Here is a 230,686-nt window from a genome sequence, read left to right on the forward strand (position 1 = left end):
ACGGCACCACTCAATTACAAAGGTTTGATGATTTTAACCGAAACAGCGTACTATACAACGGTGTACCTTATGCCATAGGCTTTACCCAGCCGTTGGGCCAGTTTAACGCGCTTAAATGGGATAAAAAGATCCAGCCGTTATTATATAACGAAAGCATCCAGGCGTATGTTGAAGCACAGGAAACTATCTCTATTAAAGTAACGGGCTTCTTTTTCGACCTGCTGTTGGCACAGGTTAATTTAGAAACTGCAACTGCCAGCTTAGTCAACACCCAAAAGATATTGAAGGTAGCCAACCTGAAATTTGAATTAGGTAAAGTATCTAAAAACGAAATATTACAACTACAATTAGAATTGCTTAACGCTAAAAAAGGTGTAGGCACTGCTACGCGGGATGTGGAGATAGCAACACTTAACCTGCGCAGTTATACAGGACAAGAGGGCGATGCTAAAATTGTATTGATGATGCCCGAGTTTATTAGCCAAATGACGGTATCGGCAGATAGAGTATTGACCGAGGCTTTCGCCAACCGGTCAGACGCCATAGCTTTTATCCGTAAAATAGCCGAAGCTAAACGCGATGTCGCATTGGCCCGCGGGCAAACAGGTTTAACCGCGACGTTAATGGCTAATGTGGGTACGTCAAACTCATCGCCGGATGTGCCGGGTATATATCGTTCGCCGCAAAATCAACAATTATTACAGCTGCAATTCTCTATCCCGGTATTGGATTGGGGCCGATCAAAAGCCAAAATAAAAACAGCCGAGGCTAACCAGAAATTCACCGAATACTCGGTAGAACAGGATAAGCAAACCTTTAAGCAGCAAATAGTAACGCAGGTAAGCTTATTTAATGTGATGAAAGAACAGCTGGCCTACACTGCGGAAGCAGACAGCATCGCGTCTGAAAAATATAAAATAGCCCGCGACAGGTATTTATTAGGCGACCTAAGTATTACCGACCTCGGTATCGCATCCCAGGAGAACGACCAGGCAAAGCGCGATTATGTGCAATCGCTGCGCGACTTCTGGAGTGCATACTACCAACTACGATACCTATCGTTATATGACTTTGAACAAAACCAAAAAATCACTTATAAATAATATGATACAATTAAAAAACATAGAAAAAGTTTACCGTACCAGCACGGTTGAAACATTGGCCCTAAACAGCATTAGTTTAGAGGTTGCCAAAGGCGAGTTTCTGTCAATTATGGGGCCATCGGGTTGTGGCAAAAGTACGCTGCTAAATATTATGGGGCTGCTGGATGCCCCTTCAAAAGGAAGCATCACCATAGATAACCAGGGTACCGGAAATATGAAAGATAAGGTACTGGCGGGTTTCCGTAACAAAAAGTTGGGTTTCATTTTTCAGAGCTACCATTTGATCAATGACCTATCGGTTTTAGATAATGTGGAACTGCCATTACTTTATCGCGATAGCACAGCTAAAGAACGCCGCCAGTTAGCTACTGAAGCGCTGGAGAAAGTTGGCCTGGCTAATAGGATGAAACATTTTCCTAACCAATTATCGGGCGGGCAAAAGCAACGTGTGGCTATTGCCCGCGCAATTGTCGGTCGTCCCGAAATTATACTGGCCGATGAGCCTACCGGTAACCTTGACAGCGCTATGGGTAACGAGATCATGGACATTTTAATGCAGCTTAATGAAAAAGACGGTACTACCATAGTAATGGTTACGCACGACGAAAATATGGCGCATAAAACGCACCGTTTGGTTAGGTTATTTGATGGTTCACAAGTTCAATAAAGGATTAGATCATGCTTAAAAACTACTTTAAAATAGCCATAGCGGTACTAAGGCGGAGGAAGTTCTTCACCTTTATCAGCCTCTTCGGCATTAGCTTTACGCTTACCATATTGATGGTGCTTACAGCGTTTATGGATAACATTATAAACCCAACCTACCCGGACATGAAACGCGACCGGTCACTATATATTGGCCGGCTTGAATTACGTAACGCCAAACAAGGCTGGATAAATACATCCTCTTCGTCCTTTTACTTTTTAACGCATTACGCAGGTAGCATGAAAAGGCCGGTTAAAATGGCCATATCATCAGGTTCCAGTTCATCAAACGCGTATGTTAATAATAAGAAGATAGTTGTTGGTATTAAATATACCAACGCTGATTTTTGGGGAGTTGCTGATTTTGATTTCCTGGTGGGTAAGCCTTATACTAAACCTCAGGTTGACCAGGCACAGCGTGTAGCTGTAATAGGCCAAACTACCAAAACCAATTATTTTGGCGACGAACCTAACGTAGTTGGTAAATATATTGAGGTTGATAACATTAAGTACCGGGTTATAGGTGTGGTAAAAGATGCACCGCTTAGCAGTGATGCTTATTATGCTAATATGTATGTGCCCTATACATTGTCAAAAAGTGATTATAAATCTACAGGGCACCAGGGTGAATTTGGGGCAGTTGTATTAGCTGAGTCAACCGATGACGTTGTGAAGATCCAGCAGGACTATGCGCAGATAGTAAAAAGGATACCTACTAACAGTAAAGAAATGGATCAAATATTCAGCAATGCAGATACTCATTTCAGAACTATAGTGCGCAATGTTTTTGGTAATGGCCCCGAGTCGGGCTTTGGCAGGTTCCTGCTTTTTATATCAGGTGCTATCTTCCTGTTTATGTTGTTGCCAACAATTAACCTGGTAAATATCAACATCACCCGTATTATGGAACGCTCGTCAGAGATAGGGGTGCGTAAAGCATTCGGTGCATCATCAAAAACTTTGGTTTACCAGTTTATTATCGAGAATATTATTTTAACGGTTATAGGCGGCATTTTCGGTGTGATATTTTCGGTAATATCCTTGCAACTGATAAATGAGTCGGGCCTTATAGATGGGCTGCATTTAACATTAAATTTCACCATACTGTTTTATGGCTTTTTAACCTGCTTGTTGTTTGGTTTATTATCAGGAGTTTACCCGGCCTGGCGTATGTCAAAACTTAACGTGGTACGGGCCTTAAAGGCGCAATAATTAATAGTTAATCCTTTAATCAAAATATTATGTTCAAGCATTTATTTAAACTGATCTGGAACAAAAAGAAGCAAAATGCTCTGCTGATAACAGAGATGCTGGTATCATTTATGGTAATGTTTGCCGTGTTTTCCATGATCGTGAATTTTTACCAAAATTACCGTACCCCACTGGGTTTTGAGTATAAAAATGTATGGTTAATAAACATCGATAACTCGCCTCATTTTAACAGGGGCGATTCGGCCGCAATGTATTATGAAAATATCCGCAAGGTTTTAACCAATATGCCCGAAGTTAAGGAGGTAAGTTTTGCAAGTGGTAATACGCCCTTTACCAGCAGTATGATGACCACCGGTTACCGGCATAAAGGCAAACTATATTCGCCGATAAATTTCTACCGGACAGAGGACGCTTATGACAATGCTTTCGACCTTCATCTACTGGAAGGCCGTTGGTTTGAAAAACAGGATGATGCGGCAGTAACTACACCTGTTGTTATTAATCAATCATTTAAAGAACAGATGTTTGGTAAAGGCAAGGCAACAGGGCAGTTGATAGGTGGCTATGACGAAAAAGACCCTAAGAAGATGCGGATAATCGGCGTGATTGCCGATATGAAGGATAGGGGCGACTATCGTCCCTCGGGCCAGTCTTTATATACTCGAATTGATACCGGCTTTTTTCACTATGTAAGCCGTATAGTTATTAAGGTTACGCCTGAAGCTGACGCTGCTTTTGAAGGCCGCCTGTATAAAGCAGTAGCAAATATTATGAAGGAATCAACGGTTGGGATAGAGCGTTTTAGCCAAAAGCGGGATAAAATGAATAAAGAAACCCTGATGCCGGTTATTATTCTGCTGATACTGGCTACTTTCCTTATCATCAATGTGGCCCTGGGCTTATTTGGTGTATTATGGTACAACATCAATAAACGACGCGGTGAAATTGGATTGCGCCGGGCCATTGGGGCTACAGGTAATTCGGTGGCAGCACAGATAGTTACCGAGTCTGTGCTTTTGGCTACGCTGTCATTAATTATAGGGTCGTTTTTTGCGGTACAGTTCCCCTTGCTAAACGTATTTGGTTTGCCGGCAGGCGTTTATTTTACAGCAATATTTTTAGCTGCCCTGTTTATTTATTTGCTGGTACTGGTTTGTTCGCTTTACCCGGGCAGGCAGGCTGCAGCAGTATATCCGGCTGTAGCGTTGCATGAGGAGTAACAACCATAGCGATGGGTTTTAAACACATTGCTATAATTAAATTAAATATGAATTTTATCAAACACATTAACAATCAAACCATGAAATTTAAATTTTTAATTGCCCTTTGCTTGCTGGTAAGCACCAGCTTTGCGCAAAAAACTACAAACTCAGTTAAAAGTGATGCAACTTCTGTTTCCCTTACCGAAGATCATAACAGCTATGAGCTTTCGGCAAAGTATAACGAGGAGTTAACCGATAAGGTAAATAAGTGCCTGGACGAAGGATTAGCTAAAGGAACTGATTTCTCATTTAAAAACACCCGATTGGATGCCGTAATGACTTTGGATAACGGTGTCACTTTTTATGCGAAAAATTCGCCCGGAAAACTTATTTTAAAGTTAGATAAACGAAAAAATTCTACTGAACTTTACAACCGTTTCAAAAAAATGTGTGAGGAGGTAAGTGCCATTGTACAAAAGAAATAAATGATACTGGTTATTGACGACGATATAGCTGTAAGAACCTCGCTCATCCTGTTAATGGAGGGCGAGGGTTTTAAGGTTACAGCAACAGCTAACCCAGGCGACGCGTTATCTGTCATTAAAAAGCAATCACCTGACCTTATTGTCCTCGACCTTAACTTCTCGAACGCCACATCTGGTATTGAGGGTATGGAGTTGCTGAGCAAGATCAAAAAAATCAATTCTGCTATACCAATTATTTTAATTACGGGTTGGGCAAGTATTGAATTGGCCGTTCAGGGTATGAAGTTAGGGGCTAATGATTTTATCAATAAGCCATGGAACAATGCGCATTTGCTTCAATCGGTAAAAACACTGCTTGATCTTAATAAGCAGGCTGCCATAAACACTACCCGTAAGCAATTAAATAAAGCTTATAATTTTGATAATATAATAGGCGAGGACCCGCAAATACTAAGCATATTGGAAACGATAGGCCGTGTAGCTGGTACCGATGCATCTATATTAATAATGGGCGAAAGTGGTACAGGTAAGGAACTGATTGCTGAAGCTATTCACCAAAACAGCCAGCGCAAAGCCAGGCCATTTGTTAAAGTTAATTTAGGTGGAATCTCAACATCACTGTTTGAGAGTGAAATGTTTGGCCACGTAAAAGGAGCCTTTACTGATGCGCGCTTTGATCGTGCAGGCCGTTTCGAACTGGCCAATAAAGGAACAATTTTTTTAGATGAGATAGGCGACCTTGACCCAAGCAGCCAGGTAAAACTGCTGCGTGTGTTGCAGGACCGGACCTACGAGGTGTTAGGCAGCAGCCGTACCAAAACGGTTGATGTCCGGGTGGTTTGCGCCACCAATAAAAACCTGGAAGAAATGGTGGGTAGAGCATCATTTCGCGAAGATTTGCTTTACAGGATCAACTTAATTACCATCCATTTGCCTGCATTACGTGACAGACCCAAAGATATCCCGTTACTGGTTAATTTCTTTATTAATAATTTAAAGCAGATCTATAATCGCCCTAAGCTGGCAGTGTCCGCGGCTGCTTTAAAATGGCTGCAGGCTTTACCATTACCCGGAAATATCCGCCAATTAAAAAATTTGGTAGAACGGACAATATTAGTCACCAAAAAAGATGAACTGGAAGTAGCAGACTTTAGTGCACAACTAACCCCAACTAAGAAAGAAAATCAACTATTACCCGGCACGTTGGAAGAAATGGAAGTAGAAATGATAAAACGTGCCTTAGCTTATCATCAAAACAAAGTGGCGCGGGCCGCGGTATCGTTAGGGCTTACGCGCAGCGCACTCTATCGCAGGTTAGATAAATACCAGATCCCATACGATGAAACTGCGGACTAAATATATCCTGTTCGTTACCATTATCCACCTGCTGGCACTGGTTTTAACCTATTATATTTTCAGGGGGGATAAAATTTTCTTTATAGGTGCCGAGGTATTTGTGCTTATTTCGATATTTATCGCTGTTAACCTATACCAGCAATTATTACGCCCGCTAAAAACACTGATGCAAGGTGTCGAAGCCATAAAGGACCGCGATTTTAACGTAAAGTTCCTGTCGACGGGTAAGCATGAAATGGATGAGCTGATAGATGTATATAACCAGATGATGGATGAGCTACGTATGGAACGTACACGCCAGGAACAACAGCATTTCTTTTTAGAAAAGCTGATACAAACTTCGCCAACCGGAATTGTAATTATGGACTTTGATGGCAAGATCCAGCAAATAAACCCCAAAGCGGAAAAAGTTTTGGTGCCTGCGTTACTGGCACACATTAATGGGCTTACACCCGGTGATGCCATAACTGTTAAAGTGGATAGTGCTGCCACTTACCGACTGCAAAAATCACATTTTATCGACCGTGGTTTTGCCCGTCATTTTGTAATGATTGAGGATCTTACAGTTGAAATTGTTGCTGCCGAGAAGAATGTTTATGGCAAAGTGATCCGTATGATGTCGCACGAGGTTAATAATACGGTAGGCCCGGTAAACTCTATCATGGAATCGGCATTAAAAACCAGCAGTGATAATCTTAAAGATGCCTTGCAGGTGGCTATTGATCGGAATCATAACCTTAACCATTTTATGCGCAACTATGCCGACCTGGTAAAGCTGCCTGCACCGCATAAAAAGCTCACTGATATTAATCAACTGGTGCATTCAGTTGGCGCTTTATTGCAAATTAAAGCCGGCGATAGTAATATCAGATTTGAATATGATACTTTACCCTGCACAATAATGGCTGATGAATTGCAAATTGAGCAGGCATTGATTAATATCGTAAAAAACGCGGTAGAAGCTATTGGCAAAGACGGTACCGTAAGCTTTAAAACAAACAAGAACACCCTAATTATTGCTGATGATGGCCCTGGTATCAGCACCGAAGAAGCGGCGCAGCTTTTTTCTCCATTTTTCAGCACTAAAAAAGACGGGCAGGGAATAGGGCTAACGCTGGTGCGCGAGATCCTGATCAATCATAATTTTGATTTTTCCTTAAGAACGATAGCTGAACGGCAAACGGAGTTTACTATCCGTTTTAATTAATTGCTGCAAACAATCAATTTTATTTGCGGGTTACTAATTAAAAAGGAGGAACTATGCCCTGGTATAACGGAGATTACCCGCCATCTTATAAAAATCAACCCAAGAAAATAAGAGATAAAGCGACCGAGATCGCCAATGAAGTGTTAAAAACTACCGGCAATGAAGGCGAAGCTATCGCTACAGGTTTGAAGCATGCACGCATACATTTTGCCAATAAAAAAGCCGCGAAAACAAAGGATTGAGCCATGCCTTCAGCAGTTATTGCCGCTTACGAATATGATGGTGCCAGGGAAACGTTGACAATCCGTTACCATTCGGGCAAGGTATATAATTACTTGCAGGTACCCGAAAAGGTTTTTAAAGAGATGCGCTCCACGATGGTGAAGGGGATATGGTTTAACAGGTATATTAAAGGCAAATACCCGTTTGAAGAAGTCACCCCAGGCTTAAAACAAACTAACCTGTTCAAGCCCGGTACCTTGTAAGCCTTGTTCATAAGCCCGGATCAATTCAATAATATCATTACCAAATTGTGTTGTTTTTTGTGGCCCTACACCTTTAATAGCAGATAACGCTTTAAGCGTAGCTGGTAGTTTCTCGGCAATAGCCGCTGCCGTTTTAGCGGAAAAGACCATGTTCGGCATAACTTTTTCCTTCTCAGCAATAATGTCCCGCCAGGTTAATATTTGCTGATATAATTCCTCGTTAGGTAGCGCGTTTAATACTTTAAGATAAGTACTTGTTATACTTTTTTTATTATGCAATTGCAGGTAAGCGGAGGTTGTAAATTCTGCTTCGGTAAAATGCTCCAGCAGGTTTATCCGGGCCATAAGCCAGTTGATCAGTTCATCCGCTTTAGCAGCCATTTCCTGAGACTGCCCGATGAACGAAGGTAATTGCTTGTGCAGATCTTCTGTAATGGCTGATAACTTATCCTGAAAATAAACGGCAGCTTTTTTAATGCGTTCTGCATCATAATTAGCAAGTTGACCGGCAGAGCGCCGCGCTATATCCATCACCGTAGGTTGCAGGTCGGGTAACAGATACTCGAAATTTTTACTTCGTTTTTCCAGCCCATTAAAATTAAATAGTTCCGTGAGCAGGAACAGCCGGTAAGCTTCCTGGTCGCGTTCTAATTGCTCGCGGTCTGGTTTGAGTAATTTAGCCTGGGTGTTAAAACGGGTGACCGCCGGGTCGCCAATAATATTATGTGCCGCGATAGGATTGCGCAACACCATACCCGACAGACTGCGGCAACGGCTCAACGCTACATATGCTTGCCCATGTGCAAATGCTTCGCTGACATCAATAATTGCTTTATCAAAGCTAAGCCCCTGACTTTTATGAATGGTGATTGACCAGGCCAGCTTAAGTGGGATCTGCGCAAAGCTGCCGGCATTGGTTTCATTGATCTCGTCGCCCGCCAGCTGGTATTTAACATTTGTCCATTCCTGGGCCTGTACCTCAATTTCCTGGCTGTCGCTTTGCACCGTCACCGTATCATTAGTTAACTTTAAGATCGTGCCGATCTTGCCATTATAATACAATTTTGCTGATGAGCTATCATTCTTAACAAACATCACCTGCGCGCCAATCTTTAGCTTTAATTCGGTTTCGGTAGGGTAAGCGTCCTTCGGGAAATCACCCTTAATGGTCGCCTTAAATTCTACCTGCTCACCGGCCAGGGCTTCGATAAATTCGTTGTTAATTTGCTGAGTTATCGCGTTATGCGTAGTTAAGGTGATGTAAGGGTCTTCGGCAGTCGGCTTGAAATCGGGTATATACCTTGCATTCAATAACTCAAGACTTTGATCGCTTATAGTTTGGTTACGTACCTCGTTCAATATATCTACAAAGGCCTGCTCCTTTTGCCTAAACACTTTATCCAGCTCAATCCTTACATACGGCGCTTTTTGCAGTACCAGGCTGCTAAAGAAATAGGGAGTAGTGTAATAACGCCTCAACATAGCCCATTCTTCATCGCGGATTATTGGACTCAATTGGGATAGGTCTCCAATTAACAATAATTGCACGCCGCCAAATGGATGTGAATTATTTTTGATATTCCGTAAGATCAGATCTACCTGGTCAAGTACATCGGGCCGTACCATACTTATCTCGTCAATAATAAGTAGTTCAAGGCTACCCAGCAGCTCTTTTTTCTCTGGGCTATAATGTAATTCAGGTTTGGCATTACCTGCGGGGATTATCGGCCCAAATGGTATCTGGAAAAAAGAATGGATCGTCATTCCACCCGCGTTTATCGCTGCTACGCCCGTTGGTGCTACTACCGCCAGTTTCTTTTTAGATTCTGACCTTACGCGTTGCAAAAAAGTTGTTTTACCCGTACCCGCTTTTCCCGTCAGGAAAACTACGGTATTGGTCGATACCAAATAATCGTAAGCGAGCTCCATCATATTCGATACAATTATACTAATAAATTTAGTAAATATAATAACCCATCATAATTCTGTATTATGCTATCATTATTCTTTCCGTAGTAAATTGTAACTTGCCGTGTCTTATTGCAATTATGGATTTTGTTTCTTTATTTACGGATGATTATTCCGGAGTTAAAAAACGCCGAAATAAGGCATGATCATAAACCAGCAATAATATTTAGATAACCTGTTTTCCAATTACTAAATTATGAACCCTAAAAAACCGGAAACTCAAACCTCGCGAAGAGATTTTGTTAAGAAATCAGCTATCGGGCTGGCCGCATTTACTATTGTACCACGACACGTATTAGGTGGAACAAATTTTCTTGCGCCCAGTGATACGCTTACAAAAGCCGTAGTAGGTGTTGGCGGCATGGGCCGTAACCACTTTGCTTATGAGGGTACAAAGGTTGTTGCTATTTGCGATGTTGATAAGAAACATTTGGAGCAGGCATCAGCTATGCTGGATAAAGGCGTAAAACTATTTAGTGATTATCGCGAACTGATAACGCTGCCCGAGGTAGATATAGTGCACATAGCAACCCCGCCGCACTGGCATGGTATCATAGCTGTTGATGCCGCAAACGCAGGCAAAGATGTATGGTGCGAAAAACCAATGACACATACTATTGGCGAAGGTAAACGTGTTAAAGAGGCTATTCAGGCTAATGGGCGTATGTTCAGGTTAAACACCTGGTTCCGTTTTAAAGATGTTTTTTATGGGATGGGCACCCCGGTTAAGCCAATTAAAAAATTGGTTGAAAGCGGCTTGTTAGGATGGCCTTTAAAAGTTACAGTAGGCAAGTATACCGGGTTCGATTGGAAATTTTATTGGGTAGGTAAAGATGTGCTTGAACCACAGCCCGTGCCGCCAGAGTTAGATTACGAGACCTGGCTTGGCCCGGCACAATATAAACCATATCACCCGCATAGGGTACATCAAACCTTCCGCGGCTACTGGGATTATGATGGCGGTGGACTTAGCGATATGGGGCAGCATTATATAGACCCTGTGCAGTACTTTTTAGGTAAGGATGATACAAACCCTATCTCGGTAGAAGTAGATGCCCCACAACAGCATACAGACGCTGTAGGCACCTGGAGAAGGATAACCTATACCTACGCTGATGGCTGCCAGATAATATTAGATGGTGAAGGCAAGGATACCAACGCAGCCTATATTGAAGGGCCGAAAGGTAAATTATACCAGGGCTTTAAATCTGATATTCCTGATCTGGAACGTAAGTTAGCAGCGTTCCCCGATCCGGCGCCACAGTTTACCACCTTTACCGATTGCGTTAAAACCAGGCAAAAATTTGCGTTAAACGAAGAGAATGCATTACGCTCATGTAATATTGTAAACATGGGGATGATAGCGTTAAAATTAGGCAGGTCGCTTAAATTCGACCCGGTTAAAATGGAGTTTATTGATGATGAAGCTGCAAACAGGTTGATAAACCCGGCCATGCGTGCACCCTATAATATCTAAGCAACAGTTTAAAATGACATTCAGATCAATCACGATGACGAAAAAAATATATTTCCTGTTAGCAATGGCTATGCTGCAAAACGCAGTTAGGGCGCAGGATAACAAAGATAAGGTTGCCGATGTATTAGCGCATATGCCGGCTTATACAGCCGCCGCTTTAAAAAATGATGTTACCAAAATAAACGCTTTAGGCGAAGATGGTATAGCCACACTTATAGGCGGACTAACAGCACCGGGAACAAGCAGTAATGCATCAATAGAATATACCATTGGTGCCTTTACAGCCGCTGCAACCCAAACAGGTAATGAAGCGATGCGTAAAATGGCTGTAAGCGCTTATAGCAAAGGTTTGCAAAAACTTACTGACAGGCAAGCTAAACAATTTATAATTAGCCAGTTTGATTTGGTGGGCAAAGATGATGCAGTGGCCACTTTAAAAAGCTACCTGACAGATAACGATCTTGCGGATGCTGCTTCGCGTGCTTTGGTGAAGATCAATTCACCTGCTTCAAAAGCTGCGCTGTTGGCTTCATTACCGGCTGCAAGTGGTGCTGCAAAACTTTCTGTTATTGAAGCTTTGGGTAATAGCCGGTATAGAAGTGCCGCAAAAGCTATTAATGCTTTAGCTGCCACTAATGATGCAGCGCTTGCCAAAGTATCCTATTATGCATTAGCTTATATAGCCGACCCATCATCCGAAAAAGTACTGGCGGCTGCCGCTGCGAAAAGTGGCTACAAATATGAAAATACCGAGGCCACTAAATACTATGTGATCTATGCCGGGCAGTTAGCTAAAAACGGCAATAAACTATTGGCCCAAAAAATAGCGAACGGCCTTTTACTTAAAGCCAAAGGTGACGACTTGGTGAACATACGCATAAGCGCGCTGAAGGTTTTGGTTAGTTCATCTGCAAATAATCAGCAACTATTATTAACTGCTGCCGGCGATGCAAACGCGCAATATCGTGCTGCGGCATTAAGGTCTGCACTCCCTTATATAACCCCGGTTACAACCAAAGCCTGGATAAATAAATTAAACACGGTTAATGACGATGCCAAAGCCGATATACTGTTTATGTTTGGGCAAACCAATGCTAAAACTGCATTACCTGCCATAATCGCGTTAGCAAAAAGTAAAAATGATAAAGTAAAGCTTGCCGCTATTAATGCTGCGGTTAACATTGGGCAAGAGCAGGTGCTTAGCTCGTTGATAAAATTAATGGATAGCGGCACCTCTGATGATAAAGATATGATCGCTGAAGTTATCGGCCGCATGAAAGGTGCTACTGTAACACAACAACTTGCTGATGCTATACCAACCGTTAAACCGGCAACTCAGGTAACTTTAATTGATATTTTAGATACACGATCAGTGACCGCACAATTCGGCGCTATATATACACAGTTAAAAAGCGCCAACCCGCAAACTAAACACGCTGCTTTTGCGGCTATAAAACATGTTTCGTCTAAGCAAAACGAGGCGCAATTATTTACGTTGCTTAATGAAACAACAGGCTCTGAAGAAGAAGCTACCCAGGACGCGCTCATTACAGTAGTTAGCGGTGCCGATAATAAAGCCGAACAGGTTGACCTGGTTGTAAAGCAAATGGCAGTTGCACCAGCGAATAAGAAACCGCTGTTCTATAAAATGCTGGCAGCTTTAGGCGGGGCGCAGGCATTAAAAATTGTAGCGGATGACTATAATACCGGCAACGCCGAAACTAAAAAAGCTACGCTTGACGCGATGTCGGTGTGGGTAACCGGCGGCGCTACTGCGCAAATGATAAAAATAGCCCGCGAGACTAAAGATGCTGATCTGTTAAATACAGCAATCAATGGCTACTTAGCTTCTGTAAATCAAAATGCCTACACACCCGAAGAAAAATTACTGCTATTTCGCGATGCATTTGCCGTAGCGCAAACTACAGATCAGAAGAAACAGATCCTGGCTAATATTGAGCAAGCCAAATGTATCAACTCAATACTTTTTGTAGGTAAATATTTAGACGATCCGGCTTTACAACAGGTAGCGGCCAGTACCGTTGCTAATATTGCGGTGGCAGGTGTTTATACCGGGGATATTATTAAAGAACTGTTAAATAAAACTGCTGCTTTAGTAACCGGTCGCCAAAAAACTGCTATAACCAGGTATTTGAATACCATGAAACCTGATGCAGGTTTTGTATCGATGTTTAACGGTGTGGACCTTACCGGCTGGAAAGGTTTAGTGGATGACCCGATCAAGCGGTCAAAAATGGATGCCAAAACGCTTGCCGAGAGACAAATAAAAGCGGATGCCCAGGCTAAAGAAGAATGGAGACCGGTAAACGGTGAATTGCATTTTGCAGCTAAAGGTTTCAATAACCTGGCAACGGTTAAACAATATGGTGATTTTGAAATGCTGGTTGACTGGAAGATAATTAATGATGGAAAAGGAGAGGGCGATGCGGGCATTTATTTGCGTGGTTCACCGCAGGTACAGATCTGGGATACTTCCCGTGTAAAAGCAGGTGCCCAGGTAGGTTCTGGCGGGCTATATAATAACCAGGTTAATCAAAGCAAACCACTTAAAGTAGCCGATAATAAACTGGATGAATGGAACACCTTCCGGATTATAATGATAGGTGACCGTGTTACCGTTTATCTTAACGGCGAACTGGTTACAGATAACGTAATATTGGAGAATTATTGGAACAGGAAACTGCCGATATTCCCGATTGAGCAGATAGAGTTGCAGGCCCATGGGTCGCCGGTTGCTTATCGTGACCTGTATATCCGTGAAATACCGCAGGTAAAGCCATTTGAGCTAAGCGACGAAGAGAAAAAGGATGGCTTTAAAGTATTATTTGATGGTACTAATATGTTTAACTGGATAGGCAATACGGTAGATTATACCATGGAGGACGGGACAATAGCTGTACATCCAAAAGGAACCAAAGGCGGATCGGCCCGTGGTAACCTGTATACCAAAGAAGAGTTTAGTGACTTTACTTTCCGTTTTGAGTTTAAACTAACGCCTGGGGCCAATAACGGTTTGGGTATAAGAGCGCCATTAGAAGGCGATGCAGCTTATACCGGCATGGAACTGCAAATATTAGATAACGAGCACCCAATGTATAAAGACCTGCATGTATATCAATATCATGGATCGGTTTACGGCACTATCCCTGCTAAGCGTGGCTTCCTAAAACCCGTTGGCGAATGGAACTATGAAGAAGTAATAGTTAAGGGCCCTAAGATCAAAGTGATCCTGAACGGTACTGTAATAAATGACGCAGATATTACCGAAGCCCGTAAAAATGGCGCTGCCGATGGTAAACCACATCCGGGTTTGCAACGCGAAAGCGGCCACATCGGGTTCCTGGGTCATGGTGATGAATTGTATTTTAGAAATATCAGGGTTAAAGACGATAGTGTAAAGAAATAGGAATAAGAACATATGTCAGTTAAAAATATAAGTGTTTTGGTGGTTGGTTGTGGTAATATGGGCGCTTCGCACGCCACAGCTTACCATAATTTAGATGGGTTTGAGATCTGTGGTTTGGTATCAACAGGTAACAGTAAGGTGGTATTGAATGAGAAGCTTGGCGGTGGCTATGCGCTGTTCAGCGATTATGATGAAGCGTTACAGGTTACCAAACCCGATGCAGTTTGCATTTCAACCTACCCGGATACGCACGAAGATTTTGCAATAAAAGCCTTTAAAAACGGCTGCCATGTGTTTATAGAAAAACCTTTGGCCGATACCGTAGAAGGTGCGGTACGGGTAGCCGACGCGGCAAAAAAAGCCGGTAAGAAACTGGTTGTTGGTTATATTCTGCGTTATCATCCGTCGTGGGAAAAATTTATCGAGGTTGCCCAGCAAATGGGCAAGCCGTTGGTTATGCGGATGAACCTTAATCAGCAAAGCCATGGCCCAAAATGGACGGTACACCGTAACCTGATGAAAAGCCTGAGCCCGATAGTTGATTGCGCTGTGCACTACATCGACGTGATGTGCCAGATGACCAGATCCAAACCAGTACAGGTAAGCGCTATAGGCGCAAGGCTAACAGATGATATACCCGACTGGAACTATAACTACGGGCAATTACAAATCCGTTTTGAAGATGGTTCGATAGGTTGGTATGAAGCAGGCTGGGGGCCGATGGTTAGCGAAACGGCATTTTTTATTAAAGATGTTTTTGGCCCAAAGGGCGCAGTATCCATAGTTGCCAAAGAATCATCAAAAGTTGGGATGTCTGATAATATAGATTCGCATACTAAAACCGAATCGATAAAAATTCATCATGCTGATCTTAATAAAGATGATGAATTTACCAAAACCGATGAGTTTATAGACATGCATGATGAGCCCGATCACCAGGAACTTTGCAACCGCGAACAGCGTTTCTTCCTCAAAGCTATTCATGATGACCTCGACCTCACCCATCCTACAGAAGATGCTATTAACAGCTTACGCATAGCGTTTGCCTGCGATGAGTCTGTAAGAACAGGGCAGGTAGTAGTATTGTAATAAATCATACAAACAACCACTGATAATAGCTATAACCGCTAATGTAATAGCTGAAAACCGCGAAGAATGTTATATAGCGGGATGGCCAATTACATTACTAAGCCAATTAAATTAGATGCGTTTTTAACGATACTAAAAGAGGCTGCAAATAGTTAAACCAATATTACTTTAACGCCCATGGCCTCTAATTTTTCGGCTATATGCTCAGGTAATCCTTTGTCGGTAATTATTTGATCTATTTCATCCAGTCCACAGATCTTACCAAAACCCCGTTTGCCAAATTTGGTTGAGTCGGCTATTACTATAGTTTTTTGCGATACCGCCATCATCTGCCGGTTTAAGTGGGCTTCCATTGCGCTGGTAGTGGTTAGGCCAAACTCCAGATCAATCCCATCTACACCTAAAAAAAACTTACTGCAAAAAAAGTCGGCCAATATACTTTCGGCATAGGGCCCCATAACAGATGATGAGCTTTTTCTGAGGAGGCCGCCCAATTGCAGTACCTCGATATTTTGATGATGGATCAATTCAAGAGCCACATTTAAAGCAGAGGTAATAACTGTTAAATTTCCAACCGGTTGAATGCTTTTGGCGAGGGCCAGCACCGTTGTTCCGGATGCTATCAGGATAGAGTCATCAGGCTGAATAAGGTTTGCAGCAGCGGCGCCTATCTTTATTTTCTCTGCAGATTGTAGCTTCTCTTTCTCGTTTACCGGCCGGTCTGTAGTATAAGGATTGTTTTGCGTAGCCCCGCCATGTGTACGAAACAGGCAGTTTTTATCCTCCAAAAGTTTCAAATCCTTTCGAATGGTTACTGATGATACCTCTAATTCATTACACAGATCAAGCACGCTTACACTTCCCTTTTGCTGAACCTGGTTTAAAATATGTTGGTGCCTTTCGGTTAAACTGCGCATCTAAGTTATTTTACGGTGCAATTTAACAGAAATTTACAATAAAAGAGCAATCGCGAGGCTTTGATTGAAACTGTGGATAACTTGTACCTGGAAAATATTAGAGGTTTCGAAATATTTCATATTATTGTTTAATATTTCGTTTTATATGGAAACGAAATAATTTTAGTGTTAAATGAAATGATAGGAAACAATACAGGTTTTAATAGAGCGGGATTTTTACAGTATTTGGATAAAACCGAATTGTGGGATATTATCATTATCGGTGGTGGTGCTACAGGGTTGGGTACGGCTGTTGACGCGGCATCACGTGGCTATAAAACGTTATTATTAGAGCAGGCTGATTTTGCCAAAGGCACATCAAGCCGCAGTACAAAATTGGTGCATGGCGGGGTGCGTTATTTGGCGCAAGGTAATATAGGTTTGGTTTATGAAGCCTTACACGAGCGCGGCTTGCTGTTGCAAAACGCACCTCACCTGGTAAAAAAACAGTCATTCATAATTCCATGCTATAGTTGGGTTGATAAAATGAAATACTTTATCGGCCTGAAAATGTACGATTGGCTGGCCGGTAAATTTAGTTTCGGCAGATCAAAGTCGCTTTCGCGGGATGAATTAATAGGTATTATCCCCGAGATTAAAGCCGAAGGGTTACAAGGCGGCATAGCATATTGGGACGGCCAGTTTGATGATGCGCGGTTAGCCATAAACCTTGCCCAAACCGCGGCCGAACAAGGCGGTATATTATTAAATTACATGCAGGTAACCGGTTTGCTTAAAGCCAAGGATGGAAAGATTAACGGCGTAACTGCCCTTGATATTGAAAGCGGTAAACATTTTAATCTCCGGTCAAAAGTTGTTATTAACGCCACCGGCGTATTTGTTGACCAGATACTGCAGATGGACAGCGCAGCGCAAAAACCTTTAGTCAGGTCGAGCCAGGGTGTGCACGTGGTATTGGACAGGTCATTCCTGCATGGTGACAGCGCTATAATGATCCCCGCAACTACCGACGGGAGGGTGCTTTTTGCCGTGCCATGGCACAATCATATATTAGTAGGAACAACAGATACCCCTTTAGAAAACCATAGCCTTGAACCTATAGCATTGGACAAGGAGATAGCGTTTATTTTACAAACAGCCGGGCAATACCTCATAAAAGCGCCAACACGCGATGATGTATTGTCCGTATTTGCCGGCTTGCGCCCGTTGGCAGCGCCCGATAAGGATACTAATGCCACCAAGGAAATTTCAAGGAGCCATAAACTGATCGTAAACGCTTCGGGGTTAATTACTATAACCGGGGGCAAATGGACCACCTACCGTAAAATGGCTGAAGATACCGTGGATAAAGCTATACAAGTTGCTGGATTAACCAGTAAACCATGCAATACAATGCAGCTAAAAATTCATGGACACCTTAAAACAATTGGCGATGATCAGCTATCGGTTTATGGCAGTGATGCGGATTTTATACAGGTGCTGATTAAAGCAGAACCTGAGTTAGGCCGGAAGTTAGACGATGAACAACCCTACCTGCGCGCGGAAGTAGTATGGGCCGTACGAAACGAAATGGCCCGCACAGTTGAAGATGTGTTGGCAAGAAGAATGCGGATTTTATTTTTAGATGCAAGGGCAGCCATGAGTTTAGCGCCGGCTGTTGCCAAATTAATAGCTACCGAATTAAATTATAACCTGGCTTGGGAAGAGGCACAGGTGAATAATTTTAACAAATTGGCAAACCAATATCTTACAGCAGAATTTACTGAGAATAAAAAATATATTTGTTAAATAAACCAACCAATACCAAACCTAAAAGTAACTTAATGGAGAAGTACATCTTGTCGTTAGACCAGGGCACCACCAGCTCGCGGGCTATTATTTTCAATAAAGCCGGCAGCATTGTCGCGGTCGCTCAAAAAGAATTTACCCAGATCTATCCGCAACCGGGATGGGTGGAGCATGATGCCCGCGAAATCTGGTCGACCCAGGCATCAGTAGCTGCCGAAGTTGTGATCAAAGCAAACCTTAAATCAACAGATATTGCCGCCATCGGTATAACCAATCAACGCGAAACAACCGTTGTATGGGACAGGGAAACCGGCGAGCCGGTACATAATGCTATAGTTTGGCAAGATCGCCGCACATCGGCTATCTGTGATGGTCTGAGAGCAAAAGGCGCTGATAAGATCATCCAGCAAAAAACAGGATTGGTTTTAGACGCCTACTTTTCGGCAACTAAAGTGCAATGGATCTTAAATAATGTAACAGGTGCCAGGGAAAAGGCTGAAGCCGGGAAACTGGCATTTGGAACTATTGATTCATGGCTGATCTGGAACATGACCTCGGGCAATGTACACGTTACCGATGTCAGCAACGCGTCGCGTACTATGCTTTATAATATTAATACTTTGCAGTGGGATACAGAATTGCTGGATATGTTTACCATCCCGGCAAGTATGCTCCCCCAGGTAAAATCAAGCAGCGAGGTTTATGGCGAAACTGCCGGCAGCGTATTGGCTGCAAAAATACCTATCGCGGGTATAGCAGGCGACCAGCAGGCCGCGCTGTTTGGGCAAATGTGTACTAAAACGGGCATGGTTAAAAATACTTACGGTACAGGCTGTTTTATGCTGATGAACATCGGCGATAAACCCATTATCTCAAAAAACAACCTCATCACTACCATCGCCTGGAAAATAGGCGATAAGGTACAATACGCGCTTGAGGGCAGCATATTTATTGCCGGCGCCGTTGTACAATGGCTGCGCGACGAGCTGAAAATTATAAGCACCTCTGCCGAAGTTGAAACACTTGCAGCTAAAGTGCCTGATAGCGGCGGCGTTTATCTGGTACCTGCCTTTGCAGGTCTTGGTGCACCGCATTGGAACCAATATGCCCGTGGTACCATGTTTGGTATAACCCGGGGAACAAACAACGCGCATATTGCCCGCGCGGCTTTAGAAAGTATTGCTTACCAAACATTAGAAGTTTTAAAAGCGATGGAAGCTGATTCAGGCGCACAGATTGCCCAGCTGCGGGTTGACGGTGGTGCAACTGCCAATAACCTGTTAATGCAATTCCAGGCTGATATTTTAAAAACAACGGTAGTGCGCCCCGAGGTAACCGAGGTAACTGCTATAGGCGCGGCCTATCTTGCAGGCCTGGCTATCGGCTATTGGAGTGATATTGATGAGATCCAAAAGCAATGGCAAATAAACCGCAGTTTTGAACCTGATACATCACTTAACAGTGATGAAATGGTTAAAGGCTGGAACAAAGCGGTAGCCGCTGTTAAAGTATGGACCGAGTTATAAAATAAACCAATAAACTAACCTAAAACAATTAAGAGATGTCAGAATTTACCGCCGAACTTATCGGCACCATGTTCGTTATCCTGTTAGGGAACGGGGTAGTAGCAAATGTAATTTTAACCGGAACAAAGGGCCATAACAGCGGCTGGATAGTAATAACCACGGGATGGGCCCTGGGAGTTTTTGCTGGTGTTGTTATTGCTGGTCCGTACAGCGGGGCGCATTTAAACCCCGCGGTTTCCATCGCGTTAGCAATAACGGGCCAGTTTGCCTGGGCCAAAGTACCTATGTATGTAGCGGCACAATTTGCCGGTGCCATGCTGGGCGCTTTGCTGGTGTTCCTGATGTACCGGGATCATTTTTTTACTACCAAAGATCCGGGCACTAAAGCGGCGGTATTTTGCACGTCACCGGCTATCCGTAACCCATTGTCAAATATCATTAGTGAGGTTATAGGCACTTTTGTACTGTTGTTCGTAATATTCTATTTCACTAAGGGCGAGTTAGGTGCAGACAAAACACCTATCGGCTTAGGCTCATTAGGCGCATTGCCGGTATCATTATTGGTTTGGGCAATCGGCTTGTCATTGGGCGGCACCACCGGGTACGCTATAAATCCCGCCCGCGATTTAGGGCCGCGTATTATGCATGCCATATTGCCTATTCCCGAAAAAGGAAGCAGCGGTTGGGATTATGCCTGGGTGCCGGTTGTAGGGCCAATTATTGGTTCGGCGGTAGCTGCCGGATTATATTTATACTTAAAATAATAAACATCAATGAACAACAAGTTTTATAGCACCTTATTTGGCGGCCTATGTTTAACAGGATTATTAGCGGTTTCATGCAGCTCATTAAAAACAATGCCCGATAAAAAAAGCTATCCTGCGTTTTTTAAAGTGGGCCATCGTGGTACACGGGGATTAATGCCCGAGAATACTATCGAGGCTATGCAAAAAGGAATAGAGGTAGGCGCAAACATGGTTGAAATGGATGTGCATATCACCAAAGACGGCCAGGTGGTTGTATATCATGACGAATCTTTTGATCCGGCTTATACCGTTATGCCCGATGGTAGTAAGATCCCCGTTAAGGAACGGACTAAGTACACGTTTTACCAGATGAATTATGCGGATATAAAGCCTTTCATCATTAGCACCAACCCTGGTTATCCGCAGCAGGAAAACAAGCCAACTTACACCCCTTTGTTAGGCCCACTTATAGATGCTGTTGACGCCTATACAAAAGCCAAAGGCCTGCCGGATGTTTATTATTTGGTAGAGATAAAATCCGCAGAAAAGACGGATGGTTTTGACCAGCCCGCGCCCGTGCCATATATGAAACTGGTAATGGATGTACTACAGCCTAAAAAACTGGGTAAGCGACTTATCGTACAATCATTTGATATGCGCCCTTTACAGGTATTGCATCGTACTAACCCTGAAATAGCACTTGGTTATTTAACCGGTGATAAAACTTTAAGTGTTGCCGGCGATGTAGCTAAGTTGGGTTTCTCACCAATGTTTTACAACCCGGCCGGTAAGTTTGTAACGTCCGATATCGTAAAACAATGCCATGAAAAAGGGATGCTGATTGCCCCATGGACAATAAACACCCTTGCCGAAATGAAGAATTTTAAAAGTATGGGTGTAGATGGGATCATTACCGATTACCCCAATTACTTTAAGGAGTTAAAATAAAAACAACAAAGCCTGGCAGATCAACTACCAGGCTTTGTTTTATGGTATGAGTATTTTAAAACTGCTTTGTTTTAAAAGCCTTGGCTATAGCGGCCTGGGCCAATGGTTCCATTATTTTATAGCCTTCAAGATTGGGGTGTACGCCGTCTTTTGATAGCGTAGCAGGTAACCCGCGGTTTTCATCAACCATTGCTGTAAAATAATCCAGGTAGATAAAGTTGTTTTTGTCGCAATAGGCTTTAATCATCTCATTTAAAGCTTTCACCTTTTCTTTTGGATCGATAGTCGGTCTCCAAGGGAAAGCCGCCGCCGGGGTAACTGACGATAACACCACCTTTATTTTATTTGCCCTTGCCAATTCGGCCATTGACATGATGTTACCCATTACATCGTCCAGTTTAGAAGGGCCGTTATTTTCGGCAATGTCATTAATGCCGGCAAGTATAACTACTACATCGGGTTTTAGGTTGATCACATCTTCGCGAAAGCGCACCAGCATCTGGCCCGTGGTTTGGCCGCTTATGCCACGGTCATAATAATTGTTGCTTTTAAAAAAATCGCCGTCATTGCCTATCCAGAAATCGGTTATCGAGTCGCCCATATATACCACTCGCTTTTCGCCTTTTTGCGGTGCGGGCGCGTCGGTGTTAGCCTGTTCGTATTTATGAATGTTTGGCCAGTCTTTATTTTGGGCGGTTGCCGATGCAGCAACAAATAGCAGCGCAGGTAACAGTAGATTCTTTTTCATGTTGCCAATTTAGAAAATAATTTATCACAAATTCAAAAAGCTATTGTAAAATTAGCCACGTATAGTCTTCGGGCGCTATAGTTACGTTAACTTCAATTTCATAATTACGGTTAAGCACGTATCTTTTGCCCGGTTGGTCTTTTTCCTGAACCATAGCGGTTGTAGTTAGCCCGGTATAATACAACGGAAGCGTTATTTTTCTGGTAATTTTTTCTTTGGTTGGGTTAAACAGCATCACCAACCCTTTATGTTTTAAATAAGGATCTGCATGCATTATGCCGTCCCAATTCCGGCCGTCTGCTCTTCTAAGATGGATAATATCAGCGTTAAGTATATCCCGGTATTGTTTGTACCAGCTTATTGTTTTTATAACTAATTGCTTTGTTTTGTCGGTATCATATAAGCGCGGACCGCGGTAACAGGCCTGCACACCGGCACCATAGTACTGCATCATTAATTGCTCATAATCTTTCAAATGTTTTTCAAGCGGTTCAAGCACAGCTTCTTCGCCGCCGCCCTGGTAGCGGGTTAAAGGCACAAATCCCCATCCCATTGAAGGTGTTTTATCCCATGTTCCATCAAAAATATTTTGACGGTTCAATATCTTCTGTTGCTCACGCGGTAAAGAAAAATTTACTTCGCGATACCCTAATGCAATTTTATTTGATCCGTCCAGGAAATACCAGTCGGGCGCGTTGACATAGATACCCCGTTCATTACACCAGCGGTACAATTCTTTTTGCAATTCAATTTGCCTCCATTGCGAGTCGCCCAAACCCGTATGCCCGGGATGTGAGGTTGACGCGCACAAATCGCCCGGATAGGGGCCATCATTTTCAAAAATATCAAAGCCGGTATTGGCCATAAAATATTTTAGTTTGCTAATGTAGGCTAAACCCCATTTACTGCCCATGCATGGTGCATGGCCAAACAGAGCCGCAACATCCGGCTTGCCACTTACCGGATCGATCACATCATCGTCGTCACTTATTCTACGAGAACTGAACAGCGAATAACTGCCAATTTTTATGCCCTTTTGATGAGCTTCCTGCGCTAAAGCCCTCCATTTCCTGATATTTAGGGCACTTGTATCTTCCATATTGCAATGGCTGCCAAAGCTTAGTATTAGTGCCTCGTAACCGGTTGTGGCGCATTGGTTTATAGCGTCCTTTACCTGGTTGTCGTTCTTGCTCACAAGATGCATAAATATGGGGTTCTCGGCGGTCCATGGGGCTACTGTAGCATACATTTTTCTGATCATCAGCCCTCGTCTTTCCCGGTCATAAGTGTCAATCAATAGCTCATGGGTACGTACTGAGTTAAAGACATTAGTTGGATCAACTTTAACACTTGTAACCTTTTCCGGGTATACCCGCAATAAACAAGGGGTTTGGAAATTGTAGTTTACCTGCGATGTGTAACTTGAATCAACATCCCAGTGCTTTGTTTGGTCGCTAATGTTATAACGCATGGCGTTGTTAAACGCGTAGTTTGTTTCAATGTAAATACCGTGTTGTTTTTGCATTTGGTCAGGCGTGCCAATAACCGCGCTTTCTTCTTCAACCATTGCTAAAATTTCATTTACACACCTGTTTATGGTGACAGCGTGATTGCTGTTGTTATTAACAGATAACGACTTTACAATTAGTGGAATACCATCGTATAATTCGTAATGGATAGCTACGTCAATACCTTTTAATGAGGCTGATTGAAAATTAAGGGTTAGCATTTTCCCAGTAGTACTTTTAATGCCGCCGGCCCATGATGTCTGTTTCCATTTTATATAAGGTTGGATGTTGGAAACGGTGTATGATTTAAATTGGAAATCATTTTCGTTTGCTTTAAAAGCCTCAATCCAAGCGGGTATTAAATAAGCTTGCTCATTTTGACCGTATAAGCCGCCTATGTTGATTTTTTTACCGTCGATTATTAGTTCTGCTTCAGGTTTAACAGCGCGTAATAATTGTTGGTTATTGCTCAAATTTTCATAGCTCACACAAGCAACATTGGGTTGTATTCTAAAAACCCGCTTTAGCAGGCCGTTAGATAAAGTTATTTCTTTTCCGTTTTTAGACGGTGTAATGGCTGCAAGGTATCCCTCGCTGTTAATGAGCCAGTCGGTTGTTTTTTTTATAGATTGACTTTTACCATTTAATGCAATGAATAGTAAAATCAGAAACGCGAGGATCCTCAGGTTATTCATGGTTAATTAAGGTTTAAGGCAAGATAAATAAAATAGGTATATTATTTTACCCCAATATTAATTACAAATAAATGTTTAATTATTTCAATTTCAGCTTCATCATGATATCGGTTTGGATATCATTACCTACTTTAAACTGGTGCTTGTCAAATATCACAAAGCCGTTTTTTTGATAGAAGCTGATTCCCCTTAGGTTTATCTCCCATGCCCCAAGCCATATGTAAGTTTTATTTTGTTGCTTCGCGAGTTTTATGATCTCAGTTATCAGCAACTCCCCGATCTTTTTCCCCTGGTAGCCTTGTAATACATAGATTCGTTCAATTTCCAGCCCCTGTGTTTCTCTCAACTCGGTTTGGGCATTGCCGGTGTTTATTTTAAAGTATGCTATGGGTTGGTCATTTATTTCCGCAAAATAAAATTCAGATCCGGGGTTGCGAATTTCTTCTCCTAACGACTCCTCTGTCAGGTGGTCGCTCAAAAAAATCTCCAGGTCCGCGGGATTGTTTAAGTGCGCAAACGCGTCTACAAAAGTTTTATAGCTGATGTAGTGTAGGGCCTTTAGCCTTTGCGGTGTAATTTTAGTGATGTTGATATTATCCACCGTAAATAATCAGCACTTAACTGTTTTTTTCTTTTTGGTCAAACTTCCCCTTGCCTGTGCTTTTGCAATGTATTCAATAGCGTCCGGCACTTTGCATGATGTCCCGTTTTTATCAACCATAACTACACCGATCTTTTTAGCAGCTTCGTTAGCATAAGCATTTAAAGCGCTTACATAACTACCGGCAGAAATAATAAAAATATTCATGGCTGACCGAACTCTGTCAGGCGAAGAATGAATGGTATTAACTACACGATCTATCAGTATTTTTAAGCTGTCTAAGCGCAGTTCTTCGTCCGGTTTAAGTGCAACCAGGTTTGCCAGCGTGGCCCAGCCGGCAGCGACAATATGTATCTGGTCTGAATTTATCCAGCTTAAAGCCATATCAAAACCATGCTTGCCTTCGGCAGCTACCCAAGGCACGGTGTACTCGCTGATATTATTTGATACGGCCTGTTCCACCCAGGTTTGCAGGTCGGCCGGGGTCATTTGGTTATCGTCGGCTATTAAGCCTGCCAAATACATGGCGTCTGCGTTTTTGGTAGCATACAAGTCCTTTGCCAATTGATAGTCTTTCTTTATCTTTTTCTGTATCGGCTTTAAATACTCAACCTTTACACCAAAAAACGGCTCTTTAACGCCGTGCTTCATCAATATATTTTTGATCTTATCGTCGCCACGGGCTTTAAGCTCGGCCATAATTTCGTCTACCGTCATAACAACACCTTTTAAATTATAGCTAAAGATAAATACTTAGCAGCGTTTTAAAAATTATAACCAACGCCAAGTTTTACTCCTGAATTTATCAATTCATGGTTCGATCCCTGGTGGTTAAATTTAATTAAGCCATGGTATTGGAAATAGGGACTAACAAATATCATAATAGATTTATAGCTGTATTTTGCACCCAGACCACCTTCAAAACCAACACCCGATTGTTTTGGCGCTACAGAAATACCGCTTTTATAATTGGTTTGAAAATCAAGATCAAAACCCAAATCGGCATACAAATATTTAAAAAATGTAAACTTTGCCAATAGCGGTATGGTTACCAAGTTTACCTTATCGTAATACGTATTAACCTTCCCTGATGGAAAAGATGTTTCTTCAATGTCGCTCTGCGAATAGGTTAAGCCGGTTTCAAGAGACAGGGCCTTTTTAATCTGCCGTGTATATATCAATCCAAATGCTTTTGAAGGTTTAGAATGATAACCGAAATCACCTATTGCACCATGTATGTTTACATCGCCCGAGCCCGGCGCGTACATTACCGATAAAGTGTTGCTTGTTTGCGCATAGGCCCGCGTAATAAATAATGCAAGCGCCAAAATGGTAAGTTTAAGTTTCATTAAGTTAAAGTTAGGGTGTTTACAAATGTAAAACGTAAAGCGAACCAGAACGCTACATCAGGCATATAAAAAATATACCAGGATTGCTTTGGGTAATAATACCTAACATACTTAGGCGTGTTTCACTGTAAGTGTTTCACTCCGTAAGATTAAAAACAGCTAAAAAATAATAAGCAACTTACTAACAGCTATTTAGGTGGATTATTTAAACTTTTTGTACTGTTGCAAAGTGTTTCACCTCGCTTTTGTTAACTTGCTTATTTAAAGGCGTTTGCGCTAAAAAAGTGTTTCAACTGTTTCAAGTGTTTCATGTTTTCATGAAACAGACAAACACCCGATTTTACAATTTTACAGCCTCATTTGATATAAATGCTTAGTTTTAAATCCTGATATCAAATGGAACTTAGAACCGTAAATGTTACCCGTTATGTTACTCCCCTGCGCGAAGGCGGATCGTTACCCGCAATTGCCGAGGCCGACGACGAGTTTTTGTATGTGCTTAAGTTTCGCGGAGCAGGGCAGGGTGTAAAGGCCCTTATTGCTGAATTGATAGGCGGCGAGCTGGCCCGTGTATTAGGCCTGAAAGTACCCGAGCTGGTATTTGCCAATTTAGACGAAGCCTTTGGCCGCACCGAACCCGATGAAGAGATTCAGGACCTGTTAAAGGCAAGCGTAGGCTTAAACCTGGCGCTGCATTACCTGTCGGGCGCTATAACGTTTGACCCTGCGGTTACGGTGATAGACGATATGCTGGCTTCGCAAATTGTATGGCTGGACTGCCTGCTTACCAACGTAGACCGTACGCCGCGTAATACCAATATGCTGATATGGCATAAAGAGCTATGGCTGATAGACCATGGCGCCGCGTTGTATTTCCATCATTCATGGGATAACTGGAAGGAGCAGGCCGTACGCCCGTTTGTGCAGGTTAAGGATCATGTGCTGCTAATGGGCGCAACCCAACTGGAAGCGGTTGACACAGGGTTCAAAGCAATCTTAAATGAACAGGTTATACGCGATATCGCGGCTTTGATCCCTGATGAATGGCTAGCCGAAGAGGCTGAAGAAGCAGCCGAACGGAGAGAAGTATACGTACAGTTTTTATTGCTGCGGATAGCGACATCGGATATATTTATAAAAGAAGCAAACCATGCCAGGGAAACACGTTTTTGAGTACGCCGTAATCCGCGTTGTACCAAGGGTAGAGCGTGAAGAGTTTATGAATGTAGGGGTGGTGCTGTACTGTAAAAAGCTAAACTTTCTGCAAGCCATAATCACGGTTAATGAAGCCAAGATCTGCTGCTTTACCAATCCCGATGAAGCCGTGCAGATAAAAGCTAACCTGCACGCATTTGAGCAGATCTGCAAAGGCAGTACCGAAGGCGGCCCTATTGCTCAGCTGGATGAAGCATCGCGTTTTCGCTGGCTTACGGCTACACGCAGTACCGTGGTACAGGCATCTAAAGTACACCCTGGCCTATCAGCCGATCCGCAGCAAACATTAGCAAAGCTGCATGCGCAGTTGGTGTTGTAAGTATTATTCGGCTACCTTAATTTTTACTACCAGCTTCTTAACCGTATCATAGCCATCAACGTGTATGCTTGGGCGGTGCGAATCCAAAGGGAAGAATATCAACATGGTGTTAGGATCTGCAACATAATAGTCGCCTTTGGTAGCTGGGTCGAAATTGCCTACGTCCTTGGTCTCATCATATGGATTAGTAATCCTGGCGTTGGTAGGGTTCATTACACCAATGCGTTCTTTCCCGCGAATCATTAAGTGTACATCAAGATATTTGCGATGTGCCTCCCAACCGGTTTTATCATAGTCCTTTGTCGGGCCTTCGCTTACCGTTACAAACACATTATCGCCATCTATCACATGTTTACCAACTGATAGTGTATCCAGCTGTGTGGTTCTAAGGAAAGCAAATGCTTTATCCCAATAAACTTTATTACGTTGATATTGCTTTGCAAATTCGGCCTTATTAAGGCCGGCGTACATATTTAGCATCAGGCCATTTCGCCATTCGCCATTTTTAACCCAGGCTTTGGCATCGCTCTCACTCATTTGGGCGGATGCAGCCGTACTGATAAAACATATAATAGCCAACAAGGCGATTTTATAAACAGATACTTTCTTCATGATGATAATTATATTGCCCAAAGGATAGGGGTAACCGGTTTAATATTCAATAATACAAGTATTTACTTAATTCTGCATCGATTGCGTAAAAATATAACAGTAATAGCTTTTAATTGACTGATAAATTGTAAAATTGCTATTCGTAACCAAAATCTAAATTGTGTTGAAATCTATCTATAGTGTCCATCCAGAAGACTTTAAATCTTATCAAACCGCGGCTATCCGCGAGCGCTTTTTGCTGGATGGAACAGTAAAGCCTGACGAGGTCAATTGTGTTTATACACACTATGACCGTATGATCGTAGGTGCTGCAAACCCTGTTAACAAACAGCTGGAGCTTGAAAACTATCCAAATCTAAAAGCCGACTACTTTCTGCAACGCCGCGAGATCGGTATCATTAACGTTGCGGGAGATGGTGAAGTTATAGCCGACGGACAATCGTACCCCGTAAATAAACTGGACTGCCTGTATATAGGAAAAGGCATAAAAAGCATAAAGTTTTCAAGTAAGGATAGCACTAAGCCTGCTGTGTTTTACCTGCTGTCATGCCCTGCGCATACCAATTATCCAACTACCTTATTAACTAATAATAAGGCAGTGAAAGTAAATGCAGGCGATGCTTCAACCGCCAATCGCCGTACAATCAATAAATACATTCACGCCGAAGGGATCCAAAGCTGCCAGTTGGTTATGGGCCTAACCATTTTAAGCGATGGCAGTGTGTGGAACACCATGCCTGCACACGTGCACGACAGGCGGATGGAAGCTTATTTTTACTTTGACGTTCCGGAAGGGCAGCGGGTATTTCATTACATGGGCGAGGGACAGGAAACCCGCCATATTATCATGGGTAATTACGAGGCTGTGGTTTCACCGCCATGGAGCATACATTCGGGCAGCGGTACGGCCAGCTATAGTTTTATATGGGGGATGGCAGGCGAAAACCTTGACTATACAGATATGGACGTTTTAAACATCGCAGATATTAAATAAACAACACGCTTCATAAAAGTCCCTCTCCAAAGGAGAGGGATTTAGGGTGAGGCTTAAACAGATATAAAGTGGAAAATAAATTCTCGTTAAAAGGTAAAGTAATTGTAGTTACAGGCGGCACAGGCATATTGGGTAACTCGTTTGTAAATGGTATTGTTGAGGCCGGTGGTACCGTTGGTATCCTGGGCAGGAACCAACAGGTTGCCGAAGAAAGGGCAGCCGCAATTAATGCCAACGGCGGTCAAGCCATAGCGCTTATAGCCGACGCATTAGATGAAGTAGCGTTAATAGCTGCAAAAGATAAAGTTTTAGCCACCTACGGCCGTATAGATGGCCTGGTAAACGCAGCAGGCGGCAATATGCCCGAAGGTGTTTTACTACCAGATCAGGATATATTTAGTATGAACCTGGCAGGTATGAAAAAGGTAACCGAGCTTAACCTTTGGGGCACCATAATACCTACACAAATATTTGGCGAAGCTATTGTTAAAACTGCCGGTAAAGGCAGTATAGTAAATATATCATCCATGAACTCCAAGAGCGCTGTAACGCGTGTATTGGGTTATAATATGGGTAAGGCAGCTGTGGATTGCTATAACCAATGGTTCGCGGTTGAATTAGCCAACCGTTATGGCGACGCTATCCGGATGAATGCATTGGCACCCGGCTTTTTCCTGACAGAACAAAACCGTAACCTGTTAACTAAGCCTGATGGGGGCTATACAGACAGGGGAGAACGCGTTATCCGTAATACACCATTTAAACGTTTTGGTAATCCTGATGAGCTGATTGGCGCATTAGTATGGCTGTTAAGCGATGCATCCGCCTTTGTAACCGGTTCAATGATTTGTGTAGACGGAGGATTTTCTGTTTTTAGTGGTGTTTAAGTACTACTAATTAATTTATATCCTATATTGTACCCGGCTAATCCGGCCTTACAAACCAATTATGAAAGAAACGCCTAAGGGAAACTACCGGTGGGTTATATGCTCGCTGATTTTTTTTGCTACTACTATTAATTACCTGGACAGGGCCGTTATCAGCCTGTTGAAATCAAATCTTTCTACAGAATTTAAATGGACTGACGCCGACTATGCTAATATTGAGATCGCATTTAAAATAGCTTATGCGGTAGGGTTGTTGGGGGCAGGTCGTGTTATTGATAAAGTGGGCACCAAAGTCGGTTATCTTATGGCGACGTTATTATGGAGTTTATCCGCCATTGCTCATGCTTTTGTAACCGGAACATTAGGATTTATAGGTGTGCGTTCGGCATTAGGTTTAAGCGAGGGCGGGAATTTTCCGGCCGCTATTAAAGCTACAGCAGAATGGTTTCCTAAAAAAGAAAGGGCTTTTGCAACGGGTATCTTTAATTCGGGCACTAATATTGGTGCTATTGTAGCACCTTTAACCGTACCATTTATAGCTGCAGCCTGGGGGTGGCAATGGGCCTTTATTATTACGGGTGCTACAGGTTTTATCTGGTTGATATTTTGGTATTTGTTTTATCAAACCCCATCAAAACATAAATATGTAACCAAAGAAGAATTAGATTACATTAATAGCGATGACGAAATAGTTGATGATGTCCCTGTTGTTGAGCAAAAAAGAATAGCATGGGGTAAACTGCTCAAGTATAAACAAACATGGGCATTTGTTATTGGTAAGTTTTTAACCGATCCGATATGGTGGTTCTATTTATTTTGGTTACCCGATTTTTTAGAGCGCCAGTACGGTTTAAAAGGTACCGGTATTGCTTTACCTGTTGCAGCTGTTTACACTATTGCTACGGTTGGTAGTGTTTATGGGGGATGGCTACCTATGAGCCTTATTAAAAAGAATTGGTCGGTTTTTAGGGCCCGTAAAACGTCAATGTTTATATATGCCTTATTTGTTATACCTATAATATTTGTACAGATATTAGGTGGAATAAATATGTGGTTGGCTGTTTTTGTTATAGGTATAGCTGCTTCGGCGCACCAGGCATGGAGTGCTAATATTTTTACCACTGTATCTGATATGTTTCCAAAAAGCTCCATCGGTTCGGTTACCGGTATAGGCGGCATGTTTGGTTCAATAGGCGGGGTATTATTATCCTTTTTAGTACAGAAGAAACTTTTTACTTATTACGGTCCGGTAGAGAACGGGGGGATAGGCAAAATTGAAATTGCCTATTATATCATGTTCTTTGTTTGCGGCAGCGCATACCTTTTGGCCTGGCTTATCATGCATTTCCTTACCAGGAAAATGAAACCTGTTGAGTTGGAATAATACATCCGGAATAATTACCTTTATGGCATAGCGCTTTAACGCTATGCCAATTTATAAGCCAACTTAGTAATAACCTCCAGTTTACTATGAAGAGATTTGTTGCTTGTATATTAATAATGATGTTAAAAATTGCGCCTTACAGTTACGCGCAAACGGTAACCCTTGATACTTATTTTAATCACGAAACACATAAAACAAAAACCGGCACAGAGCGCTTTCATTATTTATGGAACGATGAAAAGGACAGCGGTTTCAGCAAATGGGGCAGTTGGTTTAAATATAGTGGTTTTACTCTTGACACCTTAGGCGAAGCGCCTACTTTAGCCAAACTGCACAAAAGCAGTGTCTATATTATTGTTGATCCTGATACAAAAAAAGAAACTCTAAATCCCAATTACATAAACGAAAACGACGCAATGCAAATTGCGCTTTGGGTAAAAGCAGGCGGGGTATTAGTATTGATGGCTAATGATAGCGCCAATGTCGAGCTGCCGCACTTTAATATACTGGCTGCAAAGTTTGGCCTGCATTTTAATAATGATCTGCCTAACCACGTAATTGATGATAAACATTTTAAAGATGGCGAAGCATCATGGGTTGATGACGCGGTTTTTAAATCAAGCCCCAAAGTGTTTTTAAAGGATGTAAGCAGTATCAGCTTAAGTAGCCCCGATGCTAAAGGCGTAATCAAGTCAGCCGACGGTTCATCAGTAATTGCCGCAATTGCTAAATATGGTAAGGGTATGGTATTTGCCGTTGGCGACCCATGGCTGTATAATGAATATGTAAATGGTAGGCTACCGGCAATTTATCAGAATGATATTGCTGCTAAAGATTTGACCGAATGGTTAAAAAAACAAGTAAAAAGATAAATCAATACTAATAACTTAAATTAAAAACATGAAACTAAAATTTATCATCGGTGTGTTGCCTGCGTTGCTTTTATTGGCAGCTTGTCACTCATCAACAACAACTACCACAACAGATAGTACTAAAACCGATTCTGTTGCCACAGCCGACACAAGCCTTGCAAATGCAAAATTCTATGTATTGAAAAATAAAAATGGCTTAAAGGCTATTTTTACCAATTATGGAGGCCGTTTGGTAAGCTTATTTGTTCCGGGTAAAAAAGATACGTTGACAGATGTTGTAGTTGGATTTAAAACCGCTTCAGAATATAAAAACTCTACCGAGCCCTATTTTGGCGCAACCATCGGCCGTTACGGCAACCGTATTGCTAAAGGAAAATTTGTGTTAGATGGCAAACAGGTTACCCTAACTATTAATAATGGCCCAAACACGCTGCATGGTGGCAAAGCCGGCTTTCAATATGTAATGTTTGATGCAGTGCAAAAAGGGGAAAATGGATTAGAGTTGAGCTACCTATCTAAAGATATGGAAGGTGGTTTCCCGGGGAATGCAAAAGTTAAGGTTACATATACCTTAAATGATGATAATGAGTTGCGGATGGATTACGAAGCCACTACCGATAAAACTACCGTAATGAACCTAACCAACCACGCATTTTTTAATTTAAACGGCGAGGGTAGTGGTACCATACTTAACCATATTGTGCAGATCAATGCCGATAAATATACCCCGGTTGATTCTACTTTGATCCCGACAGGAAAATTAGACCCTGTTGCAGGCACACCATTTGATTTTAATAAGCCAACCACTATTGGTGCACGTATTAATGCTAAAAACGAGCAGCTTAAAAACGGTACAGGTTATGACCATAACTATGTGCTAAAAAGCGCAGGTGCCGGTAAATTTAACCACGCAGCAACTGTTACAGGCGATAAAAGCGGCATCGTAATGGATATATATACCCAGGAGCCCGGCTTGCAATTTTACAGCGGTAACTTTATGCAAAGCAAAAACACTTTTAAAGGTGGTAGCAAAGATGATTTCAGAACAGCCTTTGCTATGGAAACTCAACACTTCCCTGATTCACCAAACCAACCATCATTCCCTACAACAACTTTAAAACCCGGTGAGACCTATAAAACATCCTCATACTACAAGTTCTCTCAAGTTAAATAAAAAGAATTTGCTCAATAAAAAAAGCCGTTCCAACGTATGTCGGGACGGCTTTTTTGTTGTTGATATTTTAGGTGTTAGTTGTAGATAAAGCTACCATCGCCACGGCGCTGCATATTTTTGCCGTTACGTTGTGGCCTGCCACCCCATTTTTGAAGGTTAAGGCGTAAGCCAACCATAAAGTAGCGGCTTAATGAACTTGATATGGTATTAGTTATACCACCATCGCCGGTAGGGTCTTGCCTGATAAAGTTATTTTGGTGAAAGACATCATAAACATCAAACGTTAGCACCAGGTTTCTTTTTTCAAGAAACTCTTTCTGGAAACCGGCATTGACGATAAATGGGTTACTGGCATTAGCTATGCCGCTCACAAAGTTTTTTGAAGCGCTATAATTAACCTGGAAGGTTTTGGCGAAATATACTTTACCATCTACTGCCATACGGGTAGTTTGATACAGGTTAGAACGGCCTTTAGGCAACGTTGTAAACGTTCTGGTTAAATTATAGCCAATGTATGGGTTGATCTCTATGTTGTCGTTAGGATTGATCCTTGGGCCAAAGCGGTCATTAAATGACCAGGTAGTGATATGGTACAACACGTTATTACTCATAGCTGTAGAGTAATCATAATTGACACCTCCGTTTAATGAGATATTATAACGCCTGTCATCCAATTGTTTTGAGATACCGTAACCACCGCCGTATGAATGTGATCCGTCCAGATTTAAAAAGAATGTTTCGCGGATAAGGATACCATTTACCGGTTTAACAACTACGTTAGATGTTATCCTGTCCTGGTAAAAGTTAGCATAACCGCTTAATGATATATTAAACCTTGAATTTGCGATGTAGTTATTATACGACGCATTAATTGAATGGTTAAAAGCCGGATTAAGGTTAGGATTACCATAAACAATATTAAGCGGGTTAGACCTGTCAACAAACGGTTGGATCTGCTGGAATTGAGGTTCGGCGTTGCCACCATTATAGTTTAACTGGAACCTTTGCGTGCGTGACCAGGCATATGAAAAACGGAACGCAGGGACAATTTTAAAGGTAGAGCGGGAAGTCCCGGCATTCTGAAAAGTGTTATTGTCAATCTTGGTACCCGTTAAGTTATAGGTTATCGCTGTGGCGCCTATTGACATATTTATCTTCGTCCCATCGTAGCGGAAACTCGGTGTATACCGTGATTGCGTAGTATGGAAATTATAAATATTACTTAAATCAGGACGTAAAACAAGCCCCAAACCAGCCTTATCCTCGTATTGAAGCGACTGTGCTTCATTATTTGAGCGGCTCAATTCGGCCCTGAACTCTAATAAGGCAAACTTGCCCAAAGGCTCAGTATAGGTAGCTGTACTTGAAAAAGAAGAGTTTTTGTTATTACGCTTAGTCAATACGCTTATTGTTGAATCTTTGCTGATATCAGGCTTAGTAAGCGTACTATCTAAATAATACTTGTAATCTTTATCTGATCCTCCATCAGCCTGCGAATCAGAATGAGAAGCATTAACTGTTATTGATATATTCCTTTTAGGCTTTCTGAAAAGGTGTACAAACAGTGCGTTTATACCATAGTTTTTGTCCTCGCTGCTATTGAAGTTTGTACCGTTACTTAACCTGTGTTGAAATAGGGAATTACCGAGGCTGTCTGTAAAGTCGTCTATCTGGTCTCTGCGATAATTATTAAAGCTTGAAGATACCGAATTGCCGAACGACGGATTAACCTGCAAAAAGTTTAAACTGTCCATCTGTACCTCCACCTGGAAATGGCCAGACTGTCCGTGACCTTTATTATCGTTGGTGCCGTGTTGATTGAAATAACTTGGGCCAAAGCTGGTAATGTTATTACCATACTGGGTATTTTCAGAATTACTATTGTTGTACCAATAAGAGTAACTGGTGTTTATCTGTACTTTTTTACTCAATTGATCGCGGTAGCTAACAGATGGCGATCCGGCCTGGGTTACGCCAGGGTTACCACCACCTATACCCTCTATCGTATTTCGGGCATTGCCAATTACGCTTATAACCTGGTTAGCATTAATACGTTGCACAGATAATTGTGCGTTATACCTGTCGTTATTACCAGCCTGGGTTGTTACGCGGCCTGTTAAACCTACAGACCTATCCGCCTTGGTTGTAATGTTTAATATTTTTTGCGGTAAACCGGTTTTAATACCCGTACGTGCAGCCTGGTCGCCATAGTCGTCAACTATCTGTATTTTTTCAACGATATCAGCAGGTAAATTTTTAAGGGCCTGGGCAACACCGCCGCCGGCAAATTCTTTACCGTTTAATTTGGCCTTAACAACATTTTCGCCCTGGTGAACCAATGAGCCATCGTTACCAACTTCCATGCCCTCCATTTTCTTAATCAACTCGTCAAGCGTGGCATTTGCGCGTACTTTATAGTCGCTGGCGCGATACTCGACCGTATCAGTTTTATAAGTTACGCTCGGTGTACCATTAATAGTAACCTCATTAAGTTGATTGCTTGTTGGTTTTAAGCTAATTGGGTCTAATATTATTTTTTTAGACTGGTCATTATTTAAATACTTTTTTACAAAAGTTTCTGATCCCATCTGCGAGACAGTAACGTTAAACACCGCTTTTTTTACGTTTTTAAAAACAAAGATACCGTCCTCATTAGTAGCCGTTCTTATGGTATCAACAACCGATTTTAAGGTTACTAACGCACCTATAACAGTTTCGCCTTTGTCGTCTTTAACAACACCACTTACCTCACGAATTGGCAATGGCGGTTGTACCAAAGGCACAGGTTTTTGTTGAGCCGAAAGTTTAAGTGTTAGAGATATTAATAATATAGCAGATAAAAGTTTTTTCATATTTAGAATGTAGGTATTTAAGGGTATTAAGGGGTATCTTATTTTTTAGCTAAAGTATATTTAGCCCAAAAATCTGTAGGTGCTATAAGGTCTTGGAAATCAATATTGGTTCCACGGTTTCCACCGCCGCCGCCACGGTTCCCACCACCGCCGCCACGTCCACCACGTCCGCCGCCACCCCCTCCGCCGAATCCACCACCGGCCGGAGCAGGTATACCGCTAAGCATTATCTGGTAAGCAAATTCTTTCGGGTCGGCAGCCGAGAGGCCTAAAGCCTTAAGCGGGATAGCCATTTCGCAAGTCATCATACCCTGCTCATCATAGCCCACAAGGGCCTTAATGCTATACTCGTTATAGATAGATATTAATGTATCAGTGATTTCTTTAAAGCCTAATACCTTAATTTCTTTGGCTGCCGCTATAAATTGTTTGTGCGCCTCTTCGGTCATCGCTTTAATTGCCGAGTCAGATAAGTTAGTGTTGTTTCTGTTACCACCGATGCCACCAAAGCCGCCGCCTCTTCTACCACCGCCGCCACCGCGTCCGCCGCGGTTAACAACAGGGTAAGTTACACTAAATGCATCCTTGTCGCTTTTTTTATCAGCAGTATTTATGTTTAAGGTTATACCGCCTGCAGCAATTTTAGCAGAATTGGTTGCATCTCCTGATTTTGCAATCAGATATAAATATTTTTCATCGTTAGCTAAAGTATAATATAGCTTGACAGCCTTATTATAGGCCTGGAAATTGCCTTGCCACTCACTTAAATTACCGTCAATTTTAACATTAGGCACGGCTGACACGCTATTTGCTTGTACTGTTTTCAATTTATCCTGGGCAAATGTTTGCGAAACGCAAACGCCAAGTAAAAGCGATAATAGAATACTTTTTTTCATCTTCTTTTATATTAAAAATTGATTGACGGTGAAATTACGACGAAGTTTAGTCGTATACCTCAATGTCGCATAATTGTTGCTTAAATGTCATGTAATTGTTGCACAAAATAGGATGAGGAGGGGTATAATACATGATTTGTGAAACAATGATTTTTTTAATCGGCCACTAAATCAGCCTATTAAAAAAATACTAAAAACTCTTTTAAAAAATATTTGCGGCAGCGATTTTTAATCCTACCTTTGCAATCCCAATCGGGATGTAGCGTAGCCCGGTATCGCGCCACATTTGGGATGTGGAGGCCGCAGGTTCGAATCCTGCCATCCCGACTTAAGCGATACCAATCGAAGTCGAAACCCCTTAAATCGTATGATTTAAGGGGTTTTTTATTTTATTCCACCCCAAGTTATTCAAGTAAAACCAAAGAAAATGAGACCTATTCGGTTACCCATTTTAATTTCTTACGTTTGGGTCACCAGATGCATTGTAACTTATTGATAGTCAATTAATTGATTAATTTATTTTGACTGATTTTACTACCTTTTGACGCCTGTTTTTACACAAATCGGTGACCCTTTTTTAAGGAGTGTATCAAAACCATTCAAAACATGCTTTTGTAAAACATTTAATTGAATAGCTATGAGTACTACAAACAACACATTTGGCGTTGCTTTCTATCTTAAAAAGCAAAAGGCCAACCAAGCGGGCAAATCACCGATATATGCCCGTATTACCGTAAACGGCAAGCGTATTGAAATTTCCGTTAAACGTTCCATTGAAGATAATAATTGGAACCCGGTTAAAGGGATGGCAAAGGGAAGCCGGGAAGAAATTACCAAACTGAACAAATACCTTGACCAATTTAAGGCCGGAATTATCGACAATTACCAACAGCTTTTACTGCAAAAGAAATTTATTACCGCAGAACTCCTAAAGGAGAAAGTTACGGGAGCCGATCAAGCCGAGTTCACACTGTGTAAATTGATGGAGTATCATAATACCGAACAGTTACAGGTATTAGAGCCAGGCACCATGAAAAATTACTACACCACCCAAAAGTATATTAAAGAGTTTATCAAAGACCGTTTTAAAACAAGCGATAAATACCTATCAGAGTTAAGCTATAAGTTTATTACCGACTTTGAGTACTATCTACGCAATAGAACGCCGGAGAAAGGCCAAAAGCAATTAAATAACAACGGCCTGATGAAACACATTGAGAGGTTTTGTAAAATGGTCAATCTTGCCGTTAGGCTCGAATGGATAGACCGTAACCCTTTTCACGCCTACCAATTGAAATTTGATAAAGTAGAACGGGAATACCTTACTAAAGACGAATTGGCAAGGATTGAAGCCAAGAAATTCAACATTGTGCGGTTACAGGTTGTGCAAGACCTTTTTGTTTTTAGTTGTTATACAGGGTTAGCCTATATTGATGTATTCAATTTAACCCCTGCCAACCTGATAGAAAAATCCGAAAATAACATTTGGATAGCAACCAACAGGCAAAAGACCAATGAGCCTGTAAGAGTACCACTTCTACCGAAAGCATTAGCCATCATTGAAAAGTATAAAGGCCATCCCCAAGCACTGGCGGAGGGAAAGGTATTGCCAGTATTGAGCAATCAGAAGCTAAACAGCTACCTAAAGGAAATTGCAGACACTTGCGATATAACAAAGCCGCTTACTTTTCATATTGCCCGGCATACATTCGCTACCACGGTAACGTTAACCAATGGCGTACCGATAGAGACAGTAAGTAAGCTGTTAGGACATAGCAAACTAACTACTACGCAAATATATGCTAAGGTGGTAGAGAGTAAATTAAGCGATGATATGGCACAGCTTAGTAAGAGATTGCAAGCATGACACTCAAATAAAGCCCTCACAATGTGGAGGGCTTTATTTACTTATTGTGGTTAATATTCCTTATTTTTGCTATAAGGTTATAATATTATAAAGTCAACGCATGTATTTTAGTAATTATAAAAACTTCCCTAATGCTGTAATCAATCCTTCCCTATTGTGGGAATACAATATTGGTAAGGTAGACTACACCAGTATGCGCAATATTGTTGTTCAGCGAGTAGTTGAAAGGGGCTGGCCGCAGGATTGGTACGCCATGCTTAATTTATATGGCATTGACAGCGTAAAAAAGGCCATCAAAGAATTGCCTTATCTAAATGATAAAGACATGAATTTTGTTAGCCAGGAATTTGATATACCATTAACTGCCTTGAAATGTTATACAAAGAAACAGTCAGTTCAGACACACTGGAACTCCTAACAAAGCTGATGCACGACCCGTTACTAAGTGATTTCTTTTTAGTAGGAGGTACGGCACTTTCATTACAGATAGGCCACCGTCGGAGCATTGACCTTGATCTGTTTACCATAAAGGATTTTGACGAGAATGCCCTGTTAGGCGAAGTTGAGGAAAAATATAACTTTTACACCGACTTTCAATCCAAGAACACATTGAAAGGTCAAATAGATGGTGTTAAGGTAGATTTTATCAGTCATAAATACCCGCTAATTAATCCTTTACTTGTTATAGAAGATGTGCGAATGGCCGGAATACAGGATATTGCAGCCATGAAACTTAACGCTATTGCCGGGAACGGCACACGTTTAAAGGATTTTATTGATATTGCCTACATATCTTCATTTATAACACCTACACAGATCGTAGAAGCCTATCAGGATAAGTATTCAAGCCGTAACCCGGTAATGGCTATTAAATCAATGGTTTATCATAATGATATTGATTTTGACGAGCCTATTGAAATGCTGGACAATAATTTTTCATGGAGCATCATTGATAAACGGTTGCATGATATGCTTGATACCCCCGAACAAGTTTTCGAGCCAATCGATATGAATGTTCAACGCCGCAGACGAGGCAGGTAGTTCCACAAAACAAACCAAAAGGGAATTTCGCCCGTTAAAGCATGGAGACCTAATAACCCATGCCATGCCAAATATGTATTTTAAACCCCGCAATCCGTTCGACCTATCACCTCATAAATATGATCTTGGCATTTTTACAGGGCTGAAAAAAGGTAACGAGGACAACCACTTTTTAGCCAAGCTTTGGAAAATGCCTGAAGATCAATACAGATTGTATTATTTGTACCATTTGGCCTACTTTCTTTCAAAAGAGCCGGAGGGGGAAAAGGAATTTTTTTCTTTTGTTTGGCGTATTGTATTGGCTCGGATAAAATTTTTGGAGGGAACAGACCCTTTTTCCTCCGAACATGCTAAACATGGCGACCGGCTGGAAATACTTTTAAAGTTTCAAAAATTCTTGCGCTCTATTGACCAATGGAATACCGACCAAACCCAGCCGGAGATTATCGCAGGGCAGGCCGAAGAAATTAGGAAACTACAAACAGTTAATGCCGGTTTAAAGGAAGAACTTAAAGCCGCAAGAAAACTTGAAACCGATTATTACCTCAATATTGCTGATGGGAAGCTTCTCACAGTAATCGACCTTTTTAAAAAGATAGAGGCGCTTCAGCCTGATGGCAAGGAACTCGTATTTGCTCAGTTTCAAATCATTTGGGCTAAAATGATTTGCCGATGCTTTCGGCACGGCGGAAAGGAAATTAAATTTGATACCGTGCGCAGATATTTTCCCGGCGACAAGGACGACCCAAGTCTCCGATCTGCACCTGTTGGGTCAAAATATCAGATATATCATATTGTACCTATCAAAAAGTAAAAGCCATTTTCCGGTATTGCCGCCTTTTAACCTCAAACAACTATCCTTTTGAATTTGAGCTAATTAAGTATTCAATATACTTAACTCAAACTATTCCAACTTTACCATAGGTTTTGCTATGGTAACAAAATCTCCGATGCATAGTACACATTTGTCCCAAACAAATGCTATGCAGATAATTAACACGGATGTCCTAAGTCGATGCATCAAGGATGCAGTCAGGGAAGAATTACAGGAACACTTTAAGAAAGGTGACAGCCAGCCGCCGCCGGATGAACGGCTATGGTCCAAACAGGAACTGGCCGCCGAATTAGGCGTGTCATTAGTTACACTCACAGACTGGATGAAAAAGGGCCTGCCCTTTTTACGCCTGCACAAAAGGGTGTATTTCAAAATGAGCGAGGTGCTCAAAATCATGCAACAAAAAACAAATGGTTAACAAGGAGGGAAAGATGAACATCGAATTTATCACTAAGGATGATTTAAAGAAGTTGGAGAATTTACTTTACGAGATCAAGGGGCTTTTAAAGCCCGGTCAGGGTCAAAGTAAACAATGGCTAAAAAGCTACGAGGTAAGAAAGCTATTAAATATTTCGCCTGGCACATTACAGAATTTGCGTGTCAACGGTACGTTGCGGTACACCAAAATTGGGGGCTTACTTTATTACAAGCACGAAGACATTATAAAGCTGTTGGAAGACAACAGCCGGTAGCGGAGCTACCGTTTAGACGGGAATTTTCAGGTAGCAAAATACCGCTTGCGGTATTGTTGTATATCTGGACATAAGGCCAAAGCCCGTGAATCGCCGGAAGGAGCAAGTTTGTGTCTTTGTTGCCACAAAGACCTCCCGGATGCCTTTGGCATCGGGCAAACTTGCCTTTTGCGCCCGATGGTTGCAAAAGGGAAAAATAAGAGAAAGTAAGGAGTTAACAGATGGAAGCGATAGAAAATAACACTAATAACAAACAAACAGCTGAGCCAAAAAATAAAGGCGGTGGGCCGAAGAAAAGGGTCAGACGTGACTTAATCATGCGCATTAGAATGACAGCGACCGAGCGCTTTTATATTGACAGTAAAGCTAAGACTGCTGGAATGCGTTCAAGCAGTTGGATAAGGGCGGCGGCTAAAAGCGCAAAGATAGTTCCGCGATTAACTAATGAAGAGCGGCGCATCCTTTGGATGCTTGCCGAGTTGGCTAACAATCTTAATCAGCTAACTAAGCTTGCGCATCAACTTGGACTACTAACGGTAGCACGGGATTGTAGTAAAATTTTGAACGAGATAGATGTTACTCTAAAACACCTAAATAACCATGATAGGGAAAGTGATAACGGGTAAAAGCTTTGGCGGGTGTATCCGATATGTAGTACAAAAGCATGATGCGGTTATACTGGATGCAGCAGGTGTAAGAATGCAGAAAGTTAATCAAACCATCAACGATTTTAACCTGCAAAGAAAATACAATCCGAATTTAGGAAAGGCCGTTGGGCATATTGCCCTAAACTGGAGCGTAAACGACCTTGACAAACTTAACGATGAAGTAATGGTAAATATGGCGAAAGAATATCTTCAAAGAATGAAGATACAGGACACACAGTATCTAATTGTTAAGCACCGGGATAAAGAACACCCGCATATTCACATCGTTTATAACCGCGTAAACAACAATGGTGAAACCATACCGGATAATTTTCAAAAGAAGAGAAATGTACAGGTAGCAAAAGAATTAACCATAAAGCACGGCTTTTACCTATCGCCGGGTAAAGATGATGTCAACAGGCAGCAGCTAAAAGGCGAGGATAAGATCAAATATGAGTTATACGATGCGATAAAGGCGGCCAGCAAAAAAGTAAAAAATATCAATGAGCTAAAGCAAGTATTGGCTAAACAGGGTATTGTTACCCATTTTAAATACAAAAGCGGCACTACCGAGGTGCAGGGCATCAGTTTCAGCAAGGGCGAGTATAAGTTTAAAGGCTCAGAGATTGACCGGAGTTTAAGTTACGCAAAGCTGAGCCAAGCCATAGAGCAACAGCAGGCTAAACCGGAAAAGAGTTTAGCGGATCAGTTAAGGGAAGTAATAGGAAACCCAAAGCAGGATAGAGAAAGTCAGGACAAGACTGAACAAACCAATTATTTAAAGCCGGAGCCGGAAACCGATTATTTACGGCAATCACTATCAGCGGGAGCAGATTTATTAGGTGGCTTGCTTGGCAATATAGCCGACGATGATGATAGCCCCGAAAGAAGACGGCGGAAGAAAAATGAACAACAACAAAGCAGAGGAATATCAAGATGAAAGAGATAGAAGAACTAAGCCAAAGGATGGATAGCAACGATGAGATTGTGGACAGCCTTGTTAAAAAGAATACAGAGATGGAAAAGCGGGTCGCAAAAATTACCGATAATCCAGCCCCTGACTATTCAGTTGCGATAAATGCTATACTTACCGAAGTAAGGGGAATAAAGCAGAATAACAAAAGCGATGAGGAATTGACCTTACTAAAACAGATCAAAGTTAAAATGGACAAGGTGCCAACATCTGCCACTAAACAATTACGCGTTTTATTATTCCCGGAAACCAATCAGGGCCAATATTATAAAATCGTATTTGGCAGGCTTATTCCCTGGGGGATATGCTTAGTAGTCATAACCTACCTATATTCTTTAGGCGGCAAAGTAATTGATGCTTACGGCCAGCACAAAGAAAATCAACAGTCGGCCCATTATCAACGGGCTTGGGTTTATCTAAAGCAGATTGCAAAAAAGAAGACCTTATCGGCTATGGATACAGCTTATGTTAAAACGACTGATAATTAGTGTTGAATTATTACGAAACTGGATTTAAGGGTTTGTCTTTTTCGACATCGGCTAATAGATGAACTTTAGTCCAGTTTCCGTTCTCGATTAACCAAATTTCACAATGAAGATTTTTTTTTAATATATTAAATATGATTTTTGTGCTTTGATATGATGCAATTTGTACAGCATCAGCTATGGCAATTGTAAACACTGGTTTCCCAGATTCAAAATATCCAGTGTAATGATAAAATTCTTCAGACGATATCTCACGAATTAGCCAATATTGTTCACCAACCATGGGCCTACTTTTAATTTTTAAGAAGGTCGATCTTTTCACGTTCACGTCTCAGCGACATTGACAGGCGGAAATTCGTTCGCCTTTCTATTTGAATACTTTTGACCGTAAAGATGGTACCGCCAAACACCCAAGGTAGCATGTCGGGCGGTTTATTTAAATCGCCCGGCCTTGCTACCGAAAAGCAAAAGACACGCACACTCGTTGGGACAAAGAAGCTACGGCAGGCGGCTTCATTGCACCTCGCGCTATCGCGCCGGGTTTCATTGCGCCGTCAGCCTCGTTGCCTCTTGCAGGAGTGAAATTCGTTCCTCATAACACACCTACCTCCCCTCCCGCAATATCAACATACCACTTTACCGCATCCGGCAAAGTTACAGCACGGCTGATGAAAAGTAAAGGCTACACAAGCGAAGCATTTTATTTTGTTTTTTAACGGTGCTTCGGCCTTGACATTTCACACGCCTTGCAATTTTGGTGCCTAAGCGATGAAAATGGGATATTGTGTTTATATTAAAGTGATCAGATTGCCTTCTTTTTAACTACTTGCCAAGCGATACCGTTCTAAAATCAAATTTTTCTTTACAATTTACAGATTTGATTTAATCCGGAAAAATTAAATGCAATAAATACGCCTTCGTAAATCCTCCTCGGATAATTATATATATAAGTAATTGGCTTGTTATTCCTTTTAGGTGGTTAAGCGGTAAAATCGGCGTTTTTATTAGTAAATACAATATATCGGTAGCTGCTCAGAATGAATTCAGTTTTCAATACTAATTTTACGACTAACCTTTTCAAAATATTATGCATAAAGAACATCATGTTACAGGATCCGAAACTATAAGAGATATAGTTATTGGAATGTCAGATGGTTTAACAGTGCCCTTTGCGCTTGCTGCAGGTTTAAGTGGCGCTATTAGTTCTTCAGGTATAGTTGTTACAGCTGGTATTGCCGAAATCGTAGCAGGCTCCATAGCGATGGGCTTGGGTGGCTTTTTAGCTGGGCGAACGGAAGCTGACCATTATAACTCTGAATTAAAGCGCGAGTACGATGAAGTGGAACGTGTACCAGAACAGGAAAAGGCAGAAGTAAAAGAAGTGTTTGCGGCATTCGGCCTGTCAGAAACTTTGCAACAGCAGGTTGCCGATGAGATGGCAAAGGACAAAGATAAGTGGGTGGATTTTATGATGCGTTACGAATTGGGCCTGGAAAAACCTCAAGCTAACCGGGCCACAAAAAGTGCAATTACTATTGGCTTATCCTACATAGTCGGCGGTATCATTCCGCTTTCTCCTTACATTATAGAAAGTAATTCGCAGACAGCACTGGTGTATTCGTGCATCGTAACCCTGATCAGCCTTTTCATTTTTGGCTACTTTAAAAGTAAACTTACCGGTCAGCCGGCTATAAGTGGTGCATTTAAGGTAGTTGTAATAGGAGCACTGGCAGCTGGTGCTGCCTTTGCTATGGCCAAATTGATTAATGGGAAATGATCCTTTACTTTTGCCCAATTGTTAAAATTTGTTAATTTATTCCTGACACCCTGAAATTCATATTAAATCCAGAATTGGCGTTTAACCTTGTATTATCAAACGCTTGTATTGCGAGAATACAATGATTGAAATTAAGAACTCCTAATTAATTACAAAATGAATTCTAAAAAAACGATGGACAGGAAAGAGTTTTTTTCTGTGATTGGTGTAAGCGCCGCTGCCCTTACTGTGATGAGCTGCTTAGGTTGCAGTAAAAGCTCAAATTCGGCAAATGGTCCCTCTGCATCAGCTCCAACCGGTGTTGATTTCACGCTCGACCTTAATGCTTCAGCAAATGCCGCCCTTGCCACTAATGGCGGTTATTTATTATCACATAATATTTTAGTAGCACGCACAACGGCAGGAGCCTACATCGCCGTTCAAGAATCATGTACACATCAAAGTTACCCATTAGTTTACCAGGCAGGCAGCAGCAGGTTCTATTGCAATAATCACGGAGCAACATTTACCGAAAAAGGCGTGGTTACAGGTGGGCCAACCAATCGTTCTTTAGCGGTCTATAACACAAGCTTGTCAGGCACATCATTACGGATATATTCTTAAAATAAAAATAATGAAACAAATACTTGCCATTATACTATTTGCGTTTGCAACGCCTGTAATCAGTTGGTCTGGCGATTTTAACGAGGCTCAAAAGAAAGCACAGAAAACGCATAAACTGATCGTCATTAATTTTTCGGGCAGCGACTGGTGCGGTCCATGTATTCGTACCCGCAAAGAGATCTTAGAAACTAAAATATTTGAAGATTACGCTTCAGAGCATCTTGTATTGGTTCGTGCAGACTTCCCTCGTCAAAAAAAAAATCAATTAGCAAAAGACCAGGTTAAACGGAACGAAACTTTGGCGGATAAATACAACCAGGACGGAGAATTCCCATTAACCCTTCTGGTTGATGAAAACGGAAAAGTTTTAAAAAAATGGGAAGGTTTCCCCAATGTAACGCCACAGCAGTTTGTAGATCAAATTAATCAAACAGCTAATGCAAGCCGTTGAATCAATGATCAGTGACACCGTTTACAAGCGGGTACTCAAGTTGATGGGTAACAGGTTTGAAATAAGTGTGGTTGCTGATGACAAGGAATGGGCAGAATACAGGATCAATTTGGCTATAGCCGAAATCCAACGTATTGAGAATTTGATCACCACTTTTAGTGACGATAGCCAAACTAACCAAATAAATGCCCATGCTGGCATTGCTCCCGTTAAGGTGAACAGGGAGGTATTCGATCTGATAGCACGGTCGCTCAAGATATCTGAATTAACGCAGGGAGCTTTTGATATTACCTATGGCTCGATTGATAAGAGCCTGTGGAATTTCGACCTGAACATGAAAACTTTGCCCGATGCTGCAACTGCACAAGCCGCTGTTAGGCTGATCAACTATCAAAACGTAATACTGGACAATGAAAACACAACCGTTTTTTTAAAAGAAGCCGGCATGCGTATTGGTTTTGGCGGTATTGGCAAAGGCTATGCAGCCGACAAGGCAAAAGCGGTGTTACAAACGGAGGGTGTAAAAAGCGGTATCGTTAATGCTGCAGGCGATCTGATCACCTGGGGCACACAACCCAACGGAAAACCCTGGACAATAGCCATAGCCGACCCGGATCAGGAAACAACTCCTTTTTCTACACTAAATATCAGTAATATGGCCATTGCCACTTCGGGTAATTACGCCAAATACGTGGTTATTAACGGAAAAAAATATTCGCATACAATCGATCCCAAAACAGGCTTGCCCGTTAGCGGAATTAAAAGCGTAAGCATTATAAGCCCAAGCGCTGAGTTTGCAGATGCAATGGCTACACCTGTTACCGTAATGGGTGCTTATGTAGGGCTGGATCTAATCAACCAGTTACAAAACGTAGCCTGCGTGATCATTACAGATGACAGCAACGTTTATACATCAAAAAATATTAATATTAAATAATCATGATAAAAGCCCCCCTACGAATAGTAACTATCATTTGCGCTTGCGCGGTGTATTGCCTGTCCTCCTGCGTATCTGTGAAACCCTACCAAAAAAACAGGCTCAATGACAGTGAAATGGATCTAACGGCTCGTAAATCGCAAAAATTTGAACAGAGTTTTCAATTGTACCGAGAGGGTGGTTCCGGTGCTAATGGTGGTAAAAGTGGTGGTGGTTGTGGTTGTAATTAATTAGACACTTAAATGAGAAAAATATATTTAGGTGTACTGGCCATGTATATGGGCATATTGGCATCACACGCGCAAACAAAACAACAGCCGGTAAAAGATTCTACCAATTACGAATCAAGAAAGCTAAAAATCGACGAGATCAATTTTGTGTCGGCATACTATCATCAGGATGGTAATAACTCTGCCGTAACAGGTGGTATCGGTACAGAGAAATTGACGGATTTTGCCAACACATTTGATCTTCAAATGTCTAAATATGGCAAGTCAGGCTTAAAGCATACGTTCAATTTTGAATTGGGGGTAGATCATTACACCTCGGCATCTTCAGATAAGATAGATCCAAACAGTGTGTCCTCTGCATCCATGCAGGATACGCGGATCTATCCATCATTAAACTGGACGATATCAAACGATAAAACGGGTAACGCATTTGGTTTATCGGCATCATATTCGCATGAATTCGATTATCAATCGGTCGGGGCAGGCATTAATTTCACAAGGCTATCAAAAAGCAAGAATACACAATTTGATTTTAAGGCCAACGTGTTTTTAGATAAATGGAAGGTAATACTTCCTGTAGAATTGCGCCCGCCAGGGTACGGGTCAGGGTCCGATCGTGAGGATAACCGCCCGGTTGATTCCAGACCGCGAAACTCATTTAGCACGTCGTTCTCCCTTTCGCAGGTGCTTACACAAAGGTTGCAGGTTGCATTGATAGTAGAACCATCTTACCAGCATGGCTTATTGGCGACCAAATATCAGCGCGATTATTTTACCGATGGGTCGGAAAGAGTAGAAAACCTGCCGGACAACCGCTACAAATTGCCGATTGGTGTACGGTTCAATTACTTTTTAGATGATCATTTTATCATCCGCACGTTTTACCGGTACTACATGGATAACTGGGGCATAAGAGCGCACACTGCTGAGATTGAGATCCCGGTAAAATTAACTTCGTTTGTCTCGGTAAGCCCGTTTTATAGATATAACACACAAACCGGCACCAGGTATTTTGCGCCTTATGGCCAGCATGATCCATCGGCACAGTTTTACACCAGTGATTATGACCTATCGAGCCTGCACAGCAATTTCGTAGGAGCCAATATCAGATTGTCGCCGCCTAATGGTGTGTTTGGTAATGCGCATTTTACTTCGCTTGAATTAAGAGCAGGGCACTATATGCGTTCTACAGGATTAAACTCCAATATCGTTACGCTTGCGCTAAAGTTTAAGTAGCAGGCTATAACACTTAATGGTTCAGTTTTTAACTTATAAAAAATATAAGATGAGAAAGTTATGTCTGTTGGTGATCTTGTTCATCATTAAAATAAATGCATTCGGCCAAATAGAAAAGCCGGTAAAATGGAGTTATACTTCAAAAAAAATCAATGCTAAAGAAGCCATTGTTTATTTTAAGGCTACAATAAATAAAGGCTGGCACATCTACTCCTTAAATTTAAAAGACGGCGGTCCGGTAAAAACGAGTTTTACATTTAAACGTCTGCCAACTTATTCGTTATCAGGCAATGTCATGGAGCCCAAACCGATTACTCATTTCGAAAAGTCATTTGGAATGAATGTGAGCTATTTCGAAAACTCGGTTATTTTCCAGCAAATAGTAAAACTTAAAGGTACCGCGGTTACGGTAAAGGGCGCACTGGAATTTATGGTTTGTAACGACCACAAATGCCTGCCGCCAGAGGATATCAACTTCGAAATTCCTGTAAAATAAGGCGATGAAAAAAATCAAATTCATTTTAGTAATGGCAATATTTGTTGCAATTGCCTGGTCGGCAACGCCCTTTCCGGGGTATGCCCAAAAAGAAAACAATGTTGATACTTCCTCAGCAGGACAGTTGCAATTTACGGATATTCCAACGTCTGTGGACAGCCTCGCAGCTGTTAAGAAGAAAGCGACGGTGGCGAAGCCTGCTAAGAATAAAATTGACAGCAAATCAATCACTCATAAAACGCTATGGCAAATTTTTATAGCTGGTTTCCTGGGCGGTTTTGCGGCTTTGCTGATGCCATGTATATTTCCGATGTTACCGTTAACGGTGAGTTTCTTCACCAAAAAAGCTCATAATAAGGCCAAGGCTGCAGGGCAGGCTTCACTTTACGGGCTCTCCATTATCGTTATTTATGTATTGCTGGGTTTGGTGATCACCCTGTTTTTTGGATCAGATGCATTAAATGCACTATCAACTAACGGTGTCTTTAACTTCTTTTTTTTTCTATTGCTTATCGTATTTGGAATTTCATTTTTGGGGGCGTTCGAAATTACGCTTCCTAATTCTTTAGCCAATAAACTGGATGAAAACTCAGATAAAGGCGGGATAACCGGATTGTTTTTTATGGCTGCAACCCTTGTTGTAGTTTCATTTAGTTGTACCGGCCCTATTATAGGAACGTTGCTTGTAGAGGCTGCATCTAAAGGCGAACGCCTGGGCCCCGCCATTGGCATGTTCGGCTTCTCTTTAGCACTTGCCATTCCGTTTACACTCTTCGCATTATTCCCATCGGCATTAAAATCATTGCCAAAATCAGGCGGTTGGTTGAATAGTGTCAAAGTCGTACTTGGATTATTAGAACTGGCCTTTGCACTAAAGTTCCTGTCCAATATTGACCTGGCATACCACTGGAATTGGTTCGACAGGGAAATTTTCCTGGCCCTTTGGATCGTGATATTTGCTGTGATGGGCTTTTACCTGCTTGGTAAAATTAAATTCTCGCATGATAGTGATGTTCCGTATGTTTCTGTACCCCGCGCTTTCCTGGCGATCATCGTATTGTCATTTGTGATTTATATGCTGCCAGGCATGTGGGGAGCGCCGTTAAAGTCCATCAGCGCATTTTTGCCGCCTTCTTCTACACAGGACTTCGACCTCTATATATCCTCACAGTTAAATGCAGCAAATAGCGGTAGTGTTAATACCACCCCAACCTTTACAGGCACAAAAAAACATGAAGAAATTTTTAAGAGAGCGCCAAGCAGTAAATTGGGTTTAGAGGCCTTTTACGATTATGACCAGGCGTTGCAGGTTGCGAAAGCAGAGGGTAAACCAGTGTTGATTGACTTTACTGGTTGGAACTGCGTTAACTGCCGTAAAATGGAAAGCACTGTTTGGACAAATTCCGGAGTTTTAAGCCTTTTACGCTCAAAATTTGTTATGGCAGAATTATATGTTGACGATAAAACGGAGCTCGAAAAAGCGGAGCAGTTTACATCCACTTATAGTGGCAAGCACATAACAACTCTTGGTGGCAAATGGAGCGATTTCCAGGCCTCAAAGTTCGACACCAATTCACAGCCGTTTTATGTAATTGTAAATAGCAACGGGGAAATTTTAGTGCCACCTCAAGGGGCTGACTACGATCCTGCAAGGTATGTTAAGTTTTTGGACAAGGGCTTGGCTACTAAAAAATAAGATTAATATCCCTTTAGCAACAGGACCCGCTGTAATGCCCGGGAATTGGATCAGCGCAGAGAGTACATACGGCAGCTTTTACGCCTCCGGTCAGATTTAAATCCGGTAACTTGTAAAGGAATATGGCTTATGCCGCAGCATAGCATTTGAATAGTTCATAGTCAAAAAAATAGCATTTAAAAGTTCATCATTAACTTTTGATAAACTTTTTAAAGGCTATAATTCGTAAATTATAAAACCATCAGCTGCCTTAGATTTTATTTTAACTTTTCCTCCAATTCTTTTGCCATCATCAAATGATGTTGAAGGACAGGTATGCCTTTAACTGCAAAAGCTTTAATATCGGCATCTTTACCATCATTTGCTTCTTTTTCAAATTCACTGATATCTTCTTTATGATCTCCAACCATAAAGCTGATATAGGCTTTATCAAATTCAACACCCTTTTTACTGGTAATCTCGTTAATGTGCTTCTGAAAATCTTCACCGGTTTGTGCAGGTATCGTGATCTTTTTATCTAAGGCCAGTTTGGTCAATACCTGCTTGTCTTTGCTGTGATCCTTTACCATTGTTTCCCCAAACATTTTTACACCAGGTGTAACCGCGTGTTCCGCAGCATACTGGCCTAATTCGGTTTCCATGGTAACCCCGCTCGTAGCTTTCACCACAAATTTGCTATCATCTTCAATTTTTTTCAGTGTTTTATTACTGTCAGCTTTCTGCTCATTATTCTGCTCAGCAACTTTTTCACTGTCTTTTCCACTGTTACTATGACAGGCACTTATCGATAGCGCAAGGGCTGGGATAAGTATTAAATTTCTTCTGTTCATTATTTTCTGGTTATTTAAAATTAAAGTGTTGTACTATTGGATGAAACAACTTGCCAATTGATGATTTTAAGAGGGCGTGATTAATTTTTGTTTGAAGGTGAATTATATATAAACTTGTTATTAATTGCATGTGTCTTAACAATTAACTCCGCTTCAACCAGTTTCTTCAGCCGGCCATAAAAAGAACTTATACTCATCTTGTGGGCTTTTTTCGTAAACTCCAACCATAAAAATTCTGCATCCTTTGGTTCAGATAACGTCTTAATAACTTCAATAATCAATTCATTGGTCTTATTGTATTCCAACTGTTTTGTAGTTAACCGGGACTTAGACGATCTATATATTTGTAATTGCCTTTCCATGGACTGCTAATTTTGCTCTCGGCCGCCATTGATCATATCAGAAACAATGCCGCTTCCATATTTACGTTCCGCCAACAATACGCCTATAATGTGTACTACAATAAAGGCTAGGATAAGATACATGCAAAAGCCATGAACTTCTTTTACGGAGTGACGAATTGATTTGTAGGCCACCATTGCGTTTTCAAAGGCAAGAAATAAGCCTGTTGAAACCATTACGATAAGCAACAGGTAAAACATTGCATAGATCATTTTTACAGTAAACTCATGCCTGGCTGCCTCTCTTTCTTTCTTGATAGTGTTGAATTGATCATATGCGCTTTTAATTTTACGCAAGAATTTTTGATCTGCCAATTGAAACAGTTCCAGTATAACTCTAAATGCAAGTAAAGCCGCCAACGCATAACCGAAATAAATGTGTACAACCCAAACGCTGTCGCTTAAAGCATGCGCTGCTGACCGTGTTTGTTCGTCATTTACTGCGGCCCCCGACTTTTGCAATTCAGCTTTCAATAATGAAGATGTTGCATTGTCATCTGTAATAGTAGAATTAATCAGCACTGTAATCAATGAACCACTTATAACAATTAAGTTTAACCAGTGCCAAAGCCGTAATGGAGAGGAATATTTTTTGATGTTGGACGGATCCTGAACATCTATGCGGGTAGGTTCTATAATTGCCATGTGATTTATTATTATCCTAAAGTAAAAGGGAAAACTGAAGTAATACTGAATTTAGATTTAAATCATAATTAATGCTATCTAATCAAGGTTTTTACCGACAATACAGATTGTATTCAGATTGTTTCCATAAATCGCACTATAAGCAATTATTATGAAAGAGGCTAATTGGGTTGCGTTATCAGAAGAGTACGTTAAAAACCTGTTTGCCGATCAGTTGCCTGATGACATGTTTTTTCATAATCTGATACATACAGGGTTAGTAGTTAAAGCCGCTTGCGAAATAGGCGCCGTATGCGAATTGGAAAAACAAGAAATGATCATATTGCAAATAGCAGCATGGTTTCATGACACCGGCTATTGTTATATTTATGATGGACATGAGGATAAAAGTATATCCAATGCTGTTACGTTCTTAAAACAGCTAAAGGCTGATGAAAAATTCATAAGCAGTGTAACCGGCTGCATTGATGCTACCCGGATGCCCCAGAAACCGGAAAGCCTGATTCAGCAAATTTTATGTGATGCAGATATGTACCATTTGTCCGTCGATAATTACCTTTCCTATTCTGAAAATTTACGAAAAGAATGGAAGGCGAAAATGGGAAAATCTTACTCAAACATTGAGTGGCGGGAATTAAATGTTACCATGTTAGTTAATCACAAGTATTTTACTGACTACGGACAAAGGGTGTTACAGCAGAATAAACTAAAAAACATTGACCGAATGTTATCCGAATAAGATAGTGTGATTACTACCTTTTATTTGTAAATTAAGAGATTGTGAAGATACTAATTGTTGAAGATGAGCAGGGCCTCCGGGAAAATATGCTTACCTATTTAAGTGAGGATAAAAACGTATGCGAAAGCTGCGCCAACCTTTCTGAGGCGATATCCAAACTTGCCTTGTATAAGTATGATTTTGTGCTTTTAGATATTGGCTTACCTGACGGCGAAGGTTTTGAAGTGCTTCGCTACCTGAAGGATAAAATGCGGGAAGAAGCAGTGATTATCATTTCTGCAAGAAACTCCCTGGATGACCGAATCAAGGGTCTTAATATAGGTGCAGATGACTACCTAACAAAGCCATTTCACTTATCTGAACTAAAGGCAAGGATATTCGCTGTTTTTCGCCGTAAATCAACCAATAGCAGTAACAATCTTATTTTTAACGAGATCGTGATCAATCTGATATCAAGAACTGTGGCTGTAAACGAAACGGAAATTATTTTAACCCGCAAAGAATTTGACATGTTGTTATACTTTGTTGCAAATAAAGGGAAAGTAATATCAAAGACGGCCCTCGCCGAGCATCTATGGGGAGATGAAATGGATATGCATGATAACTTTGACTTTATCTATTCTCACATCAAAAATTTAAGGAAAAAGATCCTTGATGTAACTACGAATGACTATTTGAAGTCTGTATATGGTATAGGGTATAAATTCACCGACAAATGAAATTAGCCTCGCACTATAACAAAGTTACCATCGTTGTAACTTTGTCGGTATTGATAGTTGGTGCAATCATCTATTATTTGGCTATCAATCATATTGCAAAAACTTTGCTGGATGATCATTTATCTGAAGAAGTATCAGAGGTTGTCGGCTATGTAAATCTAAATAAGCAGTTACCCAAGCAAGTAGATTTTGACGAAGACCAAACCAAGTTTTCTAAACTTAACAACAGGCGTGTGCCAACCAGGTTTTATGATACAACCTACAGTAACCCAAAACTTGTGGGGGAGAGGGCTGGTCGCGCGGTAGAAGGCACAATAACGTTTAATGGTGAATTTTATAAATTCAATATCACTATTTCCAAAGAAAGCACACAGTACCTGGTGCAGATAATAGCAACCATCACTCTTTTATTAGTTATAGGTTTATTTATTGTATTGTTTTTAGCGAATCGTTATATATTAGGAGATCTTTGGAAACCGTTTTACAAAATACTCGGCCAGCTGAAAGTGTTTAATATATCGGAGGCTGTTCCCTTTGACCCTATAAAAAGTAAAGTAGATGAGTTTAAAGAATTGAACGAGGCTGTTCACTTGATGGCGAACCGTGTAAAAGGTGACTACCAGAACCTAAAACATTTTACAGAAAACGCTTCGCACGAAATGCTGACGCCGCTATCCGTTATCACGTCTAAATTAGATACATTTATCCAGGATGATACCTTACGCCAGGAGCAGTTCGAACAGATACAGGATATCTACAGTGCCGCAGGCAAATTGTCCCGTTTAAATCAATCATTACTTTTATTAGTTAAAATAGAAAACGATCTCATAACCGATACAGACGAATTACACCTGCAAGAATTGCTGCTTGAGAAACAAAGGCAATTCCAGGAGTTGCTTTCGTCAAGGGAAATAACAGTGAAAACAGTTTTAACCCCGAAAGAGCTAACTGTTAGTAAATATTTAATAGATATTTTATTAAATAACCTTTTTAGCAATGCTATCAGACATAATGGGAATAAGGGTATCATAAACATCGAGTTAACAAACGCCCGGCTTGTTTTTCAAAACTCAGGAAATGGTAATCCGCTTGATCCGCAAACAATTTTCAATCGGTTTCAAAAGGGGAACAATTCTGATGGAGCGGGCCTGGGTTTAACCATTGTAAAAAACATTTGTAGTGTTTACGGATGGACTCTTGAGTACAAATATTCTGATTCCCTACACACGTTTACCATAGTTTTTTAATTCTTTGTTGTCAATTCAGATTGTCTTCAGTATGTTCCCTTAAAATTGCTTTAAGCGAGATTTATTAAAGCAATTACTATGAAAAAGTTTTTTTACATGGCAGCAGTGTTTGCTGCTTTTAACATTTGCCAAGTACCGGCCCACGGTCAAACAGTAAGTAAAAAAAAGATAAGTAACAACTGGAAAAAGAACCGAAAAAGCGATAGCCTGCACAAGGCTTCAAAAGAAACTGCTAATACTAAAAAAAATACGCAGCCGAATTCAAAAAGGACAAAAAAGCCAGTTCAATAAATTAATCGAGTAATAAATTGTTATTTGATTACTTCTATATATGATTGACCGTATCATTGAATTCTCTGTTCGCAATAAGTTGATTATTGGCTTATTTGTATTGGTTCTTATTGCTGCCGGGGTTTATTCGGCTTTAAAGTTACCGGTTGATGCCGTACCGGATATTACTAACAACCAAGTACTGATCATCACGGTTTCTTCATCATTGGCAGCTCCAGAGGTAGAGCGCCTGATCACAGCGCCAACTGAGCGTCTGATGGCCTCTTTGCCGCAGTTAAAAGAGATGCGTTCTATCTCTCGTTTCGGACTATCAAATGTCACCGTAGTTTTTGATGATGGGGTTGATATTTCTAAAGCACGGCAACAGGTAAGTGAGCGGCTAAACCAATTAAAAGGGATGATACCGCCTGGCATTGGCGAGCCGGATATGGGGCCGGTAACCACCGGCTTAGGCGAGGTATATCAATACTATGTAGTGCCTAAGCCCGGCTATGAAAACAGGTATACTTTAACCCAGCTACGTACCTTGCAGGAATGGATAGTGCGGCGCCAGTTACTTGGCGTACCTGGCGTTGCCGATGTGAGCAGTCTTGGCGGTAAGCTAAAACAATATCAGGTAGTTGTTGATCCCGCTAAGATCAAAAGCTTAGGCATTACGCTTGATCAGCTTTTTAACGCCGTACAACAAAATAACGAAAATACCGGCGGGGCATATATTGAGAATGGCCCAAATGCATATTACATCCGTACAGAGGGCATGGCGTCGTCTATAGAAGACTTGCAAAGCATCCCCGTAAAAACATCCCGCGGAATACCTATGCGGCTGGCAGAAGTTGCCGAAGTTAAAGAAGGCAGCGCGATAAGATTTGGCGCCATGTATAATAACAAATATGGTGAGGTAAGCGGCGCGGTGGTATTAATGCTTAAAGGTGCTAACGCGATGGACGTGGTAAAAAACGTGAAAGAAAAGGTTGAGCTCATCAAAAAGCGACTGCCGGAGGGTGTTACCATTTTACCCTATTACGAGCGAAGCAAGATGGTTGGTAATTCCATATCTACCGTAAAGCGAAACCTCATAGAAGGGGCATTAATCGTGATTTTTGTGCTCGTTGTATTTTTGGGGAATTTGCGCTCTGGTTTGGTAGTGGCCTCAGTTATTCCGCTTGCAATGCTGTTCGCGCTTATCATTATGAACATTTGTCACGTGTCGGCCAACTTAATGAGCCTGGGCGCATTGGACTTTGGTTTAATTGTAGATGGCGCGGTAATTATTGTTGAGGGCGTAATGCATCGTTTCAGGGATAAAATTAATCACCATCTAAATGAAAATGAATTTTCGCAGGGCGAGGTTGATGACGAAGTTAAACAATCAGCGTCCCGTTTGATGAGCGCCGCCATTTTCGGGCAGATCATAATCTTAATTGTTTACCTGCCCATTTTAAGTTTAGAGGGCATAGAGGGTAAAATGTTTAGGCCAATGGCAGAGACGGTAGCTTTTGCGTTAGTAGGTGCGTTTATCTTATCGCTCACTTATGTACCCATGATGACGGCGCTAACGATGAGTAAGAAAACCAAAAAGAAAAGTAATTTATCGGATAAAATGATGACCGCAATACAGAGGCGGTACGAACCCTTATTAAAAGCTGCTATTGGGCATACCAAAACGGTAATATTTATTGCCGTTTTACTATTTGGGTTGGCTTACATGGTTTTCAATGGGTTAGGCGGAGAATTTATCCCACAGTTGGAAGAGGGAGACTTTGCCTTGGATGCCCGCTTTTTACCTGGTACATCACTAACGCAAACAATTAAAGGAATGAAGATCGCAAGCGATGAGCTGAAAAAGTTCCCCGAAGTGCAGCAGGTAACCTGTAGGATAGGTTCGGCAGAGATACCTACCGACCCAATGTCGCTTGAACAATGCGACGTTTTTATAACTCTTAATGATAAATCTACCTGGACAACCGCTAAAGACTATGCAGGTTTACAGGAGGCGATGAGTAAAAAACTATCTCAGATACCGGGGCTTAACGTTGGATTTGAGTATCCGGTACAGATGCGGTTCAATGAATTGATATCCGGTGCAAAGCAGGATGTTGTCGTAAAAATATTTGGCGACGACCTTAATCAATTAGCTAAACTGGCGGGTAAACTAAGCGGGTTGTTAACCGGTACAAAAGGTGCAGCCGATGTTTATTCTGAAAAAATTGGTGGCCTTCCGCAAATTGTTGTGCATTACAACCGGGCAGCATTGGCGCAATACAATGTAAGTATCAGCCAGGTTAACCATATTGTAAATGCCACTTTTGCCGGTGAAAAAGCCGGGAACATGTATGAGGGCGAGCGACAATTCGATGTGATGTTGCGTATTGCTGATACAGCACGCTCAAATTTTGATCATATAGGCCAACTGCTCATTAATACGCCAAACGGCAACCAGGTTCCGTTGAGCCAACTGGCTTCAATAGAAATTAAGGACGGCCCTAATCAAGTTCAACGCGAAAATGGTGAGCGGAAGATATCGGTATCTTTTAATGTGCGCGGACGTGATGTAGAGGGTGTTGTAACAGATCTGCAGGCACAAGTACAGCAGAAACTAAAACTCCCGCCTGGTTATCACGTAGAATATGGTGGTCAGTTTGAAAATCTTAATTCTGCTAAAGCGCGGTTGGCTATAGCAGTACCGGCATCTTTATTCTTCATATTTATACTATTGTATTTTGCCTTTAATCAGTTTAGGGAAGCATTAATAGTGTTCTCTGCCATACCGTTAGCAGCAACCGGTGGTGTATTTGCACTCTGGATACGCGGCATGGCTTTCAGTATCTCTGCAGGAGTAGGATTTATTGCGCTTTTTGGCGTAGCCGTATTAAATGGCATTGTGTTGATAAGTGAATTTAACCGCCTTAAAGAAGAAGATAGAGATGATGATGCTGACGAGCGGATAAAGCAGGGTACAGCTAACAGGCTTAGGCCAGTGTTAATGACCGCTACCGTAGCTTCTTTGGGCTTTTTTCCGATGGCCATATCTACCCATGCCGGTGCCGAGGTTCAAAGGCCTTTAGCAACGGTGGTAATTGGTGGGCTTATAACCGCCACTTTATTAACCCTGGTTGTTTTACCCGCTTTGTATAAGCAGTTCGCATCTAAATCAAAAGATAATGGCGGCAGTAAGAGCAAAGCTAAAAAAAGCACTATTATAACCGTGTTGCTTTTATGTTTTATAATGCCGCTTAAAGCACAAATAAGTACAGAAAAACTAATTACAGTAAATGAAGCGATAAGGTTGGCATTAAACAATAATGTAACCTTAAAGGCGTCCCAAAATCAAACACTCGCTGGCAAGGCCAACGTGGGTAGTGCCTATGATATTCCCAAAACGCAGTTGTCTTACGACGCTGGAAATATCAACAGTTCAAACACAGACAACCGCTTCTCGGTAACGCAAAACTTTGCACTGCCGGGTTACTATACCAATCAGCGTAATTATTATAATGCAGAGGCCGGGCTGTCGGCGTTTCAGGAACAAAGTTTACGGAACCAGTTGGCCTACCAAGTCCGGGATGTGTACCTTCAATTAACGACCTCACTTGCTAAAATGCAGTTGTTAAAAGACCAGGATTCGGTTTATACATATGTGATCAAACTGGAACAACTTCGATTTAATATGGGCGAAACATCAAGAATAAATTTAACAAGTGCAGAGGTTAAAGCAGGGATGCTGATGAACCAGCGCCATTTAGTTGAATCGGAAATTGGAGTGCTGCAAAGTAAGCTGATGCTTTTAACGGGTGGGAACATTGCGTATTTGCCAACAGAGCAAGCCCCGCCCGCCTGGCAAAATATCTTTTTGCCCGATACCGCTAAAGCACTACAAAACCCAGAGGTGAAGCAAGCACAACAACAGGTGCTAGTTGCCGATTGGAAGATGAAAGTTAGCAAGGCCAAAGCCTTGCCGGATTTAAACTTAAGTTACAGCAACCAAAGTTTTGCAGGCCCTGATATCCGCAATTCTAATCTGAGACTAAATAAGGGCGATCGGTTCTCCTCTTATATGGTTGGGGTAAATATCCCTATCTTTTTTAGCCAATATAGGGCTGCGATAAAATCGGCTGGCTACCAAAAAATTGCTTCAGAATATATATACACAGCAAAGCAGCTGGAGTGGAGGGGGCAGTGGCTGCAAACTTATAACCGATACAGCCAACAAATTAAGGCGCTTAAATATTATGAGTCTGCGGCGCTCAAACAAGCCGCCGAACTGGTGCGCACCGCCACATTATCATTCAACAGCGGTGGTATTAGTTACCTGGAGTGGGCTAATTATTACAATCAATCCATCCAACTACGAACTGATACGCTTGATGCACTGCTGCAGTTGGACAAAACCATAAACCAACTCTGGTATTACCAGGGCGAAACGGAGAAACCATGAAACGATTATATATATTGTTTGCCGCGGCCTTGCTTACAGGATGCGGCGGAAAAAAAGATACAAAAGACGCTGGTAGTGATACTTCACAACAAAATAAGGCAAAAGGGAATACCATTAGCTTTACGCCCCAGCAAAATAAAAATGGAGGGATCGACACCGGTAAGTTACCTATGCATTTACTTAATGCCGCGATTAATGTCAACGGACAGGTAGATGTACCGCCAGAGAACTTAATAGCGGTTAACGTTCCCATGGGCGGTTTTTTAAAACGAACAACGATGTTGCCCGGTGAACATGTTGTTAAAGGGCAAATAATAGCGCAGATAGAAAATCAGGAGTACATTACTATCCAGCAGGATTATTTAACATCTGTAAGCAAGATAACTTTTTTGAAGCAAGAAATGGAGCGGCAGAAAGTGTTAAGCCAGCAACAGGCAAGCCCGTTAAAACTTTACCAGCAATCACAATCCGAATACAGCAGCGAGTTGGCTCAAGTTGCAGGGTTAGCGCAAAAGCTTCGTATGATAGGCATTGATGCGAAAAAGCTAACACCAGCAACAATTCGATCTGTCATTAATATTCCGTCGCCTATTACCGGCTATGTGTCTCAGGTGAACGTTAGCATAGGCAAATTTATCAACCCTACAGATATTTTAATGGAGTTGGTGAATACAGATGACATACACGCTGCCCTAACCGTATTTGAGCAGGACATATCAAAAATCGCTATAGATAATAGCGTAGACATTAAATTACCAAGTGTGCCCGGCAAAACTTATCCCGGAAAAGTGATTTTAATCGGTCGGGTATTAGACTCTACACGCAGCGTAATGGTACATTGCCACTTTTTAAAAACAGATAAAAATTTGTTACCCAATATGTTTATCCAAGCTATTATAAAAACCAAACCACAGAACACTTTAGCCGTTCCTGATGCCGCGTTGGTGAACTTTAGCGGACAAAAAGGTATTTTTATAGCTACTAAAAAAGGCAATAATACTTTATATAGCCTGATGCCTGTAAAGATAGGTGTAACACAAGATGGCTGGAACCAAATATCATTGAACAAACCCGATTTAAATGACCGTACGTTTGTTTTAAAAGGTGCATATTCTATTTTATCAGCAATTAAAAATACCGGAGATGACAGTGAGTAAACGGACAATCCTGCATAATAGAGAGTTAAGTTAGGCACTTTCAAAGTTTCTTTAACATCAATTAAGTCCGTAAATAATAAACTATCGGGGATCGTACCTTTTAACAATTGCGATCAAACCCTAGTCACCATGGGCGTTAATTAAATGTAATCAAAATGATATTTGAATGGTCAAACATGTTGTCAAAACCGCTTTTTAAGTGCCCTATTATTAACTAATTGTTATGGTTTTATTAACGTCTTTTAAGTGGCTTAAAATTCAGTTTTAAAACAGATTTGCGGGGTTTTATTTGTAGAAAAATTAACCCCGACATGAAATACTTTTACTTGTACAACAAGTTTTTACTATTACTTTCCATTGGCCTTTTTTTCTCGATAACCGCATTTGCTCAATCAATACGAGGTAAGGTTACCGACGCAACATCAAAAGAAACACTCGTAGGTGCCAGTGTAACACTAAAAGAAACCGGCAGGAGCCAAGCTGTGCAGCTCGACGGTTACTTTACCTTTAAAAATTTGAATCCAGGCGTTTATACACTACAATTAAGATTTATATCCTATAAAACAAAGGAGCTTAAGGCTACTGTTGAGGACGGCAGACAAAGCACGATAAATATTGCAATGGACGCGGATACCCGCCAGATGCTCGACGTTAACATTACTGCGAACAGCGAATCTACCGACAAGCGCGCACGTACTTTGGAGCGAAATGCAAACCAGGTAGTAAATGTTGTTTCTGCCCGCAACATTGAGATCTCACCAGATATCACAGTAGCAAATGTCATACAAAGGGTTTCGGGCGTAACTATTGAAAGAAGCAGCTCAGGCGAAGGGCGTTATCCAATAATTCGTGGTATGGAAAAACGTTACATTAATACTTTGGTAAATGGCATCAAGATACCAAGCCCGGATAATAAAAACAGATTTATTCCATTGGATCTTTTCCCGGCAGAATTGTTAGAACGATTGGAAGTAAGCAAAACCCTTACACCATCTATGGAAGGCGATGCTATTGGTGGCACCCTCAACCTCGTAATGAAGGATGCACCCGCCCGTAGATTGTTCCAGGCCAATTTCGCAGCCGGGTATAATACGGTTTTCAACGGAGGCCGCGATTTTCAACAATTCGACAGATCATATATTAACAAACGTTCGCCTGCAGAGATCAATGGCAATAGCTACGCCGCCACACCGGCGGATTTTCCGGCTAAGAATTTAAATTTCACTCAAAAAAGCGCGCCGGTTAATACTAATTTCGGTATAACATTTGGCGACCGTTTCGGTAAGGATGGTAAGTTGGGCTTTTTAGTTTCGGGTAGTTTCCAAAACAATTATACTGGTAATAATTCTACATTTTTTTTGCCAAATGCACAGCCTGGATTAAATAATATCCCACAATTTATTGAGCTACAATCACGCAGCTATTCTCAGCAGAGCAGGCGAATTGGTATTAACAACAAATTTGATTATAAGTTCAATAACAAGAATAAGATCTCCCTGGTGAACATTTTTGTTAGACTTGACGATTACCAAAGCCGTTTGATCAGCGATACCATAGCCCTAAACTCGCTGGTTGATGCACAAGCGCGAACCAGGTGGCAATATCAGTCGATTTATAATTCCACATTGCAAGGCGTTCACCAGCTGAATGATGCTTTAAAGTTTGATTGGTCTTTGGCGTACTCTACTGCTAATAATCATATCCCGGATCAGGCCGATTTTACTCACGAGTATCCGGTGACTAAAACATCTACCAGTACCGATATTCTGCAGGGAATGAACCGCATCTGGACCCGCAACAGTGATAAGGATTACGCGGCTTATTTAAACCTAACTGATAATTTCAATCTGTTCGGCAAAAAGTTCGAATTGAAATTTGGCGGCGTTGAAAGAAATAAAACCAGAGATGCCTACTACAACTCATATAGCCTTACACCACTTTTGGGTAGCAACACATCACAGGCTTACACTGATATAAACAGTGCGCAATATGTATTTAAGAGTACAGGTTCATCACTTTACGTGCCGGATGGCAATACCTATACATTTAAAGAAAATGTAGTGGCCGGTTATATTCAAGGCAAATTACAGCTAACCGACAGATTAGAAGCATTAGGCGGATTACGGATAGAACATACACAGCAGAATTATGACACAGAGTTGCCTGACGCTGTTGCTTACAAATCTGGTAAGATACGCTACACAGATTTTTTGCCAAGCGGTACTTTAAAATACAAATTAAAAGAAAATCAAAACTTAAGGCTATCTTATTACAGGGCCTTAGCAAGACCGGGCTTTGCTGAACTGATTCCAGATGGGCAACAAGGAGAAGTTTTTAAAGAATCGGGCAACCCGGCAGGCCTGAATCATACTACTGCTGATAATATTGATTTCAGGTACGAGTTATTTCCGCACGATGCTGATGAGGTTTTATTAGGCGCATTTTATAAAAAGATCCAGGACCCAATAGAGTTCTCCGCTGTGAAAACAGGCGTTACATCTCAAACACTTATTCCACAGAACTTTGGCGATGCCCGTAACTACGGCTTCGAGGCGGTAGCAACAAAATATTTTGGCCCATTTGGGTTTGTGGGTAACTACACTTATACCAAATCTAAGATCACTTCTGATAAACTTTTCTCCTATCGTACCGATGCAGGGCAGGTAACTTCCCGTATACAGGCAGAAACCAGGCCGTTGCAAGGACAGAGCACCCACATTGGCAATATTGCCCTGATTTATAAAAACCCTAAAATTGGCCTGGATTTGCAAACTGCATTTGTATATACCGGTGCACGTATAGCACTGGTAAGCCCATATTATGGGCTGGATTACTGGCAAGCACCAACTAAGCAGTTGGATGTATCCGTTGAGAAGCGTTTTGCTAAAAAATTCTCCTTTTATGGTAAAGTAAATAATCTTACTAATACCCCATACATATTGGAGTTACATCAATCCTATTCCAATTATTTATCAGCACCCGGGGCGAGGCTACTATCATTACAAACGGATGCAAACAACAAGATTATCGTGCAGAAAGACTTGTTTAAAACCAATTTCTTATTCGGCATACGCTATAAATTATAATCATTATGAAAAGTAAATTATATTTTCTCCTCAGTTTCGTCACAGTAGTAACATTGTTAAGCGCTTGTAAGAAAACAGCAGATTATAAAGACCTCTCTAAAGCCGTTGTGCTGGTAGCTGCACCAATTAGCGATGCAGGTTGTTTAATACCCACAGGCACGGCTACATCGCTGGCTGTAAAAGGCACCATGCTTGCGGGCAAAACATATAACGTATGCGGTAATCTGATCGTGAATGAAGGCGATACATTGACAGTGCAGGAAGGCGTTACCGTTAATTTCAAGGGTAATTATGGTATTGGTGTAAAAGGGAGTATGGTGGTATTGGGAACACAAGCTAAGCCTGTTTACTTTACCTCGCCAGATGTGGTAAAAACAGACCAAATAGGTGCCAATCCTGCTTCAGATCCAGCTTTTGTTGGTAAATGGACCGGCATTATCGGTGGCCCTAACTGCAAAATGCTAATCATTAAATGGGCGCATATTGAATTTGGTGGGGGAACACCCAGCGGCGATATTGCAGTTCTATCAAAAAGCCCCTATCCTATTTATTTCCAGAATCCGTTCGGCATGTTCATCCTTGAAGATTCATGGCTATATGGTAGCGTAGATGATCCTATTCGAACAATTGGCGGAAAAATTGCCATCATGCGAAACACTTTTGAGAAATGCGGTTACACCGGCGGCGAAGCATTAAACGCTAAAGCCGGAACCGTTGGTGATTTTGCGTATAACGTTTGTATAGGTATTGCTACTAACGGCCCTAAGTTATCTAATTCGGGTGCATTAACTGGGGTCCCGGGGTCAAACCTCCGTATGTACAACAATACTATCGTAAATTGCGGTTTCAGGCGGGCTGCTGCCGGCCGTGGCGGGTCTATCAACTTTGAGCAGGATGCTGCCGGTATGGCTTATAATAACTTAATGGTGAATTGCAAGTTTGGCTTGCGTGTGGTGCAAAACCCGATTGCCGACACAGCAAATTTAAGGTACGGTTACAATTTCACCTATGCCGATTCAATATCTGTTGCCAACCAGATCTATCCTTCACTTTCAGTCAGTACGGCTATATCAAAGGCACCTAACACGGATTTTCCTTTGCCATCTACTTTTTTGCCGTCAGGCTGGAAACCAGGCGACGTTTACAATGCTAACCCTGCCGTACTGAAAACAAATGATCCACAATTTATTAATGGCCCGATACCGTTGCCTGCCGGGGCACGGTTACGAGACATTGCTACAGTCGGGACGTATAATTTTGCCTTAAAATTAACCTCGCCATGTATCGGTAAAGGATATACCGGCTTCACAGCAAAGGGGGATGTACCTGTTGACCCTAAATTTGGGGCAACAGAGTTGACTCCTCCTGGTAGAGATATAGGTGCTTACCAGGTAAACGGCACCGGCAACCATCATTAATATATAGGAATTTAAAGAGTTTGACGGGCACGGTCAACCTCTTTAAATTATCAACTTACATTTACTAATTAAAATGAGATCGGCAAAATTGTTGAGTGTTTTATTACTGCTATTGGTAGTTCAAATTGTCTATGCGCAAAAAAAGCAAGCACCGGTAGTTGTAAATATATTGTTTACTTCTGATGCACATTATGGGTTAAAAAGGGCTGCATTCAGAGGTGACACATCTGTAACAGGCCATAAAGTAAATGCCGCAATGATCGAAGCTATGAATACCGTTCCTGAACTAACTTTACCTGCTGATACAGGTGTAAACGCAAATGGTAAAGTAGGTCATGTAGACTATGTCATACAAACAGGAGATATTACTAACCGCATGGAGTTACCCATCCAAAGTGCGGCTGCTTCATGGGCGGAGTTTAAGAATGATTACCTTAACTGTTTAAAATTAAAAAACAGCAAGGGCGTTGCTGCGACATTATTGTTGGCACCAGGAAACCATGATATATCGAATGCAATAGGATATTATAAACCAATGAACCCGCATACTGATGCAACTTCGATGGTGAATATCTATAATTTGATGTTGCACCCAAGAAAACTGCTTACTGTCCAATCCTTTAATTATACGAAAGACAAAGTTAACTACTCTCGGGATATCCAGGGCGTGCATTGCCTGTTTATCACCCTATGGCCCGATTCAGCAGAACGCATTTGGATGGAAAAGAACCTTAGCACTGTACCATCAACCACTCCGGTGTTAGTTTTCAGCCATGATCAGCCAACCTGTGAAGCTGTTCACTTCACTAACCCAACCCCACCCTACAAAATTATATCTGGAAACAAGTTCGAGAATTTGGTAGCTGAACACTATAAAGAAAGTAATTCGGTGATGGAGAAAGGTACCGGAACAGATGTAGAACAACGCGGATGGGTAAAATTCTTAGAGGCACATCCAAACATAAAGGCATACTTCCACGGTAATAGTAACTGGAACGAATTTTACGTATATCAGGGCCCGGATAAAGATGTTAACCTCAATGTATTTCGGGTCGACTCGCCAATGAAGGGTAAATACTCTGGGATAGATGAAAGCAAATTATCTTTCCAACTTATCTCGCTTGATGCATCCACGAAAACACTAACCGTTAGAGAATGTCTGTGGAATACAGACATTAAAGAAAGTAGACCGAGGGTGATTTTCGGGAAATCCAAAACGATTAGCTTGAAATAATAAAATATAGAACAAAGTCAAAAAATGAACTGTTATGAGTTCGGTTCGCAAGGCAAATTACTTACTTCAAAATATTTTGTTATACAAAAAGCCGCTTCAGCATTGGAATAATTTAAAGGATTTCGTATGTTTATAAAGTAAGATTTGTAATTAATCTGCATCAATAAATGGTTAGCAATTCGGTGCGTAGTACATCGAAAACCATATAAAGTATTGTAAGTCAATAGGGCTTTAGTAATGTTCGATTCCCATACGAAATATTTTTTAAGTCAAAAACATTCATTATATTTGTTTAACGAGTTCATTGACTATTTGTTACAACTGGTTTAGGGATATAAATGCAATCAAATGTTGCTTAATAAAATGAGACCTATTAGGTTACCATTTCCCAGGTAAAGCTTAATAACTTTAACATAATCAACCATTTAAGGAGTAGGATAATCATCCTGCCATCCCGACACCAGCGATACCAATAAGTATAAAAACCCTGTATATAACAATATACAGGGTTTTTATTTACTCAAATCCTTTTCATTACATTATCTCTTACCGAAAAATAGTACCATAAAATAAAGTAATAGTAGTAGCAATACTTTATTAGAAGGATTAAGTTTGATATGATAAGGTCGTCATCAATATCAACCGCTATGAAAAGTAAAGCAAATATCAAGGCAGAGTTTCAAGAAAACGGATATGTTTTTATTCCTGGGTTTTTAACAAAGGAAGAAGTTGCTAATATCAATAAAAACTTTAGCCGGGTTATTAAAGAAGTGATACCCGGTATGGCAGAAAACAAGGTGTTTTATGAAGATAAAACCGATACTGCAACATTAAAGCAGGTAATGGATATACATACGCATGACGTGTTTTTTAATGATGTACTGTCAAACGGTAAGTTTAAAGACCTTGCAGAATTTTTACTGGACGATAAAGTTATCGGCAAAAACCTTGAGTATTTTAACAAGCCACCGCTAATTGGTAAGCTTACACCACCGCATCAGGATGGTTATTACTTTATGTTAGATCCATCGGTTGCGGTAACCATGTGGATGGCGCTTGAACCGGCCGATGAGGAAAATGGCTGTGTAAAATATGTAAAAGGCTCGCATCTTAAAGGTATGAGACTACACGGCCGGACAAAGACCTTAGGCTTCTCGCAGGGAATAATTGATTTTGGTACAGATGATGACTTGCAAAACGAGATCGCTTTTCCGGCCCAACCGGGCGATCTGCTGGTGCACCATTCTTTAACTATACATCGCGCCGGCGGCAATACTACGGCAAACAGAGACCGAAAGGCCTTGGGATTGATCTACTTTGGCGAATCCGCCAGGGAAGATGTTGAAGCAAAGAAAGCTTACCAGGAAAAGCTGCAAAAAGAAAGAGTTTGAGGGTACTGATCAGGAAGTGTCTGAACAATACTCTGCTATACCCGCAATGCCCTTTCATTCAAATCTATAAGTCAGAGATGATCGTTTCAAGGCCTATATATAAGTGAGTTAGAGCTTAGAATTTTTTTCGAATCGTGCTTATTTGTAAAAAATAAATATCGTTTAAAGACCAACACCTAAATAATATAATACTTTTTTACTCCGTGCGAAAGATAGTATCATAAATCCAATTAATAGTAGTAGAAAGCCTTTTTCATTAATATTAAATTTGGTAAAACATAATGTTAATATATGTATAGTTCTGTCAAAAGCAGTCTTATTATAATATTATAATGAAGTGTAATCAGGTAATCCAAGTATGTTGATCAACATAGGCGGAGTTAATATTTGGCACCAAAAACAATGATAATGAACCAATCTTTTTCACGAATAAACAAAGGATCATATGCTCAAATTTTACAGCAATAAGAAAGGACTGCTATCGCTGACATTTTTATTTTTTTCGTTAACCGTTTTTTCGCAAACCTTTATAAAGGGAGTTGTTAAGGATGTTCAGGGCAATACTATACCCGGGGTTAGTATAAAAGTAAAAGAAGATACGCAGGCAGGTACCATTACAGATAATAATGGTGCTTTCTCCATCCGGTCAGCCCCGGGCTATAAAACATTAATTGCAAGTTTTATAGGATTTGGCACTCAGGAAGTACTTATAAACAACCGCGATATTATCCCCATTACGCTTGAGGAAAGCCAAACAGGGTTAAATGAAGTAGTTGTTACCGGTTATACCAGTACAGTACGTAAGGATTTAACAGGTTCCATAAGTACGGTAAATATGGCCGACCTGCAAAAAGCTCCTGTTCAGTCGTTTGCCGAAACGTTGGCCGGCAGGGTGCCGGGTATCCAGGTGGTATCTCCAGATGGTAAGCCAGGTTCACAACCTACTATTTTGATACGTGGTTTAGGATCGCTTACCCAGGATAGCTCGCCGTTGTATGTTATTGACGGTGTGCCTATTGAAAGCCCCGATAATAACATGATAGACCCGGCCAATATCGAAAGTATATCAGTACTTAAAGATGCTTCGGCAACAGCCATATATGGTTCCAGAGGTGGTAATGGTGTAATTGTTATTACAACTAAAAGAGGGAAAAAAGGTCCGTCAAAAGTTGACTATAGCGGATATTATGGTATAAATCAACCCTACAAGTTTTATAAGCTATTAAGCCCTTATGAGTTTGTGCGGTTGGCGCAGGATCAGTTCCCTACCAATAACCCATACTTAACAAATGGTAAGACCCTGGAAGATTACCGTGACGTAAAAGGCAGCGACTGGCAAGATCAGCTGATCAGGACCGGTGTATCTAATAATCATTCATTAATGGTTTCGGGCGGAAACGAAAATACCAATTATGCCATATCGGGTAACTATGTTAATCAAACAGGTATCATTATAGCATCAGATTATACCAGATATCAAGGTAAAATATCGCTTGATCAAAAAGTAGGATCAAAAGCAAAGGTGGGCGGTACTTTAACATACACCCGTAATATGACAACCGGAGGTGACCCTTCGCCGGGATCAACCTCATCGTTGTTTTTTAGTGCCTATACTTACCGCCCGATTGCAGGCCCGTCGTTCGGCGACTTCCCTCTGGAAGATCTGTTGTATGATCCGGATAACAGTTACCCAACCGATGCACGCTTAAATCCTATTATATCATACCAAAACGAGTTAAGGAACAAGATCAATAAAAACGTGATTGGCAATGTGTATATTGACTATAGCATCCTTAAAAACCTGAAATTTACTATCAGGGGGTCAATTAACTCGACCGACCAGCGTACCGAAGCATTCAACAATACCAAAACCCGGAGCGGTGGGAAATATGGAACAATTGGGGTGAATGGCTCGGTTTTAAATGGGATAATTGATGTATATACTAATACTAACCTGCTACAATACGATAACGTCTTTGGAGACAAGCATCACTTGACTGTACTACTAGGTACAGATTTACAACGCACCAACTATAAATCGTTTGGGTTGAGTTCAAACTTTATACCTGATGAAAGATTGGGCTTGAGCGGCATTGACGTTGGTATAGTACAACAAAACGGCGCGGTTGCCCGGATATCCTATAACACACTTGAATCCGGCTTTGGTAGCGTAGGCTATAACTATGCTGGTAAATATTATATAAGCGGTACTTTCCGGGCTGATGGTAGTTCGAAATTTTCGGATAATCGTTGGGGGTACTTCCCATCTGCCGCCGTTAAGTGGAAGCTGAGCGAGGAGGCGTTTATGAAAAAGCAAACTATTATTTCGGACGCTAATATCAGGGCAAGCTATGGTACTGCCGGTAACAACCGTGTAGGTGATTTTGACTATGTAGCCAACTTAAACTTTACCAGCCAATTGTATTTAAATGGTGGCCTTGTTGGGTTTAATGCCGTTACCAGCACACTGCCTAATCCAACATTGAAATGGGAAACCGATACCAAACAGAATATAGCAGTTGATCTGGGATTTTTAAATGACCGCATTAACTTAACTGTAGAATATTATCATAATAAAGTTACGGATTTGCTGTACCGTACCCCGCTGCCTGGCAACGTTGGTTACACATCTGCCATTCGTAATATTGCCAGTTTAAGCAACCGTGGTGTTGAGATCACTTTAGGTGCAGATATAATCAAAAGCAAAAATTTTGATTATTCTACCAATTTCAATATATCGTTCAATAAAAACCGGTTAGATGCTTTATCCGATCCAAGTGAAGAAGGCCTTACTACCAATGTAAACTGGGATCCAAACTTTACCAGCATACCAGCCTTTATATCAAAAGTTGGCGGGCCGCTGGGCCAGATCTATGGATACATATCTGATGGTTTATATCAGTTAGAGGATTTTGATAAACAACCAAATGGGACTTACCTTTTAAAAGCAAATTTGCCCTTAAACGGGCCGACACAAAGCCGTGCTTCTATGGTACCCGGTATGGAAAAATATCGTGATATTAATAATGATGGTACTATAAACGATAACGATAAAACTGTTATAGGCAATGGCTACCCGATACATGTAGGTGGCTGGAGCAATAATTTCCGCTACAAAAACTTCGACCTTAACATGTTTTTCCAATGGTCGTATGGTAACGATATCATCAATGCTAACCGAATTTGGTTCACTGGTGGTTCTGTGACCTTCCGTAGTAATTTGGGCCCTCAAAATGCCTTTGCCGATTATGCCAACCGCTGGACAATTAATAATACTAATACTGACATAGCCAAAATAGGGCAAAACAGTGCTGTATATTCTACCCGTTATGTTGAGGATGGATCATATCTCAGGTTAAAAGCGTTTAATGTGGGCTACAATTTCCCTCAAAAATGGTTAACCCGATATAAAATAAACAGGTTAAGGGTGTTTGTTTCTGCAGCTAACCTGTTTACTATAACAGGCTACAAAGGTTATGATCCTGAGGTATCTACTTACTCAACAGCGTTAAGCCCTGCTTTAGATTATTCAAGCTATCCGCGTCCCATCACCATAACCGGTGGCATTAACTTATCGTTATAATTTAAACTAAAATATATGAAAAAGATATTTACAACAAGTTTAATAGCTTTAACGCTGCTTTGCGGCAGTTGTAAAAAAATTCTTGATACCAAGCCTCAGGATTTTTTATCACCCGATCAATATTTTGCCAAGCCTGAAGATGCTACTGCAGCTTTAGGAGCAGCCTGGCAAATGCTTACTAAAAGAGAAGTGCTTGGCGGTTATTACCAGTTCCGTTACCAAACATCCGACGATTGCTATACTAATTTATCTGCGGCTTTCCCGGCAAACCTTGGTTTAACAGCGTCTGATCCGCAATGGGCCACAAGGTGGAACTACATGTATCAGACAATACAATATGTTAATATTTTATTGGCTAATCTGCCACGCGTACCTATGGACGAAACCCAGCGGGGCATAATTAAAGGCGAAGGTTTATTCCTGCGTGGCTTTATTTATTACGAATTGGTTAAAGAGTGGGGCCCCATACCGGTTAGATTGACACCGTCAACCGATCCAACCGATGTAAACTTACCTGCTACACCAATAAAAGATGTGTATGCGCTGATTTTAAAAGATCTTAAAGACGCTGAAGCTTTAGTGCCTGCCGCGACAGTGGCTAACTACGGAGGTGCCGGCTATGCTTCTAAATCAACAGTGCAGGCTATACTGGCCCGTGTTTGTTTAACTATGGCAGGATTTCCGCTTAACGATGTTTCTAAATACCAGGACGCCAAAGATTGGGCGCAAAAAGTGGTGGACTCAAAACTCCATTCGCTAAATACTGATTTTACCCAGGTTTTTAAAAACTATGCAAATGGCACAATTGATAAAAAAGAATCTATCTGGGAAATCGATTTTAACTACGTATCAGGCAACTCTAATCCATCAGGCAGTATTGGATACCTAGATGGTATTAGGAATACCAACGTCGCCTTTGGTGCCTCTGTTGGACAATACAACGTAACCAGGAAGCTGATCCTTTCTTACGGATCTTTTACGGCTACAAAAGATCTTCGTCGCGACTGGACTTGCACTCCGTTTAAATGGCATGTGGTTAATGGCACTGAGCAATCTGATGCGGATATTGACGCTAACAAGGTATTCTTTACATCGGCCCAGCTTTATGAGCGGTATTTTGCCAAATTCAGGCAATATTTTGGCCCGCTTCCTGCCCAGGTATCCAGTCAGTCGCCGGTTAACTGGCCGGTTGTGCGTTACTCGGATGTGCTGTTGATGTTAGCCGAAGCCGAAAATTATTTAAATGGACCTACGGCGCTGGCGTACTCGTGCATTAACCAGGTAAGAGAGAGAGGCTGGGGCAAAATGCAGCCTGGCGCCACAAATATTACCGAAGCTGACGAGCCGGCCGGATTAAGTAAAGCTGCTTTCCAGGCTGAGCTACAAAACGAGCGTTTCAGAGAATTGGCCGGCGAGGCGTTACGGAAAAATGATTTAATACGCTGGGGCATATTTGTACCTACTATAAAAGCGCTATTGTCAGATATAACCGATACTGCTGCACCTGCCGAAACCAATAGGGGTACCGCGAGCGGAAGCGCCTATTTCGCTGTATTGAATTTGAATAAAATTACTGGCCGCGACCTGTTATGGCCTTACCCAACTTCAGAGTTGCAATATAATAAGGCCCTTAAACAAAATGAGGGCTGGTAACATCAATCCATTAAGAAATATATAGAAAAATGAGAACAAATCTAAAATACTTATATAAATGCTTTGGTGTAGGCCTTGTAGGATTGCTAATACTACCGGGTTGCAAAAAGCAATCGATTGAAACGCCCAATTTTGATGTAAGCGTTGAAAAAACAGACTACGCAATAAACGAACCTGTGGTATTTACATTTTCAGGAACTGCTGATGTAGTGACTTTTTACTCAGGTGTAAAAAGCCCGGTTAACGCTGAATACAAGAATAAAGACCGGGTATCCGTTGTTGGCAAACCGCAGTTACAGTTTACATCGCTACGTACCGGAGCCGGCACGCAGGCCAATACGCTTAGTGTACTAATGTCAAGGGACTTCGCGAACGCGTTCAACGCGGATGACATCCAAAAAGCCACGTGGGTTGATTTAACCTCAAAGGCAACATTATCAACCGGTACAGATACGCAATCAGGAGTTATTGATTTATCCGACCAATACACCCCCGGTACATCGGTCTTCCTGGCCTTTAAATACACAGCCAAAAAAGATGCCGTCGCTGCACAACCCACATGGGCAATAAAAAGTCTTGCCCTTGATAACGTAGCGGCTGACGGCACGGTTACCTCAGTTGCCACGACAGCGTCAACCTGGGGAACGTACAGTATATTAAACTCGGCAAACAACTGGTCGTTTAACGCTACTGCGTTAACCTTTACCGGCGGCGCTATTAATGCTGATGATAACGAAGATTGGATCATCAGCCAACCCATCCAGCTTAATCGCGCTCAACGTGCTTTTGGTGTGAGTGTTAAAATTAGTGCTACAACAAAATTAACCACTTACAAATTTGCCGGCTATCCGGCAGCAGGCACCTATACAGTATCCTTTGAGGCTATTAACGCCAACAAATGGGATAACAAGCAAACAGTTAAAGAACTTACGATAAACGTTAAATAGCTTTTAATCTAAAGATCAATGAAAAAGATCACTACAAAAATATCCATAGCAATTGTACTGCTCTGCCTTATTGGCCTGGCTGGTTGCAAAAAATTAGCATCATATGATTATCCGCCGGATAGCGCTACGCCATATGTATTAATTACTAATGATAATAATTTCTCCATATTTAAAATAGCCGTTGACAGGGCCGGTCTTGCCGGATTGCTAAGTAGCAACGATGCTTATACTGTATTTGCGCCTAATAACACCGCCTTTACCAATGCGGGATATCCGCAAACACTTATACAAACGCTGCCTTTGGCAGAGGTGATTACCCTGGTAAAGAATCATATAATTGCAGGTAAGCTTGATGCAACTACAATCACTGCTCCTAAAGCTACACTTAGTGGAAGGCAAATTAGCGTGCAGAAAATAGGGACAACATACTATGTTGAAGGGGGAGATATCCTCAACAAAAATCTAAAAACTACCGGCGGTTATTTAAATACCATAAACAGGTTAATTTATAGCAGGCCAACAATTTTAGATGTAATTACTGCTTATACCGCCAACTTTACTGTGGCTGCACAACAATATACTTACTTGCAGGCTGCTATTACAAGAGCAAGCACAGGCAGCACTAATTTTACAGCCTTATTTACCGGTACCGAACCATATACCTTATTTGCACCCAATAATGATGCTTTTATTACTGCCGGTTATGCAACTGTAGCAGCGGTAACGGCAGCAGCTCCCGATGTTTTAGGCAACCTGCTTAAATATCAAATGATGCAGGGTACAAAACTTACCTCGGCTTTTGATAGTGTGGCGGTAAAAGCATACAACGGTACCAACATTTATTTCGATATCGCCAAAAACAGCGCAAATATAACCTCGTGGTATGCTAATGGCGTACTTTTTGGTAACGCGGGTGGAAACCTCACTGCAAATAACGGGGTGGTACACGCTGTAGGGAGGTTTTTTCCAACGCCAATTACTACAACTACCCTTGATCGTATTAACGCAGATGCTACGCTAACCATGTTCGCGGCGCTTATACAACGCGCCAGCACTGCCGACCCGAAATATAATTTCACAAGCTTTTTATCAAGTACGTCATCATTCACTGTATATGCCGTAAACAATACCGGCTTAATAGCTGCCGGGTATGCCAATGTAGCTGCGATTAATGCCGAGAGTCCAGAAAAACTGGCCGCGATACTAAAATTACATATCGTACCTAAAAGAATAAATAATATCAGCGTTGCCGAGGGTGGTACCGTTACTTCTTTATCAGGCACAACTCTTACTATTAATACCACCAGCGGATATAAAGTAAAAGGCCCGTCAAACCCGGCTGCTATTGCGGTGGCTACAGGGAACGTAGTAACAACAAATGGGATACTAAATATTATTGGCACATTGCTGACGCCGTAATAGTTATGAAGAAGGTATTGTACGTTTTTGTGCTGTTGGTTGGAGCCGGCACGGCAGTGTTTGCGCAAAGCAAACAACAGGTAGAAGGATTTGATACCGTAGTTTTCCACTACAATGCAAATAGAAGCAGGCCCGCGATGGATTTCAGAGGCATGACCAAAGGCTATATGACAGCTGGATGGTGGGCACCCGGACAAATGCAAAAAAATAGGCTGTCGTGGAAAACAGCAGCGGTAACCAATAAGGCACCTACCACTTTCTCGTTCATAGCTGCAACCAGCGTTCTGCCCCCTGAAATTACTGTAGGGCCGCAAGTGAGGTTAACAGTTAACGGCCATTATGCGCTCACATTTACGCTGGGCCGCATGAAGGACTATACCTGGCATGAGGGGGAGTACGAACTGAAATACATCTCTAAAAGAGTAGAATTTCCGTACACCAGCGCCCATCGCGAATTTGGCCTGAATGGCAACAGCGGTATCTACCAGTTGAGTGTGCCGACATCGGCTGTAGAAGCCGGCAAGGCAGCCTTAATTGAAATAGAGGTACTTCCGTTTGAAAGATGGCATAACGGCTGGTTTATGATAAAAAGCTACCACGATGTATTGCAGGCAAGCACTATAGCTTCACTCCAGGCCCAAATTAACACTTTACGGGCAGATGCTAACCTTTTTAACGAGCAAACGCACATTCTGGCTACACAGCTATACAGCAAAATGCTGGGTACCGATAAGTATCAGCACAGCGTGATCTACACCAACGGTTATCGCCATATTCATCCTGCGGATATTATAAAATTACAAAACGGAGAAATGTTATTGATGGCCCGTGAGGCTACCGAACATTATGCCAACGATGGCGATGTAATTATGCTGCGCAGTAAGGATGGCGGCAAAACATGGGGCGAAAAACAGGTAATTGGGGGTGTTAAAGATTTGGATGAACGCGAAGGCTGCGGTATTCAATTAAAGGATGGTACCATCATCGTCAGCATGTTTTATAATAACAATTATACCGTTGATGGTACCTATAACTGGGAGGGCAAAGGCAAACTGCCGCCAACAGATAAGCCCCGCCTGGGTTCCAACCTTATCCGGTCTACAGATAATGGACATACCTGGTCGACCATGAATAATATTGATCTTACCGGCATGCCATTTAAAGGTATTGAAGGACCGACTGATGCGCCGATTGAGATGCCGGACGGTTCGGTATTGATGGGTGTAATTGGCTATGGCATTGATGGTGATAGCAAGAATGTTGGTTCTGTGATGATCAAATCAACCGACAAAGGCAAAAGCTGGAAATATCTTTCAACTATAGTGGGCGATCCGGGAGGTAAATACGAAGGCTTTAGCGAACCCGGTATAGTACGCACTAAATCGGGCCGCATTGTAGCCGCCATGCGTAATAAACAGGATGAAAATAATATCTACACAACCTACTCTGATGATGACGGCAAAACCTGGGTGCCTATAATTAAAACAGATATGATAGGCCACCCGGCAGATTTAATTCAACTGCAAGATGGCAGAGTGATGGCTACCTACGGCATTAGGGAAGGTCCGGGCCGCCATTCTGAGCCCGGGGGTATAAGAGCTTGCTTTAGTAACGATAACGGTAAAACCTGGGACATTAAAACAGAAGTGCAATTGCGCAACGATTTTATTAATTGGGATGTCGGGTATCCCGAATCTATCCAATTTGATGATGGCAGCGTGATGACTGTTTATTACTTTAACCTGTTTGGTAAATATTTCCTGGGATCAACATTCTGGAAACCTTAACAATACGGCCATAGCCAACTTTTTTAAACCCGCTGAATCGAAAGTTAGCGGGTTTTTTCTTTAGGATGATTTTCTTATCCGCAATTAAATCATAAAATGATTTTGTAGTTTTTTATCATTTGTTAGCTTTACAGCTCATTCAGATTTACCACTATAAACTATTGTTCATGAAACACACATTCAGGAAGCTAAATCTCCTTGTCCTAAGTTTGATAACGGCTTGTGCCGGCATAGTAAAGGCGCAGGATAAATTACCGGCTTATCCGTTAATTACGCACAATGCTTATTTCAGCATCTGGTCTACCACCGATAAATTGAACGAGTCTGTTACCAAACATTGGACAGGAAAAGACCAATCAATTTTGGGCGTGATTAAAGTTGACGATAAATTTTATCGCTTTATGGGCCAGCCGTCACTACAATATAAAATTGTATTGGCTGCAACTGATGAACAGGCGTACACTGTAGCCTATACTAATGATGCGCCTGGCGATGGCTGGGAAAAGCCTGACTTTGCCGACGGTAGCTGGAAAACAGGTGCAGCCCCATTTGGCGATGAACGTGCCAAACAGGGCACCAACTGGCGCAGGGGCGACCTTTGGGCACGACGTAAGTTTACCCTGAACGAAGTGCCAACAGGAAAGCTGTTCCTGAAAATATTTTATGATGATAACATTGAAGTATTTATAAACGGCAAACAAGTATTCCGCAAAAGAGGGTGGAATGATGGATTAGATACGTTCCCATTAGCCGATGCATCAGCTTTAAAAACCGGCGAGAACGTAATGGCTATCCATATCAAAAATACCGCAGGCGGCAGCTATTTGGATGCAGGTTTGGTAGAAGGTGTTGAAGATAAAAGCGTAGATGCTGTAGTACCGGCTGAACAAACAAATGTACAAGTAACAGCAACCCAAACCTTTTATACCTTTAAATGCGGCCCTGCAAGTCTGAAAGTTACGTTCACTTCGCCGTTAATAATGAGCGATCTCAATCTATTTTCATCCCCGGTATCCTACATCACTTACCAGGCCAGATCAACCGATGGGAAAAAGCATAACATTAGCGTTTACCAGGGCGTAAGCAGTAATGTAGCGGTAAACACGCCATCGCAAGCCGTACAGGCATCTGCTTACAGTAAAAATGGATTAAGAATATTAAAAACAGGTACTGTAGATCAACCGGTATTACAAAAGAAAGGTGATAACCTGCGTATCGACTGGGGATATGCTTACGTAGCAGCTCCGGCTGTTTTGGGTGCTAAACAATATATAACCGGGGATAAAGACGCTATTGGCTCGTTTGCTAAAAACAAATATACATCAACTACCGGCAGCGGCAAGCAGTTAATGTTAAACGTAGTTTTGCCTTTAGGCCTTGTTGGTACAAGCGCGGTAAGCAAATATACCATGATAGGTTATGACGATCTGTACTCAGTACAATACTTTGGTACTAAACTTCGCCCATGGTGGCGCAATGCCCCGGGCGCTACAATGGATGGTGCTTTAACCAAAGCAAGCAAAAACTACGCTGCGGTTATAGCTAAATGTAACGCTACCGATAAATTAATTTATGCTGATGCCTTTAAAGCAGGCGGCGAGCAGTATGCAAAATTATGCGACATGGCTTATCGTCAAAGTATAGCTGCGCATATTTTGGTTAAAAGCCCGCAGGGCGATATTCTATGGTTATCAAAAGAAAACTTTAGCAATGGCTCTATCAATACGGTTGACGTAACTTATCCATCTGCACCGTTATACCTGTTATATAATCCAAACTTAATGGCTGGTATGCTTAACGGTATTTTTTATTACAGTGAAAGCGGTAAATGGAAAAAGCCTTTCGCAGCGCACGATCTTGGTACTTATCCGTTAGCCAATGGCCAAACTTATGGCGAGGATATGCCAGTTGAAGAGTGCGGAAACATGATAATTTTAGCTGCTGCTATTGTTAAGGCACAGCACAATCCGGGCTATGCTAAAAAACATTGGCAAACCTTAACCATCTGGACTAACTATTTAGCTGAAGCAGGTTTTGACCCGGGTAACCAATTATGTACTGATGACTTTGCGGGCCATTTAGCGCACAACGCTAATTTGTCTGTAAAAGCAATTGTAGCTATTGGCGCATATGCCCAAATGGCCAAGCTATTAGGCGATAATGCAACCGCACAAAAATACAGTGCAATGGCGGCAGATTACGCCCAGAAATGGATAGCTAAAGATGATGCAGGCGACCACTATGGTTTGGTTTTCGATAGCAAAAATACCTGGAGCCAAAAATATAATATGGTATGGGATAAGGTTTTGAACTTAAATCTGTTCCCGCAAAAAGTATATGATACCGAGATGGCTTTTTACTTAAATCATCAAAACGAATTTGGTTTGCCGTTGGATAGCCGCAAGACCTACACAAAATCCGACTGGATAATGTGGACAGCTGCTATGGCAGACAAAAAATCGGACTTTGACGCTTTACTAAAACCGGTATTTAAATTCGCGACAGAAACCCAATCGCGCGTACCACTAAGCGACTGGCACGAAACCACTACCGGAAAAATGGTAGGCTTCCAGGCACGTAGCGTAATTGGCGGTTACTGGATGAAAGTTTTAAGGGATAAACCGATCTTGAAATAAGCTGGATCAATTAAATAACGTTAAAAAGCCTTAGGTGAAAACCTAAGGCTTTTTGTTTAGTTATCCTGCGGATGAAACAACTGCTGGCTCCAAACCTCGAAAAATGAATGCTCCTTGCCGTTACCTGCCGATGCATAATCGCACAGCGTAATACTTACAGCTGCGGGCCCCTTTTCGGTATTAGCTTCGGGTAAAAAGTTTGCTTTATAAAGCACCAGGATCTCATCGCCGGTGTTATTTGGTACTTCGGTAAGATTGATATAACCGTTTTTATCAGAAAAAGGTTTCATATATGCGCCAATACCTGTTCCTTCAAATCGGGTATCCCTGGCTAATACAATAGGGCCTCTAACTATGGCCATGCTTTGCAAAGTTGTGCCGGTTTGTATAACACGGCCGCGCATATCTAATTGTAAGGATATCTTATCGCCGGTTTTCCAGGTGCGTTTAATTTTAGCGTAGCTGCCCGGTTGTATATCATTGATAGCCTCACCGTTTACAATTAGTTTGTTGACTTTACTCCAGGAAGGTATGCGGATCCTGATTTCCAATTCTTCGGATTTTGATAGCTCAACATCCATATCGATCGAACCCGATCTTGGATAGGTTGTATGTTGATTTAAACTAATGGCTTGACCTTTAGGGCTTTTTAATTTATAGGTTCCATCAGCAAAATAGTTAACCTGTAAACCTGTTTGTGTTTCCATGAGCATGTGCATAGGCAGAAGAAATAAACCCCGCGGCCCGCTTGCCTCGCAGCAATTTAACCCCATGCCGCATTGTTCGCTGCCTAATAACCGCTGACCGTTTAATGGTGTATACTTTGCCCAGCTGGCACCCTTATTACTTAGCGAACCAAGCAAAGCATTATAGTAGGTCTTTTCAACCTCGTCAGCATATTTAGCATCGCCTGTAAGGCGTAATAATTGCTCGGTAAGCTTCAGCCACGTCACAGTAACGCAAGTCTCCTGGAAGTGATTTATGGGCGTATTCTCAACCGCCTTGCCGCCAAACCACATCTCGGTTGATGCGCCTGAGCCAACAATATCTATCTCTGTCTTTTTAATATTTGCCCACGTATCCTCAACTGCTTTTTTATAAGTTTCGTTGCCGGTTATGCGGTAAAGCTCCAATAAACCTTCGTAGCACGACATCATTTCATAAGCCTTTTGTCCCTGCTCATAACTATACCATTTTTTTGGTTTCGGGAAACGGTCGGCCACATTGGTATGGGCTTTACTTATCAGGTGAGGGCCCTGCGGTGTTTCCCATTGGCGAACGATTTCCTGTGCAAAGTCCAGGTACTTTTTATTACCGGTGCGATTATAAAGCAGGCAAATAGGTTCTAATACTGATGATGCCGCCATACCGCGGTAATTCCCTTTAGTTACTATAACCTCATCCTTTTTATTCAGCTCATCAATCAGGTTATCTGCAACGCGAATTGCGCCCTGTAAGCTCTTTTTATCTTTGGTTATATCATAATAAGCCATCAGCCCTAACATGCAGTATTTTCGGCCCCAAATGTCCCATTCTTCCAAACGGTGGGCTTCGGCATAATTACCTATGTAGCCGTCAGCCGTTTGGTTAGCTAATAAGCCGGTAACTGCATGGTCAAGCACGGCTTTTAATTTAGCATCAGGTTGATATTTATATGCCAATGCAGCAGATGTGAACCATTTGCCCCAGAACTCGCTTTGCCATAAATGCGCTTCGGTTCTGTTTTCGGGTTTAAAGGCGTTAACTAAGCGGTCAACGTCTTGAGCCAGGATGCGGTTGTTCAAATCGTCTGATAATCGCGTAGCGAGGTAGCCATTTAAGTGCACTTCGGTACCAGGGGATAACGCGTCTTTTACAGCCGGTTTAACATTTTGAGCATAGCTGGCACTTAAACAAAACGGTATTGCCAGTAAGGCGAATAACTTTTTTAATTTATTCATGGATATTAAAGCGTTAATAAAAACTGTGGTCTATAATTAGGTAATGTAAATATTACAGCTAAATTTATCTATAATTATCAGCAATACTATAATTTAACCAATATTTGTATAGACAACTTCGTCGACCAATTATATTATTACGCTTATGAAGACTTTTAAATACCTGTTAACCATAGGTCTTTTTTTGCTGGCAGCTATTGCCAACGCGCAATTGGTGACGGCAGACGTTAAGCTTCCGACCCACCCAAGGATACTATTATTGGCAGGGCAGGAAAAAGAGTTGTTGGCTAATATAAATGCGGATGCTAACCTGCTTAAAGTTCACCAGGCGATAATAAAAAACTGTGATGCCATGATCAACATCCAGCCGGTTCATTATCAAAAAATTGGTAAGCGGTTATTGGGGGTTTCAAGAGAGACCCTTCACCGGATATTTTATTTATCCTATGGTTACCGGATGACCCATAATGACCTTTACTTAAAACAGGCAGAGAAAGAGCTGATAGCAGTATCATCATTTGCAGACTGGAACCCGACACATTATCTGGACGTTGGCGAAATGACCATGGCGGTAGCAATAGGCTATGATTGGCTATACAATGATCTGTCTGAAAGTACAAAGGTATTGGTTAGGGATGCTATCGTAAATAAAGGCATCAATACATCATTAGATAAAGCTTATAATAGCTGGCTAAGGGTAATCAACAACTGGAACCAGGTTTGTAACGCCGGGATCACTTACGGGGCTTTGGCGACTTACGAAGATCATCCTGATCTGTCGGTGCAAATGATAAACCGTGCAATTAATTCTGTCGACCTGCCTATGGAAGCTTACGCACCGGATGGTGCTTATCCCGAAGGGTATGGCTATTGGGAGTACGGCACATCATTTAATGTTATGCTGATAAATGTTTTAGAAACTGCGTTCGGTAAAGACTTTGGTTTGTCGGGAAAGCCGGGTTTTTTGAAAACGGCGGGCTACCTGGAAAGTATGACAGGTGCTAAAGGTGTGCCTTTTAACTATTCCGATTCGGGCGCGGGGCAGGATTTTAATCCGGCCATGTTTTGGTTTGCAAATAAACTAAATGATCCATCGCTTTTATGGACACAAAAGGAGGAGTTGGCAACACGCGCTGTATCGAAAAACCGATTGCTGCCTGCTACCTTAATTTGGAGCAAAGGGATCCCATCAGCTAAGATCACCCCACCTAAAGCTACCATGTGGGTAGGTGGCGGGTTAAACCCCGTAGCCATGATGCGTACAGCCTGGGGCGGTCCTAATGCTATTTTTGTCGGGGTAAAAGCCGGTTCGCCATCAGTAAACCACGCACATATGGATGCGGGTTCGTTTGTAATGGAAGCTGATGGCGTGCGGTGGGGGATTGATCTTGGAATGCAGGATTATGAGTCGCTGGAATCAAAAAAAGTGGACCTGTGGAACAACAAACAAAACTCGCAACGCTGGCAAATACTAAGATACAATAACTATAACCATAGCACACTAACAATAGATAACGCTTTACAATTAGTAAAAGGCTCAGCAACTATTGTTAGTTCATCTGCAAATCCTGCATTTCAAAATGCTATTGTTGATCTGAGCTCTATTTATGCTGATAAGGTTGCCAAAGCAACACGCGGGGTAGCCATAGTGGATAAGAAATATGTGATAGTAAGGGATGAATTAGAATCGTCGGATAGTATAACAGTAAGATGGTCGATGGTTACAAGCGCCACAGTCACCCTTGATAAAAATAGCGCCACTTTAACTAAGGATGGTAAAACCTTGTTATTACAGGCATCGGGCAAGTTTCCTGTCGAAATGAAAACGTGGTCGACGGCCCCGAAGATGGATTATGATGCTCCAAACCCCGGCACATGTGTGGTTGGTTTAGAAATGAAGATTCCGGCGCATACCAAAGGATTTATTAATGTCGCACTTATCCCGCAGGGAACTAAACCAGTTAACCCACAAACCAAAACCCTGGCCCAGTGGCCAAAAAACTGATGATATGAAAAGTAAGCTAATAATAGCCGTGCTGCTTGCCTGCGCCCTTAAAACAATGGCGCAGCAACCTGCTGCAAATGCTCGTAATCGTGGCCGTTTCCAGGTGGGCGATGTTACAACCGATCCGGGTGTACGCGACCCCTGCATGGCTAAAGAAGGCGATACCTACTATGTTTATTTTACCGGCGGCGGGATCCAGGTATGGGCGTCAAAAGATATGAAGAGCTGGACTAAGCAGCCGTCAGTTTTCTCGGTAGCCCCTGAATGGGTTGCACAAAGGTTGCCCAGTTTTAAAGGCCTTGGCTTTTGGGCGCCCGATCTGAGTTTTCATAACGGCTTATGGTATTTGTATTATGCTACGTCTATTTTTGGGAAGAATACATCAGTTGTAGGTGTAGCCACCAATAAAACGCTGGATCCCAACTCGAAAGATTACAAATGGGTTGATGGGGGTATGGTTGTACAATCTGTAACCGGGCGTGACGATTGGAATGCTATTGACCCTAACCTGGCAGTTGATGAGAACGGTAACGGCTGGCTAAGCTTTGGCTCGCATTGGAACGGATTAAAATTAGTTAAGCTGAACCCCGATTTTAAAACCATCGCTGAGCCGCAGGAATGGTACACCATAGCCAGCCGCCCGCGCGATTATAAATATACCGATCCTGAACCAGGTAACGGCCAGATCGAGGCGCCATTCATCTTTAAAAAGGATAAATATTATTACCTCTTCGTGTCATGGGATAGCTGTTGCTCGGGCGTGAATAGTACCTATAATGTAAGAGTTGGCCGATCTGAAAAGATAACCGGGCCTTATATGGATAAAGAAGGTGTTAATATGGCAAAGGGCGGTGGTACTTTAGTACGCGGCGGTGATACAGGCGATAATAAAGTTTTCTATGCGCGAGGGCATAATTCTGTCGAGACCTTTGATGGGGTTGACTACATAGCTTATCATGCTTATACAACTACTTATGAGCGTTTAGGTATAGAAAAGCTAGCCTGGGAGAATGAGTGGCCGGTAGTAATTGTTAAGAAATAATAGTTTAAAAAAGAAAGCCTCCCTAACGCTGGGAGGCTTTCTTAATTTGTTATTTCTGCTGATCGAAATTTATCCAGCTTAGGTTTACCCAGCCTCTTCTGTTAGCAGGTGTTTTTGTGAAAACAAAATAAAGGTCGTGTTTTCCCTGCGGATCAGTTATGGCAGCGGCTTCCTGGATGGTGTTATCATTACCGTTGCCTTTAATGTTAAAAGTGCTGATAACGGCTCCGGTAGGTGAATCTGTATGCACCTCTATTTTAGCCGCGTTTCTTGAGGAATAACTGTAAGTAAGTTGGCTGATGTTTTTAAGATCGATATCCTTAAATAAAAGATAGGCCTGATCTTGCTCCAGGGTTGCCACCGTATTTATTTTAGGCACTTTTTCATACTTATCGGCACTATTGGCATACACCTTTGCCGGGCGTAATACTAACGACTCGGTAGTAGTAAGCGGGGTTATAGCGCCGCCTTTGTCGGTGTACGACGCTGTTAGAATATACCTGCCTGCATCGGCTGATGTAAGGTGATCTTTAAGCGTTACGTTTCCTTCGCGCGGTAAAGCAACCGCTACCTTTTTATCGTTGAGCGTTAAAATGTATTTTACAATTTCTGATGCATCATCTTTACTTAACTGCGGGTGCGCGCTCATTGCATGTTCGCCCCAATTGCCGTTACCGCCTTTGATGATTTTTGTGGCTAACATATCCACAGCATCTTTATTGGTTGCGTAACGCTTGGCAACTTCTACGAATGCAGGCCCTAATACCTTTGTGTAGGTTTGATGACAGGCTTTGCAATCGCTCTTAGCCATTAATGCCTTGCCATAGTTGTAAGTAGGGGCGATAGCCTGGTGCCCCATTAAGGTTTGGCTATTCTCAACCCGTGCTATGTAATTGATGTTTATCTTGGTTCTTTTAGGATCAATTACTTTGTCTTCGCGATCTTTTATTGCCACTTTGTAATTAAATACCTGTTCGCCAGGGAAGAAGAAGGTGCTGTTTGCTTCTGTGCTTATAGCTACTTGTGGCAGCGTGTTGCCAACTTTAATTAGTTTGGTATCTGTTGATGTTTTACCACCGGCATCGGTAACTTTTAAAGTTATTTTATAGATGCCATTTTTACGGAAAGTGTAAACCGGTGTCTCGGCAGTTGATATTACCGTTTGGCTGTTTAGTAACCATTTGTAGGTTAGCTTATCATCAGCATCATTATCAAAACTTTTTTGGTTGAGGGTTACTTTATAAGGCATCAGGCCGATGGTATCCTGGGTGGTAATTTTTGCTATAGGCGCACGGTTGCCGCCATTGTAATCCACCCGTACCAGCCGCGCATCGGGGTTATCCAGCCCGTATGCCGAACCATATTCCAGAACATAGAAAGAACCATCAGTGCCAAATTTCATGTCGATAGGACGTCTGAAATCACCGTTGCTTTCCATTAACTGCTCTAAACTTGAATAATCATTATTGGCATCCATGCGGACACCAAAGATCCAGCTGCGCATATAGTCGCCCACAAATAAAACTTTGTCGTAATACTCAGGGAACTTGGTTTTAGATTTAAGCGCGGCATTATAATGATATACCGGCCCGCCAATAATACACCTGCCGCCTTTGCCTAATATCGGGAACTCCGGTGAAGTATCATACGGGAACCAAACCATTGCCTTTTGCGCTGGTGGTAAAATCCTCAACCCGGTGTTATTAGGCGACGCATTTTCCGGCGCGTTAACATCAAACAGCTCGCCGATGGCTTTAGTCGTAAAATCGTATTTGTTATAGGCTTTGTTATCGCCGACAAAAAATGGCCAGCCAAAGTTTCCGGCCTTTTTCGCTTGGTTTATCTCGTCATAACCGCGTGGACCTTGCTTGCCATTGGTTCCGGCATCAGGTCCGACTTCGCCCCAATATAAAATTGAGGTTTCAGGATCAACAGAGATGCGGTAAGGATTACGACAACCCATCACATAGATCTCTGGCCGGGTATTGGCCTGGCCCTTTTTAAATAAGTTAGCTTCAGGTATAGTATAAGTACCATTAGCTTCCGGATGAATACGCAACACTTTACCGCGCAGATCATTAGTATTACCTGCCGAGCGTTCTGCATCAAATGTTTGGCGGCCTGCACGCATATCAATAGGAGCGTAGCCTTCCGATTCGAACGGCACAGTATTATCGCCGGTTGATAAATAAAGGTTCTTGTTTTTATCCCAGGCTATTCCTCCGCCTGAGTGTGCGCTAACTTCTGCCTCTAACGGAACTTCGATGATAGACTTCTCTGAACTCAGATCAAGCTGGTTAGTTTTACTGATCCTGTATCGGGCAAGGCGGTTTACCAACCCCCCGTTGCCATCGGCAGAGTAGTAGAAATAGATATAGTTGTTCACCGCGAAATCAGGATCAATGGTCATGCCTAACATTCCTTGTAATATCTTCTCCACAGCCTTCACCGGGAATTTGCGCACTAATGTAGTTTGTTTGTTGACGGGGTTATAAGCATAAAAGTTGCCTGAGCGCTCTATGAAAAACACCCTTCCATCGGGTGCTACCGCAAGTTCCATGGGTTCATTTAAATCGTTATATAAAACGGTTTTGGTGAAGCGGTTGTCTTCGGGTTTTTTTAGTGCGGGAGCGGTGGTGCTGTGCAGCCTGGCATTATTGGTTGGCGTAGATTTTGGTTTACCGCCATCGGCAGTATTAAACGCAAACAACATTACCGAAACACCAAGCGCAGCACATCCGGCTATTAAAGGCTTAAAGTAATTTACTTTATTCATGAAAGAAGATTTTAGTTAGGTTTCCTTTTACAAGTCTACTATTTTACAACTTAACATTTAATTAATTTGCTGTAAGATTTTCAACATCAGTATTATTTGGACTTGTATACGCTTAATTTATACTGATAGTTAATGAGGAAATAGCGTTTTAATATCTGCTGTTCGGTGGTGCTAACAGAGTTGTTTCCGGCATAGCGCGTTACCGCTATATTTTGATCCAATAAGTCATATACCGAGATCTTTAATTGCCCGCGATCTTTCTTTAACATTAGTAAGGTAATAGCCAGGTTTACAATGTTAGATGATTTTGGAAAACCAGCAGCCACCTGCGGGTTAAAGCTATATCCATAGCGGGCGTCGAAAATTATTCGCGCAGGCCAGCGCAAACTAACATCAGTACCTACGGTATGTTTAAGTGTGGTTACCGCTGCGTAAGCAACCCCGCTATAATTTGTAAAGGCTGAATTTAAAGCGTAATTAGTGTTAAAACTTAGTGTTGAATTATAATTAAAGTTAATGTTTTGGATAACGTTAACGCTGTAGTTTGATTGCGTGCCCTGGTCGGCATTCAGGAAAAAGGCGCGGTGATTATAGTTGCCGTTAAAATTGGTACTTATACCAATTTGCCATTTTTTAGTTTTTTTGAATTGTTTACCCAGGTTACCGCCAAAATAAGCGTTGGTGCCGCTTCCCTGGTTTACATAGCTTTGTGTTTGCGCGCCGGTTGTACCGTCCTTTGTGGTTTTTTGTACAACGTTATTCTCTGTAAAGTTAAAGCCCGAATAAAAACTCATGTTTAACTGATGGTTATAATCATACTTGGAAAAGTTGACCGACAGGGCACGCACCTTGCTTGGTATTAAACCGGGATTACCTATCGTTCTGTAAAAATCACTGTATTTACGCTCGATAGGCACCATTTGATCTATTTGCGGTTGTTGCAGGCGCTCACTGTAATCAATAGAGAAATTCCGGGCATTTAACCTGAATATGGGGAAGAATGAATAATAACGTTTAGCAATATCCAACGATTTATCATCACTGAATTTATTTATCACGTATTGCAATTCGCCGTCCAGGCCAATTCTTATTGTTAACTTATCTGTGAACGCGTAACTGAATAAAGGGCGAAGGTTCTGTATAAAAGTATTGCGGTCAAGGTTTTTACTCAGGTTAAGCGATAACAGATCATATAATCCCGATGGTGATCTGTCATATACAAACCCCTGATCTGATGCGGTCATGTACCGGGTGTTCACTAAAAACTCCCCATTTAATTTTTTTGTGAATTGACGGTTGTAAGTTTCAGAGATCCCGCCCGAGTTATTGGCACGGTCATTATCGCCATTCCTGTCCTGGACATACGAAGCGATAGATGCTACATACGATGTTACATTGCTATAATTAAAATCGTCCGATCCGTTTTTACTCAGCGATAAGCTATGGTTAAGGGTGAATGAATCGCCGGGTCGTTTCAGCCGCGTGTAATAAGAGAAATTATGCGAGAACGTAGTATTGAATACCTTACTTGAAGTATTGCCGAATGACTTGGCCAGCTTACCTTGTGTATTGGCCGAATTGCCGGTAGTTGCTGTAGTATTTAATTGAGGTACAAAGTCCATATGCGGATCATAGCGTACCCGTACAACCGTATCCGGCACCCATTCAATCAGCCCGTTTATGCCATGTTTATTCTCATCGCGCCTTGAGATATTGGTCGATTCTGTATTAATAATGGTTTTGGTTAAGGTTTGCATCCCAACCGTTTTGGTACTATTATCCCTGATGGTATTGGTATAAAAATAGGACAAGTTCATTTTAAGCTTTTCGCCATAGTTATTATTGATGTTTAAACCTGCCGATGCCACGCTTTCAATCCCGCCACCGTATGAGCTTCCAAAAGTGCCATCCCAGGCTTGGCTGCCGCCCGACCGGTCAAAGCCGCCCATGGTATATAATTCGTTTGATGAAAAGCCGGTTTTATTAAGGTTGTTGGCGAGCCCTATTAAACTTACCTGTAAGGTATCCCTGAAATTGCTTAATATGCCACCCATCTCGTGCCTGCCGCGCGAGCCCATACCGGCGTAAACTTTACCCATGGTGCTCTTTTTGATCTTACTTTTCATTTTAAGGTTGATGATCTTACCCACCTCCATGTCGCTTAATTTATGGTCGGGGTCCTCTTCGCGGTCATCATAAACCTGGATCTTGTCAAGCATATCGGCATCCAAATTACGGGTGGCAACTTTTGGGTCGGTTCCAAAAAAACGTTTGCCATCAATTAAAAGCTTACTTACCTCTTTCCCGTTTATAAATATGGTACCGTCGTAGTTAACTTGTACGCCGGGTAGCAATCGTAGCAAGTCTTCAACTACTGCATTGGGCCGGGTTTTAAAAGTTTCCGTATTAAATTCTATCGTATCCTTTTTCATGATGATAGGCGTCCGTTCGGCTCTTACCACCACTTCGTTCAGATTTTTAGCGTCAAGTGCCAGCTTTCCCAGGTTTTTCGATTCGCCGGGTTTAAGGCTAAGCGTTTGGCGCAGCGTATTATAGGCCATCATAGATATAATGAGTTTAGTGCCTATATTGGTTGGAAGCCCCGAAAGCAGGAACGAACCATTTTTTTGAGTGATAGTATACGAGATCAGGGAAGTGTCTTTCGCGTTCACTATAGCAACGGTGGCATGTTCCATAGGTTCGCCCGAGAGCGAATCGATAACAATCCCTTTTATGGAAGCTTTTTGCGCAAACGACACCGATGCGATTAACATCAGCATAAAGAAAATAATAATCTTGTTCATAAAAGGTATCGGCCCTACCTCTTATAACAAGTTAGGGGAGTGGTTATAATTTTCTAAAAATATTTATTTATAACCACTCCCTGAATTTTTGGAAGTAACAATACAGATGCAATACTCCAGTTAAACTTATTTATGCGAGTTTATTTTATAAGAATAAGTCAATAACAAATAACGTTTCAATATCTGCTGCTCGCCGGTGATAATAGAGTTGGTTAAGGCGTAGCGGTAGGTATTGGTGTTCTGATCAAAAATATCATACACCGATAATTTGACCTGCCCCCTGTTTTGCTTAAACATATTCCTGGTTAAAGCAAGGTTAAGCACATTTGATGATCTTGGAAAACCAGGGGCTATCTGCGGATTGTAATTATATTGATATTGAGCGTCAAAGATAAAATTCTTAGGCCAGTTAACCGTGGCGATAGCTCTTGCCCTATGCATTAAAGTATGTACTGATGGATAGTTAACGCCCCTGTACTCGGTAATGGATTGCGTAGGAGCATAAACGATGCTGAGGTTAACTATAGATTGATAATTGATGACCACATTTTGAACTATAGTTAGGTAATAGCCGTATTGTGTGCCGGCATCGCCATTCAGAAAGAACGAACCCTGGTTAAAGTTGGCATACAGACCGGTATTCAAACCTACCTGCCAGGTTTTTGATTTTTTAAATTGTTTCCCCCTGTTTAAACCAAAATAGGCATTCCAGCCGCCATCTTTGTTTGCATAGGTTGAGGTTACAAAGCCATTGGCATCTTTGGTAGATACCTGGACAATATTATTGGTTTTTACTGTAGCCCCTGCGTTTAAACCGGTATAAGTTTGTTTATCAGAGTTATAGTTGTAATAATTGAATGAAAGATTGCGCTGTAAACCCGGTACTAAATTAGGATTACCTGTCAAAGTTTCAAGCTGGCTTATCTGCCTGGTTATAGGTTGCATTTGTGATATATTGGGCGGATTAGCCGTCTCGCTATAATTCAGGAAAAATTTATTAGCGTTTAACCTTAGCGACGGGAACAAATAAGTATAACTGTTGATAGTGCTTGGAATGACGCTGTTAAAGTTATTCGTAAACTGCTGTATCTCCAGGTCAAGTCCGAATTTAAGGGTCAGGCCGGGTTTGATATTATAGTTTACGGTGTTTTTAATGTTTTGTATATAGTGCGGCCGCTGCAGGTCGCTGCTTTGGTTATCCAGGAATACATCATAGTTACCGGCTGGGTCCCTGTTATAAGTAGCCAGCTTGTTTTCGGTAGCGTAAAACCGCGAGTTTAAAAACAAGTCATTAGTTATTTTTTTGTTGAAGGGTGTAGTATAGGTCAATTCGACACCCCCTACATAATACCTATATTTACTATTGTTGTATCTATCTAATACCGAAGAACCAATCGCGCCGGTGTACGACGTTAGGTTATTCAGGTCATAAGCATCGGTGTTACTACGATTGATATATAAGTTCTGCCGGAATGTTAATGAAGAACCCGTTCTGCGGAGTTTACGATAGTACATAAAGTTATCACTAAACTCGTTTGCAAGGCTATTACTTGATTGAACGGTTAACAGATCGCTTAGTTTGGGCGTTTGGCTATTGAAGGTGTTGGTTGTGCCGTTGGCATTAAATCCGGTAGGGGATATATCAATCTTGGCATCAAACCGGTATTTCTGCACGGTATCGGGTGCCCATTCTATAAAAGTGCTTACTTCGTGTCTTTGCTGCCTTAACTGCGATACATTTTTATTAAACGAAGTTAACAGGGTTTGATCAAGATTTTGCTCAGTGAGGAGTTTTTTATCATAATCTTTTACATAATTATAGTAAAAATACATCAGGTTAATTTTGAGTTTTTTACCATAATTATTATTGACGTTGAAGCCTCCCGACCACATCTTTTCTATACCTCCATCGCCATTACCGCCAAAGGTGCCATCATTAACTACACCACCGCCAGACCGGTTAAAGCCTCCCAATGAATTAAGGTCACTGGTTGAAAAGCCGGTGTGGGTCAGGTTATTAGTTGTGCCCAAAACGCTAACCTGCAGTGTATCCCTAAAGGTGCTGAGAATACCGCCGCCTTCATACCTGCCCCGCGTACCGCCACCGGCATATACCCGACCTATGGTACTCTTCTTGATCTTGTTTTTCATCTTAAGGTTGATAATCTTGCCCACCTCCATTTCTGTTAGTTTATGATCGGGGTCATCTTCGCGGTCGTCATACACCTGCACTGCGGATACCATATCGGCATCAAGGTTTTTGGTGGCGACAGTAATGTTGTTTCCGAAGAAACGCTTACCATCTATAAGCACCTTATTGGCTGCCTTACCATTAATTAGTATAGAGCCGTCAACATTTACCTGCACACCGGGCAGTAGTTTTAAGAGGTCCTCTACAACAGCGTTAGGGCGGGTTTTAAAGGCTTCAGTGTTAAATTCTAAGGTGTCCTTTTTTTGGACGACTGGTGTTCGTTCTCCTTTAACTACAACTTCATTCAAGAATTTATTGGTCAGGTATACCGCGCCCAGGTCTTTACTCTCATTTGGTTTAAAAACAAGCAGTTTTCTGAAAGTGCCGTACCCCATTGATGAAACGATCAGTTTGGTCTCCTTATTTGCCGGAAGGCCGGTAAGGCTGAATACACCATTTTTGTTGGTGATGGTATACGATATCAGCGAGGTGTCTTTAGCGTTAACAATTGCAACGGTCACAAATTCGACCGGCGATTTGGAAACAGAGTCTAATACTGTGCCTTTTAATGTTGATTTGCTTTGAGCAAAAAGCATAACTGAAAACAGCATCATGATGATGGTTAGGTAGGTAGATCTTGTCATAAAGGTAGGTGTGCCGAAGCATTGTTAGGTTTAGATGTTACATTGTTGCGTTTTGGTAAAAGTATTTAATTTTATTTAATTGTCAATAGCCCCAAATGTTAAATTGTACGTAACAATTTTAACATAATAAAATATGGGGCAGGGCTTATTATATATATTTGACTTACCAATTACTGTTAAACAATGAGAACTTCAATTCAAAGCATTTTAAATGTTGCTGCTATAGTTTTGCTTGCATCAACTGCGGGTAAAAGCCAAACCATAGCTGATAATACTAAATATGTAAATACGTTTGTTGGCACTGAAGCAGTGACCGACCCTAAGCTTTTAGGTTATGTGGCCCCCAATAACTGGCGTCCGTGGTCTGGACTGACCTTTCCGGGAAGTTCGTTGCCAAATGCGATGGTGCAGGTAAGCCCAATGACTAAATATCAGCCTGCCGGTGCAGGTTATGAGTATGAAGACTCAACCATAGTATCGTTTAGCCATACCAACAAAGGCCACTGGAACTTTGGTAACGTGCCGGTGCTGCCTATGTCAAACCCCGGCACAACTATCGGTTCAAAGTTCTCGCATAAAAATGAAAGCTCATCGCCTGGCTATTATCGGGTTTACCTGGATGATTATAAAGTTAACGTCCAGCTGACATCAACTTTAAGATGCGCTTATTATAAGTTTGAATATAAAGACGGTAACGACCGCCAGGTTTTGTTTGATCTGTCTAAAGCTTTAAGTGGTGTGTCAAGCTGGGAAATAAATCAGGACGGCGATTACGCGGTTAAAGGTTTTCAAGGTGGCGAGAATATATACTTTTATGCCGTGTTCAGCTCAAAAGTTGGCAACCTGGCAAACAACCATTCTACTACTACCCGGACAGTTAGGGGCAGGGAAGTGACCGCCCCGGGCGGCAATGCAATTATTCACCTCGCCAATGATGGTAAAGAGCCGGTTTACCTGAAGATAGGCTTCTCGTTTGTTAGCACCGATAACGCTAAAATGAATTTGCAGAAAGAGGTTGGCGATAAAACGTTTGACGCCATCCGCAAAGCGGCTCATGATATCTGGCAAAATAAACTATCAACTATTCAGGTTAAAGGCGGTACCGGGAAGCAGAAAACCATGCTTTACTCTTGCTTCTACCGCTCATTACTATGGCCGGTTTTACGCAGTGACGTTAACGGTGATTTTACCGACATCAACAGGAAGGTTGTTAATACCGGTATCGATTATTATACCGAGCCATCACTTTGGGATACCTACCGCAACAAGGATGTATTGTTGGAGTTGGTGTCGCCTAATGTTACTTTAAATATGATCAAGTCGTTAAAGGATAAGGGAGATAAGACGGGCTACATCCCTACCTTCTTCCATGGCGACCATGGCGCATCTTCTATCGCAGGCGCTTATCTGAGAGGTATTACCGACTTTGACATCAAAGGCACCTACCAGATCCTGTTACACAATGCCAACGTTCCTAATCCAAACGGGCGTGGTGGCGGCAGGCAGTACCTTGAGCCATACCTGGCGAAAGGCTATATACCTGACCCCGACTTAGCAAATCCTACAACAACTGCTAAAGGCACAGCGGGTGTATCCAAAACATTAGAGTACGCTTATGATGATTATTCGGTAGCGCAAATAGCTAAGAAGCTTGGCGATACGGCCAATTATCGTATCCTGATGGCGCGCTCTAAGAATTACAAAAACGTATTCAACAAGACTAACAACTTCATGCAGGGCAGGTTAGAGGATGGTAGCTGGGTAAAGAACTTCAACCCTCAATACCCATACTACGAGTACATGTATCGCGAGGCTAACGCCTGGCAGGTATCGTTCTTTGCGCCGCATGATATGCCGGGACTGATAGAATTATACGGCGGGCCAAAACCTTTCGAGGCTAAGCTTGATTCATTATTCAGCATACCATGGAACCCTAAATACATCGCCCGTAATATTGAAACCTTTATAGGCCAGTACTGCCAGGGTAACCAGCCTGATCATGAGGCGCCTTTTGCTTATACTTTTATAGGCAAACCCGAGAAAACCCAAAAGGTATTGGATAACATTATGAATAACCTATACGGTATGGGGCCGAGAAACATTGAGCTTGCCGGTATGGACGATGCTGGTGAAATGTCGGCATGGTACGTGTTTAGCTCGTTAGGCTTGTACCCGGTATCGCCAACTGATCCAACATACATTGTTACCGCACCGTTGTTTGATGAAGTTAAATGGCGTACCAGTACCGGTAAATACATCACCATAACCAAACCTGGAAAGGGCAGGGGTATTACCTCAATTAAGGTTAATGGTAAAGCAAATAAAGGCTATTTTGTATCGCACGACTTGTTTTTAAAAGGTGGTACCTTAGCTATCGCCACTAAGTAAATTAACTATGATATTCCAAAAGGCCGTTATTAATAGCGGCTTTTTTGTTGTTTAGCAGGCACGTTTGTTTCACGCGGGTGTGAAACAAATGAAACAGGTGAAACAAGATTTCGACTTAACGTATTGAAAATAAAATAATTACAAAAATGGAGTGAAACAAAATGAAACAAGATTTTGAGTTAATCTATTGACTATGAATCAATTGAAAAACCGGGTGAAATAAGAAGAAACAAACTCTTTTTACACTTTATAATTTACTCATGGCTGGTTTTACCCCGGAAACTGTAGAATAAGTATCCTAAAGCCGGCAGAATAAATAAACTGCCTATCAATAAAGCGATACCCAGGTCGTCGATAGTTTTTGTGGTAGCATGATCTGTTAAAAGCGACAGGTTTTTATTATTCTTACCCATGATAAAGTTAGGGTAGTGGGTGTAACCAACAGACAGCAAGATCATACTAACCTGGAATGCGGCAAATATCCGTGGGATCTGTTTGCGGCCTTTGGCGATAGTTATCCAAAGTAAAACTAACGATATAGATGCCGCAATTACCGCTGTTAAGCTAACGCGATTGCCAAAGATCCAATGCGCCATGTGGATGTTTAGGGTTTCAGCAGCAAGGAAAACCAAGCCGCCACAAAAAAAGGCGATGGCGTTAAGCACCTTTGCTTTTTTAATGAAGCGTTTAACATCAAAATCATCCGTGGCCTCCCCAATCAGGTATATAGCTGCTAAGAATCCGCATAGCGCAACTGTAAATAACCCCACAGCTATGCTGAACCAATTAAACCAGCTATAAATATAGGCCGTCATAAAATCGGTCGCACCAAAATCAATCTGCCTTGATATGGCGCTGCCTGCTATTATCCCCAAAAAAAGTGGGGTTAAAAAGCTGGAGTAAACAAATATGTTGTTATACACCCGTTGGGTGCGCTCACCTTTTATCGCGTCGTAATTACGGAATGCGAAGGCAGTACCACGCGCAATAATCCCCAACAACATGGCCAGCAGCGGGATATGCAGATAGGTGCACATCTTGCTATAAATATCAGGGAAACCAACAAACATAATTACCACCGCGATGATCAGCCACATATGGTTGGCTTCCCATATCGGGCCTATGGCCTGGTACATGGTGCTGCGGGTACGTTGCTTGTTGGTGTCGGATGTAAAAAGCTCAATTATCCCCGCGCCAAAATCGGCACCACCCAACAGGAAGTACAGCAGTATAGCGAAGAACAGGAAGATAATTACGACTGTTAACATTTGTTTTTGGTTGATTGGGTTGATTAAGTGAGTGGTTGATGAATAAGTGCTAACCACTCACTCAATCAACCACTCTCCAATTCACTTCACATCATATAATTCCGGTACCATCTTAATCTGTCTTTGCAGTAAAAATATTACGGCCAGGCTCAGGGTAAAATATATAAAGCTAAATATGTAAAACGAATATTGTATCCCCGGCATAGGGGTAACTGCGTCGGCGGTGCGCATTACGTCCTGTATTATCCAGGGTTGGCGGCCAACCTCGGTAACGGTCCAGCCTGCTTCTAAAGCAATAAAGCCTAAGGGTGTTGCCCATATAAATAATTTCAGGAACCATGCTTTGTCAAGCCACCGGCGTACTTTTAATGTGGCTGTTAAGTATAATATCCCCAGAGCCATCATAATCATCCCCAATCCCACCATTATCTGGAACGCGTAATGTGTTACCGCCACATTGGGCTGGTCTTTAACCGGGATCTTATCCAGCCCATTAACCTGCGTCTTAAAATTATCATGAACCAGGAAACTCAACAAGCCGGGGATTTCAATACCGTAATTAACCTTCTTAGCGGCGGTATCAGGTATGCCACCTATAACCAATGGCGCATATTCCTGTGTATGAAAGTAAGCCTCCATGGCAGCCAGCTTAGCCGGCTGGCGTTTAGCTGCGTGTTTGGCTGATATATCGCCGCTTAAAGGCTGTAATATAGCGGCTATCGAAGCAAATATAATAGCGATCTTAAATGCTTTAGTGTGAAATATAACATTTTGCTTGCGGTAGATCATCAATGCATGGATGCCCGCAACCGCAAATCCCGTTGCCGAAAAGGCGGCTATCGTCATATGTAGCGACTCGGAAAACCAGGCGCCGTTAAACATGGCCTTCATGGGGTCTATATTTAAGTATTGACCATTTACATAATCAAATCCCGACGGGCTGTTCATCCAGGCATTGGCAGATACCACCAATATGCCCGATAAGATCCCGCTGATACCAACCATCACTCCGGTAAACCAGTGGAACCATTTGTTAAACCTGTTCCACCCGTAAAGGAAAAAACCTAAGGCAATCGCCTCAATAAAAAACGCCACACCTTCTAACGAGAACGGCATCCCGAAAATTGGCCCGGCATGCTCCATAAACCTGGGCCATAACAAACCCAATTCGAATGATAACATAGTGCCCGATACCGCGCCCGTAGCAAAAAATATAGCCACACCCTTGCTCCAGGCCTGGGTAATGTTTTTATAAACAGGGTTTTGTGTTTTAATGTATTTGTAATGCGATATCGCCATAAAAACAGGCATCACCATACCAATACACGAGTAGATGATGTGAAAGCCCAGCGATAGGGCCATTTGCGATCTGGCGGCTAAAAAATCGTTCATGTTTCTGTGATAAACAGGATGTTCAAAGATAAACGTTGATAGCCAAAGGAAGGTAACGAGTTAAAAATTAAACTAATACATAATGATTTTAAATTGATATTATTTTAGTGAGGGCGGTGGGTGTGGGGTAACTTTGCTGATTTTTATATTTGAGTAGTTGTTTAGGCGTTGCCTGCGGCCCAGGCTTTCCGCTCATACTGCGCAAGGCATTAGCCACAGGCCGGTCCAAAGGACTCCTTCGGAGTATCCGCTGCTTAACGCGCAGGGCGTATACCTGTCCGCGTCGACTCACCCCGACTACGCTTCGCTGGTCGACCCTCTCTTCGCCTTCGGCGGAAAGAGGGTTGTTGCGGTTGTTTATTTATTATTAAGGTGATTTTTTATTGTATTTAAAATATTTTTTGTGTCGTTTATGATTTGGTCGTTTTCAAATCTTAGGATGGTCAAGTTGAGCGCTACCAACACCTCATCTCGGTTTTTATCATATTCTTGTTTTATCAAATGAATTGGGCCGTCAGCCTCTATTACTAATTTTGCTTTATGGCAATAAAAATCTGGTATAAAATACTTGTTGTATCCATAAGCTGTAACGCAGACGGGATATTGACGCAAAAACTTGTACCCGGCCAATTTTCGGTTTCTAAGATGTTCCCATAAAATTTTCTCCGCCGGTGTTTCACGTTGCCGTAATTCGCGACAAAATTCTACTACAGTTTGCATAAACCAAAATAAGGAAAATTTCTAAAAAAAATCCCTAACCCTCTTTCCGCCGAAGGCGAAGAGAGGGTGGCCCAGCGAAGCGTAGGCCGGGTGAGTCGCCGCGGATAGGTAAACGACCTTATGCACCGCCCTGCGCGTTTGGGTCCCGATAGCTATCGGGAGTAGTGAAAAGCCCGCAGCAGCAGGGCCCTGTGCTGTGGGGGCGAGGACTTGTAACGTAAAGCCCAGGCCGAAGACAACGCCCAACTTCCTCACCTCAACACCCGCTGTTACCTTTTTTATTACCCCACATCTACAATTTTGATTATTTATTCTGATAACATATCTTTATCATCATCATTACACTGATCTATTAACATGAAAGTAAACAAGATTATTTTTGCGCTGTCATTAATAACAAGCGCCCTGGCTGTAAAAGCACAAACTACCGAAACTGCTCCGCCTAAATACGATCAGCATAAGGTATTTAATCCGTTGTTTTACCAGCAAAACAGTACGCAAACCCGTACAGCGGGAGGCGCTCCAAGCGCAAAATACTGGCAAAACCGTGCAGACTATAAACTAAACGTAACGTTAGATACCACCAAGCACCGCGTAACCGGCAGCGCTGTTATAACCTATACCAATAACAGCCCCGATGGCTTACCGTTTTTATGGTTGCAGGTAGATCAGAATATTTACCGCGAAGATTCGCGTGCGCAGGCTACCAGCCCGGTAACCGGCGGCCGCTTTACCAATAAAACTTATACCAATGGCAGCGAGATAAAAGGCGTTTACATTATCACTAATGGCAAAGCCGAAAAAGCAAACTACCTGATCACGGATACCCGTATGCAGATTAAGCTGAAAGATTCGCTAAAAGCCGGTGGCAAAAAAATTGATATTAAAGTTGATTACGCGTTTGATGTTCCCGAGTATGGTACCGATCGTATGGGACGCTTGAAAACCAAAGCTGGCTGGGTGTATGAAATTGCACAATGGTTCCCGCGTATGGAAGTTTATGACGACATAAGCGGCTGGAACACTATCCCATACATGGGCGCATCTGAGTTTTACCTGGAATATGGCAATATTGATTATACCATAACCGCGCCTGCGGGACTGATTGTTACCGGATCGGGCGAGTTATTGAACCCGACCGAAGTATTGTCGCCAACTGCTTTAAGCCGTTTGGCTGCTGCCAAAAACAGCGAAAAAACTGTTAGCATAAGGGATGAGGCAGATATTGCCAATCCAAAATCATATCCTCAAAAACCAACACTTACCTGGCATTTTTACTGTAAACAAACCCGTGATGTAGCCTGGGCGGCATCAAAAGCGTTTGTTTGGGACGCGGCACGCATTAACCTGCCAAGTGGTAAAAAAGCGCTGGCACAATCTGTTTACCCGGCCGAAGTTAAAGGCGATAAAGCCTGGGGCCGATCTACAGAATATGTAAAAGCTTGTATCGAGCTTTACTCGCAACAATGGTTTGAGTATACTTACCCGGTTGCAACTAACGTTGCAGGTATAGTAGGCGGCATGGAATATCCGGGTATTGTTTTCTGCGGATGGACATCAAAAACTGGTGGCCTGTGGGGTGTAACCAACCACGAGTTTGGCCACAACTGGTTCCCGATGATCGTAGGATCAAACGAACGTAAATTTGCCTGGATGGATGAAGGTTTTAACACTTTCATTAACTCGGTTGATACCAAAGTGTTTAACAAAGGCGAGTATGATGAGAAAGATGATGTACAGGCCGGAGCCAAAAGTATGTTTAGCCCGGATGCAGACCCGATAATGACCACGCCGGATGTTATCCAGCCCGATTATTTAGGTTACGCGGCTTATAATAAACCTGCCCTTGGGTTGACTATACTGCGCGAACAGATATTAGGTGAGGAACGTTTTGACTATGCCTTCAGAACCTATATTAAACGCTGGGCCTTTAAACACCCAACGCCATGGGACTTTTTCCACACCATGGATAACGCCGCAGGCGAGGACCTGAGCTGGTTTTGGAACGAATGGTTCATGAGTACCATGAGCTTGGATCAATCGGTAAAGGCTATAGATTATAACGAGGGCGACCCATCAAAGGGTTCATTAATAACTATTGAGAATTTAGGCGAAATGGCGCTGCCGGTAACCGCTGTTATAAAAGAAGAAAATGGCAAAACCGGAACCGTGAAACTACCTGCCGAAATTTGGCAGCGCGGTGGCGAATGGACCTTCCCGTATAAATCAACTTCAAAAGTAACCCTGGTAACGCTTGATCCTGAACATAAATTACCGGATGTTAACCCTGATAATAATGCTTTAAGCGGCGTTAAAATACCAACCGGGGTTACCGCTGCAACTGTTATTACTAATTACCTTAATGCTATTGGCGGTGCCGATAAAGTTAAAGCTATAAAAGATTTGACTATTAACGCGGCAGGCACACTGCAAGGTGTAAGTGTAGAATTAGTTAACCGTTATGAATCGCCTGATAAGTTTGAGTATAATGCTATAGCGCCATCATATAATAACTATGTGGTATTACACTTGAAAGCCAATGGCGATAGTGTAAGCTCGGTAGCACAAAACCAGGTGGTAAAAAACAACCCGAAGCAATCTCAAAAGAACACTATTTATCGTTTTGGATTTTTCCCTGAGTTGGATTATAATAAGGAAGGTTATACGTTGACTTTAGATAACTCGCTGCGCGTTGTTGGTGACGTGCCTGCCTACCTGGTAGTGGTAACACACCCGGATGGTGTAAAGGTAAAAGCTTACTTCGACCCGGTAACCGGCTATAAATTAAAGCAGGTTACTGATGTACCAAACGGCTCGCCAACAGAGTTTGGCGATTATCGCGAAGTAAGCGGGATCAAGATCCCTTATAATGTTAAAACCATACTGTTAGGCGTTCCTGTTGAATTAAAGGTTAGCAACGCAACCGCTAATACAGGTTTAACTAACGAACAGTTTAAATAACAACTACTGTTATCTATAAAATTGAAAAGGCTCCGGGTGATCGGGGCCTTTTTTGTAAATACCAAACAGAGGCGTAGCCTCGCTTCATATTGTAGCACCGGGTTTCAACCCGGTGAACGGTAAAAGATATAAATATGAGTGCTGTAGGCACGACACATATTATATGGGCCGAGCCTACGGCTCTTTACTTATTTTGTTTCGATATACAACGGGTTGAAACCCGTTGCTACAAAATGTGCCGAGCCGATGGCTCTTGAAAGAACGGAACTCTATTATCATTCAGGATAATATATTATTTATTGAAGTTGATAAGAAAAAGATTTTATAACTTGTAATCAAAAAGATTGTTGTTTTTATAAACCGCATTAATTATGAACTCACGTCGCGATTTTTTACAGAAGTTAGGAGTATCAACTATAGCCTTGCAGCTTGCATCGGTTAATGTATGGGCTAATGATAAAAATACAAAGCAAGAACCTTATGCTGGCCCGGTGTTACGGGTAGCCATAATGGGGCTTGGCAGTTATGGTACCCGGGTTGCCGGCGCTATGCAATCGTGTACTAAAGCTAAATTGGTTGGCGCCATAAGCGGCACGCCTAAAAAACTAACCGACTGGCAGGATAGCTTTGGCGTCCCGGCTAAGAATTGCTACAACTACCAAACTTATCATCAAATTAAAAACAACCCGGATATAGACGCGGTATATATAACCACGCCCAATGGCTTGCACCATGACATGGCTTTGGCTGTTGCCAAAGCAGGTAAGCACGTAATATGCGAAAAACCTATGGCGCTAAATGCCAAACAGGGGCAGGAGATGGTTGATGCCTGTAAAGCGGCAGGCGTAAAGCTATTGGTGGGCTACCGCATGCACTTTGAGCCACATACGCTCGAAGTTATCCGCATGCGTAAGGCAGGCGAACTGGGCAAGATCTTATTCTTCCAGGGTCTTTGCGGCTTTAAAATTGGCGACCCTAAGCAATGGCGGTTAAATAAAGAACTGGCCGGTGGCGGTTCTTTAATGGATATTGGTATTTACGCCATTAACGGCGCACGCTATATGACCGGTGAAGAACCCATCTGGGTAACCGCACAGGAAACAAAAACCGACCCGGTGAAATTTAAAGAAGGGGTTGACGAAACCATCCAGTTTCAGTTTGGCTTTCCAAGCGGGGCTACAGCATCCTGCTTATCAACCTACAATCAAAATAACCTTGATAAATTTTATCTGAATGGCGAAAAAGGCTGGGCCGAAATGCAGCCATCCACAGGCTATGGGCCTATAAAAGGCCGCACAAACAAAGGAGAGTTGAATCAGCCGGTTACCATCCACCAAACCGTACAGATGGATGAGTTTTCAGATATTTTATTTAACGGTAAGCAACCACCCGTGCCTGTTGATGGGAACGAAGCTGTAAAGGACCTGAAAATCATTGACGCGATATATCTGGCGGTGAAGACGGGGAAAAAGGTGGAGTTGAGTTTGTAAAATAAGTATAAATTAATTGTCCCCTCAGGGTCTCTTGAAAAGGACCCTGAGGATTTAGCGCAACTCACGGTCGGCTACGAGAGGCCCAGAGGGACGGGGAAGAAGGTGGAGCTGACTTTGTAAGTCCAAATAACTATTTTTACAACATTTTATAGTACGGTGCGTTTAAAGAGGAAGCCATATTGTTCCAATGATACTATTTGCATACGCAGGCAACATGAACCTGGAGAAATTCGCGAAGACCGTACCGTCTGCTAAAAAGATAGGTGTGGCCAAGCTGCCCGGTTATACATTTGCTTTTAACAGCACCGGCGAGGATGAATCGGCTAAAGCCAATGTAATGAAATCGTATGAGCCCGACGCTATAGTCTGGGGTACGCTCATTGAATTGGACGATGAAGAACGTGGTAACTTTCACGATCCGTTATGGAACACTACCCTGAAGCTTGAAACTGCAATGTGTTTTGACCTGAATGATAATATATACCATGCCGAGATCTTTGTAACACAACCTCATGCCATCAGTTCGCACCTTTTACCTTACGACTGGTATCATGCTAAAATATTAAAACTGGCTAAGGATGCAGGCTTGCCTGCTCAATATATCAGCCAGATAGCTATAATGCCCTATAAGATAGACCCGGACGAGGTGCGCCGGCAACGAAGATTGAAGAACTTATAAACATAAACAACAAAGCCGCCCTGATATTGAGGCGGCTTTGTTATTTAGCCTTTTTTTGGCTGCGTGCCCGTGGTTTGATCGCCACCACGCTTTTTCATTTTAGCTTTACGGGTTTCCTTCAATTGTACGTATGTTTTTTGCTGATCGGCGGTAAGTACCGCGTTCACCTGGTCTTCTGATGTTTGCATCAGCGCTTTAATGGCTTGCCTGTTAGCTTTTTTATCATCAGTAGTATTCGCTTTTAGGCTGTCAACCTTTGTAGCTCTTGCCAATAATATAGTATTGATCTTTTCGGCTTGTGTAGCATCCAGGTTTAAGTTCTTTTGTAAAGCCTTCATCTGGTGTGTCACCCGTTTATCCGGTGACTTGGTTAAGAGCTGTGCATTTGCAAACATTACCGACCCTGCCAGTAAACCTGCTATTAAAAGTAATTTCTTCATGTTTCTTATTTTTTTGTGCATTACTTTGATAGCCGGATAGTTAAAAGGTTTAACATCAAATAAAAAAAGCCCCTACGATGGTAGGGGCCTTGCTGTATAGTATAATAGTATTATAACAAGTTACTGTCAGTAAGCACCTGGTTCATGGCACGTACCGCATCAGCACTTTTGTTAAATGATGCTTGCTCATCGGCAGTTAATTTAAAATCAACCACTTTCTCCCAGCCGCCTTTACCTAATATAACCGGCACCACTAATGAGATGTCTTTCTGACCGTATTCGCCATCTAAAGCAACACCGCAAGAGATCAGTTTCTTCTGGTCGCGTACAATAGCCTCAACCATAAATGCGGTACCTGCACCCGGGGCGTACCAGGCAGATGTACCGATCAATCCGGTTAAAGTAGCGCCACCAACCATAGTAGATTTAACTATTTTGTCTTGCTGCTCCTGGGTTAAGAATTGAGTAACAGGAATACTGTTCCATGTAGCGTGGTTAATCAACGGGATCATGGTGGTATCACCGTGGCCGCCAATAACTACCGCGTTCAGGTCAGCAGGCGAGCAGCCTAATTCCTGGCTCAGGTAATATTTAAACCTTGCCGAATCTAATGCGCCACCCATACCTATAATACGGTTTTTAGGCAAGCCAGACGTTTTAAGGGTTAAGTAGTTCATGGTATCCATTGGGTTTGAAACCACAATGATGATGGTGTTAGGCGAATGCTTTAAGATGTTTTCGGTAACGCTTTTTACAATACCTGCGTTTACACCTATCAGTTCCTCGCGGGTCATGCCCGGTTTACGCGGCAGGCCAGAGGTTATAATAACAACTTCCGAATCGGCAGTAGCTGCATAATCGTTGGTTACGCCTTTTATTTTAGTATCAAACTCCAGCAGGGCAGAGGTTTGCATCATGTCGATAGCCTTGCCTTCGGCAAACCCCTCACGGATGTCTAATAAAATAAGTTCTTCTGCTAATTCTTTTCTGGCGATGTTATCCGCACATGTAGCGCCAACAGCACCGGCACCAACAACTGTTATTTTCATAGTATAATTTGTTTGTTTAATTGTTATGAAGCTATCATGGGTGGTTATTTTATTTAATGGAAACCCATGATTGTTTCATATGTTTATTTGTTTTATAAAGAAGGAATTAAATTGCGTGCAATTTTAATAAAAAATTATAAAATACTGTCGCTGCATTGTTAAAATAGCATTATTAGTATATAAACACAGCGTTTTATTCTTTTTAATTTATAATGGTTAGTTGGTTGTATTACTGTATAATGCTATTGTTTGATAGTTAAAAGTTTATAGAAATTTGTAAAAACAGTCGATTTGTATTTTTTAAGGCTTTATTTTATTGTTTTTGTCGTCATTAAATAGTTTTATTGTAACAATTTATATTTTTTTTAACTTTTTTTGATAAATTTTGTAAAAAATAGAAATATTAATATAAATTTGCTACCATATACTTAAGCGATACGCTTGAAAATATAATCTGAATCAAACTTTACAAAAAATAATTTAAAAACATGGCAACAAAACTCGAGTACATTTGGCTTGATGGATACAAACCAACCCAAAGCCTGCGTAGCAAAACAAAAATCGTAAAATCTTTTAGCGGTAAGGTTGAAGACCTTGAAAACTGGAGCTTCGACGGTTCATCAACAGAACAGGCACCGGGTGGTTCGTCAGATTGTATCTTGAAACCTGTTTTTACTTGCCCTGATCCGCAAAGAAAAGACGCGCATTTAGTAATGTGCGAAGTATTGGATTCAAAAGGTCAGCCACATGAGTCAAACGGCCGTGCGCTTATCCAGGATGATGATAATGATTTTTGGTTTGGTTTTGAGCAAGAGTATTTCTTATGGGATCCAAAAACCGACAAACCTTTGGGTTTCCCGGCAGGTGGTTACCCGGCACCGCAAGGTCCTTACTACTGCTCTGTAGGTGCTAACAATGCATATGGCCGCGAAATTGTTGAAGAACACTTAGACGTATGTTTAGAGGCTGGCTTAAACGTTGAAGGTATCAACGCCGAAGTTGCTGCCGGGCAATGGGAATTCCAGATCTTCGCTAAGGGCGCTAAAGAAGCTGGTGACCAAATTTGGGTTGCACGTTACTTATTAGAAAGAATAGGCGAAAGCTATGGCGTTGCTATTAACTGGCATTGCAAACCATTAGGTACTTTAGATTGGAACGGTTCGGGTATGCACGCTAACTTCTCAAATACATTATTACGTACTGCTAACAGCGAAGCTAAATTTAAAGCTGTTTGCGAGGCATTCCGCCCTGCAGTTGCTGAGTGTGTTGCTGTTTACGGTGCACACAATGAATTACGTTTAACCGGAAAACACGAAACAGCATCTATCAATGATTTTAGCTATGGTGTATCAGATCGTGGTGCTTCTATCCGTATCCCACTTTACGTTGTAGATCATCAGTGGAGTGGTTACTTGGAAGATCGTCGCCCTAACTCGGCTGCCGATCCATACAAAGTAGCTGCGGTTATCATTAAAACTGTAAAAACCGCTAAAGTTTAATACTTAGCTAACTAAATATGCAAATAGCGATGGGTTTTAAACCCATCGCTATTTTTGTTTCAGGTAATTTATATACTCCCCTGAACTAATTTCTAATAACCCATCAACCGACAGATTGTACAAATACACATAGCAGTCTAATGAACCATTCTCAGTTTCGACAGGTAATAAATCTCGAATAAATAAATTGGGTTGATCTTGCTCCTGGCCAAAGCCTTCATAATCATCAAGTATCACCAACGCTTCAGCGGAAGTCAATCTGAAAATGCTTCCAGTTATGTAGTAATCATCAGAAGTGCCGGTTATTGTCCCAGGGTATTCCCCAATATCAAACAATCTGCCTTTAAACCTACCTGTACTATAAAATGTAGCGTTGTTTTTCAAGTAATTGGCAAATTCATTATCGGCGTTTAGTAACGAACCATACACAAACAACAAATCATTTATCATTTTAAAATATAAATTTTAGGTTAGGATAGCTATCTTGCTTAATATTGAATGATTTTTTATCCGAGCCATGAACGAGCATCAAATTACAGCATATATACAAGAAAATAACATACAAAAAATAAAATTTGCCTTTGCCGATATTGACGGGGTACTACGCGGAAAAGTAATCCACACCAAAAAATTCCTTGATGGTTTGCAAAGCGGTTATGGCTTTTGCGATGTGGTTTTTGGGTGGGATAGCAGCGATGTATGTTATGATAATGTAGAACTTACCGGCTGGCATACTGGCTACCCTGATAAGCCGTGCCATATTGATCTCTCAACCTTTCGGCAGGTGCCGTGGCAGGATAATATCCCTTTCTTTATTGGTGATTTTAGCGATGCAGATGGTAAAGGCTTAGCAGCCTGCCCACGCAGTTTGTTAAAACGCATTACCAAAGAGTGCGAGGCTTTAGGCTTTCACCCCGAATTTGCGCAAGAGTTTGAATGGTTCAACTTTAGAGAGACGCCGCAAAGTTTACAGGATAAAAGCTTTACCAACCTCGAGCCATTAACGCCGGGAATGTTTGGATATTCCATATTAAGAACGTCAGAGAACAGCGAATTTTGTGAGGACCTGGTCGATCTGCTTGCTAAATTTAATATCCCTTTGGAAGGATTTCATACAGAAACCGGCCCGGGGGTTTATGAAGCGGCGATATTGCACACGCACATAATGGAAGCTGCAGATAGGGCAGCGCTGTTAAAAACAGCTGTTAAAGAGATAGCATACAAGCACGGCATCGTAGCCACGTTTATGGCTAAGTGGAATGAGAATCTGCCGGGATGCGGCGGTCATATCCATCAAAGCTTGTGGAATAAACATCAAACCAAAAATTTGTTTTATGATGGCAAGGACGCCAATAAAATGAGCGAGCTGCATAAACAATACTTAGCGGGCCAGTTATATTGTCTGCCGCATATCTTACCCATGTATGCACCAACTATAAACAGCTATAAGCGCCTGATTGAAGGTGCCTGGGCACCAACTACTATAACCTGGGCTGTTGAGAACAGGACTACCGCATTTAGAGTGCTAAACTCGACAGAAGGGTATACCCGTTTAGAAACAAGGATTCCCGGGGCCGACACTAATCCATATTTAGCCATGTCTGCCGCGCTGGCGTCGGGCTTGTATGGCATTAAAAATAAGCTGAGTTTGGATGTGCCGCAAACGGTTGGTAATGGTTACCAAAATGCAGCCAATGGTAAAATACAACCTAATTTGTATGAAGCAACTGTCGATATGAAAAACTCAGACATTGCTAAAGAGCTATTGGGAGCTGATTTTGTTGAGCACTTTACGCAAACCCGTTTATGGGAGTGCAGGCAATTTGCCAAAAGTGTTACCGATTGGGAGCTGAAAAGATATTTTGAAATAATATAATCGATTATAACCTGTATTAAATGCGTTTTATCCAAAAGGCTATAGCCTGTTTGTGGGCTTTTGCTGGGTTTTTTAATGTACATCCATGCAATGCGCAAATTACCGTTAATACCGGTTGGGAAGTTTATGGAGGGTCAAAAAAGTCTATCAGGTACTCATCACTTAAACAGGTTAACACCACCAACGTTAAACAACTACAGGTTGCCTGGACCTATCATACCAATGACGCCGATGTAAAAGCATCACAAATGCAATGTAATCCTATAATTGTAAACGGTATTTTATATGGTAGTACGCCTCATTTAAGCTTAATTGCATTAGATGCGGCCACCGGCGAACAAAAATGGATATTTAAACCAGAGACTTATTTAGGTGGTAAAGTAAACCTTAGCCTTCAAAATAACCGGGGCGTTACATACTGGGCCAACGGAAATGATAAAAGGATATTGTTTGGTGCCGGATCGAACGTATACGAACTCAATGCCGAAACAGGTGAATTAATAAAGAGCTTCGGCAATAACGGTGCTATAGACCTGCATGATAACCTGGAACTGGTAAATAAAAACACCTATATCTCGGCCACATCGCCCGGCATCATTTACAAAGATTTATATATTGTAGGCGGTAGGGTAAATGAGAGCGCCAACGCCGCGCCAGGCAGTATCCGCGCGTTTGATGTGCGTACAGGAAAGCTGCGCTGGATCTTCCACACCATACCACACCCAGGCGAGTTTGGTTATAATACCTGGGAAGATAAGGAAGCCTGGAAACATATAGGCGGGGCCAACTGCTGGTCGGGTTTTAGTATGGACGAAAAACGGGGCATATTATATGCGCCTACAGGCTCAGCATCTTTCGATTTTTATGGCGGCAAAAGGTTAGGGTCGGGGTTGTTTGCCAATAGTTTGCTGGCGCTTGATGCCGCTACAGGAAAATTAAAATGGCATTACCAGGTTATCCACCACGATATGTGGGATAAGGACCTGCCAACTGCGCCCGCGTTAGTCACCATTAAAAGAAAAGGTAAATTGATTGACGCCGTGGCACAGCCTACCAAGCATGGGTTTGTATTTGTATTGGACAGGGTTACCGGCAAACCATTATATCCCATCATTGAAAAACCTGTTTCAACTATAAGTGAACTGGATGGCGAAAAACCCTGGCCAACGCAGCCCATACCAGCCCTGCCTAAACCATTTGTAAGGCAAACATTTACTGAGAATGATATTAATCCCTATATATCTGCAGAATCAAAAGCTGAGGTATTGAGCCGACTGAAAGGTTATCGTTACGGCGATATGTTTTTGCCGCCGGGTAAACAGTCATCTGTTATATTCCCCGGGTTTGACGGAGGGGCAGAGTGGGGCGGGCCAGCTTATGATCCACGGAGTGGGTTGTTATATATCAATGCCAATGAAATGCCGTGGATCCTGACCATGATCGATGCGAAAAAGCGTCCCGACAAAGTTGAAACCTATGCCGCAGCAGGCGAACGTTTGTTTGCCAAAAACTGTATGAGCTGTCACGGCCAAAACAGGGAAGGAGCAGGCAACGCGCCAACGCTTATCGGTATTGAAAAGAAATATACCCGCAACCAAATTGATACACTATTACAAACAGGCCGTAGGATGATGCCTGCTTTTAAAGATATTGCTAAACAAGAACGGGAAGCTATTTTAGCTTTTATAACTAATAACGAAACTGAGGGTAAACGTAAGTTAACCAGCCCTGCACCGATAGATCCATATTTTGATCTGCCTTACGAGATGACAGGTTATAATAAATTCTTAACCGCTGAAGGCTTACCGGCTACATCGCCGCCGTGGGGGACTTTAAATGCCATCAACTTAAATACAGGTAAAATAGCCTGGAAGATCCCGTTAGGCGAAGATGATAATTTGACCAAGCAAGGCTTCCCGATAACCGGAACCGAAAATTACGGTGGGCCTGTAGTAACAGCCGGTGGGTTGGTGTTTATTGCAGCCACAAAAGATAAAAAGATGCGCGCTTTTGATAAGCGAAATGGAAAGTTACTTTGGGAAGCAACGCTGCCGTCTGCAGGTTTTGCTACGCCAAGCGTTTACCTGTTAAATGGTAAGCAATACCTGGTTATTGCTTGTGGCGGGGGTAAGTTAGGTGCGCCGTCCGGCGATGCTTACGTGGCTTTCGCGTTGCCCGGTAAATAGGATAAATTAAAAAATGATCCATTGTAAATCATTTCTATTATATCTTTGCGGTCCTTTGAATTTATAAACCGAATGGACTATTCTATAATTATTAAAAAAGCGTGGGAAGGCTACGATGCTTCAAAAACCATTAAAGGTATTGAAGATATCAGCGCGATGGTATCAACAAACAGGGTGTTTAAGGTAACGTTTGATGATGACGATATTGTTATTGCCAAGCTATCGCACTTTGGTAAATACGAGCATTTTAAGGAAGACCATCGCATTATACATAGCTTATCAAACAACCTGCTTTACCCGTTCGAGAATTTCCTGTCAAAATCCTTATTAAAAAATAACAGGGTATATATCTATCATTATAAGTTCAGGCAAGCCGATGCCTGGGTGGTTTTTTATAATCCTACCCGCATATTTGACCGGATGCCAAGGCGTCTGGAAGAAACCCATATCCGCAAATTGGGCCAGCAGGTAGGTAAGTTTCATAAAGCCTGTGCGCGGGCTAAAAGCGTGTTGCCCAAATCATCAAAAACATTACGCACCGATATCTACTCGCTATTGCACCAGTTAGAAGTAAAAGAAAAACAATTTGGCAGCGCCATGCAGGTTGATTTTTTGAAATATCATTGCGAAACTTTCTTGCGTAACCGCTCTAAATACAACATGAGCTCATTCGAGATCATACCTGTTTTTATAGATTGGAACATCGGTAATTTTTCGGTCGATCAAAACTTAAACCTATACTCGCGTTGGGATTATGATTGGTTCAGGATGAGTTACCGGGTGCTGGACTTTTATTTTTTGAGCCGGGTGGTATCTGACGTGGGTGACCGTACCGTATTTAGTTATGGCATTAAAACATTAATGGAGGACAGGTTCATCATATTCCTTAAAGAATATCACCAGATAAACCCTTTAACCGCAAACGAGATCAGGTTTTTGAAAGAGGCGTATCGTTTTTTTATTTTAAACTACGTAATCAAAGATGGTAAGTACTTTTTTAGCGAACAATATGCAAAGAAATTGCAGGCCGAGGCATTTGAATTGTACCTGCCATCAGTAGATCGTGATTTTGATGCCGAAAAAATTATAAAAGCGCTTAATTTGCAGTAGTGAGTTATGAGTGGTGAGTTTTGAGTCGTATTTTAGTTAAATGAATAAAATTATAAGAGCGCATTAATAAATTATATAGAGAAACTCATAACCCAATACTCATCACTCAAAACTACCATGATTCAAATAGATAACTTTAAAACTATAATTGATAAGTATAACGTTATCTTTTTCGACGCGTTTGGTGTGATAAAAAACTACCAGGGTTTGGTGCCGGGTATTGAAAAAACGTTCGAGTATCTAAAGGAACAAAACAAAGAATATTATATAGTTACCAATGATGCGTCGCGCAGCCCGGTGCAGTTGGCATCATCCTACCATAAAATGGGCCTGCATGCCATTACTCCCGATAGGATCATATCATCTGGCATGTTAACCAAAGAGTACCTTTATCTTAAAGTACCCGAGGGTGTAGTTGCCTATTTAGGTACCGAAGATTCGGCGCATTATATTGAAAGCCTGGGCCTGCACCCAATGCCTATAAGCGATGTTAACGAAAGTAATATGGATCAGATAAAAGCCTTGCTGTTTTTGGATGACGAGGGCTTCGACTGGCAAACGGGTGTTAATATAGCCGTTAATTTATTGCGCAAGCGTACTATCCCGGCAATTGTTGCCAATACAGATCATGCTTATCCGGTTACTATTCATGATCTGTCTGTAGCCATTGGTGGCCTGGCCATGATGGTAGAAACCATAGTAGGTAAAAAGTTTATCAGGTTTGGCAAGCCGGATTCACAGATGTTTATGTTTGCTTATGATCTTATCCGCGAATACAGGCCCATCAGCAAAAAAGAAATAGTAATGGTAGGGGATACCTTACATACAGACATTTTAGGTGGCAATAAATTTGGCCTTGATACCGTTTTGGTGCTGTCCGGAAATACTTTACCACAGGATGTGGATACCCGGATAACATCAACAGGCATAGTGCCGACATATATCTGCGAAACCGCAGTTGTAGAAAAAGATATGTTTTAATTTAACCATGGTTTATAATCCAGCAGCAATAACAATACCCCAGGCATCAGCATTTAACCGGAAAATTGCCGGCAAGCAGATCGAGCTATACCACCTTAAAAATAAAGCAGGTATGCAGGTTGTTATAACCAACTTTGGGGGATACCTGGTAGGTGCCTGGGTGCCCGATAAAAAGGGCAGGTTAACCAGCGTGACGGTTGGGTTTGATACTATAGAAGGTTTGGCCAAACAAACCAGTTATTATGGCGCTATAGTAGGGCGGTATGCCAATCGTATTGCCAAAGGCAAGTTTACTTTGGATGGGCAAAAATATAACCTGCCTATAAATAACGGGCCCAACAGTTTGCATGGCGGAAAAGCCAACTTTAGCTATAAAGTTTGGGATGCTAAGCAACTTGACGATCAAACGGTTGTTTTAGAAACCCTTTCTGAACATACAGAAGAAGGTTACCCCGGTAATTTAAAAGTTAAGGTAACGTATACCCTTACCGATAACAACGAGATCACCATAGCTTATGAAGCGACTACCGATAGAACTACAGTAGTTAATTTAACCAACCATGCCTATTTTAATTTAAATGGCGAGGGCAACGGTGATATATTATACCATGTTGTACAAATAAATGCCAGCCATTATACGCCGATAGACAGTACGTTGATACCAACCGGCGAAATAGCTCCGGTAAAAGACACACCGTTTGATTTTGTTAACCCCGAAAGGATAGGAAAGAGAATTAACAGTGATCACGCCCAGTTAAAATTTGGTAATGGCTATGATCATAACTTTGTTTTAAACAGGCATGGCGCACATGTGCCGGTTGCAACGGTTACCGGTGATGTAACAGGTATTAAGCTTGAAGTTTTTACAGATCAGCCCGGATTGCAATTTTATACCGGCAATTTTACACCGGGAACAAATTTAACAAGGGGTAATGTTAAAGATACCATGCGTACAGCATTTGCTATGGAAACGCAGCATTTTCCTGATTCGCCAAACAAACCAAATTTCCCATCGACGGTGCTTAAGCCGGGCGAGGTTTATAACACCCAAACCACTTATAAATTTTCTGTATAAGTATCAGCTTATTAATATTGATGTGTTAACTTTATATCGTTTAAAAAGGGGATATAATTGCTGGTAGATAATCACGGTAGAACAATAAATTACATGCGCCTGGCCGTTACCGACAGGTGTAACCTGCGTTGCTTTTATTGCATGCCTGAGGATGGCCTTAACTGGCTGTCGCGCACCGAATTAATGAGCTACGAGGAGATGCTTCGCGCCAGTACCATATTGGTGAAAATGGGGATCGAAAAGATCCGTATTACCGGTGGCGAACCGTTTGTGCGTAAGGATATCATGAAATTGCTGACCAGCCTTTCGCAATTAAACGGATTAAAAGAGTTAAGCATTACCACAAATGGGGTATTAACTGCGCCATATGTTGCCGAAATGAAGGCTTTGGGTATCAGATCCGTTAACCTTAGTTTAGATACTTTAGATGCTAATCGGTTTTTTGCTATTACCCGCCGGGATGAATTTGCCGATGTGATGAACACTTTAAATGAATTGCTAAAGCATGATTTTGAAGTAAAGATAAACGCGGTAGTTATGGATGGCAAAAATACCCAGGACATAGTCCCGATGGTAGAATTAACTAAAGACTTGCCAATCAGCGTCCGCTTTATTGAAGAAATGCCTTTTAACGGTGATAATGATTCATACCAGGGCGTTGTTTGGGATCATGTACGGATATTGGATGAAATAACCAGCCACTACCCCCAAATACAAAAACTGGTCGATCCGCCTCATTCTACTGCTTATAACTACCAAATTCCGGGGCACAAGGGTAGTGTTGGTATTATTGCCGCTTACTCGCGTACATTTTGTGGCACCTGTAACCGTATCCGCATTACACCGCAGGGCACTTTGAAAAATTGCCTGTATGATGATGGCGTGTTGAATATTAAAGATTTGATGCGATCTGGTGTAAGCGATAGGGAAATAGAAAAATACTTACTAAATGCCTTTAACCACAGACCGGTTGATGGCCGGGAGGCAGAACGATTGCGAGTTGAGAAAACCGGCGTACATGAATCTATGGCTACTATTGGGGGATAATAACTATGATCACGGTCCAACAAGCCGAACAACTGATACTTGACAACGCGCGCGATTACGGCGCCGAAATAGTTTTGTTTGACGAAGCTTTGGGCCGCGTATTAGTCGAAAATATAAAAGCCGATCGGGATCTGCCCGCCTTTAACAGGGTTACGATGGACGGAATAGCCATTAATTATCAATCCCTTGAAAAAGGAATAACAATTTTTAATATAAAAGCTACCCAGGCAGCCGGAGATCAACCAATTGATATTAATAATGCTGATGAATGCATAGAAATAATGACCGGCGCGGCATTGCCAGAGTCTGTCGATACGGTTATCCGTTATGAAGATATTGAAATAAAAGACGGTACAGCGACGATCTTAATTGACAAGATAAAACAGGGACAGAACCTTCATTTAAAGGGCGCGGATAAAAAACAGGGAGATTTGCTGCTTACCCCGGGCCAATTGATAACGCCTGCTATCATCAGCCTGGTTGCATCGGTTGGCGAAACAGAATTGCGGGTTAAGCGCTTGCCGCGTGTGGTAGTTATATCATCAGGCGATGAATTGGTAGACGTTCAGACTACGCCATCACCTTACCAGATCAGGAAGTCTAACAGCTATATGTTGCAGGCCCTGATGATACAGCAAGGCTTAAAGGCAGATATAAGGCATATTCCTGATGATCCCGAAATAATTAAGCAGCAATTACAAATCTGCATTCAAAATTACGATGTGCTGTTACTAACCGGCGGAATATCAATGGGTAAGTTCGATTACATCCCGCAGGCATTAAAAGATTTAAAGGTAAATCAGGTATTTCATAAAGTCCAGCAGCGCCCCGGCAAGCCGTTTTGGTTTGGCAAGCACGATAATGGGGCAGTGGTATTCGCCTTCCCGGGTAACCCCATAGCTACCTTTATGTGTACGCAAAGGTATTTTATTCCCTGGTTAAACACTTCGTTAGGGTTAGCGCCTAAACAACCTGTTTACGCAATTTTGGCTACTGATTTTTCATTTCAACCTCAGTTAACCTATTATTTACAGGTTAAACTTACTTTTAATGAACGGGGGCAATTATCAGCTACGCCGGTTGAGGGAAATGGTTCGGGTGATTTTGCTAACTTAGCAGATACAGACGCGTTTATGGAACTGCCTTTAGAAAAGAACGAGTTTAAAAAGGGTGAGGTGTATAAAGTCTGGATATTTAATCAAATATAATGAGCGAATTCTCTCATCTTGACAAAGCCGGCAAAGCCACTATGGTTGATGTATCTGCAAAAACGATAACACATCGCACCGCTACTGCGCGCAGTATTGTTTACCTGCCGGATGAGGTATTAACGCAATTGGTTGGCGGTGATCTGCAAACCAAAAAAGGCGCTGTTTTTCAAACCGCAATAATTGCCGGTATTATGGCCGCCAAAAAAACCGGCGACCTGATACCGCTTTGCCACCCATTAGGATTGGATAATTGCCGTATCGATATACGGCTAAATGAGCAACAGGAGGTCGTGATAGATTGTACTGCTACCATTACGGCTAAAACCGGCATCGAAATGGAGGCTTTGGTAGGAGCGAGCATTGCGGCATTGACTATTTATGATATGTGTAAGGCATTAAGCCATGATATTGTTATAAAAGAAACCAAACTGATAGCAAAAACAGGAGGTAAACGTGATTTCAAACGAGCATAACCAGCCTGAAGGCAAGCACAAAAAACACGCTTCGCTGGCCCGGCCAATAACCGGTAATTTTGGTCGAAACGAGTGGGCGATACTTGGCGCGCCATGTATCAACATTAAATTATTAGCTGCTGATGTTATAGCTGCATTATCACCCCAATATAAGTGCGCTTATGCAGATACTTCGCACAATGATGAAGTAATATCGCTGCCCGGCCGTTTGGCAAGCGGCGCGGTTTTAGAATATACAGATCAGTTGAATAACCATCAGTTTAATTACAGTACCGATTTAAAACCGGTAAACTTTAAACAACAATTTGCCGGTACCGACCTGGTATTGGTTAACGGTAACCATCAGCCGGCTAAAGCACAGGTGGTTATCATCTACAATAACAAAATGGCATCGCTGCAAAAAAGAGTTGAGCAGCTAACCAATGTCGAGCTGATATTATTGGCTGATGTTGCCGATATTTTTGATTTCATAAAAGAAGCAATCCCCAACTGGCAGCAATTACCAATTTATCGCCTGGATGAAACGGAAAAAATCATTGATTTCTTTAAGGCTAAAATGCTACAGTCCAAACCTAAATTAAATGGTTTAGTGTTAACCGGCGGGCAAAGCCTTAGGATGGGGCATGATAAAAGCACTATAAACTGGTTTGGCAAAGAGCAGCGCTATTACATGGCTGATCTGTTGAAGGAATATTGTGACGAGGTATACCTATCATGCCGGGCAGAGCAACAACAGGATGTAGCTGCCGGCTACCAAACCTTACCCGATACTTTTACCGGCTTAGGTCCTTTTGGTGCGATATTATCCGCATTTCGTGAAAAACCTGACAGCGCCTGGTTAGTGGTTGCCTGTGATATGCCATTGTTAGGCACAGAAACATTTGATCATTTAATAAATAACCGTAACCCGTCATCAATAGCCACGGCTTATGAGAGCGCTTTTGATGGTTTTCCTGAGCCTTTAATTACGATTTGGGAACCTAAGAGTTACCCGGTATCGCTGGCATTTTTAGCACAGGGCTATTCATGCCCGCGCAAGGTTTTAATAAATAACGATACCACCTTACTAAAACCTTTGAATGCTGAGGAACTGACGAACGTGAACACCCCCGAGGATTTTGAAAAGATAAAGCGCCAGATCCACCAAAAAATTGCCTCAACCTAATTATGGAACCCGATTTTTCAAGATATAGCTGCCAGATAGCCTTGCCGGGTTTTAGTGAAACGGCGCAACTGCTTTTGCAACAGGCTAAGGTTTTAATAGTGGGCGCCGGAGGCTTGGGCTGCCCGGCCGCGCAATATTTAACAGCTGCCGGTGTAGGTACGCTTGGGATAGCTGATTTTGATACGGTTTCTACAAGTAACCTGCACCGGCAGATACTTTATACGCCGGCAGATGTAGGTCAGAAGAAAACGGTTATAGCTTGCCAAAAACTGCAACAACAAAACCCGGGTATCAGGTTAGTGCCGCATGATGTGAAGATCACCTCTGATAATGTAACGGACATTATAGGCCAATATGATATCGTAATTGATGGTACTGATAATTTTGAAACCAGATACCTGCTTAATGATGCGGGTGTAATAGCTGATAGGCCTGTTGTTTACGGCGCTATATATCAGTTTGAGGGGCAGGCTGCGGTTTGGAATGTAAATAATGCTAATGGTACCAGGTCACCTAATTACCGCGACTTGTTTCCTGAAGTGGATGCTACCCAGATACCAAATTGTGCTGATGGCGGCGTTATTCCAACACTGGCGGGTATTATCGGCTGTATACAGGCAAACGAGGTGATCAAATACATTACCCAAACCGGCGAATTGCTGGCAGGCAAAGTAATGGTATTTGACGCGCTTACCCTGCAAAGCCGCATCATCAAAATAGGAAAGACAACTAAAACTAATATTACTGCATTGGCGACGACCATTGAGGTATTAACCATGACTGTTAGCGATGTTAAAAAAGGATTAGCTGATAATACTTTAGAGCTTGTCGATATCCGCACCGACCAGGAGCGGGATGAAATAGATATTGGCGGCGTCCATTTTGAAGCGGATGAGATCGATGAGAACATGGCTTACCTAACTAATCCAACAGTTAAAGTACTCTACTGTTCGACAGGTAAAAGGAGCGGACAAGCTGTTAAGCAAATCAAACAAAAAGCACCAAACGCAAAGATCTATTCTTTAGAAGGGGGATTGCAAGAGTGGTTCTCCTCCCAACAATAACAGCCTTGCAACATTCACTCAATCAATAATTCAATAACTCACTCATTAAGGGTGTGCCGCTACCCAAACCTCGCCATCTTCAAAAATCTCTTTTTTCCAGATAGGTACGGATTGTTTTAGTGTATCTATAATATAACGACAGGCATCAAAAGCTGCATCCCGGTGGGCCGCAGCTACGGCAATAATTACCGGTATTTCGCCAATTTGTAATACCCCGGTACGATGATGGATCAATATTTTTTGAACAGTCCATTTATCAAAAGCCTGTTGGGCTATTTTTTGCATTTCGCTCACGGCCATCTTTTCGTAAGCTTCAAACTCTAATCTAACTACAGCTTTACCTTTGGTAGCGTTACGCACGGTGCCAATAAACACATCTATCCCCCCGCACTCGGGCGACATCACCCAGTCGATGCAGTACTGCATGTCAAGGGTAGATACGGATAGTTTTACTTCTGTGTTCATGTTGGATAGGAAAGGCAGGGCTGTTTATCCTCCGCTAACAGGCGGAATTATTGCGATCTCGTCACGTTCATGTACCGTATCTCCGTCAAGCGCATATTCGTTATTTATGGCGATCATGTAGGTAGCCAGTTTTTTTAACTTCGGATATTTTCCTTCTAACAGGTATTTTAAGTTAGATACCGTAGCATCATTAACCAGTTCAACATCAACGGCCGAACTGCCAAAAATGTCTTTTGCAATTCCAAAAGCTAATATATTGATCCTCATGTTAATAACTATTTATAAATTTCCTTCAAAGATTAATGTAAATTTAATAATTGGCTTGTATTTTGCAGATCAAAAGTAGTTAAATTTAAAAACATACCCATGTCAACATATATACCCAAAATAGTAATAGCACATTATTCAAATATTAACAAAGTTAGATTTGAAAACGCCAACGGCGAAATACAAATGCTGATAGAAAAAGATTTTACAGGGTTGGATAATGCAAGCGAAGATCAAAGCGATAATTTCTTTACAAACAATATCCCCACTGCAGGGAACGTAGTTAGATAATTCGCCGGAAACAGTTTGGTATCGAGGTTCAATGCATCAAATGTTTGCTTGTATTCCTTCATGTTTCTAAAATCTGCTATTATGGCCGTTCCGCCGGGCTTTAATACCCGTTTAATTTCGGCGCAGGCAGTTTTTCGTCCTTGCTTATCGTAAATATTATGCAGGCACATGTTGCTGAGGATCACATCGAAGTGATCGTTACCAAAGCTCATGTTCATGGCATTTTCATTTAATACCTCTACTTTATCAGCCACGCCTTCGGCAGCAGCGTTTTTTAAAGCAGCTTCTACATTATTGCCGGTTAAGTCGGCTGCGTTCCATATATCAATACCCGTTGATTTTCCGGTGGTTAATTTTTTGGCGGCACCTATCATTAGTAACCCTTTACCGGTACCAATGTCAAGCACTTGTTCATTGCCGTTCCAGTCTATAAGGTTTAACATCCTGTCGCGGTGCTTGTATTTGCCGGAAAGTGAATAGACCAGCATTAACAATCCTCCCAAAGCCATCCCGCCTGCCGACCATAAAAAACCGGATGTTTCAATAATTACACTCCCTATTTTAATAACCGGGAAGAAGAGAGCCACCACGATAACAGCCAATGCCGCTATAAATAAATTGCGGATAACACCAGGCGCGTCAACACCATAATTAATTTTTGAACTTTTTTGCGTTGAGTCTTGTCCCATTTTTTCTTACTGATTAACAGTTAAATATATAAAAATAATAAAATTATTAATAATTCTATAAAGTATATAGATTTAGTAGTATATTTGAATTGTAATTGAAACATCCCATGAAACGCAGTAGAGTACAAGGTAATATAAAGATTCTTTCGGGCAGACAGGCCAAGGGTTTCCGAATGTGTTGTTGTTGCTAACCAACCCTGCAATCTATCTGTTAATACTATTATCAACTTCAATTTACTTTAGCATGTTAACTACAATAAGCAAATATCCATTTTTCGATCTGTCAGAAATTATTCCTGAACCTGACTTTAGTCATAAACCTTATAAAAAACTACAACCGGTTAAAACCGGGAATTTAATACCTGATATTAACCTGGTAACTGATTTTAAGAGATGGAAAAACTTTTACAACGGTGCGCCAACTCATGGGTCTATATCTTTAAAACACTTATATGGTAAGCCATTGGCTATAGCTTTTTACTCGAAACACTGGCAGGATAGGGGCATTGAGCAATTAAAACAATTAAACGCCATACAAACCGAAATTAAAGCTAACGGTGGTAACCTGTTAATTTTAACAGATGAGACAGGTGACGAGCAGTTGTCTAAAATTACCTGGGAAAATAATTTATCCTTAAATTTTTATCACGATATCAATAACGAAATAGCAACGCAGTTCAGAGTTTACTCAGAGGATGATCCAACCTGGAACCGGTTCTCGGGGATTAATGTTAATATCCCTTTGCTGGCAATTTATGTAATAGATACCGAACGACATATCATTTACGATCATATTGATCGCGACCTCTCGGCTACATTCGTAGCAGATGATCTAATTGCTTCAATTTACGGGGCATCGTTAACGAACACCCGCAGAAAATCGGCATAAAAATATTATTTGGTTTGGTTTACAGTTGAAAAGAAAAGCCGCTCTATCTATAATATGAGCGGCTCTTTTCATTTTAATATGTGCGGTAATATCTTTTGCCGTGGCGGTAGTAGTAATGTCTTCTAACCGTAACACTCCCCCTTGACCTGCTGCTGCTAACCACAACGCGGCCGCCTGGTCTTGGTGGCGGAGGTGGAGTTCTTAGGTGGATTCGTGGTAAAGGTGGACGTCCACCAGGGTGTGGCGGCGGCGGCGGTAAATGTATCTGCGCTTCTGCAACAGTAAATGTGCATGCGGTAATAGCTGCGATAAATAATGTCTTAATAATTTTCATGATGTTAAAATATCCAATAAGTTAAGTCTGAAATGATTGATTAAAGGTACAACCTCAAATACCCCAAACAGTTTTAAAAACCGTATTAATAAAATAAACGTTTTTAACAGTAATTGGTTATTAGTCCTGACGTTAAACAACTATATGCGATATTTTTTTTTAATGATGCTATTTTTTAGCTTTTTACAGGGCTATGCCCAACCAACCACGCTGTTAATAAAAGGCGAGTTGGTGATAGACGGTAACAAGCGCTCATTCTCGACTTATATACCACCTCAAAGCAAAGCCGGTAAAATGCCATTGGTTATTTCGCTGCATGGCGGCTTTGCAAGCCCTAAAGGGATGTTTCATTTGGCCGATTTCAGGCCGGTGGCTGATCGCGAAAAGTTTATTGTAGTTTGCCCGGCATCAAAACACATCTGGCACGATGGGGCCAACGTGCATGGGATTGATGATGTAAAGTTCATAGATGAGCTTATCAGCTACATCATTAAAACCTATAATGCAGATCCGGAAAGGGTGTATGTTACCGGCATCTCCAACGGTGGATTTATGACAGCCAGGCTTGCTTGCCAGCTAAACAACCGAATAGCTGCTGTGGCGATAGTTGCGGCGACATTGGATATAGGAGAGGGGTACGATTTAGAAAGGCCAATGCCGGCCCTGTATATGCACGGTACAAGCGACCCGATAGTAGGTTATAACGGCGGAAAATTATTTGGGCGGAGCGTTTATTCGCAGGACGCTGTTATCGATAAATGGGTAGCTTTAAATAACTGCGATAAGATACCGCTGGTCACTACTATACCCGATACAGCAAATGATGGCACCAGTATTTTAAAAGAGGAATACCTGAACCCTGAAAACGGGTTAAAGGTTGTTGGTTATACCATCGTCAACGGCGGGCACACCTGGCCGGGCGGATGGCAATACCTGCCAAAATTTATTATTGGCAAGACCACCCAAAATTTAAATGCCTGCGAGGAGATCTGGAGTTTTTTTAAAGGGTATAAGTTGACTGTTAAAAGTTAAACCATGTTTTATATCCTGATGACAACGGACGAAAATTTAATTTAAGGTGATCCACTTTACATGATCCACGGTGAAGTATTAAAAAATAAGGAATCATGATAAGTGGTTTACTTACAATATATTACATCAGCCAGTTAAAGCTTTACAGGTGATCCAAAGTGATCCACTCAATTTGTTAAGTTATTTACTTACAAACAATTAAACAAAAAAGGTGATCCAGATGATCCGTATTTTTAAGTGGATCACCTCATCGTATAAAAACAGATAGAAGATAGTTAGTTGCCTAAAATAACCTGCATATTTTGTTTCTTTGTTACATGAGTATAACTACCGCGCCGGATAAAGTGAAATTGATGCAGGAACAAAAGCTTCAGGAGTTATTGCAACATATTAGTAAAAACTCGCCATTTTACAAAGAGCTGTTTGCTCAGCATGGTATTGATATCAATGCAATCAAGACGATTGAGGACCTTGCCCTGATCCCAACAACGGGTAAAGAAGACCTGCAAAAGCGCAACAACGACTTTTTATGCGTGCCAAAGGATCAGGTGATCGAATATGCCTCAACATCAGGCACGTTAGGAAGTCCGGTTACCATCGCTCTTACTGAGAATGATCTTAATCGCCTGACATTAAACGAATATAACTCCTTTGTCTGTGCTGATGGTCAGCCTAATGATATCTACCAGCTGATGTTAACGCTCGACAGGCAGTTTATGGCGGGTATAGCTTACTACTCGGGTTTGCGCAAGTTAGGGGCAGGAATCATCCGTTTAGGGCCTGGTGTGCCTTCTTTACAGCTGGAAACTATCCAGCGGTTAAACCCGACTGCCATTGTAGCGGTGCCATCGTTTATCCTGAAGCTGATCCAGGCCGCCAAAGATCATAACATCGATCTTAACCAAACATCAGTTAAGAAAGCCATCTGTATAGGCGAGAATATCCGCAACACCGATTTCTCATTAAACATCCTTGGTAAAAAGATCACCGAAGCCTGGGATATCAAGTTATATTCAACCTACGCCTCAACCGAAATGCAAACCGCATTTACCGAATGCAGCCACGGCCGCGGCGGTCACCTGCAGCCCGAGCTGGTAATTGCCGAGCTATTGGATGAGGATAATAACCTGGTGCCTGCCAATACACCCGGCGAGCTAACCATCACAACCCTTGGGGTTGAAGGTATGCCGTTACTGCGCTATAAAACAGGTGATATCTGCATGTACTTTAATGAACCCTGCGCCTGTGGCCGTACCAGTTTACGCTTGTCGCCCATTATTGGCCGTAAAAAGCAGATGATCAAGTTTAAAGGTACCACGCTATATCCGCCGGCTATGTTTGATCTGTTGAATGAGATGGAAGAGGTGCTGGATTATGTGATAGAAGTATATTCGAACGATATAGGGATGGATGAAGTATTGCTGCACCTGCTACCGTTAGATGACAGTAAAGCCTGCGATAACCGCATCAGAGCCTATTTACAGGCAAGGTTAAGGGTAAGCCCGCATGTTAGCTATATCACAGCCGAACAGATCCAGAAAATGCAGTTTCCGGAAGCAGTACGTAAAGCTGTTAAGTTTATAGATAAACGGGTTAACCAATCAGAAGGTAACTAATCACCAATCTCTAATCACTATTTTATATATTTGTCATCCACCACGGCAAACTATTAAGCTTTGTTTGGGTTTAAAAGATTGATTACTAATATTTGCCTATGATAACTGTTGGACAGAGCGTCCTTTCTTTAGCTGACTTTAACGAAATTGTGTTTAACCAGAAGTCGGTTGTCCTATCCCCCTCAGCTTTAACAAAAATTGAGACTAACTTTAAGTTCCTCCAAAAATTTTCGTCAAATAAACTAATTTATGGCATAAATACCGGTTTTGGCCCTATGGCCCAATACAAGGTAAGCGAGGAGAATTTGCTGGCATTACAGTATAACCTTATCCGCAGCCATAGCTCTGGTAATGGTGCACTGCTTACACCAACTTTGGCAAAAGCTTTAATGGTGGCCCGGTTAAACAGTTTGATCCAGGGTTTCTCGGGCGTTCATACTGATATAGTTGAACTGCTTAGAGAGTTAATAAACAAAAACGTAACCCCATGTATCTATGAGCATGGCGGGGTAGGTGCCAGTGGCGATTTGGTACAATTAGCTCACCTTGGTTTAGTATTAATTGGCGAGGGTGAAGTTATTTATGAAGATAAGATCCAGCCCACTGCCGAGATCTTTAAACAATTAAATATTAAACCGCTAAGCATCCATGTGCGCGAGGGATTGGCTACCATCAACGGAACCTCGGCCATGACAGGTATAGGTATGGTTAATGTAATACAGGCACAAAAGCTATTAGGCTGGGCGGCCATGTTCTCGGCTATGACCAATGAAGTAGTTGAAGCGTATGATGATCATTACTCGCACGAGTTGAATATCGTCAAACATCATAAAGGCCAAAACAAGATAGCCGGCATGCTACGCGATATCTTAAAAGATAGCAAGATGATCCGTAGCCGTACAGATCATTTATATCAGCCTGATAACATTGCTCACGACGTTTTTGAAGATAAGGTGCAGGAATACTATTCGTTACGTTGTGTAACTCAAGTACTGGGGCCGATATTGGATACCATAACAAATGCCGAAGAAGTATTAGTTAATGAGCTAAACTCGGTTAACGATAACCCGGTGATTGACCATGTTAACGAAAATGTGTTCCACGGCGGTAACTTCCACGGTGATTATGTTTCGTTAGAGATGGACAAGCTGAAGATAGCTATTACTAAGCTGTCCATGTTATCAGAGCGCCAGTTAAATTACTTATTGAATGATAAGCTGAACCTAAAATTCCCGCCGTTTTTAAACCTGGGTGTTTTAGGGCTAAACTTCGGGATGCAGGGCGTGCAGTTTACGGCGACATCAACAGTAGCCGAGAACCAGACTTTATCCTTCCCGATGTATGTACATAGCATCCCTAACAACAATGATAACCAGGATATTGTGAGCATGGGCTGTAACGCTGCTTTAATGACGGGCAGGGTAATTGATAACACTTTCGCGGTATTGTCTATCCAGTTAATGACCATACTACAGGCTATTGATTATTTAGATTGCCAGGAAAAACTTGCTCCTAAAACTTTGGCTTTGTATAATGAGGTAAGGGCTATATTCCCTAAATTTATAGAGGACACACCAAAATACAAGGATATAGAGCGGATCAAAGACTTTTTGGCTGGTGCAAACCAGTCCATCTAAATCCTACCCGTTAGGGAGGAATTAAAATAGTAAAGTGTTGAGAATTTAAAATATATAAATCAAAAGTCTCCCCTTCCGGGGGAGATTTAGAGGGGGCTATATGAAATGTGCTTTAGTTACAGGCGGATCAAGAGGAATAGGCAGGGCCATCTGTGTTAAAATGGCCGCTATGGGCTATTATGTACTTATCAACTTTAAAAGCAATACCACAGAAGCCGAAAATACCCTTGAACTGGTTAAACAAGCCGGCAGCAACGGCGAACTGTTACAATTTGACGTTGCCGACAAAGAACAAATTAAAGAAGTTTTAGAAACCTGGATAAACAATAACGAAGGCCGTGATATTGAGGTACTGGTAAACAACGCCGGTGTCCGTGATGACAGCCTGATGGTTTGGTTAAAGGATGAGCAGTGGGACAGTGTAATAAATACCAGCTTAAACAGTTTCTTTTATGTTACTCGTTTAGTTTTGGATGGTATGATGCTTAACAGGTTCGGGCGTATAATCAACGTTGTATCGTTATCCGGATTAAAGGGGGTAGCAGGTCAAACCAATTACTCTGCAGCTAAGGCGGGCGTAATAGGTGCTACAAAGGCATTGGCGCAGGAGGTTGGCCGCAGCGGGATTACCGTAAACGCGGTGGCGCCGGGTTTTATAAAAACAGATATGACTGAAGGATTAGACGAGAAGGAATTAAAAAGAAGTATCCCGGTAAACCGTTTTGGTTTGCCTGAGGAAGTAGCACATGCTGTTGGATTCCTTGCATCTAAAGAAGCATCATACATCACTGCAGAAGTACTATCAATAAACGGCGGCTTATATTCATGATAGCAGGCGGAAGCATATTATCCCTTATACCCCAAAAGCCGCCATTTGTGATGGTGGACGAATTGTTATTCGCCGACGATAACATCACCAAAACGAAATTTACCATAACTGCCGACAACGTATTTGTTATTAATGGCGAGTTTAGCGAAGCCGGCCTGATGGAAAACATGGCGCAAACCGCCGCTGCCGGCTCGGGCAATATGGCACGGATAGAACAAAGGCCTGTTGCCAATGGTTATATAGGCCAGGTAAAAAACTTCGAGGTCTACAGTTTACCCAAAGTAGGGGATGTGCTGCTAACCGAGGTAAAGATGGAGGTACAGGTGTTTGATGCGGGCATCGTATCGGGCAGGATCTGGTGTAATGATGTGGAGGTGGCGCAATGCGAAATGAAAATATTTATCAATCAATAATGCCCGCGGTTTATATAGTTGCCGATAACATTTACTCGCCGGTAGGCACTACTACCGACGAAAACTTTGAGCGGGTTAAACAAGGATTTTCAGGGATTAAAAAACACAGCAATCCTACTTTAGCAGATGAAGATATCCATGTTTCGCTGTTTAACTTAAACGAAAGTAAAAAACATAACAATTTAAAATACAGCTATTTTGAAGGTTTACTTATATCATCAGTTGAAGATGTTTTAGCAAACTGTGATATAAAAGCTGATGATGAAAAAACGATCCTTATTGTATCAACAACCAAAGGAAATATCAGCTTATTGGAGACTGATGCCGATAACCCTGGCCTGAAAAACCGGATAGCATTACACACCTCGGCCAAACTGGTTGCAGACCATTTTGGATTTGTCAATCAACCATTGGTGGTGTCTAATGCCTGCATATCCGGTATTATGGCGATACTAACCGGCATGCGTTTGATCCAATCCGGGAAATATGAAAACGCGGTTGTAGTAGGTGCCGATGTGATTAGTAAATTTGTTTTATCAGGATTTCAATCATTCCAGGCTATAAGCGCTGAACCCTGCAAACCTTTTGATGAAAACAGGACCGGCATTACATTAGGCGAAGGCGCTGCTACCATGATCCTATCATCAAACCCTAAATACTCCGACAGGATCAAGGTTTTAGGCGGAGCGGTATCCAACGACGCAAATCATATTTCGGCGCCCTCAAGGACAGGAGAGGAGCTTTCTGGGGCAATTGAGCGCGCGTTAACCATGGCTGGTTTGGTTGCCGGGGATATAGACCTGGTATCGGCCCACGGCACGGCTACCAGTTATAACGATGAAATGGAAGCCAAGGCTATAGTTTTAGCGGGACTGGAAACTGTGCCGGCTAATAGCTTGAAAGGTTATTATGGCCATACCTTAGGCGCTGCGGGATTGATAGAATCCATTATTTCCATCAAGTCATTAAAGGAAAACCTGATATTACCAACTTTGGGATTTGATAAAATGGGGGTGAGTACCCCTATTAATGTTTGCACTAAACTCACACCGATGCGATTAAAAACATGTTTAAAAACAGCATCGGGTTTTGGTGGTTGTAATGCAGCAGTAGTGTTTAGTAAATAATAGATCATGGTCAAAAAGCGTACTGACAGACTGACATTTGCAATTTTATAAATATTTAATAATCAAAATGTTAAATAGTTGAATATAAATCATTACATAACATCATACTGTACTATAAGTCAGGAAGTGGTTTACAAGAACGAAGTCCCGGTTTTTGAAAATCGCGGTGCTGACCTGCCTGCTTTTTTACTATCCGCATACCAGCACTTTGAGCTGAATTATCCTAAGTTTTATAAGATGGATAACCTGAGCAAACTGGGCTGGCTGGCTACCGAGGTATTGTTGAAAGGAAGTACGATAAAGCAATACCAACCAGAAACTGTAGGGCTGGTGTTAACAAACGCCAATGCAAGTTTGGACAGTGATAAAAAATATATGAAAAGCGTAGCCGACATCCCGAGCCCTGCATTGTTCGTATATACCTTGCCCAATATTATGACCGGAGAGATTTGTATTCGTAATAATTTTAAAGGCGAGGACGCATTTTTTATATTTGAAAAGTTTGATGCTGCGTTTATAGAATTGTACGTTAATAACCTTTTAAGTAACAATATTTTAAACGCGTGTATCTGCGGTTGGGTTGATGTGTTGGGCGATGATTATAAAGCAGTTTTGTTTTTGGTGGAGAAGGTAGTTAGCGACAAACCAATACTATTTACACGGGACAACCTGGCTAACATATTTGATAATTTAGTAATTGATAAGCTATAATGAGTGCACCGGTTTATATTGCGGGAGTTGGAGTTATTACGGCGATAGGCAATAACGTAGCCGAGAACCTTGCCGCGTTCGAGCGCGAAGAAGCCGGTATGGGCGATATAACGTTGGTGAATACCATTCATCGCGGCGTATTACCTGTTGCCGAAGTTAAGCTGGATAATGAAGCTTTAGGTAACCTGGCCGGAATTTCAACCAAGCTTAGCCGTACCAAAATGCTGAGTTTGATTGCCGCCCGCGAAGCGATGAATGACGCGGCCATACCAAACTTTAAAGACTTACGTACCGGGTTTATATCAGCTAATACCGTTGGGGGTATGGATAAGAGCGAGGATTTCTTTATTGAGTTTTTGGCCGATAACGAAAAAGGCAAACTACGAAATGTATACGACCACGAATGTGGCAGCATGACCGAAGTTGTAGCTGATGCATTGGGTATAACTGATTATATGACCACCATCAGCACTGCCTGCTCATCATCGGCAAATGCAATATTTTATGGCGCGCGATTGATCAGGAATGATATTTTGGATGTGGTTATAGCCGGTGGTGCGGATGCCTTAGCCAAATTCACACTCAACGGTTTTAATACCCTGATGATACTGGACAAGGAATACTGCAAGCCATTTGATGATGACCGCGAGGGCCTGAATTTAGGCGAAGGCGCGGGTTACGTGGTATTGGTATCAGATAAAGTAGCTGAGACGTTAAATAAGCCCCTGTACTGCACTTTAAGCGGCTATAACAATAGTAACGACGCCTACCATCAAACGGCGTCCTCACCGGACGGTACAGGCTCGTACCTGGCTATGCAGGGTGCCTTGAATAAGGCCGGTTTACAAACATCAGATATCGACTATATCAATTTACACGGAACAGGAACACCAAACAATGACAGTGCGGAAGGCACAGCCATTAAACGCTTGTTTGGCCCGGACTATCCAAAAATGAGCTCTACCAAATCATTCACCGGGCACACTTTGGGTGCAAGCGGCGGGGTGGAGGCTGTATTTTCGGTACTGGCGGTTAAACATGGGTTGATCTATCCAAACCTGCGGTTTAAAACACCTATGCAGGAGCTGCCGTTTACGCCCGAGGTTCATTATCTCAAAGATCAGCCGGTAAAAAATGTGTTATCAAACTCGTTTGGATTTGGTGGCAATTGTACATCTTTAATATTTTCGGCTGTTTAATATGAAGATCTATATCCGTTCGGCTGCAGCAATATCCGCCCAAAATACTTTTGGTGACGTTCCGTTTTTAACTGAACCCTTAGCAGTTACGGGCATTTGCTTAAGCGCGATAGAACCTGATTATAAAGCATACGTCGACCCCAAACTGGCCCGCCGCATGAGCCGGATTATAAAAATGGGCGTCGCAGCAGCGATGCAATGTTTACGTGATGCGGAAATAACTATGCCCGGCGCAATTATTACCGGCACAGCTTTGGGCTGCCAGGAAGACACCATCACTTTTTTAACGCGTATTATTGAAATGGAAGAGGAAATGCTGCCGCCGACAGCATTTATACAATCAACCCATAATACCGTGGCTGCACAAATAGCATTGATGCTGAAGTGCCATAACTACAATAACACTTTTGTACATAAAGGTATTTCGTTTGAGAGCGCGCTGCTTGATGCAATTATGCTTTTAAGAGAGGGAGACGCTGATAATATCCTGGTAGGTGGTACAGAGGAGATGACGGATATCGCCTTTAAAATACTAACCCGCCTTGGGCTGTATAAACGCTGGCCGTTGTCAAATCTGGATCTGATTAAAACACAGTCAAACGGAACAATTGGCGGCGAAGGCGCGGCTTTCTTTTTGTTGACGGATAAAAGCAGGAATGATAACCTGGCCGAGTTGGTGGCTATAAAAACATTCTACAAGCCCAAAAATAAAGAAGATATTGAATTGAATATCAATTCGTTTCTGCAGCATAACTTAATTAAAATTGAAGATATCGACCTGGTTATAACCGGCAAAAACGGCGACTGGAAAAATGATGCGGTTTATGATGAGCTGCGCAAAACCATATTTGCAAACAGCGATCTTGCCTACTACAAACATTTATGCGGCGACTACCCGGTATCCATATCATTTGCTTTATGGCTCGCATCGAATATCATCATGAGGGGCCGGGTTCCTGAAACGGTGATTGACGGGGAGCTTAAAAACAGATCGCCTAAAAAAATATTGATCTATAACCATTATCAAAATAGCTATCATTCGTTAATGCTATTATCTTCGTGCTGATAAATATGCTTAAAGATCCCCTGTTCAAGATAGTTTCACTTAACGCCGACGATAGTACCGTGGTGGCCCTTATAGAAATTGACACCGACAATGAAATACTGAAGGGTCACTTTCCCGATCAGCCGGTAGTGCCCGGTGCCAGCATGTTGCAACTGGTAAAAGAGGTGCTGGCCACAGCTATTAAGAAACCGGTACGCCTGGTGAAAGCCGACAATATCAAATTCCTGTCGCTTATAGAACCATCGGTAGCTGCACTTCAGTTAAGCATAGCTTATCAATTGACTGATAATTATTTAAACATAAAATCAACGCTGTCATTCGGCGATATAACCTGTATGAAAGTACAAGCCACCTTCGTTGCCTTATAGATTGACCCATCATGAAAAAACAGTTTTTACTGCTGCTTTCCGCCCTTACTTTCGCGCTAAATGTAGCTGCTCAAGATGATTCATTAACGTTTGTTAAGGCGCAATGGGAAACCAAAAAAATTGCACCGGGCGTAAAATGGAAACATTACTGGTTTAAAAATAACCTTTTCCATTCAAACCAAAACATTAATATCCTGGAGATAAACCCGCGCCGTAAAGCAAAGCTGGTTTTAGGATATGAAGTTAAGCGGTTAAAACCTGTTGCCGATTTCGCTGCAGAATCAAATGCCATAGCAGCAATTAATGGCGGGTTCTTTGACGTTAAAAATGGCGGTTCGGTCGACCTGATAAAAGTTGATGGTATAGGCATGGAGCCAAATCACCTTACCAAAAATGGTGGCAGGGTAGATCATCAAAAAGGCGCTTTGCTTTTTAACAACAATATACTCAGCATAGCTAAATGGGATGGAACAGCTAATTGGGAAACTAAATTGAACGGCGACATTATGGTTGCCGGACCAATGCTGATGTATAATAATGCGATGGAACATCTGGACACCGCATCCGCTTTTATAAAAACTCGAAACCCGCGTACGGGTGTCGCTGTTAACAAAAACCGGGTTTTATTGATAACAATTGACGGGCGTAATGAAAATGCAGCCGGAGTAACCATAGTTGAAATGGCCAAAATAGTAAAATGGCTCAACGCGCAGGATGGAATTAACCTGGACGGCGGCGGATCAACCACAATGTGGGTAAAGGGTGGTACGCCAAATAACGTAGTTAACTATCCTACAGATAATAAGAAATGGGATCATGAAGGGGTAAGAAAGGTAGCAAACGCGGTAATAGTAAAAAGGTAGAGACGCATTGCTTTGCGTCTCCGGACTCCTGACGCATTGCGTCTTTACAATTCCAAGAACCTTTTCTAACATGTTGTGTTAAACTTAAATAACAATAAAGTCATGGATAATCAAAAACAAACCCCAATTACCGTAGGCGCCGATGAAGGACAAGGATTGTCTGTAATGGGTGGTACCTATCGTATTTTGGCAAGCGGTAAAGATACCGGCGGAAACTTCGCGACAATAGATATGCTGATACCGCCCGGTGGTGGCCCCGGCCCGCATTCGCATGCTGATTTCCATGAAACGTTTTATGTTGTTGACGGGGAGGTAGAGGTTAAGTCAGAAGCCTCGACATTTATTGCCCGGGCAGGAGCTTATGTTGTTATCCCGAAAGGCGGTATTGTGCATGGGTTTAAAAACCGATCGGCTAAAACAGCCCACTTGCTTTGCACGGTAGTGCCAGCCGGCCTTGAGGAAATGTTTTTAGAAATGGGTAAACCTGTAGCTTTAGGCGAATTTCTGCCGCCGCCAACAATGGATGCAGACACCCAGGCAAAAATGAAAGCTCTTGCCGAAAAATACGGGCAGAAACTTTATCCGCCCGATTTCCTGGGGTAACTATTTACTCCTGTGTTCGGCTATATAATCGGCCATCGTATTAATATCAACCAACGCTTTGCGGCCCTCTTTAGGGTCGCGGATATCAATTCCGTATTCTTTCTTCAATAACACAATAAGCTCCAGTGAATCTATAGAGTCCAACCCTAAGCCGTCGCCAAATAACGGTTCTTCGTCTTTTATGTCGGCAGGGGTTAGGTCGGTTAAGTTTAAAAATTGTATGATCTGTACTTTTAGCTGTTCTTTAAGCGCTTCTTTTTCCATGGGGTAAAATTATATCAAATTTTTTCTTTTCAATCCTAAATAAGTTATGAATTGAATGACAAGGGTAATAATAAATAAAGACCCTATATTGTTTAGTACATCTTTTAATTTGCCGCCTTCTAAAAACAAACTGTAGTAGGCTTGTAAGCACCAATGCATTGGCGAGAAGCCGGCCATTGTTTTAGCAAACCCCTGCATGGCAAAGCTGGGCACCATTAAACCGCCAATACAGGCCAGTATAACGATAGATACCGCGCCGAAACCGTTCGCCTGTTCCTGCGTTTCGGCAAATACCCCCACGCAGATAGCATAACTTACGGCACACCAGCCGCATACCAGGGTAATTAAAAATAAGGCAAACAGGTCTGACGGTAAGTTTAAAGGGGGTAAGCCAAGGTAAGGAAACAGCCAGATCCCCATCGAAAAAATTACGACGGCCTGCAGTAAGGTTACACCTAAATAAGTTACCTGTTTGGATAATAAGCCAACCAGGTAATTGGTGGGCAACGTTTTAAGGCGGATAAAACTACCGCTTACTTTTTCGCGGACTACGCTGCCACCTAACGACATGATCACGAAGAACATGGCGAAGATGGTCCATGCCGGTACGTTATGTTGCGATGCATTGGGTGTGTTACGCGTCCCGTCTTTACTAACCGGCAGCATGTTTATGGTAGTATTGCTGTTCAGCATTTCGTTTTCAAGGCTCTTAGGCAGCTCTTTCTCGTTTGATGCAAAGTACAGCGTGCGCAAGGTTTCACGGGTTTGTACCAGTTGTAAGGCGCTCCTGATGGCTCCCTGGATGGAGAATCTTAGCGATTCCTGTAAAACCGGGTTGTAGTACAGTGTAAGCGGATCGATTTGCCCAACTGGTTTTACAACGGTTTTTATCGTATCAGCCTCCCCGCTAAACGCCGCCATTGCCTTGTCCGAAGCGGTTTTGGCTTTAGCATTTACTTCGGCTGAGAAGTTTGGCGGTATCACGATACCCAGCATCGCATCTTTACCCTGCATTTCGTCCGAAATTGCTTTTGCTGTAGCTTTTTCTTTGCCGATCTCTGTTACAGTAAACATCCCGATCTTGCCTACTGATTCGATAAACTGCTTACTGGCTTTGCCGGTGTCCGTATTAGAAATAACTATAGGTAATTTATTTTTGTTGACGAGCTGAAAGGTGCTGTTCTGAATGCTGGTAACCACCACCACCAAAATTATCGGCATAACAAACATCAGCGAGATACCCACCTTGTCGCGTAACAGGATACGAGTGTCTTTCTTTATGGAGATCCAGAGCTTAAACATTAGTTTCGGTACGCCTTTCCTGTTAAGTTAATGAACAGATCTTCTAAACTATGGTGATTGTGTTCCTTCAATACCTCGCCGATGGGGCCGTGGGTGATAATCCTGCCCTCATCTATCATAGCTATGTAATCGCAAAGGTCCTCGGCTTCGTTTAACTGGTGCGATGTATAGATGAGTGTTGTGCCGCCTTGATTTAGTTTATGTAAGTAAGAGATAATTGCCTGCCGGGTTTGCACATCAACCCCAACAGTGGGTTCATCTAAAAACAAAACCGGCGGATTATGAATAACACCAATGGCTAAATTAACCCTGCGTTTCATCCCGCCCGAAAATTTTTGTACCGGCTTATTGCGTACATCTGCTAATCCTAAAATATTAAGCAACTCGTCGGTACGGCTGTTTATCTCTTCTTTATTTAACCCGGCCCAGGCGCCAAAAAACTCCAGGTTTTCGGCAGGGGATAACTCATGGTAAAAAGAAAAATCCTGCGGAACGAAACCGAATAGTTTATTCACGTCTTTATTTTGGCCGCCGGCTTCATGGCCCAATAATTTGATGCTGCCTTCATTGGCAGTAAGCACGCCCGTCATTAAATTCATTAACGTAGTTTTGCCTGCCCCGTTTGGCCCGAATAATCCAAAACGCGTTCCTTTGGCAACCTGCAAATTCAGGTCGGCAAAAGACACATTGGTATTATCAGGATAACCAAACCCCATGTGCTCAATATTTATCGCAAAAGGTTGGTCTGCTACCATTTTATATTCTTTAATGATGTAAAAGCTTTTTTCTCAATTTCGGCAATTTCTAATAAATAATCGCCCATCACATTAAAATCTTCCTGGCTGCCTAATCTGCCCTTATAAATACCGGCCGCCTGTACTGCCGCTGTGCGCCAAAGGTCGCCCGAGGCCGTAAATTGGTTGGAGATCTCCAATAATGCGTCATTGGGTATATAAGCGTGCGCTTCCTGTAAGAAAGCCCCATAAATATACCTGAAACCACCGCCACCTGTACCAATTTCTTCCTGCATGCGTACCAGTTGCGCTAAGTATAAACCGGCATCTTTCAAGCCTAATTTATCGCGCCAGCCTTTAATTTTTTTCCCCGTGTATCTTATTCCGTTTACCCCTGCAATAGGCCCGGTAAACGGCGATATCATATTAAATGTGTTTTTTTTAATGCCGCCTTTAATCGCCTTTCGGATCTGCTCGTCGGTAACAGCTGTAACTTCCTTCGGATAATACAATTGCCCGTTGGGTGCCAACACGCCTTTTGCAAAACGTACCCGTTCCAACTCATATGCTGTCATTACGTTTGTACCTTCCATTACGGGGTCGCTCACCATATAGTTGCCATCTTCGGTGCCATAAACAATTAAGTTATGGGCATTAAAATGGAAACGGTATTCTTTAGGGAAATAAGGCAGGTAATATACACCAACCTGGCAACCCACCGGGTGGCCCGCCGCCAAACATTCGTTTAAAAAAGCTTCGGCCGCTTCTTTCGAGCGGAATTTTTTTCGAACAACCGGAATGCCCAAAGCCTTACAGGTACGCTTAAATATCAGTCCCGGCAAAGTGCGGAACGCGATTACCGGCCCATTATTAATTTTTAGTAGGGGGATATACACATAAAACAAGCCTGCGCCAATCCCAAAAACCAGGGGCTCGGTTATCTGTTTAACGCCTGCATTTCTTAACAGGCTCATGGTTACACCGTTTTCGCAGTGCGCTGCCTGTATGTGGTTAAAATCAAGCTTCATTAACAGTCATTGTTTTTGTTTGCAATGGAACAAACATAATTGAAATTCTTTTACCCTCTTTCCGCGCAACGAAGAGAGGGTGGTCGAGCGAAGCAAAGACCGGGTGAGTTATCGCCGACCGGTAATAAATGCGCGCCGTCGACTCACCCCGCGACACTTCGTGCGCGACCCTCTCTTCGCCTTTGGCGTAAAGAGGGTTTGTATGTACTATATCAAGCTTCATTAACAGTCATTGTTTTTAAATCGGCAATGCTTACGTTAAAAACGCCGGCATACTTTTGTAGCTTACTTTCAGCCAGGCTGTTAAACACATCGGCCTTTAAATGCCTTTTTACCTGCCATTGCCAAAAACCGGTGTAGCCGGCTAATATTTCTATATCCATCAAAGCTTTCTCCATAAAGAACAGGATAGGGCTTGCCTCATTGTTCAGTACCTTTTGTTTTGCTATCGCGATGCGTTCCTCAACCTGTTGCCAGGCGGTGTCCAATGCTGTTGCTTTAACGTCCCAGCCGTCGCTAAGCTGCGTGGTATATTTACCAGACGCGTCCGTAGCATAGCAAACCTCTTTGGTTATTTTACCCAAAGCGCCTAAATCCTGCGGAACGTCTTCTTTTTTCATCTTATTATATAATACCTAAGCATCTTAGGCGTGTTTCACTCCGGGTGTTTCACTCCATTTTTCAAAAAGCAATGAAAAATGTATAAGTTGCTTATTATTAATTGTTTAAATTGTTTAACCTATAGTATTTGTACTGTTGCAAAGTGTTTCACTCAAAAATACAGCGAGCTTATTATCAAATAGTTGCAAAAAATAGTGTTTCAAAGTGTTTCATTTTGTTAGTGAAACACTACAAGGTGTTTTTGCTGATTTAACAAACGGTAAGCATCGCGTACATGTAAGAGAATCGTGAGCTTTCAGGCACCAATAATAAGATCTTTTCGCCTTTTTTTAACCGGCCGCTGTGGAACAACTCGTCTATCATTAAATAAACCGAAGCAGCGCCAACGTTGCCCACAGTATAAAGGTTGATGAACCATTTCTCGTAAGGGATGCCACCACCATAGATCTCAACCAGGTCATAGATCTTGCTACGGAAGAAGTTACTGGAGATATGCGGCAGGAAATGGTCGATATCATTTGTAGATAAGCCTTTTTTATCAAAGATCTCTTTTATCTTTTTACCACCAAGCGGTACAATGTTATCGCTCAATAAGTTGATATCCTGTTTTACACTGAAGATGGATTTGGTCATTATCTCCTCGGGCGTGTAATCCATGAAACCTTTCAAGGTTCCATCAGCTTGTTTATCAGCGCCCATATACATACAGGTTTCCATCTCATTAGCGTAGGATACACCTTCTATCCAGTCTAAACTCAAGCTTATACCTTCTTTATTAGGTGTATCGCTTAATTGAAACGCCGATGCGCCGTCTGACAGCATCCACCTTAAAAAGTCCTTTTGGAAAGCGATGAAAGGGTTATCGGTAAGTTCTTTTAATTTCTGAGCTTCTTCTTCAAACACATCTGATACCAGTAATCCAGAGAACCGTTCAGACCCCGTTGCTACTGCCGATTTGATCTCGCCCGCCTTGATAGCCAGGTAAGCAAACTTAAGCGAGTGCATACCCGCGCAGCATACGCCCGATGGTGATACCACTTCAACAGGCCCCATCTCGGGCAGCCAGCCATGTGTCATCACACCATGCGACGGCATCATCTGGTCGGGCGATGAGGTGCCGCATGATAGCAGCTCTATATCTTTTATTTTCTCAGGATCATCTTTAAACAACGCCTTAACAGCAAGGGCCGTCATTTCGGCGTTGGTATGGGTGGGCTTGCCACCTTTCTCTAAAGCATAATAACGGGTTTTAATACCGTTGTTGCGCAATACTATACTTTTGGATTTCGACGGTTTATCATTGATATAACCCAGGTAAAGCTCCATATCGTCGTTTGGAATGGGTTCATTAGGTAAAAAGGTAGATGTATTAGTAATATAAACGGGCATACCGGTTAATTAAAATTTAAATAATATTGTTTCTTCGCCTTAATACGTTTTGGCGATGTAAACCTGAATAAAATCCCATCCAATGTTATTAAAATGGGGGCTCCAACAAAAAAAGCAACTAACAGGTAATATTTATAGGCCCTTATCCAGGGCAGTTTGTTTTTACGTTTCGAGATAAAATTAGCCCACACTTTAAAGATCTTGCTGGCGGTGCTTTCAATAACCATCAGGTTATAATTGAGCACTACTGCGTTGTCGCAATCCAATTCATCCTGCAAGCCATCCCAATCATTGCGCTCTAAATGCTGTATAACGCTTTCGCCAAATACCCGGGTATGTCTGATATCCGCATCTGAAACACCCGGAGGGGGGAAAATGTTTAGATAACTGTCTTTTTTTCCATGCAGCATCCAATGAAAGATGGTAACGAAGCTAACCGGGTTAGCGTGTGTGTCAACTAAAGCGATGTTACCCACCATCTTAGCACCCGTAGCGTGGATCAGTTTCTTAACCCTTACAAAAGCGCTTAACCACATATTGCGGGCGCCGGTCGCGGTAATTACAGGTGTGTCCTTTAAAACAGCCTGTAGCTCCGGGTTCTGCATTAATGAATTAAAGGGTATGCTGGGCGACAAAAACCAGGCCTGGTAACCTAATACCACCAAATCATATTTCTTCTCTTTTAGCTCGAAGGGTTGCAGCTCGGCGGGTACGTCCAATTGGCAATCGGGCATTACGCTAAAAAAGGTATCTGCTGTCCAGGGGAAGTTGGGCTCGTTAACTAATCGTACCCTGATCTTTTCAACTGAATGGCCGGCATCTATCAACGGCTGCGTAAAATTATCAATGATCTCGCCTAACTGGCCCGACTGCGAATAATAAATGGCTAATACGTTTTTGCTCATGCGGTGTGGTTAGTTAAGATCGCGTGCGTGCAGTACTTTAGAGTTTTTAGTGTAATCCAGTATAGCCTGTTGTACCGTAGCCGATAGGTTTTTATAAGATGCAATGATTAGTTTCTTATCAGCCTCTATATCTTTATTATACTTAACTATTTTAGGCGCATGCTCCTGTATGGCAAAACGCAGGAAACGATATTCAACATTGTCTTTATCGGTAGAGATCGCCGTATCAAATTTTATTCGGCCGGCTTTAAAGAATTTTAGTTTTTGTGCAGGTGGTTTTACCAACCCGGCTTTGCGCATAAGCAACGCGCCTGTAAACCCATCTTTTTCAGGCGATGAGGAAGCTGCCACAACATCTAACTCATTATTAACCTCTTCTAAATTACCACGATCCATTACAGCGTAAAAAGCCGCTTTATCCAGCCTCTGCTGTAGGTTATTGCCCAGAACAAGCACGCCCGGCAGTAATAAAAGCAGGGCAAATATTATTCTTGTTTTCATATCGGGTTTTTAGATGTCAGTTGTCACAAATATAGCTAATAATACTGTTTTCCCTAATTAAGTGGACTATACAAGCCGTAAAATTCCAAGATTTGCGTTACTTTTAGACTTTAATATTTACAAAAGTTAAGTGCAAAATAATAACAAGCAATTTTCTGGTAACTGGGCCATTGTTTTAGGCGGTTCAAGCGGATTTGGATTAGCAGCGGTTGAAAAGCTGGCCCGCCACGGAATGAACATAGCCGTACTGTATCGGGAGACCGCAGCCGCAGAACGCGCTTTAAAAGAAAACCTATCGCAACTGTCGGATGTCAATGAAACAGTCATCCAACCATATAATATAAACGCACTTGATAATGCGGCTCGGGCTAAATTTATAGAAGATTTTGGTGCCAATAAAAAGAATACAGTTAAACTGTTATTACACTCGATAGCCCGTGGCAATTTAAAGCCTTTAGTTAAAGAGGGAGATAAAGAACCACTTACACAAGAAGATATCCAGCTTACCACGTATGCAATGGCAACCAGTTTGTTGGATTGGACTAAAGACATACTTGCAGCGGATCTGTTCCATGCCGATGGCCGCATTATTGGCTTGACAAGCGAAGGTTCTGATAAATATTGGGAAGGTTATGCGGCTGTTTCGATAGCTAAAGCATCGTTAGAAAGTTTGACAACTTATATGGCTGTTGAGCTTAGTAAATACGGTTTAAAAACCAATTTGATACAGGCAGGCATAACGGCTACACCATCTTTAAAAAGAATTCCTGACAGCGAACGACTCATCCAACATGCCATGGCCCGTAACCCATCCGGAAGAATTACAAAACCAGAAGACGTTGCAAACGTTATATACCTGCTTTGTACCTATGAGGCAGCCTGGATAAATGGTACAGTTATACATGTAGATGGTGGCGAGCATTGCAGGTAGTGATTACTAATTAAATGAACGATATATTAAACTATTTACCTTACAAATCGTCTTTCCTGTTTGTTGACAACATTACATCGTTAGATGAAAACGGTGTAAGCGGCGATTATACGTTAAGGAGAGGTGCATTTTTCTATGAAGATCATTTCCCCGGTAATCCGGTTACGCCCGGCGTAATTATTACCGAAATAATGGCGCAGATTGGGCTGGTGGTATTGGGTATACATTTAATGGTTAGCAGCAAGCAGGAAGGTGTGGTAATGGATGAAGGTTCTTTCCCGCTATTAACCTCGACCAATGTGGAGTTTTTTAAGATGGTGCTGCCTGAGGAAAAGGTTATCGTTACTTCTAAAAAGCAATATTTTAGGTTCGGTAAGTTAAAGTGTGTGGTTGAGATGCATAACGCTGGTGGCGATATAGTTGCAAAAGGAATGTTTTCGGGTATTATAAAAAATGCAGTTAAATAATAAAGTATAAATGGGTAACCGTGTTGTAATTACTGGCCTGGGTGTTGTCGCGCCAAACGGGCTAAATATTCCCGATTTTTTGCATGCTATACAAAATGGTGTGTCGGGCATCCGTTTTGTGCCTGAGTATGCCGACCTGAAATTTAATTGCCAGGTAAGCGGTACGCCAGAGTTTGAATGGGAGCAGCTACGTAATTATATTACCGAAACAAGCTTATATGGACTTAAAGGAAAAGGCATTGCCTATGGTATTAAGGCTGCTTTAGATGCGTGGACGGATGCTGGTAATGAAATTGTAGCAGAGGATACCCTTTGGGAAACAGGCTGCGTATTTGGCAGCAGTGTTGCTGATACCGATGTAATTAAAACTGCCATTACCCGTGTTGATGCTCACGAATCAAAGAAATTAGGATCGCGCGTGGTAGAGCAGATCATGAACAGCGGTGTTACTGCCTATATATCGGGCAGGTTAGGTTTAGGTAACAAGATCATTAATAACTCGGCAGCGTGTGCTACCGGTACGCAATCCATTTTAATGGGTTATGAATATATTAAGTTTGGCATGGCCAAGCGCATGGTGGTAGGCAGTTGCGAATTTGTTGACCGCTATGTATTTGGCGGTTTTGATTCTATGCGGGTGCTATCACGTAAGTTTAATGATGAACCTGAACGTGCGTCTAGGCCAATGAGTATGTCGGCAGGCGGTTTTGTGCCTGGTTCAGGGGCGGGGGCATTAATATTAGAAGACCTTGATTTTGCATTAGCACGCGGCGCTAAAATTTATGGCGAATTAATGGGTGGGTCAACCAACTCGGGCGGGCAGCGTAACGGTGGCAGCATGACAGCGCCGGGCGCCGAAGGTGTGGTTAAATGTATCAGGGAAGCTATTGCCAACTCAAACATACATGCAAACGATATTGACCTGGTGAGCGGCCATTTAACCGCGACGATTGCTGATAAGCTGGAAATTAAGAACTGGGTAAATGCATTAGGGCGCAGCGGGGAAGATTTTCCGAAGATTAATTCATTGAAATCAATGGTGGGCCATTCGCTCAGCGCGGCAGGCTCTATAGAGACGGTTGCAGCTGTTTTGCAGCTAAAACACAACTTTGTACATGCAAATTTAAATTTGGAAGACCCAATTCCAGAAATTTTAGATATAATTGGGGAAAACAATTTACCTGTTATTAAGGTAGACAAGGAGATTAACACTGTAGCGAAGGCAAATTTTGGGTTTGGCGATGTTAACAGCTGTTTAATTATCTCGAAATATAAAAGCAACTGATGGATAGAAAAGAAATTTTAAGTGAATTAAAAAAAGTACTGGCCCCTTATACCGAAAGCAAAGAGATGTTGGATGGGATTAATGAAGATACAGACCTTATAAAGGATTTAAAGATCAACTCGGCCAACCTGGTTGATATTATTATAGATGCCGAGGCACAATACAATATTGAAATTGATTTTGACGCTGCCGAAAAAATGTACAACGTGGGAAATTGCATCGACGTAATTTCTGATAAAGTAAATAAGACTGCGTGATAAGCGCCGGCAATGATATTGTCGCGCTTAATCTGGTAGATAAACAACGTACCCTTCTGCCCGCATTTTATTTGAAATTTATTACCCCCGCCGAACTTTCACTTCACAAGGAATCAGCTATCTCTTTTGAGAATTTTATATGGCTGCTATGGTCAGTAAAAGAATCAGCCTATAAATATCTTAAGAGGAGTGATGAAAGCTTGGTGTTTTCGCCTTCTAAATTGATCGTTCAGAACTTATCTATTCCTGCAGAAAGTGATCGTGTTTATTTAGATACCGACCAAATAGTGGATACCTTTTATGATGGCATAGTATCGACAGGATCGTCCACAATTAAGTTCAGGTCAGCTATAAATAACCAATTTATTGCTACTGTAATTAATGAAGGCGATGTTTATTGGGGAGTACAAGCTATAGCTGACAGTGATTATCATACCCAATCTAACGCTGTACGGTTACTCGCGTTAGCAAAACTAAACGACATAATTCTTGCTGATGATCTATGGATAGATAAACATTCGTCAGGTTACCCGTTTATAGTTAATGGCACACATCCGCTTAGAAGTTCGATTTCATTTGCGCATCACGGTTGTTATGTTTCTTATGCATTTCAACTTCCCAAATAAAAATTAAATCTGCATTTTTACGACATGTCATCTGCCATTATTCGTCAATACACTATACTGTTATTTATTACGCTTGCCTTTGTATCTTGTAAATTCGAAGACCCTATAAAAAATAAGAGTTCTTTTAGTGATGTAAAGCGAATCAGGTACACAGAAGTGCGCCGTAGTTTTGATAGCGGTTTGATATTTAACAAAGACGGCTACCAGCTTGCTCCGATATGGAAACTGATGTTTTTTTCGGACAAATGGGTAAGCGTTTACAGCCCCGATAAAGATAAGTTTCTGAACTTTGCAGTTACGCTGGATCACGATTCTATTTTTAATATATCAGGGACATGGCTAAAGGCTAACAAGATTAGCAAGGACAGTTTAAGGTTCCAGGTATTAAAAGTTGAAGGTAAGACGGTTTATTACGTAAAATCAAACGTGTACATGACCTTGTATGCCAACAACTATATTAAAAACGTTCTGCATAAAACAGCCGGGGAAGTAAAGAGACCATTAAGAAGGGACAGCCAGTATATTTATAAACGTGTTGCCGAAGTAAATGCCAAACCTGATAGTTTTTTTGCGGCACGCAAGCCTGTTCAATTTATAAGTAAAAGCCCATTAGCGACGGTTGAAAAGAAAGGAGTGGAGGCCGATATTATGAATAAGTGGGATAACTCTGATGAATATATGTTCCCGGAATATAATATCACTATTAAAAAAGCTTACGAAGACTTCTCCTATTCGTTTTGGGCAACGGTTGATGCACAGGGAGGGATCCATTACCAAAAGTCGATGACCTATGTGTTCCCTGAATTTGTAAAATCAACCGACCATACCATTAGGGCACTTATAGATGGTTACTTAAAAGCTTACTTCCAGGTTATCCCGGGCACTACCTTAGGTATCCCGCACAATAGTGCTATCGTTATTAATATAAGAGGTAAAAAGAAATGATGCAGAGACGTCCGATATCACGGAACGTCTCTCTAAAAATCATTTATTTCTTACCAGCAGGTTTTGCAACCGGTGCTTTAGCAATAGGAGCGGCCTTGGCCGGAGCAGCTTTAATAGGTGCAGTTTCAACTGCTACCGCAGGAGTTTTTGCTACGCTTGCCGGAGCAGGTTTTTTAGCAACAAAAGGCTTAACCTGTTTGTCGTTAGTTAGCTTGGTTAATTTCTTTGCTAAGTTTTTAGCTGCTTTCTCTATTGATTTTTCTGCCTTTTTTAAACCCGGGCCAATTTCGCCAACCAGGGCTTTTATTTGAGTGGCAATTTTATCACTTAATTCTTGCTTTAAAGCTTTCTTAGCTTTTTTTGCAATTGCGTTATTTTTAGTTTTTTTCATAGTTGTGTATATCGAATCAAATAAGGTTGTGAGTTTTAACTTTTGCAAAGATAAGTTAATGTAATGTGTATTTAATATTATGTTTATGTTAACACTATTGATTAATGTTAACTGTTTTTGTAATTATCTGGCTGACATTCAATGCATTGAAAAGCTTAAAAGTTTACAATCATTCCAACCTTCTGCCCATCAAAAGTTATTGGATTCTTCGTAAGAAACCGGCTCAATTTATTGCCCGCTTTTCGCTCGGATGCATACATGGTAGCATCAAACAATAATAAAAAAGCCCCTTGTAAAATTATGGCCGAACCATAACCCCGGTTCTGATCAGAATTATTAATATCTCCCCTGTGTTTTAGATATAACCCGGTACCAATATAAACAAAATCAAGGGCACCATTTACCAGGAACAGCTTTTCTAATTTACGCTGTTCTTCTAAACATTCTTGCGGTGTGTATACGTGATTTTTGTCTGTAATTGTTGCGGTATATCCCAGTAAGGCAACGCCCAGGTTAGCTACATTCCAAATAGCATTCATTTGGTGAAAGTATTTGGTGACGCCCCTGGCGCTTGCCCAACCAATGCCGCCGGTAACTATATTAGCTGCTGCCCAACCGCCCAATACTTGCATACCGGTGTTTTTAATATGATTACGATTAAAGTTTAAGGTTTGTAAACTATCCTGTGCCCGGCAGTTAATGCTGATCAACACAAGAAGTAAAAGGAGGTTTTTTTTCATGTAATATTATATAGTAAACCTTTACTGATAGCCTTTGTTTTTTCATAACAAGTTAAACAAATTAATTCAACCAAATAAAATTTGGTTACAAAATCTTCAATGGTCAATTAATTGATTATTTTTGAAGCCTGAAATTAACTGTCTCAGCATCACAATCGCTAAACTAATACTGATCCTGCAAGACGATTGCTGTTGGCTATTTATTTATCTCATATAGTAATATTACAAAAATGACAATTGGCGTTCCAAAGGAAATTAAAAACAACGAAAACAGGGTAGCCCTTACTCCCGCAGGTGCAGAAGCATTAATACATGCAGGCCACCCGGTATTTGTACAAAAAACTGCCGGCGAGGGTTCTGGCTTTACTGATGCAAGCTATATAAAAGCAGGTGCAACATTGGTGGATACTGCTGCCGAGGCATGGAGTTTTGAAATGGTAATGAAAGTTAAAGAACCTATCGAAAGCGAATTTCAATATTTCCGTAGCGATCTGATTTTGTTTACTTACCTGCACCTGGCCGCCGAAGCAAAACTAACAGCTGCATTGATCGAGAAAAAAGTTACTGCCATAGCCTACGAAACTATACAATTACCAAACGGCGCATTACCGTTGCTTACCCCAATGAGCGAGGTTGCCGGCCGCATGTCTGTACAGGTGGGTGCAAGCTTCTTAGAGAAGCCTAACGGTGGTAAAGGTGTGTTGTTAAGTGGTGTACCGGGAACGCGTCGTGGCAGGGTTACAATCATTGGTGGTGGTGTTGCAGGTACAAATGCTGCAAAAATTGCCATTGGTTTAGGTGCCGACGTTACTATTATTGATAATAATTTAGACAGGTTACGCCAGTTAGACGATATTTTTGGTTACCAGATCTCAACGCTGGCATCAAACCCAAGCAATATTGCCAAGTGTGTTAAAAATTCTGATCTGGTTATTGGCGCGGTATTAATTCCGGGTGCTAAATCTCCTAAACTGGTTACCGAAGCTATGATAGCTACCATGGAACCGGGATCCGTAATTGTTGATATTGCAATTGATCAGGGCGGTATGTTTGAAACCGCTGACCATGCTACAACGCATGACAACCCTGTTTATATAAAACATAACGTATTGCACTACTCGGTAGGTAATATGCCGGGTGCTGTGCCAAATACATCAACCATAGCATTAACAAATGCAACATTAGGTTATGCTTTACAAATAGCTAACAAAGGCTATAACAAAGCGTTTGCTACTAATCCGGCCTTATTAAAAGGGTTAAATACCTATAACGGTACCGTAACTTATAAAGCCGTTGCCGACGTTCATAATTATCCTTTTGTAGAGGCTAATTTTAATTAAGAGTTGTAAACGTCATAAATATTAAGCCGGCCGTTAAAAGCCGGCTTTTTTATGCACAAAAATGAACAGGCTTCATAAGTATAAAATTTGCTATAAATTTTATTTTTTACTTATTTTTACCTCATGAGCCTAAACAATTTGCCTGATAATCTTTCTATGCCGGCCTGTACAATGATACCGGTTTTAGAGTACGAAGATGTCGCTGCTGCTATAACCTGGTTAACCGATAAATTAGGATTTGCCGAACGCTGGCGTGCAGGTACACATCGTGCCCAACTATCATTTGGCGATAGTGCCATAGCCATCATAGAAGCAAACCCCGTCAAGCCTATTCCCAAAATCAATATCATGATCCGTGTGAAAAGTGTAGTTCCTCATTATGACAGGGCTCAACAACAGGGTGTAGAAATATTAAGACCGCCATCTGATTTCCCGTATGGCGAGCGCCAATATTCTGTCAGCGATATAGGTGGCCATGTATGGACGTTCTCTCAAACTATAGCCAATGTCGTTCCGGAGGATTGGGGTGGGGTATCCGCTAATCTATAACTAATTTAATAGGATTATAAATTTGTAGAATTTATGTACTATTATCAGGTCTTTTAAGGTAATTGAAGTAAATTTATCAGAGCAAAAATTTTCGGCATTCTTTTTGGTCGATATAATCATATGTTAAAATGAAAATGATATGTTACTCGTTATATTACAGGTAGTAGTATTAATAACAGCCATATTGATGCCGCTAAGCACCAGAAAAGATAATAGCCGAAATATTAAATATAAAATTGACACGGATACCAGCAATTCGCTGTATGCTGTAAATGCATTTGGAACGTTAGAGAAGATAAACCGGCTAAACACTACCGGCCATAAGCCCGAGGTTGAAAATTAATACGGTAAGTTAATTACTCTATCTTTTTATTTGCCGGTACCAGTTTTACATCGTTAATAACAAATTGCGAATCATCCTGCTTTGTCAAATTATAATAGGGCGAATACATTTTAGCCGAAATTGTGCCCTTAGCCGGATCGATCTGTAACAGCCTGATATACGCACCGCTAAAATCCTTCCCCTGGTAATCCTGAAGTATCTGGTAAATATTATTACCCGCAGGTCCTTTATCTACTTTTAGTGCCGAATAATCAACGTGCCCACTTAAAATCATACATAAATTAGGGAACTTCTTTAACCTGTCGAAAATTTGCTGCGCGCTCATATCTCCATAACCGGCATTAGTCTGGCTTATTTTGCCGTCGCCATTTAAATGATAATGGGTAACAATTATCACATTATGATTAGGGAACTGTGGAATTAACGCTGCCGCCCAATTTACCGGTCCAGAGCGTGCACAAAACTCCAAAGTAATAACCAGCCAGTTATAACCACCTGCCTGGAAAGTATAATAGGCATTATCACTTTTACCTTCTTCCCATCTGCCGCGCTGGTTTTTATATCTCGATGTAGGAAAGTAGGCATTAAACTTATCCGTGATCCGCACATTAGCGTTTACATTACCCGGTGCGGCGCTGCCGCTCCATAAACCAACCGCACGGGTATCATGGTTACCAGGCGCAATAGCGTAGGGGATACCCGCTTTATCAAAAACTTCGTAGCCTGCGCTTGCTGTCTCCCAATTGGCATTGTTGTCGTAATTAACAACATCGCCAACGCTTAAAACCATGGGGATATTTAATGAGTCTCTCTTTGCAGCAAGCCATTTAACCTGGCTAAAAAACATTTCGGGTTTGCAGCAGGTCTCTTCCTGCGTATCAGGCAACACCGGTAATGTAAAAACCTGTGCTTTAGATTGTAAACCGATTGCTGAAAGGCCTAAGCAAACGCTTAGCGCCGTTATTGCAAATTGTGATCTCATAAAACTTTATAAGTTTAGTTGGTAAGTAAATGTAGGCAGATTTATGTTAACACTTTATTAAGTGACAGTAATTTGTTTATAACAATTATTTTACGGTACTTCGGTAGTATCAATTATAACTCTAAAAATACTGTACTGCATGAACCATTTGTCCACCGGCGATATTATCGTTTTCTTTATCTATTTCATCCTGATAGCTGGTTACGGTTATTGGGTCTATCGCCGAAAAAAATCTGATCATACTGATACAAAAGGTTTCTTTTTAGCCGAAGGTTCGTTAACCTGGTGGGCCATCGGGGCATCTATCATAGCATCCAACATCTCGTCTGAACATTTTATTGCCATGTCAGGTTCTGGCTTTAAAATGGGGCTGGCAATTGCCAGCTACGAGTGGATAGCTGCTGCTACCTTAATCATCGTCGCGGTCTTCTTTTTGCCGGTATACGTCAAGAATAAGATCTACACCATGCCGCAGTTCCTGTCGCAACGGTATAATAATACCGTTAGTGGGGTTATGGCGGTGATATGGTTACTAACTTATGTGCTGGTTAATTTGACCTCTATCTACTTTTTAGGGGCTATCGCAATCGAAACCATATCGGGCATTAATTTTACATATTGTATTATAGGTCTGGGTATATTCTCAGTAATTATTACCCTTGGCGGGATGAAGGTAATTGGTTATACCGATGTAATACAGGTGCTTGTTTTAATATTGGGTGGCTTGGCTACCTGTTATTTTGCGATGACCGAGGTGTCAAATAAGTTAAACGGACATGGGGTGCTGCAAGCCTTTTCTATCCTGAAATCAGAGGCCGGCGATCACTTCCACATGTATTTTAGAAAGGATAGTCCGTTTTACCAGGAATTGCCGGGCATCTCCTTATTGGCTGGTGGTATGTGGATCAACAACCTAAACTATTGGGGCTGTAACCAGTACATTGTACAACGCGCCTTAGGTGCCGATATCAAAACGGGCCGTAATGGTTTGATCTTTGCTGCTTTCCTGAAACTGCTGATCCCACTGATTGTGGTTATACCAGGCATCGCGGCTTTCACGCTTTATCAGCATGGATTTTTCCATACTGAAATGGCCGACGCGAACGGCGTATTAAAACCAGACCATGCTTATCCGGTATTAATGAACCTGCTTCCGTCGGGGTTGAAAGGTGTGGCTTTTGCCGCCCTAACAGCGGCTATTGTGGCGTCGCTGGCGGGTAAGGCCAATAGTATTTCCACCATTTTCACTTTGGATATTTATAAAAAGCATTTGAATACCGGTGCATCCGAGCGACAAATGCTGGTTACCGGCCGTTGGGCAGTAATTATTTCGTCCATTGTGGCTATTTGCATTGCACCACAACTGCGCACATTTGATCAGGTTTACCAGTTTATCCAGGAATACGTGGGCTTTATTTCGTCGGGCGTGTTCGCTATTTTCCTGTTAGGATTATTTTGGAAACGTACCACATCTGCAGCGGCGGTTACCTCGGCAGTGTTGACCATCCCATTGTCGGTGTTTTTTAAATTCCTGCCCGAAATGACCGGCATTGAACCTATACCTTTCCTTAACAGGATGATGTGGGTATTTTTGATCTGTATGGCCCTAATGATTGCTGTGAGTTTAATTTGGCCTAAAGGCGAGAATAAAACTATTGAGGCCAACCGTGCAATGTATAAGGTAAGTACATCGTTTATTATATGTTCTGTGATTATTTTAGGGATCTTATCCGCATTATATATTGTGTTTTGGTAGTTTGTTAAATCATTAAAAATTTATAAAATGGAAAATCTAAGTGAAAAAGAACTGACACCTCTGTCAAGTTTAGACGTTTGGGAAGATGACGTTTTACAGAGATACCCGGAAACCGGTCCGGCAAAAAAGAAAGACGAATTTAGAAACTACGATGCGCCCGAAATTGATGGCGTACGCGAGTTTTACCGCCTCAATCATAAATACCAGACCTACGATAATGTGCTGGCCAAAAAAGCCAACTTTTTAAAATTCGATAAAATGGAAATGCCATGGTGGAAAGCTATGGAATACCTGAATACCCTGGTGGATGACTCCGATCCTGATATCTCATTGGATCAGCTACAGCACTTATTACAAACTGCCGAAGCTATCCGTGCAGACGGTTATCCGGATTGGTTTGTGCTGACAGGTTTTATACATGACCTTGGTAAAGTGCTTTGCCTGTTTGGTGAGCCACAATGGAACGTGGTAGGCGATACCTTCCCGGTAGGTTGCGCGTTCTCGGATAAAATAGTTTACCCTGAGTTCTTTGCTGCAAACCCTGACATCCATGACGAGCGTTTTAATACCAAATACGGCGTTTACTCGCATGAGTGCGGGTTGGATAACGTACATATGTCGTGGGGCCACGATGAGTATTTGTATCATATAACAAAGGACTATTTACCTGAGCCGGCATTATATATGATCCGTTACCACTCATTCTATTCGCAGCACCGTGAGAACGCTTACAAGCACTTACTAAGCCCGCACGATAAGGATATGTTTAAATGGGTGGATAAGTTTAACCCTTACGATCTGTATTCGAAAAGCCCGAAAGTACCGGTTGTATCAGAATTAAAACCTTATTACGAGGATCTGATAGCTAAATATCTACCTGAGACGGTTAAGTTATAGAAATTAAAGCCTTTCGGAAACGAGAGGCTTTTTTAATACTTTAAATTATAACTTGTATATACAAGGCTAATATTTTATGTTTGGGTAATTATAAACCAAAGCTACTGTTTAACGCATCCCTTGTTAAGCAAAGCATATCTGATTTAGTATGATTTTAAAAAAGGCATCACTTTTCGCTTTATTTATTTTAGTCTGCACGCAACTATCGGCACAGGTTAAAAAATCAAATGTTGACTATGTAGACCCAACCATAGGCGGCGTAGGCCTAATATTAGAACCAGCCCGTCCAACAGTGCAGCTGCCTAACAGCATGCTTAGGGTATATCCGATGAAAAAAGATCAGCTGGACGACCAGATACGGACGTTCCCGCTTAATGTGGCGTCGCATCGTATCGCATGGACGTTCTCGTTCCTGCCGGTTAGTGGCAGCAATACCCAGCAGCTTTGGGATAAACGGTTTACGGTACTCAACGAGAAATTAACGCCTTATAATTATTTTGCTACCAACGAGGATGATGGTACCACCGTTGAGGTTTCACCGACACAAAGATGCGGTTACTTCCAGGTGGTGTTTAAAGATAACCAAAAACATTACTTGCGTTTGGGTTTATACGGCAATGATGGCGAAGTTATCATCAACGATAAGAGATCATTCAGCGGCACAGAGTCGTTCCAGGGCATGAAAGCTTATTTTTATGGCGAAACAGATGCTGACCTTTCGTCAACCTATCGCAATCCGGCGCAGCGCAAACAGGTATTGGGCGAGTTAAATAGCAAAACCAAAACCATCGGGTTTAAATATGGCATTTCGTTCGTTAGTATCGAGCAGGCAAAAGAAAACTTATATAAAGAGATCCCGGCGTGGGGCTTTACGAAAGTTAAAGCTAATGCCTATGCTGTATGGGACAAGAAGCTAAGCCAGATACAGGTTGAAGGGGGTACCCAGGCACAAAAACGGGTGTTTTATACTTCATTCTACCGTAGTCTTGAACGGATGGTTGATATTAACGAATACGGCAAATATTACAGCAGTTTCGATCATCAGGTACATCAATCAACAGAACCATTTTTTGTAGATAACTGGATGTGGGATCAATATATAGCTTTAGAACCATTGCACATGATCCTGAACCCGGCAATGGAAACGCAAAAATTACGGTCGTACGTTGAAATGTATAAACAGGGTGGTAACATGCCATCCTTTGCGGTAATATTTGGCGACTGGCCGGCCATGACCGGCAATTTTACCGCAGCCTGGATGAACGATGCCTGGCATAAGGGCATCCGTGGGTTCGATTTAAAAACAGCCTATCAGGGCTTGAAGAAAAACTCGTTAGACGCTACTTTGCTGCCATGGAGGAACGGCCCGCCTACTAAACTGGATACCTTTTATAACAAGAACGGATACTTTCCATCCATACCACTTACCGAGAAAGAAACCGAGAAACAAGTGGACGTAGTGTGGGAGCGGAGGCAAGCTGTATCGGTAACGCTGGCAACCAGCTTTAGCGATTGGAGCATCGCGCAGTTGGCCGAAGCAAGCGGTAATCCGCAGGACCGTACCTTATTTATGAAACGTGCGGGTAACTACAAAAATGTATTCAGGCAGGATAAGGGCATCCTCTGGCCCAAAAATGATAAAGGCGAATGGATAGAACCTTATAATCCCAAATTATCAGGGCGCGAATACTTTACTGAAAACAATGCTTATACCTACAGCTGGGATGTAAAACATGACCTTACGGGCTTATTTAACCTGATGGGCGGCACTAAAAAAGCCGAGGCAAAACTGGATCAACTATTTAGAGAAGATTTGGGTGCCGCTAAGCACCAATTCTGGTATACTCAGCCGGATGCGTCCGGTAATGTCGGGCAATTTGTGATGGGTAATGAGCCCTCATTCCATATCCCATACCTGTACAACTACATGGGCGCGCCATGGAAAACACAAAAACGCATCCGTATGCTGCTAAGCACCTGGTATACCGATAACCTTTTCGGATTACCAGGTGATGAAGACGGCGGCGGTATGACAGCATTTGTTGTTTTCTCTATGATGGGATTTTTTCCGGTAACGCCAGGTGTCCCGGTCTATAATATTGGCAGCCCGGTGTTTACGCATATCACTATCGCTTTGCCTAATGGTAAGCTGTTTACTATCAATGCTAAAAATAGTTCGGCAGAGAATAAGTATATCCAGAGCGCTACATTAAATGGCAAGCCTTTAAATAAGCCATGGTTTAACCATACTGACATGGTTAACGGCGCAACGCTAACAGTTGTAATGGGTAGTACGCCTAACAAAGCGTGGGGGGCTACACCGCAAGATGCCCCACCATCGGCAATGGATTACAGAAATGATAATTAGCAGCTTATAAATGAAGAAGATATGCTACCTGCAATTATTGCTGTTGATATTGGCAATAGGGGTTAATGCACAAAGCACTTACCGGGATTTATATTCGGATACTTGGGTTGGCACCAACGCGCTTGGCAGAAGCATGCCAACCATAGATTTAGCCGGGCCGGTTAAAACAGGCCATAAAAGGGTAGTGGGGATCTTTTACATTACCTGGCATAGCGATAATTTAGCCGGTATGAAAAAGCCATATTCGGCTGATGTAAGCAAGGTTTTAGCTGCCGATTCGAACGCGCGACTGGATGCCAAAAATCCCGAATGGAAAGAGGGCTCATACCATTGGGGCGAACCTGAAATGGGTTACTTTTTAAGCCGGGACGAATATGTTATCCGCAAAGATATGTCGATGTTAACGGATGCCGGTGTTGATGTATTGATAATGGATGTTACCAATGCTGTTAGATACTGGGCAGAATGGGAAACCATTTTCACTGTTATGGAAAAGATGAAAGCCGAAGGGAATAAAGTTCCGCAATTTTGTTTCTGGGCATTTAATGGCCCCGTGATAACTGTTGTGCAGGACCTTTACGATAAGATCTATAAACCCGAAAGATACAAGGACCTTTGGTTTTATTGGGATAACAAACCCTTACTGCTATATAACGCTACACCCCAAACCAAAGATGCAACGGGCAATGTGCAGCAAAATCCAAATCCACATTATGATGCTGATGCGGTAACGAACACAAATAATCCTCACTATGGGAATAAAGATTATACCCAAAAACTATACACCGATTATACGCAGGAAGTAAAAAACACTTTCTCGACCCGCGGAATGTGGTGGGGCTATTATAAATGGAATGGACAGCGTTATGTGGGTACCGAAGATAACTGGAGCTTTGGGTACGACCTGGGCAATAAAAACGTGTTGAACATGCCTCCTGAAAAATTAGCATCAACTCACAATGGCCAGCCCGAAGAAATGGCAGTTACACCAGCTCAGCACCCATCAAGCTTGGTAGGTAAATCATGGACGCGCGCTAATGGCGAACCGCAGCTTAACGGGCAGGATATGCCTGTTGAAACCTATGTACCGTGGTTAAAGAAGAAAGTAGCACATCCCGAAGGTTATGGCATCTATTTCCAGGAGCGTTGGGACGAGGCGTTAAAAGCCGATCCTTCATTTTTATACTTAAATGATTGGAACGAATGGACCGCCGGGAAATATCAACCGGATGCCGGTAAGACATTTGATTTTATGCGCCGCAAAAACTCGTACTTTTTTGTCGACCAATATAACGCTGAGTTTAACCGGGCTATACAACCCATGAAAGGCGGTTATACCGACAACTACTACACGCAAATGGCCGAAAATATCAGGAAGTATAAAGGGGTGCGGGCAATACCCGAATTAAAAGGAATTAATCACATTAAAATCGACGGAGACTTTGCCGACTGGATTATGATAAAAACCGAATACCGCGATACCAAAGGCGATGTGGCCCATCGTGATAACGCCGGTTATGGCGGTTTGCATTATACAGATATATCCGGGCGTAATGATATCATCACCTGTAAGGTTGGGGTAGATAATAACAACGTTAATTTTTATGCGGAGACAGATCAGCCATTAACACCATCCACTGACAAAAACTGGATGATGTTATTTATTGACGCTGATAAAAATTCAAGCACGGGTTGGTTTGGGTATGATTTTATGGTAAACAAAAAAGTTATCGACAGCAAGACAACAACGTTATGCCGCTATAACGGTAAGCAGTGGATTGAAGTTACCCGGGTTAACTATCATTACAAAGGCAACAAGTTAGAAGTAGCTATTCCGCGCTCTTTACTAAAACTAAAAGGCAGTGCGGTAACTTTTGATTATCACTGGAATGACAATGCCGGAACTTTAACAGACCCCATATCATTAAGTACCAGCGGCGATAGCGCACCTAACAGGCGGTTTAATTACCGGGTTATCTGGAAGAAATAGCATAGCTTAAATACTCGTTGTCGGTGTTGTTGGGTTAACGTCAATAGTTATGGTTTTGCTCCCTAATACTTCGTGCGTGGCCTGTAAAGTTATTCGTCCTGATGTTTTGGGTTGAGCTTTTATCCAGATGGCTGCCGCACCGCCGCTCTCCTTTAAATTAAAAGGATTATCGCCCACAATTATACCGGGTCCGGTTACAACAAAATCAACCTTACCGTCGGTGAACGGTCTTGGCGCCCCAAACTTATCAGTTATCCTGAATACAACGCGGGTGGCATCACTGCCATCGCCCAATATTTCTTTATCATCAACTACTAATGAAAATTGATTTTGTTTATGATCGGGCGAAAATGAGCGTGAGCAAACTTTTAAACCACCAATATAACCATCTATTTTAAGTTCGCCGGGTTTCTGGTCTGTAAATTCAAGATCAACAAAAAATGGTGCGTGTTTTAGATGTGCGTAGTTTTTAGTATCTGGTTTTACAGTGGTATATTCTTTACCGTCAATAGTCAATTTTAACTCATCGCAATTAGAGAAGATAGCAGCACCTTTGCCCGGCCCGGTTGGCGAACGTTGGCTAAAATCCCAATAGAAATTAGGGTGAATTACAGCGCCTTTTTTTGAATCGCCCTGCGACATATAAAACGAAGCGCCCAGCTTAGGAATTCTGAAAACATCAGCTACGCCGGGATATTTAACTGCGCGGTATTGGTTTAGTAAACTCGAATACTCAAAGGCGCACCAGGCTGTAACGCCGCCATTCCTTGGGTCGGCTGCCGATTTATTGTGAGCCTGGGCATGGGCAATAGCCTGATTCTGTTGGATCTTAGCTTCTCCCGAGCGGCGGTAGTAGCTGTTAAAACCTTTCCCTGTCGGGTAGTTGTATTGGCCAACCGCCTCTGCCAGAAAGTATGGATAACCCTCAATCGCCGGCAGTATGCCTACTCCGCCGCCGCCATCCGGTTCGGCATGATAATCGTCATACGCAAACACGTCTTCGTGCCAATTTTGCTGCCAGTCTTTTCTTGTGTCAGGCGTCAGCGAACCTGATGTAGGCCGCGAGCCATCCAGTAACTTTGCTATCGCTCTTGTTTTGCTGTAAAGCTCTTCAACACTCGCCGACTCATTCACCCGCGTTCCCCATATGATGATCGATGGTCGGTTACGGTCACGTATTACCATATCCCGTGTGTTTTGCAATAAGATCTCCTTCCATGCGTCATCACCAATATATTGCCAGCCCGGCACTTCTTCCCATACCATCAAACCCAACTCGTCGCAGGCGTCTAAAAAAGCATCGTTTTGGGGATAATGCGAACAGCGCACTACGTTACAATTAAAATCATACTTTAATATTTCTGCATCTTTGCGCATAACCCGCTCAGGCATAGCAAAACCTACATAAGGGTAAACCTCGTGGCGGTTCAAACCAAAAAGCTGCAGTCGTTTACCATTCAAATAAAATCCATCCAACTTAAAACTGGCGTCGCGTACGCCTATGCGGGTTTTGTGGTTATGAAGCGGTTGTCCTTCTACCAACATAGTGGTTATAATATCGTATAGCTTAGGATTATCTATATCCCAAAGGGTAATGTTTTGCAAGCCGGATAAAGACAATGATAGCTCTGTTTGTCCGGTCTTTGCTATATATAACTCTCGCTCTGCTTGAGATATCACATTATTACCATCTCTCATTTCAACCCGCAACTTAACAGACTTGCCTGGTAGTATAGCTGTATCAACAGTGCAATTAACAACAATACGGCGGTTTGCAGTTAGTACATCTGCCGGCTTGGCAAATACATCGCTCACATACAGCTTCGGTACGGCATACAAACTAACTGAACGGTGCATACCGCCAACTTCCATATAATCAACTACTGCTCGTTTACCATTTTTTGAACCTTCGGGCGGTACACTGCTCCAGCGCGCGTCAACTTTTACAGCTAACACATTCTCGCCTTGCTTAATATGATCTGTTATGTCGTAGTGAAAAGGCAGGTAACCACCCAAATGCACAGGTAGTGCATACCCGTTAATACTTGGCGACGCGGTAACCATTACACCATCAAACTTGATAAAGATGCGCATACCCTGCAGGTTTTCGGGGACGGTAAAGTGCCGGCGATAGATCCAGACGTCCTGCCATTTCTTTTCGTCCCAATCCTGCCATGATAAGTCGGATACCACGTGCGGAAGCGTGACCTGTTTAAATGCCGAATCATTGAAGCCGGGCGAAAACGCTGCGTCCGTAAATTTGCCGCCAAACAACCAATTTTGGTCTAAAGAAAAAGTTAAGCTTGCTGCACCGCGCTGCCCGGTTGCTTTATGCTTAGCTAAACAACCCAGCAATGAGCCTGAGCTAAGGGCAACTACACCAATAGTACAATTTTGTATAAATCTTCTTCGTGAAGAGCCGGTAGTGTAAACGTCACTTTTTATTGTCATTTCTTAAGTATATAAAGGTTAAATTGGGGTAAAGGCAAGGACTGCCAATTACTGATTGAAAAGTAAAGATTTAAAACTATAATTGCAGTCGGATAACATTGTTTTTACAAAGGCGGGCAACGTTCTGCTAAAAATACCAGTATATAAAAACATTGAAACTTAGTTTACAGTTTAAATAAAAACCAAACACAACAAAACCATGAAATTCAAATTCATCCTCACATTAATTGCATCACTTGGCATACTGTCTGCCAACGCGCAACGCCCTGTAGCCGATCACGAAAAAGTTAAAGGCGGCGAACTAACCATCCAACCCATAACCCACGCTACGCTGGTATTAAGCTACCAGGGCAAAAATATTTATGTGGATCCAACCGGAGGTGCCGACGCATTTAAAGGCCTTGCAGCGCCTGATATGATCCTTATAACCGATATTCATGGCGACCACCTTGATCCAAAAACAATTGATGCTGTAAATACAAACCATGCTATATTAGTTGTACCACAGGCTGTAGCCGACAAGCTACCGGCGACAACTGATAAATCTAAACTGGTAATATTAAATAACGGACAAACAAGTACGCAATTAGGTGTTGAAATAACTGCTATACCGATGTATAATTTGCCCGAATCGCCAACTGCCATGCACACAAAAGGCAGGGGTAATGGCTATGTTTTAACTATAGGCGGCAAAACTGTTTATATATCAGGCGATACAGCTGATATCCCCGAAATGCGCTCGTTAAAAGGGATTGATATCGCCTTTGTTTGTATGAACCTGCCGTACACTATGGATGTTAAAACTGCTGCAAGTGGTGTACTGGCATTTAAACCGAAAGTGGTTTATCCGTATCATTACCGCGGGCAAAATGTAACAGAGTTTAAAAGCCTGGTTAATGCCGGCGATAAAAATATTGAGGTGAGGTTGAGAGAATGGTATCCGGCTGCTAAATAAAAGCCCGACCCCATTAAACAAGAAAGCCTCTCACAGTTAACGTCGAGAGGCTTTTGTATTGATTGGATGATTTTTTATTTAAACCAAAATATCAACGGAAATATAAAGGTTACGATGATAGTCCATATAAAGTAAATTGGCAGGTAAAAAGCAATTACGTTTCCAACAGCAGTTATTTCTGCTTTTTTAGAAACCACCCTGAAAATTCGCATGGTTACTAAAACCAGGTTTATTAAAATTAAGACATTGCTGCCCAAAATTGCGGTGCGGTTTGGGGTAAATCCCCATTCAGAAATCCGGAACAAAATAGCAGACAACGCTATACCATTAACTACTATAGTTACCACCGACAGCAGGAAAAGTATCCATAGCTGTATGTTACTTTTAGCGGCCCTGGCTGTTTCGGCAACAGAAAAGAAGATAATAGCCATAACGCCGATTAACAACGCATTAAAGATCATTAAGAACTCGCGGTCGTTATAAGGGTTTTTGGCAGAATAAGCCATCGCGATAAGATAAATCACTAACATTACCAATACCAGCGGGCTGAACAGTTTAGCAATTACCGGCGAAACTTTGCCCACTAACTGGGGATTGGTTTGCGTAAGGTAAGTGCCTACAACAGGAGCGGCGGCAAGCCCAAAAATGGCTACATTTTTGAAATAAAACTGTTCGATATGAAAACCTATGAGCGAAAAAAGCCCGACGGTTATAGCACTCATTATTGCGCCGGCTATCAGGATAAGGGCGGTCATTACCACCAGGTCGCCGTTATACTTTAAAAAACCAAGCCGCTTTGGCTCGTTATTTTCAGGCCCGCCCACAAAAGCAAATCCTAATACCGACCATAATAGCAAGACCAAATGAATACATGATAAAACCAATGTATCGCTGTGCTTAACGTCAGGTAAAGAATTGATGAAGATTAATCCCGCAAGGGATATGCCTGCAATAAAAACTATTTTGCCGATAGATAACTTATTCTTCCAGGCGAAGTAAACCGACAAAATAGGGAAGATTACAAAGCCGATATTCCGTGGATAGAAAAAGTCCTCGCTTATTGTAAATATGTGCGGTAGCTTGGCAATAACACCTGCCAGGAGCGAAGCAATTATCAGCAGCACTAATTCTTTACTTGTACCCCAGTTGATCTCATCTGCTTCGTAATTCAGCCTTTCATTCCAAAAATCTGCAAGCGTGTTGCCCCTAAGCCCGGGATAGGCCGAACTGAACTCTCGCTTAAATTGAACTTTGTTGGTTCGGTATAGTTTTTCGAGCGCTTTGGGGTCGTTTAGATGGTTAATTATTTCTTCTTTCATGAGTTTGAACTTTAAATTGAATGATCTTAGTAGAGATTAAAGTATGGGTATAAGTATTTCTGTATAAAGATATATAAAAGTACTTTGTATTTCAAAGTAATTAATAAAAAATAGTTTTTACGTAACAGAAATGTGTTTTATCATATATCAGTGATTTGTTTTTTTAATCCTGGTTAACCAAAGTCGTTTATTTCAAAATAAGGAAGATAGGCCGATCAGCCAAACTACATTAGCCGACAATATATCACCAAATAAAGTCCCGCCCTATAATGGGAAATTTTTTCGCATTGTGCGTAAAAGTCGCCCCAAACTTCTGCCTGTTTTAGCCCTGCTTACCAAGTATTTGGTTGGATTGCTTTTTGTTAAATGGTATGCGGTGTTGTGTATTACATGACGCCAGAACCCAACCATGAAGGCGATATATATAATTTTAGTATCCTTGTTATTAACCGGCTGTTTAAAGGCTAACATAGCGCCCACATCTTCAAAAAGCAATACAGGCACCACTAAAGTTGATTCATTAAACAAAAATATCGCTACTTCTCAAGTTGCTCCTGTAAATAATTACGACTGGTACAACGGAACAAAAGGCACTGCAGTAATTAAAGTTACGTGTATCGATTGCAATGCAATAGCCACCATAGGCGATGTAACTATACCATTTTTGTTTAATGAGCAGGGGGTAGGGCAGCTTAAATATACCCCGGCCCCTGGTTTAGCAATTAGGATAGCTGTTTGCCCTGATGGCGTTAAAGCTATGAAAGCTGAAATTTTTGATGCTACAAACACCGCATTATATACATACAGCGGTATTAGCGGTAATTGGAGCAGCACTTACACTATAAATAAATAGGCGTATAGCTTTTAATTTCTTCCTGGAAATTTTGCAGCAACTTTTATAAAATACTTTTTTGCTGCTTATTAGGCTCTATTTGTATGCCCTCGGGTAATTTACGCATGGTGGGCGTGAACTTATAATTATCCACTTCCTCATCTGTAAACCTGTAAATTTCCTCTCTTTCCATAACTAACTTAAGAAGAGGCTTGCATTCTCCCACCATAATTATCATTTCTACATTTATACCAGGATATTTTTTAGGCTCAGATATAGGTTCCAGCCCAAGAAACCGCCGGTATAATGGCACATGTTTAGGACGACCTGCTGTTATAATATTATCGCTACTGAATTTTAATATATTAAGCATAATAAACCTGAACGGAATCTTAAACAAATGTTTTGAGTCAACTTTTGCAGGATCTATAACAAAACGGTTTGCTTCGATAATCACCTTATCCAACCCGATCTCTTTTTCAATCTCCTCCTTATAAACTTCAAAAGCGGGTATATGCATAAAATTATGCTCCTTACTGTAAACACATGCTCTTATTGATGCAACAGCAGCACCTTGTTCATATATCAGGCAGGTTTTTGAGTTATTTAGCAGATCATACTTGTCTTTGAATGTTTTCTCTTCATTTACATCGATGGCATCTACATTCCTATAGGCGATGTATCTTAATTTAATGGCATCTGATATTTCTTTTTCTGTTTCGCAAGGATTTAATACGTAATTATTATTCATTTAACGGCTTTATATTATGTAAGTAATGGGGGCTGGCATAATATTGTAAAGTAACATCTTTGTGGGAATAATCCTTCATGTTAGAAGTAACTCGTTCAATATCAGCGCTAAAATATAAATATAAGTAAGTCGTTACAATGAACGCCGTGTAACAATTAAGTTATACTTAAGTTAATTTTAAGTTATAATTAAGTTGAACTAAATTATATTAATCTATATTTTATTTATGAGATATTTTGATGAATGATGCAAGAATCATTGTGTTTAATCCTAAAAAAATAAAGAAAAATTTGGTGATTCAAAGAATGTTTTATACTATTGTACTATATGTATAGTACAATAGTATATCGGCATGATCAACTTTAAATTAGATCCTAAAACAGGAACTCCATTTTACCGGCAGATAATTGATCAGATCACCTTCGGGATAGCTGCCGGAAATCTTAAAACGGGCGAACAATTACCCACTGTGCGTTCGCTGGCTGTGGATTTGAAAGTAAATCTGAACACAGTAGCCAAAGCATATAAAGAGCTGGAAATTCAACGGGTGTTAGAAACACAGCAGGGGACAGGCACATTTATAAGTGAAATAAAAATTCAGATCTCTGACCGGGAGAGGGGTGCCAAATTAAAAGACATCTGTAACGAGTTTTCGGCAATTGCATTTAGTTACGGTTTTTCAACAGACGACATTATAAATCAACTTAAAAAACAATGATATGATAATTACAAAAAAAAATACCAAGCTGGGGGTTAATCCAATTGCAGGGGTAATTGCTCTTGTATTAATAGGGGCATCCGTTGCTGCTTACTGTGCCGCATATATAAATGGGGTTGTTATAGTTTTACTAATAGTGGTTTCCTTATTTATTGCCGGTTCGGTACATATAGCCGATCAGTGGGAAAAAGCTATTGTTTTGCGCATGGGTAAATACACTGGTCTGCGCGGGCCCGGTATATTTTTTACAATCCCTATTATTGATAAAGTAGATAATTACATCGATCAGCGGGTTAGGGTTACAGAGTTTAAAGCTGAGCAAACGCTCACAAAAGATACGGTGCCGGTAAATGTTGATGCCGTTGTTTACTGGACGGTATGGGATGTTGAAAAAGCAGCTTTAGAAGTTCAGGATTATGAAATGGCCATTGCCTATATCGCACAAACAGGATTAAGGGATGTAATAGGGAAACATGAACTGGCAGAGCTGCTACAGGAACGGGATAAGGTGACGGACCTACTGCAAAGGATATTAGACGAGCATACCAACCCCTGGGGGATAACCTGCCAGAACGTAGGTATTAAAGATATAGTTATTCCGCAATTATTAGCCGACGCAATGAGCAAGGAGGCCCAGGCTGAAAGAGAACGCAGGGCAAGGGTGATACTTGGAACTGCAGAAACAGAAATTGCTGAAAAGTTTGCGGAGGCAAGCCTGCAATATGTGAATAACCCGGTAGCCTTGCACCTAAGAGGAATGAATATGCTGTTTGAAGGTCTAAAAGAAAAAGGATCTATGGTTATTGTGCCAAGTTCGGCGTTAGATTCAATGAACCTGGGAGCGATGGGAGGGTTGATCTCATTAGCAAAATCAAATGAGCCACAACAGACGCATCAACCTGAACGGGTTATTGAACCTGAAAAGAAACCTAAGCCAGGCAAGAAAGTATAATGATTAAATTATCAGTTTGTGCAGACGCGTCGAACGTAATTTTATCTATAGTAACGGTTCCGCCAGCTTGTGGCTGTATATAATATTCGCCGTTTTGATGCCTATGTTCTTGACAGGCAGCAAATTTAAAATTATTCGAAAACAAAAGAGCCTGATATTTTCATACCAGGCTCTTTTTGTTCGATTCTTTTAGATGTACTCAGAGCGGGAATCGAACCCGCACTCCTTTAACGGGAACAGGATTTTAAGTCCTGCGTGTCTACCAGTTCCACCATCTGAGCAGGTGTATAAACCTTTTAACAATAAATCCCTTCTTGTGAAAGGGATTTGAGCGAAAGACGAGATTCGAACTCGCGACCCCGACCTTGGCAAGGTCGTGCTCTACCAACTGAGCTACTTTCGCGTTGGTTATTTTTCCGCTTGGAGTTAGCCGTGTGCCTATCTCGTTTGCGGGAGTGCAAATATAGACAGAATTGAATGTTCTGCAAGGAAAATTTTCATTTTTTTTAATGCGTTTTATAAGTCGCTGTTTTTCAAAACATCTAAGATCAAATCAGGCTCAAATCCGCGGCTCATTGCGTATTGTTGCAGCTTATAGCGGCGCTTAAAATCATTTTTTTCTTTTACCAGGGCCGCTTTTTTAGTCAAAATATGGGTTAACGAATTGATGTAAGCATCGCTATCAATCAATAATAACGCTTTTTTTATCAATACATCCGGTACTTTTTTAAGCTTAAGGCCCTGTTTTATTTTGATCTTGCCCCAGGCTTTTTGCCTGAACTTGCCCTGGGCATAAGCTTTTGCAAACCGTTCCTCGTTTACAAAGCCGGCGGTTACTAATTCAGAAATGATATTTTCCACCGCTTCTGGCCATAACCCCATTTCATACAACTTATCCCTAACTTCTTGCTGCGATCGCTCCTGGTAGGCGCAATAATGCTCTGCCTTCGCAAGTGCAACTTTAGGGTCGGTTATTTTAGTTTTGGTATTGTCCATATCAATCACTCAAACTTATGGCATAAGTATTAGATAGGCAATGATTACTTGATTATTTATAGCTGGTACTCTCAAGTATCTTGAAATCTCCGCTTTTAGTTAGTATTGCTTTTGTAGATGTTTTCATATCGCTTATCATATCACTTTCCCAATCACCCAAATAAAGTAAATAGTAGTCTTGGCGCTCTTGATATGAACCCGATTTCATTGAATTATTATGTATGGTATAATGCTGGTCTCGTACCGCAAGCCGTACTTCATCAAGATTATCTATTTTACCTAAAAAGGTTTTAAATTTTTGTGAGTTATTTACTTGTAAAATTGTTTTATCAGGCCTAATGGCAATAATGTAATATGAGCAAAAACCCGGTGGACAGCTTACCATAAAGCCATTGCCACTTTTAGATTTCTTTATAAGCTTTGTATACTTTGGATCTCCCTTTTCAAAAACTATTTGTTCTTTTGCTTGATGGAAATAAGGACCTGGGTTATAAACGCATTGCCAATATAAATAAGTAGAATCAGGAATAATATTGGCAAAATATTCTACATCTTCTTTATAATGAGGAAACAGCGTAAAAGTTCCCTTATTGAAGTCTTCCGCAGTCTGACATAAAGCTAATTTACAGCCAGCGATGAACACGAAGGTTAATAATGATTTTAACATATTAGAGATAAGGCTTAATAAATGTAAGGATAATTAGGATAAAATATCAGTTCAAAATCAAATTCCCGATTTATATGTTATTCGACTAAATTATTAGCAAATTAGTGCCATAATGCTCAGTAATCAATATTCAATAGCCGAAGTCAGGGAGATCATCGGCGCCGAAGGCGAGATCGTAAAAGAAGATATTATAAGCATACTGCTTACGGATAGCCGGCGCATAAATAACGCGGCAGAGGGCTTGTTTTTTGCCTTAAGCGGCAGGCGCAACGGCCATGAGTTCATAGCCGAAGCCTATTCGGCAGGGGTGCGCAATTTTGTTGTTAAAGAAGGCCCCGAAATTAAGCTCCCTGACGCTAATTTTTTAATTGTGATTGATGTATTGGCCGCCTTGCAAACGTTGGCCATACATCACCGTAGCCGCTTTAATCTGGATGTGATAGGTATTACAGGCAGTAACGGTAAAACCATCGTTAAAGAATGGCTGTACCAACTCATGTCTGCCGATAAAATAATAGTGCGTAACCCTAAAAGCTATAACTCGCAAATTGGGGTGCCGTTATCGGTATGGCAAATTACTGACAGGGCCAATTTAGGGATCTTTGAAGCAGGAATCTCATTACCGGGCGAAATGGATACGCTTGAAGCCATCATCAAACCCAATGTAGGCGTGCTTACCCATTTAGGCAGCGCCCATGCCGAAGGTTTTGAAAATGACCGCGAAAAGGTATTAGAGAAACTGAAACTGTTTAAACACTGTACGCTGCTTATCCATAACTACGACCAGCTGGTTGCTTATAAAGCCGATATACCTGCCACAACCACATTTACCTGGAGCCGCAATTTTAACCAGGCGGACCTGTATGTTTTTAGCGAGACCATCATCAAAAAAAATTATTACCTGCGTGCAAGATACAAGGGTGATGAAATAGAATGCCTGATCCCGTTCCTTGACCAGGCATCCGTAGAAAACGCTATCGTATGCTGGGCCACATTATTAGCCATTGGCTATTCGGCCGGCGAAGCTGATGACCGTTTGGAGCACCTTAACCCGGTAAGTATGCGGCTGGAGCTTAAAACAGGGATCAATGATTGCTCGGTAATTGATGATAGCTATAATTCTGATCTGCAATCGCTGGAGATAGCGCTTAATTTTTTGAATCAGCAAAATCAGCATAGTAAAAAAACACTGGTATTGTCGGATATTTTCCAGTCGGGTTTACCTGACGATGTTTTATATAAACAGGTGGCAGAGCTGATCAAATCAAAAAAAGTAGACAAGTTTATTGGTGTAGGCGAGGCCTTGCTGGCACGTGCAGCTTATTTCGACCTGCCCGAGACCTATTTTTATACGGATACCACCGAACTGTTAAACAACCTGCTAACATTAGGCTTTAAAAGCGAGACGATCCTGATCAAAGGTTCGCGCAGTTTTGAGTTTGAGCGGGTAAGCCGGGCACTGGTGCAAAAAACGCATGAAACGGTGATGGAGATCAACCTAAACGCCATGTTGAATAATTTAAACTATTACAAAGCTAAGCTAAAGCCCGGCGTAAAATTAATGGCTATGGTGAAGGCTTTTAGCTATGGTAGCGGCACTTTCGAGCTGGCTAATATGCTGCAATATAACAAGGTTGATTATTTGGCGGTGGCTTATACTGATGAGGGGATATCCCTGCGCCAGGCGGGTATAAACATGCCCATTATGGTTTTAAATGCCGAGCAATCTGCCTTTGATAAGTTAATAGAGTTTAAGCTTGAGCCGGTATTGTACAGCTTTGGTTTGTTTGATGATTTTATAAAATACGTACAGCAACACGGTGTTTTAAACTACCCGGCACATCTTAAGATAGATACCGGTATGCATCGGTTAGGTTTTGTGCCTTTTGATATTGACCTATTACGCGAACTGCTGGAAGAGAATAAATACCTGCGCATCGTATCCATCTTTTCGCACTTAGCGGCCAGCGAAGCGGCCGCGCATGACGATTTTACTAAAGAACAGCTCAGCCGGTTTGAAAAAGCCACGCAAGAGTTAGAAGAATGCCTGGGTTATAAAGTTATTAAACATTTGTTAAACACATCGGGCATAACCCGCTGGCCAAACGCGCAGTTTGATATGGTGCGGTTGGGCATAGGCTTATATGGCATTGATGCCGCTGTCGACCCAATTGATACCAGTTTGCAGCCAATAACAAGTTTAAAAACCAGCATATCGCAGGTAAAAAAAATAGCCGCCGGCGAAACAGTGGGCTACGGACGCAAAGGTGTGATGCTTAAAGACGGGGCAATTGCAACAGTACGCATTGGTTATGCCGATGGCTATCTGCGTGCCTTTGGTAACGGCGTTGGTAATATGCTGATAAAAGGCGTTTTAGTGCCCACCATAGGCAATGTATCTATGGATATGTGTATGATTGATGTAAGCGGGGTGGATGCCAAAGAAGGGGACGAGGTAATTGTATTTAATGAACAGCACAGGATAGAAGAATTGGCAACCCAAATAGGAACGATTCCGTATGAAATTTTAACTAATATCTCTCAACGCGTAAAAAGGGTGTACTTTTACGAGTAGAAATTGCAGATCAGATGAGTAAGATAGCCAGGGCATTATTAAATTACTTTTTTAAAGGGCTTATTGTAGTTGTACCCATAGGTGCGGCCGCTTTTTTAATGTTTTGGGCAGTTTCAACAGCCGATGCCGCATTAAATTTAAGTGACTTTTTATGGCGGGATAACCGGGGCAGGCCAATGCACATCCCCGGCCTGGGGATTGTAAACGTAGTGGTGATAATTATGATTGCCGGTATATTGGTAACCAACGTAATAACCGACCCCATAAAACGTTGGTTTAAACGCTGGATTAACCGGTTGCCTTTTTTTAACTTTCTGTACTCATCAATAAAAGATCTTACCGAAGCCTTTGTAGGCGACGAAAAGAAATTTAACGAAGCAGTTATTGTTGAGGTGAATGAATTTGGCTTGAAAAAAATTGGTTTCCTGGTGCAAAAGGACCTGGCTAAGCTGGGCCTGCCGGGCGAAGTGGCCGTTTACTTCCCATACTCTTATTCGTTTGCAGGGCAGGTGGTTATCATCCCTGCAGATAAAGTAAAACCTATTGACCGTAACGCTGCCGATATGATGAAGTTTGTAATATCAGGCGGTGTGAGCGGGCTTGACTGACCTATCTTTCTTAACAGGGTTCCTGAAACTTCTGATAGCCAAAAACGTGCTTATGATCATCAATATAGCCGCCAGTAAAAACGGCGAGCCCGGAAAATAGATCCCCGAATGTTTATCCGTATAATGAGAAAACAGGAACGAGAATATAGCCGGGCCTATAATTACACTTATGCTGTTAATTATGGTGATAGCGCCCTGTAGTTCGCCCTGCTCGTTTTTAGCTACCTTGTTTGTAGCAAAGCCCTGCAGTGCCGGGCCGGAGATGCCCCCAAGGCAATAAGGCACCATAAATAAATATACCATCCATCCCTGGCTGACAAAAGCTATCAGTGTTAACCCTACGGCGTAAAATATAATGCCCGCAATGATGTTTTTTTGCTGGCCAAATTTGGGGATCGTATACCGTATTAAACCGGCCTGTATGGTAAATAATAATCCACCGATAAAAAGCGCTAGTAAGCTTACACTGTGCATAGACCAGTTGAATTTTTCATACAAAAAGAACGACAGCATATACTCAACAGCTTTTTGAGCTGTGTAAACCAATAATATAGCGCCTATCAACCCCGCTAACCCAGAGTGCTTGGTGAATACTCTGATTAAAGAGCCCAGCGGATTAGCGCGTTTCCAGTCAAATTTACGGCGATGTTCCGGCTTTAATGATTCGGGCAACACAAATAAACCATAAAATCCATTTAAAGCAGCAAAGCCCGCCGCGGCCATAAATGGAAATTTTATATCCAGCTCGCCCAACCATCCGCCTAAGCCAACCCCCAAAATTAACCCTATACCTGATGCCGCGCCAACTAAACCAAAATTAGCATCGCGTTTATGGCCGGTGCTTATGTCGGCTATATAAGCCGTAGCAGTAGCTGTACTGGCGCCGGTTATACCGGCTATAAACCGCCCGACAAATAACCAGGCTATTGACGGCGCGAAGGCCATAAATACATAATCAATACTAAAGCCAAATAAGGATATTAATAATACCGGCCTGCGGCCGTACCTGTCACTCAAGCTACCCATTATAGAGGCGAACACCAACTGCATGGTGGCATAGATAAGCGTAAGCCAGCCATTGTATTTTGATGCGGTACTGATATCAAAATGCCCGAGCGTTTGCAAAAGCTTAGGCATAACCGGTAAAATTATACCCAGGCCCAGTACATCAATAAAAATAGTGATAAATATAAAACCTAATGCCGCCGACCGTTTGGGGTGGGTTGCCTTCTTGGTGATCTTTTTTATAGGAGGAAGCTCTTCGGCCATATATAGTTAAATGTGAACTTAGCAGTCAGTATAACCACAAAACTTAATTTGTGTTTCTTTTAAAACTTCTTACTGCTAATAAAGCGCTCAGTAACATCAATATCGAACCTAAAATAAAAGGAGCGCCGGGTAAAATAACAGGTGCGCCGGGCCTGGTGAAGGTGTAAAAAAGATAAGTCATTATCCATGGCCCGAATATAGAGCTCAGGCTGGCCAGGCTGGTAAGCGCGCCTTGTAATTCGCCCTGCTCATTAGCCGGTACCTGTTCGGTTATGGTGCCTTGTAGTGCAGGGCCGGCAATACCGCCTAAGGCATAAGGTATCATAAAAGCAAACATCATCCAGCCTTTGGTAGCAAATGCAAACAAAATTAAACCGGCTGCATAAAATAACAGGCCAACCCAGATACTGCGATGGTTACCCAATTTAGGTATCGCAATGCGAATCAATCCGCCCTGCACCAACGCCACTGTTAATCCTACAAATCCTAACGAATAGCCCACCCAAGCCTCGTTCCAGTGGAATTTGGACATGGTATAGAACGTCCATACGCTTTGGACAGACTGCGCGGCAAAGTAGATCAAAAACAATGATGCTGCTAAACCTAAAACAGCCGGGTATTTATTTAATTGTAATAATGAACCCAGGGGGTTGGCGCGTTTAAGATCAAAAGGCCGGCGGTGTGCTTTATCTAACGACTCGGGCAATACAAAATAACCGTAAAGTGCATTTAACAAAGCCAACCCGGCAGCCGCTAAAAAGGGAAGGTGGGTGTTGTATTTTCCTAATATGCCGCCAATAACAGGCCCCACTATAAAGCCGATGCCAAATGCTACGCCTATCATACCAAAGTTTTGCGCGCGCTTTTCGGGCGTGCTCACATCTGCAATGTAGGCTGATGCCGTAGTAAAACTGGCTCCGGTAACACCGGCTATTGCGCGGCCTAAAAATAACCAGCCGATAGAAGGGGCGAAAGCCATAAATATATAATCGATACCAAATCCTAACAATGACCCTAATAATACAGGCCTTCGGCCGTACTTATCGCTTAAATTGCCCAATACCGGTGCAAATAAAAACTGCATAACGGCATAGGCTAATGTCAGTAATCCCGCGTAGCGCGATGCCTGGCTCAGATCGCCATGAATTAACGTTTCAATCAACTTGGGTAAAACCGGGATGATGATACCTAATCCGGTTACGTCAATTAAAAGAGTAATAAATATAAAACCTAAAGCGGCTTGTTTTTTTGATTTGCTGGGTTGGTTCATTGCCGCAAAATAAATAAAAGTATATGGTAAATATCAATTTATTAATAATTAACTGTTGGGGGAGATGACTTGTCCTAAAATAGGTTTACACTATTTAAAGTGTAAATGATGAACAAGAGTAAAGAAGAAAAAATCATTCATGATCATTTAACGTTGGGGCTAACTTTTCGTAGCTTAGCGTTGAAGTACGGGTTATCATACGGCCGTACGTATCGTATAGTGAAAAGCCATAAATCAACCTACAAAGAACAACCGGTTCAGGAAGATCTTCCTGACGATGTAGCGATGCTCAAGGCGCTGTTGCGTAAAGAGCGTTTAAAGAACGAGCTGCTGAATAACATTATAGATATAGCAGATAAGGAGCTGGGTGCCAACATCAGAAAAAAGTCTGGCACCAGGCGGTCGGAATAAGCATGCAAGAACGCTCGCATGGATTACGCGAGCTATGCGGACTGCTTGGTTATAGCTCACAGGCTTATTATCAATATAATCGTTCTACAGAAAAGCGGACCTTCCGGCAAGAACAGCTTATCCAGCAAGTATTGGAGCACCGCAGATTGCAGCCCCGCCTGGGCACAAGGAAGCTGTTGGGGTTGATGCAGCCGGCTATGGGCCGTGATGCTTTCTTTGAATTGCTCAGGGAGAACGGGTTGCTGGTACGCAGAAAACGGTATCGCGCGCGCACCACTTTTTCCTGTCACCGGTTCAGAAAGTACCCGGATCTGGTAAAGGAGCTGGTAGTAACACGTGCGGGTCAGCTTTGGGTAAGCGACATTACGTATATCCGCGTTAACCAGGACTTTGCTTATTTGAGCCTGATAACGGATGCTTATAGCCGAAAGATCATTGGCTTTTGTTTGAGCCACGATCTTTCTACGGACAGCTGCCTGAAAGCGTTGAGGATGGCTTTAGCTACCCGGCTGAGCGATCAGCCATTAATCCATCATTCAGACCGGGGTACACAGTACTGCAGTAAGGCTTATACACAGTTATTAAAGAGAAAAGGTATTGCTATCAGTATGACTCAGAGCGGGAACCCGCGTGACAATGCCATAGCTGAAAGAGTGAACGGGATACTTAAAATGGAACTGCTAAAGGAAACCTATGACAGTATTAGCCTGGCTTATCAGAGTGTAAAACAAGCCATAATCATATATAATAGCTTAAGGCCACATAGCAGTTTGGATATGATTACACCCGATGCAGCACACCAAATGACAGGCCCGATCCGTCGCAGATGGCGTAATTATTACCCTGCAAAAGAAATGGAGGTAGCAATGGACAACTAAAGCTGTAAACTTATTTCAGTACCAAATTAAAAGTGTAAATTCAACGTAGTATTAATAATCAATAGTGTAAACTTTTTTTAAGACGGGTCAAGATCATTCATTATGATAAGAAAAGGGTCTGAGTGATCCAAAATGATCCGCTCTAAAACTTAAAATATTTAATTTCAGTAAGTTACCCAAAAAGTGCGATCCACATGATCCACTTTTTAAAGTGGATCACCCCAAGCCAAATCTAATGGCAATATACTGACTAATGGCTATTGTCAGGCATCGCTTTTAATGCTATTTTTGTGCTTCATTTTTAAATAGATGTCTGAAAATATTGAACATGTAAAATGCCTGATCATTGGGTCGGGTCCGGCAGGATATACTGCTGCTATATACGCTTCGCGCGCTGATCTGAAACCTGTAATGTATACCGGTATGTTAGCCGGCGGCCAGCTTACCCAAACTACGGATGTAGAGAACTTCCCCGGCTATCCGCAGGGGATTATGGGTCCTGAAATGATGGAAGATTTCCGCCAGCAGGCCGAGCGTTTAGGCACCGATATCCGTTTTGGCTATGTAAGTTCGGTTGATTTTTCAAGCCTGCCGCATAAAGTGACGGTAGACGAAAACAAAACCATACTGGCTGATACGGTTATCATATCAACCGGCGCTTCGGCAAAATGGTTAGGGCTGGAGTCTGAGCAAAAATACAGCGGCTTTGGTGTATCTGCCTGCGCGGTTTGTGATGGATTCTTCTTTAAAGGACAGGATGTTGCCATAGTAGGTGCCGGTGATACCGCTGCCGAAGAAGCGACTTATCTTGCCAAGCTAACTAATAAGGTTTACATGATCGTACGCCGCGAAGAGTTTCGCGCATCAAAAGCGATGATGCACCGTGTGCTGAACACCCCTAATATCGAAATATTATATAATACCGAAACCAAAGAGATATTAGGCGACGGCCAAAGCGTTAACGCCGTACAGGTAATCAACAATAAAACTAACGAATTGCGTACTTTAGACGTTACCGGCTTCTTTGTGGCTATCGGTCACTCGCCAAATACCGAAATATTTAAAGGCTGGATAGATATGGATGAAACAGGTTACATTAAAACCAAACCCGGCTCAACCCAAACCAATATCGAAGGTGTGTTTTGCTGCGGCGATGCGCAGGATCATATTTACCGCCAGGCTGTTACAGCTGCAGGAACAGGCTGTATGGCCGCCATTGATGCCGAGCGTTACCTTGCCGCTAAAGAGCACGTAGTAACCGCTTAATTAAGCTTTAATGCAAAATATAAAGGTTGTCTATACAGGCAGCCTTTTTTTGTGGCATCTTTTTTACATGCCAGGTTACTTTATATTTTTAAAATCTTTTAACTTCACCACCTTAAATTATTGATTGATCTGTTACTATGTATAAAAAAATCATTCTGCTGCTGGTTACTTCTATTGGTTTATCTATAATTGCCCAAGCGCAGGATACTGATCCAAACCTGGGTATTATCCCTGCCCCGGTATCGGTTAAAAAAGCCGACGGTACATTCGTGCTAAGTCAGGAAACCATGTTGCTCGCCGACACGATCACCAACAAAGCAGTTGTTTTTTTAGCAGATTACGTAAGAAACAGCGCTATGCTGCACGTAACGTTAAGGCAAAACAGCGGTACAAGCGTAAACAATAGTATAGTGCTTACCAGCGCAGGTACAGAAGGCCTGCCTGCCGAAGGTTACCGCCTAACCATTACGCCAACAAATATCACCATTGCCGGTAAAGGCGCCGGGTTGTTTTATGGCATCCAAACGCTGATACAGTTGATACCGGCTGATAAGGGCGCTGTGGCAAAACTGCCGTGTGTGCAGATTGAAGATTACCCGCGTTTTGGTTACCGTGGTTTAATGTTGGATGTTTGCCGTCATTTCTTCTCGGTGCAGTTCGTTAAAAAATATATCGACCTGATAGCTGCCTACAAACTAAATACCTTCCACTGGCATTTAACTGATGACCAGGGCTGGCGCATAGAAATAAAGAAGTATCCTAAACTAACAGAAATTGGCAGCCGCCGTGCCGAAACCGTAATAGGTAACTACCACGACCGCACGCCGCAGCAATATGACAATACCCCGTATGGTGGTTACTATACACAGGATGAGATCCGCGAGGTAGTTAAATATGCAGCTGACAGGTATATTACCGTAGTACCCGAAATTGAAATGCCAGGCCATGCTATGGCTGCCTTAGCTTCGTACCCGGAGTTAGGTTGCGAACCTGCTTTAGGCTACCAGGTGCAGGGTACCTGGGGAGTATTCCGGAACGTTTATTGCCCGTCCGAAACTACATTTAATTTTTTGGAGGATGTATTGACCGAGGTAATGGGGCTTTTCCCAAGCAAATACATCCACATTGGTGGTGATGAAGCACCTAAGGATGTTTGGAAGGAATCGAAATTTTGTCAACAACTAATAAAGAAACTAAAGCTTAAAGATGAGCATGGCCTTCAAAGCTATTTTATCCAAAGGATAGAGAAGTTTGTAAACTCGAAAGGCAGAAGCATCATAGGTTGGGACGAGATATTAGAAGGTGGCCTTGCACCCAACGCTACAGTAATGAGCTGGAGAGGGGAACAAGGTGGTATTGCTGCAGCTCAACAAAACCATGATGTTATTATGACCCCCGGCAGCGGCGGTTTGTATATTGACCATGGACAAGGCAATTTAAGCACCGAGCCATTAAGTATTGGTGGTAACGAGCCCCTTTCAAAAATATACCGTTACGATCCAACGCCTGAAGTGTTAAATGATGATCAGAAAAAGCATATCCTTGGTGTGCAGGCTAACATGTGGACGGAATATATCGCTACTGAGAAAAAAGTGGAATATATGTTGTTGCCGCGTTTAATGGCCTTGTCTGAAGTTGCATGGACACCTTTAGCCAATAAAAATTTTAAAGATTTTGCAGATACACGCTTACCATCGCGCCTCGCCTGGTTAGATAAAAATGGCTTTCTTTACCGTGTACCAACCGCTATTGGCGCTAAGGATACCGTTTATTTCGGCACATCATTAAAGGTTGATTTAAAACCATCAGTAAAAGGGGCTAAGGTTTATTATACTATAGATGGTTATACGCCCCGCGAAACGGATAACGAGTTTACTATTCCTATAACCTATAATGTGCCGATAGACAATTATCGCGAACTGCAAACCATCGTGATAACACCAACGGGCAAACGCAGCGTAGTTACTAAAACAGTAGTGTTTAATAAAGCACCATTGGCACCTGTCGACTATAAAGGCACCAACTCAGGGTTACGTTATCAACTATTCCCCGGCGAATATAACAGCACCAATGATTTTAAACTGAGTGCTGATGGAGCCGATTCATTAATAGCTAAAAGCTTTAACATTAACCCGTTTAGAAAAACAAATGGGTTTGCTATAATATACACCGGTTATATTCGTATTGATAATGATGGGGTTTATGGTTTTGGGACCGTGTCTGATGATGGCTCGACGATATTAGTTGACGATCAGCTGGTAGTTGATAACGATGGCAAGCATCCTATCGGTGCTAAAAATGGTGCCATTGCTTTGCAAAAAGGTTATCATAAATTTACGCTGAAATACTTCAATATCGGTACAACCGGAAGCCTGCGGGTTTACATCACTATACCAGGCAAACCAACGGGCGAGCTGGGATCAGATTTACTGTTTAACTAACTATTATATGAGCGTAAGGTCTTGGTTTTTTATACTGATTGGATGTGCAACTATAGTAGGTTGTACGCAGGAACAAAAGAAGGTTGTAGCGTCTGTAGCACCCAAACCGCCAACGTTGATCGAACCATTTAAATTCCATAAAATGATCGAAGTTGCTCCGGGGCAATACTACGATATTTTAAGCTGGGGCAGGGGCGCTGTTGATACCGGTTCGCTGCTAATATTACACTCAGATTCATCAGGAAGAAAGTTCACAACCACTACCGGCGATGTAAAGGGTACAATTGTCGATGTTTACAATTCGGATATGGATATAGACGGCCACCCCGAAATATTGCTGCAAGCCAAACGCAAAGACACCATAAATTATAACACTATTTATGCTTTTGAGTTTTATGAAACCAAAGTACAAAAACTTGATTTCCCTAAGCTAACCAGTTCGCAAAGAAAGGGTTATCGCGGTAACGATAACTTCTATATCTCAGAGGGTAAGTTTATAAGGGAGTTCCCAATTTATGAAGGGAGTGGGTCATCAGCCAAACCAACAGGGGCAAAGCGCAAGCTGGAGTATAGTTTATATAATAACAGCTTTAACGTAAAACAGTTGAGTAAAGACTCTACTTCGGTTAAGGATAAGTCTGTAGTTTCAGCGCCTGTTAAAAAGCCGGTTGAAGAAAAGCATACTACGGTTAAAAAGTCAGAGAAGAAGAAACACAAAGCTGAGGTTCATAAAAAGAAAAAGAAACGTCATCGCAACTAAAATGATGGTCTGATTGAAGGGATAGGTTAAGACATCAAATTCATTAAACTTTTTATACATTTGAGTATCGTCCTATAGCCAACAAAAAATGCACTTTTTATATCCTGCCTTTTTATTTGCATTACTATCCCTGGCCATCCCCATATTGGTTCACCTGTTCAATTTCAGGCGTTATCAGAAAGTCTATTTCAGTAATGTCCAGTTCCTTAAAGAGATCCAGGAACAGCAATCATCCCGAAGGAATTTAAAAGAACGCTTAATACTGTTAGCACGTTTACTGGCCCTATTCTTCCTGGTGTTGGCATTTGCCAGGCCATATCTATCCAATCATAATAATACCAGTGCCGGAGCTCAGCGTATTATCAGTATTTTTTTGGATAACTCGTACTCCATGCAAACCCTAAACAGGGAAGGTTCATTGTTAGATGAAGCTAAGCGACGCGCTAAAGAAATTGTATCTGCCTACTCCATGAATGACAGGTTCCAGCTGCTTACGCAGGATTTTGAAGGTAAGCACCAACGCCTGTTGAGCCGCGAAGAGTTTAACGACGCGGTGGATGCAGTAAAGATCAGTCCCCGCAGCCGTAGCTTACAGCAAATAATAGACAGGCAACAAAACCTGTTGACCATGCAGCCGGGCGCCAGCCGGTCGATAGATATTATATCCGATTTTCAAAAAAATATAACCAACGGGCAGCCTTTAAAGGTTGATACAGGTTTGCATGTTACGTTAGTACAGCTAGCCGCCAATACACCGGCAAACGTAGCGGTTGATTCGGTATGGTTATTAAGCGCCATCCATCGGCCCGGCGAGACCGAAAAGCTGGTAGTTAAACTGCACAACTATGCCGGAGAAGACGCTGTCAAAATACCTTTAAAGCTATCTATCAACGGCGAACAAAAAGCTTTGGGTGGTTTTACGTTAAAGGCGCGTTCTGTTCAAAATGACACACTTACCTTCTCGGGTTTAAAACCGGGCTGGCAACGCGGCGAGATCACCTTACAGGATAACCCGGTTACGTTTGATAACCAGTTTTATTTCAGCTTTAATGTTAAACAGCAGATGCAGGTATTGCTGATAGATGGCGGTAGCTTTAACCCATACTTGAAAGCGGTATTCGGTACCGACCAATTTTTTAATTCCCGGCGTGTGCCCGATGGTAATGTGGATTATGCAGGGTTAAGCACGTATCCGTTAATTGTTATCAGTGATGTTAAAGCCGTATCGGCCGGTTTATCGCAACAGCTAAAAACTTATGTGAGCAAGGGCGGTACACTGGCCGTATTCCCGGCTATTGATGCTGACCTGGCAAGCTATAAATCATTCCTGCAGCAAATGGGGGTGGCTTATCCCGAAAAACTGGCCGCCGAAAACATTAAAGTACAATCATTAAACTTACAAAATCCGGTATTTAAAAACATATTCGAAGATTTTCCATCAAATCCTGACCTGCCGGTGATCAAAAAATATTTTCAGCTAAGTACATCGTCAGGTAGTAACGAGAACCTGATGCAATTACAGGGCGGACAAGCCTTCTGGGCAGGTTATAACAGCGGAAAAGGTAAAGTATATGTTGCCGCAGTGCCGTTAAATGAAGATTTTAGTAACCTGCCGCGCCACGCACTTTTTGTGCCTATAATGTTCAGGATAGCGCTGTTAAGCGGTCATGATCAGCCTTTGTTTTATTCGTTAGGGCATGACGAGACGGTTGAAACCACGCCCGTGCAGTCATCAGAAAAGCAATTATTGAAATTAGTTAAAGGTAAACAAAGCATTATTCCAGACGTTAAACAGCAGGAGGGGAGTACACTGTTATATGTCTCTGATCAATTACAGGAAACCGGCCTTTATGAACTTAAAAAACAGGATAGTATAGTCTCTGTAATGACTTTTAATGATAACCGGAGCGAGTCTGATCTGAGTTATTATTCGGCTGCCGAGTTGAACAAAATTATCCCTGATAAGGGCAATGTTATAACCGCAACCAAAGGCTCGGTAAAAGATATTGTGAGCCAGGCAGATTTTGGTGTGCAATTATGGAAACTTTGTATAATTTTGGCATTGATATTTTTGGCTGCCGAAATAGTGCTTACCAGGTACTATAATCCCGTGACGCGGGTACTTTCACAACCGGAAACATCAACCTCAATCCACACATAAAGCAGCGCTAATGAATTTGCTTATCAAGTCCGCTACAATTGTTGATCCCAACTCATCCTTTAATCAACAAGTTGCTGATATTTTAATAAAAAACGGAACCATTACAGAAATTGCCAAAAACATTAAAGCCGATGTTACCGTCTTTGATGCGACAGGTAAATATTTGTCGCCGGGCTTCTTCGATCTTAATTGTAACATAGGCGAGCTGGGCCTTGAAAGTAAAGAAAACTTAAAGACAGGAACCGCCGCTGCTGCCGCGGGAGGTTTTACCGGGATAGCTTTAATGCCGAACACACAACCGCCGGTACACTCGAAAGCTGAAGTTGAATACCTGCTAAACCGCGCAAAAGGTAACCTGGTAGATGTATATCCGTTAGGAACGTTGTCGCATAAACGCGAAGGAAAGGACCTGGCCGAAATGTATGATATGTACCTGAGCGGCGCAAAGGCTTTTACAGACGGCGACCGCCCGGTGCAGGATGCAGGTTTAATGGAACGCGCCCTGCTTTACACCAAAGGCTTTGAAGCAACCGTTTTTTCATACCCTGAAGATACCGCTATCGCCGGTAAAGCAAAAGTAAACGAAGGCGAAATGAGTACCTTATTGGGCATGAAAGGCATACCATCGCTGGCAGAAGAGTTAATGATAGCGCGCGATCTTTACCTGGCCGAATACACCAATTCTAAAATCCACTTCAGTACTATATCTACCGCCCGTTCTGTCGAATTGATAAAAGAGGCAAAGAAGAAAGGGTTGAACGTAACCTGCGATGTGGCTGCTCATCATTTGGTACTAACTGACGATGCATTAGCGGGCTTTGACAGCCTTTATAAAGTAAAGCCACCCTTGCGCACACGTAAAGATGTAAAAGCGCTTATAGCGGGCTTAAAGGACGGAACAATAGATGCTATCGTATCACAACACACCCCGCACGAGATAGAATTTAAAGATGTAGAGTTTGAGGTCGCAGAATTTGGCATCATAGGCTTTCAAACCGCGTTTGCGCTGGCTTTAAAAGCGGGGTTAAGTGTCGACCTGATCGTAAAAAAATTAGCTATTAACCCACGTGCTATATTGGATCTGGAACAAGTAACTATAGCGGCAGATCAAAAAGCCAACCTGGTTGTTTTTGACACAACAGCAGAGTGGGAGTATACTAAAGAAAACAATAAATCCAAATCATATAACTCGCCTTATATAGGGGAGACAATAAAAGGACAAGTGCTTTTAAGCTGTAACAATAATCACTTATTTAAATCGAATTTATCATGATAGATCCTAAAATAGAAATTGCACTTGGCGCCGCATTGCAAGCTTTTTCAAAATACAGCGGAATAGATGTTTCCAAAATACATGGCGAGTTCCATTCAGTTTTTGAATTGGAAGATGATTTTTTAGCCAAGGTTGATGCGCTGGATGCGGTTTTTAATAATCACCCGCAATTAGAGGCCCTGCGCGAGGTATTTTTTGATATGCTGATGATCAACTTTTTTAGCGCTGATGTTAAAAAGCTGGAAGAGGATTATTTGGATACACCTGAATGGGAAAGCATTGAAGAGCAAACTTTGGACAGGGGCACAGAGCTGTTAAACCTGCTGCTGTATTTAAATGAGTGCGAAGACGAAGATATTGAACCGGAACTGGAAGACTATCTGAAAGAGTTTTTATTGGTTGATGAGGATGAGTTCCAGGACGAATACCGTATTTATGAGCCTGTAATAGCTAACCAGATATTAATGGAAAGCCCTGTGGATGAAATAGCTAAAGTGGCGGCTAAGCTGCCTGAAGATTCGGAGTTGAAAGAGCTTTTTTACCCAATGATGTGCTTTTTCCAAAACACAAACCCAACTACGGACGATAAAACTGCTATTGCTGCAAAAGCAGTGAACAAAGAGTTTGATATGCCCGTATTAAGTATATTGGAATCATTTAATTAAACCTTAAACTAAAAAACAAATGGAAGATCAAACACAAAAAGCAACTATAGGGAAACTTGCTATGCGCTATGGATTGTTAATTGCCGGCATTTCTATTGTTCTATCAATTGTATTCAGGATAGTTAATCCGCTTATGCAATTTACAAACATCTGGGTGCAGCTGTTTAGTGCAGCGGTGGGTATTGCCCTGCTTGTAATTTTTGGTATGGAGATAAGGAAAAATATTGGCGGTTACTGGAGTTTCGGTACCGCATTTAAAGCCCTCATGACGATGTCTGTTTTTATAATATTGATTACTATATTGTACAGCTTTATCCTTTTTAAATTTGTTGATCCGGATATGCCAACCAAGATCAATGATGCATCTGAGGCAGTAATGACCGAGCGCTTAGCTAAAATGGGCATGGATCAGGATAAAATTGATGAGATTGCAAAAACGTTCCACAATGGAGAGTTTAAGGCAAAATTAGAACCAACGCTTAAAAATGAAGCTGTCGCCGTTTGCTTTAGCTTGCTTTTTTATGTAGTTATTAACCTGATTGTGGCAGCTTGTATTAAAAAGAACAGGCCTATTAGCATTGATGATGCTATCGACCCTTCAGTTTAAACTAAAATATCACTAAAACAAAAGCGGCCGTTTCTATTAGGAAACGGCCGCTTTTGTTTATAACGTTTGCTACAAAATCGTTATGGTTTGCTTTTCATAACCTGTTTAACAATATCATTACCAAATACAAATACCATTAATGATATTAATAATACAAATCCAACTATCTGAGCGCGCTCCAGGAACTTATCGCTAAGCGGCTTACCCTTTATCATTTCAATAATTAAAAACACTGCGTGGCCTCCGTCAAGGGCAGGGATAGGCAACAGGTTGGTAAAGGCAAGAACCATTGATAAAAAACCAACCAGGGTCCAGAAATGCACCCAATCTACCTCTTTACCAAACATGGTAGCAATAGCCACCGGGCCTCCAATTACCTTGTTAAATTTGGCTTCGCCTTTAAATACTTTGCCAATGGCTTTTGCATTGTTTGAGAAAGTACCCCATGCCTTATTTGCGCCTACAGGTAATGAACCAAAGAAGCCGTATTTAATGGTTTTTTCCTCAGGGAATATAAATTTTGGTACAATGCCACCACCGTCTTTTCCACCTAATTTGCCCTCTTTATTTACGGCGGTTGGAAGTTGCTTAACCTCGTTGTTGCGTTTAACATCAAGCATAACGGTTTTATTCGCATACTTTTTTAACTCGCTTTGCAGCTGGTCATAAAATACAACTTGCGTGCCGTTTACAGCAATAACACTGTCGCCTTTAGTCAGGCCGGCTATTTGAGCGCTACTGCCCGGTACTACAGAATCTATAGCAAACTTTAAGCGTGGTAGCGGGCTTATAAACTGCTCTATACCGTAATCCGACAGATCGTTAATAATGTTTGCAGGTACGGTAAGATCCATAGTTTTATCGCCGCGTTGCAGAGTTAAAACAGTATGATCCAATAATACCTTCGAGCTCATCAGGTCTTCAAACCTATTAACCGGCTTCCCGTTTACAGCTATTATTTTATCACCGGCTTCCAGCCCCATTTTTTTACCAATGGTACCCGGTACTATGCCATATTTAATACTTGAGTTTGCTATATAGCTTTCGCCCAAACGCGCGGTAAGCATCCAGAATATAAATATACCTAATACCACGTTTACAAAAACACCGGCAAGCATAACAATTAAACGCTGCCAGGCCGGTTTAGAGCGAAACTCCCATGGTTGCGCGGGGCCCGCCATCTGCTCGGTATCCATCGACTCATCTATCATACCGGCAATTTTAACATAGCCGCCTAATGGCAGCCAGCCAATTCCGTATTCAACATCTTTATAAGTAAACTTAAACAGGCTAAATCCCCAGGCATCAAAAAACAGGTAAAATTTATCTACTTTAATACCAAACGCCCGTGCGGCTAAAAAGTGGCCCAGCTCATGCAATATCACTAAAATCGAAAGTCCCAGTATTAACTGGCCAACCATAATTACTATACTCATTCTTCTCTATATCAAATTATAAGCCTTCGCGGGCATTTGTTTTATTAAATTTTGCGCAAATATGCGTGTTTCTTTGTCAGTATTCAAATAATCATCAAGGGTAGGTTGGCTTTGATAGCTGATGTTTTGCATACAGCTTTCAATAAGAGTGCTCATAGCCAAAAATGTTACACTATTGCTTAAAAACGCGGCTACGGCTATCTCATTGGCGGCGTTAATAATGCAAGGCATGTTACCGCCCTTGTTCAATGCATCAAAAGCCAGGCCTAAATTTCTAAAGGTCATTATGTCAGGCTTTTCAAAAGTAAGTTGCGGATAATCTGTAAAATTAAAACGCGTAAAATTGTTTTTTAACCTGTTAGGCGATGCCAGCGCGTATTGGATAGGCAGCTTCATGTCCGGCAATCCCATTTGTGCTTTTATTGATCCATCTTCAAACTGAACCAATGAATGTACAATGGATTGCGGATGTACGATAACATCTATCTGATCAGCCCTCAAATCAAATAACCATTTAGCCTCAATTACTTCCAGGCCCTTATTCATCAGTGTAGCCGAATCAATAGTGATCTTGGCGCCCATTACCCAGTTTGGATGTTTAAGCGCGTGCTCGCGGGTTACATTAGCCAGGTCTGCCGCGGTTTTACCCCTGAAAGGCCCGCCGGATGCGGTTAATATGATCTTTTCGATCTTGTTATTTTCCTCGCCAACCAGGCATTGGTAAATAGCCGAATGCTCAGAATCAACCGGCAATATCGTAACGCCGTGCTGTTTTGCAAGTTCAGTTATCAATTCGCCGGCTACAACCAGGGTTTCTTTATTTGCTAACGCGATGGTTTTACCAGCCTTGATAGCAGCAATTGTAGGCTCTAACCCAGCAAAACCAACCATGGCAGTTAATACGATGTCGATCTTAGCATCTGTTACAACATCGCTTATGGCATTTATACCTGCCAAAACCTCGGTGTCCGTTTTTGCTAATGCCTGTTTTACCTCTGCATATTTGCTTTCGTCGCAAATAACAGCGTAAGCAGGTTTAAATTGTAAGGCTTGTTGAATAAGCAGATGGGCATTATTATTTGCAGTTATAAGATACGCTTTAAATAATGATGGGTTTTCGCCTATCACTTCTAACGCTTGCGTACCTATGCTGCCTGTTGAGCCAAGTATGGCTATATTTTTAATCTGGTTACTCAATTTAAAGAATGTATTCTTTTAATCCGTCTGCTATCTTTCTGTCGTTGGCCAGGCGGGGTACTTTGTTTTGCCCGCCAAGTTTGCCTTGCGAACGCATATAACTAATAAACGCGTCTTTTTTCAAACTCCGAATGATCAAAGGTTGCAAAATGTTACCGTCAATAAGGTCAAAATAGTAAATATTTTTTGCTTGCAGCGCTTTATCAACTTTAGCAGCAAAAGCTGTTAGATCTTTTGGTTCAGTTCCAAACTCTATAAACCATTCATGGTAAGGTGGTTCGCCTTGCGGCGGATTTACCTGCGGGGCAACTGTAAACTCAATAATATCAATCCCTTCATCGTTAGCTACACCCATCAAAGCCTGTTCAACCTCTTCGCCAATAACATGTTCTCCAAACGCAGAAATGTAGTGTTTAATACGCCCGGTCACAATTATTTTATACGGGTTCTTTGAGACAAACTTTACAGTATCACCAATGCTGTATCCCCATAAACCCGCGTTGGTGTTTAATATTAAGGCGTAGTTTTTATCCAGCTCTACATCCTTTAAGCTAATGCGGGTTGGATTTTCATTAAAGTATTCATCAGTTGGAATAAACTCGTAAAAGATGCCCGAATCAACCAATAACAGTAAGCCTTTTTCTTTTTGTGAATCCTGGAAGGCAATAAACCCCTCGGATGCAGGGTAGGTTTCAATTGTATCAATATTAAAGCCTATACTATCCATCATCCGGTTGCGGTAAGGCTCGAAATTTACGCCGCCATATACAAACAGCTTAAAGTTTGGAAAAACATCTTTGATCTTTTTACCGCCGGATATAGCCGAAAGCCTGTCGAAATACATCTGGCACCAGGGTGGAATACCTGATATCAGGCGCATATCCTGGCTTATCGTTTCCTGTACAATAGCGTCTACCTTTTCTTCCCAATCTTCAATACAATTGATCTCATAACTTGGCAGACGGTTTTTTTGGAGATAGCCTGGAACATGATGCGCTACAATGCCTGATAGCCTGCCGGTTGGTATGCCTGCTTTTTCGGCCAATACCGGGCTGCCTTGCAGGAATATCATTTTGCCATCTAAAAAATCGGCTTTACCTGTTTCGTAAATATAGCTTAGTAAAGCGTTACGCGCGGCTTTAATATGCTCTGGCATGCTTTCTTTGCTGATAGGTATATATTTTACCCCCGATGTTGTGCCTGATGTTTTGGTAAGATAGGTTGGTTTGCCCGGCCAAAGCACATTTACCTCGCCATCCACTACACGTTTTATGTAGGGGCTAAGCTCTTCGTAATCGCGCACTGGCACAAGGCGTTTAAAATCTTCGTAAGTTTTTATATCGCCGAAATAATGGTCGCGCCCAAAGGCGGTAGTATTGGCCCGCTCAATTAATTGTTCAAAAACTTTCTGCTGAATAGAGGGCGCATTTTTTCGGATCCGTTTAAGGTCGGTATTAACCCATGCCGCAAATACCTTGCTCAAAATGGCTTTTAAACCCATAACTTAATTGGTTTCGGCAATATCATCCTCCACATCCTGGTGGCTGTATACCAGTTTGCGGTAGGTTACTGCTAACAGTATATTAACGAAAGGGTAGGTAAATATTATGGCAATCCATAAAAAACCAAGCCCGGGATATTGTGACAAAAATGCCGGCAGTGCTATGAATAACAAAATAATTAAAAGCATAATAAGTACTTTGAAAAAATACCCTTTAGTTAAAGTAAAACTTTGCTTTAAAGATTCAAATCCACCTGATTGATCGTCAACAATGTATGTGACAAAAAACATAATTCGCAGACCGAGATATAAAGATATCAAAACAGCAATTTGTTGAATTAGGCCTTGTAAATTAGGATAGTCGTCCAATTTTACCATTAGCTTGGAAAAACCAAAAAGTATAAGTACTATAAACGAAAAAATACCTAAATAACTGAGGATGTTTTTAAAAGCTGGTAACACTTGCCTGAATTCAAATTCATAATATTCACTATCTATTAAAGTAAATATTAACTTATATAACCCTAAAGTTGTATAAGCTTGAGCAAATACTAAAACAAAGGATGTAATCATTTCCCAAGTAAAACTTATGGGCGATAGAAAGTCAGCCAAGAATTTTAACAATGAAAGTAAAGCGACAGATATAACTGAATAAACAATTATGGTCACAAAGTTTTTCTTGAAAATTGTCCAGGCAGTTTTTGTTGTTTCTGCTATCGAAAACGGGTGATACATACTTAATTTACCAACTTTTTAATATTATGCGCTTCCAAAAATCCTGCATAAAACCAAGGCCGTAAGCTGTTAGCTGGATGAAGGAAGCCACTACGCTCAAAAATGCAATTTTTACTGACTTGTTTTTACTTAATGAATGAAAAAATATTAACAAAATAATAAGTACTGCAATTATATTACATAAGGTGGCTATTTGCCAGTTAAATATATTAGAAATCGCTGTAAATAAGACACATAGCGTAAATATTGCCGGGAAAAAATGTACGGCTTTAAGCTCTTTAGGGAAGAACTTATAAACATTAATACGTGCCCTGCCAAAAAAATGGAGCTGTTTGTAAAATTGCAGGAAATTTGTCCGGCGTTTATGGTAAACTTTTGCCCGCGGAATTAAGCCAATTTTAAAACCCATAGCATGTATACGGATGCTATATTCGATATCCTCGCCAGAGCGGGTGATGATAAAGCCGCCTGCTTTTTCCCATACCTGCCTGGAGATACCCATATTAAAACTGCGCGGATGAAATTGGCCAATACCATTTTTATTGCCCCTTATACCACCAGTTGTAAATGGCGACGTCATGGCGTAGCTGATAGCTTTTTGAGTAGGGGTGAATGATGAGTGTGCAGCATCCGGGCCGCCATAGGCATCCAGCCAGTTTTGGGTAAGAGAGGTGTTTACTATTTCCAGGTAATCCTCAGGTATAAGGCAATCCGAATCGAATATGATAAAGTAATCGCCAGTGGCGCGCTCAAAAGCATAGTTACGCGCAAAACCCTGGCCTGCGTTTTCTTTTACAAAGTATTTCAGATCAAGCTGATCTGCGAAACTCTTAACTACCTCTTCAGCATCATCCTTCGACCCATCCTCAATAACCAGTACCTCGAAGTTTTTATAGGTCTGCAGGGTAAGGGTTTCCAACAGTTCTTTTATTTCTTGCGGGCGATTGTATAAGGGTATGATGATGGAAAAAAACATTCTTAAATTTGATGATTTGAAAATTAATTGATTTGAGGATTAACTAACTGTGCCGTATTTCAAGGTGACACCTTCAAATTCTCAAATACTATCTTCTATCTGGTATTTATTCCGCTCGGGGGCGCTGCGGGCTACCAGTTCTGCAACGAAGCCTGTTAAAAACAATTGTGATCCTATTATAATTGCTACCAGTGCAATGTAAAATAGGGGCTGTGCCGTTACTTCGCGCGAATATTTAATGTGATTGGCGATATCATATAATTTATCGCCGATTATCCATAAAGCGCATACTGTACCTGCAAAGAAACTTAAACTACCCATAGCACCAAAAAAGTGCATAGGGCGCTTGCCAAATTTGCCAACAAAAAATATCGATAACAGGTCTAAAAAGCCATTTATAAAACGGCTCATTCCAAATTTGGTGGTGCCATATTTTCGTGCCCGGTGCTCAACTACTTGCTCGCCTATTTTAGTGAAGCCTGCCCATTTGGCTATAACCGGTATGTAGCGGTGCATTTCGCCGTAAACCTCTATGTTTTTAACAACGGCTTTACGGTAAGCTTTTAATCCGCAGTTAAAATCATGCAGGTTATCGATGCCCGACATTTTGCGCGTTGCGTAATTAAACAGCTTGGTGGGGACGGTTTTAGTGATCGGGTCGTACCGTTTGGCTTTCCAGCCGGATACGAGGTCGTATTTTTCTTCTGTTATTCTGCGATATAGCTCCGGGATCTCATCAGGGCTGTCCTGCAGGTCGGCATCCATGGTGATAACTACATTGCCTTCGGCCGCATCAAAACCCACATTTAAACCGGCAGACTTGCCGTAATTGCGCCTGAATTTAATGCCTTTTATAAAAGGATTATTTAAACGCAACTTTTGTATCATCTCCCATGAGCCGTCTGTACTGCCGTCATCCACTAATATGATCTCGTACATGAAGCCATTTTCGTCCATCACTTTGCTTATCCACGAGGTAAGCTCGGGTAATGATTCAACTTCGTTATATAAAGGTATTACAACTGATATATCCATTTATTGGTAGTAGGGCAAGAGCTAATGCTGTTTTTCAAGCCTATGCAAAAATATAAAAAATGAGGAATGATTGTACAGCCATCGCAATCAATTCTCCAATAAGGCATGTCCGCGTTCCGATTCATGCTTCAGGTCATCAAAATTAAAGCCTGCAACCCAGCAATTTTCTTTAAAGCTATAGTTTATTACCGCTATAACGGCCAGGTTATCCACTTTCTTATCGTTATAGTCATGATCCCATAAAATTGCCTGCATGCCATCGTACAGTTTTATTTTCTTTTTGCCTTTCCGGAAGATGTTATCCTCTCCGGTAATAAGTTTTACCCCGGTGGCGCACCGGTTATTAAAGTCGACTTGCAATACTACCCTGTTATTAATCATCAATGGGACATCCTTACTTACCAGATAAACCATTACGCTTCCTATTGACGTCGTTACCATACTTGCCAGCCATAACCAATAGCCTGGCTGATATCCGGTAATGTACGAGGTTACGTTGGCTTGCATATCTGATATAGTTGCAGCCAATAAAAACGATGCAGAAAGTAAAGTAGCTAACAAGCTGAAAATAACAGCCTGTTTAGGCTTTTTATTGATAAGCGACCACGCTGCCCATATAAAAGGATTGGCATACCAGGTTAATCCGGCAGTACTCATAATGCCGCCAATTGCGCCAAGCGCTAATAATGATATACCCGACCAATGATTACCACAAGCGCCTGAAATGCAATAACATTGCTGCGTAAGTGAAATAGCATATAAGCCCATGCTGCTAACCAAAGTTATTTTGACTGCAATACTGTGTGATTTGGTTTTCATTACTAACTTTAATGGCTACACAAAATAAACAACAATTATTACTTTATACCATGCAACTTAAATCAACCAAAAAATATTTATTTATCGGTTTAGTTTTGAGCAGTTTAATAATTTGTGCCGGATATAAATATCAAACCAATAAAGTAATCCAGGTAGATATCAGCTACTTGTTAAATATCCGCCCGGTAACCACTTTAACCAATGGCAAGCTACTACCCTGGACAAAAGGGGTGGACCGCGAGAATGGTTACTTAACCACCGCAGCAGCTTTAGCTAACGGCGAAACCAATCCAAAAGCCATAGCAGATGATCCGTTGATTCCGGCAAACGCATACCACCCGGCTATATTGCTGCACTATAATAATAACGAAGGCAGTAAAAATCAGGCCATGCTGCTGGCTGATACCAATACATTTACCATTAAAGTACCTAAGAATAAGTATGCCGGTTTTTATATCTGCTTAACAAGTGCCTACGGTAAATCTAACCTGCAATATGAATTGATCTATGATGATGGATCAGAAACAAAAACCATTATAGTACCCGACTGGGCAAATGATGTGCCGGATAACGACCCCTACTTTAGCTATGTGGTGCATGATCTTGCCAAATGGACAAATAGAAACTTCAGGACAGAAGCCGATCATCATAACATCCACGCGCTAAATGTGCACCCGGACACAAAACGTGCGCTTACTGCTTTAAGAATAAAGAACCTGTCTAAAACGTACGTGCTGTTTTGGGCCGCTACCGGGGTGAAGATTTAACATAAATTAACTTGTTTGTTAACGTTTGTTAAAGTTTTATAAATCAGTAAGATATATTTTATTTTCGGGTGTGTTAAACTAAACCCACTCACTGTATGCGGCTTGCCGGTATATTAATAATTCTATTTTTTGCCGGCAAGCTTAGCGCACAACAAAGTGTAATTACAGTTTTTGATGATGATACCAGGTTGCCTGTTGCCGGTGCAACAGTTCGATCTAAATTAGCGCTGACACTTACCAATGCCGCCGGCAGTTTTATTTTAAATAATACATTTATAGGCGATACAATTAAGATCACCTATATTGGTTACAAGCCCTACCAATTTGTAATGGGACAAGGGGCAACTCCTGTAAATACTTACTTAAAGCCTGATAGTTTGGTATTAAGCAAGGTTTTTATAAAAGGCCGTCGCGATAAAAAGCAAGATTCATTAAATATGAGGAAGGAGTTTGCCAAAACATTTAACTATAAAGGCCCGGGTATAGGTGATGTTTTTATTGAACGATCGCCATATGTGAAAAGTGACAGGCCAAATAACACCAGCGAGTTAGTGACAATAAACCTATTACAGGTATTTAGTTTATTGGGTAAACATAAATCCAATACGTCAAAACTACAGAAAACTTTATTGAAAGATGAGGAGGAAAGTTATATATCGCGGATGTTTTCGAAGGAGAAAATAAAGGGGATAACTAATTTAAGCGATGACTCACTTAGGGTATTTATGATAAAATACCGGCCTGATAGACAGAAAGCAAGTAAAATGAATGACTACGATATGCTGCAGTATATCCGTAAAAGTTATGCTGTTTTTAAAAACCCTAATTAAACTGATCTTGTAAACGTATTAGTCTATCAATCATTAGGTTAAGTTTATCCTGCTCGTTTTTAACAAAGCGGCCCTTCAGGGAAAAGGTACAGAACAATAACCAGGCAGCCGTTATACCGTAAGCTACTATTTTAAACGCAGCCGATGCGCTTTGTAGCACTTCATAGAAATATAACAACAAGCCGCTGCTTATAAGTATTACATATACATAATAAACCCATCCATAAACTATAGCCCGGTTTCTTTGGTATTCTTTAAGGCTTTGTAAATACTCGGTAGGGTTTATCGTGATATCCTGTTTGTTAATAATACGGTAATCTCTTACCATCATCATTACATATAATACCATGGTTATCATAATAATGGCTATGCCGGCATAAGTTACCCATGAGGTAAATACAAAAAACATCATCACTATAAAAACGCCCACAAATGATGCGCCCATGCTTATAATGCCAAATAGCAATTTCCTGCTTAGGCTGCTCATTCCCTTCTTCACCTGCTTCAGCACATCATCTACTGAAAGCTGATCCTTCTTTGGCTGTTCCTGCCAAACCGACATTAAATGATCAAAGTCTTTCATACTGATTATATAATTCTGTCAATTTTTGTTTAATACGGAAAATTTTAACCCTTAAGTTGCCTTCAGATATACCCGAGATATCTGCAATTTCAGGATAAGGTAATTCATCAAGCACCATTGTTATTATAATTCTTTCCGACTCTTCAAGCTTTGATATACATTTATACAACAACGCTACCTGTTCGTTCTTATCAGAAACTTCCTCCATCTTACTCTCCGCTATCAGGGGGGTAAGCTCATCTTTCGCCTGGCGCTTCTCTGATCTTAAATAGGTTAAGCACGTGTTAACCGCTATCCGGTATATCCAGGTAGAGATCATTGCCTGGTTACGGAATTTATCCAGGTTTTGCCAAACTTTTAAAAATGTTTCTTGTAAAAGGTCGTTCGCAGCATCATCATCCCCGGTATAACCATAGCATAAATGGAATATCTTTTTTGAATTAGCTTCAAATATTTGCTTAAAGACAATTTCCTTTTCGGCCACAGTTATAGGTAAGTTTGTTATTAGATGCAAAGATAAGAGTAATGTTACAACATATAATTGCTCTTGCTAAACCAGCTTAGCTTTTTTTCGGCATCATCCAGCACCAGGTTGTAATCGTTAACAAAATCGTACTGCATATCCTCATGTAGTTTGCCAATTGCGGTACGTGCTTTTTCCAGCTGCCTTGTCAATATTAAACGCAATGGTTTGTAGGATGTGCTCCTGTCGGCATATTGTATATAGTTGGTGCAGAAGTTCAATAACAGTTCTATTTCGCCTTCTTTTGATGCCATAAACTTGGTGTATTTACCAATAAGCCTTAAAATTTTGCGCAGGTATTTTGCGGCTTCATAACTGCGAACGGGTAACTGGCTAAACATAAATCCTGCTTCGGCCTTTACTTTTTCAATAAAGGCGGTATCATTATCAGCCTCAAACAATAAGTATGCTAATAGCTCTTTATTCTCCTTTTTATGCCGGGCAAGGCGCAGGCATAGTTCGGCAATTTGCAGTCCCGATAAGTGTTGCAGCTCTTTCTTTATATCCTGTAAGCCATATACGGCAGTGCTCATGTTTTAAAAATTAATATTTTTAGCAAAATAGTAAATAGTTGTAGCTTCGCATCGCTATATTTAGAAATGAAGAAAAACAAACTCACCCTTTATATTTTCATCGCCCTTATTTTGGGCGTTGTTGTTGGTTACATTTATAACGTTGCTGTACTTAAAGATTACAACAACAAAATTAGTGCCGCCGAAACTACCATCAAAGTTATTGATAATAAGCTGGTATTATTAAAAGATACTAACGCGGTAGTATATAAAGATCTTAAAAAAGAGAAATCGGCCCAGGCCAAAATACGTAAGGAGAACGATACGATACGCGAAAGTAAAGTGCAGTATTTCACGTTGTTAAGCGATATTTTTCTGCGATTAATAAAGATGATAGTGGCGCCATTGGTGTTCACTACATTAGTGGTAGGCGTAGCTAAAGTGGGCGATATAAAAGCGGTGGGCCGGATAGGCGGGAAAACCTTGCTGTGGTTTTTAAGCGCTACGCTGGTATCTTTATTATTAGGGATGGTATTGGTAAACCTGTTCCAACCCGGCCACGAAATGCACCTTATGCTGCCTGATAGCCACTTGGGTACCGATATTCAAAAATCGGCGCTTTCGCTTAAAGATTTCATCAGCCATGTGTTCCCCAAGAGCTTTTTCGAGTCGATGTCTAATAACGAGATCTTGCAGATCGTCGTATTCGCCTTGTTTTTTGGCGTTGCAACAGCCTCAATTGGCCCCATGGGCGAGATCGTTGTAAAAGCTTTTGACGCTATAGCGCATGTGATATTAAAGATAACCGGTTATGTAATGAAGCTGGCTCCGTTAGCGGTATTTGGCGCTATTACAGCTATTGTTGCCAAACAGGGCTTAAGTATCCTATCAACCTATGCCATATTTATAGGCGAGTTTTATTTCTCGCTGATCATTTTATGGTGTGTTATTATATTAGCGGGCTTCTTCGTTTTAAGGGCTCGTGCATTTAAGCTGGTAAGCAGTATTAAGGATGCGATGCTTGTCGCCTTTGGTACCTCAACCAGCGAGGCGGCCTATCCGCGCGTACTGATAGAGATGGAGCGCTTTGGTTGCAGTAATAAAATTGTAAGCTTTGTGCTGCCGCTGGGCTATTCGTTTAACCTGGATGGCTCTATGATGTATATGACGTTTGCATCGTTGTTCCTGGCGCAATCATACGGGATCCATTTATCCTTCGCGCAACAGCTTACTATGCTATTAACGCTCATGTTAACCAGTAAAGGTATTGCAGGAGTTCCCCGGGCATCTTTAGTGGTTATAGCCGGCACCATAGCGATGTTTGGTATCCCGGAGGCTGGTTTGGCGCTATTAATAGGTATTGATCCGTTATTAGATATGGGCCGCTCTGCCACCAATGTATTAGGTAATGCTATGGCAACTGCAGTAGTAAGTAAGTGGGAAGGGGAGTTAACTAACGGTAATCCCATTCCCGTAGAAGATCTTTAGTCAATTATTGAATTAATGAATTATTGATTTATTGAATTTTTTATGGCGGATATAGAAAAGATTGAGTTTGGTGAGATGTTTAAAAACAGAACAAAAAAGTTCGTAGTTGATAACATCAAATTTTATAGAACCCTGCCAAAAACAGAGGAAGCAAAAATAATTGGAAGACAATTATTAAGATCTTCATCTTCAGTTGGTGCTAATTATAGAGCAGCTTGCAGAGCGAGATCAAAAGCCGAATTTCATTCAAAACTTTCTACTGTAGTTGAAGAAGCAGATGAATCGGCTTTTTGGATGGAGGTACTGGTAGATGCCGAAGTAGTTCCAAAATCAGAATTGACTTACCTACTTGATGAAGCAAATCAAATCCTAAAAATCACCTCAGCATCCAGAAAAACTGTTTCCGGTAAATAAATCATTAATTAAAAAACTCAATAATTAATCTCTCATGTTATCCCGATCTAAAAAAATATTCCTTGCGGCCAGCATTATTCTGCCATTTTTATTTTACTGTCTGTACTACTACAATCACATGTTAAAAAACGCGCCGTATAAGTTTAGCGAGTTTGAATCGATGAGTATCCAGTATGGTAATTGTGATAGTTTGGTGAATAAGTATGATTCAAAAACCGGCGACTATCAATATTTAAACCGTGCCGACTCCCTGGTTAAAATGAAACTGCATTTAAGCAAAGATGATCTTTTGTACCTGCACCGTAAGGCGGCGGATCTTGGTTTCTGGGATTTCCCGGTGGATGAAACCGGCGACAGCGTAAAAGCGGGAGCAAAGCAGCCGGTGCGATATATTATAGAGTTTAAATACCAGCGTAAAAGTAAGAAGGTAGTGTTTGATACTAACTTTGATGGAGACATCCGCCTTATTGATGCCAACCTGGGAGTAATCAAAGAAATTAACCAGGTATTGAACAAGGTTGAGGGCGATCAAAAAAAATAGCCGTTTAGATGAAGAGCCTGTTTTTGTTTTTTATTTCCCTCATATCGCTTGCTTCGTTTGCGCAGCAGGCTAATTATGCGCAATGGAAAGAAGAGGCGAAAAGTGAAATTAACCTGGTTCCTGAGTATGGAAACGCCACAAAAACAAAAGAACAGATAGCTTTGGATGACGACTTTATTAAAGTTTGCCTAAAAGAAGATGGAACATATCAGAAGGCGTCAGAACATATGGTAAAGTTGGGGTTTAAATATCTGTACCAGGGCGATATTAAAACAGCAATGCGCCGCTTTAACCAGGCATGGTTACTTGATCATAAAAATGAGAACGCCTATTGGGGATTTGGTGCTGTCTATTTTACTTTTAGTGATTATCCGGAAGCCCTTAAACAATTAGATATCGGCCTCGTAATTAATCCCAACAGCTCAAACATCCTTACTGATAAGGCAACTATTTACAACGGATACTTTATAAGCAAGCACGATATCAGCGATTTAAACAAAGCCATTGCCTTATTCAATCAGTCTTATAAGATAGATTCCGGGAATCAAAACACCTTGTTTAAAATGTCGGTAGCTTATTTTTATAAGCAGGATTGCGCCAATGCTATGAGGTATTATGATGAATGTATGAAACTTGGCGGGCACCCCATTCCCCAGGGTTATGCAGATGCCTTAAAAAAACAATGCGGAAAGTAATTAGTACCGTTGTTTTTTAAAAATATAAATTCTATATTTGCACCTCGAATTTTAAAACATTAATTAACAAACCATGTACGCAATAGTAAGTATAGCAGGACAGCAATTTAAAGTTGCTAAAGACCAGCAGATCTTTGTACACAGATTACAAGGTGACGAGGGCGCTAGTATTGAATTTGACAATGTGTTGTTAGGAGAAAACGAAGGTAAATTCAAATTAGGAACTGATTTGAAAAGCGCTAAGGTATCTGCTACGATCCTGTCTCATTTAAAAGGTGATAAAGTAATTATCTTCAAAAAGAAAAGAAGAAAAGGTTACAAAAAGAAAAACGGTCACCGTCAGCAATTTACCAAGATCCAAATCACCGGTATCACTTTATAATCAGATTTTTAAAACGATCAGCCGAAAAGCCGGTCATAAAAATATAAGAAAATGGCACACAAAAAAGGGGCCGGTAGTTCAAGAAACGGCCGCGAGTCACATAGCAAACGTTTAGGTATCAAGATATTTGGTGGTCAGCCGGCAATAGCAGGTAACATCATCGTACGTCAGCGTGGTACAAAACACAATCCGGGCCTTAATGTAGGTATCGGCAGAGATCATACTTTATTTGCTTTAGCAGCAGGCGAAGTAGTTTTCAAAAAGAAAGCAGATAACCGTTCATACGTATCAGTTATTCCTTTTGCAGTTGCACTGGTAGCAGAAGATCTTGCACCAGCACCTAAAGCAAAAGCAGCAGCTAAACCAAAACCAGCACCAGTTGCTGAGGTTGCTCCGGAAGTTGTAGCAGAAACTGCTGCACCGGCTGAAGAAGCTGCTCCAAAAGCAAAAAAAGCACCAGCTAAAAAGAAAGCTGCTGACGCTGAAGAAGCACCGGCTGCTGAGTAATAGTACTGTAGAGACGCAATACTTTGCGTCTGATAGAAATAGAAAAGCCCTTATCAATTTGATAAGGGCTTTTTTGTGCCTGGAATAATGCCGTTGTCTGTGTCCCCACAGACGACTATCAGAGCTGTCTGTGAGGACACAGACAGCCGTGTGGTGCGCCTATACCTAAGATTCTTAGGCGTGATCCACTTAGGTGATCCATCCCTTAAAAAACTGTAAGAAAATAGATGTTTTGCAATTAACTGATTATTAATAAAATAAGTGATATTTATACGTAAAGGTACTGACGAATAAGAGATGATCCAGGTGATCCACATTTTAAAGTGGATCACTTATCGCTTAAATAATGATTAGTCGCGCATGTTAATATATTGCAGCGGCTGATCGAAATCCTCTTTACGGCAAAGCGCTATAACGGCTTGCAGGTCGTCTATCTTCTTGGCCTGTACCCGCACCTGGTCGTCCATAATGCTGGCTTGTACCTTTAGGCCGCTATCTTTAATTTTCTTTACGATCTTTTTAGCAGCATCCTGGTCAAGCCCTTGTTTTATCTTGATCTCCTTGCGGATCATGTTGCCAGATGCGGCAATCTCCTTACCAAAGTCCATTGCTTTAGGGTCAAGTCCCTGCTTAACCATGCGGCTGATAATAGCGTCTTGTATGGCTTTAACGCGCATATCGTTCTCGGTAACTATAGTTACCACGTTGGTTTTCTTTTCAAGCTCTATGGTGCTTTTCGAGTCGTTAAAGTCATAACGGTTCAAAATTTCTTTTTTAGCGATGTTGATAACGTTGTCCAGTGTCTGGCCGTCAATCTTGCTTACTATATCAAAAGTTGGCATAGGTAAAGTGTTTATAATGAAATGCAAAATTAGTATTTATACAATCATAAAATCAAATAGTTAATTTTAATGTTAAAACAGTCAGATTAGTAATCTCTTAATATTAACTTAACAAATAAATAAGCAGATTTGCATACAGGGCTGAAAAGCGCTAAATACTATATGGATATTAAACGAATACCTTTAATTAACAGGGAGATAAGCTGGCTGTATTTTAATGAGCGGGTTTTGCAGGAAGCTGCAGATGCTACAGTACCCTTAATTGAGCGGATAAGGTTTCTGGCCATATTTTCATCAAACCTTGATGAGTTTTACAGGGTAAGGGTAGCAACCCTAAGCCGCCTTACCGGCCTTAATGAAAAAGCAAAGGAGATATTAGGCTACAACCCCAAAAAGGTATTGAACCAGATAAAGAACCTTGTTGTTAAGCAGGAGCGCAAGTTTAACGACCTGTATGAGAATATTATTGTTAAACAGCTGGCCGAAGAGAAGATATTCCTGTTAAACGACAAGCAGTTGAACGTTGCCCGCGGTACCTTTGTTAAAACCTATTTTCGCGAAAAGCTGTTGGCTACACTGGTACCCATAATGCTGGATAACACCACGGTACTGCCCGAATTACGCGACCGATCGATCTACTTTTTTGTAAAGCTTACCAAAGAGAAAAAGAAAACCTACGCGCTGATCGAGATCCCGGATAACCTTTCAAGATTTATTGTACTGCCCGAGACCAATAACCTGAAGTTTATTATCCTGCTGGATGATATCATCAGGTATAGTTTAGAGGATATCTTTTTTATATTCGATCATGACAATATCGAGGCTTACTCCATCCAGCTTACCCGCGATGCCGAACTTGACCTCGATAAAGAAGTAAGCGGGAAGTTTATAGACGCGTTATCAAAAAGCCTGCAAAAGCGCAAAAAGGGCAAACCTATGCGCTTGCTTTACGATTCGGAAATGCCGCATGATATGCTGAAGTACCTGGTAGCCAAAATGAACCTGCATGGCGAAAACCTTATCCCCGGAAACCGTTACCATAACTTTAAAAACTTTATATCGTTCCCCAATGTGGGCACCGCCGAACTTGAGTATCCAAGATATCCTGCATTGCCGGTTGATGGCCTGACGTTTGACAAAAGCTTGATGGCCATGATAGCCAAACAGGATTACATGATCAGCACGCCGTATCAAACCTATGACTATGTTATCCACTTTTTAAGAGAGGCGGCTATTGATCCGAAGGTAAAAGAGATCAGTATAGCGGTTTACCGTTTGGCAGAGAACTCGCGTATTATGCACGCGTTGATAAACGCTGCTAAAAACGGCAAAAAGATAAATTGCCTGGTTGAGTTGCGTGCACGTTTTGATGAGCAAAACAACATAACCTGGAGCACCCGTTTAGAAGAAGAAGGCGTAAACGTAATATATGGTATTGATGGTTATAAGGTACATTCAAAAATATGCCTGGTTAGGCGTATCGAGAAGGAGAAAGATGCTTATTATGCCTGCTTATCTACCGGTAACTATAACGAGAAAACCGCCAGGATGTATGCCGACCATACCTTGCTTACCGCTAACAAAAAAATAACGCTCGACCTGCTTGAGGTTTTTAAAGCCATTAATAAGGGGGTTTTGCCTAAAGGGTTAAGACATTTAATTGTATCGCCGATTGATTCGCGGCCGTCAATTACCAAACTGATAGACAACGAAATAAAGAATGCCAAAGCCAAAAATCCGGCTTACATGATCCTGAAAATGAATAGCCTGGCCGATGAGCAATTGATCACCAAACTATACCAGGCAAGCAACGCGGGTGTTAAAATACAATTGATTATTAGGGGCATGTGCTGCCTGGTGCCTGGTATGAAAGACTTTAGCGAAAATATTGAAGTGATAAGTATTGTCGACAAATACCTGGAACACGCCCGTGTACATATTTATTGCAACGGGGGCGATGAGTTGTTGTATTTAACGTCAGCAGATTTTATGACCCGTAATATTGATACCAGGGTTGAGGTTGGTTTCCCGATATATGATAAGAAGATAAAAAAAGAGATTCGCAATATAATTGATATCCAGCTGAATGACAATACCAAATCGCGCGAGATAAACATTCAGAACAACAATAAATACCATAAAACAAAGTCGGCCCTGCCGGTAAGGGCACAGATAGATATTTACAATTACCTAAAGAATAAAACAAATTGAGATACGGGGCAATAGACATAGGGTCGAACGCGATAAGATTGCTAATCGCAGATATTAAAGAAAACGACGGAACGGTATCATTTAAAAAGAACACACTTATCCGCGTTCCCGTTAGGTTGGGTGACGACGCATTTTTAAATCATCATATATCTGATAAAAAATCGGGCGACCTGGTAAAAACCATGCAAGCTTTCCGTAACCTGATGGACGTTTATAAAGTTGGCGAATATATGGCTTGTGCCACATCGGCCATGCGCGAAGCAAGAAACGGCAGCGACGTGGTTAAACAAATTAAAGAACAAGCTGGTATCGATATAGAAATTGTACACGGCCAGGTTGAAGCTAAAATTATCTACGCCAGCCATGCCGAACAGAATATAGATAAAAACAAAAATTACTTATATATTGATGTAGGTGGGGGCAGTACCGAACTTTCCTTGTTCTCGGCAGGCGAGTTGGTAGCTTCCAAATCATTTAATATCGGTACTATCCGCATACTGGACAACCAGGATACCGAAGAATCATGGAATAATATGCGCGACTTTATCCGCGAGCATACCCGACATTTTAAGGGGATATTTGGTATTGGTACCGGTGGAAACATCAATAAGCTATATAAGTTATCCGAAGAGAAAAACAATTCGCCAATGACTTTTGGCAAGCTTAAATCGCTTTATGATTACCTGGATTCGTTTTCGTTAAAGGACAGAATTAACGTGTTAGGATTAAACCAGGATAGGGCAGATGTTATCATCCCGGCTTGCGAAATTTACCTGTCTGTAATGAAATGGGCGGGCATAAAAAACATCTATGTACCCACAGTTGGTATGGTCGACGGCATTATTCAAACCCTGATAGATGAAAATTATGTGAAAACCACGTTAAAATAATTTTAATAAATTGTTTTTTTATTAAAAAAGTGTTATTACATTTGTTGTGCCCTCTCAAAGGGCATGTTTTTCATAGGTAGATGTAGGGTCGGGTACTTGTATTCGACCCTTTTTTGTGCCCGTAACTTTCCTACCTTTGATTTGTTAACTATAATCATGAAGAAAAAAATTGTAATTGCTATTACCGGTGCCAGCGGCGCTATATACGCCAGGTTATTGTTGGACAAGCTGCATCACTTGAATAGTCAAGTTGGAGAAGTTGCTGTGGTGATGTCTGACAATGCAAAACAGGTATGGCAATTTGAGCTGGATAACGAAGACTATAATAAACTACCGTTTAAGTTTTATGCTAAAAATGATTTTATGGCGCCGTTTGCATCAGGGTCTGCAAAGTTTGATACAATGGTTATTGTGCCTTGCTCCATGGGTACCCTGGGCCGTATAGCCGGCGGGATCTCTGACGACCTGATAACCCGTGCCGCCGATGTGGTATTAAAAGAGCGACGTAAACTAATTTTGGTAGCCCGCGATACGCCTTTAAATTTGATCCATATTCGCAACATGGCAACCGTTACCGAAGCAGGTGGTATCATCTGCCCGGCTGTTCCATCATTTTATAATAAGCCACAAACAGTTGAGGAAGTTGCTTTAACCGTTGTTAACCGGGTGATTGATTTGATAGGATTGGATAATAATAGCTACCGTTGGGGAGAAGTTAGTGATTAGTTAATCGGAATAGTAACCGCTGTTTCTGTCATCTTAATCAACTAATCTCTAATCTCCAATTAACTAATCTCTCAATTTATTATCTTTGCGGCTTGATAATGAATAAGAAAGTAGCTTTTTATACACTGGGTTGTAAACTCAACTACTCGGAAACCTCAACATTGGGCCGGCTGTTTAGTAACGCGGGTTTTGATACTGTTGACTTTACAGATACCCCCGATGTATATGTTATAAATACCTGTTCGGTAACCGATAATGCTGATAAGAAATGCAAAAAGGTTGTAAAAGAAGCTTTAAAAGTATCGCCTAACGCTTACGTAACCATTGTTGGTTGCTATGCCCAATTAAAGCCAAAAGAGATAGCCGAAATCCCGGGTGTCGACATGGTTTTAGGCGCTGCCGAAAAATTTCAGATCATTGATCATATTACCGATCTCACTAAAAATCCAAAAGCATTAGTATACAATCAGCCGGTATCCCATGCAAACCAGTTTGTACCCGCGTTTTCATTTGGCGATCGTACCCGTACTTTCCTTAAAGTGCAGGATGGCTGTGATTACTCATGCTCGTTTTGTACCATACCATTAGCGCGTGGCGCCAGCAGGAGCGATACCATTGATAGTGTAATTGAACAGGCTAAGCAAATTGCAGCCTCGGGCGTAAAAGAAATTGTATTGACAGGTGTTAACCTTGGCGATTTTGGAATTATTAACGGCAAACGCGAAACCAAATTCTTTAACCTGGTACAGGCTTTAGATGAGGTAGAAGGGATTGACCGCATCCGCATATCATCAATCGAACCAAACCTGCTTACCGATGAGATCATTGAGTTTGTTGCTGCTTCAAAACGTTTTGTGCCGCATTTTCATATCCCGCTGCAATCCGGCTCCAATAAAATATTGAGTGGTATGCGCCGCCGTTATAAACGCGAGCTATATGCTGATAGAGTTGCTAAAATAAAACAGCTAATGCCGGATTGCTGTATAGGCGTGGACGTTATAGTTGGTTTCCCTACCGAAACCCGCGAAGATTTTGTAGATACCTACAACTTTTTGAACGACCTGGATATTTCTTACCTGCACGTATTTACTTACTCTGAAAGAGAGCATACTTTAGCTGCCGAAATGAGCGGGGTAGTGCCCGGCTCAACCCGTGCAGATAGAAGTAAGATGCTGCATATACTATCCGATAAAAAACGCCGTGCTTTTTACGAAACCCAATTGGGCCGCACCGACGAGGTTTTATTTGAAGGTGATATTAAAGATGGCTACATGCATGGTTTTACCCGAAACTACGTTAAAGTAAGAACCAAATTCGACCCTGTTTTAGTTAACGAATTAAAAACCGTAGGCCTTGCCAATATTTCGCCCGATGGCGACGTTGATATAACCGAAAGCCAGGAAATACTGGTACATTAGCCTTATATTCGCAGCAAATAATTTTCTATGTTTCCAAGTGTCAGTTCCCTTTTACAATATCTTTTCGGATGGGATATTCCGTTGCCTATACAAACCTTTGGTTTTTTTGTAGCGCTTGCTTTTATGGCTGCCTATTGGGCATTTGTGCAGGAGTTTAAGCGTAAAGAAAAGCTGGGCTATATCCACACTTTTGATAAAGAAGTAACTGTTGGCTCGCCAATTACCACTACCGAACTGGTTGGTAACTGTGTATTTGGCTTTTTATTAGGCTATAAATTGTTAGACATGGTATTTAACTACCATGCGATGATAGATGATCCGCAAACTTTCCTGCTATCAACCCATGGTAATTTTATCGGCGGTATTGTTTTAGGTGCTTTGTTTGGCTATTGGGCCTACGCCGAAAATAAGAAACAACTTTTACCAAAACCAGTAACCAAAACAGTTAAAGTTCACCCTTACGAGTTAATGGGGAATATGCTTTTATGGGCAGCCATTTGTGGTTTTGCCGGGGCTAAACTTTTTAACGCATTAGAGAATTGGGATGAGTTTATGCGCGATCCTGTAGGGATGCTGATTGGTTTTAGCGGGCTTACTTTTTATGGCGGATTAATATGCGGTGGTGCTGTGGTACTTTATATAGCTAAAAAACACGGTATTACCTGGCGCACTATGTTAGATATTGGCGGGCCGGGTATGATGCTGGCATACGGCGTGGGCCGCATAGGCTGCCAGATGGCCGGTGATGGCGATTGGGGCATACCTAATACAGCACCAAAACCGGGCTGGTTAAGCTGGGCGCCAGATTGGATGTGGTCATTCAAATACCCACATAATGTAAGCATGGAAGACCAGGGCAATAAAATTGCCGATTGTGTTGGTAAATATTGTAACGAATTAAAATTGCCAGTATATCCAACTCCATTTTACGAATCAGTAGTTTGTCTATTACTGTTCTTCTTTTTATGGAGCATCCGCGATCGTATAAAAACACCGGGTGTCATGTTTGGTATTTATATGATATTAGCTGGAGTTGAGCGCTTTTTAGTTGAGCTTATCCGCGTAAATACAAAATATCATGTAGCAGGCATACCATTCACCCAGGCCGAAATGATATCTTTATTTTTAGTAGCCGGAGGGTTAGCCTTAATTTTTACAGGAGTGAACAACGCGAAAAAAAAACCTGTTAAGCATGGCTAACGTATCCATAAAGCAAAGTATCGTTAATAACCAGGTGGCCCGGTTTATATTTTCAGCAGGCATTGGTTTTTTGGTTGATATTATTGCTTTTTACCTGTTAGATCATAATTTACTGGAGCGGCCAACCTATAATGTGTTCGGGTTTACGTTTGACAATTATACCTTATCGCTGGCAATCTCTTTCTTTATGGGGGTAGTGGTTAATTTCTTAATCACCAAGTATATTGTATTTAATGAATCTGTATCATCGCCGGCCAGGCAGTTTTTCCGTTTTGTAGCGGTAGCAATCATAGGTTTTTTTGCTAACCTTACTTTATTGAATATTTTCATCAGGTACTTAGGCATGTATCCGCCTGTGGCGCGTGTATGTGCTGCGCTAAGCTTGTTCTTCGCCAGCTTTTTTGTGCATAAATTTTTCTCATTCAGCCTATCATTAAGACACCATCATGCAACTGGAGTTAATAGCAAAGCAGGTAATTGAAATTGCTAAACAAGCCGGCGATTTCATCCGCCAGGAAAGAAAAACTTTTAATAGTGACAAAATAGAATACAAAGGCCTAAACGACCTGGTATCCTACGTAGATAAAACTGCCGAAGGTATTATCGTAGCCGGGCTGGAAAAGGTATTGCCTGATGCCGGTTTTATAACCGAAGAGCAAACCAAAACTCATATTGCCGACCAATATAATTGGATCATTGATCCGCTGGACGGCACTACTAATTTTATTCATGGCGTACCTTCATATTCTGTAAGCATTGCACTAAAACAATACAATGAGTTAGTTTTAGGAGTGGTGTATGAAATAAATCTCGACGAATGTTTTTACGCCTGGAAAGGATCACCCGCTTACTTAAACGGTACGGAAATTCATGTAAGCAAAGCACCAAAGGTTGCTGATAGTTTAATTGCTACCGGTTTCCCTTATTATGATTTTGGCAAGCAGCAACAGTATATCAACCTGTTTACTTACCTGATGAAGAACTGCCACGGCCTGCGCCGTTTAGGTTCGGCAGCGGTTGACCTGGTTTACACAGCGTGCGGACGTTTCGATGCGTTTTATGAGTATAACCTAAACGCCTGGGATGTAGCTGCCGGTATTGTAATAGTGCGACAGGCCGGAGGGCAGGTAGTAAACTTTAGTGGTGGTGATGAGGTATTAGATACCCGCGAGCTGATTGCCACCAACGGCAGGATCACTGATGAGTTAGTGAAGGTTGTGCAGCAGCAATTTAAGTAAGATTTCACCAATTTTTATTTATTTAACCGCAAACAAAAAAGGATCACACAAATCTGTGTAATCCTTTTAAAAAATCTGTGAAATCAAAATTATAACGCTTCCGACACTACTTCCTGAACTTCAGGAACCATGCGCTTAAGCAAATTCTCAATACCTGCTTTTAAAGTAATGGTTGATGACGGGCAGCCGCTGCATGAACCGCGAAGCTCGACAGTTACCACACCTTCTTCAAATGAGCGGTAAGCGATAGCACCGCCATCCTGCTCAACAGCCGGGCGCACATAGTCATTTAAAATTTGCTGGATCTTTATTTCGATGTCTGTACCCTCGAATGAAACATCGTCAGCTTGCTCTTCGATCTGTACTTTCAATTCAGATTCAACCGCGCCTTTAACAAACTCTTTTAGTATTGCTTCTATATCGTTCCAGTCGGTACCTTCGGTTTTTGTAACCGTAACAAAGTTACTGGCGAAGAATACGCCGTTTACGAACGAGAATTTATATAGCTCTTTAGCGAACGGTGATTTTTCTGCACTTTCTTTAGTCGCAAAATCGGCGCTGCCATTAATAAGCAACTTGTTCACAATGAATTTCATTGTGGCCGGGTTTGGCGTTGATTCGGTATATACGTTGATATTCATCTTTGATGTCTTCTTTTATATTACTTAACAAAGTTAAATAGGTTTTTCATTAAAATACTATACTAAAATAGTTATGACCTATTGGTGACCTTTAAGCTAAAAGCCTAAATCCCCGTGTAATTACTCGGCGTTATCTTCTTTATCTCCTCCTTAACGCTATCCACAACATTCAAAGTATCTACAAACTCAGCTATGGTTTGAGCGTTAACCTGTGTATTGGTGCGTGTAAGCTCTTTTAAAGCTTCGTACGGGTTTGGATAGCCTTCACGCCTTAAAATGGTTTGTATAGCTTCTGCTACTACCGCCCAGTTAGCTTCAAGGTGCGCGTTTAAAGCATTTTCATTCAACAATAATTTACCCAAACCCTTTACGGTTGATTTGATAGCGATGAGCGTATGCGCAACCGGTACACCAATATTACGTAACACGGTCGAGTCGGTTAGGTCGCGCTGCAATCTTGAGATTGGTAACTTGGCGGCTAAATGTTCAAATATCGCGTTAGCAATACCTAAGTTACCTTCAGAGTTTTCAAAATCTATCGGGTTAACCTTATGCGGCATGGCTGATGATCCTACTTCGCCGGCTTTAATTTGCTGCTTGAAGTAGTTCATGGAGATATAGGTCCACATATCGCGGTCAAGATCTATCAGGATATTATTGATGCGTTTTAAAGCATCGCATTGCGCGGCAAAATTATCGTAATGCTCTATCTGCGTGGTGTATTGCGAGCGGCTCAACCCCAAAATATTATTCACGAAGTTATTACCGAAATCTTTCCAGTTAATACCCGCATAAGCCACGTTATGCGCATTAAAGTTACCCGTAGCACCCCCAAATTTGGCTGATGCAGGAACTTGCTTTAATAGGTATAATTGATTTTCTAAACGCTCAACAAAAACCCGGATCTCTTTACCTAAACGGGTAGGTGATGCCGCTTGTCCGTGAGTATGGGCAAGCATCGGGATGTGATCCCACTCGGCCGCGTATTTTTTTAGCAGGTCGACTACTTCATTTATGGCCGGATAGTACACCTCGTCAAGCGCTAACTTAAAGGTGTAGGGGATGGCTGTATTATTAATATCCTGCGATGTTAAGCCAAAATGGATAAACTCTTTATAATCTTGCAGACTAAGCGCGTCAAACTTTTGTTTGATGAAGTACTCGACAGCCTTAACGTCATGGTTGGTTATTTTCTCGATATCCTTAATGCTTTGTGCATCGGCTTCGGTAAAATTTTTGTAAATATCGCGTAACTTTTCTTCCAAAGTTTTATCAAAACCCTGTAGTTGCGGCAAAGGGTGTTGATATAGCGCTATAAAGTATTCTATCTCAACAAACACCCGGTATTTTATCAGTGCATATTCCGAAAAGTAAGCGCCAAGCGCGTCGGTAGTTTTTCGGTAGCGGCCGTCAATGGGTGATATTGCAGAAAGAGGTGTAAGTGTCATGGTTGGTAATTTTGTGCAAAGGTAACAATTTGGCTTATTAAGTGGCACTGGCAGTTGTAGTAGCGGGCAGAAATATTTATAAGCAATTGTCCAATAATGCCAAACTCGATAGTCATTACTAAGTAATGTTGAAAAGTTTTGTCCTGCGGAAACTTTAAAATCTAAAAATGTTTCCATAGTTTTGACCAATTAATAAAATGAGTCAAACAGATAGGATAATAGAAGGCGGAGAGGAGCTGTTTTTAACGGCCGGGATAAAAAGTGTAACGATGGATGATATAGCTAAACACTTAGGCATGTCAAAAAAAACCATCTACCAGTTCTTTAAAGATAAAAACGAGTTGGTGATTGCTTTAGTTAAAAAGAAGCTTCAGCAGGACGAGGATCAGATGTGCGCGATGATGCTTAAGTCGGATAATGTTATTGAAGAGATGATCAACATGATGAAAGTTTCGCAAGAGATCTTTTCACGCATTAACCCGATTGTTATACATGACCTGCAGAAATATCACCCTGACGCCTGGAAACATTTTCAAACTTTTAAAGCAAATGTAATAGTACACACACTTGAAGAATTATTAATCAAGGGAATTAAGCAAGGCCATATCCGCCCTGACATTGATGTTAAAATTATAGCACGTATGCGAGTTAACCAGGTTGAAATGGGTTTTAACCCCAATATTTTCCCGATAGCGGAATTTAGCACCTGGAAAGTGCAATACCAGCTTTTGGAGCATTTTAACTTTGGCATTTGTACCCTTAAGGGATATAAATTATTAAATGAATATAAAAATATAAGCGACGAATAATTTCCTGTTGACATAGGGCTGTCATCCGCAGGATGTTATTTTGAAAAGACAATTAATTAAATAGTCAACTAAACACCATATTACACAATGAAATATATTTTAATTACAGCGACCCTGATCTGCACCATAGCTTTAAACAGCTATGCTCAACAGGCACCGCCGCCAAATACACCGGTAAGCTTTAGCCTGGCCGATTGTATAAAATATGCCTATGAGCACCAGGACTCAGTTAAAAACGCCAGCCTTGATGTGCAAAGCGCCGAGTATAAGGTTAAGGAAACTATAGGTAGCGGCTTACCACAGGTAAACGGTGCCATTTCTTTCCAGGATTATATTAAAGTGCCTACACAGGTTGGTCCTAATTTCCTGGGTGGTGGTCCAATTGACCCTAAAGCACCGTTAATTGCATTTCCATTTGGCCCGGTTAAATACAGTAACAATTACTCATTACAAGTAAGCCAACTGCTTTACAGCGGGACTTTCCTGGTTGGCTTGCAAGCGGTAAAAACGTTTAAAGAATTATCGCAACGCAGCCTTGTGCGATCAAAAATTGAAACTAATATAAATGTAACTAAAGCCTACTACCAGGCGCTTGTTAGCAATGAGCAGGTTAAATTGCTTGATGCCAATATTGCGCAGCTAAAACAAACACTCGATCAAACTACCCAGCAAAACAAACAAGGTTTTGTCGAGAAAATAGATGTTGATCGTTTATCAGTCCAATACAATAACCTGGTTACTACCCGTGATAATGTACAACGGTCTTTAATATTAGGTTACCAGATGTTAAAGTTCCAGATGGGTATGCCTGTTGAACAGGATTTAACTTTAACGGATAAATTGGCTGATGTAGATATAGAAGGTCAAACCGCGCAAAATACAGTCGACACCGCTTTTTATCATAACCGCATTGAATATAAGTTGTTAGAAACTAATGTCACACTTAACCAACTGGATGTAAAAAGCAAGAAAGCTAATTTTCAACCCTCTGTCGCTTTCGTTGCAGGGCTTGCTAATTCATTCCAGGAAAATCAGTTTAAATATTTATATTCTCATAATTACTACAACAGTTTTATTGGTTTAAATATAAATATACCGATTTATACAGGCGGACAACATTTAAACCAGTTAAAACAATCACAGATAAATGTGTACAAAGCCCAAAATGATCTGCACAATGCAACCAATGGGTTTAAACTGCAAGCCAGCGCTGCTAATATTACTTTCGTTAACAGCTTGCAATCACTTAACAACCAAAAACGTAGCCGCGAGTTGGCACAGGATGTGTTAAGGGTATCAAAAATTAAATACGCACAAGGGGTAGGCTCAAGCATTGAGGTTACACAAGCACAAACTGAACTTGAAAACGCAGATAATCAATACATACAAGCGTTATACAATGCTTTAATAAGCAAAGTAGATCTTGACAAAGCATACGCACGCATTAACTAAACTAAAATCACCATAAAATGAAAAAAATAATATACATACCAGCCTTATTGTTATTAGCGGCATGCTCTAACAAGCCAAAGGATAAAGCAGCCGAGTTAGCCGATCTTAAAAAGCAACAGGCCGACATAAATGCAAAAATTGCTACCCTGCAATCACAGGTAACTACAACAGAATCAGCTAAAACTACTGATGTTGGTGTAGTAACTGTAAAAGCAGGAACATTTACTAACTACGTTGATATTCAAGGTAAAATTGATGCCGAAGAAAACGTAACTGCTTATCCGCAGGCGCAGGGTATTATTACCGCGTTAAATGTAAACGTTGGCCAGCATGTTAGTAAAGGCCAAACATTGGCGCAGTTGGATAATAGTGTTTTAAAACAAAGTATATTACAGGTAGAGACACAGGTTAACCTGGCCCGCACATTATTTCAACGTCAAAAAAACCTTTGGGATCAAAAAATTGGTACCGAGGTGCAGTATCTGCAAGCACAAGCTAATTTACAATCAGCCGAAAAGCAATTGGAAGGTATCCGTCAACAAGCAGATATGTACCGCATAAAATCACCAATAAACGGTACGGTTGACCAAATGGATCTTAAATTGGGCCAGGCTGCTATGCCGGGTACCACAGGTATCCGTATTGTTAATGCCGACTTGTTAAAGATCAAAGCTGATGTGCCTGAATCATACGCAGGCAAAGTGGCAACAGGTAATACAGTCAGAGTTTTAATTCCTGATGCTAATGATTCATTGGTTACTAAGATCACTTTCGCCGCTAAGGTTATTGATCCGGTATCTCGTAGCTTCCCCATCGAAGTAAAGTTGCCGTCTCGTAAATCATTGCGTCCTAACATGACTGCAGTGTTGAAAATAGCTGATTACTCTAATAATAGTGTTATCACAGTTCCAATTAAAGCTATCCAAACTTCAGAAGCCGGTACGTATGTATTTGTTAATGAAAACGGTACTGCAAAACGTAAAGCTGTTAAGCAAGGCGCAACTTCATTAGGGCAGTCTGAAATATTATCAGGCTTAACAAGTGGCGACCAGGTAGTAGTAGAAGGCGCAAGCGATATTGAGGATGGTGATAAATTGAGAGTTGTACAATCAGGTAATTAACCTTATAAAACATTCGATCTAATGAAAGATCTTGGAAAACAATTTGGACCCAGTAGTTGGGCCATAGAAAATAAAACGGCCGTGTACGTAATGGTATTTTTAATTACCGTACTGGGGCTGATCAGCTATAATAACTTACCGAAGGAGAATTTCCCGGATATAGCACAGGATAAAGTGTTTGTTACCACGCAGTATTTGGGCCAGTCGCCGCAAAATATTGAGATATTGGTCACAAGGCAGATAGAAAAAAAGTTAAAATCGTTAAAAGGACTTAAAAAAGTTACCTCAAACTCGTATCAAAATATATCGATCATTACCTGCGAGTTTAACGGTAACATATTAATTAAGGATGCTAAGACAGACGTAAAAGAAGCTGTTGACAAAGCAACTCCGGATTTACCTCAGAATGATAATAACTTAAAGGAGTCTACCATATCTGATATAAACGTAGCCGATTTGCCTATTCTTTACATTAACATATCAGGCAATTATGGACTGAAAAAGTTAAAAGAATATGCTGATAACTTAAAAGACGATATTGAAAGCTACAAAGAGATCTCGAAGGTTGATGAGATAGGTGCTTTAAAACCGGAGATACAGATTAATGTAGACATGAACAAGATGTCGGCGGCACAGGTAAGCTATGATGATATTACCAGGGCGATAGGTGCCGAAAATATAATCAGCTCAGCCGGTTCAGTAAAAATTGATGGCGTAAGCAGAAGCATAGACATTAAACAGGATTTTAAAAATTCGGACGAAGTTAAAGCAATGGTTATCCGTAACCCTAAGGGCCAGGCCATTTATTTACGTGATATTGCCGAGGTTAAGGATAGTTTCCATGAGCAGGAGAGCTACGCCCGTTTAAAAAACACTAACGATAACACCTTTAAAGATGTTATTACTTTAGCTGTTAGTAAACGTGCAGGCGAGAACCTGATACAGGCGTCTGATAAAATAAACCAGTTAATAGTAACCAAGCAAAAAACAGTGTTTCCTAAAGGATTAAACATTGTTGTAACCGGCGATCAGTCTGATAAAACCCGTACTACTATTAATGATTTGGTTAACACAATCATCATTGGTTTTATATTGGTAACAATTATTTTGATGTTTTTTATGGGTAGTACAAACGCCATATTTGTGGCGCTATCAGTACCGTTATCATGTTTCATCGCCTTCCTGGTGATGCCGGTAATAGGCTTTACCTTAAACATGATTGTTCTGTTCTCCTTCCTGCTCGCACTCGGTATTGTGGTGGATGATGCCATCGTGGTAATTGAAAATACGCACAGGATCTTCGGTAATGGTAAAGTACCAATTAAAGAAGCAGCGAAAGCAGCAGCAGGTGAGGTGTTCCTGCCGGTATTCTCTGGTACCATGACTACTTTGGCTCCGTTTATCCCATTAGCATTTTGGAACAGCTTAATTGGTAAGTTTATGTTTTTTTTACCTATAACACTGATCATTACTTTATTAGCGTCGTTATTGGTGGCTTATATTATTAACCCGGTTTTCGCGGTTGATTTTATGAAACCTCACCATGACGGTGAGCACGATAACCCTAAGTTTGATAAAAAAGTACGCCGTGCTTTAATATTCTTAGGCATAGCTGCGGTAGTAGGATATCTTATAAATTTTGGTATAGGTAACTTTGTGGTATTGGCCGCAGCTTTATACCTGTTAAATCACTTTGTTTTACTACAGGTTATAGACAAGTTCCAGAAAAACGGATGGCCGCGTTTCCAGGCATGGTATGCCCGTTGGATAGAACGTGCGGTACAACGCCCTTGGTGGGTACTATTTGGTACAATATGTTTGTTCATCTTCAGCATATTCTTTATGGTTGCCCGCGCACCTAAGGTTGAGTTTTTCCCGCAGGCGGATCCGAACTTTGTGTTTGTATATATAACCTTGCCTACGGGTACGCACCAGGATTATACCAATGAGGTTACTAAGAAATTAGAACAAAAGGTAGCCGAGGTTGTCGAGCCTGATAAGGATATTGTTTCATCTGTTATATCTAACGTAACTGTGGCCGTAACAGATCCGCAATCAGAAGATCAGGGTAACTATGCCAATAAGGGAAAGATCAGCGTTGCTTTTGTTGACTTTGGTAAACGTAACGGCAAAAGTACACGTGATGTATTAAACCGCATCCGTAAAGCTATTACAGGTTCTGTGCCGGGCGCTAAATTGTCTATAGACCAAGAAAATGGCGGCCCGCCAACTCAAAAAGATATCAGTATCGAGTTAATTGGCGACGATCTGGATTCGTTAGTTAAAACATCTGATAGGTTGAAGAAATACCTGGCTAAACAAAATATAGCCGGTATTGAAGAACTGATACCTGATGTTGAGAGCGATAAACCTGAAATTGTATTTGATATTGACAGAGAACGCGCTAACCGTGAAGGTATAAACAGCCAGCAAATAAGCATGGCATTGTTTACCAGCATCTACGGTATGAAAGCTGCTGACTTTAGAAACACTAAAGAAGATAACTACGAGATCAATATAAGGGCGCAGGAAGACCAGCGTAATAACATCGATGCTATCCGTAACCTTAAGATCACTTACCGTGATATGGCAACGGGTGGTGCAGTGCGTCAGGTACCTATATCGGCCTTTACCAACATCAGGTATACCAATACTTATAGCAATATTAAACACAAGCAGCAAAGGCGGGTATTGACCTTAGGATCAAATGTTATAAAGCCGTTTAATGCGAACGAGGTTAACGCCAACATACAGCGTGCGATAAACGACTTTAAAAAGCCCGATAGCATCCTGATTAAAATGGGTGGCGGCCAGGAAGATCAGCAGGAAGCAATGATGTTCTTGTTATCAGCATTAGGTGCATCATTTGGTTTGATATTGATCATCCTGATGATTCAGTTTAACTCGATAGGTAAAACGTTTATCATTATAAGCGAGATCCTGTTCAGTATCATCGGGGTATTCCTGGGTGTGAGTATATTCGGTATGACCATTACCATAGTAATGACCGGTGTAGGTATTATAGCACTGGCGGGGGTAGTGGTACGTAACGGTATCTTATTGGTTGAGTTTACCGACCTGCTGATGGAGCAAGGCCAAAACCTGCACGATGCCGTAGTTGAGGCGGGCCGTACCCGTATGACACCGGTTGTATTAACAGCTACCGCGGCCATATTAGGTTTAATACCATTGGCGGTAGGCTTTAATATTGACTTTGTGGGGCTGTTTACCCAGTTTAAACCACATATACACTTTGGTGGTGATAACGTTGCGTTCTGGGGCCCGTTGTCATGGACAATGATATTTGGTTTAGGGTTTGCAACCATAGTAACCTTAATATTGGTACCATGTTTATACATCATCCACTTTAACCTTAAACAACGGCTTAAAGGCGAAAAGGTAACACATAAAACAAAAGTAGTAGCAGCTGAATAATAGTTAGCAACTCCAAAAAAAGCCGTCCCGATTTATTGGGGCGGCTTTTTTTTTCACACATATTTGGTTATAGTTTTTTAATCGCAATGTAAATTATCTGTTAATGTTGCGCGTTTAAACACTTAAAAGCCATTCTTCGGGTTATTAATATAGAATTTTTGATAATTTTGTTAAAATAGTCAGTTTTTGAATAATTAGTAGTCTACAAATGAGCTCAGGAAGCGATCAGCAGGATATAAAGAGAGAGAAGATTTTAGATGCCGCTTACCAAAGGTTTTTACATTATGGTTATTCAAAAACCACGATGAATGAAATAGCAGGTGACCTGTCATTCTCAAAAGCCTTGTTGTATTATTATTTCCCGGATAAGAGCCAGGTGTACACAGAAGTAATGCGTAAACTGGCCGGCCAGTACATTAACGACCTGCAAACGAAGCTTAACGAGTTTAGTGATCTTAAACAAGCCTTTGCTGCACAAATAGATATTAAACACAATTTCATTGTTAAGAACTATAATTTCTTTGATTTTTTTAGGGTTAATGAGCAAAACCTGCCGGACACTATCTGGGAAATTATAACCGAGATACACCAGGCCGAGCTGGTTTTATTAAGCGCAGCTATTAAGGCTGAAGCAGATAAAGGTGCTATCAAACCTGTTGATAATCCCGAAGAAATTGTTGACTTATTATTAGATGCTTTGCATGGGGTAAGAGTGAGCGCGGTATCTTTTAAAAAGGCAATGTTCCCGCAAAAAGAACATCTGGATGAGATCCATGCCAAGCGTTTATTATTGCTTGATATTTTTATAAAAGGCCTAACCTATTAACAGTTAAGGCACTGTCACCTTGCAGTAAAAAATATTAGTTATAAGTTTAAACAGCTAACTTATTGATACCTTTGACTAAAATATTTAACCAGGTAATAATTAAGTTAATTATATAAAGATACTTCTAAAGTTAAGAGGTGATTGTTTTAGAGTGATTAAGCAGGCCGGGAGTAAAATCTCAGTCTGCTTTTTTTGTGCATTAGTGTGTGGTCAAATCTATTAACGACCAGTTCTTTTGCCTATCAACTTGACCGCCGTTATACTTTAAAATTATCTTGAATTCGGTATTAATCTTTTCGCCGCTGCTGTTGCTTGTTTCAACAGATGACTGGATCACATAAACCGAATCGGACTTTTTACCAAACTGGTATTTGCTGTCAGAAAAATTAGCGCTTGATGCTGCTAAGGTAGGGCGGATAAACTCTTTGGCAATGGTATAAGCATCGTCGCTACCGGGCAATCCTTTAAAAAAATTGGGCTTTAGCGAACCGCTAAATGTAATTTTTACTATAACAGTAATTACTATTAAACAAAAAACAAGTAAGATAGCTAACACTTTATTGCCACTTTTTCTCTTCGCTGCTTTTGCCTTGAAAAACTGGTCTGTCTTGTCTTTTGGTGAATTATTGGTCATATAATAAAGGTGTAATTTTATGCTTTAAAGTTAAAAATAAACCAACAAGTATATATTGCAAACTGCAATTTATACTTGTTGTAAATACAACCCGAAGAGTTAACCAAAAAACAGGTAAGAGATTAATATCGCCGTTACTATCCCAAAAAGGTCGGCTATAAGCATAGCGGGTATAGCATAGCGGGTCTTCTTAATACCAACCGACCCAAAATACAGCGCGGCAATATAAAATGTAGTATCGGCGGTGCCGTATAGTACGCTTGACAGGTGTCCAGTAAAGCTATCAACGCCAAATGTTTTTAAATTATCCAGCATCATAGCCCGTGCGCCCGATCCGCTTAATGGGCGTATAACAGCTATAGGTATAACATCGGTAAAACGGGTATCCATATTAGGGAAATGGGAAAATACCCATTTAAAGCCATCACCAATATAAGTTAAGGCGCCACATGTCCTGAAAAGGCTTACAGCTACCAGCAAGCCAACCAGGTAGGGTATGATTTTAACAGATACTTCAAATCCTTCTTTTGCACCGTCTATAAAAGCCTCAAACACATTTATTTTTTTGCGGAGCCCGCCCAGTATAAATAATACGGGGATAGTTAAATAAACAACGTTGCTGAATACCTTAGAAAACTCGCCAATTTGCTGCTTGTTTAAAAATGCTACGAAATACCATATCATTAACCCAATGGCTAACGTTATACCACCTAACCAGGCGATAACCACCTTATCGAATAGGTTTATTTTTTGCTTGATACTTACAATTATCAATCCGGCTAATGTGGCTACATAAGTTGCTATAATACAGGGGATGAATACGTCAGTCGGGTCGGCCGAATGGTAGATGGCGCGCTGTGCAATTATGGCAATTGGCAAAATAGTTAACCCCGAAGCATGCAGTGTTAAAAACATGATCTGCGCGTTTGATGCGGTATCGCTGTCCTTATTCAGTGTTTGTAAACCATTCATGGCTTTTAGTCCAAATGGAGTAGCGGCATTGTCAAGGCCCAATAAATTGGCCGAAAAGTTCATCATCATCTGCCCAACCGACGGGTGATCCTTAGGTACTTCAGGAAAAAGCCGGTTAAAGAATGGCCCAACTATGCGGGATAAGAAATTAATAGCCCCGGCCCGTTCGCCAATTTTCATAATACCCAACCATAACGACATAATGCCAACAAGCGGCAAGGCAATATCCATAACAGCCGCTTTTGAGGTGTCAAAAGTACCCTCGGCCATCATCTTAAATATTTCGGTATCGCCAAAAAATATCAGCTTGATAAGGCCAATAACAAAAGCGATTAAGAAGAAAAATATCCAAATGTAATTTAAAGCCATGCCTTGTTATGTATTTATATAGGGTTGTGAAAATAAATAAAATGATTTTGATTGTTGCATATTTTGTTGGTCCATTTTTAATTATCTTCAATTAAATATATACTGATAGTGAAAGATACGATCCGGCAATTAGCCACAGCAATAAACGATTTACTGACTTATGATCTGCAATCTATTGATTGGGATACCAGGCCGGCTCCCGGTAAATGGTCGCGTAAAGAAATTATTGGGCACCTTATTGATAGCGCGCAAATAAAATTGCAGCGTTTTGTGCGCTGTACCTACGAAGAAATTTTTAAGCTGACTTACGAACAGGTGGAGTGGGTGCAGGATAACGACTGATTAGAACTGACCATACTTTCATGGCTGTATTTTACAATTGGATGTTTTTTAAATTACAGAAATATTGATTTGCCGCAAAGTTTACTCCCCCAAAAGTTATAACTTAGCACACTATTTACATAGATTATGCCTACTATAAAATTAGACCGCGTGCACGGCGATTTTGGCTTTGCCGCAAGCGATGAAAACGGACACACCGTTAATATGGACAGCAGCCCCGAAAGTGGCGGCCAAAACTTTGGCGTGCGCCCAATGCAAATGCTGTTAATGGGCCTGGCCGGTTGCTCTGCCATCGATGTTATCATGATCCTTAAAAAGCAAAAGCAAAATGTAGAGGATTATAAAATGGTGGTAAATGGTGATCGTGAAGCCGGTAAAGAACCATCTTTATGGAAAAATGTTACTGTAGAGTTTCATTTATATGGCGATATCGATCAGGACAAGGCTAACCGCGCGGTTGACCTTTCAATTAATAAATATTGTTCGGTTGCGGCAACTTTAGCGTTAGCCGGTGCCGAAATTAAAACGCAGGTTTTTGTACATCCTGTAGTTAAATCATAATACCTTAATACAATGTCATCTAAATTACACCCTATAACCCAGGCTGTTCGTATTCAAACAGAACGGACACAACAGCAGGAACACTCAACACCTTTATATTTAACAAGCAGTTTTATATTTGACGAAGCCGAAGCAATGCGTGCCGCGTTTGCTGACGAGACGGACGATAATATCTACAGCCGTTTTACCAATCCTAACGTTGATGAGTTTATAGCCAAGATGTGCGCGTTAGAAGGTGCAGAGGATGGTTTTGCTACTGCCACCGGTATGGCTGCTATATTTGGGTCCTTCTTTGCCTTATTACAGCAAGGCGATCATATTATAAGCTGCAGCTCTGTTTTTGGTAGTACGTTTACGCTGGTTACCAAATACCTGCCGCGTTATGGCATTACCTGTACATTAGTTCCGGCTGGTGATGAAGCCGCGTGGGAAGCCGCGGTGCAGCCCAATACCAAAATGATCTACCTGGAAACGCCAACCAATCCTCAGTTAGAGATATTGGATCTGGAATGGGCCGGTAAGTTCTCAAAAAAGCATAATCTTATTTTAAATGTAGATAATTGTTTTGCTACACCATTATTACAAAAACCTATCGAATATGGTGCCGACCTGGTTGTACATTCGGCCACCAAATGGATAGACGGGCAGGGCAGGGTGTTGGGAGGTATTGTTGTTGGCCGTGCCGATTTGATAAAAGAGATCTACCTGTTTTGCCGCAATACCGGGCCTACCTTGTCGCCATTTAACGCATGGGTGTTAAGCAAGAGTTTAGAAACACTTGATGTACGGATGCAGCGTCATTGCGAAAACGCGTTAAAAGTGGCTGAAGCTTTGCAAGGTAATCCTCATGTTGCATCTGTAAAATATCCTTTTCTGCCCAGCCATCCGCAGTATGAAATTGCCAAAAAACAAATGACAGCAGGTGGCGGTGTTTTCTGTATGGAAATAAAAGGCGGTGTAGAAGCTGGCCGTAAATTTCTTGATGCGCTTCAGTTACTTTCTGTTACCGCTAATTTAGGAGATAGCCGTAGTATTGCTTCGCACCCTGCCAGTACAACACATTCACGCCTAACCAGCGAGCAGCAGTTAAGCGTTGGTATTACGCCCGGGTTGATCCGGATTTCTACTGGCTTGGAAAAAGTAGACGATATAATAGCTGATATTACTCAGGCGCTGGAAAAAAGCGCAGTTTAATACTGCTCTATTTTCTATTTCATATCATACAATTGTATAGTATTAAGTCCAATTATTGTAACAGCAATAATTGGACTTTGTTGTTATATAGCAAGTTGTAGCAGTTTTAGTTTGTGGCACCGCAATTGTCTATACAGGGTAACTTACCCTTATTAGGCAAGATCAACTAAAACAACAATTATGAAAACAAATTTTAAAAAAGCCGCTCTTATGATGACAGGTGTTCTGTTAGGCGGTAGTGTATTAGCCCAAACTTCTGACACAGGGAGCAGTGAATATGTTAAGCCCTTCTCGGGTGTTGCTGCTTATAACACATGGTCTATCGGTGTTAATGCCGGTTTACCATCATTAATATTAGCAACCGGTGGACATAATGGTTTTGACCATTGGGAGCCAACCTTAGGTTATGGTCTTTCAATCAGAAAACAATTAGTTCATTCTTTGGGTTTGCAACTTGATTACAACGGCGGTACGGTAAAAGGAGGTGTTTCTTCTAATGTACCTTTTATTACTAATATAAACGGCAATCGTTATAAAGCGTTCAGCACCAAATTTAACCAGGTGGCATTAAGCGGCGTGTTTAACTTTGCTACAGTTGATTATTTACGTCGTAAAAACGCCGTGCAATTTTTCTTAAATGCAGGTTTGGGCGTAGTATATTACGAGCCTACCGTTACTGGTTACACCGATAGCAATTTCCCTACAGCATCAACTTCTTCGTTCAAATCATCTGCTTTGGTTATGCCATTAGGTGCAGGTGTGAAATTCAGAGTTAGCGATGGGGTTGCTATTAACTTAGGTTATAATGAAAACTTTATTGACGCAAGCAGCTTTAACGGCGCTAATCAATATCCTAAAACCAGCCATTACTCATATGGTTATGGTGGCATCGAGTTTTCTTTGGGAGGCAAATCAAAACCACACTTACAGTGGGCTAACCCAATCGCTTCTATCCAAAACGAATATTTAACTGAAGAAGCAAGGTTGCAACGTCAGATCGACGCTCAAAAAGCAGCAAATGATCAGCTTAGAGCGGATATGGCTACAGCTGCCGCCAATATGGCCAAATACACTACTGATAGTGATGGTGATGGTGTATCTGACTTTTTTGATAAATGCCCTGGTACGCCGTCTGGTGTAAAAGTTGATGGCGCAGGATGTCCGCTTCCGGTAGCTGCAACACCACCGACACCTATTACTAAAGTTTTTATAACCGAAGAAGATAGGAAAATAGTTAGAGAAGCTATCCGCAACCTTGAATTTGACTTTGGTAAAGCTACTATCCGTGCACATTCATTCCCAAGCTTAAACAGGGTTTCTCAATTATTAATTGATAAAAACTTCAGCTTAAAATTAGCCGGTCACACAGATAACGTTGGATCAAACGACGCTAACATGAAATTATCTAAAGAACGTGCCGAATCAGTTAAAAACTACCTTATAGATAAAGGTGCTAATGCATCACGAATTGAAGCTACAGGTTATGGCGAAACTCAACCAATTGCAACCAATAAAACTGCAAAAGGTCGTCAACAAAACCGTCGTGTAGAGTTTACATTGTTTTAAACTCAACTAATAACTTTTAAAACAGAAAACCCGGCTATATGCCGGGTTTTCTGTTTTATGATAAATTAATCTCTAATTACCAATCACTAATCCCCTAATTATAAACAAATTCGCCAAATTCAGAGCGTACAGTAACCTGTTTCTGCTGGGCAGCTTCAACGTGACCAATAATTTGCGCTTCTACGCCGAAACTTTGTGATATTTTTATCAGGTCAGCGGCAATTTCCTCTGGTACATACAGCTCCATACGGTGGCCCATATTAAACACTTTATACATTTCCTGCCAGCTGGTTTTTGATTCTTCCTGTATCAGCTTAAATAACGGAGGGATAGGGAAGAGGTTATCTTTAATGATATGTAAGCCATCAACAAAATGCAATACCTTGGTTTGTGCCCCGCCGCTGCAATGCACCATCCCGTTTATTTGGCTCCGGTACTGATCTAATATTTGTTTGATAATAGGTGCGTAAGTACGGGTTGCTGATAATACCAGTTTGCCTGCATTAACAGACCGCCCATTACCTATATCAATAGCGTCAGTAAGTAATTTTGTACCTGAGAATATCAATTCGTAAGGAATAGCGGCGTCATAAGCTTCCGGATATTTATCGGCTATGGTTTTATTGAAAACATCATGGCGGGCAGATGTCAACCCGTTCGATCCCATGCCGCCATTATACTCGCTTTCATAATTTGCCTGCCCGTATGATGCCAACCCTACAATAACATCGCCGGGTTTGATCCTGTCATTTGATATCACCTCGCTGCGCTTCATCCGGCAGGTAACTGTCGAATCAACAATGATAGTGCGCACCAGGTCGCCCACATCAGCAGTTTCACCACCGGTTGAATAGATGCCTATTCCGGCAGCTCTCAATTCGGCTAATATTTCTTCGGTACCATTAATAATGGCAGCAATTACTTCGCCCGGTATCAGGTTTTTATTTCTGCCGATGGTAGAAGATAACAGGATATTATCTATAGCGCCCACACAAAGCAGGTCATCAAGGTTCATAATGATAGCATCCTGCGCTATGCCGCGCCATACAGATATATCGCCGGTCTCTTTCCAGTAAGTGTATGCTAATGATGATTTTGTACCCGCGCCGTCGGCATGCATAATGTTGCAACACTCTGGGTCGTTGGTTAAAATATCAGGTACTATTTTGCAGAATGCTTTAGGGAAAATGCCCTTGTCAATATTCTTTATAGCGTTGTGTACATCGTCTTTTGAGGCCGACACGCCCCGTTGATCATATCTTTGCGAAGAAACCATGCGGCAAATATAGGTTTTATAATAAAAAAAGCCTTCCGGATTTCTCAGGAAGGCTTGATTGCTATTTAATAAATAGTAATTCTCTGAATTTTGGCAGCGGCCACAACGAGTCGTCAACCAATTGCTCCAACTTGTCTACATGGTAACGTATTGGCTGAAAGTATGATTTTACCTTTTCATCATAAGTAATAGCTTTTTCGCGCAGATCCTCAATATCGTTTGCCTTTTTACGCTCGGCTACCATTTTGTCGCAATTCTCTTTGATGAAGTTAATGTGCTCGGCAATCTTGTTAATAATATCCAATTGTACCTGGTACGATGATTTGTCTAAACCAAGGTCTTTCAAGCCTTTGGCGTTTTCAATAAGCTTGCTCTGGTAATCAATTGCCGATGGGATAATTACGTTCATCACCAATTCGCCAATAACCCGCGCCTCTATTTGTAATTTTTTATAAAAGGCTTCTAATAGTATTTCATGGCGGGCATGTGCTTCGCGTTTGGTGAAGACAGCATTTTCAGCATATAATATTTCAGATTTCTCTGATATAAATGCGTCAAGGGCCTTTGGTGTGGTTTTAAAGTTTGATAAACCACGCGCTGCAGCTTCTTTTTCCCATTCTTCGCTATAACCATTTCCTTCAAAACGGATGCTTTTTGATTCTTTGATGTATTTTTTGATGATCATTAATAAAGCGACATCTTTCTTTTCACCTTTCTTTAATAATTTATCTACATCATACTTGAACTTTTTAAGCTGATCGGCAACTATCAGGTTAAGGATAGTCATCGGACTGGCCGAATTAGCCGACGAACCAACCGCGCGCAACTCAAATTTATTACCCGTAAATGCAAATGGCGATGTACGGTTACGGTCGGTATTGTCTTTTAATATTTGGGGGATCTTAGGGATGCCCTGCCATAATAAAGCTTCGTCCTTAATTTTTTTGCTGATGCGGGAAGTTTCTATCTCATCCAAGAGCTCACTTAGCTGGGTACCCAGGAATATAGATATAATTGCAGGCGGGGCCTCGTTGGCGCCCAAACGGTGATCGTTGTTTACTGATGCGATAGACGCTCTTAACAGATCGGCATGCTCATATACAGCTTTAATAGTATTTACAAAAAACGTAAGGAACATTAAGTTGTTCTTAGGCGTTTTGCCCGGCGATAATAAGTTTTTACCGGTGTTGGTGATCATTGACCAGTTATTGTGCTTGCCAGAGCCGTTAATACCGGCATAAGGTTTCTCGTGCAGTAACACCTTAAAGTTATGGCGCTTGGCTACACGGTCCATCAGGTCCATTAATAATTGATTGTGGTCGATAGCCAGGTTAATTTCCTCATAAATAGGGGCACACTCAAATTGTGATGGTGCAACCTCGTTATGGCGTGTCTTTAATGGGATCCCTAATAATAAGGCCTCGGTTTCCATATCCTGCATAAACGCGTATACGCGCTCAGGTATTGAGCCAAAGTAATGGTCTTCTAACTGCTGATTTTTGGCAGACATGTGGCCAAATAAGGTGCGGCCAGTCAAGTGCAAGTCAGGGCGTGCATTAAATAAGGCGATATCAACCAAAAAATATTCCTGCTCAATACCTAATGAAGCATTTACTTTTTCAATGCCTTTATCAAAATAATGGCAAACATCTACAGCCGCTTTATCTAAAGCGCTAACCGCTTTTAGCAAGGGTACCTTATAGTCAAGCGCTTCGCCGGTGTATGATACAAATACTGTTGGGATACATAAAGTGCGTGCCATCAAAAACGCAGGCGAAGAAGGATCCCATGCAGTATAACCCCGTGCTTCAAAAGTATTACGTATACCGCCACTTGGGAAACTTGAAGCATCAGGCTCCTGTTGTGCCAGCGCATCTCCAGAGAATACCTCTATCGCGCCACCATCGGCAGTAGGCTCAAAAAAGGAGTCGTGCTTTTCGGCAGTAGTGCCGGTAAGTGGCTGGAACCAGTGCGTATAATGGGTAGCGCCTTTACTTAAGGCCCATGATTTCATGGCTGTAGCAACCTGCTCTGCCATATCCCGGGGTATGGGTTCGCCTTTTTCTATAGAGTTAACTATGCTATTATAAGCCTCTTTTGAAAGAAGCTCCTTCATTTTCTTGATATCGAACACATTTGCTCCATAAAAGTCAGAAATTTTTGAAGACGGGAACTTTACTTCAGGAATTGTACGGGTTAATACCGCCTGTAGGGCTTGAAAACGAATATTAGGCATGATTTGCGTTTTATTTTGATGGTTTACATCAAAAATAGAATTATACTTTAAAATAAAGGGTAATTATTAAAGGAATTATAAAAGATTAATGTTTTTTAAAGATTTTTTTATTTGAAGGTTGTTTTTTAATAATTATCACCGGCTATTTGCGCTTTTTGTAATTTTTTATGATGAAAAAGTGAGTTTGCTTAATAATTATCATTTATTTATTGATAAAAGTGATACTAAATCATGAAAATAATGATAAAATCAAATAAATTAATGTTAAATAATTGTGTAAATTATATTACTTATAGTTTTTCAATTAAAAATTATTTAAAAAACGCATAAAATAGACTACTAAATTTATATATTTTGTAATAATTGCAGTTTTAATGCAATTATTTTAATCAAACTATTGTTTTTAATAAAATTCGTACATATTTTTATGAAAATATTAACAAACTGATATTTCAACAACGAGAATGTTAATATTTAACCCAAAAACTTGCAACAACGCTTACTATAATATATTAAAAACAAAATCACATTTAACTAATTCGCAAAAATCAACAACCAAAATGAAAGTAAAACAACCAAAATTCACCCTGCTCACTGCATTCCGCGGACTGACAAGGGAGAAATGGGCGCTGGGGGCGACCATATTAACTGGAAAAATGATTGGCTTAGGCTTAGTAATAGCAGCAATGTTTACTATCCCCGGATTATTACCTACAGCAGCCCACGCCGCTGACGCCGCAAAACCAACTGATATTGAAACTTCAATTATGAATTCAATAAATACAGTTTGGACATTGGTTGCCGCATTTTTGGTTTTTGGTATGCAAGCCGGATTTGTAATGCTTGAAGCCGGTTTCGCGCGTAAAAGAGAAACAGTTAACGTTTTAATGGAATGTATATATGATACCTGCCTTTGCGGTATCTTATTCTACGCAGTTGGTTACGCATTTATGTTTGGCCATGGTAACGGATTTATAGGATGGGGTGGAGCAGATGGTAAAAACTGGTTCTTCTTACAGAATACGCCTGCTACTTACGAAGCCTACGGAGTTCCGATCCTGGCACACTGGATCTTCCAATATGCTTTTGCTGATACCTGCTCAACTATTGTATCTGGTGCAATGATCGGTCGTACAAGCTTCCGTGGCGATATCCTTTACAGTATAGGTATTACCGGATTCATCTATCCAATAATAGGCCACTGGGCCTGGGGACCTGATGGTTTCTTAGTAACAATGGGTACACCAACCGGTTTCTTACCAGGATTAGGCCAGGGCTTCCGCGATTTTGCAGGCTCAACAGTAGTGCACACTATTGGTGGTGTAGCTTCATTGGCCGGTGCAATTGTATTAGGCCCGCGTTTAGGCAGAATATTTGCCCGCGACGATAAAGAAAAAGGAGGAATGCCACCGGGACACAATATGGCATTAGCTGCTATTGGTACTTTTATTCTTTGGTTTGGCTGGTACGGTTTTAACCCTGGTAGTACATTATCAGGTATGGATGTACAAGGTATAGGCCGCGTTGCTGCCAATACAACTCTTGCAGCCTGCGCCGGCGGTATGATGGCTATGTTAGCCGGATTATGGTGGGGCCCTACAAAAGGCAAATTTGATTTAGGTTATACCTTAAATGGTTTATTAGGTGGTTTGGTTGCTATTACCTGCCCTTGCTACTGGGTTAGCCCGCTCGGCGCGCTTGCATTGGGTGCTATTGCCGGTTTCTTAGTATATGCAGCAATGAACTTTATCGAGTGGTTACGTATTGACGATCCGGTTGGTGCAGTATCTGTACATGGTTTTTGCGGTATCTGGGGTACCTTATCATTAGGTTTATTCGCTTCGGGCCAATATGGTGTAACCGGTGTTGCCGGTCCGGATAACAGCGCACCTGTAACAGGTTTATTTTATGGTGGCGGTGCAAGTGTATTAGAAGCACAGGCTATAGGAACTTTTACTATCGCTATCGCAACGTTTGTGGTTGCAATTACCATGATGTATATCATTAACAAATTGCCTAACCCATGGAGATTACGTGTTGAAGAACATGGCGAGCTTGGTGTAGGTGGTATAGATATGTTTGATCACGGTATTGATGTTTACCCGGTAACAGAAGATGATATCAGCTTAAGCGGCCTTTTTGATAAAGGAACTAAAGTAACTGCTTAAGACTTATAAAATAGATGATCCCTGTACGGCTGATGATGCCAGTATGTACCGGCCGTACAGGGATTATTATGCTAATGAAGAATAAGATGTTAGTGCATTAAAGCGAAGAAAATATATAAAGTAAACACAATAATAATTAACTATTAAACACGCAACAATTTATCAATTAAACACTTATCAAATTAAATCATGAAAAAATTATTACTTTTATTACTTAGTGTATCTGCATTTAGCCTGGCATCAAAAGCGCAGGATACGGTTAAAACTACAGGTGATGCTCCCCTTGTAATCTGGGGTTCGGTAGATGCTTATTACAAGTATGACTTTTCAAAACATGCAAATATCCAAACATCTTTTGCATCCGATCAAAATTCAATGTCAATTGGTATGTTGGATCTGGGCGTTAAGAAAAAAGTTGGAAAAGCTTCATTTGTAGGCGAGCTGTCTTTCGGTCCGAGAGGTCAATACCAGTCAATACCTAATGGCGATGGTACTGCGGCAAATGCTGGCAATACATTTAATATCCAAAACTTATATGTATCATATGATGTAACTGATAAGTTTAGCTTAACTGCAGGGTATATGGCAACGTTTGTTGGTTATGAAGTAATTAGCCCGGTAGGTAACTTTAACTACTCAACCTCCTATTTATTTAGTGCAGGTCCGTTCCAAAATGCAGGCTTTAAGGCAACTTATGTGTTTTCTGACAAAGTAAGTTTAATGGCCGGAGTTTTTAACGATAACTGGAATACTTATACTGCTAACTCTGCTACGCCGGAAGTATCTACTTTTGGTGCGCAATTAATGGTTGCCCCGGTTAAAGGCTGGACAGCATATATCAACTTTGCTTCTGGAAAATACTCAGGAACTATCATTGATTTAACAACTGCTTATCAAATCACTGATGCGTTTAAATTAGGCTTAAACGCAGCCAGCAAATCTGGTATGGGCGCAGTTAATTATGAAGGTGTTGCTTTATATCCACAATTGGCTGTATCTAAATCAGTTACATTTGGCATAAGAGAAGAGTACTTTAAAGTTAAGGCCGGCCAAGGAAGTGGAACCCCATTTGTACCACTTGTTGACATTGGTGTAACTTCAGGTAACTCTGTAATGGCTACTACTATCACTGCAAGCATTAAATCAGGGCCGCTAACCTTTATTCCAGAGGTTAGATTTGATAACACTAAAAACATAGATTTATTTACTGATAGCAAAGGTGCCGGAACTAAATCAGCTTCTCAATTTTTGTTAGCTGCTGTTTATGCATTCTAATTAATAAGTTCATAGAATTGTTTAAAAAAGGAGCTGTCCCGACAAAATCGGGGCAGTTTTTTTTGTTTAAGGGATTTCCCGGTAAAATACAATTGAAATATTGTTGCATTAATTATAAAAAATTTAAAGATAAACTGGTGTGATATTGCTTTAATAAAAATAATAATACAATACCGTTGCAATAATTATAAAAAGCAACTTTGTTGCAACAATTAATATTTGGTAAGCGTTAATATAGCATAACTTAAATTTTAACCATTATGCTTATCTCAAACTTTAATTTGTGCAAGTCCGAGTGGCTCGAACTTGTATTTGAAAAACGTAACAAAGAATATGGCGCTTATTACATCAGGCAGCACTATGCCGATACCTTAGTTAAAGCCATGCTAATTGCTTTTGCTACCATGATAACCGCGATTGCTGTAACCGGTGTTTTGATCAGGGTGAAACCAATAACCGAAAGATATATTCCGGTTGATCTTGAAAAGGTCTTCCAACTGCCACCACCGGCGAAGGTAGAACCACCCAAACCAAAAATTGAACAACCAAAGGCTGAAGCTCCTAAACCATCGGCACCAATTAAAATGGTGCAATCTTTTCCGCCTGTTGTTACCGAAAATGCACCTGATATTGATTTGCCTAAAATTGATGATCACGCTGCCGTTGGCCCGGTTACTGTAAAAAACGGAGCTGATGGACAAAATGCAGATCAGGGGACTGCTGATAAAGGTGGAACCGGGTTGGGTGTTGGTACAGCAGAATCGCCCGATAAAGAAGTCTTAATAGCCGAAATTATGCCACAGCCTGTTGGCGGGACAAGTACCTGGACAAAGTTTTTACAAAGTACCATGCGCTATCCGCGCGTGGCATTAGAAAACGAAGTGAGCGGAAGAGTGATGGTAGGTTTTATAGTGGAAAAGGATGGACACTTATCAAACATTCATGTTGAGCGCGGGCCGGGTTATGGTATGGACGAGGAAGCGGCACGTGTGTTAAAATTAGCTAAACCCTGGACACCGGGCATGCAAAACGGCAGACCTGTGCGTGTAAAACTAACGTTGCCGGTTAATTTTACTTTCAGCGAATAGCTTTTTAAGCTAAAGGCAGAAAGACTAAGGCTAAAAGCAAGGTAAATATATTGGTTTCAATAATATGCTTAGCATTCTGCTTTAGTCTTTCAGCTTTTAGCTTTTTTACCTACTTTTGGGCATCCTTTCAAAAAAACATACAACATTGGAGACCCAAGAACT

205 protein-coding genes and 3 tRNA genes (2 of these 208 cut by a window edge) are annotated in these 230,686 nt (G+C 41.5%); 144 read left to right on the forward strand and 64 right to left on the reverse strand.

Annotated elements, in window-relative coordinates; translation table 11 throughout:
* The 9 genes from ABIB50_RS01930 to ABIB50_RS01970 all read left to right on the forward strand — a co-directional run.
* A protein-coding gene (locus ABIB50_RS01930) for a TolC family protein (RefSeq protein WP_429376785.1) crosses the window boundary here: on the forward strand, window positions 1–1,103 show its 3' portion. The gene continues 346 nt to the left of window position 1, outside the view; only the last 1,103 of its 1,449 coding nucleotides appear in the window; its start codon lies beyond the left edge, outside the window; the stop codon is at window positions 1,101–1,103.
* 1 nt (window position 1,104) lies between these two features.
* Window positions 1,105–1,770: an ABC transporter ATP-binding protein gene (locus tag ABIB50_RS01935; RefSeq protein WP_429376787.1), complete on the forward strand. Its 666-nt coding sequence runs from the start codon at window positions 1,105–1,107 to the stop codon at window positions 1,768–1,770.
* Between the two features lie 11 nt (window positions 1,771–1,781).
* Complete coding sequence (locus ABIB50_RS01940; protein ID WP_429376789.1) at window positions 1,782–3,020, forward strand: ABC transporter permease; 1,239 nt, start codon at window positions 1,782–1,784, stop codon at window positions 3,018–3,020.
* 29 nt (window positions 3,021–3,049) lie between these two features.
* Window positions 3,050–4,240 (forward strand): ABC transporter permease, encoded by a 1,191-nt coding sequence (locus ABIB50_RS01945; protein WP_429376791.1) that lies wholly within the window; start codon window positions 3,050–3,052, stop codon window positions 4,238–4,240.
* Between the two features lie 80 nt (window positions 4,241–4,320).
* On the forward strand, window positions 4,321–4,707 hold the full coding sequence (locus ABIB50_RS01950; protein WP_429376792.1) for a hypothetical protein: 387 nt from the start codon (window positions 4,321–4,323) through the stop codon (window positions 4,705–4,707).
* A complete protein-coding gene (locus tag ABIB50_RS01955; protein ID WP_429376794.1) occupies window positions 4,708–6,063 on the forward strand; it encodes a sigma-54-dependent transcriptional regulator in 1,356 nt (451 codons plus the stop codon).
* Window positions 6,047–7,270 carry a sensor histidine kinase gene (locus tag ABIB50_RS01960; protein ID WP_429376795.1) on the forward strand — a complete coding sequence of 408 codons (1,224 nt, stop codon included), beginning with the start codon at window positions 6,047–6,049 and terminating at the stop codon, window positions 7,268–7,270. Before ABIB50_RS01955 ends, ABIB50_RS01960 begins: the two co-directional genes overlap by 17 nt.
* A gap of 53 nt (window positions 7,271–7,323) precedes the next feature.
* Entirely contained in the window at window positions 7,324–7,512 is a 189-nt protein-coding gene (locus ABIB50_RS01965) for a hypothetical protein (protein ID WP_429376797.1), read from the forward strand.
* A 3-nt stretch (window positions 7,513–7,515) separates the two neighbouring features.
* Window positions 7,516–7,755, forward strand: a complete 240-nt coding sequence (locus ABIB50_RS01970; RefSeq protein ID WP_429376799.1) for a KTSC domain-containing protein — start codon at window positions 7,516–7,518, stop codon at window positions 7,753–7,755.
* On the opposite strand, the gene ABIB50_RS01975 is transcribed toward ABIB50_RS01970, so the two are convergent.
* Entirely contained in the window at window positions 7,717–9,687 is a 1,971-nt protein-coding gene (locus ABIB50_RS01975; protein WP_429376801.1) for an HRDC domain-containing protein, read from the reverse strand. The two genes, ABIB50_RS01970 and ABIB50_RS01975, sit on opposite strands and share 39 nt — an antisense overlap.
* Window positions 9,688–9,919: 232 nt before the next feature.
* On the opposite strand from ABIB50_RS01975, the gene ABIB50_RS01980 reads away from it, so the two are divergent.
* The 3 genes from ABIB50_RS01980 to ABIB50_RS01990 are packed head-to-tail and all read left to right on the forward strand — an operon-like array spanning window position 9,920 to window position 15,716.
* On the forward strand, window positions 9,920–11,200 hold the full coding sequence (locus ABIB50_RS01980) for a Gfo/Idh/MocA family oxidoreductase (protein ID WP_429376803.1): 1,281 nt from the start codon (window positions 9,920–9,922) through the stop codon (window positions 11,198–11,200).
* Between the two features lie 13 nt (window positions 11,201–11,213).
* Window positions 11,214–14,627 carry a DUF1080 domain-containing protein gene (locus tag ABIB50_RS01985; RefSeq protein WP_429376805.1) on the forward strand — a complete coding sequence of 1,138 codons (3,414 nt, stop codon included), beginning with the start codon at window positions 11,214–11,216 and terminating at the stop codon, window positions 14,625–14,627.
* Between the two features lie 12 nt (window positions 14,628–14,639).
* On the forward strand, window positions 14,640–15,716 hold the full coding sequence (locus tag ABIB50_RS01990; RefSeq protein WP_429376807.1) for a Gfo/Idh/MocA family protein: 1,077 nt from the start codon (window positions 14,640–14,642) through the stop codon (window positions 15,714–15,716).
* 152 nt (window positions 15,717–15,868) lie between these two features.
* Here the strand turns inward: ABIB50_RS01990 and agaR are convergent, their stop codons facing one another.
* Complete coding sequence (gene agaR / locus ABIB50_RS01995; protein ID WP_429376809.1) at window positions 15,869–16,633, reverse strand: transcriptional repressor AgaR; 765 nt, start codon at window positions 16,631–16,633, stop codon at window positions 15,869–15,871.
* A 177-nt stretch (window positions 16,634–16,810) separates the two neighbouring features.
* Here agaR and ABIB50_RS02000 point away from each other — a divergent pair, with 177 nt between their 5' ends.
* Genes ABIB50_RS02000 through ABIB50_RS02015 form a run of 4 tightly spaced genes read left to right on the forward strand, consistent with a single transcriptional unit; the run spans window position 16,811 to window position 21,641 of the window.
* The gene (locus ABIB50_RS02000; RefSeq protein WP_429376810.1) at window positions 16,811–18,421 is read left to right on the forward strand and encodes a glycerol-3-phosphate dehydrogenase/oxidase; all 1,611 of its coding nucleotides are present in this window, start codon (window positions 16,811–16,813) and stop codon (window positions 18,419–18,421) included.
* A gap of 35 nt (window positions 18,422–18,456) precedes the next feature.
* Window positions 18,457–19,947 (forward strand): glycerol kinase GlpK, encoded by a 1,491-nt coding sequence (gene glpK / locus ABIB50_RS02005; RefSeq protein WP_429376811.1) that lies wholly within the window; start codon window positions 18,457–18,459, stop codon window positions 19,945–19,947.
* A 35-nt stretch (window positions 19,948–19,982) separates the two neighbouring features.
* A complete protein-coding gene (locus ABIB50_RS02010) occupies window positions 19,983–20,711 on the forward strand; it encodes an MIP/aquaporin family protein (protein WP_429376813.1) in 729 nt (242 codons plus the stop codon).
* A gap of 9 nt (window positions 20,712–20,720) precedes the next feature.
* Window positions 20,721–21,641, forward strand: coding sequence for a glycerophosphodiester phosphodiesterase family protein (locus ABIB50_RS02015; RefSeq protein ID WP_429376815.1), 921 nt, complete (start codon window positions 20,721–20,723; stop codon window positions 21,639–21,641).
* Window positions 21,642–21,696: 55 nt separating this feature from the next.
* Here ABIB50_RS02015 and ABIB50_RS02020 read toward each other — a convergent pair whose 3' ends face one another.
* The 5 genes from ABIB50_RS02020 to ABIB50_RS02040 form a co-directional block, all read right to left on the reverse strand.
* Window positions 21,697–22,389: an SGNH/GDSL hydrolase family protein gene (locus ABIB50_RS02020; RefSeq protein WP_429376816.1), complete on the reverse strand. Its 693-nt coding sequence runs from the start codon at window positions 22,387–22,389 to the stop codon at window positions 21,697–21,699.
* Window positions 22,390–22,429: 40 nt separating this feature from the next.
* The gene (locus ABIB50_RS02025) at window positions 22,430–24,592 is read right to left on the reverse strand and encodes an alpha-galactosidase (protein ID WP_429376818.1); all 2,163 of its coding nucleotides are present in this window, start codon (window positions 24,590–24,592) and stop codon (window positions 22,430–22,432) included.
* Between the two features lie 79 nt (window positions 24,593–24,671).
* Window positions 24,672–25,193 (reverse strand): GNAT family N-acetyltransferase, encoded by a 522-nt coding sequence (locus tag ABIB50_RS02030; protein ID WP_429376820.1) that lies wholly within the window; start codon window positions 25,191–25,193, stop codon window positions 24,672–24,674.
* 9 nt (window positions 25,194–25,202) lie between these two features.
* Window positions 25,203–25,910, reverse strand: coding sequence for a DNA alkylation repair protein (locus ABIB50_RS02035; protein WP_429376822.1), 708 nt, complete (start codon window positions 25,908–25,910; stop codon window positions 25,203–25,205).
* 47 nt (window positions 25,911–25,957) lie between these two features.
* Window positions 25,958–26,542, reverse strand: coding sequence for an outer membrane beta-barrel protein (locus ABIB50_RS02040; RefSeq protein ID WP_429376824.1), 585 nt, complete (start codon window positions 26,540–26,542; stop codon window positions 25,958–25,960).
* Between the two features lie 396 nt (window positions 26,543–26,938).
* Here ABIB50_RS02040 and ABIB50_RS02045 point away from each other — a divergent pair, with 396 nt between their 5' ends.
* Entirely contained in the window at window positions 26,939–27,715 is a 777-nt protein-coding gene (locus tag ABIB50_RS02045; protein WP_429376826.1) for a HipA family kinase, read from the forward strand.
* Entirely contained in the window at window positions 27,693–28,076 is a 384-nt protein-coding gene (locus ABIB50_RS02050; protein ID WP_429376828.1) for a DUF3037 domain-containing protein, read from the forward strand. The genes ABIB50_RS02045 and ABIB50_RS02050 overlap by 23 nt, the downstream gene beginning before the upstream one ends.
* 3 nt (window positions 28,077–28,079) lie before the next feature.
* Here the strand turns inward: ABIB50_RS02050 and ABIB50_RS02055 are convergent, their stop codons facing one another.
* A complete protein-coding gene (locus tag ABIB50_RS02055) occupies window positions 28,080–28,688 on the reverse strand; it encodes a YhcH/YjgK/YiaL family protein (protein ID WP_429376830.1) in 609 nt (202 codons plus the stop codon).
* A gap of 160 nt (window positions 28,689–28,848) precedes the next feature.
* Here ABIB50_RS02055 and kduI point away from each other — a divergent pair, with 160 nt between their 5' ends.
* The 5 genes from kduI (at window position 28,849) to ABIB50_RS02080 (ending at window position 33,999) form a co-directional block, all read left to right on the forward strand.
* Window positions 28,849–29,682 (forward strand): 5-dehydro-4-deoxy-D-glucuronate isomerase, encoded by an 834-nt coding sequence (kduI, locus tag ABIB50_RS02060; RefSeq protein ID WP_429376836.1) that lies wholly within the window; start codon window positions 28,849–28,851, stop codon window positions 29,680–29,682.
* Window positions 29,683–29,750: 68 nt separating this feature from the next.
* Window positions 29,751–30,569, forward strand: coding sequence for an SDR family oxidoreductase (locus tag ABIB50_RS02065; RefSeq protein ID WP_429376837.1), 819 nt, complete (start codon window positions 29,751–29,753; stop codon window positions 30,567–30,569).
* 61 nt (window positions 30,570–30,630) lie between these two features.
* The gene (locus ABIB50_RS02070; protein WP_429376838.1) at window positions 30,631–31,953 is read left to right on the forward strand and encodes an MFS transporter; all 1,323 of its coding nucleotides are present in this window, start codon (window positions 30,631–30,633) and stop codon (window positions 31,951–31,953) included.
* An 86-nt stretch (window positions 31,954–32,039) separates the two neighbouring features.
* The gene (locus ABIB50_RS02075; RefSeq protein WP_429376840.1) at window positions 32,040–32,825 is read left to right on the forward strand and encodes a DUF4350 domain-containing protein; all 786 of its coding nucleotides are present in this window, start codon (window positions 32,040–32,042) and stop codon (window positions 32,823–32,825) included.
* 28 nt (window positions 32,826–32,853) lie between these two features.
* A complete protein-coding gene (locus ABIB50_RS02080; RefSeq protein WP_429376842.1) occupies window positions 32,854–33,999 on the forward strand; it encodes an aldose epimerase family protein in 1,146 nt (381 codons plus the stop codon).
* 74 nt (window positions 34,000–34,073) lie between these two features.
* Here the strand turns inward: ABIB50_RS02080 and ABIB50_RS02085 are convergent, their stop codons facing one another.
* Window positions 34,074–36,851, reverse strand: coding sequence for an outer membrane beta-barrel protein (locus tag ABIB50_RS02085; protein WP_429376843.1), 2,778 nt, complete (start codon window positions 36,849–36,851; stop codon window positions 34,074–34,076).
* Between the two features lie 38 nt (window positions 36,852–36,889).
* Complete coding sequence (locus tag ABIB50_RS02090; RefSeq protein WP_429376845.1) at window positions 36,890–37,747, reverse strand: hypothetical protein; 858 nt, start codon at window positions 37,745–37,747, stop codon at window positions 36,890–36,892.
* Window positions 37,748–38,000: 253 nt separating this feature from the next.
* Here ABIB50_RS02090 and ABIB50_RS02095 point away from each other — a divergent pair.
* From ABIB50_RS02095 to ABIB50_RS02140, 10 genes are all read left to right on the forward strand, one after another.
* Window positions 38,001–38,074 (forward strand) — tRNA-Pro (locus tag ABIB50_RS02095).
* A 310-nt stretch (window positions 38,075–38,384) separates the two neighbouring features.
* Window positions 38,385–39,614 (forward strand): site-specific integrase, encoded by a 1,230-nt coding sequence (locus ABIB50_RS02100; RefSeq protein WP_429376847.1) that lies wholly within the window; start codon window positions 38,385–38,387, stop codon window positions 39,612–39,614.
* A 100-nt stretch (window positions 39,615–39,714) separates the two neighbouring features.
* Complete coding sequence (locus ABIB50_RS02105) at window positions 39,715–40,032, forward strand: DUF6922 domain-containing protein (protein ID WP_429376849.1); 318 nt, start codon at window positions 39,715–39,717, stop codon at window positions 40,030–40,032.
* Entirely contained in the window at window positions 39,987–40,655 is a 669-nt protein-coding gene (locus ABIB50_RS02110) for a nucleotidyl transferase AbiEii/AbiGii toxin family protein (RefSeq protein ID WP_429376851.1), read from the forward strand. The genes ABIB50_RS02105 and ABIB50_RS02110 overlap by 46 nt, the downstream gene beginning before the upstream one ends.
* Complete coding sequence (locus ABIB50_RS02115; RefSeq protein ID WP_429376852.1) at window positions 40,627–41,469, forward strand: hypothetical protein; 843 nt, start codon at window positions 40,627–40,629, stop codon at window positions 41,467–41,469. The genes ABIB50_RS02110 and ABIB50_RS02115 overlap by 29 nt, the downstream gene beginning before the upstream one ends.
* Before the next feature lie 169 nt (window positions 41,470–41,638).
* Window positions 41,639–41,908: a helix-turn-helix transcriptional regulator gene (locus ABIB50_RS02120; protein WP_429376854.1), complete on the forward strand. Its 270-nt coding sequence runs from the start codon at window positions 41,639–41,641 to the stop codon at window positions 41,906–41,908.
* A 13-nt stretch (window positions 41,909–41,921) separates the two neighbouring features.
* Window positions 41,922–42,182: a helix-turn-helix domain-containing protein gene (locus ABIB50_RS02125; RefSeq protein ID WP_429376856.1), complete on the forward strand. Its 261-nt coding sequence runs from the start codon at window positions 41,922–41,924 to the stop codon at window positions 42,180–42,182.
* 221 nt (window positions 42,183–42,403) lie between these two features.
* Window positions 42,404–42,808: a plasmid mobilization protein gene (locus ABIB50_RS02130; protein ID WP_429376857.1), complete on the forward strand. Its 405-nt coding sequence runs from the start codon at window positions 42,404–42,406 to the stop codon at window positions 42,806–42,808.
* Complete coding sequence (locus ABIB50_RS02135) at window positions 42,783–43,769, forward strand: relaxase/mobilization nuclease domain-containing protein (RefSeq protein WP_429376858.1); 987 nt, start codon at window positions 42,783–42,785, stop codon at window positions 43,767–43,769. Before ABIB50_RS02130 ends, ABIB50_RS02135 begins: the two co-directional genes overlap by 26 nt.
* Window positions 43,766–44,290 carry a hypothetical protein gene (locus ABIB50_RS02140; protein WP_429376859.1) on the forward strand — a complete coding sequence of 175 codons (525 nt, stop codon included), beginning with the start codon at window positions 43,766–43,768 and terminating at the stop codon, window positions 44,288–44,290. Before ABIB50_RS02135 ends, ABIB50_RS02140 begins: the two co-directional genes overlap by 4 nt.
* 10 nt (window positions 44,291–44,300) lie before the next feature.
* Here the strand turns inward: ABIB50_RS02140 and ABIB50_RS02145 are convergent, their stop codons facing one another.
* Window positions 44,301–44,570, reverse strand: coding sequence for a hypothetical protein (locus tag ABIB50_RS02145; RefSeq protein WP_429376860.1), 270 nt, complete (start codon window positions 44,568–44,570; stop codon window positions 44,301–44,303).
* A gap of 804 nt (window positions 44,571–45,374) precedes the next feature.
* On the opposite strand from ABIB50_RS02145, the gene ABIB50_RS02150 reads away from it, so the two are divergent.
* The 8 genes from ABIB50_RS02150 (at window position 45,375) to ABIB50_RS02185 (ending at window position 51,713) form a co-directional block, all read left to right on the forward strand.
* A complete protein-coding gene (locus ABIB50_RS02150; RefSeq protein WP_429376862.1) occupies window positions 45,375–46,064 on the forward strand; it encodes a VIT1/CCC1 transporter family protein in 690 nt (229 codons plus the stop codon).
* Between the two features lie 156 nt (window positions 46,065–46,220).
* Entirely contained in the window at window positions 46,221–46,667 is a 447-nt protein-coding gene (locus tag ABIB50_RS02155) for a ubiquinol-cytochrome c reductase iron-sulfur subunit (protein WP_429376864.1), read from the forward strand.
* A 10-nt stretch (window positions 46,668–46,677) separates the two neighbouring features.
* Window positions 46,678–47,118, forward strand: coding sequence for a thioredoxin family protein (locus ABIB50_RS02160; RefSeq protein ID WP_429376866.1), 441 nt, complete (start codon window positions 46,678–46,680; stop codon window positions 47,116–47,118).
* A complete protein-coding gene (locus ABIB50_RS02165) occupies window positions 47,105–48,055 on the forward strand; it encodes an FAD:protein FMN transferase (protein WP_429376868.1) in 951 nt (316 codons plus the stop codon). The genes ABIB50_RS02160 and ABIB50_RS02165 overlap by 14 nt, the downstream gene beginning before the upstream one ends.
* A gap of 2 nt (window positions 48,056–48,057) precedes the next feature.
* Window positions 48,058–48,285 carry a DUF4266 domain-containing protein gene (locus ABIB50_RS02170; protein ID WP_429376870.1) on the forward strand — a complete coding sequence of 76 codons (228 nt, stop codon included), beginning with the start codon at window positions 48,058–48,060 and terminating at the stop codon, window positions 48,283–48,285.
* A gap of 12 nt (window positions 48,286–48,297) precedes the next feature.
* Complete coding sequence (locus ABIB50_RS02175; RefSeq protein WP_429376871.1) at window positions 48,298–49,521, forward strand: DUF3570 domain-containing protein; 1,224 nt, start codon at window positions 48,298–48,300, stop codon at window positions 49,519–49,521.
* A gap of 49 nt (window positions 49,522–49,570) precedes the next feature.
* Complete coding sequence (locus ABIB50_RS02180; RefSeq protein ID WP_429376873.1) at window positions 49,571–50,017, forward strand: protein-disulfide reductase DsbD domain-containing protein; 447 nt, start codon at window positions 49,571–49,573, stop codon at window positions 50,015–50,017.
* A 4-nt stretch (window positions 50,018–50,021) separates the two neighbouring features.
* Window positions 50,022–51,713, forward strand: coding sequence for a protein-disulfide reductase DsbD family protein (locus ABIB50_RS02185; protein ID WP_429376875.1), 1,692 nt, complete (start codon window positions 50,022–50,024; stop codon window positions 51,711–51,713).
* Between the two features lie 257 nt (window positions 51,714–51,970).
* On the opposite strand, the gene ABIB50_RS02190 is transcribed toward ABIB50_RS02185, so the two are convergent.
* Together ABIB50_RS02190 and ABIB50_RS02195 are read right to left on the reverse strand one after the other, a co-directional pair.
* Window positions 51,971–52,543, reverse strand: a complete 573-nt coding sequence (locus ABIB50_RS02190; protein ID WP_429376877.1) for a DUF4142 domain-containing protein — start codon at window positions 52,541–52,543, stop codon at window positions 51,971–51,973.
* Window positions 52,544–52,911: 368 nt separating this feature from the next.
* Window positions 52,912–53,589, reverse strand: a complete 678-nt coding sequence (locus ABIB50_RS02195) for a cytochrome b/b6 domain-containing protein (protein WP_429376878.1) — start codon at window positions 53,587–53,589, stop codon at window positions 52,912–52,914.
* A gap of 151 nt (window positions 53,590–53,740) precedes the next feature.
* Here ABIB50_RS02195 and ABIB50_RS02200 point away from each other — a divergent pair, with 151 nt between their 5' ends.
* The 16 genes from ABIB50_RS02200 (at window position 53,741) to ABIB50_RS02275 (ending at window position 81,331) form a co-directional block, all read left to right on the forward strand.
* Window positions 53,741–54,328 carry an HD domain-containing protein gene (locus ABIB50_RS02200; RefSeq protein ID WP_429376880.1) on the forward strand — a complete coding sequence of 196 codons (588 nt, stop codon included), beginning with the start codon at window positions 53,741–53,743 and terminating at the stop codon, window positions 54,326–54,328.
* Between the two features lie 41 nt (window positions 54,329–54,369).
* On the forward strand, window positions 54,370–55,047 hold the full coding sequence (locus ABIB50_RS02205) for a response regulator transcription factor (RefSeq protein ID WP_429376882.1): 678 nt from the start codon (window positions 54,370–54,372) through the stop codon (window positions 55,045–55,047).
* Window positions 55,044–56,294 carry a sensor histidine kinase gene (locus ABIB50_RS02210; protein ID WP_429376884.1) on the forward strand — a complete coding sequence of 417 codons (1,251 nt, stop codon included), beginning with the start codon at window positions 55,044–55,046 and terminating at the stop codon, window positions 56,292–56,294. Before ABIB50_RS02205 ends, ABIB50_RS02210 begins: the two co-directional genes overlap by 4 nt.
* Window positions 56,295–56,372: 78 nt before the next feature.
* A complete protein-coding gene (locus tag ABIB50_RS02215; protein ID WP_429376885.1) occupies window positions 56,373–56,585 on the forward strand; it encodes a hypothetical protein in 213 nt (70 codons plus the stop codon).
* Window positions 56,586–56,625: 40 nt separating this feature from the next.
* Window positions 56,626–61,020 carry a CusA/CzcA family heavy metal efflux RND transporter gene (locus tag ABIB50_RS02220; protein ID WP_429376887.1) on the forward strand — a complete coding sequence of 1,465 codons (4,395 nt, stop codon included), beginning with the start codon at window positions 56,626–56,628 and terminating at the stop codon, window positions 61,018–61,020.
* A complete protein-coding gene (locus ABIB50_RS02225; RefSeq protein ID WP_429376888.1) occupies window positions 61,017–62,177 on the forward strand; it encodes an efflux RND transporter periplasmic adaptor subunit in 1,161 nt (386 codons plus the stop codon). The genes ABIB50_RS02220 and ABIB50_RS02225 overlap by 4 nt, the downstream gene beginning before the upstream one ends.
* 311 nt (window positions 62,178–62,488) lie before the next feature.
* A complete protein-coding gene (locus ABIB50_RS02230) occupies window positions 62,489–65,263 on the forward strand; it encodes a TonB-dependent receptor domain-containing protein (RefSeq protein ID WP_429376889.1) in 2,775 nt (924 codons plus the stop codon).
* 5 nt (window positions 65,264–65,268) lie between these two features.
* Window positions 65,269–66,681 carry a hypothetical protein gene (locus ABIB50_RS02235; protein WP_429376891.1) on the forward strand — a complete coding sequence of 471 codons (1,413 nt, stop codon included), beginning with the start codon at window positions 65,269–65,271 and terminating at the stop codon, window positions 66,679–66,681.
* Between the two features lie 73 nt (window positions 66,682–66,754).
* Window positions 66,755–67,915, forward strand: coding sequence for a metallophosphoesterase family protein (locus ABIB50_RS02240; RefSeq protein ID WP_429376893.1), 1,161 nt, complete (start codon window positions 66,755–66,757; stop codon window positions 67,913–67,915).
* A 647-nt stretch (window positions 67,916–68,562) separates the two neighbouring features.
* Window positions 68,563–69,306, forward strand: a complete 744-nt coding sequence (locus tag ABIB50_RS02245; protein ID WP_429376895.1) for a phytanoyl-CoA dioxygenase family protein — start codon at window positions 68,563–68,565, stop codon at window positions 69,304–69,306.
* A 445-nt stretch (window positions 69,307–69,751) separates the two neighbouring features.
* Window positions 69,752–72,889, forward strand: coding sequence for a SusC/RagA family TonB-linked outer membrane protein (locus ABIB50_RS02250; RefSeq protein WP_429376897.1), 3,138 nt, complete (start codon window positions 69,752–69,754; stop codon window positions 72,887–72,889).
* Window positions 72,890–72,904: 15 nt separating this feature from the next.
* On the forward strand, window positions 72,905–74,542 hold the full coding sequence (locus ABIB50_RS02255) for a RagB/SusD family nutrient uptake outer membrane protein (protein ID WP_429376899.1): 1,638 nt from the start codon (window positions 72,905–72,907) through the stop codon (window positions 74,540–74,542).
* A gap of 29 nt (window positions 74,543–74,571) precedes the next feature.
* Entirely contained in the window at window positions 74,572–75,489 is a 918-nt protein-coding gene (locus tag ABIB50_RS02260) for a DUF5017 domain-containing protein (RefSeq protein WP_429376901.1), read from the forward strand.
* Between the two features lie 18 nt (window positions 75,490–75,507).
* A complete protein-coding gene (locus ABIB50_RS02265) occupies window positions 75,508–76,908 on the forward strand; it encodes a fasciclin domain-containing protein (RefSeq protein ID WP_429376903.1) in 1,401 nt (466 codons plus the stop codon).
* A 5-nt stretch (window positions 76,909–76,913) separates the two neighbouring features.
* Entirely contained in the window at window positions 76,914–78,695 is a 1,782-nt protein-coding gene (locus tag ABIB50_RS02270; protein WP_429376905.1) for a sialidase family protein, read from the forward strand.
* Window positions 78,696–78,862: 167 nt separating this feature from the next.
* The gene (locus ABIB50_RS02275) at window positions 78,863–81,331 is read left to right on the forward strand and encodes a glutaminase domain-containing protein (protein WP_429376907.1); all 2,469 of its coding nucleotides are present in this window, start codon (window positions 78,863–78,865) and stop codon (window positions 81,329–81,331) included.
* Window positions 81,332–81,387: 56 nt separating this feature from the next.
* On the opposite strand, the gene ABIB50_RS02280 is transcribed toward ABIB50_RS02275, so the two are convergent.
* On the reverse strand, window positions 81,388–83,271 hold the full coding sequence (locus tag ABIB50_RS02280; protein ID WP_429376909.1) for a glycoside hydrolase family 127 protein: 1,884 nt from the start codon (window positions 83,269–83,271) through the stop codon (window positions 81,388–81,390).
* A gap of 145 nt (window positions 83,272–83,416) precedes the next feature.
* Here ABIB50_RS02280 and ABIB50_RS02285 point away from each other — a divergent pair, with 145 nt between their 5' ends.
* Together ABIB50_RS02285 and ABIB50_RS02290 are read left to right on the forward strand one after the other, a co-directional pair.
* Window positions 83,417–85,276 (forward strand): heparinase II/III domain-containing protein, encoded by a 1,860-nt coding sequence (locus tag ABIB50_RS02285; RefSeq protein ID WP_429376910.1) that lies wholly within the window; start codon window positions 83,417–83,419, stop codon window positions 85,274–85,276.
* A 4-nt stretch (window positions 85,277–85,280) separates the two neighbouring features.
* Window positions 85,281–86,318: a family 43 glycosylhydrolase gene (locus ABIB50_RS02290; protein WP_429376912.1), complete on the forward strand. Its 1,038-nt coding sequence runs from the start codon at window positions 85,281–85,283 to the stop codon at window positions 86,316–86,318.
* A 49-nt stretch (window positions 86,319–86,367) separates the two neighbouring features.
* On the opposite strand, the gene ABIB50_RS02295 is transcribed toward ABIB50_RS02290, so the two are convergent.
* The 3 genes from ABIB50_RS02295 to ABIB50_RS02305 all read right to left on the reverse strand — a co-directional run bounded on the left by ABIB50_RS02295 (window position 86,368) and on the right by ABIB50_RS02305 (window position 94,733).
* Window positions 86,368–89,094: a PQQ-dependent sugar dehydrogenase gene (locus ABIB50_RS02295; RefSeq protein WP_429376914.1), complete on the reverse strand. Its 2,727-nt coding sequence runs from the start codon at window positions 89,092–89,094 to the stop codon at window positions 86,368–86,370.
* Window positions 89,095–89,186: 92 nt separating this feature from the next.
* A complete protein-coding gene (locus ABIB50_RS02300; RefSeq protein ID WP_429376916.1) occupies window positions 89,187–91,898 on the reverse strand; it encodes an outer membrane beta-barrel protein in 2,712 nt (903 codons plus the stop codon).
* Window positions 91,899–92,024: 126 nt separating this feature from the next.
* The gene (locus ABIB50_RS02305) at window positions 92,025–94,733 is read right to left on the reverse strand and encodes an outer membrane beta-barrel protein (protein ID WP_429376918.1); all 2,709 of its coding nucleotides are present in this window, start codon (window positions 94,731–94,733) and stop codon (window positions 92,025–92,027) included.
* 183 nt (window positions 94,734–94,916) lie between these two features.
* Between ABIB50_RS02305 and ABIB50_RS02310 the strand changes: the two genes are divergently transcribed.
* Entirely contained in the window at window positions 94,917–97,121 is a 2,205-nt protein-coding gene (locus ABIB50_RS02310; protein ID WP_429376919.1) for a GH92 family glycosyl hydrolase, read from the forward strand.
* A 254-nt stretch (window positions 97,122–97,375) separates the two neighbouring features.
* Here ABIB50_RS02310 and ABIB50_RS02315 read toward each other — a convergent pair whose 3' ends face one another.
* The 3 genes from ABIB50_RS02315 to ABIB50_RS02325 form a co-directional block, all read right to left on the reverse strand.
* Complete coding sequence (locus ABIB50_RS02315; protein ID WP_429376921.1) at window positions 97,376–98,389, reverse strand: cytochrome d ubiquinol oxidase subunit II; 1,014 nt, start codon at window positions 98,387–98,389, stop codon at window positions 97,376–97,378.
* An 81-nt stretch (window positions 98,390–98,470) separates the two neighbouring features.
* Window positions 98,471–99,781, reverse strand: coding sequence for a cytochrome ubiquinol oxidase subunit I (locus ABIB50_RS02320; protein WP_429376923.1), 1,311 nt, complete (start codon window positions 99,779–99,781; stop codon window positions 98,471–98,473).
* Window positions 99,782–100,138: 357 nt separating this feature from the next.
* Window positions 100,139–100,501, reverse strand: coding sequence for an endonuclease domain-containing protein (locus ABIB50_RS02325; RefSeq protein WP_429376925.1), 363 nt, complete (start codon window positions 100,499–100,501; stop codon window positions 100,139–100,141).
* A 357-nt stretch (window positions 100,502–100,858) separates the two neighbouring features.
* On the opposite strand from ABIB50_RS02325, the gene ABIB50_RS02330 reads away from it, so the two are divergent.
* The 3 genes from ABIB50_RS02330 to ABIB50_RS02340 all read left to right on the forward strand — a co-directional run bounded on the left by ABIB50_RS02330 (window position 100,859) and on the right by ABIB50_RS02340 (window position 105,634).
* Window positions 100,859–103,462: a M1 family metallopeptidase gene (locus ABIB50_RS02330; protein ID WP_429376927.1), complete on the forward strand. Its 2,604-nt coding sequence runs from the start codon at window positions 100,859–100,861 to the stop codon at window positions 103,460–103,462.
* Between the two features lie 371 nt (window positions 103,463–103,833).
* The gene (locus ABIB50_RS02335; protein ID WP_429376929.1) at window positions 103,834–104,952 is read left to right on the forward strand and encodes a Gfo/Idh/MocA family protein; all 1,119 of its coding nucleotides are present in this window, start codon (window positions 103,834–103,836) and stop codon (window positions 104,950–104,952) included.
* A gap of 190 nt (window positions 104,953–105,142) precedes the next feature.
* Window positions 105,143–105,634, forward strand: coding sequence for a gamma-glutamylcyclotransferase family protein (locus ABIB50_RS02340; RefSeq protein ID WP_429376931.1), 492 nt, complete (start codon window positions 105,143–105,145; stop codon window positions 105,632–105,634).
* Between the two features lie 44 nt (window positions 105,635–105,678).
* On the opposite strand, the gene ABIB50_RS02345 is transcribed toward ABIB50_RS02340, so the two are convergent.
* Entirely contained in the window at window positions 105,679–106,074 is a 396-nt protein-coding gene (locus ABIB50_RS02345) for a hypothetical protein (protein ID WP_429376933.1), read from the reverse strand.
* A 110-nt stretch (window positions 106,075–106,184) separates the two neighbouring features.
* The gene (gene mdh / locus ABIB50_RS02350; protein WP_429376935.1) at window positions 106,185–107,123 is read right to left on the reverse strand and encodes a malate dehydrogenase; all 939 of its coding nucleotides are present in this window, start codon (window positions 107,121–107,123) and stop codon (window positions 106,185–106,187) included.
* 488 nt (window positions 107,124–107,611) lie between these two features.
* Here mdh and ABIB50_RS02355 point away from each other — a divergent pair, with 488 nt between their 5' ends.
* On the forward strand, window positions 107,612–108,622 hold the full coding sequence (locus ABIB50_RS02355; RefSeq protein ID WP_429376937.1) for a glutamine synthetase beta-grasp domain-containing protein: 1,011 nt from the start codon (window positions 107,612–107,614) through the stop codon (window positions 108,620–108,622).
* A 48-nt stretch (window positions 108,623–108,670) separates the two neighbouring features.
* Here ABIB50_RS02355 and ABIB50_RS02360 read toward each other — a convergent pair whose 3' ends face one another.
* A complete protein-coding gene (locus ABIB50_RS02360; RefSeq protein WP_429376939.1) occupies window positions 108,671–109,072 on the reverse strand; it encodes a gamma-glutamylcyclotransferase family protein in 402 nt (133 codons plus the stop codon).
* Between the two features lie 67 nt (window positions 109,073–109,139).
* On the opposite strand from ABIB50_RS02360, the gene ABIB50_RS02365 reads away from it, so the two are divergent.
* The 10 genes from ABIB50_RS02365 (at window position 109,140) to ABIB50_RS02410 (ending at window position 120,810) form a co-directional block, all read left to right on the forward strand.
* Window positions 109,140–110,498 (forward strand): glutamine synthetase family protein, encoded by a 1,359-nt coding sequence (locus ABIB50_RS02365; RefSeq protein ID WP_429376941.1) that lies wholly within the window; start codon window positions 109,140–109,142, stop codon window positions 110,496–110,498.
* A 20-nt stretch (window positions 110,499–110,518) separates the two neighbouring features.
* Entirely contained in the window at window positions 110,519–112,684 is a 2,166-nt protein-coding gene (locus tag ABIB50_RS02370) for a PQQ-binding-like beta-propeller repeat protein (protein WP_429376943.1), read from the forward strand.
* 72 nt (window positions 112,685–112,756) lie between these two features.
* A complete protein-coding gene (locus ABIB50_RS02375; RefSeq protein ID WP_429376946.1) occupies window positions 112,757–113,794 on the forward strand; it encodes a hypothetical protein in 1,038 nt (345 codons plus the stop codon).
* A gap of 117 nt (window positions 113,795–113,911) precedes the next feature.
* Entirely contained in the window at window positions 113,912–114,775 is an 864-nt protein-coding gene (locus ABIB50_RS02380; RefSeq protein ID WP_429376947.1) for an HAD-IIA family hydrolase, read from the forward strand.
* Between the two features lie 7 nt (window positions 114,776–114,782).
* Window positions 114,783–115,850, forward strand: a complete 1,068-nt coding sequence (locus tag ABIB50_RS02385) for an aldose epimerase family protein (RefSeq protein ID WP_429376949.1) — start codon at window positions 114,783–114,785, stop codon at window positions 115,848–115,850.
* Between the two features lie 57 nt (window positions 115,851–115,907).
* Window positions 115,908–116,897: a GTP 3',8-cyclase MoaA gene (gene moaA, locus ABIB50_RS02390; protein WP_429376951.1), complete on the forward strand. Its 990-nt coding sequence runs from the start codon at window positions 115,908–115,910 to the stop codon at window positions 116,895–116,897.
* A 5-nt stretch (window positions 116,898–116,902) separates the two neighbouring features.
* The gene (locus ABIB50_RS02395; protein ID WP_429376953.1) at window positions 116,903–118,105 is read left to right on the forward strand and encodes a molybdopterin molybdotransferase MoeA; all 1,203 of its coding nucleotides are present in this window, start codon (window positions 116,903–116,905) and stop codon (window positions 118,103–118,105) included.
* Window positions 118,105–118,581, forward strand: a complete 477-nt coding sequence (gene moaC / locus ABIB50_RS02400) for a cyclic pyranopterin monophosphate synthase MoaC (RefSeq protein ID WP_429376955.1) — start codon at window positions 118,105–118,107, stop codon at window positions 118,579–118,581. The genes ABIB50_RS02395 and moaC overlap by 1 nt, the downstream gene beginning before the upstream one ends.
* Entirely contained in the window at window positions 118,562–119,746 is a 1,185-nt protein-coding gene (locus tag ABIB50_RS02405; RefSeq protein ID WP_429376957.1) for an NTP transferase domain-containing protein, read from the forward strand. Before moaC ends, ABIB50_RS02405 begins: the two co-directional genes overlap by 20 nt.
* Before the next feature lie 2 nt (window positions 119,747–119,748).
* Window positions 119,749–120,810 (forward strand): ThiF family adenylyltransferase, encoded by a 1,062-nt coding sequence (locus ABIB50_RS02410; RefSeq protein ID WP_429376959.1) that lies wholly within the window; start codon window positions 119,749–119,751, stop codon window positions 120,808–120,810.
* Between the two features lie 45 nt (window positions 120,811–120,855).
* Here ABIB50_RS02410 and ABIB50_RS02415 read toward each other — a convergent pair whose 3' ends face one another.
* Both ABIB50_RS02415 and ABIB50_RS02420 read right to left on the reverse strand, forming a co-directional pair.
* Window positions 120,856–121,275, reverse strand: a complete 420-nt coding sequence (locus ABIB50_RS02415) for a molybdenum cofactor biosynthesis protein MoaE (RefSeq protein ID WP_429376961.1) — start codon at window positions 121,273–121,275, stop codon at window positions 120,856–120,858.
* A gap of 24 nt (window positions 121,276–121,299) precedes the next feature.
* Window positions 121,300–121,542, reverse strand: a complete 243-nt coding sequence (locus ABIB50_RS02420; protein WP_429376963.1) for a MoaD/ThiS family protein — start codon at window positions 121,540–121,542, stop codon at window positions 121,300–121,302.
* 99 nt (window positions 121,543–121,641) lie between these two features.
* Between ABIB50_RS02420 and ABIB50_RS02425 the strand changes: the two genes are divergently transcribed.
* Window positions 121,642–121,833 carry a DUF7009 family protein gene (locus tag ABIB50_RS02425; protein WP_429376965.1) on the forward strand — a complete coding sequence of 64 codons (192 nt, stop codon included), beginning with the start codon at window positions 121,642–121,644 and terminating at the stop codon, window positions 121,831–121,833.
* Here the strand turns inward: ABIB50_RS02425 and ABIB50_RS02430 are convergent.
* Window positions 121,776–122,522 (reverse strand): class I SAM-dependent methyltransferase, encoded by a 747-nt coding sequence (locus ABIB50_RS02430; RefSeq protein WP_429376966.1) that lies wholly within the window; start codon window positions 122,520–122,522, stop codon window positions 121,776–121,778. The two genes, ABIB50_RS02425 and ABIB50_RS02430, sit on opposite strands and share 58 nt — an antisense overlap.
* A 244-nt stretch (window positions 122,523–122,766) precedes the next feature.
* Here ABIB50_RS02430 and ABIB50_RS02435 point away from each other — a divergent pair, with 244 nt between their 5' ends.
* Window positions 122,767–123,411, forward strand: coding sequence for a redoxin domain-containing protein (locus ABIB50_RS02435; protein ID WP_429376968.1), 645 nt, complete (start codon window positions 122,767–122,769; stop codon window positions 123,409–123,411).
* Between the two features lie 73 nt (window positions 123,412–123,484).
* Here ABIB50_RS02435 and ABIB50_RS02440 read toward each other — a convergent pair whose 3' ends face one another.
* Window positions 123,485–123,745 (reverse strand): hypothetical protein, encoded by a 261-nt coding sequence (locus ABIB50_RS02440; protein WP_429376969.1) that lies wholly within the window; start codon window positions 123,743–123,745, stop codon window positions 123,485–123,487.
* A gap of 144 nt (window positions 123,746–123,889) precedes the next feature.
* Here ABIB50_RS02440 and ABIB50_RS02445 point away from each other — a divergent pair, with 144 nt between their 5' ends.
* From ABIB50_RS02445 to ABIB50_RS02500, 12 genes are all read left to right on the forward strand, one after another.
* Window positions 123,890–124,777 carry an alpha/beta hydrolase family esterase gene (locus ABIB50_RS02445; RefSeq protein WP_429376971.1) on the forward strand — a complete coding sequence of 296 codons (888 nt, stop codon included), beginning with the start codon at window positions 123,890–123,892 and terminating at the stop codon, window positions 124,775–124,777.
* A 317-nt stretch (window positions 124,778–125,094) separates the two neighbouring features.
* Window positions 125,095–126,393, forward strand: coding sequence for a phenylacetate--CoA ligase family protein (locus ABIB50_RS02450; RefSeq protein ID WP_429376973.1), 1,299 nt, complete (start codon window positions 125,095–125,097; stop codon window positions 126,391–126,393).
* Window positions 126,394–126,491: 98 nt separating this feature from the next.
* Window positions 126,492–128,030, forward strand: coding sequence for an HAL/PAL/TAL family ammonia-lyase (locus ABIB50_RS02455; protein ID WP_429376975.1), 1,539 nt, complete (start codon window positions 126,492–126,494; stop codon window positions 128,028–128,030).
* Window positions 128,031–128,130: 100 nt separating this feature from the next.
* Entirely contained in the window at window positions 128,131–128,859 is a 729-nt protein-coding gene (gene fabG / locus ABIB50_RS02460; protein ID WP_429376977.1) for a 3-oxoacyl-ACP reductase FabG, read from the forward strand.
* Window positions 128,856–129,272, forward strand: coding sequence for a 3-hydroxyacyl-ACP dehydratase (locus tag ABIB50_RS02465; protein WP_429376979.1), 417 nt, complete (start codon window positions 128,856–128,858; stop codon window positions 129,270–129,272). Before fabG ends, ABIB50_RS02465 begins: the two co-directional genes overlap by 4 nt.
* Window positions 129,272–130,399, forward strand: coding sequence for a beta-ketoacyl-[acyl-carrier-protein] synthase family protein (locus ABIB50_RS02470; RefSeq protein ID WP_429376981.1), 1,128 nt, complete (start codon window positions 129,272–129,274; stop codon window positions 130,397–130,399). The genes ABIB50_RS02465 and ABIB50_RS02470 overlap by 1 nt, the downstream gene beginning before the upstream one ends.
* Window positions 130,400–130,477: 78 nt before the next feature.
* The gene (locus ABIB50_RS02475; protein WP_429376982.1) at window positions 130,478–131,110 is read left to right on the forward strand and encodes a hypothetical protein; all 633 of its coding nucleotides are present in this window, start codon (window positions 130,478–130,480) and stop codon (window positions 131,108–131,110) included.
* A complete protein-coding gene (locus ABIB50_RS02480) occupies window positions 131,110–132,309 on the forward strand; it encodes a beta-ketoacyl-[acyl-carrier-protein] synthase family protein (RefSeq protein WP_429376983.1) in 1,200 nt (399 codons plus the stop codon). The genes ABIB50_RS02475 and ABIB50_RS02480 overlap by 1 nt, the downstream gene beginning before the upstream one ends.
* A 1-nt stretch (window position 132,310) precedes the next feature.
* Window positions 132,311–133,375 carry a beta-ketoacyl synthase chain length factor gene (locus ABIB50_RS02485; RefSeq protein WP_429376985.1) on the forward strand — a complete coding sequence of 355 codons (1,065 nt, stop codon included), beginning with the start codon at window positions 132,311–132,313 and terminating at the stop codon, window positions 133,373–133,375.
* A 5-nt stretch (window positions 133,376–133,380) separates the two neighbouring features.
* Entirely contained in the window at window positions 133,381–133,743 is a 363-nt protein-coding gene (locus ABIB50_RS02490) for a hypothetical protein (protein ID WP_429376987.1), read from the forward strand.
* An 11-nt stretch (window positions 133,744–133,754) separates the two neighbouring features.
* Entirely contained in the window at window positions 133,755–134,606 is an 852-nt protein-coding gene (locus tag ABIB50_RS02495; RefSeq protein WP_429376989.1) for a phosphodiester glycosidase family protein, read from the forward strand.
* A 102-nt stretch (window positions 134,607–134,708) separates the two neighbouring features.
* Window positions 134,709–135,209 carry a cupin domain-containing protein gene (locus ABIB50_RS02500; protein WP_429376991.1) on the forward strand — a complete coding sequence of 167 codons (501 nt, stop codon included), beginning with the start codon at window positions 134,709–134,711 and terminating at the stop codon, window positions 135,207–135,209.
* On the opposite strand, the gene ABIB50_RS02505 is transcribed toward ABIB50_RS02500, so the two are convergent.
* From ABIB50_RS02505 to ABIB50_RS02540, 8 genes are all read right to left on the reverse strand, one after another.
* Window positions 135,210–135,473: a phosphopantetheine-binding protein gene (locus tag ABIB50_RS02505; RefSeq protein ID WP_429376992.1), complete on the reverse strand. Its 264-nt coding sequence runs from the start codon at window positions 135,471–135,473 to the stop codon at window positions 135,210–135,212.
* 9 nt (window positions 135,474–135,482) lie between these two features.
* Window positions 135,483–136,775, reverse strand: a complete 1,293-nt coding sequence (locus ABIB50_RS02510) for an ABC transporter permease (protein ID WP_429376993.1) — start codon at window positions 136,773–136,775, stop codon at window positions 135,483–135,485.
* Window positions 136,775–137,530, reverse strand: a complete 756-nt coding sequence (locus ABIB50_RS02515) for an ABC transporter ATP-binding protein (RefSeq protein ID WP_429376995.1) — start codon at window positions 137,528–137,530, stop codon at window positions 136,775–136,777. The genes ABIB50_RS02510 and ABIB50_RS02515 overlap by 1 nt, the downstream gene beginning before the upstream one ends.
* Window positions 137,524–138,537: a BtrH N-terminal domain-containing protein gene (locus tag ABIB50_RS02520; RefSeq protein WP_429376997.1), complete on the reverse strand. Its 1,014-nt coding sequence runs from the start codon at window positions 138,535–138,537 to the stop codon at window positions 137,524–137,526. Before ABIB50_RS02520 ends, ABIB50_RS02515 begins: the two co-directional genes overlap by 7 nt.
* 212 nt (window positions 138,538–138,749) lie before the next feature.
* A complete protein-coding gene (locus tag ABIB50_RS02525) occupies window positions 138,750–139,157 on the reverse strand; it encodes a hypothetical protein (protein WP_429376999.1) in 408 nt (135 codons plus the stop codon).
* A gap of 250 nt (window positions 139,158–139,407) precedes the next feature.
* On the reverse strand, window positions 139,408–140,547 hold the full coding sequence (locus tag ABIB50_RS02530; protein WP_429377001.1) for a beta-ketoacyl-ACP synthase III: 1,140 nt from the start codon (window positions 140,545–140,547) through the stop codon (window positions 139,408–139,410).
* A 5-nt stretch (window positions 140,548–140,552) separates the two neighbouring features.
* Window positions 140,553–141,452, reverse strand: coding sequence for a hypothetical protein (locus ABIB50_RS02535; RefSeq protein ID WP_429377003.1), 900 nt, complete (start codon window positions 141,450–141,452; stop codon window positions 140,553–140,555).
* A 9-nt stretch (window positions 141,453–141,461) separates the two neighbouring features.
* On the reverse strand, window positions 141,462–141,953 hold the full coding sequence (locus tag ABIB50_RS02540; RefSeq protein ID WP_429377004.1) for a hypothetical protein: 492 nt from the start codon (window positions 141,951–141,953) through the stop codon (window positions 141,462–141,464).
* 130 nt (window positions 141,954–142,083) lie between these two features.
* Here ABIB50_RS02540 and ABIB50_RS02545 point away from each other — a divergent pair, with 130 nt between their 5' ends.
* Genes ABIB50_RS02545 through ABIB50_RS02570 form a run of 6 tightly spaced genes read left to right on the forward strand, consistent with a single transcriptional unit; the run spans window position 142,084 to window position 146,464 of the window.
* Complete coding sequence (locus ABIB50_RS02545) at window positions 142,084–142,884, forward strand: SDR family oxidoreductase (RefSeq protein WP_429377006.1); 801 nt, start codon at window positions 142,084–142,086, stop codon at window positions 142,882–142,884.
* A gap of 14 nt (window positions 142,885–142,898) precedes the next feature.
* Window positions 142,899–143,351 carry a 3-hydroxyacyl-ACP dehydratase FabZ family protein gene (locus ABIB50_RS02550; protein WP_429377008.1) on the forward strand — a complete coding sequence of 151 codons (453 nt, stop codon included), beginning with the start codon at window positions 142,899–142,901 and terminating at the stop codon, window positions 143,349–143,351.
* A gap of 10 nt (window positions 143,352–143,361) precedes the next feature.
* Entirely contained in the window at window positions 143,362–144,636 is a 1,275-nt protein-coding gene (locus ABIB50_RS02555) for a beta-ketoacyl-[acyl-carrier-protein] synthase family protein (protein ID WP_429377010.1), read from the forward strand.
* The gene (locus ABIB50_RS02560) at window positions 144,636–144,893 is read left to right on the forward strand and encodes an acyl carrier protein (RefSeq protein ID WP_429377011.1); all 258 of its coding nucleotides are present in this window, start codon (window positions 144,636–144,638) and stop codon (window positions 144,891–144,893) included. The genes ABIB50_RS02555 and ABIB50_RS02560 overlap by 1 nt, the downstream gene beginning before the upstream one ends.
* Window positions 144,890–145,519 carry a 4'-phosphopantetheinyl transferase family protein gene (locus tag ABIB50_RS02565; RefSeq protein ID WP_429377013.1) on the forward strand — a complete coding sequence of 210 codons (630 nt, stop codon included), beginning with the start codon at window positions 144,890–144,892 and terminating at the stop codon, window positions 145,517–145,519. Before ABIB50_RS02560 ends, ABIB50_RS02565 begins: the two co-directional genes overlap by 4 nt.
* A 24-nt stretch (window positions 145,520–145,543) precedes the next feature.
* On the forward strand, window positions 145,544–146,464 hold the full coding sequence (locus ABIB50_RS02570) for a hypothetical protein (RefSeq protein WP_429377014.1): 921 nt from the start codon (window positions 145,544–145,546) through the stop codon (window positions 146,462–146,464).
* A 43-nt stretch (window positions 146,465–146,507) separates the two neighbouring features.
* On the opposite strand, the gene ABIB50_RS02575 is transcribed toward ABIB50_RS02570, so the two are convergent.
* The gene (locus ABIB50_RS02575; protein ID WP_429377015.1) at window positions 146,508–146,855 is read right to left on the reverse strand and encodes a hypothetical protein; all 348 of its coding nucleotides are present in this window, start codon (window positions 146,853–146,855) and stop codon (window positions 146,508–146,510) included.
* A gap of 155 nt (window positions 146,856–147,010) precedes the next feature.
* Window positions 147,011–147,595, reverse strand: coding sequence for a DUF6992 family protein (locus tag ABIB50_RS02580; RefSeq protein WP_429377017.1), 585 nt, complete (start codon window positions 147,593–147,595; stop codon window positions 147,011–147,013).
* A 230-nt stretch (window positions 147,596–147,825) separates the two neighbouring features.
* On the opposite strand from ABIB50_RS02580, the gene ald reads away from it, so the two are divergent.
* From ald to ABIB50_RS02595, 3 genes are all read left to right on the forward strand, one after another.
* Window positions 147,826–148,935: an alanine dehydrogenase gene (gene ald / locus ABIB50_RS02585; RefSeq protein WP_429377019.1), complete on the forward strand. Its 1,110-nt coding sequence runs from the start codon at window positions 147,826–147,828 to the stop codon at window positions 148,933–148,935.
* A gap of 123 nt (window positions 148,936–149,058) precedes the next feature.
* The gene (locus ABIB50_RS02590; protein WP_429377021.1) at window positions 149,059–149,484 is read left to right on the forward strand and encodes a VOC family protein; all 426 of its coding nucleotides are present in this window, start codon (window positions 149,059–149,061) and stop codon (window positions 149,482–149,484) included.
* 139 nt (window positions 149,485–149,623) lie between these two features.
* Entirely contained in the window at window positions 149,624–149,827 is a 204-nt protein-coding gene (locus ABIB50_RS02595) for a hypothetical protein (protein ID WP_429377023.1), read from the forward strand.
* A 13-nt stretch (window positions 149,828–149,840) separates the two neighbouring features.
* Here ABIB50_RS02595 and ABIB50_RS02600 read toward each other — a convergent pair whose 3' ends face one another.
* Window positions 149,841–150,809, reverse strand: a complete 969-nt coding sequence (locus tag ABIB50_RS02600) for a metallophosphoesterase (protein ID WP_429377024.1) — start codon at window positions 150,807–150,809, stop codon at window positions 149,841–149,843.
* 139 nt (window positions 150,810–150,948) lie between these two features.
* Here ABIB50_RS02600 and ABIB50_RS02605 point away from each other — a divergent pair, with 139 nt between their 5' ends.
* The 4 genes from ABIB50_RS02605 (at window position 150,949) to ABIB50_RS02620 (ending at window position 157,820) form a co-directional block, all read left to right on the forward strand.
* Window positions 150,949–152,565, forward strand: a complete 1,617-nt coding sequence (locus ABIB50_RS02605) for a sodium/sugar symporter (protein ID WP_429377026.1) — start codon at window positions 150,949–150,951, stop codon at window positions 152,563–152,565.
* Window positions 152,566–152,592: 27 nt separating this feature from the next.
* Window positions 152,593–153,462, forward strand: coding sequence for an inositol oxygenase family protein (locus tag ABIB50_RS02610; protein WP_429377028.1), 870 nt, complete (start codon window positions 152,593–152,595; stop codon window positions 153,460–153,462).
* Between the two features lie 148 nt (window positions 153,463–153,610).
* Entirely contained in the window at window positions 153,611–155,830 is a 2,220-nt protein-coding gene (locus tag ABIB50_RS02615; RefSeq protein WP_429377030.1) for a GH92 family glycosyl hydrolase, read from the forward strand.
* A gap of 10 nt (window positions 155,831–155,840) precedes the next feature.
* Window positions 155,841–157,820, forward strand: a complete 1,980-nt coding sequence (locus tag ABIB50_RS02620; protein WP_429377031.1) for a hypothetical protein — start codon at window positions 155,841–155,843, stop codon at window positions 157,818–157,820.
* Between the two features lie 6 nt (window positions 157,821–157,826).
* Here the strand turns inward: ABIB50_RS02620 and ABIB50_RS02625 are convergent, their stop codons facing one another.
* Window positions 157,827–160,271 (reverse strand): glycoside hydrolase family 2 TIM barrel-domain containing protein, encoded by a 2,445-nt coding sequence (locus ABIB50_RS02625; RefSeq protein ID WP_429377033.1) that lies wholly within the window; start codon window positions 160,269–160,271, stop codon window positions 157,827–157,829.
* 199 nt (window positions 160,272–160,470) lie between these two features.
* On the opposite strand from ABIB50_RS02625, the gene ABIB50_RS02630 reads away from it, so the two are divergent.
* On the forward strand, window positions 160,471–161,226 hold the full coding sequence (locus ABIB50_RS02630) for an MBL fold metallo-hydrolase (RefSeq protein WP_429377035.1): 756 nt from the start codon (window positions 160,471–160,473) through the stop codon (window positions 161,224–161,226).
* 74 nt (window positions 161,227–161,300) lie between these two features.
* Here the strand turns inward: ABIB50_RS02630 and ABIB50_RS02635 are convergent, their stop codons facing one another.
* Window positions 161,301–162,545: a hypothetical protein gene (locus ABIB50_RS02635; protein ID WP_429377037.1), complete on the reverse strand. Its 1,245-nt coding sequence runs from the start codon at window positions 162,543–162,545 to the stop codon at window positions 161,301–161,303.
* 409 nt (window positions 162,546–162,954) lie between these two features.
* Between ABIB50_RS02635 and ABIB50_RS02640 the strand changes: the two genes are divergently transcribed.
* Window positions 162,955–163,398 (forward strand): hypothetical protein, encoded by a 444-nt coding sequence (locus ABIB50_RS02640; RefSeq protein ID WP_429377038.1) that lies wholly within the window; start codon window positions 162,955–162,957, stop codon window positions 163,396–163,398.
* A 43-nt stretch (window positions 163,399–163,441) separates the two neighbouring features.
* Here the strand turns inward: ABIB50_RS02640 and ABIB50_RS02645 are convergent, their stop codons facing one another.
* Complete coding sequence (locus ABIB50_RS02645) at window positions 163,442–164,128, reverse strand: N-acyl amino acid synthase FeeM domain-containing protein (RefSeq protein WP_429377040.1); 687 nt, start codon at window positions 164,126–164,128, stop codon at window positions 163,442–163,444.
* A 352-nt stretch (window positions 164,129–164,480) separates the two neighbouring features.
* Here ABIB50_RS02645 and ABIB50_RS02650 point away from each other — a divergent pair, with 352 nt between their 5' ends.
* Both ABIB50_RS02650 and ABIB50_RS02655 read left to right on the forward strand, forming a co-directional pair.
* Window positions 164,481–164,846 carry a GntR family transcriptional regulator gene (locus ABIB50_RS02650; RefSeq protein WP_429377041.1) on the forward strand — a complete coding sequence of 122 codons (366 nt, stop codon included), beginning with the start codon at window positions 164,481–164,483 and terminating at the stop codon, window positions 164,844–164,846.
* Between the two features lies 1 nt (window position 164,847).
* Window positions 164,848–165,798: a slipin family protein gene (locus tag ABIB50_RS02655; RefSeq protein ID WP_429377042.1), complete on the forward strand. Its 951-nt coding sequence runs from the start codon at window positions 164,848–164,850 to the stop codon at window positions 165,796–165,798.
* A gap of 196 nt (window positions 165,799–165,994) precedes the next feature.
* On the opposite strand, the gene ABIB50_RS02660 is transcribed toward ABIB50_RS02655, so the two are convergent.
* The 4 genes from ABIB50_RS02660 to ABIB50_RS02675 all read right to left on the reverse strand — a co-directional run bounded on the left by ABIB50_RS02660 (window position 165,995) and on the right by ABIB50_RS02675 (window position 167,461).
* Window positions 165,995–166,079 (reverse strand) — tRNA-Leu (locus ABIB50_RS02660).
* 49 nt (window positions 166,080–166,128) lie between these two features.
* Window positions 166,129–166,201: transfer RNA gene (locus ABIB50_RS02665), tRNA-Gly, on the reverse strand.
* Between the two features lie 113 nt (window positions 166,202–166,314).
* Window positions 166,315–166,794, reverse strand: coding sequence for a regulatory protein RecX (locus ABIB50_RS02670; protein WP_429377043.1), 480 nt, complete (start codon window positions 166,792–166,794; stop codon window positions 166,315–166,317).
* Window positions 166,795–166,846: 52 nt separating this feature from the next.
* Window positions 166,847–167,461, reverse strand: a complete 615-nt coding sequence (locus ABIB50_RS02675; protein ID WP_429377045.1) for a hypothetical protein — start codon at window positions 167,459–167,461, stop codon at window positions 166,847–166,849.
* A 112-nt stretch (window positions 167,462–167,573) separates the two neighbouring features.
* Here ABIB50_RS02675 and ABIB50_RS02680 point away from each other — a divergent pair, with 112 nt between their 5' ends.
* Entirely contained in the window at window positions 167,574–170,036 is a 2,463-nt protein-coding gene (locus ABIB50_RS02680; protein WP_429377046.1) for a bifunctional UDP-N-acetylmuramoyl-tripeptide:D-alanyl-D-alanine ligase/alanine racemase, read from the forward strand.
* A gap of 14 nt (window positions 170,037–170,050) precedes the next feature.
* Window positions 170,051–170,644, forward strand: a complete 594-nt coding sequence (locus ABIB50_RS02685) for a DUF502 domain-containing protein (RefSeq protein WP_429377047.1) — start codon at window positions 170,051–170,053, stop codon at window positions 170,642–170,644.
* Here ABIB50_RS02685 and ABIB50_RS02690 read toward each other — a convergent pair.
* The gene (locus ABIB50_RS02690; protein WP_429377049.1) at window positions 170,618–171,913 is read right to left on the reverse strand and encodes a TCR/Tet family MFS transporter; all 1,296 of its coding nucleotides are present in this window, start codon (window positions 171,911–171,913) and stop codon (window positions 170,618–170,620) included. The two genes, ABIB50_RS02685 and ABIB50_RS02690, sit on opposite strands and share 27 nt — an antisense overlap.
* A 43-nt stretch (window positions 171,914–171,956) precedes the next feature.
* Window positions 171,957–173,198, reverse strand: coding sequence for a TCR/Tet family MFS transporter (locus ABIB50_RS02695; RefSeq protein ID WP_429377458.1), 1,242 nt, complete (start codon window positions 173,196–173,198; stop codon window positions 171,957–171,959).
* A gap of 90 nt (window positions 173,199–173,288) precedes the next feature.
* On the opposite strand from ABIB50_RS02695, the gene ABIB50_RS02700 reads away from it, so the two are divergent.
* From ABIB50_RS02700 to ABIB50_RS02740, 9 genes are all read left to right on the forward strand, one after another.
* Window positions 173,289–173,594 (forward strand): hypothetical protein, encoded by a 306-nt coding sequence (locus tag ABIB50_RS02700; RefSeq protein ID WP_429377050.1) that lies wholly within the window; start codon window positions 173,289–173,291, stop codon window positions 173,592–173,594.
* 2 nt (window positions 173,595–173,596) lie between these two features.
* Window positions 173,597–174,472: an IS3 family transposase gene (locus ABIB50_RS02705; protein ID WP_429377051.1), complete on the forward strand. Its 876-nt coding sequence runs from the start codon at window positions 173,597–173,599 to the stop codon at window positions 174,470–174,472.
* Between the two features lie 309 nt (window positions 174,473–174,781).
* Entirely contained in the window at window positions 174,782–175,738 is a 957-nt protein-coding gene (trxB, locus tag ABIB50_RS02710) for a thioredoxin-disulfide reductase (protein WP_429377053.1), read from the forward strand.
* Window positions 175,739–175,875: 137 nt separating this feature from the next.
* The gene (locus tag ABIB50_RS02715) at window positions 175,876–178,179 is read left to right on the forward strand and encodes a family 20 glycosylhydrolase (RefSeq protein ID WP_429377055.1); all 2,304 of its coding nucleotides are present in this window, start codon (window positions 175,876–175,878) and stop codon (window positions 178,177–178,179) included.
* Window positions 178,180–178,186: 7 nt separating this feature from the next.
* Window positions 178,187–178,939 carry a hypothetical protein gene (locus tag ABIB50_RS02720; RefSeq protein WP_429377056.1) on the forward strand — a complete coding sequence of 251 codons (753 nt, stop codon included), beginning with the start codon at window positions 178,187–178,189 and terminating at the stop codon, window positions 178,937–178,939.
* An 88-nt stretch (window positions 178,940–179,027) separates the two neighbouring features.
* Complete coding sequence (locus ABIB50_RS02725; protein WP_429377057.1) at window positions 179,028–181,100, forward strand: BatA domain-containing protein; 2,073 nt, start codon at window positions 179,028–179,030, stop codon at window positions 181,098–181,100.
* Between the two features lie 10 nt (window positions 181,101–181,110).
* Complete coding sequence (locus ABIB50_RS02730) at window positions 181,111–182,373, forward strand: dihydroorotase (protein WP_429377058.1); 1,263 nt, start codon at window positions 181,111–181,113, stop codon at window positions 182,371–182,373.
* Window positions 182,370–183,038: a hypothetical protein gene (locus ABIB50_RS02735; protein ID WP_429377059.1), complete on the forward strand. Its 669-nt coding sequence runs from the start codon at window positions 182,370–182,372 to the stop codon at window positions 183,036–183,038. The genes ABIB50_RS02730 and ABIB50_RS02735 overlap by 4 nt, the downstream gene beginning before the upstream one ends.
* 19 nt (window positions 183,039–183,057) lie before the next feature.
* Entirely contained in the window at window positions 183,058–183,645 is a 588-nt protein-coding gene (locus ABIB50_RS02740; protein ID WP_429377060.1) for a DUF4199 domain-containing protein, read from the forward strand.
* Between the two features lie 80 nt (window positions 183,646–183,725).
* Here the strand turns inward: ABIB50_RS02740 and rseP are convergent, their stop codons facing one another.
* From rseP to ABIB50_RS02775, 7 genes are all read right to left on the reverse strand, one after another.
* On the reverse strand, window positions 183,726–185,081 hold the full coding sequence (gene rseP, locus ABIB50_RS02745; protein WP_429377061.1) for an RIP metalloprotease RseP: 1,356 nt from the start codon (window positions 185,079–185,081) through the stop codon (window positions 183,726–183,728).
* Between the two features lie 6 nt (window positions 185,082–185,087).
* The gene (locus ABIB50_RS02750; protein ID WP_429377062.1) at window positions 185,088–186,278 is read right to left on the reverse strand and encodes a 1-deoxy-D-xylulose-5-phosphate reductoisomerase; all 1,191 of its coding nucleotides are present in this window, start codon (window positions 186,276–186,278) and stop codon (window positions 185,088–185,090) included.
* Window position 186,279: 1 nt separating this feature from the next.
* Window positions 186,280–187,779: a GH3 auxin-responsive promoter family protein gene (locus ABIB50_RS02755; protein ID WP_429377064.1), complete on the reverse strand. Its 1,500-nt coding sequence runs from the start codon at window positions 187,777–187,779 to the stop codon at window positions 186,280–186,282.
* A 3-nt stretch (window positions 187,780–187,782) separates the two neighbouring features.
* A complete protein-coding gene (locus ABIB50_RS02760; protein ID WP_429377066.1) occupies window positions 187,783–188,391 on the reverse strand; it encodes a hypothetical protein in 609 nt (202 codons plus the stop codon).
* 130 nt (window positions 188,392–188,521) lie between these two features.
* Window positions 188,522–189,490: a glycosyltransferase gene (locus ABIB50_RS02765; RefSeq protein WP_429377075.1), complete on the reverse strand. Its 969-nt coding sequence runs from the start codon at window positions 189,488–189,490 to the stop codon at window positions 188,522–188,524.
* An 81-nt stretch (window positions 189,491–189,571) separates the two neighbouring features.
* On the reverse strand, window positions 189,572–190,525 hold the full coding sequence (locus ABIB50_RS02770; protein WP_429377077.1) for a glycosyltransferase family 2 protein: 954 nt from the start codon (window positions 190,523–190,525) through the stop codon (window positions 189,572–189,574).
* 87 nt (window positions 190,526–190,612) lie between these two features.
* Entirely contained in the window at window positions 190,613–191,344 is a 732-nt protein-coding gene (locus ABIB50_RS02775; RefSeq protein WP_429377079.1) for a hypothetical protein, read from the reverse strand.
* 11 nt (window positions 191,345–191,355) lie between these two features.
* Here ABIB50_RS02775 and ABIB50_RS02780 point away from each other — a divergent pair, with 11 nt between their 5' ends.
* Complete coding sequence (locus ABIB50_RS02780) at window positions 191,356–192,111, forward strand: hypothetical protein (protein ID WP_429377080.1); 756 nt, start codon at window positions 191,356–191,358, stop codon at window positions 192,109–192,111.
* 95 nt (window positions 192,112–192,206) lie between these two features.
* On the forward strand, window positions 192,207–192,941 hold the full coding sequence (locus ABIB50_RS02785) for a hypothetical protein (protein ID WP_429377082.1): 735 nt from the start codon (window positions 192,207–192,209) through the stop codon (window positions 192,939–192,941).
* Here ABIB50_RS02785 and ABIB50_RS02790 read toward each other — a convergent pair.
* From ABIB50_RS02790 to ABIB50_RS02800, 3 genes are read right to left on the reverse strand one after another with little or no spacing between them, the layout of a single operon-like run.
* Window positions 192,934–193,524: a hypothetical protein gene (locus ABIB50_RS02790; RefSeq protein ID WP_429377084.1), complete on the reverse strand. Its 591-nt coding sequence runs from the start codon at window positions 193,522–193,524 to the stop codon at window positions 192,934–192,936. The genes ABIB50_RS02785 and ABIB50_RS02790 overlap by 8 nt on opposite strands.
* Window positions 193,511–194,008, reverse strand: coding sequence for an RNA polymerase sigma factor (locus ABIB50_RS02795; RefSeq protein WP_429377086.1), 498 nt, complete (start codon window positions 194,006–194,008; stop codon window positions 193,511–193,513). Before ABIB50_RS02795 ends, ABIB50_RS02790 begins: the two co-directional genes overlap by 14 nt.
* 44 nt (window positions 194,009–194,052) lie before the next feature.
* Window positions 194,053–194,580 (reverse strand): hypothetical protein, encoded by a 528-nt coding sequence (locus ABIB50_RS02800; protein WP_429377088.1) that lies wholly within the window; start codon window positions 194,578–194,580, stop codon window positions 194,053–194,055.
* A 66-nt stretch (window positions 194,581–194,646) separates the two neighbouring features.
* On the opposite strand from ABIB50_RS02800, the gene ABIB50_RS02805 reads away from it, so the two are divergent.
* The 6 genes from ABIB50_RS02805 to rpmA all read left to right on the forward strand — a co-directional run bounded on the left by ABIB50_RS02805 (window position 194,647) and on the right by rpmA (window position 198,586).
* Window positions 194,647–196,047: a dicarboxylate/amino acid:cation symporter gene (locus ABIB50_RS02805; protein ID WP_429377090.1), complete on the forward strand. Its 1,401-nt coding sequence runs from the start codon at window positions 194,647–194,649 to the stop codon at window positions 196,045–196,047.
* Window positions 196,048–196,089: 42 nt separating this feature from the next.
* Complete coding sequence (locus ABIB50_RS02810; RefSeq protein ID WP_429377091.1) at window positions 196,090–196,461, forward strand: four helix bundle protein; 372 nt, start codon at window positions 196,090–196,092, stop codon at window positions 196,459–196,461.
* 118 nt (window positions 196,462–196,579) lie between these two features.
* A complete protein-coding gene (locus ABIB50_RS02815; protein WP_429377092.1) occupies window positions 196,580–197,002 on the forward strand; it encodes a hypothetical protein in 423 nt (140 codons plus the stop codon).
* 8 nt (window positions 197,003–197,010) lie between these two features.
* On the forward strand, window positions 197,011–197,697 hold the full coding sequence (locus ABIB50_RS02820) for a tetratricopeptide repeat protein (protein WP_429377094.1): 687 nt from the start codon (window positions 197,011–197,013) through the stop codon (window positions 197,695–197,697).
* Window positions 197,698–197,770: 73 nt separating this feature from the next.
* Window positions 197,771–198,079, forward strand: a complete 309-nt coding sequence (gene rplU, locus ABIB50_RS02825) for a 50S ribosomal protein L21 (RefSeq protein WP_175269628.1) — start codon at window positions 197,771–197,773, stop codon at window positions 198,077–198,079.
* A 51-nt stretch (window positions 198,080–198,130) separates the two neighbouring features.
* Entirely contained in the window at window positions 198,131–198,586 is a 456-nt protein-coding gene (gene rpmA, locus ABIB50_RS02830) for a 50S ribosomal protein L27 (protein ID WP_429377095.1), read from the forward strand.
* 350 nt (window positions 198,587–198,936) lie between these two features.
* On the opposite strand, the gene ABIB50_RS02835 is transcribed toward rpmA, so the two are convergent.
* Window positions 198,937–199,428 (reverse strand): YajQ family cyclic di-GMP-binding protein, encoded by a 492-nt coding sequence (locus ABIB50_RS02835; RefSeq protein WP_230547209.1) that lies wholly within the window; start codon window positions 199,426–199,428, stop codon window positions 198,937–198,939.
* 162 nt (window positions 199,429–199,590) lie between these two features.
* Here ABIB50_RS02835 and ppk1 point away from each other — a divergent pair, with 162 nt between their 5' ends.
* The 7 genes from ppk1 (at window position 199,591) to ABIB50_RS02870 (ending at window position 207,111) form a co-directional block, all read left to right on the forward strand.
* Window positions 199,591–201,639: a polyphosphate kinase 1 gene (gene ppk1 / locus ABIB50_RS02840; RefSeq protein WP_429377096.1), complete on the forward strand. Its 2,049-nt coding sequence runs from the start codon at window positions 199,591–199,593 to the stop codon at window positions 201,637–201,639.
* Window positions 201,636–202,529: an exopolyphosphatase gene (locus ABIB50_RS02845; protein WP_429377098.1), complete on the forward strand. Its 894-nt coding sequence runs from the start codon at window positions 201,636–201,638 to the stop codon at window positions 202,527–202,529. The genes ppk1 and ABIB50_RS02845 overlap by 4 nt, the downstream gene beginning before the upstream one ends.
* 156 nt (window positions 202,530–202,685) lie before the next feature.
* Complete coding sequence (locus ABIB50_RS02850) at window positions 202,686–203,255, forward strand: UbiX family flavin prenyltransferase (RefSeq protein ID WP_429377100.1); 570 nt, start codon at window positions 202,686–202,688, stop codon at window positions 203,253–203,255.
* Window positions 203,256–203,353: 98 nt separating this feature from the next.
* Entirely contained in the window at window positions 203,354–204,673 is a 1,320-nt protein-coding gene (gene mtaB, locus ABIB50_RS02855; protein WP_429377102.1) for a tRNA (N(6)-L-threonylcarbamoyladenosine(37)-C(2))-methylthiotransferase MtaB, read from the forward strand.
* Between the two features lie 27 nt (window positions 204,674–204,700).
* A complete protein-coding gene (locus ABIB50_RS02860; RefSeq protein WP_429377103.1) occupies window positions 204,701–205,873 on the forward strand; it encodes a prolipoprotein diacylglyceryl transferase in 1,173 nt (390 codons plus the stop codon).
* Complete coding sequence (locus tag ABIB50_RS02865; protein WP_429377104.1) at window positions 205,866–206,354, forward strand: GtrA family protein; 489 nt, start codon at window positions 205,866–205,868, stop codon at window positions 206,352–206,354. The genes ABIB50_RS02860 and ABIB50_RS02865 overlap by 8 nt, the downstream gene beginning before the upstream one ends.
* A complete protein-coding gene (locus tag ABIB50_RS02870; RefSeq protein WP_429377105.1) occupies window positions 206,320–207,111 on the forward strand; it encodes an inositol monophosphatase family protein in 792 nt (263 codons plus the stop codon). Before ABIB50_RS02865 ends, ABIB50_RS02870 begins: the two co-directional genes overlap by 35 nt.
* A gap of 89 nt (window positions 207,112–207,200) precedes the next feature.
* On the opposite strand, the gene ABIB50_RS02875 is transcribed toward ABIB50_RS02870, so the two are convergent.
* Both ABIB50_RS02875 and purB read right to left on the reverse strand, forming a co-directional pair.
* Window positions 207,201–207,752: a NifU family protein gene (locus ABIB50_RS02875; protein ID WP_429377106.1), complete on the reverse strand. Its 552-nt coding sequence runs from the start codon at window positions 207,750–207,752 to the stop codon at window positions 207,201–207,203.
* Window positions 207,753–207,856: 104 nt separating this feature from the next.
* Window positions 207,857–209,200: an adenylosuccinate lyase gene (purB, locus tag ABIB50_RS02880; RefSeq protein WP_429377460.1), complete on the reverse strand. Its 1,344-nt coding sequence runs from the start codon at window positions 209,198–209,200 to the stop codon at window positions 207,857–207,859.
* Between the two features lie 197 nt (window positions 209,201–209,397).
* Between purB and ABIB50_RS02885 the strand changes: the two genes are divergently transcribed.
* The 5 genes from ABIB50_RS02885 to ABIB50_RS02905 all read left to right on the forward strand — a co-directional run bounded on the left by ABIB50_RS02885 (window position 209,398) and on the right by ABIB50_RS02905 (window position 216,843).
* The gene (locus ABIB50_RS02885; RefSeq protein ID WP_429377107.1) at window positions 209,398–210,009 is read left to right on the forward strand and encodes a TetR/AcrR family transcriptional regulator; all 612 of its coding nucleotides are present in this window, start codon (window positions 209,398–209,400) and stop codon (window positions 210,007–210,009) included.
* An 87-nt stretch (window positions 210,010–210,096) separates the two neighbouring features.
* Entirely contained in the window at window positions 210,097–211,461 is a 1,365-nt protein-coding gene (locus ABIB50_RS02890) for a TolC family protein (protein WP_429377108.1), read from the forward strand.
* A 17-nt stretch (window positions 211,462–211,478) separates the two neighbouring features.
* Window positions 211,479–212,582 (forward strand): efflux RND transporter periplasmic adaptor subunit, encoded by a 1,104-nt coding sequence (locus ABIB50_RS02895; RefSeq protein WP_429377109.1) that lies wholly within the window; start codon window positions 211,479–211,481, stop codon window positions 212,580–212,582.
* Between the two features lie 21 nt (window positions 212,583–212,603).
* A complete protein-coding gene (locus ABIB50_RS02900; protein WP_429377111.1) occupies window positions 212,604–216,017 on the forward strand; it encodes an efflux RND transporter permease subunit in 3,414 nt (1,137 codons plus the stop codon).
* 208 nt (window positions 216,018–216,225) lie between these two features.
* On the forward strand, window positions 216,226–216,843 hold the full coding sequence (locus ABIB50_RS02905; protein ID WP_429377112.1) for a TetR/AcrR family transcriptional regulator: 618 nt from the start codon (window positions 216,226–216,228) through the stop codon (window positions 216,841–216,843).
* Window positions 216,844–217,042: 199 nt separating this feature from the next.
* On the opposite strand, the gene ABIB50_RS02910 is transcribed toward ABIB50_RS02905, so the two are convergent.
* Both ABIB50_RS02910 and ABIB50_RS02915 read right to left on the reverse strand, forming a co-directional pair.
* Window positions 217,043–217,477, reverse strand: a complete 435-nt coding sequence (locus tag ABIB50_RS02910) for a hypothetical protein (protein WP_429377113.1) — start codon at window positions 217,475–217,477, stop codon at window positions 217,043–217,045.
* A 99-nt stretch (window positions 217,478–217,576) separates the two neighbouring features.
* Window positions 217,577–218,818: a nucleoside recognition domain-containing protein gene (locus ABIB50_RS02915; protein WP_429377115.1), complete on the reverse strand. Its 1,242-nt coding sequence runs from the start codon at window positions 218,816–218,818 to the stop codon at window positions 217,577–217,579.
* Window positions 218,819–218,926: 108 nt separating this feature from the next.
* Here ABIB50_RS02915 and ABIB50_RS02920 point away from each other — a divergent pair, with 108 nt between their 5' ends.
* The 4 genes from ABIB50_RS02920 to ABIB50_RS02935 all read left to right on the forward strand — a co-directional run bounded on the left by ABIB50_RS02920 (window position 218,927) and on the right by ABIB50_RS02935 (window position 222,481).
* Window positions 218,927–219,160 (forward strand): hypothetical protein, encoded by a 234-nt coding sequence (locus ABIB50_RS02920; protein ID WP_429377116.1) that lies wholly within the window; start codon window positions 218,927–218,929, stop codon window positions 219,158–219,160.
* Window positions 219,161–219,286: 126 nt separating this feature from the next.
* Window positions 219,287–219,721, forward strand: coding sequence for an OsmC family protein (locus ABIB50_RS02925; protein WP_429377117.1), 435 nt, complete (start codon window positions 219,287–219,289; stop codon window positions 219,719–219,721).
* Between the two features lie 12 nt (window positions 219,722–219,733).
* Window positions 219,734–220,915, forward strand: a complete 1,182-nt coding sequence (locus tag ABIB50_RS02930) for a trans-sulfuration enzyme family protein (protein WP_429377119.1) — start codon at window positions 219,734–219,736, stop codon at window positions 220,913–220,915.
* A gap of 180 nt (window positions 220,916–221,095) precedes the next feature.
* Window positions 221,096–222,481, forward strand: a complete 1,386-nt coding sequence (locus tag ABIB50_RS02935; protein ID WP_429377121.1) for an OmpA family protein — start codon at window positions 221,096–221,098, stop codon at window positions 222,479–222,481.
* A gap of 94 nt (window positions 222,482–222,575) precedes the next feature.
* Here ABIB50_RS02935 and ABIB50_RS02940 read toward each other — a convergent pair whose 3' ends face one another.
* Both ABIB50_RS02940 and ABIB50_RS02945 read right to left on the reverse strand, forming a co-directional pair.
* Window positions 222,576–223,757 carry an AIR synthase related protein gene (locus tag ABIB50_RS02940; RefSeq protein WP_429377122.1) on the reverse strand — a complete coding sequence of 394 codons (1,182 nt, stop codon included), beginning with the start codon at window positions 223,755–223,757 and terminating at the stop codon, window positions 222,576–222,578.
* 61 nt (window positions 223,758–223,818) lie between these two features.
* A complete protein-coding gene (locus ABIB50_RS02945) occupies window positions 223,819–225,993 on the reverse strand; it encodes a glutamine synthetase III (RefSeq protein ID WP_429377123.1) in 2,175 nt (724 codons plus the stop codon).
* Window positions 225,994–226,553: 560 nt separating this feature from the next.
* Here ABIB50_RS02945 and ABIB50_RS02950 point away from each other — a divergent pair.
* The 4 genes from ABIB50_RS02950 to purL all read left to right on the forward strand — a co-directional run.
* Window positions 226,554–228,161, forward strand: a complete 1,608-nt coding sequence (locus ABIB50_RS02950; RefSeq protein ID WP_429377125.1) for an ammonium transporter — start codon at window positions 226,554–226,556, stop codon at window positions 228,159–228,161.
* 189 nt (window positions 228,162–228,350) lie between these two features.
* A complete protein-coding gene (locus ABIB50_RS02955) occupies window positions 228,351–229,436 on the forward strand; it encodes a porin (RefSeq protein WP_429377126.1) in 1,086 nt (361 codons plus the stop codon).
* Window positions 229,437–229,696: 260 nt separating this feature from the next.
* Window positions 229,697–230,524 carry an energy transducer TonB gene (locus tag ABIB50_RS02960; protein ID WP_429377128.1) on the forward strand — a complete coding sequence of 276 codons (828 nt, stop codon included), beginning with the start codon at window positions 229,697–229,699 and terminating at the stop codon, window positions 230,522–230,524.
* A 145-nt stretch (window positions 230,525–230,669) separates the two neighbouring features.
* Window positions 230,670–230,686, forward strand: partial view of a phosphoribosylformylglycinamidine synthase subunit PurL gene (gene purL, locus ABIB50_RS02965; RefSeq protein WP_429377129.1) — the start only. 2,209 nt of this gene lie beyond the right edge of the window; the window shows 17 of its 2,226 coding nt (coding positions 1–17); the start codon lies at window positions 230,670–230,672; the stop codon falls past the right edge of the window.

Source organism: Mucilaginibacter sp. UYCu711 (assembly GCF_050433825.1).
Taxonomy (GTDB): Bacteria; Bacteroidota; Bacteroidia; order Sphingobacteriales; family Sphingobacteriaceae; genus Mucilaginibacter.

Bases quoted from the DNA above. Each gene is read 5' to 3' on its own strand.
- ABIB50_RS01935 (WP_429376787.1), top strand. From the start codon at position 1,105: ATGATACAATTAAAAAACATAGAAAAAGTTTACCGTACCAGCACGGTT.
- ABIB50_RS01940 (WP_429376789.1), top strand. From the start codon at position 1,782: ATGCTTAAAAACTACTTTAAAATAGCCATAGCGGTACTAAGGCGGAGG.
- ABIB50_RS01945 (WP_429376791.1), top strand. From the start codon at position 3,050: ATGTTCAAGCATTTATTTAAACTGATCTGGAACAAAAAGAAGCAAAAT.
- ABIB50_RS01950 (WP_429376792.1), top strand. From the start codon at position 4,321: ATGAAATTTAAATTTTTAATTGCCCTTTGCTTGCTGGTAAGCACCAGC.
- ABIB50_RS01955 (WP_429376794.1), top strand. From the start codon at position 4,708: ATGATACTGGTTATTGACGACGATATAGCTGTAAGAACCTCGCTCATC.
- ABIB50_RS01960 (WP_429376795.1), top strand. From the start codon at position 6,047: ATGAAACTGCGGACTAAATATATCCTGTTCGTTACCATTATCCACCTG.
- ABIB50_RS01965 (WP_429376797.1), top strand. From the start codon at position 7,324: ATGCCCTGGTATAACGGAGATTACCCGCCATCTTATAAAAATCAACCC.
- ABIB50_RS01970 (WP_429376799.1), top strand. From the start codon at position 7,516: ATGCCTTCAGCAGTTATTGCCGCTTACGAATATGATGGTGCCAGGGAA.
- ABIB50_RS01975 (WP_429376801.1), bottom strand. From the start codon at position 9,687: ATGATGGAGCTCGCTTACGATTATTTGGTATCGACCAATACCGTAGTT.
- ABIB50_RS01980 (WP_429376803.1), top strand. From the start codon at position 9,920: ATGAACCCTAAAAAACCGGAAACTCAAACCTCGCGAAGAGATTTTGTT.
- ABIB50_RS01985 (WP_429376805.1), top strand. From the start codon at position 11,214: ATGACATTCAGATCAATCACGATGACGAAAAAAATATATTTCCTGTTA.
- ABIB50_RS01990 (WP_429376807.1), top strand. From the start codon at position 14,640: ATGTCAGTTAAAAATATAAGTGTTTTGGTGGTTGGTTGTGGTAATATG.
- agaR (WP_429376809.1), bottom strand. From the start codon at position 16,633: ATGCGCAGTTTAACCGAAAGGCACCAACATATTTTAAACCAGGTTCAG.
- ABIB50_RS02000 (WP_429376810.1), top strand. From the start codon at position 16,811: ATGATAGGAAACAATACAGGTTTTAATAGAGCGGGATTTTTACAGTAT.
- glpK (WP_429376811.1), top strand. From the start codon at position 18,457: ATGGAGAAGTACATCTTGTCGTTAGACCAGGGCACCACCAGCTCGCGG.
- ABIB50_RS02010 (WP_429376813.1), top strand. From the start codon at position 19,983: ATGTCAGAATTTACCGCCGAACTTATCGGCACCATGTTCGTTATCCTG.
- ABIB50_RS02015 (WP_429376815.1), top strand. From the start codon at position 20,721: ATGAACAACAAGTTTTATAGCACCTTATTTGGCGGCCTATGTTTAACA.
- ABIB50_RS02020 (WP_429376816.1), bottom strand. From the start codon at position 22,389: ATGAAAAAGAATCTACTGTTACCTGCGCTGCTATTTGTTGCTGCATCG.
- ABIB50_RS02025 (WP_429376818.1), bottom strand. From the start codon at position 24,592: ATGAATAACCTGAGGATCCTCGCGTTTCTGATTTTACTATTCATTGCA.
- ABIB50_RS02035 (WP_429376822.1), bottom strand. From the start codon at position 25,910: ATGACGGTAGACGAAATTATGGCCGAGCTTAAAGCCCGTGGCGACGAT.
- ABIB50_RS02040 (WP_429376824.1), bottom strand. From the start codon at position 26,542: ATGAAACTTAAACTTACCATTTTGGCGCTTGCATTATTTATTACGCGG.
- ABIB50_RS02045 (WP_429376826.1), top strand. From the start codon at position 26,939: ATGGAACTTAGAACCGTAAATGTTACCCGTTATGTTACTCCCCTGCGC.
- ABIB50_RS02050 (WP_429376828.1), top strand. From the start codon at position 27,693: ATGCCAGGGAAACACGTTTTTGAGTACGCCGTAATCCGCGTTGTACCA.
- ABIB50_RS02055 (WP_429376830.1), bottom strand. From the start codon at position 28,688: ATGAAGAAAGTATCTGTTTATAAAATCGCCTTGTTGGCTATTATATGT.
- ABIB50_RS02070 (WP_429376838.1), top strand. From the start codon at position 30,631: ATGAAAGAAACGCCTAAGGGAAACTACCGGTGGGTTATATGCTCGCTG.
- ABIB50_RS02075 (WP_429376840.1), top strand. From the start codon at position 32,040: ATGAAGAGATTTGTTGCTTGTATATTAATAATGATGTTAAAAATTGCG.
- ABIB50_RS02080 (WP_429376842.1), top strand. From the start codon at position 32,854: ATGAAACTAAAATTTATCATCGGTGTGTTGCCTGCGTTGCTTTTATTG.
- ABIB50_RS02085 (WP_429376843.1), bottom strand. From the start codon at position 36,851: ATGAAAAAACTTTTATCTGCTATATTATTAATATCTCTAACACTTAAA.
- ABIB50_RS02090 (WP_429376845.1), bottom strand. From the start codon at position 37,747: ATGAAAAAAAGTATTCTATTATCGCTTTTACTTGGCGTTTGCGTTTCG.
- ABIB50_RS02100 (WP_429376847.1), top strand. From the start codon at position 38,385: ATGAGTACTACAAACAACACATTTGGCGTTGCTTTCTATCTTAAAAAG.
- ABIB50_RS02105 (WP_429376849.1), top strand. From the start codon at position 39,715: ATGTATTTTAGTAATTATAAAAACTTCCCTAATGCTGTAATCAATCCT.
- ABIB50_RS02110 (WP_429376851.1), top strand. From the start codon at position 39,987: ATGTTATACAAAGAAACAGTCAGTTCAGACACACTGGAACTCCTAACA.
- ABIB50_RS02115 (WP_429376852.1), top strand. From the start codon at position 40,627: ATGTTCAACGCCGCAGACGAGGCAGGTAGTTCCACAAAACAAACCAAA.
- ABIB50_RS02120 (WP_429376854.1), top strand. From the start codon at position 41,639: ATGCAGATAATTAACACGGATGTCCTAAGTCGATGCATCAAGGATGCA.
- ABIB50_RS02125 (WP_429376856.1), top strand. From the start codon at position 41,922: ATGAACATCGAATTTATCACTAAGGATGATTTAAAGAAGTTGGAGAAT.
- ABIB50_RS02130 (WP_429376857.1), top strand. From the start codon at position 42,404: ATGGAAGCGATAGAAAATAACACTAATAACAAACAAACAGCTGAGCCA.
- ABIB50_RS02135 (WP_429376858.1), top strand. From the start codon at position 42,783: ATGATAGGGAAAGTGATAACGGGTAAAAGCTTTGGCGGGTGTATCCGA.
- ABIB50_RS02140 (WP_429376859.1), top strand. From the start codon at position 43,766: ATGAAAGAGATAGAAGAACTAAGCCAAAGGATGGATAGCAACGATGAG.
- ABIB50_RS02145 (WP_429376860.1), bottom strand. From the start codon at position 44,570: ATGGTTGGTGAACAATATTGGCTAATTCGTGAGATATCGTCTGAAGAA.
- ABIB50_RS02150 (WP_429376862.1), top strand. From the start codon at position 45,375: ATGCATAAAGAACATCATGTTACAGGATCCGAAACTATAAGAGATATA.
- ABIB50_RS02155 (WP_429376864.1), top strand. From the start codon at position 46,221: ATGAATTCTAAAAAAACGATGGACAGGAAAGAGTTTTTTTCTGTGATT.
- ABIB50_RS02160 (WP_429376866.1), top strand. From the start codon at position 46,678: ATGAAACAAATACTTGCCATTATACTATTTGCGTTTGCAACGCCTGTA.
- ABIB50_RS02165 (WP_429376868.1), top strand. From the start codon at position 47,105: ATGCAAGCCGTTGAATCAATGATCAGTGACACCGTTTACAAGCGGGTA.
- ABIB50_RS02170 (WP_429376870.1), top strand. From the start codon at position 48,058: ATGATAAAAGCCCCCCTACGAATAGTAACTATCATTTGCGCTTGCGCG.
- ABIB50_RS02175 (WP_429376871.1), top strand. From the start codon at position 48,298: ATGAGAAAAATATATTTAGGTGTACTGGCCATGTATATGGGCATATTG.
- ABIB50_RS02180 (WP_429376873.1), top strand. From the start codon at position 49,571: ATGAGAAAGTTATGTCTGTTGGTGATCTTGTTCATCATTAAAATAAAT.
- ABIB50_RS02185 (WP_429376875.1), top strand. From the start codon at position 50,022: ATGAAAAAAATCAAATTCATTTTAGTAATGGCAATATTTGTTGCAATT.
- ABIB50_RS02190 (WP_429376877.1), bottom strand. From the start codon at position 52,543: ATGAACAGAAGAAATTTAATACTTATCCCAGCCCTTGCGCTATCGATA.
- ABIB50_RS02195 (WP_429376878.1), bottom strand. From the start codon at position 53,589: ATGGCAATTATAGAACCTACCCGCATAGATGTTCAGGATCCGTCCAAC.
- ABIB50_RS02200 (WP_429376880.1), top strand. From the start codon at position 53,741: ATGAAAGAGGCTAATTGGGTTGCGTTATCAGAAGAGTACGTTAAAAAC.
- ABIB50_RS02210 (WP_429376884.1), top strand. From the start codon at position 55,044: ATGAAATTAGCCTCGCACTATAACAAAGTTACCATCGTTGTAACTTTG.
- ABIB50_RS02215 (WP_429376885.1), top strand. From the start codon at position 56,373: ATGAAAAAGTTTTTTTACATGGCAGCAGTGTTTGCTGCTTTTAACATT.
- ABIB50_RS02220 (WP_429376887.1), top strand. From the start codon at position 56,626: ATGATTGACCGTATCATTGAATTCTCTGTTCGCAATAAGTTGATTATT.
- ABIB50_RS02225 (WP_429376888.1), top strand. From the start codon at position 61,017: ATGAAACGATTATATATATTGTTTGCCGCGGCCTTGCTTACAGGATGC.
- ABIB50_RS02230 (WP_429376889.1), top strand. From the start codon at position 62,489: ATGAAATACTTTTACTTGTACAACAAGTTTTTACTATTACTTTCCATT.
- ABIB50_RS02235 (WP_429376891.1), top strand. From the start codon at position 65,269: ATGAAAAGTAAATTATATTTTCTCCTCAGTTTCGTCACAGTAGTAACA.
- ABIB50_RS02240 (WP_429376893.1), top strand. From the start codon at position 66,755: ATGAGATCGGCAAAATTGTTGAGTGTTTTATTACTGCTATTGGTAGTT.
- ABIB50_RS02245 (WP_429376895.1), top strand. From the start codon at position 68,563: ATGAAAAGTAAAGCAAATATCAAGGCAGAGTTTCAAGAAAACGGATAT.
- ABIB50_RS02250 (WP_429376897.1), top strand. From the start codon at position 69,752: ATGCTCAAATTTTACAGCAATAAGAAAGGACTGCTATCGCTGACATTT.
- ABIB50_RS02255 (WP_429376899.1), top strand. From the start codon at position 72,905: ATGAAAAAGATATTTACAACAAGTTTAATAGCTTTAACGCTGCTTTGC.
- ABIB50_RS02260 (WP_429376901.1), top strand. From the start codon at position 74,572: ATGAGAACAAATCTAAAATACTTATATAAATGCTTTGGTGTAGGCCTT.
- ABIB50_RS02265 (WP_429376903.1), top strand. From the start codon at position 75,508: ATGAAAAAGATCACTACAAAAATATCCATAGCAATTGTACTGCTCTGC.
- ABIB50_RS02270 (WP_429376905.1), top strand. From the start codon at position 76,914: ATGAAGAAGGTATTGTACGTTTTTGTGCTGTTGGTTGGAGCCGGCACG.
- ABIB50_RS02275 (WP_429376907.1), top strand. From the start codon at position 78,863: ATGAAACACACATTCAGGAAGCTAAATCTCCTTGTCCTAAGTTTGATA.
- ABIB50_RS02280 (WP_429376909.1), bottom strand. From the start codon at position 83,271: ATGAATAAATTAAAAAAGTTATTCGCCTTACTGGCAATACCGTTTTGT.
- ABIB50_RS02285 (WP_429376910.1), top strand. From the start codon at position 83,417: ATGAAGACTTTTAAATACCTGTTAACCATAGGTCTTTTTTTGCTGGCA.
- ABIB50_RS02290 (WP_429376912.1), top strand. From the start codon at position 85,281: ATGAAAAGTAAGCTAATAATAGCCGTGCTGCTTGCCTGCGCCCTTAAA.
- ABIB50_RS02295 (WP_429376914.1), bottom strand. From the start codon at position 89,094: ATGAATAAAGTAAATTACTTTAAGCCTTTAATAGCCGGATGTGCTGCG.
- ABIB50_RS02300 (WP_429376916.1), bottom strand. From the start codon at position 91,898: ATGAACAAGATTATTATTTTCTTTATGCTGATGTTAATCGCATCGGTG.
- ABIB50_RS02305 (WP_429376918.1), bottom strand. From the start codon at position 94,733: ATGACAAGATCTACCTACCTAACCATCATCATGATGCTGTTTTCAGTT.
- ABIB50_RS02310 (WP_429376919.1), top strand. From the start codon at position 94,917: ATGAGAACTTCAATTCAAAGCATTTTAAATGTTGCTGCTATAGTTTTG.
- ABIB50_RS02315 (WP_429376921.1), bottom strand. From the start codon at position 98,389: ATGTTAACAGTCGTAATTATCTTCCTGTTCTTCGCTATACTGCTGTAC.
- ABIB50_RS02320 (WP_429376923.1), bottom strand. From the start codon at position 99,781: ATGAACGATTTTTTAGCCGCCAGATCGCAAATGGCCCTATCGCTGGGC.
- ABIB50_RS02325 (WP_429376925.1), bottom strand. From the start codon at position 100,501: ATGCAAACTGTAGTAGAATTTTGTCGCGAATTACGGCAACGTGAAACA.
- ABIB50_RS02330 (WP_429376927.1), top strand. From the start codon at position 100,859: ATGAAAGTAAACAAGATTATTTTTGCGCTGTCATTAATAACAAGCGCC.
- ABIB50_RS02335 (WP_429376929.1), top strand. From the start codon at position 103,834: ATGAACTCACGTCGCGATTTTTTACAGAAGTTAGGAGTATCAACTATA.
- ABIB50_RS02340 (WP_429376931.1), top strand. From the start codon at position 105,143: ATGATACTATTTGCATACGCAGGCAACATGAACCTGGAGAAATTCGCG.
- ABIB50_RS02345 (WP_429376933.1), bottom strand. From the start codon at position 106,074: ATGAAGAAATTACTTTTAATAGCAGGTTTACTGGCAGGGTCGGTAATG.
- mdh (WP_429376935.1), bottom strand. From the start codon at position 107,123: ATGAAAATAACAGTTGTTGGTGCCGGTGCTGTTGGCGCTACATGTGCG.
- ABIB50_RS02355 (WP_429376937.1), top strand. From the start codon at position 107,612: ATGGCAACAAAACTCGAGTACATTTGGCTTGATGGATACAAACCAACC.
- ABIB50_RS02360 (WP_429376939.1), bottom strand. From the start codon at position 109,072: ATGATAAATGATTTGTTGTTTGTGTATGGTTCGTTACTAAACGCCGAT.
- ABIB50_RS02365 (WP_429376941.1), top strand. From the start codon at position 109,140: ATGAACGAGCATCAAATTACAGCATATATACAAGAAAATAACATACAA.
- ABIB50_RS02370 (WP_429376943.1), top strand. From the start codon at position 110,519: ATGCGTTTTATCCAAAAGGCTATAGCCTGTTTGTGGGCTTTTGCTGGG.
- ABIB50_RS02375 (WP_429376946.1), top strand. From the start codon at position 112,757: ATGGACTATTCTATAATTATTAAAAAAGCGTGGGAAGGCTACGATGCT.
- ABIB50_RS02380 (WP_429376947.1), top strand. From the start codon at position 113,912: ATGATTCAAATAGATAACTTTAAAACTATAATTGATAAGTATAACGTT.
- ABIB50_RS02385 (WP_429376949.1), top strand. From the start codon at position 114,783: ATGGTTTATAATCCAGCAGCAATAACAATACCCCAGGCATCAGCATTT.
- ABIB50_RS02395 (WP_429376953.1), top strand. From the start codon at position 116,903: ATGATCACGGTCCAACAAGCCGAACAACTGATACTTGACAACGCGCGC.
- moaC (WP_429376955.1), top strand. From the start codon at position 118,105: ATGAGCGAATTCTCTCATCTTGACAAAGCCGGCAAAGCCACTATGGTT.
- ABIB50_RS02410 (WP_429376959.1), top strand. From the start codon at position 119,749: ATGGAACCCGATTTTTCAAGATATAGCTGCCAGATAGCCTTGCCGGGT.
- ABIB50_RS02415 (WP_429376961.1), bottom strand. From the start codon at position 121,275: ATGAACACAGAAGTAAAACTATCCGTATCTACCCTTGACATGCAGTAC.
- ABIB50_RS02420 (WP_429376963.1), bottom strand. From the start codon at position 121,542: ATGAGGATCAATATATTAGCTTTTGGAATTGCAAAAGACATTTTTGGC.
- ABIB50_RS02425 (WP_429376965.1), top strand. From the start codon at position 121,642: ATGTCAACATATATACCCAAAATAGTAATAGCACATTATTCAAATATT.
- ABIB50_RS02430 (WP_429376966.1), bottom strand. From the start codon at position 122,522: ATGGGACAAGACTCAACGCAAAAAAGTTCAAAAATTAATTATGGTGTT.
- ABIB50_RS02435 (WP_429376968.1), top strand. From the start codon at position 122,767: ATGTTAACTACAATAAGCAAATATCCATTTTTCGATCTGTCAGAAATT.
- ABIB50_RS02440 (WP_429376969.1), bottom strand. From the start codon at position 123,745: ATGAAAATTATTAAGACATTATTTATCGCAGCTATTACCGCATGCACA.
- ABIB50_RS02445 (WP_429376971.1), top strand. From the start codon at position 123,890: ATGCGATATTTTTTTTTAATGATGCTATTTTTTAGCTTTTTACAGGGC.
- ABIB50_RS02450 (WP_429376973.1), top strand. From the start codon at position 125,095: ATGAGTATAACTACCGCGCCGGATAAAGTGAAATTGATGCAGGAACAA.
- ABIB50_RS02455 (WP_429376975.1), top strand. From the start codon at position 126,492: ATGATAACTGTTGGACAGAGCGTCCTTTCTTTAGCTGACTTTAACGAA.
- fabG (WP_429376977.1), top strand. From the start codon at position 128,131: ATGAAATGTGCTTTAGTTACAGGCGGATCAAGAGGAATAGGCAGGGCC.
- ABIB50_RS02465 (WP_429376979.1), top strand. From the start codon at position 128,856: ATGATAGCAGGCGGAAGCATATTATCCCTTATACCCCAAAAGCCGCCA.
- ABIB50_RS02470 (WP_429376981.1), top strand. From the start codon at position 129,272: ATGCCCGCGGTTTATATAGTTGCCGATAACATTTACTCGCCGGTAGGC.
- ABIB50_RS02480 (WP_429376983.1), top strand. From the start codon at position 131,110: ATGAGTGCACCGGTTTATATTGCGGGAGTTGGAGTTATTACGGCGATA.
- ABIB50_RS02485 (WP_429376985.1), top strand. From the start codon at position 132,311: ATGAAGATCTATATCCGTTCGGCTGCAGCAATATCCGCCCAAAATACT.
- ABIB50_RS02490 (WP_429376987.1), top strand. From the start codon at position 133,381: ATGCTTAAAGATCCCCTGTTCAAGATAGTTTCACTTAACGCCGACGAT.
- ABIB50_RS02495 (WP_429376989.1), top strand. From the start codon at position 133,755: ATGAAAAAACAGTTTTTACTGCTGCTTTCCGCCCTTACTTTCGCGCTA.
- ABIB50_RS02500 (WP_429376991.1), top strand. From the start codon at position 134,709: ATGGATAATCAAAAACAAACCCCAATTACCGTAGGCGCCGATGAAGGA.
- ABIB50_RS02505 (WP_429376992.1), bottom strand. From the start codon at position 135,473: ATGGAAAAAGAAGCGCTTAAAGAACAGCTAAAAGTACAGATCATACAA.
- ABIB50_RS02510 (WP_429376993.1), bottom strand. From the start codon at position 136,775: ATGTTTAAGCTCTGGATCTCCATAAAGAAAGACACTCGTATCCTGTTA.
- ABIB50_RS02515 (WP_429376995.1), bottom strand. From the start codon at position 137,530: ATGGTAGCAGACCAACCTTTTGCGATAAATATTGAGCACATGGGGTTT.
- ABIB50_RS02520 (WP_429376997.1), bottom strand. From the start codon at position 138,537: ATGAAGCTTGATTTTAACCACATACAGGCAGCGCACTGCGAAAACGGT.
- ABIB50_RS02525 (WP_429376999.1), bottom strand. From the start codon at position 139,157: ATGAAAAAAGAAGACGTTCCGCAGGATTTAGGCGCTTTGGGTAAAATA.
- ABIB50_RS02530 (WP_429377001.1), bottom strand. From the start codon at position 140,547: ATGCCCGTTTATATTACTAATACATCTACCTTTTTACCTAATGAACCC.
- ABIB50_RS02535 (WP_429377003.1), bottom strand. From the start codon at position 141,452: ATGAGCAAAAACGTATTAGCCATTTATTATTCGCAGTCGGGCCAGTTA.
- ABIB50_RS02540 (WP_429377004.1), bottom strand. From the start codon at position 141,953: ATGAAAACAAGAATAATATTTGCCCTGCTTTTATTACTGCCGGGCGTG.
- ABIB50_RS02550 (WP_429377008.1), top strand. From the start codon at position 142,899: ATGAACGATATATTAAACTATTTACCTTACAAATCGTCTTTCCTGTTT.
- ABIB50_RS02555 (WP_429377010.1), top strand. From the start codon at position 143,362: ATGGGTAACCGTGTTGTAATTACTGGCCTGGGTGTTGTCGCGCCAAAC.
- ABIB50_RS02560 (WP_429377011.1), top strand. From the start codon at position 144,636: ATGGATAGAAAAGAAATTTTAAGTGAATTAAAAAAAGTACTGGCCCCT.
- ABIB50_RS02570 (WP_429377014.1), top strand. From the start codon at position 145,544: ATGTCATCTGCCATTATTCGTCAATACACTATACTGTTATTTATTACG.
- ABIB50_RS02575 (WP_429377015.1), bottom strand. From the start codon at position 146,855: ATGAAAAAAACTAAAAATAACGCAATTGCAAAAAAAGCTAAGAAAGCT.
- ABIB50_RS02580 (WP_429377017.1), bottom strand. From the start codon at position 147,595: ATGAAAAAAAACCTCCTTTTACTTCTTGTGTTGATCAGCATTAACTGC.
- ald (WP_429377019.1), top strand. From the start codon at position 147,826: ATGACAATTGGCGTTCCAAAGGAAATTAAAAACAACGAAAACAGGGTA.
- ABIB50_RS02590 (WP_429377021.1), top strand. From the start codon at position 149,059: ATGAGCCTAAACAATTTGCCTGATAATCTTTCTATGCCGGCCTGTACA.
- ABIB50_RS02595 (WP_429377023.1), top strand. From the start codon at position 149,624: ATGTTACTCGTTATATTACAGGTAGTAGTATTAATAACAGCCATATTG.
- ABIB50_RS02600 (WP_429377024.1), bottom strand. From the start codon at position 150,809: ATGAGATCACAATTTGCAATAACGGCGCTAAGCGTTTGCTTAGGCCTT.
- ABIB50_RS02605 (WP_429377026.1), top strand. From the start codon at position 150,949: ATGAACCATTTGTCCACCGGCGATATTATCGTTTTCTTTATCTATTTC.
- ABIB50_RS02610 (WP_429377028.1), top strand. From the start codon at position 152,593: ATGGAAAATCTAAGTGAAAAAGAACTGACACCTCTGTCAAGTTTAGAC.
- ABIB50_RS02615 (WP_429377030.1), top strand. From the start codon at position 153,611: ATGATTTTAAAAAAGGCATCACTTTTCGCTTTATTTATTTTAGTCTGC.
- ABIB50_RS02620 (WP_429377031.1), top strand. From the start codon at position 155,841: ATGAAGAAGATATGCTACCTGCAATTATTGCTGTTGATATTGGCAATA.
- ABIB50_RS02625 (WP_429377033.1), bottom strand. From the start codon at position 160,271: ATGACAATAAAAAGTGACGTTTACACTACCGGCTCTTCACGAAGAAGA.
- ABIB50_RS02630 (WP_429377035.1), top strand. From the start codon at position 160,471: ATGAAATTCAAATTCATCCTCACATTAATTGCATCACTTGGCATACTG.
- ABIB50_RS02635 (WP_429377037.1), bottom strand. From the start codon at position 162,545: ATGAAAGAAGAAATAATTAACCATCTAAACGACCCCAAAGCGCTCGAA.
- ABIB50_RS02640 (WP_429377038.1), top strand. From the start codon at position 162,955: ATGAAGGCGATATATATAATTTTAGTATCCTTGTTATTAACCGGCTGT.
- ABIB50_RS02645 (WP_429377040.1), bottom strand. From the start codon at position 164,128: ATGAATAATAATTACGTATTAAATCCTTGCGAAACAGAAAAAGAAATA.
- ABIB50_RS02650 (WP_429377041.1), top strand. From the start codon at position 164,481: ATGATCAACTTTAAATTAGATCCTAAAACAGGAACTCCATTTTACCGG.
- ABIB50_RS02655 (WP_429377042.1), top strand. From the start codon at position 164,848: ATGATAATTACAAAAAAAAATACCAAGCTGGGGGTTAATCCAATTGCA.
- ABIB50_RS02670 (WP_429377043.1), bottom strand. From the start codon at position 166,794: ATGGACAATACCAAAACTAAAATAACCGACCCTAAAGTTGCACTTGCG.
- ABIB50_RS02675 (WP_429377045.1), bottom strand. From the start codon at position 167,461: ATGTTAAAATCATTATTAACCTTCGTGTTCATCGCTGGCTGTAAATTA.
- ABIB50_RS02680 (WP_429377046.1), top strand. From the start codon at position 167,574: ATGCTCAGTAATCAATATTCAATAGCCGAAGTCAGGGAGATCATCGGC.
- ABIB50_RS02685 (WP_429377047.1), top strand. From the start codon at position 170,051: ATGAGTAAGATAGCCAGGGCATTATTAAATTACTTTTTTAAAGGGCTT.
- ABIB50_RS02690 (WP_429377049.1), bottom strand. From the start codon at position 171,913: ATGGCCGAAGAGCTTCCTCCTATAAAAAAGATCACCAAGAAGGCAACC.
- ABIB50_RS02700 (WP_429377050.1), top strand. From the start codon at position 173,289: ATGATGAACAAGAGTAAAGAAGAAAAAATCATTCATGATCATTTAACG.
- ABIB50_RS02705 (WP_429377051.1), top strand. From the start codon at position 173,597: ATGCAAGAACGCTCGCATGGATTACGCGAGCTATGCGGACTGCTTGGT.
- trxB (WP_429377053.1), top strand. From the start codon at position 174,782: ATGTCTGAAAATATTGAACATGTAAAATGCCTGATCATTGGGTCGGGT.
- ABIB50_RS02715 (WP_429377055.1), top strand. From the start codon at position 175,876: ATGTATAAAAAAATCATTCTGCTGCTGGTTACTTCTATTGGTTTATCT.
- ABIB50_RS02720 (WP_429377056.1), top strand. From the start codon at position 178,187: ATGAGCGTAAGGTCTTGGTTTTTTATACTGATTGGATGTGCAACTATA.
- ABIB50_RS02725 (WP_429377057.1), top strand. From the start codon at position 179,028: ATGCACTTTTTATATCCTGCCTTTTTATTTGCATTACTATCCCTGGCC.
- ABIB50_RS02730 (WP_429377058.1), top strand. From the start codon at position 181,111: ATGAATTTGCTTATCAAGTCCGCTACAATTGTTGATCCCAACTCATCC.
- ABIB50_RS02735 (WP_429377059.1), top strand. From the start codon at position 182,370: ATGATAGATCCTAAAATAGAAATTGCACTTGGCGCCGCATTGCAAGCT.
- ABIB50_RS02740 (WP_429377060.1), top strand. From the start codon at position 183,058: ATGGAAGATCAAACACAAAAAGCAACTATAGGGAAACTTGCTATGCGC.
- rseP (WP_429377061.1), bottom strand. From the start codon at position 185,081: ATGAGTATAGTAATTATGGTTGGCCAGTTAATACTGGGACTTTCGATT.
- ABIB50_RS02755 (WP_429377064.1), bottom strand. From the start codon at position 187,779: ATGGGTTTAAAAGCCATTTTGAGCAAGGTATTTGCGGCATGGGTTAAT.
- ABIB50_RS02765 (WP_429377075.1), bottom strand. From the start codon at position 189,490: ATGTTTTTTTCCATCATCATACCCTTATACAATCGCCCGCAAGAAATA.
- ABIB50_RS02770 (WP_429377077.1), bottom strand. From the start codon at position 190,525: ATGGATATATCAGTTGTAATACCTTTATATAACGAAGTTGAATCATTA.
- ABIB50_RS02775 (WP_429377079.1), bottom strand. From the start codon at position 191,344: ATGAAAACCAAATCACACAGTATTGCAGTCAAAATAACTTTGGTTAGC.
- ABIB50_RS02780 (WP_429377080.1), top strand. From the start codon at position 191,356: ATGGCTACACAAAATAAACAACAATTATTACTTTATACCATGCAACTT.
- ABIB50_RS02785 (WP_429377082.1), top strand. From the start codon at position 192,207: ATGCGGCTTGCCGGTATATTAATAATTCTATTTTTTGCCGGCAAGCTT.
- ABIB50_RS02790 (WP_429377084.1), bottom strand. From the start codon at position 193,524: ATGAAAGACTTTGATCATTTAATGTCGGTTTGGCAGGAACAGCCAAAG.
- ABIB50_RS02800 (WP_429377088.1), bottom strand. From the start codon at position 194,580: ATGAGCACTGCCGTATATGGCTTACAGGATATAAAGAAAGAGCTGCAA.
- ABIB50_RS02805 (WP_429377090.1), top strand. From the start codon at position 194,647: ATGAAGAAAAACAAACTCACCCTTTATATTTTCATCGCCCTTATTTTG.
- ABIB50_RS02810 (WP_429377091.1), top strand. From the start codon at position 196,090: ATGGCGGATATAGAAAAGATTGAGTTTGGTGAGATGTTTAAAAACAGA.
- ABIB50_RS02815 (WP_429377092.1), top strand. From the start codon at position 196,580: ATGTTAAAAAACGCGCCGTATAAGTTTAGCGAGTTTGAATCGATGAGT.
- ABIB50_RS02820 (WP_429377094.1), top strand. From the start codon at position 197,011: ATGAAGAGCCTGTTTTTGTTTTTTATTTCCCTCATATCGCTTGCTTCG.
- rplU (WP_175269628.1), top strand. From the start codon at position 197,771: ATGTACGCAATAGTAAGTATAGCAGGACAGCAATTTAAAGTTGCTAAA.
- rpmA (WP_429377095.1), top strand. From the start codon at position 198,131: ATGGCACACAAAAAAGGGGCCGGTAGTTCAAGAAACGGCCGCGAGTCA.
- ABIB50_RS02835 (WP_230547209.1), bottom strand. From the start codon at position 199,428: ATGCCAACTTTTGATATAGTAAGCAAGATTGACGGCCAGACACTGGAC.
- ppk1 (WP_429377096.1), top strand. From the start codon at position 199,591: ATGGATATTAAACGAATACCTTTAATTAACAGGGAGATAAGCTGGCTG.
- ABIB50_RS02850 (WP_429377100.1), top strand. From the start codon at position 202,686: ATGAAGAAAAAAATTGTAATTGCTATTACCGGTGCCAGCGGCGCTATA.
- mtaB (WP_429377102.1), top strand. From the start codon at position 203,354: ATGAATAAGAAAGTAGCTTTTTATACACTGGGTTGTAAACTCAACTAC.
- ABIB50_RS02860 (WP_429377103.1), top strand. From the start codon at position 204,701: ATGTTTCCAAGTGTCAGTTCCCTTTTACAATATCTTTTCGGATGGGAT.
- ABIB50_RS02865 (WP_429377104.1), top strand. From the start codon at position 205,866: ATGGCTAACGTATCCATAAAGCAAAGTATCGTTAATAACCAGGTGGCC.
- ABIB50_RS02870 (WP_429377105.1), top strand. From the start codon at position 206,320: ATGCAACTGGAGTTAATAGCAAAGCAGGTAATTGAAATTGCTAAACAA.
- ABIB50_RS02875 (WP_429377106.1), bottom strand. From the start codon at position 207,752: ATGAATATCAACGTATATACCGAATCAACGCCAAACCCGGCCACAATG.
- purB (WP_429377460.1), bottom strand. From the start codon at position 209,200: ATGACACTTACACCTCTTTCTGCAATATCACCCATTGACGGCCGCTAC.
- ABIB50_RS02885 (WP_429377107.1), top strand. From the start codon at position 209,398: ATGAGTCAAACAGATAGGATAATAGAAGGCGGAGAGGAGCTGTTTTTA.
- ABIB50_RS02890 (WP_429377108.1), top strand. From the start codon at position 210,097: ATGAAATATATTTTAATTACAGCGACCCTGATCTGCACCATAGCTTTA.
- ABIB50_RS02895 (WP_429377109.1), top strand. From the start codon at position 211,479: ATGAAAAAAATAATATACATACCAGCCTTATTGTTATTAGCGGCATGC.
- ABIB50_RS02900 (WP_429377111.1), top strand. From the start codon at position 212,604: ATGAAAGATCTTGGAAAACAATTTGGACCCAGTAGTTGGGCCATAGAA.
- ABIB50_RS02905 (WP_429377112.1), top strand. From the start codon at position 216,226: ATGAGCTCAGGAAGCGATCAGCAGGATATAAAGAGAGAGAAGATTTTA.
- ABIB50_RS02910 (WP_429377113.1), bottom strand. From the start codon at position 217,477: ATGACCAATAATTCACCAAAAGACAAGACAGACCAGTTTTTCAAGGCA.
- ABIB50_RS02915 (WP_429377115.1), bottom strand. From the start codon at position 218,818: ATGGCTTTAAATTACATTTGGATATTTTTCTTCTTAATCGCTTTTGTT.
- ABIB50_RS02925 (WP_429377117.1), top strand. From the start codon at position 219,287: ATGCCTACTATAAAATTAGACCGCGTGCACGGCGATTTTGGCTTTGCC.
- ABIB50_RS02930 (WP_429377119.1), top strand. From the start codon at position 219,734: ATGTCATCTAAATTACACCCTATAACCCAGGCTGTTCGTATTCAAACA.
- ABIB50_RS02935 (WP_429377121.1), top strand. From the start codon at position 221,096: ATGAAAACAAATTTTAAAAAAGCCGCTCTTATGATGACAGGTGTTCTG.
- ABIB50_RS02940 (WP_429377122.1), bottom strand. From the start codon at position 223,757: ATGGTTTCTTCGCAAAGATATGATCAACGGGGCGTGTCGGCCTCAAAA.
- ABIB50_RS02945 (WP_429377123.1), bottom strand. From the start codon at position 225,993: ATGCCTAATATTCGTTTTCAAGCCCTACAGGCGGTATTAACCCGTACA.
- ABIB50_RS02950 (WP_429377125.1), top strand. From the start codon at position 226,554: ATGAAAGTAAAACAACCAAAATTCACCCTGCTCACTGCATTCCGCGGA.
- ABIB50_RS02955 (WP_429377126.1), top strand. From the start codon at position 228,351: ATGAAAAAATTATTACTTTTATTACTTAGTGTATCTGCATTTAGCCTG.
- ABIB50_RS02960 (WP_429377128.1), top strand. From the start codon at position 229,697: ATGCTTATCTCAAACTTTAATTTGTGCAAGTCCGAGTGGCTCGAACTT.